At 61.7% G+C, this 230,686-nt stretch carries 164 protein-coding genes, 1 tRNA gene and 6 pseudogenes (2 of these 171 running past the window's edge); 80 read left to right on the top strand and 91 right to left on the bottom strand.

Translation table 11 applies throughout. The annotated features are described in order from the left end of the window. Together pcaF and paaK are read left to right on the top strand one after the other, a co-directional pair. Window positions 1–1,137: the 3' portion of a 3-oxoadipyl-CoA thiolase gene (gene pcaF / locus BLU46_RS28660; protein WP_063029023.1), read on the top strand. Its footprint begins 75 nt before the window's first position; 1,137 of the gene's 1,212 nt are visible here — the last part of the coding sequence; its start codon lies off the left edge, out of view; its stop codon occupies window positions 1,135–1,137. 101 nt (window positions 1,138–1,238) lie between these two features. Beyond that, window positions 1,239–2,564, top strand: a complete 1,326-nt coding sequence (gene paaK, locus BLU46_RS28655) for a phenylacetate--CoA ligase PaaK (protein WP_093208543.1) — start codon at window positions 1,239–1,241, stop codon at window positions 2,562–2,564. Window positions 2,565–3,368: 804 nt separating this feature from the next. On the opposite strand, the gene BLU46_RS28650 is transcribed toward paaK, so the two are convergent. Then, entirely contained in the window at window positions 3,369–4,544 is a 1,176-nt protein-coding gene (locus tag BLU46_RS28650; protein WP_093206837.1) for an integrase core domain-containing protein, read from the bottom strand. Between the two features lie 304 nt (window positions 4,545–4,848). Between BLU46_RS28650 and paaA the strand changes: the two genes are divergently transcribed. From paaA to BLU46_RS28605, 9 genes are all read left to right on the top strand, one after another. Continuing rightward, entirely contained in the window at window positions 4,849–5,838 is a 990-nt protein-coding gene (gene paaA, locus BLU46_RS28645) for a 1,2-phenylacetyl-CoA epoxidase subunit PaaA (RefSeq protein WP_093208539.1), read from the top strand. Between the two features lie 27 nt (window positions 5,839–5,865). After that, a complete protein-coding gene (gene paaB / locus BLU46_RS28640; protein ID WP_003208899.1) occupies window positions 5,866–6,147 on the top strand; it encodes a 1,2-phenylacetyl-CoA epoxidase subunit PaaB in 282 nt (93 codons plus the stop codon). Between the two features lie 8 nt (window positions 6,148–6,155). Beyond that, entirely contained in the window at window positions 6,156–6,917 is a 762-nt protein-coding gene (gene paaC / locus BLU46_RS28635) for a 1,2-phenylacetyl-CoA epoxidase subunit PaaC (RefSeq protein ID WP_093208536.1), read from the top strand. Then, entirely contained in the window at window positions 6,904–7,437 is a 534-nt protein-coding gene (paaD, locus tag BLU46_RS28630) for a 1,2-phenylacetyl-CoA epoxidase subunit PaaD (protein WP_063029015.1), read from the top strand. Before paaC ends, paaD begins: the two co-directional genes overlap by 14 nt. Window positions 7,438–7,470: 33 nt before the next feature. Then, the gene (gene paaE / locus BLU46_RS28625; RefSeq protein WP_093208533.1) at window positions 7,471–8,547 is read left to right on the top strand and encodes a 1,2-phenylacetyl-CoA epoxidase subunit PaaE; all 1,077 of its coding nucleotides are present in this window, start codon (window positions 7,471–7,473) and stop codon (window positions 8,545–8,547) included. Between the two features lie 48 nt (window positions 8,548–8,595). Continuing rightward, on the top strand, window positions 8,596–8,904 hold the full coding sequence (locus tag BLU46_RS28620; protein ID WP_003208907.1) for a DUF485 domain-containing protein: 309 nt from the start codon (window positions 8,596–8,598) through the stop codon (window positions 8,902–8,904). Continuing rightward, a complete protein-coding gene (locus BLU46_RS28615; RefSeq protein ID WP_172834557.1) occupies window positions 8,901–10,547 on the top strand; it encodes a cation acetate symporter in 1,647 nt (548 codons plus the stop codon). The genes BLU46_RS28620 and BLU46_RS28615 overlap by 4 nt, the downstream gene beginning before the upstream one ends. 29 nt (window positions 10,548–10,576) lie before the next feature. Beyond that, window positions 10,577–12,631: a phenylacetic acid degradation bifunctional protein PaaZ gene (paaZ, locus tag BLU46_RS28610; protein WP_093208530.1), complete on the top strand. Its 2,055-nt coding sequence runs from the start codon at window positions 10,577–10,579 to the stop codon at window positions 12,629–12,631. 257 nt (window positions 12,632–12,888) lie between these two features. Next, entirely contained in the window at window positions 12,889–13,440 is a 552-nt protein-coding gene (locus BLU46_RS28605) for a GNAT family N-acetyltransferase (RefSeq protein ID WP_093208527.1), read from the top strand. A gap of 2 nt (window positions 13,441–13,442) precedes the next feature. On the opposite strand, the gene BLU46_RS28600 is transcribed toward BLU46_RS28605, so the two are convergent. From BLU46_RS28600 to BLU46_RS28585, 4 genes are all read right to left on the bottom strand, one after another. Continuing rightward, complete coding sequence (locus BLU46_RS28600) at window positions 13,443–14,456, bottom strand: GNAT family N-acetyltransferase (RefSeq protein WP_063029007.1); 1,014 nt, start codon at window positions 14,454–14,456, stop codon at window positions 13,443–13,445. 14 nt (window positions 14,457–14,470) lie between these two features. Beyond that, on the bottom strand, window positions 14,471–15,304 hold the full coding sequence (tauD, locus tag BLU46_RS28595) for a taurine dioxygenase (protein WP_093208524.1): 834 nt from the start codon (window positions 15,302–15,304) through the stop codon (window positions 14,471–14,473). Between the two features lie 2 nt (window positions 15,305–15,306). Next, window positions 15,307–16,293 carry a taurine ABC transporter substrate-binding protein gene (gene tauA, locus BLU46_RS28590; RefSeq protein WP_093208521.1) on the bottom strand — a complete coding sequence of 329 codons (987 nt, stop codon included), beginning with the start codon at window positions 16,291–16,293 and terminating at the stop codon, window positions 15,307–15,309. Window positions 16,294–16,458: 165 nt separating this feature from the next. Continuing rightward, a complete protein-coding gene (locus BLU46_RS28585) occupies window positions 16,459–17,328 on the bottom strand; it encodes an isocitrate lyase/PEP mutase family protein (RefSeq protein WP_017475386.1) in 870 nt (289 codons plus the stop codon). Between the two features lie 324 nt (window positions 17,329–17,652). Here BLU46_RS28585 and BLU46_RS33655 point away from each other — a divergent pair. Together BLU46_RS33655 and BLU46_RS33650 are read left to right on the top strand one after the other, a co-directional pair. Continuing rightward, window positions 17,653–18,732 (top strand): annotated as a pseudogene (locus BLU46_RS33655) (HAMP domain-containing protein); the annotation flags it as partial. A 321-nt stretch (window positions 18,733–19,053) separates the two neighbouring features. Further along, a pseudogene (locus tag BLU46_RS33650) lies at window positions 19,054–19,596 on the top strand (methyl-accepting chemotaxis protein); the annotation flags it as partial. A gap of 102 nt (window positions 19,597–19,698) precedes the next feature. Here BLU46_RS33650 and BLU46_RS33645 read toward each other — a convergent pair. Together BLU46_RS33645 and BLU46_RS33640 are read right to left on the bottom strand one after the other, a co-directional pair. After that, window positions 19,699–20,172 (bottom strand): annotated as a pseudogene (locus BLU46_RS33645) (methyl-accepting chemotaxis protein); the annotation flags it as partial. Between the two features lie 117 nt (window positions 20,173–20,289). Then, window positions 20,290–20,985 (bottom strand): annotated as a pseudogene (locus BLU46_RS33640) (PAS domain-containing protein); the annotation flags it as partial. A gap of 225 nt (window positions 20,986–21,210) precedes the next feature. Between BLU46_RS33640 and ltnD the strand changes: the two are divergent. The 5 genes from ltnD to otnI all read left to right on the top strand — a co-directional run bounded on the left by ltnD (window position 21,211) and on the right by otnI (window position 26,585). After that, window positions 21,211–22,209, top strand: a complete 999-nt coding sequence (ltnD, locus tag BLU46_RS28570) for an L-threonate dehydrogenase (protein WP_269458715.1) — start codon at window positions 21,211–21,213, stop codon at window positions 22,207–22,209. A 10-nt stretch (window positions 22,210–22,219) separates the two neighbouring features. Beyond that, the gene (gene otnK / locus BLU46_RS28565) at window positions 22,220–23,512 is read left to right on the top strand and encodes a 3-oxo-tetronate kinase (RefSeq protein ID WP_093208509.1); all 1,293 of its coding nucleotides are present in this window, start codon (window positions 22,220–22,222) and stop codon (window positions 23,510–23,512) included. Next, window positions 23,509–24,147 carry a 3-oxo-tetronate 4-phosphate decarboxylase gene (otnC, locus tag BLU46_RS28560; protein WP_017475391.1) on the top strand — a complete coding sequence of 213 codons (639 nt, stop codon included), beginning with the start codon at window positions 23,509–23,511 and terminating at the stop codon, window positions 24,145–24,147. Before otnK ends, otnC begins: the two co-directional genes overlap by 4 nt. A 184-nt stretch (window positions 24,148–24,331) precedes the next feature. Further along, on the top strand, window positions 24,332–25,792 hold the full coding sequence (locus tag BLU46_RS28555) for a GntT/GntP/DsdX family permease (protein WP_093208504.1): 1,461 nt from the start codon (window positions 24,332–24,334) through the stop codon (window positions 25,790–25,792). A gap of 10 nt (window positions 25,793–25,802) precedes the next feature. Continuing rightward, the gene (gene otnI, locus BLU46_RS28550) at window positions 25,803–26,585 is read left to right on the top strand and encodes a 2-oxo-tetronate isomerase (RefSeq protein WP_093208498.1); all 783 of its coding nucleotides are present in this window, start codon (window positions 25,803–25,805) and stop codon (window positions 26,583–26,585) included. Between the two features lie 51 nt (window positions 26,586–26,636). On the opposite strand, the gene BLU46_RS28545 is transcribed toward otnI, so the two are convergent. Together BLU46_RS28545 and BLU46_RS28540 are read right to left on the bottom strand one after the other, a co-directional pair. Further along, on the bottom strand, window positions 26,637–27,458 hold the full coding sequence (locus BLU46_RS28545; protein WP_063028990.1) for a DeoR/GlpR family DNA-binding transcription regulator: 822 nt from the start codon (window positions 27,456–27,458) through the stop codon (window positions 26,637–26,639). Window positions 27,459–27,563: 105 nt separating this feature from the next. Continuing rightward, window positions 27,564–28,691 carry an alpha/beta hydrolase gene (locus BLU46_RS28540; RefSeq protein WP_093208494.1) on the bottom strand — a complete coding sequence of 376 codons (1,128 nt, stop codon included), beginning with the start codon at window positions 28,689–28,691 and terminating at the stop codon, window positions 27,564–27,566. Window positions 28,692–28,842: 151 nt separating this feature from the next. On the opposite strand from BLU46_RS28540, the gene BLU46_RS28535 reads away from it, so the two are divergent. Continuing rightward, a complete protein-coding gene (locus BLU46_RS28535) occupies window positions 28,843–29,694 on the top strand; it encodes an EcsC family protein (protein ID WP_063028986.1) in 852 nt (283 codons plus the stop codon). Window positions 29,695–29,859: 165 nt separating this feature from the next. Beyond that, window positions 29,860–31,620 (top strand): sensor domain-containing phosphodiesterase, encoded by a 1,761-nt coding sequence (locus BLU46_RS28530; protein ID WP_093208490.1) that lies wholly within the window; start codon window positions 29,860–29,862, stop codon window positions 31,618–31,620. A gap of 44 nt (window positions 31,621–31,664) precedes the next feature. On the opposite strand, the gene katG is transcribed toward BLU46_RS28530, so the two are convergent. From katG to BLU46_RS28515, 3 genes are all read right to left on the bottom strand, one after another. After that, window positions 31,665–33,935, bottom strand: coding sequence for a catalase/peroxidase HPI (gene katG / locus BLU46_RS28525; protein WP_093208485.1), 2,271 nt, complete (start codon window positions 33,933–33,935; stop codon window positions 31,665–31,667). A 442-nt stretch (window positions 33,936–34,377) separates the two neighbouring features. Next, complete coding sequence (locus BLU46_RS28520) at window positions 34,378–39,222, bottom strand: YadA-like family protein (protein WP_157721318.1); 4,845 nt, start codon at window positions 39,220–39,222, stop codon at window positions 34,378–34,380. Window positions 39,223–39,738: 516 nt separating this feature from the next. Further along, window positions 39,739–44,724: a YadA-like family protein gene (locus BLU46_RS28515; protein ID WP_172834556.1), complete on the bottom strand. Its 4,986-nt coding sequence runs from the start codon at window positions 44,722–44,724 to the stop codon at window positions 39,739–39,741. Between the two features lie 469 nt (window positions 44,725–45,193). Here BLU46_RS28515 and BLU46_RS28510 point away from each other — a divergent pair, with 469 nt between their 5' ends. The 4 genes from BLU46_RS28510 to BLU46_RS28495 all read left to right on the top strand — a co-directional run bounded on the left by BLU46_RS28510 (window position 45,194) and on the right by BLU46_RS28495 (window position 50,070). Continuing rightward, window positions 45,194–46,498, top strand: a complete 1,305-nt coding sequence (locus BLU46_RS28510; protein WP_063028976.1) for an EAL domain-containing protein — start codon at window positions 45,194–45,196, stop codon at window positions 46,496–46,498. Window positions 46,499–46,657: 159 nt separating this feature from the next. Continuing rightward, the gene (locus BLU46_RS28505; RefSeq protein WP_063028974.1) at window positions 46,658–47,317 is read left to right on the top strand and encodes a response regulator transcription factor; all 660 of its coding nucleotides are present in this window, start codon (window positions 46,658–46,660) and stop codon (window positions 47,315–47,317) included. 2 nt (window positions 47,318–47,319) lie between these two features. Further along, on the top strand, window positions 47,320–49,737 hold the full coding sequence (locus BLU46_RS28500) for an ATP-binding protein (RefSeq protein WP_093208472.1): 2,418 nt from the start codon (window positions 47,320–47,322) through the stop codon (window positions 49,735–49,737). Window positions 49,738–49,845: 108 nt separating this feature from the next. Next, window positions 49,846–50,070 (top strand): hypothetical protein, encoded by a 225-nt coding sequence (locus BLU46_RS28495; protein ID WP_063028970.1) that lies wholly within the window; start codon window positions 49,846–49,848, stop codon window positions 50,068–50,070. A gap of 270 nt (window positions 50,071–50,340) precedes the next feature. Here BLU46_RS28495 and BLU46_RS28490 read toward each other — a convergent pair. The 5 genes from BLU46_RS28490 to BLU46_RS28470 form a co-directional block, all read right to left on the bottom strand. Then, window positions 50,341–50,416: transfer RNA gene (locus BLU46_RS28490), tRNA-Gly, on the bottom strand. Between the two features lie 63 nt (window positions 50,417–50,479). After that, window positions 50,480–51,040, bottom strand: coding sequence for a CDP-diacylglycerol--glycerol-3-phosphate 3-phosphatidyltransferase (gene pgsA, locus BLU46_RS28485; protein WP_003208929.1), 561 nt, complete (start codon window positions 51,038–51,040; stop codon window positions 50,480–50,482). Window positions 51,041–51,072: 32 nt separating this feature from the next. After that, entirely contained in the window at window positions 51,073–52,911 is a 1,839-nt protein-coding gene (uvrC, locus tag BLU46_RS28480; protein WP_032899474.1) for an excinuclease ABC subunit UvrC, read from the bottom strand. A gap of 1 nt (window position 52,912) precedes the next feature. Then, window positions 52,913–53,554, bottom strand: coding sequence for a response regulator transcription factor GacA (gene gacA, locus BLU46_RS28475; RefSeq protein WP_008436066.1), 642 nt, complete (start codon window positions 53,552–53,554; stop codon window positions 52,913–52,915). Window positions 53,555–53,705: 151 nt separating this feature from the next. Further along, a complete protein-coding gene (locus BLU46_RS28470) occupies window positions 53,706–54,071 on the bottom strand; it encodes a helix-turn-helix domain-containing protein (protein WP_023658724.1) in 366 nt (121 codons plus the stop codon). An 81-nt stretch (window positions 54,072–54,152) separates the two neighbouring features. Here BLU46_RS28470 and BLU46_RS28465 point away from each other — a divergent pair, with 81 nt between their 5' ends. Beyond that, window positions 54,153–54,392, top strand: a complete 240-nt coding sequence (locus tag BLU46_RS28465) for a DNA-binding protein (RefSeq protein WP_003208935.1) — start codon at window positions 54,153–54,155, stop codon at window positions 54,390–54,392. A gap of 64 nt (window positions 54,393–54,456) precedes the next feature. On the opposite strand, the gene BLU46_RS28460 is transcribed toward BLU46_RS28465, so the two are convergent. Next, entirely contained in the window at window positions 54,457–54,891 is a 435-nt protein-coding gene (locus BLU46_RS28460; RefSeq protein WP_063028968.1) for a GNAT family N-acetyltransferase, read from the bottom strand. Between the two features lie 13 nt (window positions 54,892–54,904). Next, complete coding sequence (locus BLU46_RS28455) at window positions 54,905–55,657, bottom strand: carbon-nitrogen hydrolase family protein (protein ID WP_093210205.1); 753 nt, start codon at window positions 55,655–55,657, stop codon at window positions 54,905–54,907. A gap of 145 nt (window positions 55,658–55,802) precedes the next feature. Between BLU46_RS28455 and BLU46_RS33400 the strand changes: the two genes are divergently transcribed. Further along, window positions 55,803–55,937 (top strand): hypothetical protein, encoded by a 135-nt coding sequence (locus tag BLU46_RS33400; RefSeq protein ID WP_017475425.1) that lies wholly within the window; start codon window positions 55,803–55,805, stop codon window positions 55,935–55,937. A gap of 338 nt (window positions 55,938–56,275) precedes the next feature. Beyond that, window positions 56,276–57,352, top strand: a complete 1,077-nt coding sequence (locus tag BLU46_RS28450) for a 3-deoxy-7-phosphoheptulonate synthase (protein WP_093208468.1) — start codon at window positions 56,276–56,278, stop codon at window positions 57,350–57,352. A 124-nt stretch (window positions 57,353–57,476) separates the two neighbouring features. On the opposite strand, the gene BLU46_RS28445 is transcribed toward BLU46_RS28450, so the two are convergent. From BLU46_RS28445 to BLU46_RS28395, 11 genes are all read right to left on the bottom strand, one after another. Further along, window positions 57,477–58,175, bottom strand: a complete 699-nt coding sequence (locus BLU46_RS28445) for an NAD(P)H-dependent oxidoreductase (protein ID WP_093208463.1) — start codon at window positions 58,173–58,175, stop codon at window positions 57,477–57,479. 9 nt (window positions 58,176–58,184) lie between these two features. Next, a complete protein-coding gene (locus tag BLU46_RS28440) occupies window positions 58,185–59,804 on the bottom strand; it encodes an ABC transporter ATP-binding protein (RefSeq protein ID WP_093208458.1) in 1,620 nt (539 codons plus the stop codon). A gap of 2 nt (window positions 59,805–59,806) precedes the next feature. Continuing rightward, window positions 59,807–60,634, bottom strand: a complete 828-nt coding sequence (locus BLU46_RS28435) for an ABC transporter permease (RefSeq protein ID WP_063028960.1) — start codon at window positions 60,632–60,634, stop codon at window positions 59,807–59,809. Window positions 60,635–60,637: 3 nt separating this feature from the next. Further along, window positions 60,638–61,597 (bottom strand): ABC transporter permease, encoded by a 960-nt coding sequence (locus BLU46_RS28430; protein ID WP_010173705.1) that lies wholly within the window; start codon window positions 61,595–61,597, stop codon window positions 60,638–60,640. A 186-nt stretch (window positions 61,598–61,783) separates the two neighbouring features. After that, complete coding sequence (locus tag BLU46_RS28425; protein ID WP_093208453.1) at window positions 61,784–63,370, bottom strand: ABC transporter substrate-binding protein; 1,587 nt, start codon at window positions 63,368–63,370, stop codon at window positions 61,784–61,786. A 12-nt stretch (window positions 63,371–63,382) separates the two neighbouring features. Beyond that, window positions 63,383–64,993, bottom strand: a complete 1,611-nt coding sequence (locus BLU46_RS28420) for a 5-guanidino-2-oxopentanoate decarboxylase (protein WP_093208450.1) — start codon at window positions 64,991–64,993, stop codon at window positions 63,383–63,385. Window positions 64,994–65,004: 11 nt separating this feature from the next. Next, window positions 65,005–67,104, bottom strand: a complete 2,100-nt coding sequence (locus BLU46_RS28415) for an acetate--CoA ligase family protein (RefSeq protein ID WP_093208446.1) — start codon at window positions 67,102–67,104, stop codon at window positions 65,005–65,007. An 18-nt stretch (window positions 67,105–67,122) separates the two neighbouring features. Beyond that, window positions 67,123–68,283 carry an acyl-CoA dehydrogenase family protein gene (locus BLU46_RS28410; protein ID WP_017475434.1) on the bottom strand — a complete coding sequence of 387 codons (1,161 nt, stop codon included), beginning with the start codon at window positions 68,281–68,283 and terminating at the stop codon, window positions 67,123–67,125. 42 nt (window positions 68,284–68,325) lie between these two features. After that, entirely contained in the window at window positions 68,326–69,117 is a 792-nt protein-coding gene (locus BLU46_RS28405) for an enoyl-CoA hydratase/isomerase family protein (RefSeq protein WP_093208441.1), read from the bottom strand. A gap of 154 nt (window positions 69,118–69,271) precedes the next feature. Continuing rightward, entirely contained in the window at window positions 69,272–69,910 is a 639-nt protein-coding gene (locus BLU46_RS28400) for a TetR family transcriptional regulator C-terminal domain-containing protein (RefSeq protein WP_063028948.1), read from the bottom strand. A gap of 41 nt (window positions 69,911–69,951) precedes the next feature. Further along, window positions 69,952–70,710, bottom strand: a complete 759-nt coding sequence (locus tag BLU46_RS28395) for a class II aldolase/adducin family protein (RefSeq protein ID WP_063028946.1) — start codon at window positions 70,708–70,710, stop codon at window positions 69,952–69,954. Window positions 70,711–70,841: 131 nt separating this feature from the next. Here BLU46_RS28395 and BLU46_RS28390 point away from each other — a divergent pair, with 131 nt between their 5' ends. The 7 genes from BLU46_RS28390 (at window position 70,842) to BLU46_RS28360 (ending at window position 78,951) form a co-directional block, all read left to right on the top strand. Beyond that, a complete protein-coding gene (locus tag BLU46_RS28390) occupies window positions 70,842–72,797 on the top strand; it encodes an oxidoreductase (protein ID WP_093208436.1) in 1,956 nt (651 codons plus the stop codon). Beyond that, on the top strand, window positions 72,785–73,363 hold the full coding sequence (locus BLU46_RS28385) for a helix-turn-helix domain-containing protein (RefSeq protein ID WP_167410153.1): 579 nt from the start codon (window positions 72,785–72,787) through the stop codon (window positions 73,361–73,363). The genes BLU46_RS28390 and BLU46_RS28385 overlap by 13 nt, the downstream gene beginning before the upstream one ends. Window positions 73,364–73,484: 121 nt before the next feature. Next, window positions 73,485–73,691: a hypothetical protein gene (locus tag BLU46_RS28380; RefSeq protein WP_063028939.1), complete on the top strand. Its 207-nt coding sequence runs from the start codon at window positions 73,485–73,487 to the stop codon at window positions 73,689–73,691. Next, window positions 73,679–74,506, top strand: a complete 828-nt coding sequence (locus BLU46_RS28375) for a hypothetical protein (RefSeq protein WP_063028937.1) — start codon at window positions 73,679–73,681, stop codon at window positions 74,504–74,506. The genes BLU46_RS28380 and BLU46_RS28375 overlap by 13 nt, the downstream gene beginning before the upstream one ends. 161 nt (window positions 74,507–74,667) lie before the next feature. Continuing rightward, window positions 74,668–76,056, top strand: coding sequence for an amidase (locus BLU46_RS28370; protein WP_093208432.1), 1,389 nt, complete (start codon window positions 74,668–74,670; stop codon window positions 76,054–76,056). Between the two features lie 94 nt (window positions 76,057–76,150). Continuing rightward, window positions 76,151–77,503, top strand: coding sequence for a citrate-proton symporter (locus tag BLU46_RS28365; protein WP_063028934.1), 1,353 nt, complete (start codon window positions 76,151–76,153; stop codon window positions 77,501–77,503). A 101-nt stretch (window positions 77,504–77,604) separates the two neighbouring features. After that, window positions 77,605–78,951: an OprD family outer membrane porin gene (locus BLU46_RS28360; protein WP_093208429.1), complete on the top strand. Its 1,347-nt coding sequence runs from the start codon at window positions 77,605–77,607 to the stop codon at window positions 78,949–78,951. A gap of 3 nt (window positions 78,952–78,954) precedes the next feature. On the opposite strand, the gene BLU46_RS28355 is transcribed toward BLU46_RS28360, so the two are convergent. After that, the gene (locus BLU46_RS28355; protein WP_093208424.1) at window positions 78,955–79,857 is read right to left on the bottom strand and encodes a LysR family transcriptional regulator; all 903 of its coding nucleotides are present in this window, start codon (window positions 79,855–79,857) and stop codon (window positions 78,955–78,957) included. 995 nt (window positions 79,858–80,852) lie between these two features. Between BLU46_RS28355 and BLU46_RS28340 the strand changes: the two genes are divergently transcribed. The 10 genes from BLU46_RS28340 to BLU46_RS28295 all read left to right on the top strand — a co-directional run bounded on the left by BLU46_RS28340 (window position 80,853) and on the right by BLU46_RS28295 (window position 91,071). Beyond that, window positions 80,853–81,623: a FadR/GntR family transcriptional regulator gene (locus BLU46_RS28340; protein WP_003215747.1), complete on the top strand. Its 771-nt coding sequence runs from the start codon at window positions 80,853–80,855 to the stop codon at window positions 81,621–81,623. Between the two features lie 96 nt (window positions 81,624–81,719). Continuing rightward, window positions 81,720–82,922 carry an ABC transporter substrate-binding protein gene (locus BLU46_RS28335; protein WP_093208421.1) on the top strand — a complete coding sequence of 401 codons (1,203 nt, stop codon included), beginning with the start codon at window positions 81,720–81,722 and terminating at the stop codon, window positions 82,920–82,922. 67 nt (window positions 82,923–82,989) lie between these two features. Beyond that, window positions 82,990–83,850 carry a branched-chain amino acid ABC transporter permease gene (locus BLU46_RS28330; protein ID WP_015884776.1) on the top strand — a complete coding sequence of 287 codons (861 nt, stop codon included), beginning with the start codon at window positions 82,990–82,992 and terminating at the stop codon, window positions 83,848–83,850. A 1-nt stretch (window position 83,851) separates the two neighbouring features. Then, on the top strand, window positions 83,852–84,862 hold the full coding sequence (locus BLU46_RS28325; protein ID WP_063028930.1) for a branched-chain amino acid ABC transporter permease: 1,011 nt from the start codon (window positions 83,852–83,854) through the stop codon (window positions 84,860–84,862). Beyond that, entirely contained in the window at window positions 84,859–85,608 is a 750-nt protein-coding gene (locus tag BLU46_RS28320; RefSeq protein ID WP_003215756.1) for an ABC transporter ATP-binding protein, read from the top strand. Before BLU46_RS28325 ends, BLU46_RS28320 begins: the two co-directional genes overlap by 4 nt. After that, window positions 85,608–86,303: an ABC transporter ATP-binding protein gene (locus BLU46_RS28315; protein WP_093208418.1), complete on the top strand. Its 696-nt coding sequence runs from the start codon at window positions 85,608–85,610 to the stop codon at window positions 86,301–86,303. The genes BLU46_RS28320 and BLU46_RS28315 overlap by 1 nt, the downstream gene beginning before the upstream one ends. A 13-nt stretch (window positions 86,304–86,316) precedes the next feature. Further along, window positions 86,317–87,588, top strand: coding sequence for a Zn-dependent hydrolase (locus tag BLU46_RS28310; RefSeq protein WP_093208415.1), 1,272 nt, complete (start codon window positions 86,317–86,319; stop codon window positions 87,586–87,588). After that, on the top strand, window positions 87,585–88,988 hold the full coding sequence (locus BLU46_RS28305; RefSeq protein ID WP_093208410.1) for an amidase: 1,404 nt from the start codon (window positions 87,585–87,587) through the stop codon (window positions 88,986–88,988). Before BLU46_RS28310 ends, BLU46_RS28305 begins: the two co-directional genes overlap by 4 nt. Window positions 88,989–89,151: 163 nt before the next feature. Further along, on the top strand, window positions 89,152–90,015 hold the full coding sequence (locus tag BLU46_RS28300; RefSeq protein WP_093208402.1) for a LysR family transcriptional regulator: 864 nt from the start codon (window positions 89,152–89,154) through the stop codon (window positions 90,013–90,015). 51 nt (window positions 90,016–90,066) lie between these two features. After that, window positions 90,067–91,071, top strand: a complete 1,005-nt coding sequence (locus BLU46_RS28295) for a LacI family DNA-binding transcriptional regulator (RefSeq protein ID WP_063028922.1) — start codon at window positions 90,067–90,069, stop codon at window positions 91,069–91,071. Here the strand turns inward: BLU46_RS28295 and BLU46_RS28290 are convergent. The 11 genes from BLU46_RS28290 to BLU46_RS28240 all read right to left on the bottom strand — a co-directional run bounded on the left by BLU46_RS28290 (window position 91,068) and on the right by BLU46_RS28240 (window position 103,828). Beyond that, the gene (locus tag BLU46_RS28290; RefSeq protein ID WP_093208399.1) at window positions 91,068–91,793 is read right to left on the bottom strand and encodes an SDR family oxidoreductase; all 726 of its coding nucleotides are present in this window, start codon (window positions 91,791–91,793) and stop codon (window positions 91,068–91,070) included. The two genes, BLU46_RS28295 and BLU46_RS28290, sit on opposite strands and share 4 nt — an antisense overlap. A gap of 138 nt (window positions 91,794–91,931) precedes the next feature. Then, window positions 91,932–93,464: an FGGY-family carbohydrate kinase gene (locus tag BLU46_RS28285; RefSeq protein WP_093208396.1), complete on the bottom strand. Its 1,533-nt coding sequence runs from the start codon at window positions 93,462–93,464 to the stop codon at window positions 91,932–91,934. A gap of 1 nt (window position 93,465) precedes the next feature. Beyond that, the gene (locus BLU46_RS28280; RefSeq protein ID WP_093210203.1) at window positions 93,466–94,545 is read right to left on the bottom strand and encodes an alcohol dehydrogenase catalytic domain-containing protein; all 1,080 of its coding nucleotides are present in this window, start codon (window positions 94,543–94,545) and stop codon (window positions 93,466–93,468) included. A gap of 69 nt (window positions 94,546–94,614) precedes the next feature. Beyond that, the gene (locus BLU46_RS28275; protein ID WP_093210202.1) at window positions 94,615–95,607 is read right to left on the bottom strand and encodes an ABC transporter permease; all 993 of its coding nucleotides are present in this window, start codon (window positions 95,605–95,607) and stop codon (window positions 94,615–94,617) included. Beyond that, window positions 95,573–97,081, bottom strand: coding sequence for a sugar ABC transporter ATP-binding protein (locus BLU46_RS28270; RefSeq protein ID WP_093208393.1), 1,509 nt, complete (start codon window positions 97,079–97,081; stop codon window positions 95,573–95,575). The genes BLU46_RS28275 and BLU46_RS28270 overlap by 35 nt, the downstream gene beginning before the upstream one ends. A gap of 63 nt (window positions 97,082–97,144) precedes the next feature. After that, window positions 97,145–98,071, bottom strand: a complete 927-nt coding sequence (locus tag BLU46_RS28265) for a substrate-binding domain-containing protein (RefSeq protein ID WP_017475204.1) — start codon at window positions 98,069–98,071, stop codon at window positions 97,145–97,147. 943 nt (window positions 98,072–99,014) lie between these two features. Then, window positions 99,015–100,457 (bottom strand): mechanosensitive ion channel domain-containing protein, encoded by a 1,443-nt coding sequence (locus tag BLU46_RS28260; protein WP_093208390.1) that lies wholly within the window; start codon window positions 100,455–100,457, stop codon window positions 99,015–99,017. Between the two features lie 63 nt (window positions 100,458–100,520). After that, entirely contained in the window at window positions 100,521–101,387 is an 867-nt protein-coding gene (locus BLU46_RS28255; RefSeq protein ID WP_093208387.1) for a pirin family protein, read from the bottom strand. A gap of 135 nt (window positions 101,388–101,522) precedes the next feature. After that, window positions 101,523–102,149 (bottom strand): isochorismate family cysteine hydrolase YcaC, encoded by a 627-nt coding sequence (ycaC, locus tag BLU46_RS28250; protein ID WP_063028909.1) that lies wholly within the window; start codon window positions 102,147–102,149, stop codon window positions 101,523–101,525. Between the two features lie 44 nt (window positions 102,150–102,193). Further along, window positions 102,194–102,877 carry an isochorismatase family protein gene (locus BLU46_RS28245; RefSeq protein WP_063028907.1) on the bottom strand — a complete coding sequence of 228 codons (684 nt, stop codon included), beginning with the start codon at window positions 102,875–102,877 and terminating at the stop codon, window positions 102,194–102,196. Window positions 102,878–102,961: 84 nt separating this feature from the next. Further along, a complete protein-coding gene (locus BLU46_RS28240) occupies window positions 102,962–103,828 on the bottom strand; it encodes a pirin family protein (RefSeq protein ID WP_093208384.1) in 867 nt (288 codons plus the stop codon). Window positions 103,829–103,937: 109 nt separating this feature from the next. On the opposite strand from BLU46_RS28240, the gene BLU46_RS28235 reads away from it, so the two are divergent. The 3 genes from BLU46_RS28235 (at window position 103,938) to BLU46_RS28225 (ending at window position 109,159) form a co-directional block, all read left to right on the top strand. Continuing rightward, window positions 103,938–104,843, top strand: a complete 906-nt coding sequence (locus BLU46_RS28235; RefSeq protein WP_197680871.1) for a LysR family transcriptional regulator — start codon at window positions 103,938–103,940, stop codon at window positions 104,841–104,843. Window positions 104,844–104,978: 135 nt separating this feature from the next. Then, the gene (locus BLU46_RS28230; protein ID WP_093208377.1) at window positions 104,979–106,085 is read left to right on the top strand and encodes an efflux RND transporter periplasmic adaptor subunit; all 1,107 of its coding nucleotides are present in this window, start codon (window positions 104,979–104,981) and stop codon (window positions 106,083–106,085) included. A 2-nt stretch (window positions 106,086–106,087) separates the two neighbouring features. Next, a complete protein-coding gene (locus tag BLU46_RS28225; RefSeq protein WP_093208373.1) occupies window positions 106,088–109,159 on the top strand; it encodes an efflux RND transporter permease subunit in 3,072 nt (1,023 codons plus the stop codon). 151 nt (window positions 109,160–109,310) lie between these two features. Here BLU46_RS28225 and BLU46_RS28220 read toward each other — a convergent pair whose 3' ends face one another. The 3 genes from BLU46_RS28220 to BLU46_RS28210 form a co-directional block, all read right to left on the bottom strand. Then, entirely contained in the window at window positions 109,311–110,540 is a 1,230-nt protein-coding gene (locus tag BLU46_RS28220) for a M20/M25/M40 family metallo-hydrolase (protein ID WP_093208365.1), read from the bottom strand. A gap of 68 nt (window positions 110,541–110,608) precedes the next feature. Further along, complete coding sequence (locus BLU46_RS28215) at window positions 110,609–111,667, bottom strand: diguanylate cyclase (protein WP_093208360.1); 1,059 nt, start codon at window positions 111,665–111,667, stop codon at window positions 110,609–110,611. 79 nt (window positions 111,668–111,746) lie between these two features. Beyond that, the gene (locus tag BLU46_RS28210; protein ID WP_017475211.1) at window positions 111,747–112,382 is read right to left on the bottom strand and encodes a LysE family translocator; all 636 of its coding nucleotides are present in this window, start codon (window positions 112,380–112,382) and stop codon (window positions 111,747–111,749) included. A 130-nt stretch (window positions 112,383–112,512) separates the two neighbouring features. Between BLU46_RS28210 and BLU46_RS28205 the strand changes: the two genes are divergently transcribed. Both BLU46_RS28205 and BLU46_RS28195 read left to right on the top strand, forming a co-directional pair. Next, the gene (locus BLU46_RS28205) at window positions 112,513–113,916 is read left to right on the top strand and encodes an aminotransferase-like domain-containing protein (protein ID WP_093208355.1); all 1,404 of its coding nucleotides are present in this window, start codon (window positions 112,513–112,515) and stop codon (window positions 113,914–113,916) included. Between the two features lie 560 nt (window positions 113,917–114,476). Continuing rightward, a complete protein-coding gene (locus BLU46_RS28195; RefSeq protein WP_093208351.1) occupies window positions 114,477–115,154 on the top strand; it encodes a sterol desaturase family protein in 678 nt (225 codons plus the stop codon). A 54-nt stretch (window positions 115,155–115,208) separates the two neighbouring features. On the opposite strand, the gene BLU46_RS28190 is transcribed toward BLU46_RS28195, so the two are convergent. The 4 genes from BLU46_RS28190 to BLU46_RS28175 all read right to left on the bottom strand — a co-directional run bounded on the left by BLU46_RS28190 (window position 115,209) and on the right by BLU46_RS28175 (window position 120,998). Further along, complete coding sequence (locus tag BLU46_RS28190) at window positions 115,209–116,678, bottom strand: PPC domain-containing protein (protein WP_093208346.1); 1,470 nt, start codon at window positions 116,676–116,678, stop codon at window positions 115,209–115,211. A 121-nt stretch (window positions 116,679–116,799) separates the two neighbouring features. Next, window positions 116,800–117,864, bottom strand: coding sequence for a lipocalin-like domain-containing protein (locus BLU46_RS28185; protein WP_093208341.1), 1,065 nt, complete (start codon window positions 117,862–117,864; stop codon window positions 116,800–116,802). Then, a complete protein-coding gene (locus tag BLU46_RS28180; protein WP_093208335.1) occupies window positions 117,854–120,328 on the bottom strand; it encodes an ABC transporter permease in 2,475 nt (824 codons plus the stop codon). Before BLU46_RS28180 ends, BLU46_RS28185 begins: the two co-directional genes overlap by 11 nt. A 1-nt stretch (window position 120,329) precedes the next feature. Continuing rightward, a complete protein-coding gene (locus BLU46_RS28175) occupies window positions 120,330–120,998 on the bottom strand; it encodes an ABC transporter ATP-binding protein (RefSeq protein ID WP_093208331.1) in 669 nt (222 codons plus the stop codon). Window positions 120,999–121,343: 345 nt separating this feature from the next. Here BLU46_RS28175 and pmrG point away from each other — a divergent pair, with 345 nt between their 5' ends. The 5 genes from pmrG to BLU46_RS28150 all read left to right on the top strand — a co-directional run bounded on the left by pmrG (window position 121,344) and on the right by BLU46_RS28150 (window position 127,245). Further along, window positions 121,344–122,027, top strand: a complete 684-nt coding sequence (pmrG, locus tag BLU46_RS28170; RefSeq protein ID WP_093208327.1) for a lipopolysaccharide core heptose(II)-phosphate phosphatase PmrG — start codon at window positions 121,344–121,346, stop codon at window positions 122,025–122,027. Window positions 122,028–122,374: 347 nt separating this feature from the next. After that, window positions 122,375–124,030: a lipid IV(A) 4-amino-4-deoxy-L-arabinosyltransferase gene (arnT, locus tag BLU46_RS28165; protein WP_063028879.1), complete on the top strand. Its 1,656-nt coding sequence runs from the start codon at window positions 122,375–122,377 to the stop codon at window positions 124,028–124,030. 59 nt (window positions 124,031–124,089) lie between these two features. Continuing rightward, window positions 124,090–125,610, top strand: a complete 1,521-nt coding sequence (locus BLU46_RS28160; RefSeq protein WP_093208323.1) for an ArnT family glycosyltransferase — start codon at window positions 124,090–124,092, stop codon at window positions 125,608–125,610. A gap of 67 nt (window positions 125,611–125,677) precedes the next feature. Continuing rightward, on the top strand, window positions 125,678–126,439 hold the full coding sequence (locus BLU46_RS28155; protein WP_172834555.1) for a M15 family metallopeptidase: 762 nt from the start codon (window positions 125,678–125,680) through the stop codon (window positions 126,437–126,439). A gap of 83 nt (window positions 126,440–126,522) precedes the next feature. Then, window positions 126,523–127,245 carry a L,D-transpeptidase family protein gene (locus BLU46_RS28150; RefSeq protein WP_093208315.1) on the top strand — a complete coding sequence of 241 codons (723 nt, stop codon included), beginning with the start codon at window positions 126,523–126,525 and terminating at the stop codon, window positions 127,243–127,245. Here BLU46_RS28150 and BLU46_RS28145 read toward each other — a convergent pair. From BLU46_RS28145 to BLU46_RS28135, 3 genes and pseudogenes are all read right to left on the bottom strand, one after another. Beyond that, window positions 127,231–127,752, bottom strand: a pseudogene (locus BLU46_RS28145) (thioredoxin family protein); the annotation flags it as partial. The gene BLU46_RS28150 and the pseudogene BLU46_RS28145 sit on opposite strands and share 15 nt — an antisense overlap. Window positions 127,753–127,829: 77 nt before the next feature. Continuing rightward, window positions 127,830–128,009 carry a hypothetical protein gene (locus BLU46_RS28140; protein ID WP_093208305.1) on the bottom strand — a complete coding sequence of 60 codons (180 nt, stop codon included), beginning with the start codon at window positions 128,007–128,009 and terminating at the stop codon, window positions 127,830–127,832. Between the two features lie 11 nt (window positions 128,010–128,020). Then, window positions 128,021–128,263: a DUF2790 domain-containing protein gene (locus tag BLU46_RS28135; protein ID WP_093208301.1), complete on the bottom strand. Its 243-nt coding sequence runs from the start codon at window positions 128,261–128,263 to the stop codon at window positions 128,021–128,023. A gap of 216 nt (window positions 128,264–128,479) precedes the next feature. Between BLU46_RS28135 and BLU46_RS28130 the strand changes: the two genes are divergently transcribed. The 3 genes from BLU46_RS28130 to BLU46_RS28120 all read left to right on the top strand — a co-directional run bounded on the left by BLU46_RS28130 (window position 128,480) and on the right by BLU46_RS28120 (window position 131,773). After that, the gene (locus tag BLU46_RS28130; RefSeq protein WP_063028866.1) at window positions 128,480–129,220 is read left to right on the top strand and encodes a response regulator; all 741 of its coding nucleotides are present in this window, start codon (window positions 128,480–128,482) and stop codon (window positions 129,218–129,220) included. Then, the gene (locus BLU46_RS28125; protein WP_063028864.1) at window positions 129,217–130,521 is read left to right on the top strand and encodes an ATP-binding protein; all 1,305 of its coding nucleotides are present in this window, start codon (window positions 129,217–129,219) and stop codon (window positions 130,519–130,521) included. Before BLU46_RS28130 ends, BLU46_RS28125 begins: the two co-directional genes overlap by 4 nt. Before the next feature lie 310 nt (window positions 130,522–130,831). After that, window positions 130,832–131,773, top strand: a complete 942-nt coding sequence (locus BLU46_RS28120; RefSeq protein ID WP_093200084.1) for an IS110 family RNA-guided transposase — start codon at window positions 130,832–130,834, stop codon at window positions 131,771–131,773. A gap of 735 nt (window positions 131,774–132,508) precedes the next feature. Here BLU46_RS28120 and urtE read toward each other — a convergent pair. From urtE to urtA, 5 genes are all read right to left on the bottom strand, one after another. Further along, complete coding sequence (urtE, locus tag BLU46_RS28105; protein ID WP_093208296.1) at window positions 132,509–133,198, bottom strand: urea ABC transporter ATP-binding subunit UrtE; 690 nt, start codon at window positions 133,196–133,198, stop codon at window positions 132,509–132,511. Window positions 133,199–133,208: 10 nt separating this feature from the next. Then, window positions 133,209–133,967, bottom strand: a complete 759-nt coding sequence (gene urtD, locus BLU46_RS28100; protein WP_017475231.1) for an urea ABC transporter ATP-binding protein UrtD — start codon at window positions 133,965–133,967, stop codon at window positions 133,209–133,211. Further along, window positions 133,964–135,124: an urea ABC transporter permease subunit UrtC gene (gene urtC / locus BLU46_RS28095; protein WP_063028860.1), complete on the bottom strand. Its 1,161-nt coding sequence runs from the start codon at window positions 135,122–135,124 to the stop codon at window positions 133,964–133,966. The genes urtD and urtC overlap by 4 nt, the downstream gene beginning before the upstream one ends. Window positions 135,125–135,134: 10 nt before the next feature. Beyond that, window positions 135,135–136,052: an urea ABC transporter permease subunit UrtB gene (gene urtB / locus BLU46_RS28090; RefSeq protein ID WP_063028859.1), complete on the bottom strand. Its 918-nt coding sequence runs from the start codon at window positions 136,050–136,052 to the stop codon at window positions 135,135–135,137. A gap of 162 nt (window positions 136,053–136,214) precedes the next feature. Beyond that, the gene (gene urtA, locus BLU46_RS28085) at window positions 136,215–137,423 is read right to left on the bottom strand and encodes an urea ABC transporter substrate-binding protein (protein ID WP_017475234.1); all 1,209 of its coding nucleotides are present in this window, start codon (window positions 137,421–137,423) and stop codon (window positions 136,215–136,217) included. Between the two features lie 300 nt (window positions 137,424–137,723). Between urtA and BLU46_RS28080 the strand changes: the two genes are divergently transcribed. Continuing rightward, a complete protein-coding gene (locus BLU46_RS28080; protein WP_093208293.1) occupies window positions 137,724–141,110 on the top strand; it encodes an ATP-binding protein in 3,387 nt (1,128 codons plus the stop codon). Beyond that, window positions 141,085–141,783: a response regulator gene (locus BLU46_RS28075; RefSeq protein ID WP_063028855.1), complete on the top strand. Its 699-nt coding sequence runs from the start codon at window positions 141,085–141,087 to the stop codon at window positions 141,781–141,783. Before BLU46_RS28080 ends, BLU46_RS28075 begins: the two co-directional genes overlap by 26 nt. A gap of 116 nt (window positions 141,784–141,899) precedes the next feature. Here BLU46_RS28075 and BLU46_RS28070 read toward each other — a convergent pair whose 3' ends face one another. Then, window positions 141,900–142,730 carry an IclR family transcriptional regulator gene (locus tag BLU46_RS28070; RefSeq protein WP_063028853.1) on the bottom strand — a complete coding sequence of 277 codons (831 nt, stop codon included), beginning with the start codon at window positions 142,728–142,730 and terminating at the stop codon, window positions 141,900–141,902. 241 nt (window positions 142,731–142,971) lie between these two features. Between BLU46_RS28070 and BLU46_RS28065 the strand changes: the two genes are divergently transcribed. The 8 genes from BLU46_RS28065 to BLU46_RS28025 all read left to right on the top strand — a co-directional run bounded on the left by BLU46_RS28065 (window position 142,972) and on the right by BLU46_RS28025 (window position 151,630). Then, complete coding sequence (locus tag BLU46_RS28065) at window positions 142,972–144,000, top strand: ABC transporter ATP-binding protein (protein WP_093208289.1); 1,029 nt, start codon at window positions 142,972–142,974, stop codon at window positions 143,998–144,000. Continuing rightward, window positions 143,997–144,842, top strand: coding sequence for an ABC transporter permease (locus tag BLU46_RS28060; RefSeq protein ID WP_003218273.1), 846 nt, complete (start codon window positions 143,997–143,999; stop codon window positions 144,840–144,842). Before BLU46_RS28065 ends, BLU46_RS28060 begins: the two co-directional genes overlap by 4 nt. Window positions 144,843–144,846: 4 nt before the next feature. Further along, window positions 144,847–145,641: an ABC transporter permease gene (locus BLU46_RS28055; protein ID WP_003218275.1), complete on the top strand. Its 795-nt coding sequence runs from the start codon at window positions 144,847–144,849 to the stop codon at window positions 145,639–145,641. Next, window positions 145,641–145,931 carry a (2Fe-2S)-binding protein gene (locus BLU46_RS28050; RefSeq protein WP_093208286.1) on the top strand — a complete coding sequence of 97 codons (291 nt, stop codon included), beginning with the start codon at window positions 145,641–145,643 and terminating at the stop codon, window positions 145,929–145,931. The genes BLU46_RS28055 and BLU46_RS28050 overlap by 1 nt, the downstream gene beginning before the upstream one ends. Further along, window positions 145,928–147,271: an FAD/NAD(P)-dependent oxidoreductase gene (locus tag BLU46_RS28045; RefSeq protein ID WP_093208282.1), complete on the top strand. Its 1,344-nt coding sequence runs from the start codon at window positions 145,928–145,930 to the stop codon at window positions 147,269–147,271. The genes BLU46_RS28050 and BLU46_RS28045 overlap by 4 nt, the downstream gene beginning before the upstream one ends. Next, window positions 147,268–148,371 carry an NAD(P)/FAD-dependent oxidoreductase gene (locus tag BLU46_RS28040; protein ID WP_093208278.1) on the top strand — a complete coding sequence of 368 codons (1,104 nt, stop codon included), beginning with the start codon at window positions 147,268–147,270 and terminating at the stop codon, window positions 148,369–148,371. Before BLU46_RS28045 ends, BLU46_RS28040 begins: the two co-directional genes overlap by 4 nt. 17 nt (window positions 148,372–148,388) lie before the next feature. After that, window positions 148,389–149,420, top strand: coding sequence for an ABC transporter substrate-binding protein (locus BLU46_RS28035; protein ID WP_003218283.1), 1,032 nt, complete (start codon window positions 148,389–148,391; stop codon window positions 149,418–149,420). A 902-nt stretch (window positions 149,421–150,322) separates the two neighbouring features. Beyond that, window positions 150,323–151,630 (top strand): IS4 family transposase, encoded by a 1,308-nt coding sequence (locus BLU46_RS28025; RefSeq protein WP_081253266.1) that lies wholly within the window; start codon window positions 150,323–150,325, stop codon window positions 151,628–151,630. A 104-nt stretch (window positions 151,631–151,734) separates the two neighbouring features. Here the strand turns inward: BLU46_RS28025 and BLU46_RS28020 are convergent, their stop codons facing one another. Genes BLU46_RS28020 through BLU46_RS28010 form a run of 3 tightly spaced genes read right to left on the bottom strand, consistent with a single transcriptional unit; the run spans window position 151,735 to window position 155,511 of the window. Further along, window positions 151,735–153,033, bottom strand: coding sequence for an NAD(P)/FAD-dependent oxidoreductase (locus tag BLU46_RS28020; RefSeq protein ID WP_093208275.1), 1,299 nt, complete (start codon window positions 153,031–153,033; stop codon window positions 151,735–151,737). Continuing rightward, a complete protein-coding gene (locus BLU46_RS28015) occupies window positions 153,030–154,118 on the bottom strand; it encodes a polyamine ABC transporter substrate-binding protein (RefSeq protein WP_093208271.1) in 1,089 nt (362 codons plus the stop codon). The genes BLU46_RS28020 and BLU46_RS28015 overlap by 4 nt, the downstream gene beginning before the upstream one ends. Window positions 154,119–154,152: 34 nt before the next feature. Continuing rightward, complete coding sequence (locus tag BLU46_RS28010) at window positions 154,153–155,511, bottom strand: glutamine synthetase family protein (RefSeq protein WP_093208266.1); 1,359 nt, start codon at window positions 155,509–155,511, stop codon at window positions 154,153–154,155. 140 nt (window positions 155,512–155,651) lie between these two features. Here BLU46_RS28010 and BLU46_RS28005 point away from each other — a divergent pair, with 140 nt between their 5' ends. Next, window positions 155,652–156,554 carry a helix-turn-helix domain-containing protein gene (locus BLU46_RS28005; protein ID WP_093208261.1) on the top strand — a complete coding sequence of 301 codons (903 nt, stop codon included), beginning with the start codon at window positions 155,652–155,654 and terminating at the stop codon, window positions 156,552–156,554. Window positions 156,555–156,666: 112 nt separating this feature from the next. On the opposite strand, the gene BLU46_RS28000 is transcribed toward BLU46_RS28005, so the two are convergent. The 3 genes from BLU46_RS28000 to BLU46_RS27990 are packed head-to-tail and all read right to left on the bottom strand — an operon-like array spanning window position 156,667 to window position 159,797. Continuing rightward, window positions 156,667–157,764: an acetoin dehydrogenase dihydrolipoyllysine-residue acetyltransferase subunit gene (locus BLU46_RS28000; protein WP_093208256.1), complete on the bottom strand. Its 1,098-nt coding sequence runs from the start codon at window positions 157,762–157,764 to the stop codon at window positions 156,667–156,669. Then, entirely contained in the window at window positions 157,761–158,780 is a 1,020-nt protein-coding gene (locus BLU46_RS27995) for an alpha-ketoacid dehydrogenase subunit beta (RefSeq protein WP_076015753.1), read from the bottom strand. The genes BLU46_RS28000 and BLU46_RS27995 overlap by 4 nt, the downstream gene beginning before the upstream one ends. 39 nt (window positions 158,781–158,819) lie before the next feature. Beyond that, entirely contained in the window at window positions 158,820–159,797 is a 978-nt protein-coding gene (locus BLU46_RS27990) for a thiamine pyrophosphate-dependent dehydrogenase E1 component subunit alpha (protein WP_003219159.1), read from the bottom strand. A 310-nt stretch (window positions 159,798–160,107) separates the two neighbouring features. Here BLU46_RS27990 and BLU46_RS27985 point away from each other — a divergent pair, with 310 nt between their 5' ends. Then, window positions 160,108–161,973 carry a sigma-54-dependent Fis family transcriptional regulator gene (locus BLU46_RS27985; RefSeq protein WP_093208251.1) on the top strand — a complete coding sequence of 622 codons (1,866 nt, stop codon included), beginning with the start codon at window positions 160,108–160,110 and terminating at the stop codon, window positions 161,971–161,973. 68 nt (window positions 161,974–162,041) lie between these two features. Here the strand turns inward: BLU46_RS27985 and BLU46_RS27980 are convergent, their stop codons facing one another. The 4 genes from BLU46_RS27980 to BLU46_RS27965 all read right to left on the bottom strand — a co-directional run bounded on the left by BLU46_RS27980 (window position 162,042) and on the right by BLU46_RS27965 (window position 165,319). Continuing rightward, window positions 162,042–162,524 (bottom strand): cysteine peptidase family C39 domain-containing protein, encoded by a 483-nt coding sequence (locus BLU46_RS27980; protein WP_003219163.1) that lies wholly within the window; start codon window positions 162,522–162,524, stop codon window positions 162,042–162,044. A gap of 129 nt (window positions 162,525–162,653) precedes the next feature. After that, a complete protein-coding gene (locus BLU46_RS27975; protein WP_157721317.1) occupies window positions 162,654–163,499 on the bottom strand; it encodes a hypothetical protein in 846 nt (281 codons plus the stop codon). Then, entirely contained in the window at window positions 163,500–164,213 is a 714-nt protein-coding gene (locus tag BLU46_RS27970) for an aspartate/glutamate racemase family protein (RefSeq protein ID WP_093208243.1), read from the bottom strand. 11 nt (window positions 164,214–164,224) lie between these two features. Further along, window positions 164,225–165,319: a D-alanine--D-alanine ligase family protein gene (locus BLU46_RS27965; RefSeq protein WP_093208240.1), complete on the bottom strand. Its 1,095-nt coding sequence runs from the start codon at window positions 165,317–165,319 to the stop codon at window positions 164,225–164,227. A gap of 676 nt (window positions 165,320–165,995) precedes the next feature. Between BLU46_RS27965 and BLU46_RS27960 the strand changes: the two are divergent. After that, window positions 165,996–166,148, top strand: a pseudogene (locus BLU46_RS27960) (helix-turn-helix domain-containing protein); the annotation flags it as partial. Between the two features lie 241 nt (window positions 166,149–166,389). Here BLU46_RS27960 and BLU46_RS27955 read toward each other — a convergent pair. Continuing rightward, window positions 166,390–167,169, bottom strand: a complete 780-nt coding sequence (locus BLU46_RS27955; RefSeq protein WP_093208237.1) for an acetoin reductase — start codon at window positions 167,167–167,169, stop codon at window positions 166,390–166,392. Between the two features lie 190 nt (window positions 167,170–167,359). Here BLU46_RS27955 and BLU46_RS27950 point away from each other — a divergent pair, with 190 nt between their 5' ends. Next, window positions 167,360–169,504, top strand: a complete 2,145-nt coding sequence (locus tag BLU46_RS27950; protein WP_093208234.1) for a TonB-dependent siderophore receptor — start codon at window positions 167,360–167,362, stop codon at window positions 169,502–169,504. Here BLU46_RS27950 and BLU46_RS27945 read toward each other — a convergent pair. Continuing rightward, complete coding sequence (locus tag BLU46_RS27945) at window positions 169,494–170,624, bottom strand: MFS transporter (RefSeq protein WP_093208231.1); 1,131 nt, start codon at window positions 170,622–170,624, stop codon at window positions 169,494–169,496. The two genes, BLU46_RS27950 and BLU46_RS27945, sit on opposite strands and share 11 nt — an antisense overlap. A 98-nt stretch (window positions 170,625–170,722) precedes the next feature. Between BLU46_RS27945 and BLU46_RS27940 the strand changes: the two genes are divergently transcribed. Then, window positions 170,723–171,487, top strand: a complete 765-nt coding sequence (locus tag BLU46_RS27940; RefSeq protein WP_093208229.1) for an AraC family transcriptional regulator — start codon at window positions 170,723–170,725, stop codon at window positions 171,485–171,487. A 232-nt stretch (window positions 171,488–171,719) separates the two neighbouring features. Here the strand turns inward: BLU46_RS27940 and BLU46_RS27935 are convergent, their stop codons facing one another. Then, the gene (locus BLU46_RS27935) at window positions 171,720–172,157 is read right to left on the bottom strand and encodes a carboxymuconolactone decarboxylase family protein (RefSeq protein WP_093208226.1); all 438 of its coding nucleotides are present in this window, start codon (window positions 172,155–172,157) and stop codon (window positions 171,720–171,722) included. 111 nt (window positions 172,158–172,268) lie between these two features. After that, complete coding sequence (locus BLU46_RS27930; protein WP_063028829.1) at window positions 172,269–173,306, bottom strand: AraC family transcriptional regulator; 1,038 nt, start codon at window positions 173,304–173,306, stop codon at window positions 172,269–172,271. Between the two features lie 203 nt (window positions 173,307–173,509). On the opposite strand from BLU46_RS27930, the gene BLU46_RS27925 reads away from it, so the two are divergent. Beyond that, window positions 173,510–174,451 carry a SphA family protein gene (locus tag BLU46_RS27925; RefSeq protein WP_093208223.1) on the top strand — a complete coding sequence of 314 codons (942 nt, stop codon included), beginning with the start codon at window positions 173,510–173,512 and terminating at the stop codon, window positions 174,449–174,451. A gap of 117 nt (window positions 174,452–174,568) precedes the next feature. Here the strand turns inward: BLU46_RS27925 and BLU46_RS27920 are convergent, their stop codons facing one another. From BLU46_RS27920 to BLU46_RS27900, 5 genes are all read right to left on the bottom strand, one after another. Next, window positions 174,569–175,837 (bottom strand): DSD1 family PLP-dependent enzyme, encoded by a 1,269-nt coding sequence (locus BLU46_RS27920; protein ID WP_093208220.1) that lies wholly within the window; start codon window positions 175,835–175,837, stop codon window positions 174,569–174,571. Further along, complete coding sequence (locus BLU46_RS27915) at window positions 175,837–177,165, bottom strand: D-arabinono-1,4-lactone oxidase (RefSeq protein ID WP_172834607.1); 1,329 nt, start codon at window positions 177,163–177,165, stop codon at window positions 175,837–175,839. The genes BLU46_RS27920 and BLU46_RS27915 overlap by 1 nt, the downstream gene beginning before the upstream one ends. Before the next feature lie 77 nt (window positions 177,166–177,242). Beyond that, window positions 177,243–177,611 carry a c-type cytochrome gene (locus BLU46_RS27910; protein ID WP_063028825.1) on the bottom strand — a complete coding sequence of 123 codons (369 nt, stop codon included), beginning with the start codon at window positions 177,609–177,611 and terminating at the stop codon, window positions 177,243–177,245. Window positions 177,612–177,847: 236 nt separating this feature from the next. Then, entirely contained in the window at window positions 177,848–178,600 is a 753-nt protein-coding gene (locus tag BLU46_RS27905; protein WP_063028823.1) for an outer membrane beta-barrel protein, read from the bottom strand. Between the two features lie 124 nt (window positions 178,601–178,724). Further along, window positions 178,725–179,555, bottom strand: coding sequence for an arylamine N-acetyltransferase family protein (locus BLU46_RS27900; protein WP_093208214.1), 831 nt, complete (start codon window positions 179,553–179,555; stop codon window positions 178,725–178,727). A gap of 158 nt (window positions 179,556–179,713) precedes the next feature. On the opposite strand from BLU46_RS27900, the gene BLU46_RS27895 reads away from it, so the two are divergent. Both BLU46_RS27895 and BLU46_RS27890 read left to right on the top strand, forming a co-directional pair. Next, the gene (locus BLU46_RS27895; protein ID WP_063028819.1) at window positions 179,714–179,959 is read left to right on the top strand and encodes a DUF6555 family protein; all 246 of its coding nucleotides are present in this window, start codon (window positions 179,714–179,716) and stop codon (window positions 179,957–179,959) included. Window positions 179,960–180,065: 106 nt separating this feature from the next. Continuing rightward, on the top strand, window positions 180,066–181,397 hold the full coding sequence (locus BLU46_RS27890; protein ID WP_093197129.1) for an IS4 family transposase: 1,332 nt from the start codon (window positions 180,066–180,068) through the stop codon (window positions 181,395–181,397). A 30-nt stretch (window positions 181,398–181,427) separates the two neighbouring features. On the opposite strand, the gene BLU46_RS27885 is transcribed toward BLU46_RS27890, so the two are convergent. Beyond that, a complete protein-coding gene (locus BLU46_RS27885) occupies window positions 181,428–181,622 on the bottom strand; it encodes a DUF6021 family protein (protein ID WP_063028817.1) in 195 nt (64 codons plus the stop codon). Between the two features lie 24 nt (window positions 181,623–181,646). Continuing rightward, window positions 181,647–181,820 (bottom strand): hypothetical protein, encoded by a 174-nt coding sequence (locus BLU46_RS33105; RefSeq protein ID WP_008430128.1) that lies wholly within the window; start codon window positions 181,818–181,820, stop codon window positions 181,647–181,649. A gap of 153 nt (window positions 181,821–181,973) precedes the next feature. On the opposite strand from BLU46_RS33105, the gene BLU46_RS27880 reads away from it, so the two are divergent. Continuing rightward, the gene (locus tag BLU46_RS27880; RefSeq protein ID WP_063028815.1) at window positions 181,974–182,495 is read left to right on the top strand and encodes a DUF3087 family protein; all 522 of its coding nucleotides are present in this window, start codon (window positions 181,974–181,976) and stop codon (window positions 182,493–182,495) included. Window positions 182,496–183,091: 596 nt separating this feature from the next. On the opposite strand, the gene BLU46_RS27865 is transcribed toward BLU46_RS27880, so the two are convergent. After that, entirely contained in the window at window positions 183,092–183,562 is a 471-nt protein-coding gene (locus BLU46_RS27865; RefSeq protein ID WP_063028813.1) for an Lrp/AsnC family transcriptional regulator, read from the bottom strand. Window positions 183,563–183,686: 124 nt separating this feature from the next. Between BLU46_RS27865 and BLU46_RS27860 the strand changes: the two genes are divergently transcribed. Further along, on the top strand, window positions 183,687–184,931 hold the full coding sequence (locus BLU46_RS27860; RefSeq protein ID WP_093208206.1) for a methionine gamma-lyase: 1,245 nt from the start codon (window positions 183,687–183,689) through the stop codon (window positions 184,929–184,931). A 185-nt stretch (window positions 184,932–185,116) separates the two neighbouring features. Then, a complete protein-coding gene (locus BLU46_RS27855; protein ID WP_093208203.1) occupies window positions 185,117–185,818 on the top strand; it encodes a helix-turn-helix transcriptional regulator in 702 nt (233 codons plus the stop codon). A gap of 125 nt (window positions 185,819–185,943) precedes the next feature. Here BLU46_RS27855 and BLU46_RS27850 read toward each other — a convergent pair whose 3' ends face one another. The 5 genes from BLU46_RS27850 to BLU46_RS27815 form a co-directional block, all read right to left on the bottom strand. Then, the gene (locus BLU46_RS27850) at window positions 185,944–187,902 is read right to left on the bottom strand and encodes a MacB family efflux pump subunit (RefSeq protein WP_063028807.1); all 1,959 of its coding nucleotides are present in this window, start codon (window positions 187,900–187,902) and stop codon (window positions 185,944–185,946) included. 3 nt (window positions 187,903–187,905) lie between these two features. Next, window positions 187,906–189,057 carry a macrolide transporter subunit MacA gene (macA, locus tag BLU46_RS27845; RefSeq protein WP_063028805.1) on the bottom strand — a complete coding sequence of 384 codons (1,152 nt, stop codon included), beginning with the start codon at window positions 189,055–189,057 and terminating at the stop codon, window positions 187,906–187,908. An 845-nt stretch (window positions 189,058–189,902) separates the two neighbouring features. Further along, the gene (locus BLU46_RS27835; RefSeq protein WP_093208200.1) at window positions 189,903–201,320 is read right to left on the bottom strand and encodes a non-ribosomal peptide synthetase; all 11,418 of its coding nucleotides are present in this window, start codon (window positions 201,318–201,320) and stop codon (window positions 189,903–189,905) included. Beyond that, window positions 201,317–214,237, bottom strand: a complete 12,921-nt coding sequence (locus BLU46_RS27830) for a non-ribosomal peptide synthetase (protein ID WP_093208198.1) — start codon at window positions 214,235–214,237, stop codon at window positions 201,317–201,319. The genes BLU46_RS27835 and BLU46_RS27830 overlap by 4 nt, the downstream gene beginning before the upstream one ends. A 972-nt stretch (window positions 214,238–215,209) precedes the next feature. Next, on the bottom strand, window positions 215,210–221,491 hold the full coding sequence (locus BLU46_RS27815; RefSeq protein WP_093208195.1) for a non-ribosomal peptide synthetase: 6,282 nt from the start codon (window positions 221,489–221,491) through the stop codon (window positions 215,210–215,212). A 487-nt stretch (window positions 221,492–221,978) separates the two neighbouring features. Here BLU46_RS27815 and BLU46_RS27810 point away from each other — a divergent pair, with 487 nt between their 5' ends. Together BLU46_RS27810 and BLU46_RS27805 are read left to right on the top strand one after the other, a co-directional pair. Continuing rightward, entirely contained in the window at window positions 221,979–222,773 is a 795-nt protein-coding gene (locus BLU46_RS27810; protein WP_063028797.1) for a helix-turn-helix transcriptional regulator, read from the top strand. Continuing rightward, a complete protein-coding gene (locus BLU46_RS27805) occupies window positions 222,773–224,263 on the top strand; it encodes an efflux transporter outer membrane subunit (protein ID WP_172834554.1) in 1,491 nt (496 codons plus the stop codon). Before BLU46_RS27810 ends, BLU46_RS27805 begins: the two co-directional genes overlap by 1 nt. Before the next feature lie 767 nt (window positions 224,264–225,030). Here the strand turns inward: BLU46_RS27805 and BLU46_RS27795 are convergent. The 6 genes from BLU46_RS27795 to BLU46_RS27770 all read right to left on the bottom strand — a co-directional run. Continuing rightward, on the bottom strand, window positions 225,031–226,371 hold the full coding sequence (locus BLU46_RS27795) for a PQQ-dependent sugar dehydrogenase (RefSeq protein WP_093208189.1): 1,341 nt from the start codon (window positions 226,369–226,371) through the stop codon (window positions 225,031–225,033). Window positions 226,372–226,506: 135 nt separating this feature from the next. Then, window positions 226,507–227,472, bottom strand: coding sequence for a pyridoxamine 5'-phosphate oxidase family protein (locus BLU46_RS27790; RefSeq protein WP_093208186.1), 966 nt, complete (start codon window positions 227,470–227,472; stop codon window positions 226,507–226,509). A gap of 2 nt (window positions 227,473–227,474) precedes the next feature. Beyond that, on the bottom strand, window positions 227,475–228,374 hold the full coding sequence (locus tag BLU46_RS27785; RefSeq protein WP_093208183.1) for a LysR family transcriptional regulator: 900 nt from the start codon (window positions 228,372–228,374) through the stop codon (window positions 227,475–227,477). Next, window positions 228,374–229,294, bottom strand: coding sequence for a LysR family transcriptional regulator (locus tag BLU46_RS27780; RefSeq protein ID WP_093208181.1), 921 nt, complete (start codon window positions 229,292–229,294; stop codon window positions 228,374–228,376). The genes BLU46_RS27785 and BLU46_RS27780 overlap by 1 nt, the downstream gene beginning before the upstream one ends. An 86-nt stretch (window positions 229,295–229,380) precedes the next feature. Next, the gene (locus BLU46_RS27775) at window positions 229,381–230,001 is read right to left on the bottom strand and encodes a glutathione S-transferase family protein (protein WP_093208178.1); all 621 of its coding nucleotides are present in this window, start codon (window positions 229,999–230,001) and stop codon (window positions 229,381–229,383) included. A gap of 125 nt (window positions 230,002–230,126) precedes the next feature. Beyond that, window positions 230,127–230,686, bottom strand: partial view of a LysR family transcriptional regulator gene (locus BLU46_RS27770; RefSeq protein WP_093208174.1) — the 3' portion only. Its footprint extends 313 nt past the window's final position; the window shows 560 of its 873 coding nt (coding positions 314–873); its start codon lies beyond the right edge, outside the window — the gene reads right to left on this strand; its stop codon occupies window positions 230,127–230,129.

Genomic DNA, 230,686 nt, shown 5'->3' with positions numbered 1-230,686 from the left:
GCCGACGACCTCGGAGCGGTGCCGCTGCGCGAACTGCTGCGCCGCCACCCGCAAGTGGACTGGAGCAGCGTCGACGATGTGATCTACGGCTGCGCCAACCAGGCCGGCGAAGACAACCGCAACGTGGCGCGCATGTCGGCGCTGTTGGCCGGGCTGCCGGTGAGCGTGCCGGGCACCACCCTCAACCGTTTGTGCGGTTCGGGGCTGGACGCCATCGGCAGCGCGGCCCGGGCGATTCGTTGTGGCGAGGCTGGCTTGATGCTGGTGGGCGGCGTGGAATCCATGTCCCGGGCACCGCTGGTAATGGGCAAGGCCGAACAGGCGTTTTCCCGCGATGCGCAGCTGTACGACACCACCATCGGCTGGCGCTTCGTCAACCCGCTGATGAAAAAGGCCTACGGGATCGACTCGATGCCGGAGACCGCTGAAAACGTCGCCGAGCAGTTCAATATCTCCCGCGCCGACCAGGACGCGTTTGCCCTGCGCAGCCAGCAACGTGCAGCCGCCGCCCAGGCCAGCGGGCGCCTGGCCAGGGAAATCGTCGCGGTGGAGATCCCCCAGCGCAAAGGCCCGGCCAAGGTGGTGGAACACGACGAACACCCCCGCGGCGACACCACCCTTGAACAACTGCAGAAACTCGGCACGCCATTCCGCGAGGGTGGCAGCATCACCGCCGGCAATGCATCCGGGGTCAACGACGGCGCCTGCGCCCTGCTGCTGGCCAGCGCGGAAGTTGCCAAGCGTCACGGCCTGGTCGCCCGTGGCCGGGTGGTGGCGATGGCCACCGCCGGCGTGGAACCGCGCATCATGGGCATCGGCCCGGTGCCGGCGACCCGCAAGGTGCTGGAACTGGCCAACCTGAGCCTGGCGGACATGGACGTGATCGAGCTCAACGAAGCCTTCGCCGCCCAGGGCCTGGCGGTACTGCGCGAGCTGGGCCTGGGGGACAACGACCCACGGGTGAACCCCAACGGCGGCGCCATCGCCCTCGGCCATCCACTGGGGATGAGCGGCGCACGGCTGGTAACCACCGCCCTGCATGAACTGGAAGAACGTGGAGGCCGCTACGCCCTGTGCACCATGTGCATCGGTGTAGGCCAGGGCATCGCGCTGATCATCGAGCGCCTGTCCGACTAAAGATTCGCGATTCCCGGGGAGCCTAGCGGTATCCTTGGGGCATGCACTCAAAGCCCGCAGTGTGCGGTGGGCTGATACACAAAAATAATTCGAGTGAACTCATGAACATGCCTATTCCAAACGCCGTGCTTAACCCCGTACTGGACCCGCTGGAAACCGCCAGCGTCGACGAACTGCGCGCCCATCAACTGGAGCGCCTGCTCTGGAGCCTGCGCCACGCCTACCAGAATGTGCCGTTGTACCGTCAACGCTTCGACGCGCTGGGGGTGCACCCGGACGACATCAAGTCCCTGGAGGACCTGGCCAGATTCCCCTTCACCACCAAAAGCGACCTGCGGGACAGCTACCCCTACGGCATGTTTGCCGTGCCGATGAACGAGGTGGTGCGCCTGCATGCGTCCAGCGGCACCACCGGCAAGCCGACGGTGGTGGGTTACACCCAGAACGACATCGACACCTGGGCCAATGTGGTGGCCCGCTCAATCCGCGCGGCCGGCGGGCGACGTGGCGACAAGGTGCATATTTCCTATGGCTACGGGCTGTTCACCGGCGGCCTTGGTGCCCACTACGGCGCGGAACGCCTGGGTTGTACGGTGATTCCGATGTCCGGCGGGCAGACGGAAAAACAGGTGCAACTGATCAAGGATTTCCAGCCGGACATCATCATGGTCACGCCCTCGTACATGCTGAACATTGCCGATGAAATCGAACGCCAGGGCATTGATCCGCACAAGCTGGCGTTGCGGTTGGGGATCTTCGGGGCCGAGCCTTGGACTGCCGAGTTGCGCGGTGCGATTGAGGCGCGACTGGGGATCACGGCGCTGGATATTTACGGGCTTTCGGAAATCATGGGGCCTGGGGTGGCCATGGAGTGTGCGGAGACCAAGGATGGGCCGACCATTTGGGAGGATCACTTCTACCCGGAGATCATCGACCCGGTGACGGGTGAGGTGTTGCCGGATGGGCAGATGGGTGAATTGGTGTTTACCTCCTTGAGCAAGGAGGCGCTGCCGATGATTCGCTACCGCACCCGCGACCTGACGCGGTTGCTGCCAGGGACTGCGCGGCCGATGCGGCGGATCGACAAGATCACCGGGCGCAGTGATGACATGCTGATCATTCGCGGGGTTAATGTGTTTCCCACGCAGATCGAGGAGCAGGTACTTAAAATAAAACAGCTTTCAGAGTGTTATGAGATACATCTGTATCGTAATGGCAATCTGGACAGTGTGGATGTGCATGTGGAGCTCAAGGCTGAGCATCAGCATCTGGATGATCAACAGCAGAGAGCGGTGTCCAGTGAGTTGAGCAGGCACATCAAGACGTATATCGGGATCAGCTCGCGTATCGTTTTGCAGCCGCTGCATTCGATCAAGCGGTCTGAGGGGAAGGCTTGCCATGTGATGGATCGTCGCCCTAAGGCATGACTGCTGCACCTTTTTGGCCCTGCATTTGTGGGGCTTTTTTTTGATTGTTTTTTGGGGGGTACATATCCGTTGCTGCGGTAACGGCCGCTTATGGTTTCGCTCTTACAGCGGGTCACTTTTGAAAAGAGCCCAAAAGTAACCAAAAGGCTCTTGCCCCACCACTCGGCACCTCGCTAATGCTCGGTGTGCCCTCACTCCGGCTTTGGACCGTGGGCCGCCGCGATGGGCCATCCTTGGCCCAGCGCGGCTAACCCGGCGTCCTGCCGGGTTACCCACGCTCCAAAGCCTGCGTTCGGCCAGCGTGGTTTAACGGGGCGCCTAAGATCAAGATCAAAAGCAGATCAAGAGCACAGCGGCCTACCGGCCGGCTTGAGTGTTGAAGAGCAAAATCAAAAGCTAAAGCGGGCACGGTCAAATGTGGGAGCTGGCTTGCCTGCGATGGCATCACCTCGGTGTGCCTGAAAAACCGAGTTGTCTGCATCGCAGGCAAGCCAGCTCCCACAGAAAAGCAGCTTTGCTTTCGCTCTGGTCTTTGCCTTCGCTTTTAACACTCAAGCCGGCCGGTAGGCCGCTGTGCTCTTGCTTTTGATCTTGATCTGCGGGCCCCGTTAACCACGATGGCCGCAAGTAGGCACGGTGGAGCGGGTAAATCGGCAGGGATGCCGATTTAGCCGCGCCGGGCCATGGATGGCCCATCGCGGCGGCCCACGCTCCAAAGCCTTCGTTCGGGCACACCGAGCCCAAGCGAGGTGCCGAGTGGTGGGGCATGTACGGGACAACCACATGGGTTACAAAAAAGTGCCTTCACATAGGTGACACTTTGATTGAAACATAACCGTTTTTTGCATCCCTAGCGTTTACTCGGCCCAAGATCACCGGACCGAAGATCACATTCCATATGCCATCACTGATCATCTCCATTCCGATGGTTTGATGGCTCAGCAAATTACCAACATAAATCCTTAGACCTGCTCGATTGATGATCCCACTACTGTCTGCCAGGTAACACTCGACATGACTCGCATAGCCCATCTCCGGCAACCGCTCCGGATAGACTCGTGTTGAAGGCATGTAACACGAGGCTGGCGTTTTCTGCCCAAGAGCCTCGTGTCCACGCTCGTAATTATAGTGCTGCACGAAGCGATCAAAGTGACGCTGCTGAGCATCCCACGCAACCGCCGGTGGTTGGGGTAACGTACTTTTCAGCGTCCTGTGCATACGTTCGTGGCGCCCGTTCTGATCAGGGCGGCCCGGTTCAATTCGCTCAGGAATGATCCCAAGTCGTAGCCACCAGATCGATAGCTGCGACAGCCCGGCACGGCCCGTGCTGGCAAACGGCACACCGTTGTCGGTACGGATGCGCTCAGGCAGCCCATATTCGCGGAAAACCCGCTCGAAGGTTTGCTGGGTTTCCTTGAAATTGGTGCTGGCCATACTCTCGCAGGCCAGTAAAAAGCGACTCGCGTGATCCATTATCGTCAACGGATAACACCACACACCTGCCCCTGTCAGAAATTGCCCTTTGTAATCAGCGCTGAAAAGCTGGTTGGGGATTTCTGCCTTACGTAAAGGCTTGGGATAGACAGCTACACGCGGGCGCAATTGCCGAGGCGTGATCAAATCAGCGGCCTTGAGGATGTTGTAAATGGTGGTTTTTGAGGGTGGGTTCTGCCCAGGAAAACGCCGTATCAAGTCGTTCTGGATCTTCTTCGGGCCGGGAACCGTTTCTCCAGTCGAACGCAATTCAATAATTGCCTGCCGGACAGCAAAAGGGACCACATACGTCTGATTGTGGCGGCTGCGACTTCGCTCTTCGAGGCCTCTGGGCCCCTCCGCTTTGTAGCGCTCGACCCATTTATAGCCAGTCTTGCGACTGATTTGATGGTCCAGGCACAGCTGGCTAAAGCTGTGCTCGTCCTCCAAATAGTCGGCGATGAACTTCACTCTGAGGTCCATAGGTTTCAGCTCTTTCCAGGGCATGGTCAGATCCTCGCGAAATCGACCCTGCCAGTTAAAAAACTGTTACCTATGTGCGTGAACTAATTTGTAACCCATGTGGGTGAGTCATACCGGCAAGAGCGTTTTGCTTACTTTTGCGCTTTTTCAAAAGTGAGCCGCTGTAAGAGCGGAACCATAAGCCGCCGTTACCGAAATAACGGATATGTACCCCACCCAAAGCGATACAAAAACAATACCGACACGATATTTTGTGTTTGATATTAATTTCCGTATCGCTTATAAAGTTCTCCATGCCTACGACAAACCCCAAGGCGGGAGACCCCTCATGTACGCACAGCTTGTAGAAACCGGAGTAAAGCGCATCAAGGACCTCTCCGAGATGTCCGACCAGGAACGCGCCTTCCAGGAAAAAATCGACGCCGAAATCAAGATCGAAGCCAAGAACTGGATGCCTGACGCCTACCGTCAAACCCTGATCCGCCAGATCTCCCAGCACGCCCACTCGGAAATCGTCGGCATGCTGCCCGAAGGCAACTGGGTCACCCGCGCCCCCACCCTCAAACGCAAGCTGCAATTGATGGCCAAGATCCAGGACGAAGCCGGCCACGGCCTGTACCTCTACAGCGCCATGGAAACCCTGGGCGCCGACCGCGACGAAGAAATCGCCAAGCTCCACAGCGGCAAGGCCAAGTACTCCAGCATCTTCAACTACCCCACCCTGAACTGGGCCGACATGGGCGCCGTAGGCTGGCTGGTAGACGGCGCCGCCATCGTCAACCAGGTGGTACTGCAGCGCACTTCCTACGGCCCCTACTCCCGGGCCATGGTGCGCATCTGCAAGGAAGAAAGCTTTCACCAGCGCCAAGGCTATGAACTGCTGCTGACCATGATGCGCCAGGGCACCCAGGCGCAAAAAGACATGGTCCAGGACGCGATCAACCGCCTCTGGTGGCCATCGCTGATGATGTTTGGCCCCAGCGACGAACACTCCCCCAACAGCGCCCAGTCCATGGCCTGGAAAATCAAGCGCCAGAGCAACGACGAACTGCGCCAGCGCTTCATCGACCAGACCATCCCGCAGCTGGAGCTGCTGGGCTGCACCTGCCCCGACCCGGACCTGAAGTGGAACCCCGAACGCGGCCATTACGATTTCGGCGAGATCCGGTGGAGCGAGTTCTACGAAGTGCTCAAGGGCAACGGCCCGTGCAACCAGGAACGCGTCGCCACCCGCCGCAAGGCGATTGACGACGGTGCCTGGGTACGCGAAGCCGCCGTCGCCCACGCCCGTAAAAAACAGAACAAGAACGCCGCCTGATCGGCCACCTGATGTGGAGTCACCGTTATGTCTGAATGGACCCTGTTTGAAGTCTTCGTGCGCAGCAAGCACGGCCTGAATCACAAGCATGTGGGCAGCGTGCACGCCGCCGACACCACCATGGCCATCGAGAACGCCCGGGAGCTGTACACCCGCCGCAGTGAAGGTGTGAGCCTGTGGGTGGTGCCTTCCGCGCTGATCACCGCCTCGTCGCCGGACGAGAAAGACCCGCTGTTCGACCCCGCCGACGACAAGGTCTACCGCCACGCCAGCTTCTACGAGTTGCCGGCCGAAGTCGGGCACATGTGAGGTCGACCATGAATCCTGAAACCGATCTGATCGAATACCTGCTGCGCCTTGGTGACAGCGCCCTGATCCAGGGCCAGCGCCTGTGCCAGTGGTGCGGCCATGCGCCGGCGCTGGAAGAGGAACTGGCGCTGATGAACGTCGGCCTCGACCTGGTGGGCCAGGCGCGCAACTGGCTGGAATACGCCGCCGAGCTGCTGGACGACGGGCGCGACGCCGATCACCTGGCCTTCCGCCGGGATGAGCGGGCCTATCGCAACCTGCTGCTGGTGGAGCAACCCAACGGCGACTACGCGGTGACCATCCTCAAGCAATTCCTGTATGACGCCTGGCACTTGCCGGTGTTGAGCGGCCTGGCCCAATCCGGCGACGAACGCATCGCCGGCATCGCGGCCAAGGCGGTGAAGGAAGTCACCTATCACCTGCGCCGCTCCAGCGAGTGGGTGGAGCGCCTGGGGGACGGCACCGAGGAAAGCCATAAACGTATGCTCTCGGCGATCCCCGAGCTGTGGCGGTTCACCGTTGAACTGACCAGCGCCGACGACAGTGAACAACGCCTGCAAGCCGCCGGCATTACGCCGGACGCCGCCCAGGTCGCCGCTGCGTGGCAAACCCGGGTCAGCAAAATCTTCACCAGCGCCACCCTACCCGCGCCTCCCGCAGCGAGCTATTTCTACCTGGATGCACGCCGCGGTTTGCACAGCGAGCACCTGGGAATTTTGTTGGCGGAAATGCAGTTTTTGCCCCGAGCGTACCCCGATGCAACCTGGTGAGCTGATCGCCAGCGACCAGGGCGCACGCCCGGCGCAACCCACCGACCTGGCTGCCGCGTGGGCCACCCTGGCGCAGGTCATGGACCCGGAAGTGCCGGTGGTGAGCGTGGTCGACCTGGGCATAGTGCGCGATCTGGACTGGCAGGCCGGCCACTTGCATGTGGTGGTCACGCCGACCTACTCCGGCTGCCCCGCCACCGAAGTGATCGAGGGCGATATCCGCGACGCATTGGAGCTGGCGGGTTTCCGCGCGCCGCAACTGGAACGCAAGCTGACCCCGGCCTGGACCACCGACTGGATTACCAGCAGCGGCCGCGAACGCCTGCGGGCCTACGGCATCGCGCCGCCGCAAGGCAGTAGCAGCAAACGCAGCCTGCTGGGAGAAAGCCCGGTGATTGCATGCCCGCAATGCGGCAGCTCTCACACCGAAGTGCTCAGCGAATTCGGCTCCACCGCCTGCAAGGCGCTGCACCGCTGCCGCGACTGCCTCGAACCGTTCGACTATTTCAAGTGCATCTGAGGGGCCGGCGGCCCGCTTGGTTGGAGAACAACAATGAGCAAATTCCATAGCCTGACCATCAAGGATGTGCGCAACGAGACCCGTGATGCGGTGTCCATCGCCTTCGAGATTCCGCAGCATCTGCAAGACAGTTTCCACTTCACCCAGGGCCAGCACCTGGTGATGCGCACCCAGCTGGACGGCGAGGAAGTGCGTCGCTCCTATTCGATCTGCACCGGGGTCAATGACGGTGAACTGCGCATCGCCATCAAGCGCGTGGCCGGTGGGCGGTTCTCCGCGTTTGCCAATGAGCAGCTCAAGGCCGGGCACAGCCTGGAAGTGATGCCACCCGCCGGGCATTTCCATGTAGACCTTGATCCGGCTCGCCACGGCCATTACCTGGCAGTGGCGGCCGGCAGCGGTATCACACCGATCCTGTCGATCATCAAGACCACCCTGCAAACCGAGCCCCACAGCCGCGTGACGCTGCTGTACGGCAACCGCTCCAGCTCCGGTGCACTGTTTCGCGAACAGCTGGAAGACCTGAAGAACCGCTACCTGCAGCGCCTGAACCTGATCTTCGTGTTCAGCCGCGAGCAGCAGGATGTCGACCTCTACAACGGCCGCATCAATGCCGAGAAGTGCGAGCAACTGTTCTCCCGCTGGCTCGACGTGAAAGCCCTCGACGCGGCCTTCATCTGCGGCCCGCAGGAGATGACCGAGACCGTGCGCGACAGCCTCAAGGCCAAGGGCATGGCACCGGAGCGCATCCATTTCGAACTGTTCGCCGCCGCCGGCAGCCAGCACAAGCGCGAGGCCCGTGAGGCAGCGCGGCAAGTGGATGCGGCGGTCAGCCAGATCACCGTGATCAGCGACGGCCGCGCCCTCGCCTTCGACCTGCCCCGCAACACTCAGAGCATCCTCGACGCGGGCAATACCCAGGGCGCCGAGCTGCCGTATTCATGCAAGGCCGGCGTGTGTTCCACCTGCAAGTGCAAGGTGATCGAAGGCGAAGTGGAGATGGACAGCAACCACGCCCTCGAAGACTACGAAGTGGCCGCCGGCTATGTGTTGTCGTGCCAGGCGTTCCCGGTCAGCGACAAGGTGGTACTGGATTTCGATCAGCTGTAACGCGTGCCGCAACACCACAAACACAACAATAAGAAGGAGCACACCGCCATGACCCCCGACGATATCGAACGCATCCGTCGACATCCCGATTTCATCCAGTTGGTACGCCGCAAACAGAACCTGTACTGGTCGCTGTCACTGATCATGCTGGTGATCTATTTCGGGTTTGTGCTGTTGGTGGCGTTCTCCCCGGCTACCCTCGGGCAGTCGTTGAGCGGCGGCGTGACCACCGTGGGCATGCTGGTGGGTGTGGTGATTGTGCTGCTGGCGTTCGCGCTGACCGGCTTTTATGTGTACCGCGCCAACCATGTGATCGACCCGCTGAACGACAAGCTCAAGCAGGAGTGCACAGCATGAGCCGGCTGGTAGCGTGGTTTCTCCTGCCGCTGGCATTGGCCACGGACCTTGCAGTCGCCGCCGACGGCGCATCCCGGCCACTGAACTGGAACGCCATCGGCATGTTCCTGGTGTTCGTGCTGTTCACCCTCGGCGTCACGCGCTGGGCCGCCCTGCGCACCCGTTCCGCCAGTGACTTCTACACTGCCGGCGGCGGCATGAGCGGCTTCCAGAATGGCCTGGCGATTGCCGGCGACATGATCTCGGCAGCGTCATTCCTCGGCATCTCGGCGATGATGTTCCTCAACGGCTATGACGGCCTGCTCTACGCCCTGGGCGTGTTGGCCGGCTGGCCGATCATCCTGTTCCTGATCGCCGAGCGCCTGCGCAACCTGGGCAAATACACGTTTGCCGATGTGGTGTCCTACCGCCTGGAGCAGACCCCGGTGCGCCTGACTTCGGCCTTCGGCACCCTGACCGTGGCGCTGATGTATCTGGTGGCGCAGATGGTCGGCGCCGGCAAGCTGATCGAGCTGCTGTTCGGCATCGACTACCTGTACGCGGTGATGCTGGTGGGCGTGCTGATGGTGTTCTACGTGACCTTCGGCGGCATGCTCGCCACCACTTGGGTGCAGATCATCAAAGCGGTGATGTTGCTGTTCGGCACCACCTTCATGGCCTTCATGGTGCTCAAGCATTTCGGCTTCAGCACCGAGGCAATGTTCGCCGGTGCTACCGCCGTGCATGCCAAGGGCAGCGCGATCATGGCGCCGGGCGGCTTGCTGTCGAACCCGATCGATGCGATTTCCCTGGGGCTGGGCATGATGTTCGGCACCGCCGGGCTGCCGCATATCCTGATGCGCTTCTTTACCGTCAGTGACGCCAAGGAAGCGCGCAAGAGCGTGTTCTACGCCACCGGTTTCATTGGCTACTTCTACCTGCTGCTGATCATCGTCGGCTTCGGCGCTATCGTGATGGTGGGTACTGACCCAAGCTTCCGGGATGCCAACGGCGCGATCATCGGCGGCGGCAACATGATCGCCGTGCACCTGGCACAGGCTGTGGGCGGCAACCTGTTCCTCGGATTCATTTCGGCGGTGGCCTTCGCGACCATCCTGGCCGTGGTCGCCGGGCTGGCATTGTCCGGCGCGTCGGCGGTGTCCCACGACCTGTATGCCTGCGTGATCCGCAAGGGCCAGGCCAGCGAGCAGCAGGAAATCCGCGTGTCGCGCATCGCCACGCTGTGCATCGGCGTGCTGGCGATCATCCTCGGCCTGCTGTTTGAGTCGCAGAACATTGCATTCCTTTCCGGCCTGGTATTGGCGATCGCCGCCTCGGTGAATTTCCCGGTGCTGTTCCTCTCGATGTACTGGAGGGGCCTGACCACCCGTGGCGCGGTGACCGGCAGCCTGGCGGGACTGGTCTCGGCCATTGTGCTGCTGGTGTTGAGCCCGGCGGTGTGGGTCAACGTGCTGCATTACGACAAGGCGCTGTTTCCTTATTCCAACCCGGCCCTGTTTTCCATGAGCCTGGCGTTTTTCAGCGCCTGGGTCTTTTCCGTCACCGACCGCTCGCCCCGCGCCGCCGTTGAGCGCGGGCGTTACCTGGCGCAGTTCATTCGCTCCATGACCGGCATTGGTGCCGCAGGCGCCAGCAAACACTAACTCTCATTTTCCAACCCGGAGGAATCGTGATGCCTCACGCCCCTACCCTGCAAAGTTTTATCGCTGGCCGCTGGATCGGCCACCACGGCGCCCAGGTGCTGCGCAGCGCCATTGACGGCCACGAGCTGGCACGCACTCACGAAGAGCGCCCGGACTTCGCCGAAGCCATCGAGCACGGGCGCCGCCAGGGGGTCAGCGGGCTGATGGCCCTGGATTTCCAGCAACGGGCCCAGCGCCTCAAGGCCATTGCGCTGTACCTGAGCGAGCGCAAGGAACAGCTCTACGCCCTTTCCCACCACAGCGGCGCAACCCGTGCCGACAGCTGGATCGATATCGAAGGCGGCAACAGCACGCTGTTTACCTACGCCAGCCTGGGCTCGCGGGAATTGCCGTCGGGCAATATCGTCCACGAAGGCCCGGCGATGCAGTTGAGCAAGCTCGGCAGCTTCGCCGGCACGCATATCCTGGTACCCCGTGGCGGCCTGGTGGTGCACATCAACGCGTTCAACTTCCCGATCTGGGGCATGCTGGAAAAATTCGCCCCGAGTTTCCTGGCGGGCATGCCATGCATCGTCAAGCCGGCCAGCGCGACCAGCTACCTGACCGAAGCCGTGGTGCGCCTGATGGACGAATCCGGCCTGCTGCCACCCGGCAGCCTGCAACTGGTGATCGGCAGCACCGGCGACCTGCTCGACCGCCTGCAAGGCCAGGACGTGGTGACCTTCACCGGCTCCGCCGACACCGCCGCCAAGCTGCGGGTCAACCCGAACCTGATCCGCAACTCGGTGCCGTTCAACGCCGAGGCCGACTCGCTGAACTGCGCAATCCTCGCCCCGGACGTGAGCCCGGACGACGAAGAGTTCGAGCTGTTCATCAAGGAAGTCGCCCGGGAAATGACCACCAAAGCCGGGCAGAAATGCACCGCCATTCGCCGCGCCATCGTGCCGGCCAAACATATCGACGCCGTTGCCACCCGCCTGCGGGACCGCCTGAAAAAAGTCGTGGTGGGTGACCCGTCGGTGGAAGGCGTGCGCATGGGCGCGCTGGCCTCCCACGACCAGCAGAAAGACGTGGCCGAACGCCTGGAAAGCCTGCTGCAGAGCAGCGATATGCTGTTCGGCGCCCGCGACGGCTTTGAACCCCGCGGTGAAAACGTCAGCCAGGGCGCGTTCTTCGCCCCGACCCTGCTGCAAGCCCGCGACCCGCATGCGGAAGGCGGCGCCCACGACATCGAGGCCTTCGGCCCGGTCAGCACGCTGATGGCCTACGACGACCTCGACGAAGCCCTGGCCCTGGCCGCACGCGGTAAAGGCAGCCTCGTCGCGAGCCTGATCACCAAAGACCCGCAGATCGCTGCCAAAGCCGTCCCGGTGGCTGCCGCGTGGCACGGCCGCCTGCTGGTGCTCGACCGTGAATCCGCCGCCGAATCCACCGGCCACGGCTCGCCCCTGCCGCAACTCAAACACGGCGGCCCGGGCCGTGCCGGTGGCGGCGAAGAACTCGGCGGCTTGCGCGCCGTGAAACACTACCTGCAACGCGCAGCCGTACAGGGCTCACCGACCATGCTGGCGGCGGTCACCGGCGAGTACGTACGCGGCGCCAAGGTCATCGAGACCGAAGTGCACCCGTTCCGCCGCTTCTTCCAGGACCTGCAGATTGGCGAATCGCTGCTGACCCACCGGCGCACCGTCACCGAGGCCGACCTGGTGAACTTCGGCTGCCTGTCGGGCGATCACTTCTACATGCACTTCGACGACATCGCCGCCAAGGAGTCGCAATTCGGCAAGCGCATCGCCCATGGTTACTTTGTGCTGTCGGCGGCGGCCGGGCTGTTTGTGTCCCCGGCACCGGGGCCGGTGCTGGCGAACTACGGGCTGGACACCCTGCGGTTTATCAACCCGGTGGGCATTGGCGACACCATCCAGGCGCGGCTGACCTGCAAGCGCAAGATCGACCAGGGCAAGAAGAGCCCGCAGGGCATTCCGCAGGGCGTGGTGGCGTGGGATGTGGAGGTGACCAACCAGCTGGGTGAGCTGGTGGCCAGTTATGACATCTTGACGTTGGTGGTGAAGCGCGAGGAGTGACCGCTCAGACCAATGTGGGAGCTGTAGAGCCCCAGCGAGGCTGCGATGGGATCACCGCGCCGTACCTGCCAGACCGCGGCGCCTGCATCGCAGCCTCGCTGGGGCTCGACAGCTCCCACAGTTGATATCAGTTATCTCAGTTGATCAGGAGAGTGTGCTCGTATCCCGTGACGCCTTGCGTCACCACTGAACAGATTGATTTTTTATTCCGCACGACACACCTTAGCGAATCGTTTTTCTAAAAGGTGACGCCCGCAGTGTCCGATTTTCCGACTCTCAAAACCGAACGCCTGACCCTCAGAGAACTTACACAGGAGGATGCGGTGGGGTTGTTTGCGATTCATAGCGACGCTGAAGCAATGAAGTGGTTCGGTGCCGACCCAATCACCGAGCCTCATCAAGCGGAGCAACTGATCGAGCTGTTTGCCAGTTGGCGCACTTCACCCAATCCAGGGATTCGCTGGGGGATTGAGGACATAGCCACGGCAGCGCTGATCGGCACCTGTGGTTTCTTCAAATGGAATCGTACGTGGCGCAGTTGCGCCATCGGGTTTGAGATGGCGCAATCGGCGCAGGGACAGGGGCTCATGAAGGAGGCGGTTTACGCCGCCCTTCGATGGGCGTTCCAGCACATGGAACTCAACAGGATCGAAGCGCTGGTTCATCCTGACAACGCCCGGTCACTGAACCTGCTTGAGAAAGCCGGGTTCGTGCGTGAAGGAACGTTGAGGCAGGCGGGTTACTGGAACGGAGCTCATCAAGACCTGGTTCAGCTTTCGCTGCTGCGTGGGGAGTGTGAGTACCTTTAGGGTCAGCGTGCGGCCCGGCGGTAAACCAGGGTATCGCGTACGCCGAAGTACTCGCAGCGCCGCGCGCCTTGAAGGGTTTCCACCCATTCAAATCCCGCCGCCTCAGCCAGTCGTTGGCTGGATAGGTTCGCCGAAGAAGTGGTCAGACGCAGTGTGTGCCCGCTCAACTGCAAAACCAGAGCAGTCAATGCCTCCCTCATCAGCCCATGACCGGCGTGAGCCTGATTGCCCCAATAGCCAACTTCGAAGCTGTGAATCTCATCGGCCAGCGGCAGCAGACCGATACAGCCCACCAATGCCTGAGGATCGTCGCGAGATAACAGGAAATACCTTTTCTCCCCAACAGGTGCATCGAAGTCTTTTGCCGCGCGCTGCAGGCTTTCCTGCGTGTCCTCCAGCGTCCAGTGCGGCTTGCTCCATACGAGAAACCGGCGGTGCAGCGCGTAGCTGGCGTTCAAGGCATCGGCGAGTTTTTCAGCGAGCGCCACGTCGGGCGCAACCAAGCTCATCCGGGCAGTTTGCAGGGTTGTGGGTAGCGGCGCCTGTTGTTCAATGGTTTGCACCCAGACGAATCCTTCGTCTTCACTGGGTGGCTCGAGCATGCTGAACACGCTTTTCAGCGCGTCCTCCGGCACCTTTTTGTCAGCATTGCGTTGGGCATTTCGCGCCAGCGCCAGCTCCAGCGGTGCGCTCACCAGGATGCCGATCACCGGGACTGCATAGTCCCTCGCGATGGACAGCAGCTCCTCCCGATGACGCCGCGCAGGCAAAGCAGCATCGAAGACGATTGCCCCGTGCCCCAATCGCTCAAGGTTTTCCTCCACCCAGCGAGACTTGCCGGCGCCCTGCACGCCCATGACCACGTACACATGAGTGCCCTTTGCCGCCTGTGACAGCTCGTGCCTCAACCGCGCATACGCGAGCTGCCATGCCTGTCGATTTCGTTCAGGCGTGAATTCCCTGCCGAACTCGGTTTCCAGATAGTCGTCAGGGTTGATCACCAAGGGCAAGTCCATCGACCGATCCTCCATCAAAAAGGCACGTCACCCAACATCGTCGCGCGGTGCATCACCCGCCTTTGCGGTCGGTAATCATCAATCGCGTAATGCTGGGTAATGCGGTTATCCCAGAACGCTACATCATTCGCCTTCCATCGCCAACGCACGGTGAATTCCGGGCGGCTCACGTGGCTGAACAATAACCGCAGCAACGCATCACTTTCCGCCGCCTCAAGCTCATTGATCCGCGTGGTAAAACCTTCATTCACAAACAACGCCTTGCGCCCGGTGGCAGGATGCGTCCTGACCACCGGGTGCGACAGCGGCGGGTGATCCTTCCGGGCTTTTTCATAGCGCGCCAATGCTTCGGGCGTGCTGCCGAAGCGCTCGGTGGGAAATGATTTGGTCAATTCGTGGGTAGCGGTCAGGCCGTCTAGCAGTTGCCTGACGGGGGCCGATAACGCTTCAAACGCAGCCACGCCATTGGCCCACAATGTATCCCCGCCGAACGCAGGCACTTGCCTGGCCGCCAACACGGAGCCCATCGCCGGTGCGGCGAGGAAGGTTACATCGGTGTGCCAAATGGCGTTGTCGCGGACATCGGTCACGGCGGTGTCGATCAACAGTAGTTCCGGGTGCCGGTCAACATGCGGGTAAATCGGATGCCGGTGCAAATCACCAAACCGCGCGGCAAATGCCACGTGCTGCCCGGGGGTAATGGCCTGGTTACGGAAGAACAACACCTGGTGCTGCAGCAGTGCTTGCTCCACCCAGTCGTGTTTTTGATCCGTCAGAGGCAGGGACATATCCAGCCCCTCAACCTCGGCGCCGATGGTAGGGCCAAGGGGATGAAGCGTCAGGCCCATGATTATTCTCCGATGAACTTGTCGCTGACGAAGGCGGAATAGTCAGGCAGGACCTTTTCGATTTTTCCCTGCTCTTTCAGAAATTCGGCGGTCTTGCCGATTTCCCTAGCGGTGCCACCGGCGAGGTATTGCGCGCTTTTTTGTTCGACGGCCGTCGGGAACGATGAGCCTTCGAGCAGCTCGGGAATGTCCGCAGCGTTGGCGCCTGTGAGCCGGGCGATGCTCTTCACGGGGGCAGATTCAGCGGTCCAGTCTTTTTTATGCGCGGCGTAATCGGCAATCGCCGCCAGGCTGACCTTGGCAAAATCGGCAACGACCTTCGGATTCTTTTCAGCGAAATCCTTGCGCGCTACCCACACCTCAAAGGTCGGGGCGCCCCAGTTGGAAACTTCGGCAGCATCCGTGAGGATCTGGCCGGTCTTACGGATTTCACCCAGGGCAGGCGACCAGGTAAACGCCCCGTCGATATCGCCACGGGCCCAGGCGGCGGTGATTTGTGCCGGTGTCAGGTTGACGATGTTGACTTTGCGCGGGTCCAGGTTCCAGTGCTTCAGCGCGCCCAGCAGGCTGTAATGGGAGGTCGACACAAAGGGCACGGCAATGGTTTTGCCGATCAGGTCATCAGGGGTCTTGATCCCGCTGCCGTCGCGAACCACCAGGGCCTCGGAACTGCGAATCTGCGCGCTGACAATGAACGCCACCAGCGGCATGTTTCGCGAAGCCGCCGCAGCCAATGGGCTGGAACCCAGGTTGCCGATCTGCACATCACCGGAAGCCATGGCGGCCAGGACGGCCGGGCCCGCGTCGAATTTGCGCCAATCGATCTTCTGGCCGATACCTTTTTCATATTCACCATCGGCGATGGCGCGTTTGATCGGGTCGATGCCGTTGATGTAGCCGATGGTGAGGTCAGCGGATTGAGCGCTTAGGGAGAGGACAGCGAGGCCCATGGCCGAGAGGAGGTTGCGGGCCAGTTTCAGCGTGTTCATTTTTATAGATTCCTGAGCGGATAAGACTTGAGCAGCGCGGACTCCGGCTCTCCAAGGGTCAACTCAGTTAGATGATATTGTTCTATAAAAAATAAAATAAATAATTTTATGGAATTAGCTTAGAGCTTCTGCAGGAGCGAGCAAGCTCGCTCCTGCTGGGTCATGTCACTCTTGAACATCCATGAACTCTTTGGCCCAGCTCACGTAGGTGTCGGGGAACGTATAGGTGTGGGTCAGTTCGCTGGCGGTCAGGTTCGACGTGCTGCGCGTGAGATTGCGCTGTTCGCGAAGGCTGTCGTAGGTGGCCTTGATCGAAGCGAAGTAGGCGCCGTGGCCGGCCACCACAATCCGCACACCCAGCTTGGCCAGGCGCTCGTTGTCATTGAGGTTCGGGTTGGCGTAGGTCACCAGCATCAACGGGACCGTCAGGCCTTCGGCGATCTGTTCAAGGTGGTCGAAGTCACGGACACCCACCATGCAGATGCCGTCTGCACCGGCTTCTTGATACGCCTTGGTGCGATGGATGACGTCTTCCACCGGCAGCACGGCGGCGTTGGTCCGCGCGATGATCGAAAGCTGCGGATCGACCCGCGCCTCCAGGGCTGCCTTGACCTTGCCCACGCCCTCTTCCGTGCTGATGAGGTCGGTGGATTTGCGCCCGAACTGCGCGGGCAGCAAGGTATCTTCAATGGTCAGCGCTGAAACGCCCGCACGCTCCAGTTCCTGGACGGTGCGCATCACGTTGAGGGCGTTGCCGTAGCCGTGGTCGGCGTCGGCGATCACCGGAAGCTGCGCCACCCGGCCGATGCGGGTGGCCTGCTCGACGAACTCACTCAGGGTAATCAGCGCGAAGTCCGGCGCAGCCAGAACCTGCAGCGACGCCACCGAGCCACCCAGGATGCCGACTTCGAAGCCCAGGTCAGCCGCAATCCTGGCAGACATCGGGTCAAACACCGAGGCGGTGTGAAAGCAGTGTTGGGAGGCCAGCAGCTCGCGAAACGAGCGCCGTAGATCATGGTGGGAAATTTTCGACATGTTCACTCCTCACTGTCGCCGTATACGCGGGAACGACCAGTGCCAATTCAAAAGTAAGGCTAGCGTATCACGCCGTAAAAAGATGGTTGATGACGTTTGAGAAACTTATACATCACGTTTAGCAGCGACGTCTGATGCCGCGGTGTTCGAGGGCTGAGACCACCAGCCCCCACCGTTAAACCGCGCCTTCGGCCTCAAGTGCGTGCCCCCGCAGTCGATACACAGGGGGTACGCATGGCCACACCCGCCGTCAAAACAATACATGCGACGTTCGACCCAACTGTTTTCTCCTTGCCAAAACTATAAATACCCGCAGGTGAAGTCATGAATATCAAGCAGAAGCTGACCTGGGCCTTTGCGGCCATCGCGTGTCTGCCAGTCATCCTGGTGGCCATTCTGGTGGTGCTGAATGTGCGCGAGGGGGCCATGGCCAATTTCCTCGACAGCAGCGGCCGCGAGATCCGTCAGATCGACAACGGCATGAAGCAATTTTTCGACGGCATCAGCCAGAACGTCGAATACGTAGCCAAGGACCCGCGCGTTGTCGCGGCCAAGGACCTCAAGAGTTATGCCGGCGCCGACGCTGCGCAAATCCCGCTGACTGCGACCAACAAAGACCTGCTAGGGATTTTCGATCAGTTCGCCAAAAGCCATCCCAGCACCGCTTACCTGTCCCTGGGACTGAGCGACGGCGGTTACGCCAGTTGGCCTGACGACACCAAACTGAACAACTACGACCCGCGCGTGCGCCCCTGGTACCAGGCGGCCATCGCCGCGCCAGGCAAGACCGTGCGTACCGGCGCCTACTATTGGGCGCCAGACGATGTGTCGCTGATCGGCACCGTGCACACCGTCGCCGACGACACGGGCAAGATCCTCGGCGTCGTCGGCCTGGACGTGTCACTCAAGCAACTCACCGAACTGGTGCGCAACATTAAGCTCGGCGACAGCGGCTACCTGATGCTGGTGGAAGCCAACGGCAACGTGCTGGTAGACCCCAGCGACGCCAAGCACAACTTCAAACCGATGGCCGACTTGGGCCCTGATTATGCCGAGCTGGCCAAGCGCGGCGACGGCGTGACCCAGGTCGACATCGAGGGTGTGACCTACATGGCCAACGTGGTCAGTTCCAAAGACCTGGGCTGGCGTTTTATCGGCCTGATCAAGCGCGACGAAGTGATGGCCGGCGCCACTCGCCTGACTTGGCTGATCGCCGCCATCGCCGCCGCACTGGCCGTGGTGTTCGCGATTGTCGGCGCCAGCTTTGCCAGCGTGATCGTGCGCCCGATTCGCGGGGTGGCCGACGGCCTGCAAGAGATTGCCGAAGGTGAAGGCGACCTCACCCGCCAGCTCAAGGTGCAGGGCAAGGACGAAACCGCCAGCCTGGCGGGCTGGTTCAACCAGTTCCTGAGCATGATCGCCCAGTTGGTGCAACGCATCGGCAATGCCTCTTCCGACCTGCAAGCCGCCGCCGCCGACACCCGCGACGTCGCCCATAACATGAACCAGGCGGCAGGCCGCCAACGTGAAGCCGTGGAGCTGGTCAGCACCGCCTTCAACGAAATGGTGGCGACCGCCAACGAAGTCGCCCGCTCCTGCAGTGCCGCCGCATCGAGTGCCGACGAAGGCTACCGCGATGTACACGACGGCCAGCAGCATATCGGCGAAGCCACCGGCAGCGTGCTCAAGCTCAGCGAAGACCTGCAGCGCTCCACCCAGACGATGCAGCAACTGGAGCAGGACAGCAAAAACATCAACACCATCCTCGACACCATCCGCTCGATTGCCGAACAGACCAACCTGCTGGCGCTCAATGCCGCCATCGAAGCCGCACGTGCCGGTGACCAGGGCCGTGGGTTCGCCGTGGTCGCTGACGAGGTGCGGGCCCTGGCGCGACGCACCGCCGACTCCACCGGCGAAATCGACAGCCTGCTGGGCAACCTCGCCCGCCGCACCCAGGAAGTCACCCAGCAGATGCAGGGCAGCCTGCTGGTGTCCCACACCAGCGTGGAACGTATCCAGCAGGCCCGCGACAGCTTCGACAAGATCCGTGGCTCCGTCGACTCGATTCGCGACCAGAACACCCAGATCGCCACGGCCGCCGAGGAACAGCACCAGGTGGCTGAAGAGATCAACCGGCACATCGCGCAGATCCATGCCGACGCGCAGTTGGTGGAAGGCTTTGCGCATTCGGCACAGACCGGGTCCGGGCGGTTGACGGATATTTCCGGTCAGCTCAAGGGCCTGGTGGGGCGCTTCAAGTTCTAGGCATTTCGCTGAGGGTAATGCCTGAACCGCTTACAGCGCGGGCAAAAAAAGCGCCACTCAACGAGTGGCGCTTTTTCTATTCCCTAGGCGCAGCTTGAGGCTCTACCCCACCCAACTGATGGCGGTCTTTGGAATCACTTCGGATTCATCGAGCTTGGAAGCGAACATGCTCACCGCCTCGACCGCATCGCTGGTGCCATTGCGAATCTGCAAAATCACCGAACCGGCTTGATCGGCCAACGTGACGCCGCGCTGCGCCCCTTCCTGAGTGGCATTCATGCTGACGACCGCGTCCCGTGTCTCGGCGAGAATCTTGCTGATCATCTCGGCGATTTCCGCCGTAGAGCGGCTGGTGCGCCCCGCCAATTGCCTCACCTCGTCGGCGACGACGGCAAACCCCCGCCCTTGATCCCCGGCGCGGGCGGCCTCGATGGCGGCATTGAGCGCCAGCAGGTTGGTCTGGTCAGCAATCCCGCGAATGGTATTGACGATGGCGGTGATCTGCTCGGAGCGATCGCCCAGTTGCCCCACCAGTCGCGCAGACGCCCCGATGTTTTCGGCAATCCGACGCATCTCACTGGCGGTCTCTTGAATGACCTGAGTGCCCTGCTCGGCAAACTTCTCGGTCTCGGCAGAAATATGGTAAGCCCGGGAAGCGCCACGGGAGTCGGCCTCGAATTTCTCGACCCGCTCGGTGATGTCACTGGCGAACTTGACGATCTTGGTCAACTTGCCGTCGGCGTCATACACCGGGTTATAGCTTGCCTCCAGCCACACGACGCGGCCGTGCTTGCCCAGGCGTTTAAATTGCCCGCTGAAAAACTCGCCCGCATTCAGGCGACGCCAGAAGTCGGTGTACTCATCGCTGTTCACCAGGCCGGGTTCGCAAAACATCCGGTGATGCTTGCCCTTGAGTTCCGCCAACCCATAACCCATCACATTCAGAAAGTTTTCGTTGGCGACCAGCACATTGCCGCTCAGGTCGAACTCGATCACCGCCATGGCCCGGTCCAGCGCCGCAAGCTTGCTGCGGGTGGCGGCCTCCTGGGCCACTTTGTCGGTGACGACAAGCGCGTACTTGACGACCTTCAACACCTGGCCACGTTCGTCCAGCACCGGGTTATAACTGGCCTCCACCCAGACCGTCTGCCCGTCTTTATTGACCCTCTGAAAGGTGCCGGAAACGAATTTGCCGGCCCGAAGCGCGGCCCAGAATTCGCCGTACGCCGCGCTGTTCGTCAATGCAGGCAAGCAAAAGTCCCGATGTGACTTTGCACTCAATTCATCCGGGCGATATCCCAACGCCTGCAAGAAGTTATCGTTGGCGCGAAGCACCTTGCCGTTCAAGTCGAACTCGACCACGGCCATCGAGCGCTCAAGCGCAGCCATCAATCCTTTGTACCCTGCAACGTCGGCCGTCCTGGCCGCCAGTTCTGTTTTCAGCGTTTTATTGAACATGACGTACCCCTTCAGAGCAATGGACTCTAAAGGCGCTATCGGCTGTCAGTTACGGAACTAAACACGGCCCCGCCGGCTTTTTATTTGACGTCAATTTAGTGCTCTTTTCCTTGCACCACGAGGCCTGCGGGACGCTCACATCATCAATGTTAAAATATGTTATTTGAAAAAATAACTTCACATAATCCGATCACTGGTGGATTATCAGCCCAACATGTCTCACCCCCTGACCACAAAACAGGAACCCTCATGAATAATAAGAACGTCGGTGTTATTGGACTTGGCGCGATGGGCCTGGGCATTGCCCGCTCGTTGCTGCGCAATGGTTTCAATGTGCATGCCTGTGATGTGCGTGAAACCGTCACACAACAGTTCGCCAGCGAAGGCGGCGTAGCCTGCAGTTCACCGGCACAGATGGCGGGTGAATGCGATGTGATCATCACCGTGGTGGTGAATGCCGAACAGACCGAGACCGTCCTGTTTGGTGAACTCTCGGCGGCGGCCGCATTGCGCCCGGGAAGCCTGGTGATTGGCTGTGCCACGGTGGCGCCAACCTATGCCGTGGAGCTGGGCAAGCGCCTGGCAGACGCCGGGTTGCTGTACCTGGACGCACCGATCTCCGGCGGTGCCGCCAAGGCCGCGGCCGGCGAAATGACCATGATGACTTCCGGCCCGGCCGAAGCCTATGCCAAGGCGGATGCGGTGCTCGCGGGTATGGCAGGCAAGGTTTATCGACTGGGCGACGTGCATGGCCTGGGCTCCAAGGTCAAGATCATCAACCAGTTGCTGGCGGGCGTGCACATTGCCGCCTCCGCCGAAGCGATGGCGCTGGGGCTGCGCGAAGGGGTCGACGCCGATGCCTTGTACGAGGTGATCACCCACAGCGCCGGCAACTCCTGGATGTTCGAGAACCGCGTACCGCACATTCTCAAGGCTGATTACACCCCGTTGTCCGCCGTGGATATTTTCGTCAAGGACCTGGGCCTGGTGCTGGATACCGCACGGGCCAGCAAGTTTCCGCTGCCGCTGTCGGCCACCGCGCACCAAATGTTCATGCAAGCCTCCAGCGCCGGTTTCGGGCGTGAGGACGATTCGGCGGTGATCAAGATTTTCCCGGGCATAGAACTCCCGACCGCCAAGCCTGACTCCGTATAAGGACCGCTCCATGAACCGACCTGCCGCACGCCCATTGCTGGGCTGCATCGCCGACGATTTCACCGGGGCCACCGACCTCGCCAATATGCTGGTGCGCGGCGGAATGCGTACGGTGCAGAGCATTGGCATCCCGAGCGACGAAGTCGCCGCCGGGCTGGACGCCGATGCGATCGTTATTGCCCTGAAATCCCGCACCCTGCCGGTTGCCGACGCCATCGCCGACTCCCTGGCCGCCCTGGAATGGCTGCGCGCAGAGGGTTGCGAGCAGATTTTCTTCAAGTACTGCTCCACGTTCGACTCGACGTCCGCCGGCAATATCGGCCAGGTCAGCGAAGCGCTGCTCAAGGCGCTGGGCAGTGACTTCACCCTCGCCTGCCCGGCATTTCCGGAAAACGGCCGGACGATCTTCCGTGGCCATTTGTTCGTGCAAGACCAGTTACTCAACGAGTCGGGCATGCAGCACCATCCGCTGACCCCCATGACCGATGCCAATCTGGTCCGTGTGCTGCAGTCGCAAACCTCCTGCAAGGTTGGCCTGCTGCGCTACGACAGCATCGCCCAGGGCGTTGCGCAGGTTCGCGAGAAAATCGCCGAACTGCGCGCCCAAGGTGTGGGCATGGCGGTTGCCGATGCGCTGTCCGACCAGGACCTTTATACCCTCGGCGCTGCCTGCGCCGACTTGCCGCTGTTGACGGGGGGCTCGGGCCTGGCCCTGGGGCTTCCAGAAAACTTCCGTCGTGCCGGCAAGCTGCGCGACTTCGACCCGGCATCACTGCCAACGGTGGAAGGCGGCGAAGTGGTGTTGGCCGGCAGTGCGTCGATCGCCACCAACGGCCAGGTTGCCGCGTGGATCGAGGCCGGGCGGCCAGCGCTGCGCATCGACCCACTGGCCCTGGCGGCCGGTGAACCGGTGGTGGCAAACGCCGTGGCTTTTGCACGCAACCAGCCACACACCGTGTTGATCTACGCCACCAGTACTCCGGACGACGTCAAGGCGGTCCAGCAGCAACTGGGGGTCGAGCATGCGGGCGAGCTGGTGGAGAACGCCTTGGGCGCCATCGCCCAGGCCCTTCGCGAGAGCGGTGTGCGGCGCTTCGTTGTCGCCGGTGGTGAAACCTCCGGTGCGGTGGTCAAGGCTCTCGGCGTACAGCTGTTGCAGATTGGCGCGCAGATCGACCCCGGGGTGCCGGCCACCGTGAGCAACACCGCCGAGCCGCTGGCGCTGGCCCTCAAGTCCGGCAACTTCGGCGGCCGGGACTTTTTCGACAAGGCCCTGAAGCAATTGGCCGGAGGTGCGCAATGAGCCGCGAGAACGCACTGCGCGAGGAGATTTGCACGGTTGGGCACAGCCTTTATCAGCGCGGGTTTACCGTGGGCAGCGCCGGCAACATCAGCGCCCGGCTCGATGATGGCTGGCTGATCACCCCCACCGACGCCTGCCTTGGGCGCCTGGACCCTGCGGCCATTGCCAAGGTCGATCTGGCGGGCAAATGGGTGTCGGGCGACAAGCCGTCGAAAACCCTGGCCCTGCATCGCCAGGTTTACGATCGCAACCCTGGCGTGGGTGGCGTGGTGCATACCCATTCCACCCACCTGGTGGCCCTGACCCTGGCCGGGGTGTGGAGCCAGGACGACATTCTGCCGCCACTGACGCCGTATCAGGTGATGAAAGTGGGTCATATCCCATTGATCAACTATCAACGCCCTGGCGCCCCCAATGTCGCCGAGCAGGTGGCGCAACTGGCCAACCGCGTACGCGGTGTGATGCTCGAACGCCTGGGGCCGGTGGTCTGGGAAAGCTCCGTGTCCAAGGCCAGTTATGCCCTGGAAGAACTCGAAGAAACCGCACGGCTTTGGCTGATGAGCAACCCGCGACCGGCGCCACTGGACCAGGCCGCACTGGACGAACTGCGGGAGACGTTCGGCGCCCAGTGGTAGGTCACCGGTTTTACCCGCAACCCCCTTGATGCACGCCTTCGCGACCCGAGGCAGCCACGCTGTCGCGAGCACGTGCCTGAACAATAAAAACAACAGGACATTCCAGCATGATCAAGCCCTACTGCAGTGTTGACCCTTACAGTGGCACTCACCTTTCGCACGTTCAATGCGCAGGGTGGATGCTATGAGCCCGCTTATTCTGATGGCAACCGCCGGCCTTGGGATCGCACTCCTGCTGTTCCTGGTGCTCAAGTACAAATTCCAGCCGTTTGTGGCGCTGATGCTGGTGAGCATCCTGGTGGCGTTGGTCGCCGGGGTGAAACCGGCCGACCTGGTCGCCACCATCGAAGGTGGGATGGGCAAGACTCTCGGCCACATCGCAATCATCATCGCCCTGGGCGCCATGATCGGTCGCATCATCGAGTTGTCCGGCGGCGCCGAGGCGCTGGCGAAAACCCTGATCGAACGCTTCGGTAACCGACGCACGCCGCTGGCGTTGACGGTGGCCGGCTTCATCATCGGTGTGCCGGTGTTCTTCGAAGTGGGGGTGATCATCCTGATGCCGCTGGCCTATGGCGTTGCCCGCCGGGCGCGCAAACCGCTGCTGATGTTTGCCTTGCCGATGTGCGCGGCGCTGCTCACGGTGCACGCCTTCCTGCCTCCGCATCCCGGTGCCGTGGCGGCCGCCAGCCAACTGGGCGCCGACCTGGGCCGGGTACTGATGTTCGGGCTGCCGCTCACGGCCTTCCTGTGCTACGTCGGCTACCGCGTGGCCGGACGCATGACCCGGCGTTTTTACCCGATGTCTGATGATATCCGTGCAGAGGTCTACGGCCCCCACGTGACCAACGATGACCTGCGCGCCTGGCATAACGGCAACGCCCAGAACGTCGAACAGGGGGCTGGCGCCGTCGCGCACATGGGCCTCGAAGAGTCCACCAGCAGTCTCGTTGCCAAGCTGCCGCCCGCTCCGGCGCCGGGTTTCGGGCTGATCGTCAGCCTGATCCTGTTGCCCATCATCCTGATTCTGCTGGGCACCCTGGCGACGTCGCTGCTGCCCATCGAGTCGACGTTGCGGGCGGTCATGACCGTCCTCGGAGCCCCGTTGGTGGCACTGCTGCTCGACACCTTACTGTGTGCCTGGCTGCTGGGCTCCCGTCGCGGCTGGAGCCGTACCCAGGTGTCCGATGTGATCGGCTCGGCATTGCCCGGCGTGGCCATGGTGATCCTGATCGCCGGTGCCGGCGGCGTGTTCGGCAAGGTGCTGGTGGACACCGGGATCGGTGCGGTGGTCTCCGACTTGCTGCGCACCACCGGGCTGCCGGTGCTGGCACTGGGCTTTTTGCTGACCATGCTGTTGCGCGCGGTACAGGGTTCGACCACCGTGGCGCTGGTGACCACAGCGGGTATCATCAGCCCGTTGATTGCCACGCTCAACCTGACGCCCAACCATATGGCCCTGCTGTGCCTGGCCATGGGCGGTGGCGGGCTGGCGATGTCGCACATCAACGATGCCGGCTACTGGATTTTCACTAAACTGGCCGGCCTCAACGTGGCTGACGGCCTGCGCACCTGGACGGTGATCACCACCCTGCTGGGTACCCTGGGTTTCCTTGTCACCCTGTTGATCTGGCCTTTTGTCTGAAGGAGTTTCCATGCCTCGCTTTGCTGCCAACCTGAGCATGCTCTACCCCGAACACCCGTTCCTGGAGCGCTTCGCCGCGGCCGCCGCCGACGGATTCGAGGCGGTGGAGTATCTGTTTCCCTATGAGTACAGCCCGCAGGAACTGCGACAACGCCTGAACGACAACGGCCTGGTGCAAGCCCTGTTCAACGCGCCGCCGGGTGATTGGGCGGCGGGCGAGCGCGGCATCGCGACCTTGCCGGGTCGCGAGGACGAGTTTCGCGCCGGTTTCGACCGGGCGCTGGAGTACGCCGCCATGCTGGGCAATACCCGCATCCATGTAATGGCCGGCTTGCTGGCGTCGGAAAGCGACCGCGCGCGGCACCATGGCGTGTACCTGGAAAACCTCGCCTACGCTGCCGGCCAAGCGGCGCAGGCCGGCGTTACCGTGCTGCTGGAACCGATCAACACCCGAGACATGCCAGGGTTTTTCCTCAACCGCCAGGATCAGGCACAGGCCATCTGCAAGGAGGTCGGCGCCAGCAACCTGAAGGTCCAGTTCGACTGTTATCACTGCCAGATCGTCGAGGGCGACCTGGCCGTCAAGCTGCATCGTGACATGGGCGGCATCGGCCATATCCAGATTGCCGGCGTGCCTGATCGGCATGAACCGGATCTCGGGGAGCTGAATTACCCTTACCTGTTCGAGCTGATCGATGAACTGGGGTATGACGGCTGGATAGGCTGCGAATACCGACCACGGGGCGACACCTCGGCCGGCCTGCAATGGTTGCGGGACTGGAAGGCACGCTAAGCCAACGCTACCCTCCCCTGCGCGCCGCTCGCAGCAGACCGAAAAGGTGCGTCAGGCGGGCGTGAGGTCGGACGGCAACATCAGTTCGACCCCTTGCTTGCGTATGCCGTCCGCTGCGGCGGGCGCCAGCGCGGCGTCACTGATGACGATATCGAACTGCTCCAGCCCGGCGATCTTGTACATGCTGAAGGTGCCGTACTTGGAACTGCTGGCCACCAGCACCACTTGCGACGCCGACTGCATGGCAACCTGCTTGACCTCCACCTTCAACGCCGAAGGCGTGGTTATCCCGCGTCGCAGGTCCCAGGAACTGGTAGAGATAAAGGCGATGTCGGTGACCACTTGGCGCAGGGTGGCCACCGCAAGCCCGCCCACACACGAATGGTTGGAGTGATCCAACTGCCCGCCCGTGTGAATCACCGTCACTTGCGGGGCGTCCATCAGTGCCTGCACCACGCCGAAGTCGTTGGTCACCACCGTCATGCCGGCGAGTGCCTTGATGTAAGGCACGATCTCCAGCGTGCTGGTGCCTGCGTCCAGGTAGACCGTCATGTCCGCACGCAGCAAGCGCGCGGCAAGCTTGGCCATGGCCTGCTTCTGCGGCAACTCCACCACGGCCTTGAGCTGATGGCTCGGCTCGCTGTGAAGCTGGCTGGCAATGCGCACCCCACCGGTGACCGAATACGCCCGGCCTTCCTGCTCCAGCAATGCAATGTCGCGCCGCACGGTCATGTGGGAGCAGTCGAACATCTCCATCAACTGATGAACACTCAGCACTTGATGCTTGCGCAACTGACGCAGTATCAGCTCACGGCGCTGATCAGGAATCATCGGTGCGCCGCTCTCGGCGGTGATGTCCTTCTGGCTTGGCATTCAAGGCTCCAACGGGTACGGCGGGTGGGTTCGGGTGAACCCCATAGTAGCGAATCCACCGCGGCCCGCGCGAGCCTGGCAAAAAAATGCAGTAGGCACACGCACCTACTTCAACCGCCCGGCCTCACCCAGCCAAGCAGGTGCGCCTTTGTGCAGCCAGTCAGTGGCCGCAGGATTGTGTTTGACCCTGCTGTCCAGAAACGCCACGCCAATGGCCTGGATCGCCGCGACTTGCTTGGGATCCGGCGCCGGTTCGCCCGCCATCTGGCTACCGCCGCCAGGTTTGGCGCCGTGCTTGTGCCCTCGACCTTTGGGCGCATCGCCGGACGAATCACTGCCTTTATCGGCCTTTTTCGCCGGCCGGTTGAATAACTCACTGCCCGCCAACGTCTTGTGCGTCGCACTGTTCAGGTCCAAGCGGACACTCCCGGCTACCCTCACCGACTCACCCAATACTTCCCGCTGGCGATAGGAACTGACCCAGTTGAATGGGTCTTCATCCTGTTGACCGGTCATCGACAGCACGGGCGCCGATATCCGGGCATACCTGTCTGGCCGAGCATCGGCGTCCACATAAGGGCTGAGCAGCAGCACTGCCTTGGGCTGAACCGCAACGCCCGACGCAGCGCCAGGCTCCAGCGCCCCGGCGAGCGCCTCGGCGGTCTGCGCGCCAAAATCAAAGCCGGCCACCACCACCTGGTTCCAATCGATGGCTGCCAGTTGTGTATCGCCCTTGGCGGCCCGTGCCCGAACCTCAGTCAGGACTTTCTGCAAGGTGGACAGCCTGTCGCGCAGTGCGACGTCGGAATAATGACTGCTCGCCATCCCGCGAAAATCGCCATATTGCGCCTGCTGCGAGGCGAAGATCGACTGGTCATGGGCGTGCTCCTGAACCGACAGCACCGCATAACCGGCCTGCGCCCAAGCCTTGCGCCACGCCACGCCGCCCGAGGCCGACTCTCCCAACCCCGGCAAGTAGATAATCAGCGGCACACGCTCCTGGGTCACCGGCGCCAACCACGCCACATTCACCGATTGCTGATCGACTTGCCAGGTCGCGTCCCAGCCGGCCGTGTCGTAGTGGGACGGTTGATAAGCGGTACTCAATTCCTTATCGACCCGCTCGCTGAAAGCGGCTCGCGGGTTTGGCGGATCGCCCGCACACCCTGCGATCAATCCCAGGCTGCCCACCAGGGCGCCCACCGCCAGCCAGTACCGCGGTTGAAGGCTCATTCGATGCATACCGTCATTCAGTTCAAGATGAATGGCAGCGTAACCGACCCGCTGGCGAACGCAGCACACGCACAGGTAAAGAATGGGTAAAGCGTGACGGCACGATGGCCTTTCTTGCGGGTCTTTGTTTTATGAGAACCGGAAAAACTTCATGGAGACGCCTGTGAGCATCAGAGACAACCCCGAGGACTACCAGGATCTCAAGCGGGCCGTCGGCTTGCTCGAGTCACCCTCCCTGACTGCCAGGCTGTCCGGCATGATCGGCTCCCCCATTGAAAGTGCGGTGAAGGCTTTGCCGGGGGTGGTTTCAAAAAGGATCAATGGCGCCGTGGCGGCGGCGCTGCACTCCTCCGCCGGCGCGGCGCTGAAGAGCCTGGAGAACAGCCCGAAAAAGCCAGCCTCGACCCGGCTGCACAAGGCCTTCGCAGCGACCTCGGGCGCGATCGGCGGAGCCTTCGGTTTTGCGGCGCTGTTTGTCGAGCTGCCGATCTCCACCACCATCATGATGCGCGCGGTCGCCGATGTGGCGCGCAGCGAAGGTTTTGACCTGGGGGACTTTGCGACCAAGCAGGCGTGTATTGAGGTGTTTGCCATGGGCGGCAACAGCCAGGTCGACGATGCAACGGAGACGGGTTATTACATGACCCGCAGCTTCACCACCCAGGCCATGCAGCAACTGTCGAAAGAACTGGCGGGAATCGCCGCCAAGCAGGGTTCCAAGGCCATCAGCACCTTGTCCCCGGGGCAAGCCGGCAAATGGCTGGCGATCCTGATCGACAAGGTCGCGACCCAGTTTGGCTTTACCATTTCCAGCAAGTTCGCAGCGCAGGCCGTTCCTGTGATGGGCGCCTTTACCGGGGCGACCATCAATACGCTGTTCACCCATTTCTATCAGGACATGGCGCGGGGGCACTTCATCGTCAAACGGCTTGAAGATAAATATGGGTTTGAGGCGGTCAAGGATGAGTACATGGCCATCAAGGCAGCCCCCCTGGTGCACTAGACGCGGGGGAAATGCCTGGCACCACGATGCCCCGGGGGCAGGTTTTCCGGGAGAGGGCGCCCGGATGCATACGTTTGAGCTATCTGTTGAATAGAAAAAACAACATCATAATGATGGCACTGTCTGATACTTTGTTGTACGAACACAGCCACTCTGAGGATTGTCATGGGCGAAGGCGCTCCTATTCCGCCGAATGAAGTTGAACGGCTAAAAGAGGTCGCGAAATTTTGTCCACCCGACAGCGACTACGATGATGTCTTTGAAAAAATCGTCGAGATGGCGTCTGCCTACTTCAACGCCCCCATCGCACTGATTTCAATTGTCGATAAACACCGGCAATGGTTCAAGGCACGCGTGGGGCTTACAGAAACGCAGACACCACGAGAAGTCTCTTTTTGCGCCTACTCCACGCTGGACAATTCCCTGTTGGAGGTGCTGGACGCCACGCTGGATGCCCGTTTCAAACACAACCCCCTGGTAACAGGGCCACCGCATATTCGTTATTACGCGGGCGCGCCGTTGATTACGGAGGATGGTTTTACACTGGGAAGTCTCTGCATCATTGACACCGTCTCCCGCCCTCCCATGAACGAGCGTGACAGTGCCATGCTCAACGGCTTCGCGGAACTTGTGATGATGCGCATACAGGGCATGCGGTCTCGCAACTTTATAGACCAACCCACGGGGCTGTTTAATCGACTCAGGCTTGAGGAAGATATCCGTCAAGCGGTGAAGCTTAAAACCCGGTGCCAGGTGTATGCCGTTGACATTATCTCGCCAAAGTTCCTCAACGATATCGTAAAGGCCCTGGGGTATAGCTTTGCCGGAGACTTGGTCCTGGCGATCAAATCTCGCCTGCAAACACTCTTACCCGCGCGGTGCCTGCTTTACAAAATAAGCCCGACCCGGTTTGGCTTCCTCCTTGAGGAGGAACAAACCACCGAGCACATCTGCACAAGTATTCTGACGGACTTCAAAAAGCCGGTTGAATGCCACGGCATCCCCATACTCATGCAAGTGGGAATTGGCGTCCTGCCCATTCGTGGCGCAGGGCAGCAAGACTGGCTGCGCCTGCTGGTCAGCGCGGCAGATGAGGCGCGTGACCGCAAGCTGGGATGGTCTCTTTATGAACCTCAGTTTGATGCCGCTCAACAACGCGCGTTCATGTTGTTGAGTTCGTTGCCGGAGGCGGTCAGCTCCGACCAACAGTTCAGCCTGGTGTATCAGCCCAAAATCAAACTGCCCTCGGGAAAGTGTGATTCGGTAGAGGCTTTGTTGCGATGGACCCATCCGTTGCTTGGCCCCATCAGCCCTGCTGAATTCATCCCCTTGGCTGAAAAAACTGCCCTGATACCCTCCGTGGGACTATGGGTGCTCAACGCAATCATCCGGCAAACGCTTGTCTGGAAAGCGCAAGGTGTGCGCCTGCGGATAGCGATGAATATCACTGTCAGCGATCTCGAAAGTTCCGAGTTCGTAGACGCGATGATTCATGAAATTCAAACGCACGGCCTGGACCCGGCCAGCTTTGAACTTGAGTTTACCGAAAGCATGCTGATGACCAATCCTGAAGAAGTCATTCGGCAGTTGGAACGGGTTCGTAAGTTTGGCGTAGAGGTTGCCGTTGATGATTTCGGCACTGGCTACAGTAACTGGGCGTATTTGAAAGAGCTTCCGGCCACTACCGTCAAGCTTGATCAATCACTGATCAGCGGACTGGGCACCAATCAAAATGACAAGCAACTGGTTAAAACCCTGATAGGCCTGGCGAAGGGGCTCGGCTACCGCGTCGTTGCCGAAGGCGTAGAAAATGAAGAGATCCTGGATCTTTTAATACAGTGGGGGTGTTCCGAGGCGCAGGGCTATCTGATAGCAAAGCCTATGAGCGCAGCGGATCTGGAAGCCTGGATAAACCAAGGCCGCTAGCGAACAGGCCCACAGCGTGGGCCTGTACAAGTAAGGCGCTGGTGTCAGGCCAGTTCGAAGCGATCCAGATTCATCACCTTGGTCCAGGCCGACACGAAGTCTTCGACGAACTTCTCCTCGGCGTCGGCACTGCCATAGACTTCGGACAGCGCCCTCAACTGGGCATGCGAACCGAACACCAGGTCGACCCGGGTGCCAGTCCACTTGACGGCACCGGTCTTGCGGTCATGCGCCTCAAAGGTATCGTGGGTGCCGGTGACTGGCTTCCATTCTACGCCCATGTCCAGCAGGTTCCTGAAGAAGTCATTGCTCAGGGTTCCCGGGTGCTCGGTGAACACCCCGTGCTTGCTTTCCCCGACATTGATACCCAAGACCCGCAGCCCGCCCAACAGCACCGTCATTTCGGGTGCGGTCAATGTCAGCAGTTGTGCCTTGTCGACCAGCAGCGCTTCCGCCGACACCTTGTAGTGCCCCTTCTGGTAGTTGCGAAAGCCGTCGGCGACCGGTTCAAGGAAGCCGAACGACTCGACATCCGTCTGCTCCTGGGAAGCATCCGTGCGCCCTGCCGTGAAAGGCACCGTGGTCTGACGGCCGGCATTTTTTGCCGCCAACTCAACTCCCACGCTGCCCGCCAGCACGATCAGGTCGGCCAGGGATATCCTTTTGCCTCCCGCCTGCGCGGCGTTGAAGTCGCCCTGAATAGCCTCGAGATGCTTCAATACGCCTGACAGTTGCTCAGGCTGGTTGACCGCCCAGTCCTTCTGCGGAGCCAGGCGCAGGCGCCCGCCATTGGCTCCCCCGCGTTTATCGGAGCCGCGGAAGGTGGACGCCGCTGCCCATGCCGTCGAAACCAGCTGCGAGGCCGTCAGCCCCGCGGCGAGAATCTTTTGCTTGAGCGCCGCCACATCCTGCTCATCCACCAGTGGATGATCGAGCGCAGGAATCGGGTCCTGCCACAGCAACTCTTCCGCGGGGGTTTCCGGGCCGAGATAACGCGCAAGCGGGCCCATGTCTCGATGGGTAAGCTTGAACCAGGCACGGGCGAAGGCGTCGGCCAGTTGGTCGGGGTTGGCCAGAAAACGTCGGGAAATCTGTTCGTACGCCGGATCGAAACGCAGCGCCAGGTCCGAGGTCAGCATGCTCGGCGCATGCCGCTTGCCAGCGTCATGGGCATCCGGAACCTTGCCGGCGCCGGCACCGTTCTTCGGTGTCCACTGATGCGCTCCCGCCGGGCTTCTGGTCAGCTCCCATTCAAAGCCAAAGAGGTTTTCGAGGTACTCATTGCTCCATTTCGTCGGCGTCGAGGTCCAGGTCACTTCCAGCCCGCTGGTGATGGTGTCACCGCCCTTGCCGCTGCCGAAGCTGTTTTTCCAGCCCAGCCCCTGCTCTTCCAGGCCAGCCGCTTCCGGTTCCGGGCCGACGTTATCCGCCGGGCCTGCGCCGTGGGTCTTGCCGAAGGCGTGACCGCCGGCAATCAGTGCAACGGTCTCTTCATCATTCATCGCCATGCGGCCGAAGGTTTCACGGATATCCTTCGCCGAGGCAACCGGGTCCGGAACCCCTTCCGGCCCTTCCGGGTTCACGTAGATCAGGCCCATCTGTACAGCGGCGAGAGGGTTTTCCAGATTGCGCTCGCCGCTCCCGGTGCGGCTTTCTTCGTTGCCATGGTTCTGCGGCTCGGCCACCAACGTACCATCGCCCGGCTGCTGCATTTTCTTTTGCACGCCGTAACGCTCTTCTCCCCCCAGCCAAGTGGTCTCGGCCCCCCAGTAAACGTCTTCGTCCGGTTCCCAGACATCCGGGCGACCGCCAGAGAACCCGAAGGTCTTGAAGCCCATGGACTCCAGCGCAACGTTACCGGTGAGGACGATCAGATCGGCCCAGGAAATCTGGCGGCCGTACTTTTGCTTGACCGGCCAGATCAGGCGACGCGCCTTATCCAGGCTGACGTTGTCAGGCCAGCTGTTGAGCGGTGCAAAGCGCTGCTGACCGGTACCGGCACCGCCACGACCGTCAGCGGTACGGTAAGTCCCGGCGCTGTGCCAGGCCATGCGAATGAACAGCGGGCCGTAATGGCCAAAGTCCGCAGGCCACCAGTCCTGGGATTGCGTCATGACATCGCGCAAGTCCTGCTTGACCGCTTCGAAGTCAAGACTCTTGAACGCCTTGGCGTAATCGAACCCCTCACCCATGGGGTCGCTGAGGGAGGAATGCTGATGCAGGATCTTCAGATTCAGTTGCTGGGGCCACCAGTCTCGGTTCGTGGTGCCGCCACCCGCAGCGTGGTTGAAAGGGCATTTCGATTCAGTTGACATGCTTGATACACCTTTTCGTCATGTTCATCCGTACCATCCTGTCCGCTGGAGCACGCTGGACATTGATGGTGAAACTCAAAAGTGCAGGCCTCTCAATAATGATCGGGCGGCTCTGCAAGTGGCGCTGATCAGCTTGCCGCCAGGCGCTTGAACGAAATGCTGGCACTGACGTCTGCAAAGATTAGCCTCGTTCGCAGAAAACTCTAATAGCCGCAACCTTACCGCTTGATAGACCGACTCTTGGGATTGAACGCGCAACTGATGGTACTGCATCCCCCCATACATACCGTGGACGACCCTGACGGCTGGGAAAGACTTAATTCCAGACTTGTTTTTGCAACATTTAAACAGCCAAACGAGAAGTGGGTGTTTTGGGCGCCGCAGGTGAATTAGTGCTGCTGGCCTAAGGAAAGGCTGAAACCTCTTATGCAAAAAGGATTAACTACCAATGGTAACCAAGTCCCACGGTAAGCCCGAAATCACCCTGTGCAGTACCCGCCCCGGTTGCACTGTAGGTCCATTTCCCACCCCTGGAACGCGCCGTCAACCCAACGGCCAGAGCGGGCTGGCCCTCGTACAAAGCGGTTGCCACCGCCACCATCGACTTGCCCGGCGAGGAAGCCACCGGCAACCCGGAAGTGGCCATCACCGTCGCAATACCGGCATACACGTCCTGCCGCAGGCTGCCGATACGACGGTCGGCATAGGCATTGGCCTCACTTAGCGAGCGAACGGCGGCCTGGTTTGAAAGCCGCTTCGCCTGCCGGAAATTGACCGCATCCGTGCCTCGCGCAGCCTCGGCAACATGGCTGATTTGACGCTCGGTGCCGTGGGCGCCTACAGACACACTGTTGGCCCGACCGGTTCGGGAACCCTCCCCCAACGCCACACTGTTCGCCGCATTGGCACTTGCCCGCGAACCCAGCGCAGTGCCCTGTTCACCCTGCGCAGTGGCGCCCGCCCCAATGGCTACACTGCGCTCGCCTCCGGCTTGAGCCTGCGCCCCGAGCGCCACGGATTGACTACCCGAACGGGTGGATGAATTGTCGCCAGCTTCGCTCGCATCCACGGCGATGCCGGAAGACTGCTGGCCTAATTGCTCGGCCTGCCGGTTCACTGCCTCCAGTTGGCGCCCGTTGACGGAATCGAGACTGGTAGAACTGACCTCACCACCCTCAATGCCAGCAAGGCTGCGCGGGCCTTGGCTGCCAGTGACATCGACCCGGGCCCCATCAGCGGCACCGGCCAACTGTATGTCACGACTGAACGGATCCTGGCGGACCAGCCCTACCTCACCACTGTCCATTTGTTTGCGCAGGGTGTCGGTTTGCGCACTGACGGCGCTCGATTGATCGTCGGCAGCCACAACACGGTCTTCGAGTTGACCGAGTGCCTGTCCAATAGTGTCGACCTTGATCGACTGAGCCCCGGCGCCCTTCTTGCCAGGCTGCGTCAGTGTGTAAGGCGAAGGACTCGTTGAACCGTCGGCGTTCACAGTTGCGGCGCCGCCCAATGCGGTAGCCAGCGCCTGGTCATGGGCTCGAGCGGCGTCCTGGATGTGCCCGAGTACGGTTTCGCCTTGGGCAATACCGTACAGCCTTGCAGCTGACTGGTCCGCGACCTGACCGGCGAGCGTCGCGCTGGCGTGCGCTGCATCGGCGCGATCACGGACCATTGCAGCGGCAGTTTGTGTGGCCTCGGCAATGCCCATGGCCGCGTCTGCACCCGTCCTTGCAGTGACAGCGGCGTCTGTCGCACGCACGGCTGCGCCTTGCGTCTGGTCTGCCATGGTTTTCCCAGCCTCGGCGGCACTCCGGGCTGCCGCCGCGACGCGATCAACTTCATCCAGCTGGCCCTTGTTCACCGCATCGGCCGGTGTGCGACCGGAGGCAAGTTGGACGATGCGGGCCGGCTCACTGGCCGAGTGATCACGGCTGGCATTGTAGGCCCCGTCGATACCACTCCACTGCAACGTGTCATCGCGCAGGCCTTGTATGTCCTCGCCCACCGTACCAAGCGCCGTGGCGTGGGTACGTACGGCATCGTTGAGCGTGGAAAGACTGCCCGCCACCGCATTCAGCGCATCCCCTGCGTTGTCGTGTTTGATTGCAGGCTGAACACTACCATCGGTCGCGATCACGGGGATGCCATAGGCGGGCGCCGTGGGTTGGCTTTCGGCGTCCACGGTTGAGCCGCCACCCAGCAGCCGGGTGATGGCCTCACGGCCAAGGCCTGAAGCCGTCTTTAGCGCGGCATCAAGGCGCTCTACCACGGTCTGTCCGGAGTCGAGGCCGGCAAGCTGAACGGCCGCCACATCGGCGGCGGACCGGGCAGCGTTGGCGGTGCCCTGGGCATTATCGACCGCTCGCGCGGCTTCTGACGCAACGCCCGATGCCATGCCTGCCGTAACTTGTGCGGCAGCGGCACGCTGGCTTGCCTCAGTTGCGGTGCCTTGTGCCTGATCGGCGTCCGACTGCGCCGCGGCGGCGACACTCATTGCATCGATGCCGGCGCTGTTTGCTTGCTGCGCCGAGGCCTGAGCCGTGTCCGCCTTACGCCGCGCGGTGTTTGCCGTCTCCAGGGCCGCATTGGCGCTGCCTTGGGCGGCCAGGGCCTTCTCATTGACCGCCAAGGTGGTCAGCATCGCATGGTCCGCCGCACCCTGCGCCGTCTGCGCAGCCGCCTGAGCGGTGGATGCCGCGGCCAACGCAGCGTCAGCCTTGGCTTGGGTGTCCAGCACGGCTTGTTGTACGCCGGACGCCGCAGCGGAGGCGGTGCCGGCAGTGCCTTGGGCTGCCTGAGCGGAAGCTTGTGCGCCGGTGGCGAGGTTCAGCGCTTGATTGGCGGTAATGCTGGCAGCGCTGGCAGCCTTCCGTGCTGTCGATGCCGCACCGAGTGCTGTGTCGGCACTGTCGCGCGCTGCCATGGCGGTATTGTTCGCACTGATGGCAGAGCCCTGCGCAGCGCCGGCGGTGTGCTGCGCGGCATCCGCAGACCGCTGCGCCTGCAAGGCCGAGGACAACGCAACGTCAGCGATGCCTTGAGCTCCATCGCTGATAACCGCAGCGTTTTCCAGAGCGCCCAATGCGCTGTCTGCGAAGCGCTGGGCGACATCAGCCAGACCTTGGGCAGAAGCCGCGGTGCTGTGAGCTTTTGTTGCGGTGCCCTGGGCATTCTGCGCATTGGTTTGCGCAGTGGCGGCCGCAGCACCCGCCGAGTCAGCTGTTTGCCGGGCGGTGGCGGCCGTTGTCTGGGCGTCGGTTGCCGCGCCAAGCGCGGCATTGGCTGCAACCTGTGCCGAACCGGCGGCGCTGAGTGCACCAGCAGCCGCGTCCTGGGCTCTGTCAGCCATGCTTTTGGCGACCTCACCGGCGCCCTGGGCCGTCGACGCAGCCCCCGTGGCCTGATCGGCAATTCCACGAGCGGTAGCCGCCGCAACCTGTACGGCGTTCGCTGCGCTCATGGTCTGGCCGGCAGTGGCTTGCGCAGCATCCGCGGCAACTTCGGCGCCGTTGCCAGCAAGCAAGGCCGCATCCGCAGCACGCTGTGCAACATCGGCCACCCCCTGTGCACGTGAAGCTGCAGTGGCAGCCTGGTCCGTCCGGTCTTGTGCATCCGCAGCAGCGGCCTGCGCCGAAGTGACTGCACCCGAAGCAGCATCAGCCGAGCCCAGGGCAGCTGTTGCGGCAGTCGTGGCCTCGTCCACGATATCGACCACTTCCTTCACGCGGGTTTGTGCGGCGCTGGCCAGAGCCTGCGCCGTCGTTGCGCTGCTTTGTGCTTGCGTGGCGGCGCCCTGGGCGGTCTGGGCCGACTGCTGAGCACTGGTGGCAACAACGCCGGCACGCTCCGCTGCTACTTGCGCGTTGGCGGCAGTCGCGCCGGCCTTGCTGGCGGCGCTTGCCGCCGCACCGGCGCTGCCCTGGGCCAGATTGGCGGCGGCGAGTGCGCCAGCTGCCTCCTGGGAGGCATTGTTGGCCCGTGCCAACGATGAGTCGGCGGCATCCTTTACCGCCAACGACACCTGACGAGCCTTGTCCACGGCAGCACTGGCGGTGTCGACCGCTTGTTGAGCACGCATCGCGCTGCTTTCAACAGCGTCCAACTGACCTTTGTTGACGGCGTCGGTTGCCGCTACGCCGGCAGCCATATTGATTATCGACGCGGGCACACCGGCGTCCCTGTCGGCATCATACGCACCGGTCTGTGGGTTCCAGTAGAACCTCTTGGTCGCCCTCAACACTTGGGCTTTTTCCGAGATATCCATGACGGAATCGAACACTTCCCCCATGCGCCCATCAGTGACTTTGTGCGCCTCGTCCAAAGCCGCCAGCGCCCCCAACAGCGTGGTGGGCGGCGGTGCTCCCTGGTCGATGCTGGTAAGCACAAGCGGTGCCGGCACTACCCGGTTGCCCTGGGCCAACGGGCCGGACCCCAAGGCCTGAGCCACCGACTCAGCGGCCGTGGTCTCACGTGTGCCGAGACGGCGGATCGCCTCATATCCCGAGAACAACTGGGCACCATTAATGGCATTTGTACTCGTGGCGTTCACCGCCCCTGGAGCTACAAAAATCCATTGGCGCAATCGCGCCGCACTGCCGCCGCTGACCGTGCCGACCGCGCTGTTGCGGTCGAAAGAGTAGACGCGTCCATTGAGGGTCACGGGCGCAACTTCGCGCAGATCGTCAGTGGCCGAAAAGCTGCCGAGCGCGACACTCGCCCTCTGAGGGGCCTGGGCGCTGTAACCAAGTGCCAGGCTTTCCAAGTTGGATGCGCTCGCGTTCCTGCCGATCGCTACCGAGTTTTCCCCTCGTGATACTGCGAATCGCCCGCCGGCGAACGAACCCGCACCACCCGCCTGTGCGCTCGCGCCGAGTGTAGTGGCATACTCACCTGAAGCAGTGGATGCCGAACCGAATGCAGTACTGAACGTATTGGAGGCCGTAGCGGTATTCCCGAACGACAGCGCATAGGGGTTCCGGGCCCTGGCGGTAAGACCCAAGGCCATGGTCCAGGCGGCCGTGCTCTGGGCACCGCGGCCGAAGGCAAAGCCGTTATCAGTCACAAACGGGGCGCCAACCTCGATGCCGGAATGGCCAATCGCGATGCTGCCGTCGACACCTCCCAACATCAGCCGCCCACTGTTGATATACAGCTCCCCGCCCAAGGAAAGCGAGGTTGCCCCAACACCCGGCGTTCCTGACGGCCGATAGAACATCACGCTCTCGGTTTGGCCACCTTTGGCGTCCGAGTCGCACCGTCCCGACTGACCATCCTTGAAATTCAAGCTTTCGTTCAAATAGGCTCTGTCGGCCCCGGTGCCTGCAATATAAGTATTTTGGGGGTCATTGAGACTGACGCATTCGCCGCTGTCATTCGCATTGATGTGTACACCATTGCCTGCACGGGCATCAGACACGCCCAGCAGCGCCGAAACCCCGGTAAGGGTCAGCAGGCCGAGAATCGGCCAACCGCGTGATGTGACCGCAAACTCGGGGCAGTAGAAGCCGCGAATGAGGGAGCGAAGTGGGTTGAGAGGAACAGCATGCAGACAAGCGACCTGCGAATCGAAACGCAATGTGACTTTCACGATGACTTACCTGAGACATTGACGGATGCGTCGAACCGAAACAAGGCACCACGGCAATCCGATGGCTGAGACGGGTTCCACGAGTGGTAGCCGCTGCGACAGCGGGCAATGATTACTGAGGGTTATTGTGGACAGTGAGGCCGGAGAGGAATATCGGACTGCTCCTAAATCGGCAGGCCGAGGGCCAGCCCCTCGACCTGCCGATATCAGGCCCTACCATTCGTAACCCACGCCAACCGCCAGCCCGACACTTCCCTGGGCACTGCCCGAACCATTGGCCTTGTACGCCCAACGGCCATCTTCGGTGCGCCCCGAGAGGCCAACGGCCAAGGCTGATTGCCCCTCATAGACCGACGTCCCCATGGCCACCATGCTCCTGCCCGGTGTCGAAGCCACAGGCAAGGCTGCCATGGCCATGGCCGACGCGATGCCGGCATAGGCGTCCTGGCGCACCGCGCTGATCTGGCTGTCGGTATAGGCGTTGGCTTGCCGTAGCGTGCGGTCAGCGGCCTGGTTGGAGATCTGCGTGGCCTGGCCGAGATTGACGACATCCGTCGCCTCGCTGGCTGCCCCTACGTTAGTGATTTGCCGCTCGGCGCCCGGCGCGCCCACTGAGACGGTATTCGCCCGCGGGGCCTGGGAGCCGGCGCCAAGCGCGACGCTGCCTGGCGCATCGGCCTTGGCACCAGCCCCCAGTGCAGTGCTGCGAGGCGCCTGGGCCACTGCACCGGCCCCCGTGGCAACACTGCGTTCGCCACCGGCCTGGGCGCTGGCCCCTGCCGCCACGGACTTGCTGCCCGGCGCCACCGTCGCCTTGTCACCGCCTTGAGTGTCTACCGCGATGCCGGAGGCTTGCTGTGCCAACTGCTTGACCTGCCGGTTGACGGCATCGAGTTGTCGACCATTGACGGCATCGGTGCTGTCGGCACCCAAGGCGCCGTCCTTCACACCCGTCAGAATCCGAGGTCCCTGGGTACCACTGAGATCGACACGAACGCCGTCAGTGTCCCGCGCCACCTGGATGTCCCGGTTGAGGGCGTCCTGTCGAACCAGGCCGGCCTGACCGTTGTTCACCTGCTCGCGCAAACTGCCCATGCTCGCTGTGGCCTTGTCGGCCTTGGCGTTGACTGCATTCAGCGACACGTCGAGTGTTTTGATCGCTTGCCCGACGTTGCCAGCCCGGACCTGGCCAGCGGGGCCCCCCTCAGAGTCGATCCGGGTCACAGCGTAGGCCGGTGCTTTCACGGAACCATCCGCGTTGACAGCAGCGCCACCGCCCAGCGCATCAGCCAATGCCTGTCGACCTGCGTGGTTCGCTGACTGTATGCGATCAAGTACGGTTTCACCCTCCTCCAGCCCCTGCAATTGCGCTGCGGCGCGCTCCGCCACCTGGCCAACCTGACTGGCGAACGTGTGAGCAGCGTTTGCAGCCTCATGTGCGTCGGCAGCAGTGCTGCCAGCGGTATCGGCAGCATGTTGCGCGGCATCAGCAGCGGTCTGGGCGAAAGCAGCAGCAACCACCGCGCCATCCGCTGTCCCCTGGGCCTTCACCGCTGCCGCCCGGGCTGCGTCAGCGGCGCTGCCGGCCTGCGATGCGGTGGTCGCGACGGTATCGAGCTGCCCCTTGTTGACGGCATCGCTTGGTGCAACACCGGCCGCCAGGTTACCGATGCGTGCCGGCTCATTGCGATCCGCGCCACGACCCGCGGTATAAGCGCCGCTGGCCTCGTCCCACACAACGCTATCGTCACGCAGGGCCCGGACGCCCTCACCCAAGGCGCCGAGTGCTGCGCCCTGGCGGTTCACGGCGGCGTTGAGCGTGCCGACATTGTGGTCCAAAGCCGTCAGGGCAGCGCCCACGTTGTCATGGAGTTGAGGAGCGGGCTGGACGCTGCCATCGGCATTGATCTGACTGATGGCATAGGCCGGCGCCGTCGGCTGGCCATCGCTACCCACGGTGGAACCTCCTCCCAGAGCCTTGGCAACGAACTCACTGGCTACACCTGCGGCGCTTCGGATAGCCGCGTCAATGCGCTGGACGACCGTCTGGCCGTCGTCCAGGCCCTTGAGCTGGCCGGTGGCGATATCGGCGGTGGCCTTGGCCGCATCAGCGGTGTGTTGGGCGGCGACCGCCCCTTTCTGGGCATTGCTTGCGGCGTCCAAAGCGTTGTCGGCGCTGGCCTGTGACGTTGTCGCGGCCTGCAGCGCATCGTTTGCCGAGCGACCGGCGGCGTCCGCCGTGCTCTGGGCCTTGTCCGCCACATTGCGTGCGGACGCGGCCGAAGCCAGGGCGGTATCGGCGGAGCTCTGCGCGGTTTCAGCGGTTTTCTGCGCGCCGGAAGCCGAGCTCAATGCCGTGTCTGCCGTGCCTTGGGCAGCATCTGCGGCGTGCTGTGCCCGGGCCGCCGAAGCCAATGCGCCGTCAGCGGTACCCTGGGCGTTACCGGCCGCGCTTTGCGCGCTGGCTGCGGCGGTCAGCGCTGCATCGGCCGTGCCTTGGGCCGTCTCGACCGCCTGGTGCGCCGTGGAGACCGTGTTCAGTGCCTGGTCTGCGGTGGATTTGGCGGCGTCGGCCGTGCGCTGTGCCGTGGAGGCAGCACCAAGGGCGGTGTCCGCCGTGCCTTGCGCGGCATTTGCGGCCTGTTGTGCACCGGCCGCCGAACTGACGGCGGCATCCGCGCGATCCTGAGCCGATTGAGCGGCAGTCTGCGCCCCTGTCGCCGTTGCCAATGCCGAATCCGCCGCGCTTTGGGCCGCGTTGGCGGATTGCCCGGCACCCTCGGAGGCGCTGAGCGCCTGATTGGCTGTAAGCTGCGCGGCATCGGCGCTTTTCTGCACCACGGCGGCCTTGTCCAGCGCCGTGTTCGCAGTGCCTTGGGCCACGTCGGCAGTCTTGTGGGAGCTGGCGGCTGCAGCCAAGGCGGCATCGGCGGAGCCCTGGGCGGCCGTAGCGGTTTCGCCGGCCCGAACAGCCGTGCCCAACGCCGTATCGGCAGAGCCCTGCGCAGCATTCGCGGCTTGTTGGGCGCTGGAGGCCGTGGTCAGCGCGGTATCGGCAGTGCCTTGGGCCGTCGCGGCGCTTTTTTGCGCTTCAGACGCCGAACTCAGTGCTGTGGTGGCTGCCCCTTGTGCGGCTTCGGCCGTCTTCTGGGCAGTGGCTGCCGAGCCCAGGGCCGTGTTGGCGACACCCTGTGCGGTTTCGGCCGTCTGTTGTGCAGTCGCAACGGCCCCTTGCGCCCGTTCGGCGGTTCCCCGGGCGGATTCGGCAGTTTTCTGGGCGTCAGCCGCGGAGTCCAGCGCGGTACTGGCCGTCCCTTGCGCCACACCTGCGCTCTTTTCGGCGCTGTCGGCCTTGGCCAAAGCGGCATCGGCAGCAGCTCGCACACCGTCTGCCGCCTTACGGGCATCATCGGCACCGGCCAACGCCGAGCTCGCCTTGCCTTCTGCAGCCTCTGCAGTTCGCTGCGCCGTCGTTGCGGAATTCGCCGCCACGTCCGCAGCCTCCTGTGCAGCCTGTGCCAGTTGCTGCGCGCCGCTTGCCGACCCCAGTGCCGAGCTGGCGGTGCCTTGGGCGGCATCAGCTGTCGCCTGCGCGGTTGATGCCACCCCCATCGCGGCAGTGGCGGAACCTTGCGCGGCTTCTGCAGCTTTCTGTGCGGTTTCGGCCGAGCTGGAGGCGTCCTTGGCGGTGCTCTGCGCATTATCTGCCGTTGCCCGTGCTCCCGCCGCCGTTTGCAGGGCAGCGTCGGCACCCTCTTGCGCCGCGCTTGCCGTTTTGCGGGCATCGTCAGCGGTGGCCATCGCTGCGTTGGCACCGGACAGCGCGCTGGCAGCAAGGCTGTTCGCGTTATTGGCCGTACTTTCCACGGCGTCCAACTGGCCCTTGTTCACCGCGTCGGTAGCAGCCACACCTGCGGCTACATTGGCAATCCGGCTCTCAGGGTGGGCGCCTTCGCTGGCCGTGTAGGCCTGCTGGTCCTCGCTCCAACGCAGGTATTTCTCAGCCATCGCCAAACGAACTTGCCCTGCCGTTGCGTTGGCCAGTTGATCAACATCATTCAAGGCTTCCTGCGTACCTTTATGGGCCTGATCCAAGGCCTTGATCGCCCCCACCACCGATGTGGGCTGTGCCACGCCAGTACCCAGGCTGGTCAGGGAAAAGGCCGGCAGCACCACCTTGCCGTCCTTGACCGCAGTACCCTCACCGAGGGCATCCGCCACCGACTGAGTGGCCACCAACTCCCGATCCCCGAGCTTCTGGATCGCATCGTAGGCCACGAATAACTGGGCGCCATTGACGCCATCGGTGCTGTTGTTGCTTACCGCCCCGGGGGCCATGTTGATCAGTTGGCGAGTCTGGCTGGCATTACCCAGGCTGACTACGCCCATGGCCGACGTACTATCGACACTGTAGGCAGTGCCATTGATCGTCACCGGCGCAACCGCCTTCAGGTTTTGCGTCGTTGAGCCACTGCCCAGTGCAACGCCGTAGTTGTGTTGCGCGCTGGCCTTGTTGCCCAAGGCAACCCCTTCATTACTGCTGGCCGTCACGCTGGCCTCAGAGCCCACCGCAACGCTGTGGGTGCCGTCCGCCCTGGCGTCGCGACTCGCGGCAAAAGCCCCGCCGCCACTGGCCGATGCACCGGCGCCCACAGCCGTGGCCCGCTCTCCCGCCGCCGTCGTATTTGCGCCGATAGCCGTGGCGTACTGATTCGAGGCCTGGGCGTTATAGCCAAATGCGTGGGCATAGTCAGCCAGGGACTTGGCCTGGAACCCCGCCGCCATGCCCCAGCGGCCGAGGCCTTGGGCCCCATGACCAATGGCAGCCCCGTCGGCGCTGGCTTGAGTACTCTCGTTACCAATCGCCATATTGCCGCCGGGCTGCCCGAGGATCACCCGGCCGCTGTTGACGAACAGTTCGCCGCCCAGGGTCAGAGAGGTCGCCCCTACGCCAGAAACGCCCCCTGGACGGTAAAACAATACCGAATCGGTCTGCGAACCTTTAGTCGCGGAATTGCACTTGCCCGAGGCCTGATCCTTGAAGATCAGGTTTTGCGCAAGATACGTCGCGGCATTGCCATCGTTGTTCTGCGGGTCATTCAAACTTACGCACTGGCCGTCCGCATTCGCGTTGATGTGCACACCATTGCCGGCATGGGCAGTTGCACTCAGCAATGCCGTTATGCCGGTCAGGGTCATCACCCCCCATATCGCCCAATCCAGTTGACGGTGTCGGGACTGACAAGCATCAGGCGCATGGCAATAACGCATGCGAACCCCGTGGCGAATTGGATTAAGCGGGGCTGATCGCAGGAACGCAAACGGCAAGACTGAACGCGACGTGACTTTCACAATAACTCACCCTGTAGCACACACACATCGTCAGGTATGAGGCCTCACGAAGTGGCATTGAAGCGCAGAGCAACAGCTGTCGGCGACAGCGTGCGTGCACTCGTTCTGTAATGCCCGCACATGCTGCGAGCCGCCATGAATCGGGGTGAATTCTGTAGAGCGCTCGCCAAATCCGATATCGGACTGCTCTTAAATTTCGGATCAGCACAAGCCGGACCCCAGACAGGGTCCAGCCGCGATTTAGTCCCAGTCTTATATTTCTCTCACATCGCCTTTGCTCAAATGTGACCTCACCACAACCACCGAGCATCAGCTGATGGCAGCCCACGTCATCGTTCCCTCCGAGCACGCCCTGCAAAGCCTGGTCATCCTGGCCAGTGACGAGCAGTACGCCCACCGCGTAGCCACGCAGCTCAACGGGAGCCCCCTTTTTCATATCGAACACATCGATTCGTTGAGCGAGTTGATGACCCGCTTGCGCAAGCAACCTGTCGACATCATCGTCGCGCAGATTCATGCCGACCATGTCGACAGCTTGATGTTGCCGTGCTGTGTCAGCGACCTGAATGCTTCCGGGCTGCTACACAGCATTCCGCATATCGTCTGGACCGCACAGCCACAATCCGAGCATGCGCTGCCCCCCGGCGTACTGACCGCAGGCCTTGAGCAGGGCTGGACGCACACTCTCAATGGCGTCTCGACGGCAGCCCTGGCTTCCCATGCACGCCTGGCCAGGGCTTCAGGTATCCGGGTAGAGATCGCGGTGGAGCAACAACCCGAGCAACTCCTGGCAGTGATCAGTCAATTGGCGCATACCGCCCATCCGGCACCGCGCAGTCCACATGAGGAAAAACTGGAGCAACTGCTCAATGACGATGAGGTGGTGGCGGCCCTCGCCACCGGCGAAGGATTAAGAGTGGTCTACCAGCCCCAATATGACCTGGCGACACGAGAGATTGTCGGCGCGGAAGCCCTGATCCGCTGGCACCATCCACGGCATGGGGATGTGCCACCCTCGGTCCTGATCCCGATGATCAACCAGCTCGGGCTGGATCTGTTGTTGTTCAGCTTTATCGAGAAGACTGTGATCGACACCCTGGGCAAGTTGAAGCGTGCAGGCATTGATATTCCCATCGCTATCAACGCTTCGGCACGCACGCTCTGCGCCCATGGCCTGGCCACGAGACTTGCGCAAAAGATGCATCGGGCGGGGTTGCCTTGCAAACGCCTCAAGATCGAGCTGACCGAAGACTTGGCTCCCGACAGCGAGCTGGCCCTTTCAGCCTCGATCACTGCTTTGCGCGCCAAAGGCTTTCCGGTGTCCCTGGACGACTTCGGTGCCGGCGCCGCGACGTTGTCCCTGCTGTCACGCATGCCATTCGACGAGATGAAGATTGACGGAGCCCTGGTGCGTGCGGTGGGCCAGTTTGCCCACTCTTCAGAAATCATCTCGGGGATCGTCGGCCTGGCGCAGTTGTTCAATATCAACTTGATCACCGAAGGGATTGAAGATACCGAAAGCATCGAGTTGCTGAGCAGGCTGGGCTGCAACACCGGGCAGGGTTTCGCTCTGGCCCGGCCCATGGAGAGCGATGTATTCCTGAGCATGATCACTGCCTAGGGATGCGCTTACGTCCATTGTTCCTGCAAACATCGCCTCGCGTGTGCTGAAATAATCACGGCGTGGTTAAACGGTATCTTCACCCCTGCTGGAGCCGAATTGAGAGATGGTCTTTAATCAATTAGTTATCCGGCTACTTTCGAGTGTCCATTGGCATCCATGAAAACCATACGCATAGCGATCCTTGATGATCATGCAGTGGTACGCCACGGCCTTGTCAGCCACCTCGCCGAAGAGTCATCCATCGAGATTGTTGGCGTCTATGAAACCAGTCGCGAACTGATACGCGGCATGGCGACGATGCCCGCCAACGTCTTGCTGCTGGACTTTGCTCTGGGACGGGATGAACTCGACGGCGTCTCCCTGATTCGCGCCTTGCGAAGCCGCTTCCCTGACTGTCGTATTCTGGTGCTATCAAGCCATCATGAGTCGGCTACCGTTTCGCTTGCCTTGCGTGTAGGAGCGCGCGGTTTTGTAGGCAAAGATGAGGGACTGGGAAGCCTGGTGAAGGCGATTCGTACCGTTGCTTCGGGCGCCATTTACCTGAGTGCCGATATGTCTTACCAGGTGGCCGACGCAGCCAGGCCCGGCGAGTCGACGCAAACGCCTATCAGCGACAACGCCTTGCAGCGAGCGGCATTGTCGGCACGTGAGCAGGAAGTGATCCGCTGCTATCTGGAAGGCATGACCGTGACGGAGATCGCCGAGAAGTTCAATCGCAGTATCAAGACCATCAGTACGCAAAAGGCCACGGCTTTTCGCAAGCTTGGGGTCACCTCCAATAACGGTTTGTTCAAGATCATGAAAACCCTGGACTAGACATGATGACCAGGAACCGCGTTCGTTGGGGCACCAGCCTGTGCCTGTTAATGGCCGCAACATGGGCTAACGCCGGCGCGCGGCCTCCCGGACCTGATTTAAGCGTCGAGGAAAGAGTCTGGATCGAACATCATCCGGTATTGCGTGTCGCCGCAGTGGGCAGTCTTTCTCCAATCGAATACGTGGAGAACGGCCGCCTCAAGGGGCTGTCAGCTGAATACTTGCAGCTGATTGCCCACAAGACCGGCATGAAGATCGACTACGTTTCCGCTCACTCGATCCAGGATCGCATAGAGCTGCTGATGACCGGTAAGGCAGACCTTATCTCCACTGTCAGGCTTAATGGGCCCGGAGGTAAAAATCCTCGGCTGCTGCTGACTTCAGCCTATTTGAATACCACCACGGTCATCATCACCCGCACCGGGCGCCCGCCTCTTTTCGAGGCCGAACAGCTGGACCGGTTGACCGTGACCCTGCCCTACTTCGACCGCTACAGTGATTTTCTCGCGACGAAGGCACCTGGGGCGAAACTGATCATCGGCGGCAGCGCCATGGCGATGCTGCAGCAAGTTGCCGAAGGAACCGCTGACGCTGCGGTTGCCACCGAAGCCTATCTGCTGCCGTTCCTCTATCGACAGTTCCAGGGCCAGCTGCAGATATCCGGGGTGCTCACCGGTATGGCATCGCAAATTGGCATGGGTACTCGAAAAAACGAGCCTTTACTGCACTCAATCATCCAGAAGACGCTGGACTCGGTCACCCCTGACGAAGTTCGCGTCCTGCACGCTAACTGGCTGCGCGAACATGCCACCCAGGAACTGCCGCTCAGGGAAGTCGTATCCCACTACCCTCACGAGATCGCGTTAATTGTCCTGGTGGTAGTGCTATTGCTCATCACGATTTACCAAACCCAGCGCATGCGTCAGCGCGCCGAGCGCAACGAACGGGAAAAGGCGATGTTCCTGGCCGTAATGAGCCATGAAATCCGCTCGCCGATGAACGCGGTGGTGGCTGCCGTCGAACTGCTGCGCAACACGCCACTGGACAAGCAGCAACAGCACTTTGCCGACTTGGCCAACCACGGCGCTCAGTCGTTATTGAGGCTGCTCAATGACGTACTGGATATTTCCAAGCTTGATGCCGGACAGGTCAGACTCGACTACGAGCCGGTGAACATCTACACCCTGGTGCATAACGTCGTTGACCTGCATCGCTTGCGGGCCCAGGAGAAACATCTATCGATCAGCACCGATGGCGAATCCCACCTGCCGCTGTTGATGCTCGACAGCACCCGCATTGGGCAAGTGCTGCACAACCTGCTATCCAATGCGATCAAGTTCACCGAAATCGGTGGCGTGGAAGTTGCCTATGTGATCAGTGACCTGCCTTCATCGCGCAACAAGCAGCTGCGCTTGACCGTCACCGATACCGGTATCGGTCTGAGCCCGGAAAGCCAGGCTCGCCTGTTCCAGCCTTACAGCCAGGCAGCACAATCCTATAAGCGCTCCGGTGGCACAGGCCTGGGGCTGGTCATCTGTCGCGACTTACTCAAACTCATGGGCGGCACCCTCACGCTGGACAGTTCGCTGGGCAACGGAACGCGCGTTGAATTGTCGTTGACCGCGGAGTTGGCGCCGCCCGATTCGACGGAGGCTGAAACCGTACTCCCCGCTACAAGCTGGTCAGCGGCATCCTCACCAAAGGCCTTGCGCGTTCTGGTAGTGGAGGACACCGTCGCCAACCAGGCCGTATTGCGGGCACAGATCGAAGGCTTCGGCTGCACCGCGGTGATCGCCAGAGATGGTGCCCAGGCCGTGGACTGCTTTGAACAAGGCACCTACGACCTGATCTTGATGGACTGCGACTTGCCAGACCAGGACGGCTATTCGCTGACCCGTCTGTTCCGCATGATCGAACAGGATGCCGCACAAACGCGTTGCCCCATCATTGCGATATCCGCCTCTACAGGCAACGAGCACGTCGCACGCTGTTTTGATGCGGGCATGGATGGCATCCTCAGTAAGCCGATCGGCCTCGGAAAATTACAGGATGCCATCGAGTTATGGTGCGGCGTAACGCTGACGTTACTGCCACAACCCTTCGCCCACCGGTACACCGTGGACCACCAACAGATCCGTGAAGCGTTGGAGCGGGATCTACAGGCGCTGCTTGAAGGTATGGTGCTACAGAGACTGGAGCCTGCCCTGCACGCCACCCACCGTCTTCACGGTGCTGCACGCAGCATCGAGTGGACAGCGGTGGCCCGTGAATCGGGGCAGTTGGAGGTCCTGCTCAGAGCGGCCACGCCGTGGAGCGACCCAAGCTACCTCACGACCTTGCAGGCGCTGATTCACGAGTTCCGCACCACTACGTTCAGTCACCCTGTTTCCGAGTATACCGCTCCTCCTCCGCTGGATTGAGATTCGTGCCTGTGATTTCAGAGCAGTCTGATTGGATCCCCCGCTCTCGCGCCTGAAAATCGGCCGTGTCATCTGACGACAAACTCAACCGCACCCAAGGTTTGACTGATGGATCCTTTGCACGAGATTCAAAGACGGCAACTCAGGCTGATCGAGTCAGCGTCCATCAACGAAGCCTGCGCGATTGACTTGCTGAGCCTGTTGCGCAGATTGACAGCGGCCGAAGCCAATAATGTCCTGAATATGATCACGCTGCTGCAAAGCGAGGCGGAATTCCTGCGCAGGCTTTCGAAAGAAATGGCCATCCGGGATTACGGGATGCTCGCTGGTTAGCGTGATCACACGTGGCCTGAGTGTCGCCACCCCGTCAAACGCCAAACAACTCACTCCCCACGAGCGCTTTTAGCTCCTGGATCCTGATCACGTACGACGAGGGCAGTTGTGAGCTGTCATTCAAGCCGTCCTGCCGGCCTCAGTCACCATAAGTGACAAGTCCCTGGATTTCGGTAGTTTTCCGTAGAAAAGAAAAAGACGCCGAAGCGTCTATTGCATAAATCACAGGCAAAAAAAAGCCACTCGTTAGAGTGGCTTCTTCTTTGTGTTTGGAGCGGGAAACGAGACTCGAACTCGCGACCCCGACCTTGGCAAGGTCGTGCTCTACCAACTGAGCTATTCCCGCGTCTTGGTGATGCGCATTCTATAGAATCCTCATCACCCGTCAACCCCTTGATTCAAAAAAGTTTTATTTCTTTTCAACCTCAGTGCGCAGATGCGGCCAGGCGGCGCGCAAATATTGCAGCATGGACCACAAGGTCAGGCCCGCGGCGATCAGCAGCAAGGCGTAGCCCAGCAATACCCAGAAGGAGAAATCCGACGGGTTGGCCAGCAGGATCACCAGGGCAAGCATCTGCGCCGCGGTTTTCCATTTGCCCATGTTGGACACGGCCACGTGGGCACGGGCGCCGATTTCGGCCATCCATTCCCGCAGGGCCGAGACGACGATCTCGCGACCGATGATCACCGCCGCCGGCAAGGTCAGCCAGAGGTTGCCGTGTTCCTGCACCAGCAGCACCAGGGCGACGGCTACCATCAGTTTGTCAGCCACCGGGTCCAGGAACGCGCCAAACGGCGTGCTCTGCTCCAGGCGGCGGGCCAGGTAGCCGTCCAGCCAGTCGGTGGCAGCCGCGAAGGCGAAGACCGAACTGGATGCCATGTAACTCCATTCGTACGGCAGGTAAAACAGCAAAATGAAAATCGGAATGAGCAGGACGCGTAGTACGGTGATCAGATTAGGGATATTCATCGGCACAACTGGCTACGAGGTGAGAAGGCATTCTACTCGCTGTGCAGATTTGCATAAATCAACTCTGCGAGCTTTTTACTGATACCGGGAGCTTTGGCTATTTCTTCGATGCTGGCACGGGACAGCTCCTGCAAGCCACCAAAATGTTTTAACAAGTCCCGCCGCCGCGTTGGCCCGACCCCCGCCACCCCTTCCAGGGTTGAGGTACGCCGGGTCTTGCCACGTCGGGCACGGTGGCCGGTGATGGCGAAACGGTGGGCTTCGTCGCGGATCTGCTGGATAAGATGCAGCGCCGGGGAGTCGCCCTTCAAAGTGAACTCATGGGCGGCATCATTCAAGTACAAGGTTTCAAAACCGGCCTTGCGGGTGGCCCCCTTGGCCACGCCGAGCAGGATCAGGTCGGGCACCGCCAGTTCATTGAGCACGTCGCGGGCCATGGACAGCTGGCCCTTGCCACCGTCCACCAACAGGATGTCCGGCAGCTTGCCCTCGCCGTCCTTCAGTTTGCTGAAGCGGCGGGTCAGGGCCTGGTGCATGGCGGCGTAGTCATCGCCCGGGGTGACGCCTTCGATGTTGTAGCGCCGGTAGTCGGACTTGATCGGTCCTTCAGGCCCGAACACCACGCAGGAGGCCACGGTGGCTTCGCCGCTGGAATGGCTGATGTCGTAGCACTCGAGGCGCTGGGGCGGCTCGTCAAGGTTGAGGACTTCGGCCAAAGCGTCAAACCGTGCGGCGACGTGCTGGCGGTTGGCCAGACGTGCGCCCAGGGCCTGTTCGGCATTGGTCACGGCCAGTTGCTGCCAGCGGGCCCGGGTGCCGCGTACGCGGTGGCTGATGTCCAGCTCGCGGCCGCGCAATTCGTGAATCGCTTCGATCAGCGCCGGGAAGTCCTCGTGCACCACGTTGACGATCAGTTCACTCGGCAGGTCGCGCTCGGGGCTGCTGACGTAGTACTGGCCAAGGAACGCCGCCATGACTTCGGCGACCTCCTCTTCTATACCGGTCTGGGGGAAGAAGTTCTTGCTGCCCAGCACCCGGCCGCCGCGCACGCTGATCAGGTGCACACAAGCACCGCCCGGGTTGACGAAGGCGGCGATGACGTCGACGTCACCGGTGCCGCCTTCCATGCTCTGCTGGTCCTGCACGCGGCGCAGCAGGGAGATCTGGTCGCGCAGTTCGGCGGCGCGCTCGAAATCCAGGGTGCTCGCCGCTTGCTCCATGGCGCCGGACAGTTCATCGGCCAGGGCGTTGCTGCGGCCTTCGAGGAACATCACCGAATGGCGCACGTCCTCGGCGTATTCCGCCGGCTCAACCAGGCCTACGCATGGCGCCTTGCAGCGTTTGATCTGGTACTGCAGGCACGGACGGTTGCGGTTCTTGTAGAAACTGTCTTCGCACTGGCGAACGAAAAATGCCTTTTGCAGCAGACTCAGGCTTTCGCGAATGGCGCCGGCGCTGGGGTAAGGCCCGAAGTACTTGCCCTTCTGCTTCTTGGCACCGCGATGGATGCTCAGGCGTGGGAAGTCGCCGTCCGAGAGAAACACGTACGGGTAGGACTTATCGTCACGCAGCAGGATGTTGTAGGGCGGCCGCCATTCCTTGATCAGCGTCTGCTCAAGGAGCAGCGCCTCGGTTTCATTGGCGGTGATGGTGGTTTCCACCTGGGCGATACGCGCCACCAGTGCCGCCGTCTTCGTTGCCAGGCCGGTCTTGCGGAAGTAACTCGCCAGGCGGCTCTTCAGGTTCTTGGCTTTACCAACGTAGAGCAGGCGCGCTTCGCTGTCGAACATGCGATACACGCCGGGACGGCCACTGCAGGTTGCAAGGAACGCACTCGGATCGAATTGGACCTTTATTTCAGGAGCTGTCATTTCAGGCGCTGGCGTCTACCATGCCGTGGCGTACCGCCAGCAGGGTCAGTTCAACATCACTGCTGATGGAAAGCTTTTCGAAAATCCGATAACGGTAGGTGTTCACGGTTTTCGGCGACAGGCACAGCTTGTCGGAGATCGACTGGACTTTTTGACAGCCGACAATCATCAGGGCGATCTGGATTTCCCGCTCCGACAGCGCATCGAACGGCGAGTCGCTGGTGGGCTGGAACGACTTGATCGCCAGCTGCTGGGCAATCTGCGGGCTGATGTAGCGTTGGCCGGCAAATACCAGGCGAATGGCCTGGACCATTTCCGCCAATCCCGCGCCTTTTGTCAGATAGCCAGCCGCGCCCGCTTGTAGCAGCCGTGTAGGAAAAGGATCTTCCTCACACACGGTCACTACCACGACTTTGATATCCGGATGGCTGCGCAACAACTTTGTAGTGGCGCCAAGACCGCCGATCCCAGGCATCTTGACGTCCATCAAAACCACATCGGGCTTCAACTCCCGGGCCTTGATCAGGGATTCCTCCCCTGACTCGGCCTGGCCGACTACTTGCAGGCCATCGATGTCAGCCAGCATTCGTGTAATGCCTGTACGAACGAGATCATGGTCATCGACTACTAGCACCCTAATCAAGCAGACACCTCGCGATATGGTCTTATAGGTTGCTGAACACCTTAGCAAAAAACCACGGCGCAGACCTAGCTGCAAGCGTCATATATATAGAGTTTCAATGCACAACGGGCCGCCGCCGAGTGGCGGGCGGCTCAATTTCCTGGGTAAAAGGTCAGGAATCCGGGGCCGATGACCGGTTTTTTCCATTGGTGGAGAGTGAATGCTCGGCCAGGGTAGAAGTCAGGCGATGGATTGCATCCTGGTCTTCCTTGAACATCGCACGGTAGTTGCCCAGCACTTTTTCTTCGATTTGGCTCAGATTTTCCAGTTGGGTCGGCGTCGGCGTGCCGGTCAACACGTACAGGATATCGACACCTTTTTCTGCCACCCGGGACAAGTAATCGGCCTTGGGCGCACGGCCGCCATTTTCGTATTTCCCCTGTGCGTTAGCTTCTACACCTCCTATTTCACCAAAAGTTTTCTGCGACAGGCCAAGTCGCTCTCTTTCTTGCCTTAACCGGAAACCGATTCCACTCATTTGGATGTATGATCCTATTTGGCACACCCCAAGAGGTGACACACTCATCTCGTTTTACACAAACTTGAACGGTTTTGAACTATGCCCGGTATTCGCACTGCTGCACAAGCCAAGGCTTGGCTGGAACATCAAGGTAAGTCTGTTCAAGCGTTCGCCCGGGAACATGGCGTGGACCCGGCAACCACTTATCAAGTGCTCGCTGGGCGCAAAAAGGGACGGCGGGGAGAAGCCCACAAGGTCGCGGTCCTGTTAGGCATGAAGGACGGGATCATCCCGGTTGAGGACGAAACCGTAAGGCAAGATCAGGAAGTCATTTCTTGAAGTCAGTATGCGCTTATTAAAACCAAGTGCCTGTTTTCCCAAAATTGGCAGTACTCACACCTGATCACGGCCGGCAATTGCGCTCCATGCGCCAGAAGCAATCCTCCGCATCTACGATTTCCAGGCCCTTGCGTTGATACAGCCGTCGCGCCGGGTTGGTCTTGAAAACGGTCAACCGTAAAAGACCCAGCCCTTCCGCGCGCGCCTTGTACACCATCTGCTCGATAACCCAGCCGCCAGCCCCTTGATGACGAAACGCCTCAAGGATGTGCAATTCGCGGATATACAACGCCTTGGGGTCACGACTCAGACTGATGAAACCCAGCACCTGGGTATCGCGACAGATCAACCAGTTTTCCCGACCCGCCCAGGCGGTATCGAACCCGGCATCGGACCAGGACAAGTCGTATTGGCGATAATAGTTGCCCATGGCCTGATGGGTCAGGGTTCGGGCGAAGGCCAGGTGCTGGCTGGTTGCAGCCTGTAGTTGAAACGCCATGTGCCTGCGCCTCCTAAATCGCCACCTGTTCCCCGCGCCATTGGCCAGCGCTGCTGCGACGTGCAATCACCAACGAATCGCCCACACCAGGGGCGGCTGCGATCAAAGTGCCGTCAGCGCCCCAAATCGCACTGCGTCCGGCGCAGGTCCAGCCACCGGTCGGGCCACCGTGATTGGCCATCAGCACCAGCATTTGGTGCTCGGCGGCGTAGCCTTGTAGCAACGTCGTATCGGGAGCGTAGCCGCCTTCGCTGATCAGCACACCCGCAACGTAGATATTCGCCCCGGCTTCGGCTGCCTGCCGTGGGTGGCTGGGGTGGGAGAAGTCTGCACATACCGCCAGGGCAATCCGGTCGTTACCCCATTCAAGGGCGGCCCCGCCCTGCCCTGCAGCAAAGGCCGCTTCTTCACCGGGATGCAGATGCTGCTTGGTATAGACCGCCACCGAACCATCCGGCCCCAGCACCAGCGCGCCGATCAACACCTCACTGCCGGCCCCCAGGCGAATCGGCATGCCCACCACGGCGGTGATGCGCAACTCACGGGCCATCTCCCGCAGCGGCGTCAATACTTCATCGTCAGGCGCAATCGCCAATCCGGCGGCCAACGCTGGTTCGTACCCCGTCAGCGACAGTTCCGGAAACACCAGCAATTGCACACCATGCTCTGCCGCCGTGCGCATGAATGCCAAGTGACGCGCGATATTTCCGGGCACGTCGCCGGCAATGGAGATGGATTGGGCAGCAGCAATCGTGAAGGCAATCATGGTCGCATCCAGGCAATCATCGTGAAGTCCGTGCAGCATATCGACACTTGGGTCATAGCCGTAAGTACCCACACTCAATAGAAATTACTGATTGAATCCACCCGCTCGCCTCAGTTAAGCTCCCACCATCATTTGGAGACACACCATGTTGCAACTCACCCACATTCAGGTTTGCCCTGCTGCCAGCGCCCAGCGCTCGGTCGTGGCTGCCCGTGTGAGCGGTTTGAGCGCACTGGTCAGCTTTTATTTTGGGTATTGGTTTAGCCACTGGCGCGCCTGATACCTGAAATCGGCGCCCACTACTCAAGGGGTCGCCTACCAGAGAAATCTAACCCCCGGTCGGCTCCCCGACCGGGGGTTTTGTTTTTTCAGCCCTTATTATTTTTGCCACACACCGAACACTTAAAGGACTCACGACATGAACTACGCCACCTATTACCGCTACGACACCTCCACCGCCTGGCGATTTAGCAAGCTCCGTTCGGGACAGCCTGCCGCCTCCGATCGGTCACCTATTGGTGGCAAGCCAACACTCGTAGCCAATACGGCCAATTGTCGAACACCCCAGTAGGGCAGAGCGTGCGGGAACAGCCCGCTGCTTGCCCAGGAAGCCCGAATATGAACTCCTCGATCGCCGCTCTGCCTGTTTCTACCCTGTCCTGCGCCAATGAAGCGCTGACCCAGCGTTTGCCCAGTGCCCTTGAGCTCAAGCACCAACTGCCCCTGAGCCCATTCCTCAACGAACAGATCCACGCCCATCGCCAAGCCGTGCGCGCCATTCTCAAGGGCGAAGACTCTCGCCTGCTGGTGATTGTCGGTCCGTGCTCGATCCACGACCCGGAATCGGCCATGGAATACGCGCGCAACCTGAAAAAACTGGCCCATGAAGTCAGTGACCAGATGCTGCTGGTGATCCGCGCCTACGTCGAAAAACCCCGCACCACCATCGGTTGGAAAGGCCTGGCCTACGACCCGCACCTGGATGGCAGCGACGACATGGCCGCAGGCCTGACCCTGTCCCGGGAACTGATGCGTGAAATGCTGCGCCTGGGCCTGCCGGTCGCCACCGAGCTGCTGCAACCGATGGCTGCCGGCTACTTCGATGACCTGCTGAGCTGGGTCGCCATTGGCGCGCGCACCACCGAATCGCAGATCCACCGCGAAATGGCCAGCGGCCTCGGCATGCCCGTGGGCTTCAAGAACGGCACCGACGGCGGCGTCGCCATCGCCTGTGACGCTATGCGCTCCGCCGCGCACCCGCACCGCCACTTCGGCGTCGACAGCCAGGGCCATCCGGCGATCATCCAGACCCCGGGCAACCCCGATACCCATCTGGTATTGCGCGGCGGCCACCGTGGGCCGAACTACGATCGTCAGAGCGTGGCCCAGGTACACGCCGACCTGGCCAAGAGCAAAGTCGCGCCGCGGATCATGGTCGACTGCAGCCACGCCAACAGCGGCAAAGACCCGCTGCGCCAACCGGCAGTGTTCAACGACGTGCTGGAGCAGCGCTTGCAGGGCGACACGTCGCTGATCGGCATGATGATCGAAAGCCACCTGTTCGAAGGCTGTCAGCCGTTGAGCCCGTCGATGAAATACGGCGTGTCGATCACCGACGGCTGCCTGGGCTGGGATGGCACCGAACAGTTGCTGCGCAGCGCTGCCGAGCGGCTGCGGGCACACAATCCCGCCTGATAATGACGATCAAATGTGGGAGCGGGCTTGCTCGCGAATGCGGTGGTTCAGCCAGCATATGCATCAACTGGCACACCGCTTTCGCGAGCAAGCCCGCTCCCACACTGGATCTTCACTTACTTGACTAACGTGGATACAGCGCCTCATCAAACTGCTCGAGCTTGGGAAACACCAACGGCTGGTCATCCGCCAGCCCTTCCAATCGCTGCTGGTAGCGGTGCAGAAAATCCTGCCGAGCCTCGGCGCTGATATACGGCACATGCCACGCCACAAACGGCTCGAGCACTTCAAATCCGACATACGCCAGCGTGCCACGCAGAATCGGCCGCAGCATGTCCTCCAATGGCCCATGAATCGCCCCCTCGCCAAACATATGCTCGCGTCCGCCGAGGGTCACCGTGACCAGCGCTTTCTTGCCCGCGAGCCCGCCCTGATCGTAAAACCGCTTGCCGCCGTAACACACCCCCGACACCAGCACCCGGTCAATCCAGCCCTTGAGCATCGCGGGCGCCGAGAACCAGAAGATCGGGAAGTTGAGGATCAGCAGATCAGCCCACAGCAGCTTGTCCAACTCCTGCTGGATATCCGCCGCGATGGATTGGCTTTTCACCCCCAGGCGCTGCTCCAGGGCATACACCAGGTAGTCGGGGTTCTCCCGGGAGGTGAAGTCCGAGGCGCTGGCTACGGGATTCCAGTTCATCGCGTACAAATCACTGACCTGCACCTCATGCCCCTGCGCTTGCAGGGTGGCGATGGCCTGGTCACGCAAGGCCGCGGTAAACGACTGCGGCTCGGGATGGGCATGGACAATCAACACCTTCATAAAAACTCCTCAAGAAGTTAGGGCGGCCCGTTCGGCCAGCAAATGGTCGAGCCAGTCGGGGTCCATTTCCGGCTCCGATGAAAACAGCAGGCCGGTGTAGTCCTGATACGGCGGGGTGAAGATCGCGCTGCGGCTGCCCTGGTCCACCACCCTGCCCCGCTGCATCACCACCACTTCGTCGGCAATGGCGCGCACCGTGGCCACGTCATGGGTGATAAACAGGTAGGCCACGCCCAACTGCTGCTGAATTCGATTGAGCAGTTTCAGCACGCCCTCGGCGACCAACTGATCCAGGGCCGAGGTCACTTCGTCGCAGATGATCAGTTGTGGGTCGGCCGCCAGGGCGCGAGCGATGCAGATCCGTTGCTTCTGGCCGCCGGACAGTTCTCGGGGCTGACGCTCCATGAACGTGGCCGGGTCCAGCTCGATCATCTCCAGCAACTCGGCGACCCGGGCGCGCATGGCCTTGCCCTTGAGGCCGAGGTAGAAGGTCAGCGGCCGGCCGATGATGTCGACGATGCGCTGGCGCGGGTTCAACGCGGTATCGGGGATCTGGTAGATCATCTGGATCCGTCGCAACTGCTCCTTGCTGCGCCGACGAAAGTCCGCCGGCAACGCTTCACCGTCATACAGCACCTGCCCCGCCGTAGCCGGCAGCAACCCGGTAATCAAGCGTGCGGTGGAGCTTTTGCCGCTGCCGGACTCACCGATCACCGCCAACGTCTGGCCGCGATGCAAGCTCATCGACACGTCATGCAGCACCGGCTGATGCCCGTAGCTGGCGCACACCTGACGCACTTCCAGCAACGGCACCTGCTGCTGCGGACAGGCCTTGGGTTCGGTGCGAAAGCTGCGCACCGCCCACAGGGATTTGGTGTAGTCCTGCTGCGGGGCGCTGAGCATGGTGCGGGTCTCGGCCTCCTCCACCAGCTTGCCGTGGCGCAGCACCATGATGCGGTCGGCCATCTGTGCGACCACCGCCAGGTCATGGCTGATATACAGTGCGGCGCTGCCGAAGGTTTTTACTGCATCGCGAATCGCCGCCAGCACTTCGATCTGGGTGGTGACGTCGAGGGCGGTGGTAGGTTCGTCGAAGATGATCAGGTCGGGGTGGCAGGCCATCGCCATGGCGGTCATCACCCGTTGCAGTTGCCCGCCGGACACCTGATGCGGATACCGTTGACCGATGGTTTCCGGATTGGGCAGGCGCAGCACGCGGTACAACTCCACCGCATCCCGTTCAGCCTGGGCGCGACTGATACCGCCATTGATCACGGCGGTTTCCACATGCTGGTCAATCAGCCGGTGGGCCGGGTTGAACGACGCGGCGGCGCTCTGCGCAACGTAGGCAATCCGCAGTCCTCGAAGCTTGCGCAAGGCTTCGGGTTTGGCCTGCAGCAGCTGAATGCCGTCAAAGCACACCGAGCCACCGGTGATGCGGCAACCGTCGCGGGCAAAGCCCATGGCCGCCAGGCCCAGGGTTGATTTACCCGCGCCAGACTCACCAATCAACCCCAACACCTCGCCCCGCTGCAAGGTCAAATCGATGCCCTTGATCAACGGATGCCAGGCGTCTTCGTAATGCCCTTCAATCTGCAGGTTGCGGATTTCCAGCAATGGCTTGTCCATCCTCAACACTCCTTCAGGCCGCTGGATTTATGCAGCATCCAGTCGACGACAAAATTCACGCTGACGGTGATCAACGCCACTGCCAGCGCCGGCAGCAACGGGCTGATATCGCCGAAGGTAATCAGCACCGCATTGTCGCGGACCATGCTGCCCCAATCGGCGGTGGGCGGTTGAATGCCCAGGCCAAGGAACGACAGCGCGCTGATAAACAAAAACACGAAGCAAAAGCGCAGGCCGAATTCGGCAATCAACGGCGCGGCCGCGTTGGGCAGCACTTCGCGGGTGACCAGCCACCAGAGCCCTTCCCCGCGCAGCCGCGCGGCTTCGACAAAATCCTGCACCACCACGGTCATCGCCACGGCCCGGGACAGGCGAAACACCCGGGTCGAGTCCAGCAGTGCAATCACCAGCACCAGCGAGGTGGCATTGGTGCCCACCACGCTGAGAATCAGCAAAGCGAAGATCAGCTGCGGGATCGCCATCAGGATGTCCACCACCCGCGACAACCCCTGATCGACCCAGCCGCCCTTGATCGCCGCAATCAAGCCGCTCAAGCCACCCAGTAAAAACGCCAGCACTGTCGTCAAAAAAGCGATGCCCAGGGTGTTGCGCGCGCCATACACCAGGCGGCTGAACATATCCCGCCCGAGGTTATCGGTGCCCAGCAGGAACTGGCCGCTCCAGGGTGCAAACCCGTCGCCCACAACCTGGGTTTCCCCATAGGGCGCGAGCACCGGTGCAAACAGCGCCACCAGCACGTACAGCACGATAATCAGCAGGCCGAACTTCGCGCTCAATGGCGCCCGGGCCAGTTGTGTGAGAAGGCTCATGGTCTACCCCTTGGGATGCATCAGACGTGGGTTGGTGGCGATGGACAGCACATCGGCGCCGGTATTTAGCAGGATGTAGGTGGCGGCAAAGATCAGGCTGCACGCCTGCACCACCGGGATATCGCGCTTGGACACCGAGTCCACCAGCAACTGGCCGAGACCCGGGTAGACAAACACCACCTCCACCACCACTACGCCCACCACCAGATACGCGAGGTTGAGCGCGATCACGTTGACGATCGGCGCCAGGGCATTGGGCAACGCGTGGCGCCAGATAATCCGCGACTGGCTGATGCCCTTGAGCCGGGCCATTTCGATATACGGGCTGGCCAGCAGGTTGATCAGCGAGGCGCGGGTCATGCGCATCATCTGCGCAATCACCACCAGGCTCAGGGTGGCCACCGGCAGCACCGAACGCTCGAGGATGGTGCCGAATGAGGCGTCCGGCGCCAGGTTGGACAGGCTGGGAAACCAGCCCAGCTTGACCGAAAACACCAGGATCAGCAGGTAGGCGACGAAGAACTCCGGGAACGACACCGCGCTCAGGGCCGAGGTGTTGAGCAGGCGGTCGAACCAGCTATTGCGGTACAGCGCGGCAAGCATGCCCAGCACCAGCGCCAGGGGCACCGAAACCAGCGCGGCCAATGCCGCCAGGCGCAAGGTGTTGCCCAGGCGTGCGCCGATCAGTTCGGCAATGGGCCGCTGGTTGGCCAGGGACGCGCCGAGGTCGCCGTGCAGCAGGCGCAACAGCCATTGCACGAAGCGGCTCAGGGGCGGCAGGTCCAGTCCCAACTGCGCCCGAAACGCCGCCACGGTTTCCGGCGTAGCGGACTGGCCGAGCATGGCCTGGGCGATATCGCCGGGCAGCATGCCGACCGCCAGGAAGATGATCACCGAGACGGCGAACAACGACAGCAGGCCAAGGGCGAGGCGTTGGAGTACCAGTTTGAATAGGCTATTCATGTTCGGTTCTCATGAGTTGGGCATGTTCTCGAAGGCGACAAATGTCCTCTGTGGGAGCTGTCGAGCTTTAGCGAGGCTGCGATGCAGGCGCCGCGGTTTAACAGGACACCGAGGTGATGCCATCGCAGGCAAGCCAGCTCCCACACTTGATCTTCATTGCTTGAGGGATAGCGTTCGACACAAGAGTCACGCCTGCCACCACCGCTCGATCAGCCGCAACCCATCCAGTTCCCCATACGGCGCCGTCAGCGGTCCATGGCTGATGCGGTTCGAGCGGGCCGCCACGGAGCTGGCGAACAACGGCACAATCGCCCCGCCGTCGTCCCGGCACAGGCTCTGCATTTCGTTGTACATCTCCTGGCGCAGCGGCGCGTTCATCTCCCCCCGCGCCGCGTTGAGCAACTGATTGAAGCGCGGGTTATCCCAATGGGTTTCGTTCCACGCCGCGCCCTTGGCGTAGCCGATGCTGAACATGCGGTCTGCAGTCAGGCTGCTGTACCAGAACGAGGTGGTGAATGGCTGCTTCATCCAGATGTTGGAGAAGTACCCATCCGCCGGCTCGCGCACCACATCGATATCAATCCCGGCCTGACGCGCCTGTTCCTTGAACAGCACCGAGGCGTCCACTGCGCCGGTGTAGGCGGCATCAGAAGCTTGCAGGCGCACCTTCAGCGACTCGACACCGGCCTTGCGCAGGTAGAAGCGCGACTTGTCCGGATCGTAGGTACGCTGCTCGAGGGCAGCGTTGATAAAGCGGCTGCCGGGCTGGATCGGATGGTCGTTGCCCACCAGGCCATAGCCATGCAGCACCGAGGCCAGCAGGGTTTCGCGGTTGATCGCATGCTTCATCGCCATGCGGATGTCGTTGTTCTTGAACTCGTTGCTGTCGCAGAGCATCGGGAAGGTGTAGTGCTGGGCACCCTTGGTTTCTTCGATGACCAGCATGGGATTGCGCTTGAGCAGGGCCACGGTTTTCAGGTCGACCTTGTTGATCACGTCCACTTGCCCGGTGACCAGCGCATTGACCCGCGCTGCGCCGTCGGCAATCGCCAGCAGCTCGGCGCTGGCGAAGTGCGCCCGGCCCGGCTTCCAGTAATCCGGGTTGCGCTCCAGGTCCATGCGTACGCCGGGCTCGAAACTTTTCAAGCGATAGCCGCTGGTGCCGATCCCGGCCTGCCAGTCGGCGGCACCGTCCTTGGCGGGCATGATCACCAGGTGGTAATCGGCGACCACATAGGCGAAATCGGCATTGCCCGAATGCAGTTCGAACACCACCGCATCGCTGCCCTTGGCGCTGACACTGGCCACATCGCCGATTACCGTTTTGGCCGCCGACGTGGAGTTGGCTGCCAGGTGATGGTTAATCGAGGCCACCACATCGTCAGCGGTCAGGCTTTTGCCGTTATGGAAGGTCACGCCCTGGCGCAGCTTGAAGGTCCAGATGCGCGCGTCGGGCGTCGACTCAAAGCTCTCGGCCAATTCGGGGATGGCGCTGCCGTCCACCGCGATTTCGGTGAGGGTGTTGTACACCGCCGAAAAGCCGACGAAGGTGAAGGTGTCGACCCAGGAGCTTGGGTCGCGGGAGTCGGTGGTGCTGCCGCCGGCCAGCCCCATGCGCAGCACACCGCCCGCCTTGGGCGTGGCCTCTTCGGCGAAGGCCTGCAGCGGCAGGCCTATGGAAAACGCGGCGGCCACGGCACCGGCTACGGCGCTGTGTTTGAGGAAATCCCGTCGGTGCATCGCTTGAGTCATTTTGTTGTTGTTTTCGCTCATGGTGTTGCTCCTCTAAAGGTTCACACAGGCATGCTTCAACTCGATCAAGGTCACGCCGTTGCGCTTGAAGCCGTTACGCAAATCCGTCTGCAGCTCATCCAGGTTCTGCGGCTCACTGACCGTGCAGCCGAACGCCCGCGCCAGGGCGGCGAAGTCCGGGTTGCGCGGCAGTACGCCGATGGGTTCGATGTCCAGGTTCAGCATGTCGTCGCGAATCTGCCCCAGGGCGTCGTTGTTCCACAGCAACACCACCAGCGGGCTGTCCAGTTCTTCCACCGCTGTGGCCAGTTCCTGGGCGGTGTAGAGAAAGCCGCCGTCGCCCACCAGCACCAGGCCGGGCCGCTCCGGCGCGCCGAACTTGGCGCCGATACCGGCCGGCAGGCCGTAGCCCAAGGTGCCGTAGCCGGTGGGATGCAGCCAACTGCGGGTGGCATTGCTGGGGAAGGTGTAGTTACCGGTGTAGGCCAGTTGGGTCATGTCACTGCTGATGAAGGCATTGGTGGGCAACTCGGCGGCGACGCGGTCGAGAATCGCCTGGTGAATCCGTTGCAACGGACCATGGCCGCTACTGACTGCCTGGCGTAACGTCGCGACCGCAGCGGTGGCGGCATCCGCGTTGCGCGGCGTGGCTGGCAAGCGTTCCAGCAAAGCCAGCGTCGTTTGCCGGGCATCACCGTGCAACGCGACAGCGCAAGGATAGAAATCGTTGAACTTGCGCGGGTCGATATCCACGCGCAGCAGCTCGCCGTTAATGGGCAGGCGTTCACGCCAAAAATCCGTATTGGCCATTTCGGTGCCGATGGCCAACACCACATCCGCCTCGGCGATAAGCTGCCAGCCGGGCTCGACACACAAGGTCGAACCGGCATTCAACGGATGCGCCACCGGCAACAACCCCTTGCCGGCGACACTGCTGAAAAACGGCGCCGCCAACTGCGTGCTCAAGCGCTGCAAGGCCTCCGCCGCCAATAGCGCGCCGCCACCGGCAATGATCATCGGACGCTTGGCCGCCGCCAGTTTCGCCACGGCCTGATCGAGGCTTTCAGCCGATGGCAGACCTCGCCCGGGACGGCGCACCACGTCATTGCTCCAGTCGCGCTTGATCGGCGCCGACAGCACATCCAGCGGCACCGAAATATGCACCGGCCGCGGCCGCTCACTGTCGAACACCGCGTAGGCCCGCGCGATCAATTCCGGCAAATCCTCGGCACTCAACGCCACCGCCGAAAACGCGGTGATGGGCGCGGTCATCGCGCGCTGGTCCTGGGTTTCATGCAGGCAGCCCCAGCCCTTACCGAGGCTGGCGGTGTGGTTAACGCTGGAAATCACCAGCAGCGGAATCGAGTCGGCGTATGCCTGGCCGATTGCTGTGGCGGCGTTGGTCACCCCCGGCCCGGTGATGATGAAACACACGCCTGGCTTGCCGCTGACCCGCGCATAACCGTCGGCCATAAAGCCGGCGCCCTGCTCGTGGCGAGTCAGCACATGCCGAATGCCACTGCCGGGCAAACCGCGATACAGCTCCAGCGTGTGCACGCCGGGAATCCCGAACACCGTGTCGACGCCATAGTTGGCCAGCAATCGCACCAGGGCCTGGCCGCCCGTCAAGGTTTTGCTTTGCATCGTCATCTCCTTCACACCTGGGCGAGACGGATCAATGCATCGACCGCCGTGGCGCCCCGGGCATTGACCAGCAATGGGTTTACATCGAGTTCCAGCAACTGCCCGGCGTTGGCGCAGGCGTAGTCGGCCACCGCACGAATCGCCGCCACCAGCGCCTCCATGTCGGCCACTTCCCGCCCGCGAAAGCCTTGCAGCAATGCGGCGCTGCGCAGGCTGAGCAAGGCATTGCGGATCGCATCGTCGGTGGTCGGCAGCAACAGGCTGCGACTGTCCTTAAGCAATTCCACCAGGATTCCACCGGCACCGATCACCAGTGCCAGGCCGAAATCGTTTTCGCGTTTGATGCCCACAATCAGCTCGGCCAACGGCGGCGTGGCCATGGATTCCAACAGCAGGTGATCGAACGGTACATCTGGCGCATAGACAGCAATCCGCTCACGCATATGGGCCAGGGCGGCGGTCAAGGCTAAGCCGTCCTGCAAGTTGAGCGCCACCGCGCCCGCTTCGGTTTTATGCGGTAGATCGGCACTGACGGCCTTGAGTACCAGCGGGTAGCCCAGCACTTTGGCATCGGCAATGGCCCGTGCTGGCGTGCTCAAGACACCGGCCGGCGTGGTCAGGCCGAAAGCACGCAAAGCCTGCTTGGAATCCCACTCGTTAAGCGACTGTCCGAGTGCTTCCAGCGCTTGCGGGCACAGCGGCACCAGTACCGATTCGCCACGGGCCAGCAGCGCCCGGCGATTGTTTTGGTAGTCGGCAATCCGGCCCCAGGCCGCCAGCGCGTCTTCCACGCCCTGCAACGCCGCAACACCTTGTGCATGCAGGCGCTCGCGAGCGTGAGCCGGCAACAATTCGGGGAATGCCGAGGTGACAAAGCCGGTCTTGCCATGGCGAGTCAGCGCACTGCAAAACAGCTCCAGCAGCAGGTCGCATTCCTTGCGCTCACCGGTAAATTCCGCCGGGTAGTCGAGCACCAGCATCGCCGCATCCGCTTCGGTGCGCAGTGCCGTATCGAGCATGGTATTGAGGGCTTCGCTGTTGCCCCAGATGGCCGTGGTGAAATCCAGCGGGTTGACCAGGTTGGCGTAGCTCGGCAGTACCTGCGCCAGTTCCGAACGCTGGCCCTCATCGAGTTTGGGCAGGCTTAAATCGTTGCGCTCGGCGTAGTCGGCAATCAACCCGGCATCACCACCGGAACAGGCCAGGGCGATCAGGCTGTTGCCCGCCGGCAAGTTACCGCAGGCCGCAGCTTTCAGGGTTTCGACAAAACTCACCGGGCCACTGACCCGGATCACGCCCAGGCGCGCAAACAGGCTGTCGTACAACGCGTCTGAACCCGACAACGAACTGGTATGACTCAAGGCCAACTCGGCGCCGATCTGCGACACGCCGGTTTTCAGGGCGATGATCGGAATGCCTTTTTCCAGGGCCTTATGGGCCGCACGGGCGAATCCCGGCACATTCTTCAAGCCTTCCAGGTGCAAGCCGATGGCCGTGACGCACGGCTCGTCGAGCAGCACATCCATCAACTCGGCAACCCCCAATTGTGCCTGGTTGCCCACCGACGCCATATAGGCCACCGGCAGCGAACGGTCGCTCATGGACAGGTTGTAGGCAAAGTTGCCGCTCTGGGTCAGCACCGCAACGCCCTTCTCTACCGGCTTGCCGCCATGGGCCACCGGCCACAATGCCGAGCTGTGCAAGTAGTCCAGCAGGCCATAGCAATTCGGACCCAGCAGCGCCATCTCGCCAGCCGCCTCGAGCAGTTGTTGCTGCAAGGCCTGGCCCTCGGCGCCGGTTTCGGCAAACCCGGAGGCGTAGCAGATGGCGCCACCGGTACCTATGGCCGCCAGTTCGGCGACACAGGTCAGGGTCAGCTCGCGATTGGTAGCGATAAACACCGCGTCCGGACCGCACGGCAAATCGGCCACGCGACGCACGCAGGGAACGCCATCAAGGCTGTCATGTTGCGGGTTGACCAGCCACATCTGGCCGTCAAAACCACCTTCGGCGCAGCGCTTGAGGGCACGGGCCATGCTGCGCCCACCGACAAACGCCAGGTGACGGGGCGCCAGCAGGCGCTTGAGATTGTCGCGAATAGCCTGGGACATAAGCGTTCTCCCACCCGATCAGCGCAACAGCGGCCGCAAGAGCTCGCGGGCAATAATGTGGCGCTGGATTTCCGAAGTGCCTTCCCAGATCCGTTCGATCCGCGCGTTGCGCCAGATGCGCTCCACCGGCCCTTCGTCCATCAAGCCCATGCCGCCGTAAATCTGCACGGCCTCATCAGCGACCTTGCCCAGCACCTCGCTGGCAAACAGCTTGGCCATGCCGGCCTCGCCGTCGGTCATGGTGCCCTGGTCCATTTTCCAGGCAGTGTTCAGGGTCAGCAGTTCGGCCGCGCGGATTTGCGTGGCCATGTCGGCGAGCTTGAACGAGATGCCTTGATAGGTGCCGATGGGCTGGCCGAACTGCTTGCGATCCGCCGCCCATTGCAGGGACACGTCCAACGCACGCTGGGCCTGGCCGACGCAGTTGGCGGCCACCATCACCCGGCCAGCGGTCAGCCAGGCGTTGGCGACCTCCCAGCCTTTGCCGACTTCGCCGAGGACTTTTGAGGCCGGCACGCGGCAGTCGTCGAAGAACATTTCATAGGTGTGATAGCCGCGGTTGCTGACGCACTTGGGGCCTCGGCGAATGGTCATGCCCGGCGTGCCACGGTCCACCAGGAACGAGGTCACGGCGTTGCGCTGGCGGCCGTTGTGTTCATAGGTGTCGGTAACGGCAAACACGATCGCAAAATCCGCGTGGCCGGCGTGGCTGATGAAGTGCTTGCTGCCGTTGAGCACAAAGTCATCGCCGCTGCGCACGGCGCGGGTCTTGATCGCGTTGGCGTCGGAACCGGCACCCGGCTCGGTCAAGGCAAAACAGTCGATCTTCTTGCCCTGCACGCACGGCAACAGGTACTCGCCAATCTGCGCGCCGGTGCAGGCCATGAGGATTTTCGAGGGCCGGGCGACAAACACATGCAGCGCCCAGGACACCTTCGACAACTCCCGTTCGATCAACGCCTGGGACAGGTAATCCAGGCCGCCACCGCCGACCTCTTCCGGCATGTTGAAGGCATAAAACCCGGCGGCAATCGCCTTGTCCCGAATCTGTGCGGCGAGCTCCGGCGAGACTTCATCGGCGCGGTCTACCGCCTCCTCGTGGGGCAACAATTCCTTGGCAACAAAACTGCGTACCGCGTCCACCAACATGTCTTGTTCTTGGCTGGGCTGGAAATTCATGGCGCTACCTGTCGATCGTTCGAGGGGTGTTTTGAGGAGGAATCAGTTGCCGGAGAAATTCGGGGGACGCTTTTCCATCGAGGAGCGCAGGGCTTCAGCACCGTCGGCGCTGCGTCCGCACAGCAAGCCGGCGGCGAGTTCGGCCTGGAGCTGCTCGGGCAGGCTGCGCCCGGCGCCTTCGCGGATCAGGGTTTTGGTCTGGGCGAAGGCGAAGGTCGGGCCGTTGGCCAGGCGTGTGGCCAGGTCGGTGACGTGGGCGTGCAGTTGCTCATCGGCGACCACTTCGCCCACCAGGCCGGCGGCCAGGGCGCGGTCGGCACTCCACAATTCGTCGAGAAATAGCAGGCGCTTGGCCTGTTCGATGCCGATCAGGCGCGGCAGATGCCAGCTGGCACCGGCGTCCGGCGAGTAGGCCATGCTGGTGTAGCCGGCCTTGAAGCGTGCCGATTGCGCGGCTACACGCAGGTCGCAGCACAGGGTCAGGTCCATGCCGGCGCCGACCGCCGTGCCGTTGATGGCAGCGAGGGTAGGTTTGTCGAGGGTGTGCAGGCGGGTCATCAGGGCGTGGGCGGTTTCGGTCCAGCCGTAGGTTTCGAGGGCACCACGGGCTTCGGCGTCGGCCCATTCGGCGAGGTCCGCACCGGCGCAGAAGCTGCGACCAGTGCCGGTCAACACCACCACACGTAAGGCCGGGTCGCTGTTGAAACCGTCCAGCAATGCATGCAGGTGCTTGAGGGTCGGGATGTCCAGGGCGTTGCGCTGGGCGCCGCGATTAAGGGTGATCCAGGCAACGCCTGCTTGCACTTGAGTGAGCACGGACGGATCTGTAGTCATGGAATCCTCGAATTATTTTAATTGGCTTGAGGGGGGCGACATGGGGCGATACTAAACGAGTGTTCAGTAAGGAGGCAATCGGGTAACCGCAAATATTTTTCGAGGGGAAAATGCCGGCCCGGACATTGCGTCCAGGCGGCGCGGAATCGTCAGTTCAGGGTTTGATCTGGAAGCGTTTGCGGCCGCCAGACTGCAAGCCGTCGACCCAGGCTTCGCAGATCTGGATGCCCTGTTCCGGGGTGAAGGTGCCGGGGTTGAGCCCCGATTCCAGCCACAGGCCATCGAGCAAGGCGCTCAAGGCGATGGCCGCCAAATCGGCGTCGAACTGCTTCCAACCCTCCTCCTCGGCCATGTCCACCAAAGCCGAGCGCATGATAGTGCGGTACTCGCCATAGGAATGTTCGTGGGCCTGGTTGATCGCCGGGGCCGTCTTGACCGCGCCCCAGAACACCAGCCAGGCATCCAGCAGTTGCGGGTCCAGCAACTCGGGGGAAAACGAGCCGTGAAAGAACGCCGACAGCCGCTCCCGCGGGCTGGGCGGCGCCTTGGCCATGGCGTCACGCAGCAAGTCCATGACTTGCCGGGTGATAGACCGATAGGCCTCGGCCACCAGCTCATCCTTGCCCGAATAGTGATGACTGATCAGCCCCACCGACACCCCGGCCTCGGCGCTGATCTTGCGGATCGACGCGCCCTGGAAGCCGTCGCGCTTGAGGCACACCAGTGTGGCCTGGACCAGATTGGCCTTGCGCAACTCCGGTTCCATACGGGAGAAACGGGATTCCTGGGTCATGAGGCGGTGTCCTTGGGTAGAGTCGGCTGGACGACTCTACCTCACTCCCGGAAACCCGGCGACACCCGATCCAGCAACCGCAGTAATGCCGCCCACGCCAGTTGCATGGCGTCCAGGTCTGCCAGCTCGCCCTCTTCCAATGAGCGGCCAGGCTCATTGAACTGCCGCTCGGTGTATTCACACACGTCTGCAGGCGGCAGGATCAGCTTGCCGCACGCCTGGGCGGCGATCTGGATATCGCAGGCCTTCTCCAGGTAGTACATGCGCAGGAAGGCCTGGCTGACCGTCTCCCCCACCGTCAACAAACCATGGTTGCGCAGCATCAACACCGGTTTGTCGCCGAGGTCGCGCACCAGTCGTTGTTGCTCGTCCATGTCCAGCGCCACGCCTTCGTAGTCGTGGTAGGCAACCTTGCCGTAGAACTCCATGGAAATCTGGTTGACCGGCAACAGCCCGCATTCCAGCGCCGCCACCGCACACCCGGCGCGGGTGTGAGTGTGCAGCACGCACTGGGCGTCTTCGCGGGCGCCGTGAATCGCGCTGTGAATCACAAACCCCGCCGGGTTGACGCCATGGGTCGAAGCCTCGACCGCGCGCCCGTCCAGGCCGATCTTCACCAGGCTGGACGCGGTGATCTCCTCGAACATCAGCCCATAGGGGTTGATCAAAAAGTGGTGTTCAGGCCCGGGGATGCGCACTGAGATATGGGTGAAGATCAGGTCGCTCATGCGAAAGTGCGCGATCAGCCGGTAGCAGGCAGCAAGCTCTTCACGCAGCTGTCGTTCGGTGGCCCCAGTCATTTTTATTCTCCAGGCGGGTGGTTGATGTGGCTGACGCTAATCCAGTCGCCAGTAAAAAAACAAGTTGATTTTTTACTGAGGCTGACCTCCTATAGAAAAATAATAACAACAGCGCCTGGAGTATCCGCACCATGTCGCCCCATGCCTTTCCGCATCTTTTTGAACCGTTGACGCTGCGCGGCAAACGCCTGAAAAACCGCATCATGTCCAGCGGGCACGACACCTCGATGCCCACTGACAACCGGGTCAACGAGCAGTTGATCGCCTACCACCGGGCACGTGCCGAAGGCGGCGTCGGGCTGATTGTGTTGCAGGTGGCCGGCGTGCATGACAGCGCCCGCTACACCTCCCATGTACTGATGGCCACCGATGACAGCTGCATCGAGGGCTACCGCCGACTGGCCGAAACCTGCCATGCCTACGGCACCGTGGTGCTGTCGCAGATTTTCCACCCGGGACGGGAAATCATGGAGTCGGCGGATGGCTTGCTGGCGGTGGCTTACTCGGCGTCAGGGGTGCCCAACGAGCGGTTCCGGGTGATGCCGCGCGCCCTTGACCAGTTGATGATTGACGAGATTGTGGCCGGCTACGGTGCGGCGGCGAGGCGCCTGCATCAGGCGGGGATTGACGGCGTGGAAGTGGTCGCCAGCCATGGGTATCTGCCGGCGCAATTTCTCAACCCGCGAGTGAACCGCCGCACCGATGGCTACAACGGCGAGCTTGAACAACGCCTGCGTTTCCTGCGGGAAATCATCGCCGCAGTACGGGCCGAAACCGACGAACAGTTCATCATCGGCCTGCGCATCTCTGCGGATGAGCGCGACCCCGAAGGCCTGACGGAAGATGACTCCCTGGCAGCCGTGCAACAGCTGCAATCACAGCTGGATTATGTGCACATCGTCGCCGGCACCTCGGCCTCCCTCGGCGGCGCGATCCATATCGTGCCCCCAATGGCCATTGCTCCGGCTTACCTGGCCACAGAAGCCGCAATGTTCAAGGCCAGCCTGTCGATTCCGCTGTTCGTCACCGGGCGTATCAACCAGCCCCAGGAGGCCGAGCTGATGCTGCAGCGCGGCCAGGCCGATGTGTGCGGCATGACCCGCGCGCTGATCTGCGACCCGCGAATGCCGGCCAAAACCTCAAGCGGCCATGCCGAAGATGTACGGGCATGCATCGCCTGCAATCAGGCCTGCATCGGCCACTTCCACAAAGGCTTGCCGATCTCCTGCATCCAGCACCCCGAGACCGGCCGCGAATTGCAGTTTGGCCAGTTGCAACCGGCATTGCGACGCAAGCGGATTATGGTCGTCGGCGGCGGTCCGGCAGGGATGAAAGCCGCAGCGGTGGCAGCACAGCGCGGCCATGAAGTGACCTTGTATGAGGCCAATGCCCAACTGGGCGGCCAGGTGCTCCTCGCACAGTTACTGCCACGGCGCAGCGAGTTTGGCGGCGCCAGTACCAACCTGCAGCGCGAGATGGAACTGGCCGGGGTTCGCGTGGTGCGCAATACCCGAGTCGACCGTGCTTTGGTGGAGCGCGAACAACCCGAGCTGGTGATCGTCGCCACCGGCGCCGAACCCTACTGGCCGGCCTTCGAACGCGGCGGTGAGCTACAGGTGGTGGACGCCTGGCAAGTGCTGCGCGACGAGGTCCCGCTAGGCCGTTCGGTGGTCGTGGTGGATTGGCGTTGCGACTGGATCGGCCCGGGCATCGCCGAGCGCCTCACGCGCGCCGGCCATCAGGTGCAGCTGGCGGTGAACGGCACCCATTGCGGGGAAAACCTGCCGTTGTACGTGCGGGATCAACTGGCCGGTGAACTGCACCGGCTGGGCATTCCCATCATCCCTTACGCTCGTTTGTATGGCTGCGACGACACCACCGTCTACCTGCAACACACCGCCAGCGGCGAGCCGATGCTGCTGGAAAATATCGACACCCTGGTGTTGTGCCAGGGTCACCAGCCGGTGGACACTCTGGGGGCAGAACTGGAAGGCCTGGTGGCGTTCAGGCGCATCGGCGATTGCCTGGCGCCGCGTACCGCCGAAGAGGCGATTTATGAAGGATTGAAGGTAGCGTGGGACATTTGAACGACCAACCGCCACAGCTGTTTCTCGGCACCCGCATCCGTGGCTTGCGCAAGGCCCGGGGCATGACCCTCACGACCCTGGCCGAGCTGAGTGAACTGACCGCCGGCTACATCAGCCAGTTGGAAAGAAACCTCGCCTACCCGTCGATCCCGGCCCTGTTCAACATCGCCCGCAGCCTGGGGGTGACGATCCAGTGGTTTTTTGCCAGCGAGACCACGCCGGCCGCGGAGGATGAAGGTTTTGTGGTGCGCAGGAACAATCGCCAGAGCATTCACTATGAGGACGGGATCGTCGACCAGTTGCTGACACCCCTGCCCAATCATCAATTGGAGATGCTGCACTCGCGCTTTCCACCGGGCACCTATAGCCAGCAGAGCTATAGCCATGAGGGTGAAGAGGCGGGTTATGTGTTGAGCGGAACGTTTGAGTTATGGGTGGGCGAGCGGCATTTTCAGCTGGCTGAAGGCGACAGTTTCAGCTTCTCCAGCAGTGAGCCACATCGGTATGGCAACCCCGGGAAGGTGGATGCGGTGGTGATTTGGGTGATTACGCCGCCGACGTTTTAGACCGTTGGTGTGAATGGAGACGTTTCCTACGGGAACTGGCGACGCTGGCACGCCGGCCATCAATGGCGGGGGTCAAGGCCGCTTGCTATAAAAACGACTACATCTTTTCGAGGTCGTCGCCATGTTTGGATTGTATTCGTTGTTTGCCGGTAAGCCGACTCAGGATGACTTGGATACGGTGGAAGCCATCAAGTCGAAAAGAACCATGAGGATTGAGGGAGAATGGGGTATTTCAGTCTCCGCCGAAGAAGTCATGGAATCCGAGGCCTACAAAGAAGCAATTCGCCAAGTCCGCAAAATGGAGGCCAATGATTCATGGGCCTGCTGATCATTTTTCCGTTACTGGTCAGCGGTTATCTGGTGTGTATCAAGCATCCTTATTACTACTGCCGGCTGCATCGTTTTGAAGGGCAGTTACTCTATCTACAGGTTGCGCGACTGGGACTGGTTTGCCTGGTCGTCGCCAGCCTGACAAGTGCCTTGATTCTGGCATTGTCCCAACAGGCGGTTTACGTCGCAGGCCGTGGGGTTGCAACAGACTATGGCCGCTATCTCGGCGCCTTATTGGTACAACTCGATATTGCCAACGAAAAGAATGCCGCACTTTGGGTTTTCTGGCTGCAGACCGGCTTGACCACCCTGGTCATTCCTTCTCTCTGGGCAAGACTTTATGTCAACGCGAAGAAAAAAGAGCTGAAGTTGAAATCCGATGAACAACTGAACTGCCGGCTCGCCCTGAACATCCTTGAAGGCACACCTTTCAAATACCTGCTCAGAGAATCCATCCAGAAGTACACGCCTTGCATGTTCAGCTTGAACGATCGAAAGGTGTACGTAGGCATTGTCGTATTCGTTGGCATGCCCACCGAGTCAGAAGGAATGGACCATGCATTTACTCTTCTCCCCCTGCTTAGCGGCTACCGTGACAAGGACACACTGGAAGTCACCCTGAGCACACGTTATTCAGATAGCAGCCACCCAGCCCCCATCATGCTGATCCAGGAAAACGTAGTCTCTGTCACTCGCTTCGATTTCACCACCTGGAACACTTCACACGCTCGAAAGAACCGCCCACCTCAACAGGAGCCGTTCTTCAATCACCGCTCCATCCGTACGACAAAAGCCTCAAGCGCCTGCGCCTGAGGTTTTAAAATAAGCCAGAGGCTGCGCTTCGGGTTTCAGTGCACACAAAAACGCAACACTGAACTGCACCGATTGTGATGGCCGCGCCACATCGGGGTTTATATAGTCGTTCCTACTGCAACCCGCCATGAGCCAGCCGGCCCATCACAAGGAAGCGTTCGATGACTGACCTGCATACCCTTACGGCCGCCGAACTGTTGGCGCAATTTGCCAGCCGGCAACTCGCGCCCATCGACTACTACGACCAGCTCCTGGCCCATATCGACCGCTGGGAGCCGAAGATCAACGCGCTCTATGCCTTCGACCCGCAACAGGTACGCCAGCAAGCCCAGGCCTCAACCGAGCGCTGGAACAAGGGCCAGCCCAACGGTGCCCTCGACGGCGTACCGGTGACCCTCAAGGAATTGATCGCCACTGAAGGTGTGCCTATCCCCCTCGGCAGCGCCGCCACCCGACTGACCCCGGCCCTCAGGGACGCACCGCCCGCAGCCCGTATGCGTGAAGCAGGCGCGATTATCCTGGCCAAGACCACCAACCCGGATTTCGGCATGCTGTCTTCCGGCCTGTCGAGCTTCCACGGCATCACCCGCAACCCGTGGAATACCGCCAACAACACTGGCGGTTCCAGCTCCGGTGCCGCCGCTGCGGCTGCCGCCGGTTACGGCCCACTGCACGTGGGCACCGACATCGGCGGCTCGGTGCGCCTGCCCGCCGCCTGGTGCGGCCTGGTGGGATTCAAGCCGACCCTGGGGCGCATTCCCATTGACCCGTACTACACCGGCCGCGCCGCCGGGCCCATGACCCGCACCGTCGACGACTGCGTGCTGCTGATGCAACACCTGGCCCGCCCCGATGCCCGCGACCCCACCAGCCTGCCGCCACTCGCCACCCAGTGGAGCAACCAACCGCTGTCGGTCAAGGGCCTGCGGGTCGGCCTGATGCTCGAGCCTGGCGTGGGCATGCAGCCTGAAGGCTTCGTGTGTGAAGCGGTGGAACACGCCGCACGGCTGTTCGAAGCCCATGGCGCCAAGGTCACGCTGATCCCGCCGATCATGGACCGGGCACAACTCGACGGCCTCGATCATTTCTGGCGCGCCCGGCAGTGGGGCGACTTGTCCGCGTTGAGCAGCGAGCAGTTCGACAAGGTCTTGCCGTATATCCGCGACTGGGCCGCGCCAGGGGCCGAGATCAGTGGCGTACAGGCCGTTAAAGGCTTCAACCAGACCTTCGAAATGCGCCGCCGCGCCGCGCAGGTGTTCACCGAACTCGACCTCGTGCTCTCCCCCACCAACCAGGTCAACGCATTCCCCGCTGAGTGGCCTTCACCCAGCAACGACCCGCAACAGCCGTTCGAACACATCGTGTTCACGGTGCCCTGGAACATGGGCGAACAACCGGCGCTGTCGATCAACTGCGGTTTCGCCGCCGATGGCATGCCCATCGGCTTGCAGATGATCGCCCCGCGTTTCGCCGATCAATGGCTGCTGCAAATCGCTAAAACCTACGAGAGCTGGCGTGGCGCAATCCACCACTGGCCGAATCCTTCCTGACTTTGACGCTGTAAGAACTGCCCACCCACACGCCAGCTCCGGGCCTACACGGCCGGGAGCTTGGACGACCTATAACTAAAATCGAGGGGCTGGTATGCACACTGAGCAATTGACACGATCCGATCCTGATCACGCACCCGAAACACCGTCCCCGGACGCCGGCAAAAAGAGCATTTTTGCCGTGGTCCTGGGTAACGCCGTGGAGTTTTTCGACTTTGGTGTGTACGCAACCTTTGCGGTGATGATCGGCCACACGTTTTTTCCGTCCGACAGCGCCTTCGTCAGCTTGATGCTGTCGGTCACCGCGTTCGGTATCGGCTTTATCGTCAGACCACTGGGCGCGGTGCTGATCGGCGCCTACGCCGACCGCGTCGGGCGCAAACCGGCTATGCTGTTGACCCTGGTGATGATGGCCGTGGGCACCGGCAGCATCGCGATATTGCCCGGCTACGAGACCATCGGCATCGCGGCACCGATCCTGCTGGTGCTCACCCGCATGATCCAGGGCCTGGCCTGGGGCGGTGAAGCCGGCCCCGCCACCACCTACATCCTCGAAGCGGCGCCACCCCACAAACGCGGGACCTACGCCTGCTGGCAAGTAGTCGCCCAGGGCGTCGCAGCCATGGTGGCCGGGCTGGTAGGGTTCACCCTGACCAAGGTCATGTCCCCGGAAGACCTCAATAGCTGGGGCTGGCGCGTGCCGTTCGTGTTCGGCCTGCTGGTGTTGCCGATCGGCATCTACATCCGCCGCAACCTCGCCGAAACCTTCCACGGCCACGGCGAGCAAACCAGCACCGGCGACCTGGTACGGGAAGTCTGCGGCAAGCACCGGCGCGCACTGGTGCTGGGGTTGCTGATCCTTTCCGGCAGCACCATCACCCAGTACTTCCTCAACTACATGACCACCTTCGCCCTCACCGAACTGAAGCTGCCCACCAGCATTTCCATGCTCTCGACCCTGGTGGCCGGCGCCGCCATGGCCGTGTGCGCGGTGGCCGGCGGCATGCTCTGCGACCGCTTCGGGCGCCGGGTGATCCTGATGACACCGCGGGTGGTGTTGCTGCTGATCCTGTTCCCGGCCCTGCAACTGATGACCGAACACCCCAGCCCGGCGACCTTCCTGCTGACCCTCGCGGTACTCTCGGGCCTGCACGGCATGAGCGGCGCGGCGTTGATCGTGCTATTGGTGGAAAGCTTCCCGAAATCCGTGCGCTCCACCGGTTTCTCCATCGTCTACGCCTTCGGTGTGGCGGCGTTTGGCGGCACCGCGCAGATCATCATTACCTGGCTGATCGGCACCACCGGCGATCCAATGTCACCGGTCTGGTACCTGCTGATCGCCAACCTGGTGTGCCTCACCGCCGCCTGGTTCGCCAAGGAAACCCGCCCGTCGCTGCCCGGCAGCCCGGCCCGCGAAACCCGGCTCACAGAAGCTTCGGTTCGCTGAATACCTTTTCCCACTGTCCCGCGTCTTTTCGCCACCGACCGGCAGCACCTGAGGGTCTGCCGGGACGGTCGCCTTACGTCTGATTTGTATGGGGATTTACCATGTATTCACGTCTTTTACTGGCCGTCACCCTGGCGTCCAGCACCCAGGCTTTCGCCCAAGAGAACGCTCAAGCCAGTGCACCGGGCTTCCTCGAAGGCAGCACCCTAGACCTTAACCTGCGCCACTACTATTCCAACCAGCACACCAAGCGCACTACCCACCTGAGCATCAAGAAACCCGGCGGCATCGAGCCCACCCGTGTACGGGAAACCTGGGTGCAGACCAGCATGCTCAAGTACAGCTCCGGCTACACCCAGGGCCTGATTGGCGTGGGCGTGGATGCGGGAATCTTCAGTGCGGTCAACCTGGAGCGTGGCCACGGCAAGGTGGCCAATGGTGGCGACCGGGTGCTGGTAGACGGCGACGGCGATGCGATTCCCACCTGGAGCCGCCTGGGTGTGGGCGACGTGCGTTTGCGCCTGTCCAGCACCGAGATCAAGGCGGGCCGGCTGATGACCGACAACCCGATCCTGCGCTACAAGGACAACCGTGCCCTGCCCTCCAGCTTCCAGGGCGTGGGACTGTTCAGCAACGAATTCGACTGGTTGTCGGTGCAGGGCGGCAGCTTCGAGCGGGCGATTCCGCGCACCGGCACCGGCGCCGAAAAGCTCACCACCACCTTCGGCAACCGCGCCTACAGCGGTGCGCGCATCAGCTACCTGGGGGCCACGGTAAAGCCGGGTTACGGGCTGGAAGCCAGCGTCTACGCCTCGCGCTTCGAGGACATGTGGGACCAGACCTACGTCGGCCTGATCCACCGCATCGGCGATAAAAGCGACATCGCCCTGAAGGCCGCCTTCAACTACTACCACACCAGTGATTCGGGCGACAAAAACCTCGGCTACATCGACAACAACGCCGCCAGCCTGGCCTTCACCGCCACGCACCTGGCCCACAGCCTGACGCTGGCCTGGCAGCAGGTGTTTGGCAATGAATACTTCGACTACGTGTGGGAGTCCACCGGCAACTACATGGCCAACTCGCTGTACTCGGACTACAACGGCCCCAACGAAAAGTCCTGGCAACTGCGCTACGACCTGGACTTCGCCGCCTACGGCGTGCCCGGCCTCACTGCCAGCCTGTGGCACGCCAAGGGTTGGGACATCGACGGCACCCATTACGATGGCGACCGCAACGGCCACAACACCGGCTACAACGTGCGCAGCCTGGATGGCGCCAAGCACAACGAAAACGGCTTGATGGTGGCCTATGTGATTCAGTCCGGAACACTCAAGAACACCGTACTGCGCACCATCGTCTACAACCACCGCGCCAGCGGCGGGCAGATTGACGGCAGCTACGATGAGTTCCGCCTCGTTGCCAATGTGCCGATCAACATCTTCTGAGACTCAGTTCAGCGAACAACGCTGCATCGCCCCCGCCAGCATTTCCTGGCACTTGAGCACCGCCACCGAACGGGGGCGGTTGCGGTACACGCAGAGGTCGATGCGGATGCGGCCGAGGTCTTCATCGGCGATCGGCACGGCGACCAGGCCGTCGCCCAAGTCCCGTACGTCTGCCTCGACCTGGGGCAAAATCAGCACCGCTGCCCGTTGCCGGGCCAGGCTCTTCTGCACTTCCAGGGAGCTGGTGGTGAACACGGGGTCGAGGGTGACACCGCGTTTTTTCGCGGCCACTTCCAGGGCCTGGCGCACGCCGTAGGCCGAGTCGGGAATCGCCAGGGGCTGGCCTTGCAGTTCGCTCAATTCGATGCTTTCGCGTTGGGCGAAGGGGTGTTCGGCGCTGACCAGCACCCGGTGCCACAGCTGGCAATGGGCAGTGACTTCGACGTCGGCGCGTTCTTGCAGGTAGAACGCCAGGCCCAGGTCTGCCTCGCCGCTGCACAGGGCGTCGAGGGTGGCCGATGCACTGGCGATTACGATGTTGAAGGTGACCTTGGGATGGCCGCGGTAGAAGGTGGCGAGTACCGGGGCGAGTACGGTGGAAACGATACTTTCTGACACATGGATGCTGATGTTACCGGCTACCTGGCTTTGGCGGCTGGCGATGACTTCGCGTACCTGGTCGAGGCCGCGCAGGGTTGAGGTGACTTGTTCGGCCAGGCATTCGCCCTCGGCGGTGAGGCGGATGCCGCGGGGGCCGCGTTCAATCAGGGCGGCGCCGAAGAAGTGTTCCAGGTGTTCGATCTGGCGGCTGACGGCGGTTGGGGTGACGTATAGACGTTCGGCTGCCTTACGCAGGGAGGCGCAGCGGGCGACCTCGTGGAAATATCGCAAGGCGCGTAGTTGCATGGGGGGTGCTCCTTTTTTTGGGGTTGGGGTTTGGGGGGGTACGCAATTACTGCGCCATGCATGTGTACATATCCGTTTCTTCGGTCACGGCGGCTTATGGTTCCGCTCTTACAGCGGCTCACTTTGGAAAAGCCCCAAAGTAAGCAAAGGGCTCTGCCCCGCCTGTCGGCACCTCGCCTAGGCTCGGTGTTCCCTCACTCCGGCATTGCTCCGCGGGCCGCCGCGACGGGCCATCCATGGCCCGGCGCGGCTAAACCGGCGTCCTGCCGGTTTACCCGCTCCGCACTGCCTGCGTTCGGCCTCGGGCTTATTGGGGCAGTCAGATCAAAATCAAAATCAAAAGCAAGAGCACAGCGGCCTACCGGCCGGCTTGAGTGTTAAAAGCAAAGGCAAGATCCAGAGCGAAAGCCAAATCTGAAGCTGATGCAGCTCTGCTTTTCTGTGGGAGCTGGCTTGCCTGCGATGCAGACACCTCGGTACATCAGGTACACCCAGTTGATGCCATCGCAGGCAAGCCAGCTCCCACATTTGACCGTGCCCGCTTTAGCTTTTGATTTTGCTCTTCAACACTCAAGCCGGCCGGTAGGCCGCTGTGCTCTTGATCTGCTTTTGATCTTGATCTTAGGCGCCCCGTTAAACCACGCTGGCCGAACGCAGGCTTTGGAGCGTGGGTAACCTGGCAGGACGCCAGGTTAGCCGTCCTGGGCCAGGGATGGCCCATGACGGCGGCCCACGGTCCAAAGCCGGAGTGAGGGCACACCGAGCCTAAGCGAGGTGCCGAGTGGTGGGGCAAGAGCGTTTTGCTTACTTTTGCGCTGTTCAAAAGTGAGCCGCTGTAAGAGCGGAACCCTAAGCGGCCGTTACCTAAATAACGGATATACACACCCCCACCATTTACGACCCATCCAAACCAAAAACGACCCCCTCCGTTGACGCCCCACCCCAAACCCCTATTAAGTACTATTAATGCGCATTAATAGGATCAATCAACCACCATGCTAAGCCGCCCGTTGCGCCGCAAACGCCAGAAGCTCTCCGACGTGATCGTCGAGTCGGTCAAACGCTCAATCGTCACCGATGCACTCAAGCCCGGCGACCGTTTGCCCACCGAACGCGAACTGATGGAAAGCTTCCAGTGCTCCAAAGGCTCCGCCCGCGAAGCCCTAAAGGCGCTGGAAGTCGAAGGCCTGGTCAACACCCGCACCGGCCCCAGCGGCGGGGCCTACCTCAACCAGGCCGGCACCGAACCCGCCAGCCGCGCCTTGCGCAACTACCTGCACTTCCAGCACCTGGACGGCGAGCAGGTCTACCAACTGCGCAAAGTCATCGAAGTCGAACTCGCCGTCTCCGTGCTGGGCCGCCTGAGCGAAGACGACTACCGCGCCCTCCAGGACAACGTCGATTTTTGCAGCGCCCCCGAAGACAGCGAAGCCGGCCAACGCGAACAACGCATCGCCGAACTGGAATTCCACAACCTGCTGGCCAAGGCCTGCCCCAACCCGCTGCTGAGCTTCATGGCGCAATTCCTCAACGACCTGCTGCGCGACCTGGTCGTCCTGAAAAAAGCCTACAAACCCAAGCGCAAGCAATTCGACGCCGCCAACCTCGACTACCACAAGCAACTGCTGATCGCCTTCCGAGCCGAAGACGAAGCCACCGTACGCAGCCTGATGCACGAACACATGTGCGACGCCGAACACCACATGACCGCCCTTGAAGGTGAGGTCAGCCCGCACTTTCTACTGGAGTTCGATCACAACCACTGACACCCCCCAACCCCCAATAAAAGGCCTGCCCACAGGCCGTGCTCCACCGTATCGCCATTGCCACTCCTGCCAATAACTAATCCAGGGAGTCACCCCATGCAGCGTCGTACGTTGTTGAAAGCCAGTCTCACCGCAGCCGCCGCCCTCAGCCTCCCGCTGAGCGTGCGTTCTGCATTCGCCGCAGAGCCCTTTACCTTTTACGGCCTCAAGTCCATGTCTGGCGCCTTTGCCAGTTATGGCAAATTTGCCGACATGGGTTCGCGCCTCGCGGTAGAACAGCATCCCGAGTTGCTCGGTCGCCCGCTGAACTACAAGGTGATCGACACCGAAGGCAACGCCGGCAAGGCCGTGCGCAAGGTCCAGGAAGCGATCCAGCAGGACGGCGCACGCTTCTTCCAGGGCTGCACCCTTTCGTCTTCGGCACTCGCGGTGGCCAAGGAAGTGAGCAAGGCCGGTGGCGTGTTCATGACCCCGGTGGGCGCCGATGAAGTCACCGGCAAGGACTGCAACAGCGCAACCTTCCGCTGGTCAGTGCCGACCTACGGTGCGATCCGCGAGACCCTCGTGCCGCTGATCAAGCTGCTGCCCGACGCCAAGCGCTGGTACACCATCACCCCGCAATACGTATTCGGCGAAGCCCTGCTCGAAGGCGCCAAATCGGTGCTGGCCGAGCATGGCCTGGAACACGCCGGCAACAGCTACCACTCGCTGCAGGAGCAGGAATTCTCCGGCTACCTGACCAACGCAATCGCCGCCAAACCCGACGTGCTGGTGCTGCTGAACTTCGGCAGCCAGTCGTCCAACACTCTGCGCCAGGCGGTGAACTTCGGTATCAAGGAGCGCATGAAAGTGCTGCTGGTGTGGTCCGCCGGCCTCGACCAGTTCCAGGAACTGGGCAGTGACGTACTGGAAGGCGTGTACCTCGGCGCTCAGTACTGGCATCAGGTCGACACCCCGCTCAACCGCGACCTGGTGAAACTGACCAAGGCCAAATACGGCATCAACCCCACCTACCCGCTGGCCGCTGACTACATCAGCACCAAGGTCATGCTCGAAACCATCATCTCAACCGGCAGTTTCGACGGGCCGACCGTGGCCAAGGCCATGCAGGGTCTGAGCTACGAAGGCCCCACCGGCAAGGAGTCGATCCGCGCCGGCGACCATCAGGTGATCAAGGATTACTACCTGCTGGTGGGCAAGGCCGCCGGCGACATGGCCGACAAGGATGACCTGGCCAAGGTGCTCAGCTCCGGCCAGTCGTTCCCGCCGGTGGAAGCCACGGGCTGCGTGCTCGGCTGATCCGCTGAAAATCTACTGGTGACACAGCGCAGGGCCGCTCACGCGGCCGCCTGCCGAGGGTTCCTGCATGCTTAATCTTTACCTGTTCCAGATTCTCAACGGCCTGGGCCTTGGGATGATTTACTTCCTGATCGCGGTCGGCTTGACGATCATTTTCGGCCTGCTGAACTTCGTCAACTTCGCCCACGGTGCGTTCTTTTTGCTGGGCGCCTACATCTGCTACACCGCCGTCAGCCTTACCGGCAATTTCTGGCTGGCACTGCTGATTGCGCCGCTGGTGGTGGCCGCGCTGGCCTGGGTGATCGAGCGATTATTGATCCAGCGGATTTATCATTTGCCGCACATGTTCCAGATTCTGGTGACCCTGGGGATCGCCCTGATCATCCAGGAAGCCAGCGTGATGATCTGGGGCCCGGTGGGCAAAAGCGTCGCCGTACCGGAATTGCTGCGCGGGGTGCTGGTGGTCGGTGATTTCGTCTACCCCTACTACCGCCTGTTCCTGATCGTGTTTTCCGGCCTCGTCGGTCTGGGCCTGTGGCTGCTGCTGGAACGCACACGCTTCGGCGCCCTGGTGCGGGCCGGCAGTGAAAGTACGGAAACCGTATCCCTGCTGGGCACCAACATCTTTCGCCTGTTCTCCATGACCTTCGCCCTCGGCGTGGCCCTGGCCGGCGTTGCCGGTGTGCTGTTCGCCCCGTTGCGCGGCGCCCAGCCCTTTGTCGGCCCGGAAATCCTCGGCGTGGCGTTCGTGGTGGTGGTGATTGGCGGCATGGGTTCCTTCAGCGGCGCACTGGTGGGCGGCCTGTTGGTCGGCGTGGTGCAAAGCCTGATGACCACACTCTGGCCCCAGGGCGCAAGCTTGATGATCTACGGCGCAATGGCCGTGGTGATTCTGGTGCGTCCTTACGGCCTGTTCGGGAGAGCCTGACATGAGCGAGAAAAATCCCCTGCCGTTCGCCAAGACCCAGTCGCGCTACATGCTGCTGTTGGTGCTCGCGGTGTTGATCGGCCTGCCGTTGATTCTGCCCTCGGCAACCCTGGCCACCGAGATCCTGATCTTTGCCATGGCCGCCCTCGCCTGCAACCTGCTGCTGGGTTACACCGGGCTGCTGTCGTTCGGCCAAGGCATCTTCTTTGGGGCCGGCGCCTACTGCGCGGCGTTGCTGATGATTCACCTGCAACTGGGCCTGTTCAGCGCATTGCTGGGCGCTGCGGTCGCCGGAGGTTTCCTGGCGTTTCTGGTGGGTGCCCTGGCGATCCGTCGCACCGGCATTTACTTCGTGATGCTGACTCTGGCCTTCAGCCAGATGGCCTACTTCGTCGCCTACACCCTGAGCGACTGGACGGGCGGCGACAACGGCCTGCTCAGCGTGCCGCGCCCGGAAATCCGTCTCGGTGACACGGTGCTGTTGTCGCTGACCGATGCCCGCGCGTTTTACGGTTTTGTCGCGGTGCTGTTCCTGTTGATCTTCATCGGCGCCCGCCGAGTGATCGCCTCGCCATTCGGCAGCACGCTGATGGCGATCCGCGAAAATGAAACCCGAGCCTCGGCCATCGGCTACGACACCCGCCACTTCAAGATCCTGGTGTTCGTGTTGTCTGGCGCCGTGACCGGGATTGCCGGGGCGCTGTACGCGATGCTGCTGCACTTTGTGCCGCTGTCGAACATCGACCTGGCGATGTCCGAGAACATTCTGATCATGACCATCGTCGGCGGCACCGGCTCGCTGTTCGGCTCCTTGCTGGGCGCCGGTTCCATCGTGCTGCTGGGGGACTTCCTGTCCGACCTGTGGCCGCGCTGGCTGATGCTGCTGGGGGTAATTCTGATCCTGGTAGTGATCTTCATGCGCGGCGGTTTGTGGGGCGGCTTGTCGACCCTGTTCGAACGTGTGCGCGGCAGCCGCAAGGCCGACGTTGTGAGCAAGGAGAAGCTGTCATGAGCATCCTGTTGGAAACCAAGAACCTGGAACTGGCCTACGGCGCATTCCACGCCGTGAACGGCGTCAACCTCAAGGTGGAAGCCGGCACCATCCACACCATCATCGGCCCCAATGGCGCCGGCAAGACCAGTCTGTTCCACTGCCTGACCGGCGAACGCCAGGCCACCGCCGGGGCGATCCATTTCGACGGCAAGAACCTGATGCGCAAACCGGCCCACGGCCGCGTCGGCCTGGGCATGGCCCGCTCGTTCCAGCTCACCAGCCTGTTCCAGAACCTCAGCGTGCGCGAGAACCTGCGCCTGGCCGCCCAGGGCCGCGACGGTGCCCGCGCCCTGAACTTCTGGCGCCGGGTCGACAGCAAGCGCGAACACCTGGAGATGGCCGACCAGGTGCTGGAACGCCTGCAACTCACCGCCCGCGCCGACACCCTGGCCGGCGAGTTGTCCCACGGCCAGCAGCGGGTGCTGGAAGTCGGCATGTCGATCTGCTCCAGACCCAAGCTGCTGATGCTCGACGAACCCACCTCGGGCATGGGCATCGACGACATTCCGATCATGACCCAACTGATCAGCGACCTCGGTCGCGACCATACCGTGCTGTTGATCGAGCACAACATGAGCATCGTCATGTCCATCAGCCAACGCATCACCGTGATGAGCCACGGCCAGATCCTGGTGGAAGGCACACCGGAATTCGTGCGCGCCGACGAGCGCGTGCGCACCGCCTATTTGGGAGAAGCCGCCTGATGCTGACCGTCGACAATATCCATTCCTACTACGACAAGAGCCATGTCCTTGAAGGCGTGTCCCTGACCGTCAATCCCGGCGAACTGGTGACCCTGCTGGGGCGCAATGGTGCCGGCAAGACCACCACCCTGCGCAGCATCCTCGGGATTATCTGCCCGCGCCAGGGCCAGATTCACTTCAACGGCCAGCCACTGGTAGGGCAGAAAATCTTCGAAATCGCCCGTCAGGGCCTGGCGCTGGTGCCGGAGAACCGCGGGATCTTCCGCCTGCTGACCGTCGAGGAAAACCTGCGCATCGCGGTGCGCAAGACCAGCCGCTGGCAGATGGAAGACGTGTACGGCATGTTCCCGCGCCTCAAGGAGCGCCGCAAAAACGCCGGCCACGCACTGTCTGGCGGCGAGCAGCAGATGCTCGCCATCGCCCGCGCCCTGCTCAACGATCCGAAGCTGCTGATCCTCGATGAACCCACCGAAGGCCTCGCGCCGGTGATCGTCGACGAACTGGTAAAGATCCTGCTCAAGGTCAAGGAAGACGGCCTGCCGGTGCTGCTGGTGGAACAGAACCTGATGGTCTGCGACAAGCTCGCCGACCGCCATTACGTCCTCGAACAAGGCCGCGTGGTGTACGAAGGCAGTGCCGAAGCCTTCCGCGCCGACCCGACGATCAAGAACCGTTACCTGGCCCTGAGTGCCTGACCGGAGACTGCTGATGAATAGTTTTGCGCAACCGCTCCAGAGCAACGCCCCGCTGATCAACCGCGACCGCCTTTGGCAATCGTTGATGGACCTCGCCCGCCTGGGCGCCACGCCAAAAGGTGGCGTATGTCGCCTGGCCCTCACCGACCTTGACCGCCAGGCCCGCGACCTGTTTGTGCAATGGTGCGAGGCGGCCGGGTGCAGCGTCAGCGTCGACGCCATCGGCAATATCTTTGCCCGCCGCGCCGGGCGTAATCCGGCACTGGCGCCGGTGATGACCGGCAGCCATATCGACACCCAGCCTACCGGCGGCAAGTTCGACGGCTGCTATGGCGTGATGGCCGGCCTGGAAGTGATCCGCACCCTCAACGATTTGAACCTGGAGACCGAAGCGCCGATTGAAGTGGTGGTGTGGACCAACGAAGAGGGCTCGCGTTTTCCGCCGTGCATGATGGGTTCCGGGGTATTCGCCGGTAAATTCGACTTGCAGGAAACCCTCGACAAACAGGACGAGCACGGCCTGTCAGTGGGCGCCGAATTGCAGCGCATCGGCTATGCCGGTTCCCGTGCGGTACTGGGTCATCCGGTGGGTGCCTATTTCGAGGCGCATATCGAACAGGGCCCGGTGCTGGAAGACCAGGCCACCACCATCGGTGTGGTCATGGGCTGCCTGGGCCAGAAATGGTTTGACCTGACCCTCACCGGCGTCGAAGCCCATGCCGGCCCGACGCCGATGCACCTGCGCAAGGACGCCTTGGTAGGCGCGGCGCAAGTGGTCAGCGCGGTGAATCGCATCGCCCACGAACAACAACCCCATGCCTGCGGCACTGTCGGTTGCCTGAGCCTGCATCCCGGCTCACGCAACGTGATTCCCGGCCAGGTGCACATGACCATCGACCTGCGCCACCTGCACGCCGACAAGCTGCAAGCGATGGTCGACGAAGTGCGCCAGGTGATCGAAGCGACTGCCGAGCAACACGGGCTGAGCTTTGAACTGACGCCTACCGCCGACTTCCCGCCGCTGGACTTCAACCCCGCCTGCGTCAACGCCGTGCGCGAGGGTGCAAGCGCTCTGGGCCTGAGCCATATGGACATCGTCAGCGGCGCCGGGCATGACGCGATCTTCGTCGCCGAACTGGGCCCGGCCGGGATGATTTTTGTGCCATGCGAAGGCGGCATCAGCCACAACGAAATCGAAAACGCCGCGCCGGATGACCTGGCGGCGGGCTGCGCCGTGTTGCTGCGGGCCATGGTCAACGCGGCGCAAGGAGGGAAAGCGGCATGACGGATATCGCCAACCTGACCGCTGTTGAGCTGCTGGCTCTCTATCGGGATAAACGCCTGTCGCCGGTGGAAGTCACCGAAGACGCATTGCTGCGAATCGAACGCTACAACCCGGCGGTCAACGCCTACTGCCACGTCGACCCGGAAGGCGCCTTGAACGCGGCCCGAGCCTCGGAACAGCGCTGGCTCAAGGGCCAGCCGTGCGGGGCGCTGGACGGTGTGCCGGCGTCCATCAAGGACCTGACGCAGACCATCGGCATGCCGACGCGCAAGGGTTCGCGCACCACCTCCGCCGAGGGCCGGTGGGAGGTGGATGCGCCCTTCTCGGCCTTCATGCGCAAGGCCGGCGCGGTGCTGCTGGGCAAGACCACCACGCCGGAGTTCGGGTGGAAAGGCGTCACCGATAATCCGTTGTATGGGATTACTCGCAATCCGTGGGACACGCGCATGACGGCGGGCGGTTCGTCCGGCGGTGCCGGTGCGGCGGCGGCCTTGAACCTGGGCGTGCTGCACCAGGGCAGCGATGCCGGTGGCTCGATCCGGATTCCCTGCGCATTCACCGGCACCTTTGGCATCAAGCCGACTTTCGGTTATGTGCCGCAATGGCCGGCCAGTTCAATGACTATTTTGTCTCACCTGGGGCCGATGACCCGCACCGTGGAAGACTCGGTGCTGATGCTGCAAACCATCGCGCAACCAGACGCGCGGGACGGTTTGATCGGCGCGCCCCGGACCACGCCATGGTTGCAGGCTGGGGCTGACTTGAAGGGCCTGCGTATCGCCTATAGCCCGAACTTCGGTTATGTGGACGTGGACCCGCAAGTGGCCAGGGTCGTCGCCAAAGCGGTCGAAGGCCTGGTGCAGTTGGGTGCCCATGTTGAGCAGATTGATCCGGGGTTCAGTGATCCGCTGGAGGTGTTCAATACCCTGTGGTTTGCCGGTGCGGCGCGCCTGGCCGGGCCGTTAAGCGATGCGCAACGGCAACTGATGGACCCGGGGTTGCTGCGCATTGCCCGACTGGGCGAGCAGATCAGCCTCAGTGACTACAGTGCGGCGCTGGAAGCACGGGCTGCGCTGGTGGCGCGCATGGCGGCATACCATGAACATTACGATGTGCTGGTTTCGCCGATGATGCCGATCACCGCGTTCGAGGCCGGGCATAACGTGCCGCCGGGCTCGGGCCTTGGGGAGTGGATGGAATGGACGCCGTTTACCTATCCCTTCAACCTGACCCAGCAACCGGCGGCGTCGGTGCCGTGCGGGTTGGCAGCGAATGGGTTGCCGGTGGGGTTGCATGTGGTGGGGGCGCGGTTTGCGGATGAGCAGGTGCTGAGAGTTTGCCAGGCGTATGCCAAGGCTTTTCCAACCGAGCACCTGCAAGCCCCAAAAACCCCAACCTGAAATGCAATCAAACTGTGGGAGCGGGCTTGCTCGCGAAGGCGGTGTGTCAGTCACCGGATATCTTGACTGACACACCGCCTTCGCGAGCAAGCCCGCTCCCACATTTTTGTCCGTATTCCAATCATCAACCCCTACAATGCCTCCTATCATCCAAGGGGGTTTCATGGACATCGAACTGGCACGCACCTTCCTCGAAATCACCCGCTGCGGCAGCCTCGCCGCGGCGGCCGAGAAGCTGCACGTCACCCAGACGGCGATCACCGCCCGCGTCAAGAACCTCGAAAGCCAGCTCAACAGCACCCTGTTCGTGCGCAACCGCGCCGGTGCGCGCCTGACCCCGGACGGCGAGGCCTTTGTGGTCTACGCCAACCAGCTGGTACAAACCTGGGAAGCCGCCCGCCGCGACCTGCCGTTGCCCGATGGTTACCGCAACGTGCTGCACATCGGTGGCGAAGTCAGCCTGTGCAACCCGTTGATGCTCGGCTGGGCCCAAGCCCTGCGTGAACACATCCCCGGCTATGCGCTGCGCACCGAGATTCGCGAGGGCGAGTACCTGTTGCGCCAACTGGAGCTGGGGGTACTGGACGCTGCACTGGTGTTCCAGCCGCAATACTGGCCGGGGTTGCAGGTGGAGCAGGTGCTGGAAGAAAAACTGATCCTGGTGCAGCTGGCGGCCCGGCCCGAGCCCTACGTGTACATCGACTGGGGCCAGGGCTTCCGTCAGCAACACGACGCGGCCCTGCCGGACAAAGCCCGCGCCGCCCTGAGTTTCAATCTCGGGCCGTTGGCCTTGCAGTACATCCTGGAGAATGGCGGCGCCGGGTATTTCCGTACGCGGGTGGTGCAGAGCTACCTGGACAGCGGTGTGATGGAGCGGGTGCCCAAGGCGCCCGAGTTCAGCTTTCCAACGTACCTGGTGTATTCCCGCGAGCGCGACTCGGCGGTTTTGCAGCAGGCGCTGGGCTTGCTGCGGGCGGTGGTGGAGGCGGAAAAGGATTGGTCGCAGCGCTGGGATCCGGTGATTTGATCCCGTGCACATGGTAGCCTCAGGTTGTTTTCTCCTGGTTTCCCCCTGCCGATGAACAAGAAAAAATCCGTCACCATCAGCGACATCGCCAAACGGGTCAACATGACCACCATCACGGTGTCCCGTGCGCTGAGCAAACCCGACCTGGTCAAGCCCGCCACCCTGGCGCGGATTCTCGAGGTGGCGCGAGAGCTGGACTACGTGCCCAACGCCTTCGCCCGCGGGCTCAAGCGCAGCGAAAGCCTGATCATCGGCGTGATTACCGCCTCGGTGGACAACCCCTTCTACAGCGAGATGATCAAGGCGATTTCCCGCGAGGCGAAAAAGCACGGCTACACCATCATGCTGGTGGACACCGATGAGCTGGAAGAACTGGAAAGCAAGGCGGTCGACACCCTGCTGGGCTACCGCGTGGCGGGGATTATTTTATCGCCGGTCTCCGATGAGCCCAGCTACCAGCCGGACTACCTGGAGCGCCTGGGCAACGGCAAGACCCCGGTGGTGTTGCTTGACCGCACCATCCACGAGAGTCCGTTCAGCCGCGTGGTACTGGACAACTACCACAGCGGCATCGAGGCGGCGCAGTACCTGGTGCGGCAAACCCCGAATCTCAAGCGCCTGCTGGTGCTGACCGGGCCGGAGCATTCGCGCATCACCATGGAACGCCTCAAGGGCTTGAAAGAAGTCCTGGCCGATCACCCGCAGGTGCAGGTCGAAGTGTGTGCCGGCGACTACACGCTGATGCCCTCCTACCTGCACACCCTCGACTACCTGGCCGAGCATTCGGCGCCGGACGCGATCATGGGCTTCAACCAGTTGATCACCCTCGGCGCGTTGCGTGCGTTGCGCATGCACAACATCCCCCACGACAGCCTGACCATCTGCGGCATCGACCGCCTGCCCTTCGCCGATATCTTCGGCGTGCCGATTGCCTGCGTGGCCCATGACGCGTCACTGGCCGGCAGCAGCGCAGTGCGACTGCTGCTGGACCGCCTCGAAGACCCGCACAAACCGCGGGACAAAGTGGTAATCGCCGGCAAACTGGAGAACGGCTAGCGGCTGGTATAGCCGCCATCGATCGGCAGGCTGACGCCGCTGATCATGCTGGCGGCATCGCTCAGCAGGAACAGCACCGGCAGGGCCACCTCCGCCGTTTCGGCAAACCTCCCGAGGGGAATCGCCGCCAATGCCGGGTCGCGCTTGGCCGGTGCCGACCATGCCATCTGCGCCATGGGCGTCAGGGTCACGGTGGGGTTGACGCTGTTGACGCGAATTCCGAAGCGGCCCCATTCCGCGCATTGCACCCGGGTGATGGCGTCCAGTGCGGCCTTCGAGGCGCAGTAGCCGAGGTGATCGTCCAGGGCTACCAGTGAGGCCTGGCTTGAGACGTTGACGATGCTGCCGGGAATCTTGGCTTCAATCATTGCATCGGCGATACGGCTGGCGACCTGGGCGGCGGCGCGGGCGTTGACGTTCATCACCTGATCGAAGGCTTCGGCGCTGATGGCAGCCGCCGGCTCCAGGCGAGAGATGCCGGCGCAGTTGACCAGGCCGTGCATCGGCGGCAGGCCTTGCAGGGCCAGGTCCAGGGCGGTGCTGTTGGCGATGTCCAGGCACAGGGTTTCGCAGCCGAGTTGGGCCAGGGACTGGGCGTCGCGGCCCAGCGCGAAAACCTCGGCGCCGCTGGCGATCAATTGCAGGGCGATTTCCCGGCCGATGCCGCTGCTGGCGCCGGTGACGAGGATGCGCTGGTGGGTAAAATCAAAAGTGGCGTTCATGGCAGGTATCCCGGAAACAATGAAGATCCAATGTGGGAGCTGGCTTGCCTGCGATAGCGGTGGGTCATTTAACCCACTTGTTACTGATGCACCGCCATCGCAGGCAAGCCAGCTCCCACACTTTTGATCGGTGTTCGCTTAAGCGTTCTGCAAGCTGTGCATCACCGGTTTCAGCGCCGGATACAGTTTCAAATACTCGGCAAATGCCCGGTCATACACCCCGACATTCCCAACCTCCGGCTCCGCCCGCAGCTCCAACTGCACCCAGCCCTTCTCCATCTCCCGATCATCCACCAACCCCACTGCATGGGCCGCCAACAACGCCGCACCCAGCGCTGCCTCCACCTCTTGCACGATGGTGTAGACCGGGTAGTGGGTGATGTCCGCAATAATCTGCATCCACAAATCCGAATGGCTCGCCCCACCCACCACAATCAACCGTGGATCAAGGGAATGCGCCCCACGGGTGCCCGCTTCGATATTGTGCCGCAGGGCAAAACTCACCCCTTCAAGCACCGCGCGGTACAGGTGGATGCGGCTGTGATACAGGTTCAGCCCGACAAAGCTGCCGCTGGCGCGGTCATCCCACACCGGGCTGCGTTCGCCCATGAGGTACGGCAGGAACAACAGCCCCTCACTGCCCGCCGGGATCTTCGCAGCGCTCTGCTCCAGCAGCCACAAACTGTCCTGCCCGGTCTCCCTGGCCTGCTGCTCTTCGGCCTGGCAGAACTGCTCGCGAAACCAGCTCACCGACGCCCCGGCGGTAATCGCACCGCCGAAGATGTACAGGTCCTGATGGCCGTTATAGACGTGGGGCATGCTCACCAGGCCATGGCGCGCGTCCACCTGCTGATTGAGATAACCCCAACACATGCTGGTGCCAATCATCGCCACGTGATTGCCCGGTCGCGTCACTCCTGCCGCCAATGTGGCCATGGCCGCATCCACGCCTCCGGCAAGGATCGGCGTACCCGCCTGCAAGCCCAATCGCCGGGCCCATTCCTCGAGCAAACCGCCGACCACTTCACCGGAATACAGCAAGCGCTCCGGCATCATCGCCAACGGAATCCCAAGCGCCGCCAGCATTTCGGCCGACCAGCCACGCCGGGCCACATCGTAGACGCCACCGATATTGCCAGCGCTGCTGTGATCCACCGCCAACTCACCGGTCAGGCACCAGTTGATGTAGCTGTTGGGCGGCAGCAGGTAACGGGTGTTGGCCCACACCTGCGGCTGGTGTTGCTTGAGCCAGAGCATCTTGGTGAAGCCGTAGTAGCTGTCCACCGAGTTACCGGTAATCGCGAACAGCCGCTCCAGGTCCACATGCTCGCGCACCCACTCCACTTGCTCGCCCGCGCGCCGGTCCATCCAGATCAGGCACGGGTGCAGCGGCGTGATCTGCGCGTCCACGGCAATTCCGGAGCCGCCATACAGGCTGCTGATGCACAGCGCCTTGACCTGCTCTTTCCCTACGCCAGCCTTGGCCATGCACTGGGCGACGCAGGTCTCGACCGCATCCAGCCAGACCTGCGGCCACTGCTCGGCCCAGCGCACTTTCGGGGTATCCACACGATACCCTTGGCTGTGCTGGGCGATGATCAAGCCGTCCGCATCCACCAGCAGCGCCTTGGTGCTCTGCGTGCCGATGTCCACACCCATTACGTAGTTCATCTCAGACCACCGGCTTCAGCAGCACCTTGATCGACTTGGTCGAGTTGGCCAGCTCAAACGCCTCGGCCCAGTTATCCAGCCCGAAGTCATGGGTCACGATACCCTTGGAGGTCACCAGGCCGCGCTCGAACAGGTCGATCGCCACCGGGTAGCAGTAAGGCCCCAGGTGCGCGCCGCGTACGTCCAGTTCCTTGCGGTCGCCGATGATCGACCAGTCGGCGCTGGTCTCAGCGCCAAACACGCTGAACTCGACAAACCGTCCGAGTTTGCGGATCAAGTCCAGGCCTTGGGTAACGCCCGCCGGTACGCCAGTGGTTTCGATGTACACGTCGCAGCCGTAGTTATCGGTCAGGCCATTGATGATCTCCCGGGCATTGTCCCGGGACGGGTTGATCACCACGTCGGCACCGTATTTCTTCGCCAGTTCCAGGCGCTCGTCGACCATGTCGATCACCACCAGTTTCTTCGGCGTTTTAAGGGCGGCCACTTGCACCATGCACAGGCCCAAGGTGCCGGCACCGGCGATGACCAGCACGTCATCCAGCTGGATCTCGCCCCGGTTGACGGTGTGAATCGCACAGGACATCGGCTCGATCAGCGCCGAATCTTCCAGGGACACCGACTCCGGAATCTTGTGCACGATGGCGGTCTTCGGGATGCGCATGTACTGGGCCATGCCACCTTCGGCCACTTCACGCTGGAAGCCGAAGATGTTGTGCACCTCGCACATCCAGTACTTGCCGGACTTGCAGAAGCGGCACTTGCCACACGGTACGATCTGCTCGGCGATCACCTTGTCGCCGACCTTCACTTCAAAGTGCTCCTCGGCGCCCTCGCCCGCTTCCACCACGTAGCCAAAAAACTCATGCCCCGGCACCACCGGCGCCTTGACCCACGGGTTGTCGCCGCCCCAGAACATCGCGGCGCCGGAATGGCATTTGCAGTCACTGGCGCAGATGCCGCAGGCGGCGATGCGGATCACCAGTTCATTGACCCGCGCCTGGGGTTTGCTGATGCGTTCCAGGCGGTAGTCTTTCGGGCCGTGGCAGACGACGGCTTGCATTTCGTTGTGCTTTTCCATGATGTGCGGACCTTTCTTGAGCATGAGAGAACCCCTCGCGGCCACCATGGCCGCGTGGAGATAACCGGTTTACTTGTGGCGCTGACGGCTGATAAAGATCGCCAGCAAAATGATCCCGCCCTTGATCACACTCTGGACGTAGGGCGAGACCCCGAGCATGTTCAAGCCGTTGTTCAACACCCCCAGCAGCATGGCGCCGAGCAAGGTGCCGACAATTACCCCGCGCCCGCCGGCAATCGAGGCGCCGCCCAGAACCACGGCGGCAATCGCGTCGAGCTCAAACGACACCCCGGCATTCGGCTGGCCGCTCATCAAGCGCGAGGTCAGCACCAGCCCGGCAATCGCGGCGGTGAAACCGCTGATGCCATACACCAGCAACTTGAAGCGCGCCGCCCGCACACCGGACAGGCGCACCGCTTCCTCGTTGCCGCCAATCGCGTAGATATAACGACCGATGCGGGTGTGTTGCAGCAGTACATAGGCCGCCAGGTACGTCACCAGCATGATCAGGATCGGCACCGAGATGCCGAACAGGCTTTCGCGGCCAAAGAAGCCAAACCACTCCGGCAAACCGGAAATCGGGTAGCCGTCGGTGTACATCAGGCCGAACCCACGGGCGATGCCCATGGTCGCCAGGGTGACGATGATCGGCGGCATATGCAGGTAGGCGACAAACAAACCGTTGCCGATGCCGAAGGCCACGCCGACCAGCATTCCGGCGCCAATCGCCAGGCCCGGCGGCAACCCGGCGACCATCAAGCCGGCGGTCAGGGTGCCGGACAAGGCCATTACCGGCCCCACCGACAAATCGATGCCGCCGGTGAGAATCACGCAGGTCATGCCCACCGCGATAATCGCGTTGATCGACACCTGGCGCGCAATGTTCGACAGGTTGTTGGCGGTGAGGAAATTGTCGCTGGCGAAGATCATCACCAACGTCACCACCAGCAGCCCGACAAAGGGATAAAACGCCGGTGAGCGAATCAACCGCGCCAGGTTCAGGCGCAGCCGGCTCGGCCCCACGGCATTAATGGACGTATTCACTTGAGCCCCCTGTTGCATGGCGCATGACCTCTTGAGGATTGACGGCAGACGCTTCCAGTACCTTGACGATGGCGCCCTTGTGGAACACGGCGACGCGGTCGCACATGCCGATGACTTCCGGCAGTTCCGAGGAAATCATGATGATTGCGTAGCCTTGTTCCGTGAGGCTGCGCATCAGCGCATAGATCTGTGCCTTGGCCCCGACGTCGATGCCACGGGTGGGTTCGTCGAACACCAGCACGTCGCAGTGATGGTTGATCCAGCGGGCAATCACGACTTTCTGCTGGTTGCCGCCGCTGAGGTTGAACACCCGGCTCTCGCCGCTGGGGGCCTTGATCGACAGCTGGCGCATCAGGGCTTCGACACTGGCGCATTCCTTGTCCTTGTCGATCAGGCCGCTGGCGTTCTGGTATTTGGGCAGGTTGTTGAGGGAGATGTTTTCGCGAATGCTGAAGTCGGTGATCAGCCCCTCGGTCTTGCGGCTTTCCGGCAGCAGGCCGATGCCATGGGCCAAGGCCTGGGCCGGGTCGTCGAGGGTGATTTTTTCACCCCGCAGCCATACGTCTTTGCTCACCGACGGCAGCGCGCCCATCATGCCCAGCGCCAATTCCGTACGCCCGGAACCCACCAGGCCGGCAAAGCCGAGAATCTCGCCCTTGTGCAATTCAAAGTGGTTGTGGGGGCCGTTGCGCACCAGTTGGATGTCCTTGACCTCCAGCAACAGCGGCCCGCGTTCGCTGGTGGGTTTGGCTGGAAAACTGCACTCCAGGCGGCGGCCGACCATCATTTCCACCAAGCGGTCGATATCGCTGTCGGCCACATCGGTGACGCCCACATTGCCGCCGTCGCGCAGCACGCTGATGCGGTCGCACACCTGGAAAATCTCCTCCAGATGATGGGAGATAAAAATCACCGCCACACCCTGGCGCTTGAGCTCACGCATGATCTCGAACAGCAGCTCGGCTTCGCTCGGCGTAAGGGTGGCGGTGGGTTCGTCGAGTACCAGCAACCGCGCATCCAGGGCCAGGGCCTTGGCGATCTCGACGAACTGCTGCTCGGCCACACTCAGGTGCTTGACCGCGCATTGCAGGTCAATGCTGACGCCGAGGCGCCTGAACAACGCCTCGCTCGCCTCGACCATTTCGCGCTTGCGCAACAGGCCAAAACGGTTGCTCAGCTCATGGCCGAGGAAGATATTTTCCACTGCCGTGAGGTAGGGAATCAGGCTGAACTCCTGAAACACGATACCGATACCAGCAGCAATCGCATCACGGTAGGTCGCGAACTGTCGGGCCTCGCCGTCGATCAGGATCTGCCCTTCGTCCTGGTGCTCGACCCCGCCAAGGATCTTCATCAGGGTCGATTTGCCCGCGCCATTTTCCCCGAGCAAGGCATGAATCTCGCCCCGCTGCACTTCCAGGTTGATCGCCTTGAGAGCTTGCACTCCCGGGTAGCGCTTACAGATGTTTTCCAGCTTCAGAAGACTGCTCATACCGCCGACCTCGCATTCAGATGGATGACCTGTGCCCCACGCCTGGCGTGGGGCCTGGGTGTTTTACCAACTGAAATCCTTGGCTTTGGCCTGGTCGATCAGGGTGATATCCACCGGGATCGTGGCCGGCACTTGCGAGCCCCACTTCTTGGCCAGGGCGATGCCCAGGGCCAGGCGGATCTGGTCACGGGGGTATTGCGCGGAGGTGGCGATGAATTTACTGCCGGGTTTCTGGATGGCCTTGATCGCTTCCGGTGCGCCGTCGACGCTCACCAGTTTGACGTCCAGGCCACTGGCTTCGATGGCCGAGAGTGCGCCGAGGGAGCCGTTGTCGTTGACGCTGAAAATGCCCTTGAGGGTGGGCTGGGCCTGCAGCATGTTTTCGGTGACGGTCAGCGCCTGGTCACGTTCCTGCTTGCCGTTCTGGATGCTCACGATCTTGATGTCGGGGTGCTTGGCCACGGCCTCTTTGCAACCGCGGACGCGTTCCAGGATCGGCACCACGGCGATGCCGTCGAGGATGGCGATATTGCCTTTGTCACCGATGTTCTTGGCCAGGTATTCGCAGGCCTGGAAGCCGGCGTCGAAGTTTTTCGAACCGACGAAGGAGTCCAGTGGGCCTTCGGCTTGGGCGTCGACGGCGACCACGACTACACCGGCGGCGTGGGCGGATTTGACGGCTGATTGCACGCCGACCGAGTCGGTGGGGTTGATCAGCAGGATGTCGATGCCCTTTTGCAGCATGTCTTCGACGTCGCTGACCTGTTTGGACACGTCGTGGCGGGCGTCGGTGATGATCAACTGCGCACCGATGGTCGCCCCGGCTTCCTGCAGGGCGTCTTTCATGGTGACGAAGTAAGGGTTGTTGATTTCCTGGAAGGACGCCCCGATGCGGATGGGGGCGGGTTTGGTGTCGGCTAGTGCCAGGCCAGAAGTGCCAAGATTGATGCTCAGAGCCAACAAACACAGGGTTTTCGGAAGCATTTTCATGGTGGGGATCTCTGTTTTGTTTTTATTTTTAGAGCAAATGTTATCGTTAACATTTTGTAAGAAACTAGCAAAGAAATTCGGGGGTCGCAAGGGGTGTTTGATCGGGGTGGCGGGGGGGGTGGACATATCCGTTGCTGCGGTAACGGCCGCCTAGGGTTCCGCTCTTACAGCGGCTCACTTTTGAAAAGCGCAAAAGTAAGCAAAACGCTCTTGCCCCACCACTCGGCTCCTCGCCTAGGCTCGGAGTGCCCTCACTCCGGCTTTGGACCGTGGGCCGCCGTCATGGGCCATCCTTGGCCCAGGACGGCTAACCTGGCGTCCTGCCAGGTTACCCACGCTCCAAAGCATGCGTTCGGCCAGCGTGGTTTAACGGGGCGCCTAAGATCAAGATCAAGATCAAAAGCAAGAGCACAGCGGCCTACCGGCCGGCTTGAGTGTTGTAAAGCAAAGGCACAAGCCAAATCAAAAGCGGGCACGGTCAAATGTGGGAGCTGGCTTGCCTGCGATGGCATCAACTGGGTGTACCTGATGCACCGAGTTGTCTGCATCGCAGGCAAGCCAGCTCCCACAGAAAAGCAGCTCTGTTTTCGCTCTGGTCTTTGCCTTTGCTTTTAACACTCAAGCCGGCCGGGAGGCCGCTGTGCTCTGGCTTTTGATCTGCTTTTGATTTTGATCTGCGGGCCCCGTCAACCACGATGGCCGCAAGTAGGCACGGTGGAGCGGGTAAATCGGCAAGGATGCCGATTTAGCCGCGCCGGGCCATGGATGGCCCGTCGCGGCGGCCCGCGGAATCGGGCCGGAGTGCGGGCATGCCGAGCCTAGGCGAGGCACCGAGTGGTGGGGCAAAGACCTTTTGGTTACTTTTGGGGCGTTTGCCAAAAGTGACCCGCTGTAAGAGCGGAACCATAAGCCGCCGTTACCGCAGCAACGGATATGTACACCTTCAGGCCCGACTCCGCAGCCACTGCATAAACCCTTTCTTAACCGGCACCACAGGCGCCTCCTGCGTCAAACTCTGAGCCGCATGCAACCTGAAATCCAGCAGGCTTTTCATAGCCTCACTGATGTCATGCCGAGCATCCAGACAAGGCTTCAGATACTCCTTCTCAATCCGGTACAACGTACAAAACGTCTTCGCCGAAAAGTCCGCAGGCACACCCTGCTCCGACAAAATCCCGGCCTCACCAATCACCTCCCCTGGTCCCATCCGCCCGGCTTCAAACTTGTGCCCCGCCTTGGTCAACATCACCGAAATCACCCCGGACTCAATGATAAACAGGTGATCACTCACCTCCCCCGCCGGCAAAATCATCTCCCCGGCGCGAAAGGTCTGCAGCGTCATGTTCTGGCTGAACGTCTCCTTCTCCTCCTGCCTCAACGTCGAGAAAATAGACGAACTCTCCAACAACGCCCGAGCCCGGGAAACCGCCACCGGCGCATTACTCTCGGCCGCCGACAACAAACTCACCCCCGCCGCCTGCAAATGCCGAAACGCCAAATCATAAAGTTGGTTACGCACCTCACGCTTGAGCGCCATCGCCGGCACAAACCCGCTGATCTCATACTCCACCCCACCACTGGCCGACGTCTTGAACGCCACACTCGGCGCCGGCTTGGCCAACAACGGCCGACATCCCTGCATCGCCCGCTCCAGCGCATCCAGCACGGTTTGCGGCCGCGCATGGGGGCTGACCTGCAGGCTGACTGCCAGGCCAAACATATCCGCCGGGCGCGAGAAGTTGATGATCTTGGCCTTGGCCGCCAACGAATTGGGCACCACCGCCAGGCTGCCCTGGGAGGTTTGCAGTTGGGTGGCGCGCCAGTCGATGTCGATCACCCGGCCTTCGGTGCCGTCGATGGAGATCCAGTCATCCAGTTGGTAGGGCTTGGTGGTGTTGAGGACGATGCCGGAAAACACGTCGCTCAAGGTGCTTTGCAACGCCAGGCCGACGATGATCGCCACCGCGCCGGAAGTGGCCAGCACGCCCTTGACCGGCAGGTCGAGCACGTAGGCCATGGCCGCGATGATCGCGATCAGGAAGATCACCGCGCCCACCAGGTCCTGCAACAGCCGCCCGGTGTGGCCGACCCGCTGCATCATCACCGCGCCGAGTAATACCGTGAGGGTGCGCGCCGCAAACAACCACCAGCCGATCTGGAACGCCGTCGCCGCCAGGTGCAGCGCCACGTTGTCGCCGAACGGCGCGACCTGCATCGGGTTCATGCCTTCGTTGAACAGCACGGCGCTGAACACCGCAAAGATCACCAGCCGCGCCGCCAGCTTCCAATTGGCGAAATCGGCAGAGATCAGGCGCCATACGGCGATGTCGATCAGCACCAGCGCCAAGGCACAGAACATCGGGTGATCGGAGATAAATGAGGGCATTCAGGCGACTCCAGGGCGAATGCCATGAAGATCGCATGAAATGCCTTTGGAGGGTATAGCGCCCTAGCGCTGCATCTGCCCGAATTGCCCGGACTGATAGTCAGCAAACGCCTGGTGGATTTCCTGCTCGGTGTTCATCACGAACGGGCCGTGACCGACGATGGGTTCGTCGATCGGCTCGCCGCTGAGCAACAGCACCATGGCGTCGTCGCTGGACTCGAGGCGCAGTTGCGTGCCATCGCGCTCAAACAGCGCCAACTGCCCTTCACGCGCCACTTCAGTGCCGTTGATCCGCACCGTGCCGCGCAACACCACCAGCGCCGTGTTGCGCCCGGCGTGCAGGTCCAGCGTCACAGAGCGGCCGGCTTTGAGGCGCATATCCCACACGTCGATCGGTGTGAAGGTGCGAGCCGGGCCTTTGACCCCGTCGAACTCGCCCGCGATCAGGCGCAGGCTGCCGGCGTTGTCGGCCAGGGGCAGCGTCGGAATATCGCCATCGAGAATGGTCTGGTAACCGGCGTCGGTCATTTTGTCCTTGGCCGGCAGGTTGACCCACAACTGGACCATTTCCAGGGCGCCACCGCTGCGGGCGAACGCTTCGGAGTGAAACTCCTCGTGAATGATGCCCTTTGCCGCAGTCATCCATTGCACATCGCCCGGGCCGATGGTGCCGCCGGCGCCGGTGGAATCGCGGTGCTCGACTTCGCCCTTGTAGACGATGGTCACGGTTTCAAAGCCGCGATGGGGATGCTGGCCCACGCCGCGCCGTTGCTCGGTCGGGGTGAATGCCGCAGGACCGGCGTGATCCAGCAACAGGAACGGGCTGATCTGCTTGCCCATGGTGTCGTAGGAAAACAGCGTGCGAACCGGAAAGCCGTCGCCGACCCAATGGGCGCGCGGGCTGGTGTAGATGCCGATGATGTTTTTCATAGTGTCTCCAATAGTGGATACACCTTAAATCTGATACCAATCTGGCGCTAGACGGCAAAAACAGCTCTTTCTGTTCCATTAGCAAGACAATTAAACACTACGGGCCAAGCGCGTGGCCCGCAGTGAATCCAAGGCTTATTTAGCGCCGGTCAACGCGTTGTAGCTGGTAAACAGATTGCGGTAATCCGGGATGTGATTGGCGAACAGAGCACCCAGGCCCTCGACATCGTTGCGCCAGTCGCGATGCAGCTCACAGGCCAGGCCGAACCAGGTCATCAGTTGCGCGCCATTGGCTGACATACGGTCCCAGGCCGACTGGCGAGTGATCTCGTTGAACGTGCCGGAAGCGTCCGTGACCACGAACACCTCAAACCCTTCCGCCAGGGCCGATAAGGCCGGGAACGCGACGCACACCTCGGTCACCACACCCGCGATGATCAGTTGCTTCTTGCCGGTGGCCTTGATCGCCTTGACGAAATCCTCGTTGTCCCAGGCATTGATCTGGCCCGGACGGGCGATGTACGGGGCATCCGGGAACAGCGCCTTGAGTTCCGGCACCAGCGGGCCGTTGGGGCCGGTTTCAAAGCTGGTGGTAAGGATGGTCGGCAGCTTGAAGTACTTGGCCAGGTCGGCCAGGGCCAACACGTTGTTCTTGAACCTGTCCGGTTCGATGTCACGCACCAGGGACAGCAGGCCAGCCTGATGATCAACCAGCAGAACGGCGGCGTTGTCCTTGTCCAGGCGTTTGTATTGAGTCGTCATGAGTAGTCCTCTTTCGTCGATTAAAGGGTGAGTCTCAGTGGCACTCAGCGCTGGGAATCCAGCACTTCGTGTTCGGTCGCCACTTGCTGGGCCTTGAGGTAGCTTTCGATCAGCAACTGGTAATGCGGCATGGCCTGGGTGTAGACCTGGGCCCACTGCTCGGCATCCGGACGGTTCCATGAACCTTGCAGTTCGGAGAGGGTTGCCATGATGTCGATTGGCACCACGCCGGCCTGGGACAACCGGGCAATGGTGAGGTCCGTCGCCAATTTGGAGTGGTTGCCCGAGGCATCGACCACGGCAAACACTTTGTAGCCTTCATACACCGCGCTGATGGAGGGAAACGCCAGGCATACGCTGGTGAGGGTGCCGGCGATCACCAGGGTTTTCTTGCCAGTGGCTTTGACCGCCGCGTGAAACTCGGGGTTGTCCCAAGCGTTGATTTCACCTTTGCGCGCCACGTATTGGGCATGGGGCGCCGCCTGCTGGATCTCGGGGATCAGCGGGCCGTTGGGGCCCTGCGGCACCGAGGCGGTGGTGATCACCGGGATATTCAATAGCGTCGCGGCGCGGGCCAGGGCGATGGCATTGGCGCGCAACTGCGGCACGTCCATGTCCTTGACGATCTGGAACAGGCCACTTTGATGGTCGATCAACAACATTGCCGTGTCGCTGGCGTCGATGACGGGTTTGTGACCGTTAAAGTTGGCCGGAGCAGCAGTAGTCATGGGCTTTTCCTCTTTTCTATGGGCAACAGCCATCCTTGGCCGGTAAACCGGCCTGGCTGTCGGGGGTTGGTTTTGCGGGGTGTATCAGGTGTGCATCTGGCCGAATTGACCGGACTGGAAGTCGGCAAAGGCCTGGTGGATTTCCTGCTCGGTGTTCATCACGAACGGACCGTGGCCGACGATGGGCTCGTCGATAGGCTCGCCACTGAGCAGCAGGAACATGGCGTCATTGTTCGACTCCAGCGCGAGTTGATCACCGTCACGCTCGAACAACGCCAACTGCCCTTCGCGCACCAGTTCCAGGCCATTGACCTGCACGGTGCCCTTGAGCACCACCAGCGCCGTGTTGCGCCCGGCGTGCAGGTCAAGGGTCACCGCCTTGCCAGCGTTGAGTCGCACATCCCACACGTCGATCGGCGTGAAGGTACGGGCCGGGCCTTTGGCTCCGCCGAACTCACCCGCGATCAGTCGCAGGCTGCCGGAGTTATCGGCCAGGGGCAGCGCCGGAATATCACCGTCGAGGATGGTCTGGTAACCGGCGTCGGTCATTTTGTCCTTGGCCGGCAGATTCACCCACAACTGCACCATTTCCAGGGCGCCGCCACTGCGGGCAAAGGCCTCGGAGTGGGACTCTTCATGAAGGATGCCCTTGGCCGCAGTCATCCATTGCACATCGCCCGGGCCAATGGTGCCGCCGGCACCGGTGGAGTCCCGGTGTTCGACTTCGCCCTTGTAGACGATGGTCACGGTTTCGAAGCCGCGATGGGGGTGCTGGCCGACTCCGCGGCGTTTATCAGTCGGGGTGAAATCGGCAGGCCCGGCGTGGTCCAGCAGCAAGAAGGGGCTGATGTGTTTGCCCATGGTGTCGTAGGAAAACAGCGTGCGAACTGGAAAGCCGTCGCCCACCCAATGGCCTCGTGGGCTGGTGTAGATACCGATGATATTTTTCATGGTGCGTCTCCAAATGGGTGAAAGCAGTGCATGGATCAACCTTAAATCCGTTACCTTTGCAGGGCTAGATGGCAAAATTGACCCTTAGCGTTCTATTTGGAGAACGATAGTGGAAGACCTGAACACCCTCTATTACTTCACCCAAGTGGTCGAGCATCGAGGCTTTGCAGCGGCAGGCCGGGCGCTGGACATCCCCAAGTCCAAGCTAAGCCGGCGTATCAGCCAGTTGGAAGAGCGTCTGGGCGTACGCTTGATCAACCGCACCAGCCGGCACTGTTCCCTCACCGAAATCGGCCAGGCCTATTACCAGCGCTGCCTGGCCATGCGCGTGGAAGCGGAAGCCGCCGCCGAGGTGATCGAGCGCAACCGCTCCGAACCCCAGGGCATTGTGCGTTTGAGTTGCCCTACGGCCCTGCTCAACTCCTGGGTCGGGCCGATGCTGACCCGCTACATGATCAAGTACCCACTGGTGGAACTGCACCTTGAAAGCACCAACCGCCGAGTGGATGTGATTCACGAAGGCTTCGACATCGCCCTGCGCATTCGCTTTCCGCCACTGGAAGACACTGACTTGGTAATGAAGGTGCTGGGCAACAGCACCCAATGCCTGGTGGGCAGCCCGGCATTTGTGTCACGCCTGTCAACGCCGCCGTTGCCGGGGGACTTGAACGGGTTGCCGAGTGTGTACTGGGGATCGGCGCAACGGGAATATCAGTGGGAGTTGTTTGGAGAGAACGGCGCCAGTGCGGTCATCCGGCATTCTCCGCGGATGATCACCGATGATTTGCTGGCGCTGCGGCATGCGGTGTGTGCCGGGGTGGGTGTCGCCCATCTGCCCAGCGTGGTGGTGCGTGAGGAAATCGCCGCAGGACGGATGGTGAACCTGATCCCCGGCTGGGCGCCGAGGACCGGCATCGTGCACGCAGTGTTTCCGTCGCGCCGAGGGTTGCTGCCTTCGGTACGAAGCCTGATTGATTTTCTTGGGGAGGAGTTCGCGCGAAGCGATATGGCATGACGACGCCGCCGGCGCCGACCGGCGCATCCGACATGGGGTCTGTGCAGGGGCTGGATTATTTTATATTTCAGCCATAATATGGCGAAAAATATTACGCACGTAATTTTTAGCTCACCCCGCCCCACGGAGCCCGACATGAACCCTCTCCCCCTGCGTCTTCTCACGCCCCTGGCCCTGTTAGCGGTACTCAGCGGCTGCAACAACAAGGCCGACCCCGTCGCCGAAGCGCCCCTGCCCCGCCCGGTACTCGCTGCCAAGGTCGAAGCCGCCGGCAGCCAGCAAAGCGCCTACACCGGCGTAGTGGCCGCACGCACGGAAAGTGACCTGGGATTCCGCGTCAGCGGCAAGGTGATCGAGCGCAAGGTGGATCCCGGCCAGCACGTCAGCCGTGGCGACACCTTGCTGGTGCTGGATATCGGCGACTTCGAACTGGCCCTGCGCTCGGCGAAAAACCGCGTCAATGCGGCCCAGGCGCAACTGCGTCAACGGCGGGATGACGAATCCCGCTACCAGCGCCTGGCGAATACCGGTGCCGTGTCGCGGCAGATTTTCGACCAGTCCGCCACCAACCTGCGGGTGGCTGAAGCCGAGCTGGCCTCGGCGCAATCCGATGCCAGCCAGATCGAAAACCGCCGCACCTACTCGGTGCTCAGGGCCGACAGCGACGGCATCATCACCGACGTGCGGGTGGACCGCGGCCAAGTGGTCGCCGAGGGGCAAGTGGTTGCGCGCCTGGCCCACGACGGCGCCCGGGAAGCCATCGTCAACCTGCCGGAAAACCAGCGCGGCCAGGCTTCGCAAAAAGCCCTGGCCTTCCCCTTTGGCGCCCCTGAGCAGGCCGTGACCGCCACCTTGCGCGAGCTGTCCGCCAGCGCCGACCCGACCACCCGCACCTACCGTGCCCGCTATGTATTGCACGGCCCCGTCGACCGCTTCGCCCTCGGTTCGACCATCACCGTGCGCCTGCAAGGCGACGGCCAGGCCCAACAGACCCGCGTGCCCATCGGCGCACTGCAGGATGCCGGCAAAGGTACCGGTGTGTGGGTGATCGGCGCCGACGACAAAGTCAGCTTCGCCCCGGTCAACGTCGCCAGCCTCGGCCAGGAAGACGCGTTGCTGGACAGCGGCGTGAGCCCCGGCCAAGTGGTGGTCGCCCTTGGCGCGCACCTGCTGCACAGCGGCGACGCGGTACGTCTGTTGCCGGCCCAGGTATTGGCCCTCAACCGTCAGCAGGAACCCTGATAATGCGCGGGATCAACCTCTCCGAACTGGCGGTCAAGCATCGCGCGGTTACGCTGTTCCTGATCATCGCGATCCTCGCCGCCGGGGTCTTCGCCTTTGGCAAACTGGGGCGCGCCGAAGACCCTTCGTTCACCGTCAAAGTCATGACCATCACCGCCGCCTGGCCCGGCGCCACCGCCCAGGAAATGCAGGAACAAGTGGCCGACCGCCTGGAAAAACGCCTGCAGGAACTGGACTACTACGACCGCGTCGAAACCATCGCCCAGCCCGGTTTTGTCTCGATGCGCATGACGTACCTGGAGTCCACCCGCCCCAGCGAGATTCAGGACCTGTTCTACCAGACCCGCAAGAAACTCAGTGACGAAGCCGCGAAGTTGCCCAAGGGCGTGATCGGGCCGTTCTTCAACGATGAATACTCCGACGTGTACTTTTCCCTCTACGCGCTGGAGGCCGAACACCTGCCTCACCGGCAATTGGTACAGATGGCCGAAGACATGCGCCAGGGCCTGCTCAATCTGCCGGGGGTGAAGAAGGTCAATATTCTTGGCGAACAGGCGCAGCGGATCTTTGTCGAGTTTTCCTATGAGCGCCTGGCTACGTTGGGCATCAAGCCCGAACAGATCTTCGCCGCCCTCGCCGCCCAGAACGCCGTGGCGCCTTCAGGCTTTGTCGAGACGGCCGGGGCACGCGCCTATATCCGCATCGATGGCGCTTTCGACAGCCTGGCGCTGATCGAAAACGTCCCGCTGGAAGCCAACGGCAAGCTGCTGCGCATCGCCGATGTGGCCACCGTCAGCCGGGGCTATGAAGACCCGCCCAGCTACCGCATCCGCCATCAGGGCGACCCGTCGCTGATGCTCGGGGTGATCATGGAGAAGCACTGGAACGGCCTGGAGCTGGACAAGGCCCTCAAGGCCCAGGAAGCGAAAATCCAGGCCGACCTGCCCCTCGGTGTGAACTTTGCTAAGGTCTCCGACCAGGCGAAAAACATCAGCCTGGCGGTCAACGAATTCATGCTGAAGTTCTTCGTCGCCCTCGCAGTGGTAATGGTCATCAGCCTGCTGGCCCTGGGGTTCCGGGTTGGGCTGGTGGTGGCGGCCGCCGTGCCGCTGACCTTGTCGATCGTGTTTGTGATCATGCTGATGACCGGCCGCGAGTTCGACCGAGTGACCCTGGGGGCGTTGATCATTTCCCTCGGCCTGCTGGTGGACGACGCGATCATTGCGATCGAGATGATGGTGGTCAAACTCGAAGAAGGTTTTGACCGGATCCACGCGGCCACGTTTGCCTGGAGCTCCACCGCCGCACCGATGCTCACCGGCACGCTGGTAACGATTATCGGCTTCCTGCCGGTGGGTTTCGCCCGCTCGGGCGCCGGGGAATATGCCGGGAATATTTTCTGGATCGTCGGCTTTGCGCTGATTGCCTCGTGGCTGGTGGCGGTGGTGTTCACGCCTTACCTGGGGGTCAAGCTGTTGCCGCACATCCAGCCGGTTGCCGGCGGCCACGATGCAATTTACGCCGGGCGTTATTACCAGAAACTGCGCCGCCTGGTGGATGCTTGCGTGCGCAGACGCTGGCTGGTCACTGGGCTGGTGGTGGCCGCCTTTGTGCTGTGTGGCCTGGGCATGGGCGTGGTGAAGAAGCAGTTCTTCCCCAACTCGGACCGTTCCGAGCTGATTCTTGAGGTGTACATGCCACCGGGCAGCGCGTTCAAAAGCACCGAGGCAGTGGCGGCGCAGGTGGAAAAGGCACTGATGGAGGAGCCGCAAACCGTGATGGTCGACACTTATGTCGGCGGCGGTGCACCACGGTTTTTCCTGTCGCTGAACCCCGAGTTGCCGGACCCGGCCTTTGCCAAGCTGATCGTGCAGACCGCCGACGCCCATGCCCGGGATGCCCTGAAAAAACGCATGGCTGAACGCATCGCGGCAGGCGAATTTCCATCGGCGCGGGTGCGGGTCACCCAGTTGGTGTTCGGCCCGCCGGTACCGTTCCCGGTGGTGTTTCGCGTGTCCGGCCCCGACCTGAATGTACTGCGCAGCCTGTCTGAAGACGTGCGCCAAGTGGTCGCCGCCAACATCCTCACCCGCGACAGCTTCCTCGACTGGGGCGAGCGCGCCAGCAGCTATCGCCTGGTGCTGGACCAGGACCGCCTGCGCCTGCTGGGCTTTACCCCCGACGGGGTGAAATCCCAACTCAATGCGTTGCTCAGCGGCAACCCGATCACCGAGGTACGCGAAGGCAATCGCACCGTCTCAGTGGTCGCCCGCTCCCAGGGCAGCCAGCGCGAAGACCTCGGCAACCTGGACAACATGACCCTGACCAACAGCGCCGGCGTGTCGGTGCCATTGGCCCAGGTCGGGCATTTCCAGGCGGTGATGGAAGAGCCGATCCTCAAACGCCGCAACCGTGCGCTGACCGTGGAAGTGCGCGCCGACATCGTCGACGGCACCCAGCCGCCGGATGTGGAAATGGCGGTGTACAAGGATCTGCAACCCTTGATCGCCAAGCTGCCGGCCGGCTATCAAATCGTCATCGGCGGCCCGGTGGAAGAAAGCGCCAAGGCCAACGTCGCCCTGGCGGCGCTGTTCCCGATCATGATCCTGCTGACGTTGACCGTGATCATGTTTCAGGTGCGTTCGTTCGGGGTGATGTTCATGGTGTTCGCCACCGCGCCGCTGGGGCTGATCGGTGCAGTGCCGACGTTGCTGCTGTTCAACCAGCCGTTCGGGTTCAACGCGATATTGGGGCTGATCGGGATTGGCGGGATCCTGATGCGCAATACGCTGATCTTCACCGACCAGATCCGGCAGAACCAGGACCAAGGCATGGTGATTCGTGAGGCGATCATCGAGGCCACGGTGCGCCGGGCACGACCGGTGATCCTGACCGCGCTGGCGGCGGCGTTGGCGTTTATTCCGCTGACGTTGTCGGTGTTCTGGTCGTCGCTGGCGTATGTGCTGATTGGCGGGGTGCTGGTGGGAACGGTGTTGACGTTGCTGTTCCTGCCGGCGTTGTGCAGTTTGGTGTTGGGGCGGGAGAAGACCCGGGAAGTGCTGACTGCAACCTGATCCAACTAACACCACAGAACAGTGTGGGAGCTGGCTTGCCTGCGATAGCGGATTGTCAGTCATGAATTCTTTGACTGATACACCGCCATCGCAGGCAAGCCAGCTCCCACATGTTGATCTGCTTGCACAGAGGCTCAGTGGTGGTTTCAGATCAGCGCTTGGACAGCTCCATAATCATCCGGCTCAGCAGATAAATCCGCGGCGCCACACTCTCCACCTCGGCATATTCCTCCGGCGTGTGAATATTGCCCCCGACAATCCCGAACCCATCCAGAGTCGGCGTACCCACGCCAGCGGACAAGCTGGCATCCGCCGCCCCGCCGCTGCCTTCAATGGTCAACTTGCGTCCCAGCTCGCCATAAATCCCTTGGGCAATCGCCACCAGCTTGTCCGACTCCGGCGTCTGCGGCATTGGCGGCAGGCCACGGTGCAAGCTGGTGGTCACTTCAGTCTCAGGGATCAGCTTGTTGGCCGAAACCCGCGCCAGGTCCTTCTCGATCCGGTCAAACTCTTCCGGCAACGCCGCCCGCACGTCTGCCTTGGCGGTGGCCTGGTCCGGGATCACGTTGACCCGGTCGCCGGCGTTGATCACGGTGAAGTTGATGGTGGTCTTCTTCTCGGCATCCCCCAGCTTGCCCAGTTGCAAGATCTGGTGCGCCGCTTCCATCGCGGCATTGCGCCCCAGCTCCGGAGCCACGCCGGCGTGGGCGGCCTTGCCCTTGACCTCGACCACGGCGGTGGCGCTGCCTTTGCGCCACACCACCAAGCCATCCGCAGGGCGACCCGGTTCCAGATTGAGGGTCACGTCGTGGCCCTTGGCGGTGTTGCGGATCAGCTCGGACGCGCCGTCGGTGCCGGTTTCTTCGCTGGCGTCCAGCAGGAAGGTGATTTGCGCGTAGTCCTTGAAGCCCTGGTTTTTCAGGACTTTCAAGGCGTAGATGCCAGCGACGATGCCGCCCTTGTCATCCATCACGCCGGGGCCATAGGCGCGGCCGTCCTTGATGTGGAACGGTCGGGCAGCCGCCGAGCCTTCCTTGAACACGGTGTCCATGTGGGCCATCAGTAGGATCCTGGCCTTGCCGGTGCCTTTGAGGGTGGCGATGACATGGCTGTTATGGGCCGCGGCATCCGGCACCAGTTGGATGCTGAACCCCAGTTGCTTGAGCTCGTCGACGGCGATGTCACGCACTTGGGTCAGGCCCGGCTCGTAGCCGGAGCCCGAATCGATATTCACCAGGCGCTCCAGCAGTTTCAAGGCATCGTCCTTGTACTGCTCGGAATCGGCCCGGATCTGTTTGTGAGGTTCGGCACTGAAGGCCGGCATGGTGAACGACAGCGCCAGGGTGGCTGCCAGCAAGGTACGCGGGAAGTTGAAGAGCATGAACCGATCCTTGTTTTTGTTGGGAGGTAGCGCTCCACCCTACCTGACAAAAAACAATTTGTTGATCCTCAGATCGACCTCAGCCAACTTCCCTGCACCGAACTGACCCGGTTGCGTCCGCCGCTCTTGGCTTCGTACAGCGCCTGGTCGGCGTCGTTCAGCCAACTGGTGGCGTCGCCGTGGGCTGGTCGATACGGCGCCAGGCCGATACTCAGGCTGGCGCGCAAGGTCGGGTCTTGGGCGTAGGCCAGGGAGTTGAAGCGGTCACGCAGGGCATCCATCACTTCGGTCGCGCGGTTCAGGGGCATGTCCGGCAGGATCACGCAGAACTCATCGCCGCCATAACGCCCGGCCAGGTCAGTGACCCGCAGGTTCTGGCGCAGCACTTTGCTCAACTGGCGCAGCACGATATCGCCGGTGACATGGCCGTAGGTGTCGTTGATGGTCTTGAAGTGATCGATGTCGATCAGCGCGATAGCGGCGCCCTGCTGGTCGCGGCGGCAGCGCTGGAACTCGATTTCCAGGTGGTCTTTCCAGGCGCCGTGGTTGAGCAGGCCCGACAGGCTGTCGGTGCGGCTCAGCGCCAGCAACTCGCGCTTGTGCCGGGCCAGGGTGATCGCTTGCCGGTAGCAGATCCAGCCCAGGGCCAGGGGATAGAGCATCAGGATCGGCAGGCAGGCGTAGAGCTGAACTTCACTGGTCAGGACCGTCACTGCCGGGGTAAACACCAGCATCGAAGCACCGATCCCCAACGCCTGGGCCACCCAGCCGGCGAGCATGAAGCGCGGGCCGCCGATGGCGACGTTGTTCATGGTCATCATCGACAAGGTGGTCACGCTGGGCAGCGGGTTGAACTGCATGGCACCGACCCAGAACCCGCCGCAGAACGAGTCGAACAGCAGGTTGCGGTGTTCCGAACGCAGGGAGTTTTTCGAGTGCCGTGACCATTGATACGCCACATGTGGCCAGATAAAGGCATTGGCGATCATCACCACCCAGACCCAGGCGGGTTTATCCAGTGGGTAGATGGCGGCGGCCACGCAGATGAACCCGAGGGTTAATCCCAGGGCGCGCGACTTGTACAGGCGTGAAGCGAGCGAAAGTCCCTTTCCTCCTGCGGCTGGCATGATCTGGCTTGATCCTGGATGAATGCCCGAAGTCTATCAGGGCAACGGCAGATCGCCACTACCACTCATAAGCTGGCCTTCAGTTGGAAAAGCCCCGGGCTAGCATCAACGCGACTCCCAGCAACAGTACCGCCGTGGCCCGTTGCAACAGCACTCGGCGCTTGGGGTTCTCCAGGACGTGTTTGATTCGCTGGCCGAAGTAGCAATACAGGCAGCCGCTGGCGAATTGCAGCAACAGGAAAGTCAGGCCGAGGATGGCGATGTCAGCGGCAGCACTGCCCTGGCCGATGGCGGCGAACTGCGGGAATACCGCGCTGAACAGGATGATCGCCTTGGGATTCGACAGCCCGGTCAGTAGGCCTTTGCCGAACAGGCTACGGGCATTTTCCGGGGTTGCATCGGTGGTTTTGATCGTCACTCCGCTGCTGGTCCATTGCTTGTAGGCCAGGTAGAGAATGTAGGCCACGCCCACCACCTGGATGATCCGGGTGATCAGCGGGTAGTCCTTGATCAGTTCGGAAAAGCCCACGGCAAAGATCAGGATCGAGATCAGGTAGGACACACTCGCCCCGAACTGCGCCGGCAGGGAGCGGCGCAGGCCATCTTTCAAACCGAGGCTGAGCAACAACAAGGTCATGGGGCCGGGGCTGAACGCCAGGGTGGTGCACAACAGCAGGAAATACAAAAACGAAGACAGCGTCAGCGCGGTGGCCATGGCGTGGAATTTCACAGCAGGAAGTAAGGTTCGCAGTCTAGGGCGCACGTGGCGCCGGAGGCAGGTAAACTCTGCGGAAATAGGCGCAGACTTTACCGGTAAAGTTGGCGGCAAACTTAAGGACAGTGTGATGCCCATTCCTGCGATTCACTTTCATGACCGAGCACCGAAGGTGCAGCAGATTGTCGATGCCCTGGCCCATGCAATTGAGCAGGGCGAGTTGGCAGCCGGCAGCAAACTGCCGTCGGTGCGAGAGTTGGGGGCCTTGCTGGGCGTCGGAAAGTTCACCGTGAATGAAGCGCTGGATCGTCTGCGCGGGCGCCACCTGCTGACCTCCAGCCAGGGCCGCGGGCACTTTGTCGCCAGCAGCCTGGCGCAGCCGTCGTCCAGCACCTGGGTCGACTTGCTGCCCCAGGACCTGCTCAGCGTACTGCGCCGCCCCCTGGCCATGGCCCAGGGCGACCTGCGCCCCGGCGGCGGCCACCTGCCGGAAGACTGGCTGGATTCCGACGTGTTGCGCCAGGCCATGCGCAGCGCCGTGCGTGCCCCCACGTTGCGCATCGCCGGGCTGGGCACCCCGGCGGGCCTGCTGCCGTTGCGCCAGGCGTTGCAGCAGAAGCTCCATGGTGAAGGGTTGTCGGTGCCGGTAGAGCAGATCATTACCACACCCAACACCGTGCAAGGCCTGGACATGCTCATGCGCCTGCTGGCGCGTACTGGGGACACGGTGCTGCTGGATTCGCCGTGTTATTTCAACTTCCACGCGAACCTGGCGTTGCATGGGGTCAAGGTGGTGACGATTGCGCGCCGGCCTGACGGGTTTGATTTTGTCGCGCTGGAGCAGTTGCTGGCGGAGCATCGTCCCAGTCTGTATCTGACCACCAGTGTGTTGCATAACCCGACCGGGCATTCGTTTAGTCCGAGCCAGGCGTTTCGGTTGTTGCAGCTGGCCCGGGAGTATCGCTGCCATATCGTCGAGGATGATCTTTACGGGGATTTGCACCCCAACCCGCCGCCGCGTTTGGCGACGTTGGCGGGGTTGGAGCAGGTGACGTATCTGTCGGGGTTTTCGAAGGTGCTGACGGCGAATGCGCGGGTCAGTTATGTGGTGGCGGCGCCGCAGTTGGCGGCGAATTTGACCAATATGAAGTTGATGAGCGGCGGGATTACGTCGGAGTTGTTTGAGCAGATTGTGTATCGGCTGTTGAGTGAGGGCGGGTATGCCAGGCATCGCAAGCGCATGGTTCAGCGGCTGCTGGAGGCCGGGGGGCGGGTTGAACAGTGGCTGCGGCGTTGTGGGTGTGAGTTGCCGATGGGGTTTGAGGGGGGGATGTTTATCTGGGCGCGGTTGCCGGCGGGGGTTAATGGTGAGCGCTTGGCGGAAGCCGGGTTGAAACGCGGGATGGTATTGGCGCCGGGGGCGTTGTTTGGGTATGAGCCGGGGTTGCGGGATTTTATGCGGTTTAATGTGGCGCATTGTGATCAGGCGCGGGTTCAGGTTGAGTTTGAGGGGTTGCTGTTGTCGCAGGTGTAGGCTGGGTTTGGGGTGTATATCCGTTATTTGGGTAACGGCGGCTTATGGTTCCGCTCTTACAGCGGCCAGCGTGGTTTAACAGGGCGCCTAAGATCAAAATCAAGATCAAAAGCGGGCACGGTCAAATGTGGGAGCTGGCTTGCCTGCGATAGCATCAACTGGGTCTGCCTGATACACCGAGTTGTCTGCATCGCAGGCAAGCCAGCTCCCACAGAAAAGCAAAGCCACCCCGCCCGTAGCAGCTGTCGAGCGCCAGCGAGGCTGCGTGCCTTTGATCTTGATCTGCGGGCCCCATCAACCACGATGGCCAGAGTGCGGGCATGCCGAGCCTAGGCGAGGCACCGAGTGGTGGGGCAAAGACCTTTTGGTTACTTTTGGCTGGGCCGGCATTCCGGGCGTTTGCCAAAAGTGACCCGCTGTAAGAGCGGAACCATAAGCGGCCGTTACCGAAGAAATGGATATGTACACAGGAATCACAGGAATCCCCCCGCGAAGCCAAGCAATCCCCCCAATCCCAACTAAGCTCACCCCCCAACAAAAACAACACCGAGCGCCCCCCAATGACCCACCCCACCGAGGCCTTCCGCGCCGCCTACCGCACAAGCATCACCCCCCACTACAACCCATGGCTCCACGCCGGTTTCGTCCTCGGCTACGGCCTGCTCTGCATCACCCTGTTCTGGTCAACCACCCAACAAATCCAACCCCTGGAATGGCTGACCATCCCCTTCACCCTGATCTTCTTCAACCTGTGCATCTACCTCGTCCACCGCCACCTGGGCCACCACAAACACCCCTTCGCCCGCCTGTTCTACGCCCGCCACACCGGCGACCACCACAGCTTCTTCACCCCAGGCCACATGACCTACGACAGCCCGCAAGACTGGCGCGTCATCCTGTTCCCCGCCTGGCTCATCCTGCTCCACAGCCTGGCCGTTACCCTCCCCGCCTGGTGGCTGCTCAAACACCTCAACCCCAACGTCGCCGGCCTGTTCGCCGGCTGCATGATCCTCGGCTACCTGCTCTATGAATTCTTCCACGCCTGCGAACACCTGCCCCCCAACCACCCCGTGGCCCGCCTGCCGTGGATCCGCCAGATGCACCACCTGCACGCCCTGCATCACCGCCGCGAACTCATGCAGGGACGCAATTTCAATATCGTCCTGCCGCTGATGGACTACCTGTTCGGCACCCTGCATTGGGAACCACAAGCGCCCGAACCAAAAAAAGGCCAATAAAAAACGCCCCACCTAGGTGGGGCGTTTACATTTCAGAGGGCTCTTATGCGCCGGTTATCGGCCAATGATGTCCTGGCTGCAGATATGCCCCAGGCTCACATAGGGAACGTTATCGCCACCGACGCCGACATTCGGCAACTCCTTGAGGTCGATGCGCCAGCCGCCAACGTTGTACCAGGTGTCCCAGAGGTACTTCACGCCCGTGCTGCTGTCGTAGTACTGGGCACGGTAATCACCCACACAACCGCCCAACTCCGCGCTTCCGGATGTTTTGCCGGCACTGTCGGTGACGTCCGAGAATACCGTCCAGTTAAAGTCCGGACCCGGAACAAACCGCTTGTCGACCTTGAGCTGTGAAGTGACCCCCACCAACGGTGCACCCGTGCTGTCTTTCCATTCGGTTCTCCAGGTCATGAGACGACCGACCTGGGTCGCCAGAGGTGCGATGCCCACCGGGATTCGGGTCACCGTTCCGCCCCTCGCATCGGAGTCCGCCAGGCGCGGACTCGAACCGAACGTCAGCTTGTACTCGGACTTGGCATCCCACGCCTCAGCGGGGTTGGCCCGCACGCGCGCCTTGTAGACAAAGCCTGGCGCCCGGCTCGGGAAGGTCGCCGTCGAGCCACCCGGAATGTTGACCCAGGCGCTGCCGTTGAAGTACTCGAAGATCCACTGATTGCGCACGCCCTTATCGTCATCACCGAGGAACAGGCTGACACCCTGTCCGCGTACGGCGGCGAAGTCGAAGTAATCAACGTCATCCGGGCTGTCGAGGTTGCCCGTCAGGTAGTTCAAGCGGTCCGGCAAGGCGAACGCCGTTTCCGGTGTGTCGTTGGGCTCGTAGGCGTCAATCGCTGTGTTGACGATCGCGCCGAAGTCGAAGGCCGAACCGTCGGCAACCTTGGCCTCCAGGAACCAGTAGTAGTCCCCGGCTTCAAGCATGCCGCTGATGACTTCATCGCTGTTGCCCGGGTTATCAGAAGTGATCAGTGCCGTCAGGTTGTTCTGCCCGTCGTCCTGGAACAGCGTCAGGGCCATTTCGGTCCCCGGCTGCTGACCAGCGAGGTAGATCTGCACCTTGGCCTTGGCGGGCACATTAAAGTGGAAGCACTTTGATTCACCGCTCTGCAAGCCGTCATAGCTGTAACCAACGTTAATATCGAGGCTGTCACACAGCGGTACAAACGCGGCCTGGGCAGCAGGCGCCTTGGCCGGTTTTACCAGCCGGCTCACCGGCGAAATCTGCACACTTTCAGAAGGCTTCGCGACGCTGGCAGCCTTCTTTTGCACACCGAGGGTCTTGGTTTTTTGTGCAGCCTTGAGCTTGTCCAGCACCTGCGCCGAAGACGCGGAGGCCTGCACCTTGCCACCGGATTTCAGGGCACTCTTGACCGCTGCACTCAAGCTTTTTTCGCTCAGATGCACACTGCTCTGCGACGGATATTGCTCGGCCAGGGCAAAGGCCGAAACGAAGCTGGCAGCCATCATGGCCGCGCCCAATACAAAGGCTTTTTTAGATTTCATTTTTTATCCATCCATAGTTAAAAAATTGAAGCTCAGGTAACCGGTGACATCCGGTCACCTGGGATGGAATCTAATTAATTACTGTATACATGTCCAGTATTTTGTAAGCCGATTCTTACAATTAATACCCCGTCATCTCCAGGTACCCCACCCCACCCTGAAATTTCACCGGCCCTTCCCAGTAAGGAATGCTCAGGTTCATCCAGGCTTTCGGGTTGACCGCTTCCGTGGTGATATCCAGATGTTTGCCCGGGATCTTCAATGACCACTGGGTGGGAATGCTGCGCCCATCAATGGCAGTCGTGCCCAGCGGCGTCAGTTGAATATCCTGGTTGTGCAGGGTCTGTGTGTGGCCCTCTTTGTCGATCCAGGTGCCGGTCAGGTAGGACGGTCCGTCTGTCTGCCGCACCCGAAACAGCATCAGCTGCTCGCCGCTGTCCAGGTGCAGGGAGAACCAGTCCCAGCCAGTCTGGCTGGCGGTCAGGGGCTGGCTGCTCCATTCGCGGTCGAGCCAGGCGGTGCCGGTGACTTGATAAGGTTTGCCGTCGATGGTCACGCGGCCATCCGCCTGAAAAAACGGCTGGCTGTAGTAGTACGACGCCTGGCCCTGATCGGATTTTCGGCTGTAGCCGTTATCGCCCTGGAGCACCAATGGACGGCTGGAGGTCAGGTGCAGGTCGTAATTGAAATGCTCGCCGGCGGCCTTCAACTGCATGTCCGCCAAGGGGCTGGTTGCACCAGGGCGGGTGGCGAAGTTCCAGTCATCGATCCAGGCATTGAACGGCACCGCCTGGGCCCCCGCCTGCCCCACGCCGCCACGGGCATAGCGTTCGGCAGCGTAGTGGTGAGTGGCCGAAGTGACGGCGGCGTGGCCGAGCCAGACCGTCGAGTCGTGCCAGCCCGGTTGCGTCGGCCCGGCCTTGAGGGCGTTGCGAAACAGCGTCCATTGCACGCCGTAGGCATTGCCCTCGGCGTCCTTGAGGTTAGCGGTGAGGTACCACCATTCAATGCGATAGCCGTCATGGGGGCCGTGGTCCTCGGGAAAGCTGAAGACTTTGCCGGGCACCACCTGGGCAAAGTCCGCCGCCTGGCTGCCCAGCCCGGCGAAGCTTTCTTCAGACGCTGGCGGTTTGTCGCAGGCGCCGAGCAGCAGGAAGGTTGCCCATAGCAGGTACTTAATCTTCATTGGCAAAGGTCCTCAGCAAATCCGCCGGGCGACTGCGGTACAACTGCCACAGCGGCCACGCCGAAGCCAGCAAGGTGGCCAACATCGCCAGGCCCAGCAGTTGCGCCAGTTGCCACGGGAATACCTGCAACGGCAGGCGCCAGCCAAAGGCCTGGACGTTGATCACCACATCCAGGCACCACGCCAGCAACAACCCCAAGGGCAACGCCAGCACCAGGGTCAGCACCGCCAGCAGCCAGGTTTGGCCGAGGTTGAGCAGCATCAATTGGCGGCGTGTGACGCCCAGCGCCCACAACGGCGCCAACTGGCCAAGCCGGCTTTGGCTCTGGGTCAGCAGGCTGATGAACAGCGCCACGCCGGCCACCCCCAGGGTCAGGCTGTTGAGGGCGGCGGTGGCGGCAAAAGTCCGTTCGAAGACCTGGCTCGACCAGCCCTTGAGCTGCTGCTGGTCGACGATGCGGCTGTCTTCCAGGGCGAACCGGTTCTGCACTTCACGCACCAGTGGCGGTACATTGCCAGGCAGTACTCGCAGGTTGAAACGTGCCGGTGATAATCCTGGCCAGTGCTGCAACAGGTGCCGCGCGTTCACCAGCAGATGGCCCTTGGGGTTGCCGTAATCGGCGTAAATCCCCACCACCTTGGGCGACCATGGACCTTGAGGGGTGGGAATGTTGATGACATCACCCAGCCGCACCTTGAGCCTGCGTGCCATTTGCTCGCTGAGCATCAGGGCGTCGTCCTGCAGCAACTGGCCCCATGGGTCCGTTGCCGCCTCCAGCAACGGCCAATGCTGGCGATAAGTCGGGTCGTCGACCACGCCGAACAGGTCCGCCGGCCAACCTTGCAGTTGCACCGCAACCTGCCAGGTGGGCAGTACCGCCTGCACCAGTGGCTGCTGCACCAGCCAGGTTTGCAGCGCGTCAGCCTGGGCCGGGTTTTGCGGGTTGAGGTACAGCTCGGCGGTCAGGCGCTGTTCCAGCCAGTTGTTGAAGGTCTGGCGAAAGCCCGAGGTCATCGAGCCCGCGCCGATATTGGCGGCCAACGCCAGCAGCAAGGCCATCAGCGCCAGGCTCAGGGCTGGCAACTGCTGGCGGCAATCGGCGAGAAACCATTGCCCCAACACCGAACGGCTGCGCCCCAGCACCGCTTTGAGCACGCCATTGAGCACCACCGGCAAGCCCAGCGCAGCGCCCAGCAACAAGGCCGCCATCAAGACAAAACCGCTGGCCAGGCTATCGCCAAACACCAGGGCCAGGATTGCGATCAGCAAGGCAGCGCCTGCCACCCAGCCCTGACGCCGCAGCCAGCGCCCATGGGCCTGATGCCAGGCCTGGGCTTTGGCCAACGCCAACAATGGCAAACGCGCTGCTCGCCACAAACTGCTGGCCCCGGCGAGCAACGCGCCGAGTAAACCCAGGCCCAATCCACTCAGCCACCACAGCGGGCTAAGGCTCAGTTGGCCAGGCACTTCGGCGCCGTACAAGCCGCGCAAACTGGCGGCCACGTCCGGCAGCAACAAGCTGGCCAACAAGTACCCGCTGGCCACGCCCACCAGGCCGCCAAGCACGGCCATGCCACCCAGTTCGACCGCCAGGCTGAGGATCAGCATTCGCGCGCTCACCCCGCACGCACGCAAGGTTCGCAGCAGGCCGCGCCGTTGTTCCAGGGCCAGGCCGATGGCGGCGTGCACGATAAACAGACCCACCACGAAGGACAAAAAGCCCAGCGCATCGAGGTTCAGGTGGAAGCTTTCAGTGAGGCGCGCGAGGTTGTTTTCCTCGGCCTGCTTGAGTTGCAGTTGCGCGCCCAGTGCCGGCGGCAAGGCGGGATGCGCGGCGGCAAAGGCCTTGTCCAGCAGCAACCGCGACAGGCGCTGGGGCATGTCCAGCAGCGGTTGGGCGAAGCCGATATCGGTCAGCAATACGCCGGGGGCCATGTCCGGTTGTACATGCAGCGGCGGCAGGGCCAGCCCGGCGGCCGTCAGCGGCTGGTCGCCCTCTTTCAGGCCCAGCGCCTGCAAGGTCTGCGGCGCGATCCAGGTGCGTCCCGGCGGGTTGAAGAAGGCGACCATCTGCGCCCGGTCCAGGGTCTGGCCGGCCACCGCACCACCGCCGGGCAACGACACCGGGTCGATGCCCATCACTTGCAAGCGCTGGTCTTCATGCCCCTTGAGCGTCACGCGGCCCTGCACCATCGGCGACACCGGCCAACCCGCGCGACGCAGCTCGGCAAACAGCGCCTGGGGGAAACTGGCACCGTCCGGCGCACTGAGGCTGGCCTGGGGTTCACCGCCGATCAGTTGGCTGGCCCGGGCATAGCTGTCCCGCGCCTGGCTATTGAGAGCTTGCACACCGGTCAACAGCGCAGTGGCCAGCCACAGGCCGGTGAGTACGCTGAAGAACTGCACGGGGTGGCGACGCCAATGACTGAGCAGCGCGCGCAGTGTCCAATAGAAGACACGCATTTCAGCGGGCGTCCGCTGCGAGTACCTGGCCGCGGTGCAATACCACCTGCTGGTCCAGGCGCGTCGCGATGCGCGGACTGTGAGTCACCATCAACAAACTGGTGGGGCTGTCCCGCAGCAGGTCCAGCAGCAATTGCAGTACTTCATCGCTGGTGGCTTCATCGAGGTTTCCGGTGGGTTCGTCCGCCAGCAACAAGCCAGGCCGCGACGCCAGGGCTCGCCCCACCGCCACCCGTTGCTGCTGGCCGCCGGACAGTTGTTCGGGATAACGCTTGAGCAAATCCCCGAGGCCCAGGCGTTCCACCAGCTGTGCTTGCCAGGCCGGATCGAGGCGCCCGGCCAGGCGTGCCTGGAATGCCAGGTTGTCTTCCACCCGCAAGCTGCCGATCAGGTTGAACTGCTGGAACACCAGGCCGATCTCGGTACGCCGCCAGTGGGCTAACTGCGCTTCGCTCATCAGGTCCAGGCGCTGATCGCCGACCTGGATGCGGCCACGGTCGACCTGGTCGAGCCCGGCCACCAGGTGGAGCAAGGTACTTTTTCCGCTCCCGGACTCGCCCATCAGCGCAAGACTGCTACGCTCTCCGAGGTACAGGTCGACACCCGCCAGCACGGCCAACGGCCCCTGCGGCGTGCCATAGCTTTTAAACACCCCTTGTACCTGCAGCATCACCCTTCCCCACCTGCCTCTGGACTGAGGCCGAGAATAACGGTTGTCACATTTTTATGTCACAACCTTGGGCAAAAGGAGCGCCCCATGACCGCCGCAAATTTTTCACATTGATTTCACTCGGCTGCCACCTGCCGCACTTTAAATTGCCGCCCATGAGCAGATAACAGGCCGGTTATTTTCAAACGCCCGTTAGTGCAAGTGAACAAATTTTTATATCGGTATGTTCAGCAAAAAGACAGCGCCCCTGTGACACGCTTTTGCATATTCCTGCATCAGCGCTACTCACTTGGCGCTTGCCTAACTTGCCGCTGCCAGTTACCGGATTACGCCTGGAAGTTACCAATGGTGAATAGTGTGGTTGACCTGTCTCTGAGTAAGCCCCGCTCACGCTGGGCATCTGTAAAACAGTTGAACAAACTATGGTTGGGTCTGGCCTGCGCTGTAGTGGTCAGCCTGGCAGTGGTCGCATTTATCTGGTGGCCACGATCGCCCCTGGACCTGGCCGTGGGCCATCGCCTGCTCACCTCTGGAACCGTAGAAGCCTGGCGCAACGGTGACCTGGTGGTGCTGGTGCGTCATGAAGAACGCTGCGACCGCTCCAACAACCCCTGCCTGGGCCCCGCTGACGGCTTGACCATCAGCGGTACGGTCACTGCCGCCGCCACCGGCAAGGTCTTTCAGACCCTGGGCATGGAAAACACCGACGTACTGAGCAGCCCCACCACGCGTACGGCGCAGACCTCGCTGTTCATGTTCGGAAAATCCGAATTGTCACCCGGCCCATTGGCTATCTGCGGCCCCGCCATCGCCGAGGAACTGCGTCCTCACAAGCTCGCAAATCGCAACTTGTTGCTGATCACCCACAGCGCCTGTATCAGCGACTTTGAAGAAGCGCTGGGCTTCGAACACGCCGCGCATGCCGAATACGGCAGTGCGTTGTTCGTCAAGCTTCTGCCCAATGGCAAGTTTAAGGCGCTGGGTATTATGAACACCAAAGACTGGGCCGCCGCTCTAAAGCAACTTTGAACACTTATTTACATTGAGCATTCAAGTTTGTTCAGCGAAAAGACAGCCAAGGCATGAGATCTTTCATGGTTTTAATTCGTATTTACTTGGGTGCTATTCATAGCTAACTAATCATTTAGACGTTAACTGCATGATCATGACTTTCGATGACTCATTGGACGACACACGTTTAACGAGCTTGACTGGGGCAGACGGACATTCAATTCCGCGCTCACTAACAGACTGTTTAAGGAATAACGTTCTGTGCCGCATTTTTACCCGACCAAGACCATCCTCCACCCCTCGCGCATGGCTGATCCAGCGCTCGCGCTGATCCACCGTCAATACTGCTTGAGAGTGCAATAGCCATGACCCGCCTTAAACCATTGCCCGTATTGCTACTGGCATTCGTGATGTTCTATCTGCTGCCACTGGGCCTGCATGGCCTATGGATTCCTGACGAAACCCGCTACGCCCAGATCAGCCAGGAAATGATCATGAGCGGCAACTGGGTGGCCCCGCACTTCATGGGCGTGCGCTATTTCGAAAAACCTGCCGCCGGCTACTGGCTGATCGCGCTGGGCCAGGCGATATTGGGTGAAAACCTGTTCGGTGTGCGCATCGCCTCCGCGCTGACCACGGGCCTGAGCGTCATGCTCGCCTACCTGATCGCCCGCCGGCTGTGGAACGACCCGCGCAAGAGTTTTGCCTGCGCACTGCTTTATATGAGCTTCGGCCTGGTGGCCGGGCAAGCCGGTTACTCCAACCTGGACCCGCAATTCACCTTCTGGGTCAACCTGAGCCTGGCAGCCCTGTGGTTCGCCCTCGACAGCGCCAACCCACGTGCCCGCCTCGCGAGCTGGGCATTGCTGGGTGTGGCCTGCGGCATGGGCTTCATGACCAAGGGTTTCCTGGCGTGGTTGCTGCCGGTGCTGATCGCCTTGCCGTACATGCTCTGGCAGCGTCGCTTGGGCGAACTGCTGCGCTACGGCCCGCTGGCGATTCTGGTGGCGGCAGTGGTATGCCTGCCGTGGGTACTGACGGTCCACCTGCAGGAGCCGGACTTCTGGCGCTTCTTTTTCTGGCACGAACACATCCGCCGGTTTGCCTCCGACAACGCCCAACATGCCCGGCCGTGGTGGTTCTACCTGCCGCTGATGGTGGTGTCATGCCTGCCGTGGGCGGCGCTGCTGCCAGCAACGCTGTGCAAGACCTGGAAGGACAAGGGCCAACCGGCCATCGTCTTCCTCGCGCTGTGGATACTGCTGCCCCTGGGCTTTTTCAGCCTGAGCAACGGCAAGTTGCCGACCTACATCATGCCGTGCCTGCTGCCGATGGCGCTGCTGATGGGCCATGCGTTGATCGACCTGCTGGCCAACGCCCGCACCCGCACGCTGCGCGTCAATGGCCTGCTCAACCTGGGCATCGGCCTCGCGGCAATGGTGACGCTGATCTACCTGCAAATCGACAGGCCGTTGTACGGCAACAGCCACAGCGAGATGTTCAACCTGTCCCTGACGTTCATCGTGCTGATGGGCTGGATGCTCGCCAACCTGCTGCAAGCGTTCCGCCCGCTGGCGATGTGGGCGATGCCGGCCTTGGGCATTGGCCTGCTGGTGGCGCTGTTGCCCGCCGGCATGCCGGCGGTGGTCGAAGATAACCAGATGCCTGACCAGTTCGTGCTCCAGCACCTGGACGAGTTGCAACAGACCCATGCGCTGCTGAGCAACGAACTGGAGTCGGCGTCTGCCTTGGCATGGCGCCTGCGCCGGCCCGAAGTGACGCTCTACAACACCGAAGGCGAACTGCGCTACGGCCTGCAATACGCTGACTCGATGCACCGCAAGGTGGATCTGGACAGCGTTCAAGCCTGGCTCAAGCAGGCGCGCCAGCAAGGCCCGGTGGGCGTGATGATGCGGGTCAGGAGCACCAGCGAAATGCGCGAAGCCGGCCAGCTGCCGCTGGGGGGCAAGCGTTATTACAAGGGTGACCTGGAGATCATCATCTACCCGCCATTGCCGTAACACAGCCGCACTAATGTGGGGTGACCCATTAAACACTCATCCCACATCGGAACTGCTCCATGACCTTCTGGAAAACCGAACGCGGCGCCCTGTTGTTGCTCCTTGGCGTGTCCGCCGCGATCCTGCTGTTGGGCCTGGGCGCCCGCGACCTGTGGGGCCCGGAAACCCGCTGGGCGAACATCACCCTGCAGATGCTGCAAAGCGGCGACTACTTCGACCCGTACCTCAAAGGCACCCCCTACTACGACAAACCCCTGCCGTCGTACTGGCTGATCACCGGCTTTGCCAACCTGATGGGGGGGCTGGGGCCGTGGTCCTTGCGCCTGTCTTCGGTCATCTCAGCGTGGCTGAGCATCTGGCTGGTGTACCTGATCGGCGAGCGGCTATTTCGCAAAGGCACTGGCCTGATTGCCGGCTGGATGCTTGCGACCACCTTCTACTTCATCTTCTGGGCCCGGGTCGCCACGGCGGACGTGCTGACCGTGTGCGGCGTGCTGGCGGCGGTGTGGTGGTATTGGCGCGGGCCGGACGATACGCGTCTGGGGCGCTACACCGTGTTCTTCCTGTTGCTGGCCGCGACGTCGCTGTTCAAGGGGTTGATCGGCTTTGTACTGCCGGGCCTGGTGCTGTTGCCGCACTTGCTCAGCGAACAGCGCTACAAGCGTCATCTCAACCTACGGCTGGTGCTGGCCGTGGTTATCGCCGGGGCGTTCTATGGGATTCCGTTTGTGCTGTCCCACCTCTACGGTGCGCCCACCTACGGTGAAAGTGGCCTGGAACTGGTGTTCCGGGAAAACGTGGTGCGCTTCTTCGACCCGTTCGACCATATGGGGCCGATCTACACCTACCTGATCTATCTGCCGGTCTACACTTTGCCCTGGGCTCCGTGCTGGATCCTCGGCCTGTGGCTCGCCGTGCGGCATTGGCGCGACACCCCGCCCAACACCCGCTGGCTGGTGTGGGGCCTGGGCCTGCTGTTTGTGTTCTTCACCGCCAGTGGCAGCCGACGCAGTTACTACGTGCTGCCGCTGGTGCCGTTCGCGCAGTTGCTGGCGGCGTGGTGGGTCAGTGAGCGTATCGCCGGCAAAGGCACGGTCGGCCGGGGTTGGTACCGTGGGTTCGGCATCGCCGCCGGCGTGATGCTGCTGGTCCTCGGGGTGGTGTATCCATGGACCAATGGCAACGGCGGCGTGACCCGTTTCGCCGATGACGTTCAAGCGCAGGCGGTGAAAAGCGCGCCATGGAACGAGTGGCAGATGGTGATGGTGGAAGTCGACAACAAGGTGCCAATGTACCTGCAAAACCACGGGACGCCGTTCTACTACGTCGCCGAAACCCAGGATTTTCCACGCCAGGGCGACAGTGCGGCGTTCATGGCCTGGCTGGAAAAAACCAGCGGCCGCACCTTTGATCCCAAGCGCACGATTATTGTCGCGCAGTACACCAAGGATGACCCGACGCCGCTGGCCTATCTGGGCAACGATCATCAGGTCATCACGACCCAACCGGACAATGGCGAACGGTTGTTCCACAAGCGTGACGGTGGCAGCGTGGCGTTTGTGCCCAACGCCACGCCCTAGCACTGGCGGCATGGGCCGGGCATTGCTAGTGTGGCGCGCTTAAGCCACCGCCCGAGCCCGGCCGCCCATGCCCTACTCTTTCCCCGCAGTTGCCGCCCTTAGCCTCCTGGTGCTCGCCGCGCCGGCAGCGGCAGACACGCCAATGCCAGCCAACATGGTTTACCTGCGAAGCCTCGATCCGAGCATCGCGCAGGACATTCGCTACGCCAGCCCCCATAACTTCACCGGTGCGCCACTGGACGGCTACAACGCTGCCGAATGCGTGCTGTCTGCCGACGCGGCAAAGGCCCTGGTGCGGGTCCAGGCCGAGTTGGCCAGGCAGGGTTACGGCTTGAAGGTATTCGACTGCTATCGCCCCAGCCGTGCCGTGGCGAACATGGGCCGCTTCGCCAGCCTGCCGGGCGACCCGGCCAAGGCCGAGTTCTATCCCCGAGTGAACAAGCAGGATTTCTGGCGCCTGGGCTATGTGGCCAAGGTTTCCAACCACTCCCGAGGCGCGGCAGTCGACGTGACCCTGACCGGCCCCGATGCACTGCCAGCCCAGGCCTGGAGCGCCGACACTGCGGCGGTGGATTGCACCGCCGGTTACGGTCGACGCCTGCCCGATGGCGGCCTGGACATGGGCACCGGTTTTGATTGCTTCGACGAAATGGCCCATACCGACAGCCCCCACATCAGCCAGGCGGCACGCCAGAATCGCCAACGATTGAGCGCGGCAATGGCCAAGGAAGGCTTTACCGGTTACGCCGGCGAATGGTGGCACTTCACCTACAGCCGCAATCCGGTGCGGGCCGAGCCGATGGACTTCCCTATCGAGCCGTTGCGGTAACATCGCAACACAGCTTCAGCTTGATAAAGCCCGGGGCAAAAACTAGCGTTTGAGGTTTCCCTCTTTTCAAGGACTGAACGACGTTGAACACGCTCATCAAAACCTGCGCGGCGCTCCTGACGCTGCTTTCAAACGTGGCGCTCGCGCAAATCCCCGACGACAGCCGACAACTGATCGTGGTCACCACCCCGGACTGGAACGCCCTCCAGGGCACCGCACAACGCTATGAGCGGCATGGGCAAGGCTTTCAGAAAGTCGGCGAACCCTTTGCCATCGTGGTCGGTAAAAACGGCATGGCGTGGGGTACCGGCCTTACGACGCCCACCCCCGACCAGCAGCCCCTCAAGCATGAAGGCGATGGCAAGGCCCCGGCCGGTATCTTCAAACTCGGCAGCGCCTTTGGCTACGCCCCCACCGCCGATACCCGGTTGCCCTATACCGCCAGTACGGCCACTCGCGAATGCGTAGATGACAGCCTGTCCAGCCACTACAACACCCTGGTGGACAGCTCGACGGTGAACAAGGACTGGACCAGCTCCGAGCGGATGCTGCGCAAGGATCAGCTGTACCGCCAGGGGATTTTTATCGAACACAACACACCGGCTTCGGCCAACGGTGGTTCGTGTATTTTCCTGCATATCTGGCGCAGCGTCAGTGCGGGGACATTGGGCTGTACGGCGATGGAGCCGGTAAATATCCAAGCGTTGTTTGCCTGGCTGAACCCGCGAGAAAACCCGGTGCTGGTGCAACTGCCGGCGGCGCAGTACGACCTCTACCGGGAGCGCTGGAAACTACCCTTGCGTTGAGCCGGCGGCCCGGGCTTCTTCCAGCAAGGCCTGTATGACCTTCTCCTGATTGTCATAACGGCCTTCACCGAAATGGCTATAGCGGACTTTACCGGTGGCATCAAAGAAGTAATGGGCCGGCCAATACTGGTTATCGAAAGCACGCCAGATCCGGTAGTCGTTGTCGATGGCCACCGGGTAATGGATGTCCAGCTTCTTGACCTGGCTGCGTACGTTATCCAGGACTTTCTCGTAGGCGTTTTCCGGCGTGTGCACACCGATCACCACCAACCCGTCCCTGGCGTACTTCTTCGCCCACTGATTGACGTACGGCAGGCTGCGCTGGCAGTTGACGCAGTCGTAGGTCCAGAAATCCACCAGCACCACCTTGCCCTTCAGGCCCTCGACCGTCAGCGGTGGCGAGTTGAGCCAGGCCACCGCGCCGTCGAGGGACGGCATGCGCTCATCGGACTGGCTGAAACTTTCGGCATCGACGTTATTGATCAGGTAGTTCACCGCCTTGGGCACGCCGACCAAGGCAACCACCAGTGCCAACAGCAGCAGGGTTTTTGAGCGGCGCAGGTATCGGATGAAGTTCATGGGTGTCACCTCGTGGCCGGGGGTGTTTCGGCGCGTTTGCGACCCGCGCCGTTTTGCGCCACCGGCGTGTTCTGGAAGCAGGTTTCACTGCCGGTGAGTTTTTTCGCGGTGGCGGCATTCACATCCGCCGCCACACCCGCCATGGAAAACGCCAGGGCGCTGAGAAAGCTGTTGAGTGGGGTCATGGCCGGTCTCCTCAACTGCCTTCAAGGCAATTGCTGGAAAATTTGCGGTAGTCGAGGACGTGGCGCTGGCCCTCGGAATCCAGGTAGGTCAGGTGCGAGTTGACGATGCCGCACAGCACGCCACCGGACTCTTCGGAGATCGACACCACCTGGTGGATATCCGGCTGGCTGGCGGTGGTTTCGGCATGAGCGGCAACACTCAGGCCAGTGAGTAAGGCAAACAGGCAACTGGCATAGGTAGCTTTGATAGTCATGGGCGGTTCCTCGGGGTTTCAAGTGGGCCGAGGCGGATCACCTCGATGGGCTCATTTGAACCTTGCGAGGTATCCGGATTGTGTCGGCCAGGCCCGGATTTTTGCGTCGATGTGTATCTCGTCACCGCCAGATACACTGCAATACAAAGGGCACAAGGCAAGCCCGCCGGCAGTGGCTAGACTGCGCATCAATGACTAATCAACGAGGAACGCAGCATGGATCACGTCGATCACATTCTGATTGTCGATGACGATCGGGAGATCCGCGAACTGGTGGGCAACTACCTGAAAAAGAATGGCCTGCGCACCACCGTGGTGGCCGACGGCCGGCAGATGCGCAGCTTTCTCGACACCACCCCCGTGGACCTGATCGTGCTGGATATCATGATGCCGGGCGATGATGGTTTGCAGCTGTGCCGCGAACTGCGGGTGGGCAAACACAAGGCCACGCCGATCCTGATGCTCACCGCGCGCAACGATGAAACCGACCGCATCATCGGCCTGGAAATGGGCGCCGACGATTACCTGGTCAAGCCCTTCGCCGCCCGTGAACTGCTGGCCCGCATCAACGCCGTGCTGCGCCGCACCCGGATGCTGCCGCCGAACCTGGTGGTGACGGAAAGCGGCCGGCTGATCCGCTTTGGCCGCTGGCGCCTGGACACCACCGCCCGCCATCTGCTGGATGAAGACAACACCCTGGTGGCCCTGAGCGGCGCAGAATACCGCCTGTTACGCGTCTTCCTCGACCATCCGCAACGGGTACTCAACCGTGACCAGTTGCTGAACCTGACCCAAGGCCGGGACGCAGACCTGTTCGACCGCTCCATCGACCTGCTGGTCAGCCGCCTGCGCCAGCGCCTTTTGGACGACGCCCGCGAACCGGCCTACATCAAGACCGTGCGCAGCGAAGGCTATGTGTTCTCCCTGGCCGTGGAAATCCTTGGGGACTCGGCATGACCCTCACGTTCCGCTGGCCGCGCACCCTGGCGGCGCAACTGTCGGTTATTTTCATCGTCAGCCTGCTGTGCGCCAACGCCCTGTCGTTCAGTGCGCAGTTCTATGAGCGCTACATGAGCGCCCGGAGCGTGATGCTGGGCAACCTGGAAAACGACGTGTCGACATCGATCGCGATCCTCGACCGCCTGCCCGCCGCCGAGCGCGCCAGTTGGCTACCGCGCCTCGACCGCAACGCCTACCGCTACCTGCTGAATGCCGGCGAACCCGGCGAGCCGATGGCCAGCGACGACGTGCCCATGGCCGCCACCTCGATTGCCGATGCCCTGGGCGAGCACTACCCGCTGACGTTTCGCAACATCCCCGGCCTGCAAAAACACTTCCAGGCGCACCTGACACTGGCCGATGGCAGCCCGATCACCATTGATGTACACCCCAAGCCCATCCCGTTTGCGTTCTGGCTGCCGGTGGTGCTGGTACTGCAGTTGCTGGTGTTGCTGGTGTGCACCTGGATCGCCGTGCGCATCGCCATCCGCCCGCTGACACGGCTGGCACGGGCGGTGGAAACCCTCGACCCGAATGCGCGCCCGACACCGCTGGACGAAACCGGCCCCACCGAGGTGGCGCATGCGGCGGCGGCGTTCAACGAAATGCAGAAGCGGATTGCCGAGTACCTCAAGGAGCGCATGCAGATTCTGGCGGCGATTTCCCATGACTTGCAGACGCCGATTACCCGCATGAAATTGCGCGCCGAGTTTATGGAGGACTCGGTGGATCGGGAGAAGCTCTGGAGTGACCTGGGGGAAATGGAGCATCTGGTGCGCGAGGGTGTGGCGTATGCCCGCAGTGTGCATGGGTCCACCGAGGCCAGTTGCCGGATCGACCTGGATGCGTTTCTCGACAGCCTGGTGTTTGATTACCAGGACATGAACAAGCAAGTGAGTTTGACCGGTAAAAGCGCGGTGGTTTTGGATACACGGCCCCATGCGTTGCGTCGGGTGCTGGTGAACCTGGTGGATAACGCGCTGAAATTTGCCGGGGCGGCACAGTTGGAGGTGGGGTCGACGTCGGCGGGTGAGCTTTCGATCAAGGTGCTGGACCGGGGACCGGGGATTGCGGCGGATGAGCTGGTGCAGGTGATGCAGCCGTTTTATCGGGTGGAGAGTTCGCGTAATCGTGGCACTGGTGGTACAGGGCTGGGGTTGGCGATTGCCCAGCAACTGGCGGTGGCGATTGGTGGGGAGTTGACCTTGAGCAATCGGGATGGTGGTGGGTTGTGTGCCGAGGTTCGGCTGGTGCTGTAACTGGGCTGGGCTGGGCTGGGTTGTGTACATATCCGTTATTTAGGTAACGGCCGCTTATGGTTCCGCTCTTACAGCGGCTCACTTTTGAAAAGCGCAAAAGTAAGCAAAACGCTCTTGCCCCACCACTCGGCACCTCGCTTAGGCTCGGTGTGCCCTTGTAAGATTATTTTCACCTGCTTCAGACCGTGGTGCCCTCAGATTTCAAGATCGTGAGTGAGCATGGGTCGAAGCAGGTTCTTTTCTAAACTAGTCCGAACGGTTGCCTGGGCGTAAAGCCCGATTCTGCAAGGTTGGACGTGAGGAAAACGCCATGGACCATGACTCTGCGTTCGTCGGAATTGATGTTTCCAAAAACAAGCTCGACTCATTCGTCAGCACTACTGGCCAAGTCGAGCAGTTTTTCAATACTCCAGAAGATATCCAGCGTTTAGCTAAGCATCTCAAGGCTCAGATGCCCGCTTTAGTGGTGCTGGAAGCAACTGGCGGATATGAGCGGCTTGCCGCTGCCGAGCTTTGCGCTGCTGGATTACCAGTCGTTGTTGTCAATCCCCGTCAGGTCCGTGATTTCGCTAAGGCTACCGGACGGCTGGCTAAAACCGACGCTCTGGATGCCCAGGTGATTGCGGAGTTTGCTCAGGCGGTCAAACCCGAAATTCGGGAGATGCCAGATGAACACGCTCGTGAACTGGCAGATCTACTGACTAGACGCCGTCAGCTTATCGATATGATCGTGGCGGAGGAGTCTCGACTGAAACAGGCGGTATTCAAGGCGCTTCGACGGGATATCAAGGCACATATCGTCTGGCTTCAAAAGCGTCTTAAAAGTACAGACGATGACTTGCACGAAGCGATCAAAGCTTCGCCGGCCTGGAAGGCCAATTATGATTTGCTGCGCGAGGTCTCAGGTGTTGGCAATGTGCTCGCACTTTCGCTGCTGGCGATGGTTCCTGAGCTAGGCAAAGTGAATCGCAAACAAGTGGCTGCATTGGTTGGTGTGGCCCCTTTTAACTGCGATAGCGGCCTGTACAAAGGACGTAGACGGATATGGGGTGGTCGAGCTGAGGTGCGAAGTGTGCTTTACATGGCTGTCTTGTCCTCGAAGAGCCATAACCCGGTGATCGAGAGGTTCTACAACCGTCTGCTTGCTGCAGGGAAGACGAAGAAAGTGGCGCTGGTTGCATGCATGAGAAAGCTGCTGACGATCCTGAATGCGATGGTCCGAGATCAAAAACATTTCGCTGAAATGGCTTGAGATTCGACACGGTTGCTCACTCCGGCTTTGGACCGTGGGCCGCCGTCATGGGCCATCCCTGGCCCAGGACGGCTAACCCGGCGTCCTGCCGGGTTACCCACGCTCCAAAGCCTGCGTTCGGCCAGCGTGGTTTAACGGGGCGCCTAAGATCAAGATCAAAAGCAGATCAAGAGCACAGCGGCCTCCCGGCCGGCTTGAGTGTGGTGAAGCAACAGCAAAATCAAAAGCTAAAGCGGGCACGGTCAAAATGTGGGAGCTGGCTTGCCTGCGATGGCATCAACTGGGTCTGCCTGATACACCGAGGTGTCTGCATCGCAGGCAAGCCAGCTCCCACAGAAAAGCAGAGCTGCATCAGCTTCAGATTTGGCTTTCGCTCTGGATCTTGCCTTTGCTTTTAACACTCAAGCCGGCCGGGAGGCCGCTGTGCTCTTGATCTGCTTTTGATCTTGATCTGACTGCCCCAATAAGCCCGAGGCCGAACGCAGGTATTGCGGAGCGGGTAAACCGGCAGGACGCCGGTTTAGCCGCGCCGGGCCATGGATGGCCCGTCGCGGCGGCCCGCGGAGCAATGCCGGAGTGAGGGAACACCGAGCCTAGGCGAGGTGCCGACAGGCGGGGCAGAGCCCTTTGCTTACTTTGGGCTGGGCCGGCATTCCGGCTTTTCCAAAGTGAGTCGCTGTAAGAGCGAAACCATAAGCGGCCGTTACCTAAATAACGGATATGTACTCAACCAGGTCACACCGACAAATACCGACTAATAGTCGCCTCATCCACCCGATCCCGAGTCTCCTCAATCACAAACCTCCCCTTCTCAATCACCAAAAACCGATCAGCAATCTCCAGCGTGAACGACAACACCTGCTCAGAAACAACAATCGTCAAATCCCGCAAATTACGAATCTCCTTAAGCGTACGAGCAATGTCCTTGATGATCGAAGGCTGAATCCCCTCAGTCGGCTCATCCAGCAACAGCACCTTGGGATTCGTCGCCAACGCCCGGGCAATCGCCAACTGCTGTTGCTGCCCCCCAGACAAATTCCCACCCTTGCGCGAACGCATGTCATACAACACCGGAAACAACGCATACAAATCCTCAGGCACCTTGCCCCGAGCTGACGCCGGCAACCCCGTCTGGATATTCTCCAACACACTCATGCTGGGAAAAATCATCCGCCCCTGCGGCACATAGGCAATCCCCCGCTCCACCCGCTCATGGGTTTCAAGCGCAGACACATCATGCCCATCCACACTCACCTGCCCCTGCCACTGCGGCAGAATCCCCATCAGGCTCTTGAACAGCGTGGTCTTGCCCATCCCGTTGCGCCCCATCACCGCGACGATCTCACGCTTGGCCACGTTCAGCTCCAAGTCATGAAGAATCTGGCTCTGCCCGTACCCGCACGACAGTTTGTCGATCTTGAACATGCCCGACTCCTCAGTGGCCCAAATACACTTCAATGACTTTCGGATTGCTCTGCACCGACTCCATGCTGCCCTCGGCCAGCACCTTGCCCTGGTGCAGCACCGTGACCTTGTGGGCAATGCTCTTGACGAACTCCATGTCATGCTCGATCACCAACACCGAGCGCCCCTGGCTGATGCGCTTGAGCAACTCGGCCGTTTGCGCCCGCTCGTTGACGCTCATCCCGGCCACCGGCTCATCGAGCATCAACAATTCAGGGTCTTGCATCAGCAGCATGCCAATCTCCAGCCACTGCTTCTGCCCGTGGGACAGCAGGTCCGCCTGCTGCTGCAACAAATCACCGAGAAAGATTTCCCGCGCCACTTCCTCGACCCGCGCCACCACCTGAGCATTGCGCTTGAAAAACAGCGCACCCCAGACCTTGCGCCCGGCCGGATACGACATCTCAAGGTTTTCAAACACCGTGAGGTTTTCGTAGATCGACGGGTTCTGAAACTTGCGCCCTACCCCGGCCCGCACGATGTTGTATTCGCGCATTTTGGTCAGTTCCTGGCCGTCGAACTGGATACTGCCGCTGGTGGCGCGGGTCTTACCGCAGATCAAATCCAGCACCGTGGTTTTGCCGGCGCCGTTGGGGCCGATCACCACCCGCACTTCATTGCGGTCGATGTACAGGTTGAGGTTATCGACCGCCTTGAAACCGTCGAACGACACGGTCAGCCCTTCAATGGCCAACACGGGCTTTTTCATTTCAAAACCGACGGCGGTCATGGCTGTGTCTCCAGGATCTTGGCTTCAGCCTTGGGCTTGATCTTCGCGGGCTCGGCCTTGACCACCGGCTTGCGCCGCAACAGTCGGGCCAGGGCCTGGCGACCATGGCTGTCCCACAACCCCGCCAGGCCGTTGGGGAAGTACATGACCACGGCGATAAACAACCCGCCCATCAGGTACAGCCACAGCTCGGGGAAGGACTCGGAAAAGTAGGTCTTGCCGTAGTTCACCAGCAACGCGCCGTACACCGCGCCCAGCAACGACATGCGCCCGCCCACCGCGGCAAAGATCACCATCTCGATGGACGGCACGATGCCCACGAACGACGGCGACATAAAGCCTACCTGCAAGGCAAACATCGCCCCGCCAATCGCCGAGAACGCCGCTGCCACGCAGAACACGAAAATCTTGAAGCTGGCCACGTCATACCCGGAAAACCGTACCCGCTCTTCCTTGTCGCGCATGGCCATCAACAGCCGGCCCAGCTTCGAGGCGAGGATGAAACGGCCAATGAAGATGCAGCCGAACAACAGCCCGGCGTTGATGAAATACAGGATCATCTTCGCGCCGTCACCGCGCAGGTCCCAGCCCAGCAGGGTCTTGAGGTCAGTAATGCCATTGACACCACCGGTCAGGCCTTGCTGGCCGACGATCAGCACCGTGAGGATCAGCGCAATCGCCTGGGTGACGATGGAGAAATACACATCGCCCACCCGCCGCTTGAACAGCGCCATGCCGATGATGAACGCCAGCAACACCGGCACCGCAATCACCGCGAACAGGGTGAAGGTGAAGCTGTGGAACGGCTGCCACAGCCACGGCAGTTCGGTGATCTGGTTCCAGTCCATGAAGTCCGGAATGCCCGGCGTCGACTGGATCTTGGTGCTCTCGGGATCGGACGCTTCCAGCTTCAGGAACATCGCCATGCAGTAGCCGCCGACGCCAAAAAACACCCCCTGCCCGAGGCTGAGAATCCCGCCATAACCCCAGCACAGCACCAGGCCCACGGCGACGAACGCGTAGGTCAGGTACTTGCCGACCATGTTCAGGCGAAACGCATCCAGGGTCAGCGGAAACACCACGAGGATCAACACCGCCAGCAGCACGATGCCGATCAGGTTTTGCTGGCCGCCCAGCAGTTTGTCTAGAGCCTTCATCGGTTCGCCTCTACTTGCGCACTTTGATGGAGAACAACCCTTGCGGGCGCAGCATCAGGATCAGGATCACCGACGACAGCGTCAGCACCTTGGCCATCGAGCCACTGAGGAAAAACTCCGACAGCGATTGGGTCTGGGCAATCACGAACGCCGAGGCAATGGTGCCGAACAGGCTTTGCGCGCCGCCGAATACGACGACCAGGAAGGTGTCGACGATGTACTGCGAACCGGCGGTTGGCCCGGTCGAGCCGATGGTGGTGAAGGCCGCACCGGCCACGCCCGCCACGCCGCAACCGAGGGCGAAGGTCATGCGGTCGACCTTGCGTGTATTGATGCCCACGGCGCGGCTCATCAAGCGGTTTTGCACGGTAGCCCGCACCTGCAGGCCCCAACGCGAACGGTAGAGCATGACAAAAATCGCCCCGGTCAGCAGCAGGGTCAGGCCCATCATGAACAGGCCGTTGCGCGGGATTTCGATGGCGTCGGTGAGGTTCACCGACCCCATCAGCCAGGCAGGCGGTTCGGCACTCACTTCACGGGCGCCGAACACCGAGCGGAAGGTTTGCTGCATCACCAGGGACAGCCCCCAGGTGGCGAGCAAGGTGTCCAGGGGCCGCTTGTACAAACGGCTGATCATTGCCCACTCCACCAGCCAGCCGACGGCGCCAGCGACGAGGAAAGACAGGGCAATGGCAATGAAAAAGTAATACGGCTGAAAGCTCGGCGCGAAGTGCGCGGTGAGGCTGGAACAGACGTAAGTGGTGTAGGCGCCAATGGTCAGGAACTCACCGTGGGCCATGTTGATCACGCCCATCTGGCCGAAGATGATTGCCAGTCCCAATGCCATCAGCAACAGCACGCAGAACACGGACAAGCCGTTGAACCCCTGCATCGCCGCGATGGCTCCAAATTCCGATAGCCATTCCATGATGATGGTCTCCTGAGCGGGAGGTTGAAATGCAATCTGCTTCTGCTTTATGTAGGAGCGGGCTTGCCTGCGATGGAATCACCTCGGTGTCACTGAAAGACCGAGTCGCCTGCATCGCGGGCAAGCCCGGCTCCCACAGAAGCCGGGTTTACACGGCAAAGGTTATTGATAGCCTTTCGGAAACGGATTCGGCTCGATCAGATCCGACTCATAGATCACCTTGAACTGCCCGTTTGGCTGCACTTCACCGATGCGCGACTTGCTCCACAGGTGATGGTTTTCGTGGATCTTCACATAGCCTTCCGGCGCGTTTTTCAGCTCGATGCCCGGGGAGGCGGCGACGACTTTATCCACGTCGAAACTGCCGGCTTTCTCCACTGCCGCTTTCCACAACCATGGGCCGAGGTAGGCCGCCTGGGTCACGTCGCCGATCACCGCGTCCTTGCCGTACTTGGCCTTGAACGCTTCCACGAAGGCTTTGTTGTTCGGGTTGTCGAGGCTCTGGAAGTACTTCATCGAGGCATAGAAGCCGGCCATGTTTTCGCCGCCGATGCCCAGCAGTTCGTCTTCGGTCACCGACAGGGTCAGCAGGGTTTGCTTGGATGAATTCACGCCCGCCGCGTTGAGTTGTTTGTAGAAGGCCACGTTGGAGCCGCCCACTACGGCGGCGAACACCACGTCAGGCTTTTTCAGCTTGACCTTGTTGATCAGCGAACCGAACTGGGTGTTGCCCAGCGGGTAGTAGTCTTCGCCGACCACGGTGCCGTGCAGGACGTTTTCAATGTGCTTGCGCGCGATCTTCATCGAGGTGCGCGGCCAGATGTAGTCCGAGCCCACCAGGTAGAAGGTTTTGGCGCCCTTGGTCTTGGCGATCCAGTCGAGGCTGGCGAGGATTTGCTGGGTCGCTTCCTGCCCGGTGTAGATCACGTTTTTCGACTGTTCCAGGCCTTCGTAGAAGGTCGGGTAGTAGAGCAGGCCGTTTTCTTTTTCGAAGATCGGCAATACGGCTTTGCGTGAGGCCGAGGTCCAGCAGCCGAACACCGCCGCCACCTTGTCGTTCACCAGCAGTTTCTTGGCCTTTTCGGCGAAGGTCGGCCAGTCGGACGCGCCGTCTTCCTGGATCACCTTGATCTGCCGCCCGAGGATCCCGCCCGAGGCATTGATCTGCTCGATGGCCAGGCGTTCGGCCTGGATCGAACCGGTTTCGGAAATCGCCATGGTGCCGGTGGCCGAGTGCAGCTGGCCGACGGTGACTTCCGTCGGCGTCACCGCCAGGCCTTCGTTGTCGGCCATGACGCCATGGCTGAACAGACTCGCCGCCAGCAGTGATAAGGCCAACAACGGTTTGGAGCGGATCAATCGTGATTCCATGGGGCGACTCCTCTGCAATGAGGGGTTCAGCATGGCGGCAGGTGGCCACGGCGGGTATACGCAGCCTGACGTAACGGCGTACGTCATTTGACGTATGCCGTTGCGCACCATTTTCGAGCAGGATCCCGCCCGCCCAAACACCACCGATCAATGTGGGAGCTGGCTTGCCTGCGATAGCGGTGTGTCAGTCGAAGCCCCTGTGCCTGACCCAGCGCTATCGCAGGCAAGCCAGCTCCCACATTTTGAATCAGGGCATGGAACTTGCTCATCCTCCTAGCCCACTTCCCGGAGCCACCCACCGTGCAACCCCTCCCCGGCACCCAGCGCATCGTCAAGATTCGCCGCGACTACAACTCCTGGGTCGCCGACGAGACCATGGAAGACTACGCCCTGCGCTACACCCCAAAGTCCTTCCGCAAATGGTCGGAACTGCGCATCGCCAACACCGCCCTCGGCGCGGTGTCGTTCCTGGCGCTGGAAGCCATCGGCGGCGTATTGGCCTTGAGCTACGGGTTCACCAACACCTTCTGGGCGATCCTTGCCATCAGCCTGGTGATCTTCCTCACCGGCCTGCCCATCAGCTACTACGCCGCCCGCTACGGCGTGGACATGGACCTGCTGACCCGCGGCGCAGGCTTCGGTTACATCGGCTCCACCATCACCTCGCTGATCTACGCCAGCTTCACCTTCCTGTTCTTCGCCCTGGAAGCGGCGATCATGGCCCTGGCCCTGGAGTTGTATTTCCATATCCCGCTGGCCATCGCCTATGTCATTTGTTCAGTGTTGGTGATCCCACTGGTGGCCTACGGCGTAACGCTGATCAGCCGCCTGCAACTGTGGACGCAACCCCTGTGGCTGGTGCTGCTGGTGCTGCCCTATGGCTTCGTGTTGTGGAAAAACCCCGAGGCCTTCAGCGACTGGACCAGCTTCGTCGGCCGCAGCAGCGACGGTGGTGACTTCAACCTGCTGTCGTTCTGCGCCGCCTGCACCGTGGCGCTGTCGTTGGTCACGCAAATCGGCGAACAGGTGGACTACCTGCGCTTCCTTCCGGAAAAAACCAGCGCCAACCGCAAGCGCTGGTGGGCCGCGCTGTTGTGCGCCGGCCCGGGCTGGATCGTGCCGGGGGCGTTGAAGATGTTCGCCGGGGCGTTCCTGGCCTTCCTTGCCCTGCAACATGAAATCCCCATGGAGCGCGCCGCCGAGCCGACCCAGATGTACCTGGTCGCGTTCGGCTATGTGTTCTCCTCTCCCGAATGGGCGCTGGGGGCGATGGTGCTGTTCGTGTTCATCTCGCAGATGAAGATCAACCTGACCAACGCCTACGCCGGCTCCCTGGCCTGGTCGAACTTCTTCGCCCGCGTGACCCACAGCCACCCCGGCCGCGTGGTGTGGCTGGTGTTCAACGTGGCAATCGCCTTGATGCTGATGGAGCTGGGGGTGTTCGATGTGATCGAGCAGGTGCTGGGGCTCTACGCGAATATCGCGATTGCCTGGATCGGCACGCTGGTAGCGGACCTGGTGATCAACAAGCCCCTGGGCCTGTCGCCCAAACACATCGAATTCAAGCGTGCGCACCTCTACGACATCAACCCGGTGGGCGTCGGCTCGATGCTGATTGCCTCGCTGCTGTCGATCCTCGCCCACTTCGGCCTGTTCGGCGCCCTGGCCCAGGCCGCGCCGCCCTTCGTCGCGCTGGGCACCGCACTGGTCATGGCGCCGCTGCTGGCATGGCTGACCAAGGGCCGCTACTACATTGCCCGCAGCAGCGAAGCGCAGTTGATTCATCCGCAACCCGGCACCGGGCTGGTGATCTGCGGGCTGTGCAGCAACCCGTTCGAAACCGCCGACATGGCGTTCTGTCCGGCCTACAGCACGCCGATCTGCTCGCTTTGCTGCTCACTGGATGCACGCTGTGGCGACCGCTGCAAACCCCATGCGCGACTGGCCAGCCAGTTCGAAGGCGTGTTGCGCTGGTTGTTGCCGACGACGTTGGTGCCGCGCCTGCATACCCGACTGGCGCACTACCTCGGATTGTTAATGGCGCTGGTGCTGATGCTCGCCGGGGCGCTGGCGCTGATCTACATGCAGGCCGCCCAGGGTTTGCCCCACTCGCAGACCTTGTACCAGGCGTTCTTCAAGGCGTTCCTGACCCTCTCGGTGTTGGCCGCCGTGCTCGCCTGGTGGGTGGTACTCACCCGCGAAAGCCGGCGGGTCGCCCAGGAAGAATCCGACCGGCAAACCTCGCTGCTGATGCAGGAGATCGCCGCCCACAGCCTCACTGACCAGGCCCTGCAACAAGCCAAGGAAGCCTCGGAAGCGGCGAACGCAGCCAAGAGTCGCTACGTTACCGGGCTGTCCCATGAGCTGCGCACACCTCTAAACAGCATCCTCGGTTTCACCCAGATTCTGCAGCGTGACAGCGCCATGCCCGAACAGCATCAGGACGCCCTGGCGACCATCCTGCGCAGCGGCTCGCACCTGCTGTCGCTGATCGACGGCCTGCTGGACGTGGCCAAGATCGAGGCCGGCAAGCTGCGCCTGGAACTCACCGAAATCCCCTTCCCGGAACTGATCCACGACCTGGAACAGATGTTCACCCCCCAGGCCGAAGACAAGGGCCTGCGCTTTCGCCTGGATTGCGTGGGCAAGATTCCCGCCGTAGTGCGCGGCGATGAAAAACGCGTGCGGCAGATCCTGATCAACCTGCTGGGCAACGCGATCAACTTTACCGACAGCGGCGAGGTGCGCCTGCGGGTCAGCTACATGCGCGAGACCGCCAACTTCGAGATCATCGACACCGGCATCGGCATTGACCCGGAGCAGATCGAACGGATTTTCCAGCCATTCGAACGCGGCGACCTGATGCGCCAGGACAAGGGCGTGGGTCTGGGCCTGACCATCACACGCATGCTGACCTCACTGATGGGGGGCGAATTGCGTGTGGTCAGCGAACTGGACAAGGGCACCTGCTTCCAGGTGCGGCTGTTCCTGTCCCAGGTCCGGGTGCCGCAGGCGGTGGTGCATGTTGAACACGACATCATCGGCTACCACGGCGAGCGGCGGCGGATCCTGGTGGTGGACGACCACGTGGACCATCGCAAGGTGCTCAGCGGCATGCTCACGCCCTTGGGCTTCGAGGTGTCCCAGGCCAGCAACGGCCAGGAGGCGATTCGCCAGGTGGCCCTGCTGTCGCCGGACCTGATCCTGATGGACCTGTCGATGCCGACCATGGACGGCTGGGCCACCAGCCGGATGATCCGGCGTAATGCGCTGTCTGCCGCGCCGATTATCATCATCTCCGCCAACGCCTTCACCGACGACCGCGAACGCAGCATCGCCGGTGCCTGCAACGACTACCTGGCCAAGCCGGTGCGCACTCCGGAATTGCTTGGGCGCGTGCAACTGCACCTGGATTTGCAGTGGCTGCGCCGCCGGACGCCGATCGTCGCACCGGTCATCACACCGGGCGTGCTGCCCAGTGCTGAAGAACTCGCGGTGCTCGCCGAACTGAGCGCCATTGGCTATGTGCGTGGTTTGCATGAAAAGCTCGACGCCATCGTGCTGGAAAGCCCAGGCACCGCACCGTTCATCAACAAGCTCCGGGCGCTGCTGAAAAGCTTTCGCCTGGAAGAACTCAACCGAATCCTGAAGGAGGCCGAAGATGAATGCCTTGACCCACAGCGCTGAGCCCGGCGTGGTGCTGATTGTCGACGACACCCCGGACAACCTGGCCATGCTCTCCGACGCCCTGGACGACGCCGGCTACATGGTGCTGGTGGCGCTGGACGGCCTCAGCGCGCTGAACCGCGTGCAACGCCGGCGCCCGGACTTGATCCTGCTGGACGCGGTGATGCCCGGCCTGGACGGCTTTGAAACCTGCCGCCGGCTCAAGGCACAACCGGCCAGCGCGGACATTCCGGTGGTGTTCATGACCGGGCTGACCGACAGCAAGCATGTGGTGCAGGGGTTTGAGGTGGGCGGCAGTGACTACGTGACCAAGCCGATCCAGACGGATGAAGTGCTGGCGCGGGTGGCAGCGCATTTGCGGACGTCGCGGATATTGTTGTCGGCGCGGGCGGCGACGCAGCCGAGCGTGATTACTCTGGAGGATGAGCCGGCGCATAAGTTGTTGTCGGCGCGGTTTCAGCTGACGGAGCGGGAAGTCGAGGTGTTGCGCTGGGTGGCGTGTGGCAAGACCAATCGGGACATTGGCGACATTCTTGGGCTGAGCCCGAGGACGGTGAACAAGCATCTGGAGCATGTGTATGTGAAGTTGGGGGTGGAGACCAGGACGGCGGCGACTTCGGTGGCGATGGCGGCGATGAGTCCGGTGCGCGCTCAAACGATGGCGACTATCTAATGTGGGAGCTGGCTTGCCTGCGATGGCGGTCTATCAGTGACAACAATGCTGGCTGACCCACCGCTATCGCAGGCAAGCCAGCTCCCACATTTGATCTCTGTTGTGGCTGACAACTGCTAACCACCGAAGATCTGCGAAGGCCGGCGCAACGTCGGATCAAACGGATTGATCTTCGGCCCGATCGCCGCCGCTTCCCGTTTGAGCAACTCCACCACCGTCGGCAGTCGCCCCGGCCCCAGGCGGTCACTGATGGTTGCCACACTCAACGCTGCCACCGCATGCCCATTGCGATCCAGGATCGGCACCGCCAACCCGGCCATGCCTTCCAGCACTCCGGTATTGCGCGCCGCATACCCCAACCGCCGCACACTCTCCACCTCCGAGCGCAAAAACACCTCGTCGTACAGGTGAAAATCCTTGAGCCGTGGCAAGTTGTAGCGGATCACCGTCTCGCGCTCTTCCTCCGGCAAAAACGCCAGGATCGCCAAACTGCCCTGCCCTACGCCCAGCGCTACGCGCCCGCCGATGTCACCGGTGAAGGTACGGATCGGGTACGGCCCTTCACTGCGGTCCAGGCAGATCGCATCAAACCCGCTGCGCGCCAGCAGGAACAATGAATCCCCCAGCGAAGCACTCAGGCGCAACATGCTCGGCCGCACCAGGTCCCGCAGGTTGCCGGTATTGCCTGCATTTGCCGCCAGGGCGAAGAACTCCAGGCTCAGCCGATAGCGCTTGGTGCGCGCATCCTGCTCCACCATGCCCTCGTCCATCAGGCTGCGCAGCAGTCGGTGGGTGGTGGGTTGCGACAGCCCGACCTGCTGCGCCAGTTGCGTCACCCGTTCACCACCGTCCGGCGCCGCGCCGAGGATGCGCAGTAATGCAAACAACCGGGAGACGCCACCGGCGCCGACTTCCTTGACACTTTCATTCCGCTCAGTGGAATCCATAAGCCGATATCTCACACTAAATTCTGATCAGTGAATGAAACTGAAAAAAGTACTCTATCCAGTGAAATTCCATCTTCCGCCATCCTAGTCTTTCGCCCTAATCTGCGTCCACAGGGGCGAAATGAACAACTAACGGCAGCCGACTCAAGATCGAGCGCCAACGCACCCGCAACACCCTTTTCGCATCTGCCCAAAACAAAAAAGCGCGTTTCGACGCGACTCAAAAAGGTGGAACGCAGACATGGCTTTTCTCCAACTCAACGCCTTGAGCAAACGCTACGGCGCCGTCGACGCGGTGGTCGCCACTGATCTTGCGGTGGAAAAAGGCGAATTCGTGTCCCTGCTCGGCCCCTCGGGCTGCGGCAAGACCACCACCTTGCAAATGATCGCCGGCTTCGTCGACGTCACCGGTGGGCAGATCGTCCTCGATGGTCGCGACATCACCCACGCCAAACCCGCCAGCCGTGGCCTGGGCGTGGTGTTCCAGAGCTACGCGCTGTTCCCCCACATGAGCGTGCGCGACAACGTTGCCTTCGGCCTGAAGATGCGCAAGGTGCCCGCCGGCGAGATCGCAAGCAGAGTCAAGACCGTGCTGGAACTGGTGCGCCTGGCCCCTCACGCCGAGCGCTACCCGCGGGAACTGTCCGGCGGCCAGCGCCAGCGCGTGGCCCTGGCCCGCGCCCTGGTGATCGAGCCGCCGGTGTTGCTGCTGGACGAGCCCCTCTCCAACCTCGACGCCAACCTGCGGGAAGAGATGCAGTTCGAAATCCGCCGCATCCAGTGCGAAGTCGGGATCACCACCCTGATGGTCACCCACGATCAGGCCGAAGCGCTGTCCATCAGCGACCGCGTGGTGGTGATGCAGGCCGGGCGCGTCACCCAGATCGACGCGCCGTACAAACTTTATGAACACCCGCGCACGCGCTTCATCTCGGACTTTGTCGGCAAGGCCAACCTGCTGGCGGGCGACTTCGATCAACTCGGCGCGCCGCAAGTGCGCTTCGAGCCCGGCAACGGCGAACTGACCCTGAGCCTGCGCCCGGAAAAGATCGACCTGGTGGCCGCCGGCTCGGGGCGCCTGCAAGGCACGATCCTCGACAGCTATTTCTTCGGCAGCCAATGGCTGTACCGCATCAAGACCCGGATCGGCGAGCTGACCGTCGTCCGCCGCAACGACGGCAGTGCGCCCTTGGGTTGCGGCGCGGCGGTAGGCCTGGACTGGGAGTCGAGCCTGCTGCGGGTGCTGGCGGCCGATGAGGTGCGCGCATGAGCCGTGGTTACCTGCTGTCGTTGCCGGCACTGGTGTTGTTTTTCGGGCTGCTGATCCTGCCCCTGGGTCTGACGCTGGTGCTGTCATTCAACGTGTTCGACTACCAGGTGGGGGTGAAGGCCGATGAGTGGACCTTCGCCCACTACCTGTCGCTGTTCAGCGATTCGTACTTCTACGAGATCTTCTGGCGCACCTTCTGGATCAGTGCCCTGGTGACCTTGCTCTGCGTGGTGATCGGGGTGCCCGAGGCTTACATCCTCAGCCGCATGGGCACGCCGTGGCGCTCGATCTTCCTGATCCTGATCCTCACCCCGCTGCTGATTTCAGTGGTGGTGCGGGCCTTTGGCTGGAGCCTGCTGCTGGGTGCCGATGGTCTGGTGAACCAGGTGATCCAGGCCCTCGGTGGCAAACCGGTGAAGCTGCTCTACACCTCGTTCGCGGTGATCATCGCACTGGTGCACGTGATGCTGCCGTTCATGATCATTCCGGTGTGGACCTCCCTGCAGAAGCTCGACCCGTCGGCGGAACAGGCGGCGCTGTCCCTGGGTGCCAGCCAGGCCACGGTGATGCGCAAGATCGTGTTGCCGCAGGTAATGCCCGGCGTGCTCTCCGGCACCCTGATCGTGTTTGGCCTGGCCGCCAGCTCCTTCGCGATCCCCGGCCTGCTGGGCGGACGTCGACTGAAGATGGTCGCCACGGTGGTCTACGACCAATACCTCTCGGAACTCAACTGGCCCATGGGCGCGACCATCGCGGTGGTGCTGCTGTTGGTCAACTTGCTGATCATGCTGAGCTGGAACCGCATGGTCGAAGGCCGCTACAAAAAGTCCCTGGGAGTATAAGACGATGTCCAGAAACGGTCCTTTGGCCCTGGGCTTTCACGGCCTGGTGGTGCTGTTCATGATGGCGCCGCTGGTGGTGGTGTGCCTGGTGGCCTTCACTCCGGAAAACACCTTGAGCCTGCCGACGTCGGGCTTCTCCCTGCGTTGGTTTCATGCAGTGTTCGAACGTGCCGACTTTATCCAGGCGTTCTATAACAGCCTGGTCCTGGCCTTCGTGGCCGCTACCTTGGCGACCTTGATCGCGGTGCCGGCAGCCCTGGCGATCAGTCGCTACCAGTTCCCCGGCCGTAACTTCTTCAGTGCGCTGTTCCTCTCGCCGATCATCATTCCGCACCTGGTGCTGGGGGTGGCGATGCTGCGGCTGTTCGCAATGATGGGCGTCAACGGCAGCTTCACCTGGCTGATGCTGGCACACGTGGTGATCATCACGCCTTACGTGTTGCGCCTGGTATTGGCCGCCGCCATCGGCATCGATCGCAGCGCCGAACAGGCTGCCGAATCCCTGGGTGCCAGCCGCTTCACCCTGTTTCGCCAGATCACCTTGCCGATGATTTTGCCCGGCGTGGCCGGCGGCTGGTTGCTGGCGTTCATCAACAGTTTCGATGAAGTCACTTTGTCGATTTTTGTCAGCTCGCCGGCCACCCAGACCTTGCCGGTGCGCATGTACGTGTACGCCACCGAATCCATCGACCCGATGATGGCGGCCGTGTCCGCGCTGGTGATCGGGTTGACCGCGGCGGCCATGATTCTGCTGGACCGGGTCTACGGCCTGGACCGCGTGTTGGTAGGGAAACATTGATGGCACTGTTCAAACGACTGGTCGAGACCCAGCGGCCCACCCTCGCCTTCACCCTCGACGGGCAGCCTGCCACAGGCTTGCTCGGGGACACCTTGCTGACCGCCGTACTGACCTGCGCCGAGCACCTGCGGGGCAGTGATTTCAGCGCCGAACGCCGCGCCGGTTTCTGCCTGATGGGCGCCTGCCAGGATTGCTGGGTGCGGCTTGAGGACGGTCGCCGAGTGCGCGCCTGTTCGACCTTGCTGGAAGACGGCCAGGCGATTCGCCGTGATCCGGGGCGCCAGGCATGAAGACAGTGGTGATAGTCGGCGCAGGCCCGGCGGGCATTACCGCCGCCCGGACCTTGCTCGAGCATGGCGTAACCCCGGTGTTGGTGGACGAGAGCCTGCGCGGCGGCGGCCAGATTTATCGGCGCCAACCGGCGAACTTCCGGCGCTCGGCCAAGCAGTTGTATGGCTTTGAAGCGGGCAAGGCGGCGGCGCTGCATCGCACCATGGATGAGCTGGCAACCCGGATCGACTACCGGCCGGAAACCCTGGTGTGGAATGCCGAGAACGGTCGCCTGGACATGCTCAACAACGGCCACGCCGAAAGCATCGAATACGCGCAGATCATCGTCGCTACGGGCGCCACTGACCGCATCCTGCCGGTGCCCGGCTGGACGCTGCCCGGTGTGTACAGTTTGGGCGCGGCGCAAATCGCGCTGAAGTATCAAGGCTGCGCCATCGGCGAGCGCGTGGCGTTTTGCGGCAGCGGGCCGTTGCTGTACCTGGTGGCGTATCAGTACGCCAAGGCCGGGGCCAAGGTGGTGGCGGTGCTCGACAGCGCGCCGTTCAGCGCCCAGTGCCGCGCCTTGCCGGCATTGCTCGGCCAGCCGGCGACCCTGGCAAAAGGTTTGTACTACCGCGCCTGGCTCACGGCCCACGGCATCCCGGTGTATCAAGGTGCAACGCTGTCGCACATCGACGGCGAACAACGAGTGACGGGCATCCACTGGGATCAACAGGAAATCGCCTGTGATGCCGTGGCCTTCGCCCATGCCCTGCGCAGCGAGACCCAACTGGCGGACTTGCTCGGCTGTGAATTTTCCTGGAATGCATTGAACCGCGCCTGGTTGCCACAGCGAGATGCGGCCGGGCGTAGCAGTGTCGCAGGCGTGTATTTGGCTGGCGACGGTGCCGGAATCATGGGCGCCGATGCGGCGCAAATGGCCGGCGAGAGAGCGGCATTGGCCTTGCTCGAAGACAGCGGTGTTGCCATCGACCACCGTCGCGGGCCCGTGCTGGAACAGCAACTGGCAGGTATCCAGCGCTTTCGCCACGGTCTGGAAACCGCGTTTCCCTTCCCGGAAAACTGGGCCGCCGAAGCCCCGGATGAACTGATCTTGTGCCGCTGTGAAGAAGTCAGCGTCGGCGAAGTACGCGCGGTGGTGGACGAAGGCCACTGGGAAGTGAACCGGGTCAAGGCCCATTGCCGGGTTGGCATGGGCCGTTGCCAGGGCCGGATGTGTGGGCTCGCAGCGGCAGAAATCATTGCCGAACGCAGTGGGCGCGAGATTCAAAACGTTGGCCGCCTGCGGGGCCAGGCACCGATCAAACCCTTGCCGTTTGGCGTGGAGGTGCAGCCATGATCGACAGCGAAGTGATCGTGTTGGGCGGCGGGATTGTCGGCGCGTCAGCCGCCTTGATGCTGGCGCAGAAAGGTCGGCGCGTGGTGCTGCTGGAGCGGGACTTTTGTGGTTCGCATTCAAGCGGCGTGAATTATGGCGGCGTGCGGCGCCAGGGTCGTCCATTGCATCAGTTGCCGTTATCGCAACGTGCCCATGAGCTGTGGTCCGACTTGCCGGGGCTGATTGGGATCGATGGCGAATACGTGCGCTCCGGGCATTTGAAACTGGCCCGCAGTCACGAAGACCTGGCCGCCTTGCAGGCTTACGCCGACGCCACTCGGGGCTTTGGCCTGGGCCTGCAAATGCTGGATCACGCTCAACTGCGTGCGCGGTTTCCGTGGGTGGGTGATGTGGCGGTCGGCGCCTCGTTATGCCCCGAAGACGGCCACGCCAATCCGCGCCTGGTCTCTCCCGCCTTTGCCCGCGCCGCCCAACACCACGGTGCGAGGGTGATGGAGCAAACCGAAGTCACCCAGGTTGAACATGACGGCCAGCTGTTTCAGGTGCGCTGTGCCAATGGTGTGCAGCTGCAAGCCCGCTGGCTGTTGAACTGCGCCGGCGCCTGGGCCAGTACCGTGGCCGCGCAATTTGGCGAACCGGTGCCGATGACCTCGGCGCACCCGGCGATGCTGGTGACCGAGCCGTTGCCGGTGGTGATGGACGTGAGTACCGGCGTCGAAGGCGGCGGAATCTATGCGCGGCAGGTTGCCCGGGGCAATTGCATCCTCGGTGGTGGTCGCGGCTTTGCCCTGAGCCCGCAACAGGCCCGCCCGGGGCAAGCGGCGGTGCTGGAAATTCTGCGCAACGCCGGCGAGTTGTACCCGTTCCTCAAAGGTGCCCAGGCGATCCGTACCTGGAGTGGCACCGAAGGTTATCTACCCGACCACGAACCGGTGATCGGCGACAGCAGCACCCAACCCGGCCTGCTTCACGGTTTCGGCTTTGCCGGCGCCGGGTTCCAGCTCGGCCCTGCGGTCGGTGAAGCCCTGGCAGAAATCGTCTGCACGGGGGCCAGCCGGCAGCCCATCGAAGCATTTTCCATCCGTCGTTTCCAAGCCTGAGAGGAAGATTCATGCACATGATCAAACGTACTGCGCTGTCTTGCCTGTCCCTCGCCCTGTTGAGCACGGCGGCCCATGCTGCACCGACGCTGTACCTGGGCATGAACGGCGGCACCATGGAGCGGGTCTACGCCGACAAGGTGCTGCCTGCGTTCGAGAAGGCCAACAACGTCAAGGTGGTGATCGTGCCGGGCACCTCGTCGGACATCCTGGCCAAGGTGCAGGCCAACAAGGACAACCCGCAGATGCACGTGATGTTCCTCGACGACGGCATCATGTACCGCGCTATCTCCATGGGGTTGTGCGAGAAGCTCACGCCTAACCCGACCCTGGATCAGATTCCGGCCAAGGCCAAAATCAAGGAAGAGGCAGTTGCGGTGACGCTCGGGGTGACCGGGTTGGGTTACAACGCCAAGATGTTCAAGGAAAAGGGCTGGGCGCCGCCGACATCGTGGATGGACCTGGCGGATCCACGGTTCAAGGACAAGGTGGTGTTTCAGTCCCTGGCCTCGTCCACGTTTGGGTTGCATGGGTTCTTGATGTTCAACCGGATTCAGGGGGGTAGCGAGACCAACGTGGAGCCGGGGTTCAAGGCGTGGCCGAAGACGGTTGGGCCGAATGTGCTGGAGTACATCGCCAGCTCGGCGAAGATTTCCGAGATGGTGCAGACGGATGAGGCGGCGATCTTTCCGCTGACGCCGACGCAGGTGACCACGCAGCAGTTGTTGGGTGTGCCGATGGAGTATGCGCAGCCGAAGGAAGGCGCGGTGGTGTTGAACGTGGCGGAGTGTGTGATTGCGCGGAATGACCAGCCGGAGTTGGCGCAGAAACTGGCGCAATTTTTGTTGACCGCTGAGGCGCAGGCGCCGGCTTTAGAGTTGGGGGATCAGATTCCTTCGAATCCTACTACGCCGACCACGGATAAGACTCGGGCTCGGGTGGAGGCAATGAACAGTTATTTGCAGACGGCGATTTCGATTGACTGGGATCAGGTGAACCAGGCGCGGCCGGAGTGGAATGCGCGGTGGAGTCGGTCGATTGAGCGGTAGGCTTTGGGGGTGAATATCCGTTATTTGGGTGATGGCTTAAATTGGTTCCGCTCTTACAGCGGGTCACTTTTGAAAGGAGCCCAAAAGTAACCAAAAGGCTCTTGCCCCACCACTCGGCACCTCGCTTAGGCTCGGTGTGCCCTCACTCCGGCTTTGGACCGTGGGCCGCCGTCATGGGCCATCCTTGGCCCAGGACGGCTAACCCGGCGTCCTGCCGGGTTACCCACGCTCCAAAGCCTGCGTTCGGCCAGCGTGGTTTAACGGGGCGCCTAAGATCAAGATCAAGATCAAAAGCAAGAGCACAGCGGCCTACCGGCCGGCTTGAGTGTTGAAGAGCAAAAATAAAAGCCAAATCAAAAGCGGGCACGGTCAAATGTGGGAGCTGGCTTGCCTGCGATGGCATCAACTGGGTGCATCTGGAAGACCGAGGTGTCTGCATCGCAGGCAAGCCAGCTCCCACAGAAAAGCAGAGCTGCATCAGCTTCAGATTTGGCTTTCGCTCTGTCTTTTGATCTGGTTTTTAACACTCAAGCCGGCCGGTAGGCCGCTGTGCTCTTGCTTTTGATCTTGATCTGACTGCCCCAATAAGCCCGAGGCCGAACGCAGGCAGTGCGGAGCGGGTAAACCGGCAGGACGCCGGTTTAGCCGCGCCGGGCCATGGATGGCCCGTCGCGGCGGCCCGCGGAGCAATGCCGGAGTGAGGGAACGCCGAGCCCCAGCGAGGCGCCGACAGGCGGGGCAGAGCCCTTTGCTTACTTTGGGGCTTTTCCAAAGTGAGCCGCTGTAAGAGCCATCCCTTTCAAGGTCTTGGTTTAAAATCCCCTAACCAATCCAGTCAGGACGACGAAACTATGTGGGAAAAGGTTTTAGAACGGTTTGAAAAACAGGCTCCGGCCAGCGTCATGACCAAGTTGATATTAGAGCAGGCAGTAGATGCCGCTTGGGTTGACAAGGTGTTCGATGATCACCGCCAACGGCAGTACTCACGTGAGCTTTTGTTTTCAACCGTTGTTGAGCTGATGTCCCTTGTTTCATTGGGCTTGAGGCCGTCGTTGCACGCGGCGGCGCGCAAGATGGAGGGCCTTTCGGTCAGTGTTTCGGCACTCTATGACAAGATCAAGCGAACCGAACCCGAGCTGCTTCGCGCCCTCATTTCGGGCAGTGCCGAGCGTTTGATACCAACCGTCGAAACGCTCGGCCATTCATCGATCCTGCCCGGCTGGCAGTTGCGTATTGTGGATGGCAACCACTTGCCGGCCACTGAAAAACGTCTAGGCGCTCTGCGCAATGAGCGCGGCGCAGCGCGCCCAGGATTTTCAGTAGTTGCCTACGATCCGGATCTGGATTTAGTCGTTGATCTTCAGCCGTGGGAAGATGCCTACGCCAGTGAGCGAGTCAGTGTTTTACCGCTGCTGGCCCGCGCATGCGCGGGCCAGTTGTGGATGGCTGACCGGCTCTATTGCACGCTGCCCATCCTGCAAGCCTGCGAGGACACGGGGGCTTCGTTCATCGTTCGCCAACCCAGTAAGCATCCACGCCTGGTCCAGGAAAGTGAGTGGCAAGACTCAGGGACGGTCGATAGCGGAACCGTTCGCGAACAAATCATCGAAGTGAAGGGTGGCCGCCGCTGGCGACGTGTTGAGTTGAGCCTGCAAACGGCGAATGACTCAGGTGATTTGGTGATGTGGTTCTGGAGCAATTTGCCCGACACCATCGGTGCCCGGCAGATAGCCGATTTATACCGTCATCGCTGGAGTATCGAGGGAATGTTTCAGCGCCTTGAGTCGGTACTGGACAGTGAAATTACAGGCCTTGGCAGCCCGAAAGCCGCGCTATTGGGCTTTGCCTCGGCGGTCCTGGCTTACAACGTTTTGTCGGTTCTCAAGCGTAGCGTTGAGCAGGCGCACCGCGAAACGCAGCCAGAGGGTTGGCAGGTTTCGATTTTCCATTTGGCGGTGCATGTTCGCAGTGATTATCAAGGCTTGCAGATCGCATTGCCTGCGGAAAATTTCCCTCTTGAAAAGACTCCGCAAGGGCTGGCAGAGCGATTGCTGGCCCTGGCAAGGATGATCAAACCTAAGTCCGTAGCAAAAAGCCCTCGTGGCCCCAAAGTAGCCAAGCCCAAGGAGTGGCTGGAAGGTAAGGCAGCACGGGCGCATGTCTCAACAGCTAGGGTGCTTAAGGCGGCCAAGTCGGATAAACGTACTTAAACATGGCCTTAAACGGACTTTTAAACGCAGACCTTGAAAGGGATGGCTGTAAGAGCGGAACCATAGGCGGCCGTTACCGAAGAAACGGATATGTACTCAACCAATCACCCCACCATCTCCCGCACCCGGTACCACAACATCCCCAACGCCAGCAGCGGCGAACGCAACACCTTCCCCCCAGGAAAAGTCATATGCGGCACCTGGCTGAAAATATCCAACCCTTTACTCTGCCCTGCATGAATTCCTTCCGCCAATAACCGCGCGCACCAATGCGTCACGTTAAGGCCATGCCCCGAATACCCTTGGGCATAAAACACATTCGGGTGCTGCTTCAACCGCCCCACCTGCGGAAACCGGTTAGCCGTAATCCCAATCTTCCCCCCCCACTGAAACTCAATTGCCGTATCCACCAACTGCGGAAAAACCTTGAGCATCTTCGGCCGCATATACCCCGCGATATCCACCGGATCACGCCCCGAATAATGACAAGCCCCCCCAAACAACAACCGCCGATCCGCCGAAAGCCGGTAATAATCCAACCCCACTTTCTGATCGCACAACGCCAGATTCTGCGGAATCAACTGATCAGCCACCCCAACCGACAGCGGCTCGGTCGCAATGATATAGCTCCCCGCCGGCAGCACCTTGCCACTCAACTTCGGCTCCAATTCCTCCAGATGCGCATTGCACGCCAGCACCAGGTTACCGGCGCGTACGGTGCCGGACGCGCAACGTACCTGCACCGTATCGCCATGAACCAACTCCAGCACCGGACTAGTTTCAAAGATCCGCACCCCAAGTGATTCGGCCAAAGCCGCCTCCCCCAACACCAGGTTCAGCGGATGCAAATGCCCGGACCCCATGTCCACCAAACCACCCGCATACAAGCCTGAGCCCACGACTTGCGCCATATCCTGCGGCGCCACCAACCGCGTTTCAGGCGCATACCCCAAGGCAGCCAGGCTCTCCAGCTCCCCCTGAAACGCCGCAAACTGCGCCGGCGTATTCGCTAACTCGCAAAACCCCCAGCGCAAATCACAGTCAATCCCGTACTCGCGAATCCGCTCGCCCACCAACGCCACCGAATCAATCCCGGCCTGCTGCAGGTAACGCACGCCCTCCTCGCCCACGTACTTGGCAAAGCCCGATACGTCATGCCCTATCCCGCGAATCAACTGCCCGCCATTGCGCCCACTGGCGCCCCAGCCAATCCGCCGGGCCTCCAGCAGGATCACCGAAAGCCCGCGCTGGGCCAGTTCGATGGCAGTGTTGACCCCGGTGAACCCACCGCCGATCACACACACATCGGCGGTCAGGTCAGCCCCCAGCGCTGGGCGCCGGGGCATGGCGTTGGCCGAAGCCAGGTAATAGGAACGAGCGTGGTCGGACGAGGAACGGTTCATTTGTTGGTCTTCACTTTGCTCCAGGACCGCGTCATCAAGCGCATGACGGCAGGCGTCGGGGTGGTGGAAATGTAGAGTTTGTCGAGCACTTCCTGGGACGGGTAGATCTCAGGATTGTTCACCAGTTCCGGCGCCATGAAGGCCTTGGCCGCCGGGTTCGGGTTGGCGTAGCCGACGCTCGCGCTGACCTTCGCGATCACTTCTGGGTCCAGCAAGTAGTTGATAAAAGCGTGGGCCGCTTTCGGGTTGGCGGCGTCTGCCGGGATGGCCAGCAGGTCGAACCACAGATTACTGCCTTCCTTGGGAATCGAGTAGGCAATGTTCACGCCGTTCTTGGCTTCCTTGGCGCGGTTGGCGGCCTGGAACACGTCGCCGGAGTAACCGAACGCCACGCAGATATCACCGTTGGCCAGGTCCGAGATGTACTTGGAGGAATGGAAATAGGTGATGTATGGCCGCAGGGTCAGCAGCTTGGCTTCGGCTTCTTTGTAGTCTTCGGGATTCTCGCTGCGTGGGTCCTTGCCCATGTAGTTGAGGATCGCCGGGAACAGTTCATCCGCCGAGTCGAGGAACGCTACGCCGCATTCATGCAGCTTCTTGATGTTCTCCGGTTCGAACAGCACAGCCCAGGAGTCGATATGGTCGATGCCGAGCACCTGCTTGACCTTGTCCACGTTGTAGCCGATGCCGTTGGTGCCCCACAGGTACGGCACCGAGTGCTCGTTGCCCGGGTCGTTTTTCTCCAGCAGCTTGAGCAGCTTGGGGTCGAGGTTCTTGAAGTTGGGCAACTGCGAGCGGTCCAGCTTGAGGAACGCGCCGGCCTTTACCTGGCGGGCCAGGAAGTGGTTGGACGGCACCACCACGTCATAGCCGGTGCGACCGGCGAGCAACTTGCCTTCCAGGGTTTCGTTGGAGTCGAACACGTCGTAGATCACCTTGATCCCGGTCTTGGCCTGGAAGTCAGCCAAGGTGGTCTCACCGATGTAGTCGGTCCAGTTGTACACACTGACCGTCTGCGCGGCGTGGCCCGCGCTGCTGAACAACGCCGCCAAGGCCAGCGGTAGAAGCTTTTTCACCAGACGCATATCGACACCCCTTTGGTTTTTTTAGTGTGGTTTCTCAGACGCTCAGCAGCAGGAATTCACGTTCCCAGGAGCTGATCACCCGCTTGAAGTTCTCGTGTTCGGCGCGCTTGACCGCGACGTAGCCGCGCACAAACTTGCCCCCCAGGTACTGCTTGACGGTGTCGCACTCTTCCATGCGCGCCAGGGCGTCTTCGATGGTGATCGGCAGGCGCAGGTTGCGGCGTTCGTAGGCACGGCCTTCCACCGGGGCGCTGGGCTCGACCTTTTCGATCATGCCGAGGTAGCCGCAAAGCAGGCTGGCGGCGATGGCCAGGTACGGGTTGGCGTCGGCACCCGGCAGGCGGTTTTCCACGCGCATGGCGTCGGGGCTGGAGCTCGGTACGCGCAGGCCGACGGTGCGGTTTTCTTCGCCCCACTCCACGTTGACCGGTGCCGAGGTGTCCGGCAGGAAACGGCGGAACGAGTTCACGTTGGGCGCAAACATCGGCAGCAGCTTGGGGATGTACTTCTGCAAGCCGCCAATGTGGTTCAGGAACAGTTGGCTCTTGTTGCCATGCTCATCGACAAACACCTGCTTGCCGGTGGCGATCTCCACCACGCTCTGGTGCAGGTGCATGGCGCTGCCGGGCTCGTCGGCCACGGGTTTGGCCATGAAGGTGGCGGCAACGTTGTGCTTGAGCGCCGCCTCCCGCAGGGTGCGTTTGAACACGGTAATCTGGTCGGCCAGGTCGAGGGCATCGCCGTGGCGGAAGTTGATTTCCATCTGCGCCGGGCCGTCTTCGTGGATCAGCGTGTCGAGGTCCAGGCCCTGGGCTTCGCACCAGTCGTAGACGTCTTCGAACAGCGGATCGAACTCGTTGGCGGCGTCGATGGAGAACGATTGGCGGCCACTTTCGGCGCGGCCGGAACGGCCCAGCGGGGTCTTCAGCGGCAGGTCCGGGTCTTCGCAGCGCTGGGTCAGGTAGAACTCCATTTCCGGCGCGACAATCGGCTGCCAGCCTTGATCGGTATACAGCTGCAGGACCTTTTTCAGCACGTTGCGCGGCGACAATTCGATGGGGTTGCCCTGCTTGTCGAAGGTGTCGTGGATCACGATGGCAGTGGGCTCGATGGCCCACGGCACCACGTAGGTGGCGTTGGACACCGGGCGGCAGATCATGTCGATGTCGGCCGGGTCCAGCAGGTCGTAGTAGATGTCGTCGTCGACAAAGTCCCCGGTTACCGTTTGCAGCAACACACTTTCCGGCAGGCGCATGCCTCGCTCATGCAGGAACTTGTTGGTGGGCGAAATCTTGCCGCGTGCGATACCAGTCAAATCACTGATCACGCATTCGACTTCGGTAATCTTGTGTTCTTTCAGCCAGGCGGACAGCTGATCGAAGGGGGCGTTCATAAGGACCTCGTCATGGGTTGGATGATGCGCCGCGGGCTTCCCTCGCCGCGCATTGAGGTCTATCTTGGGCCAGCCGTCCGACGGCATCTATCCACTTTGCACCAACCACAACGCACCAATAGAGTGCGCCCAGGTTACCCATGACACAGGCAACAGCTTTGCGCGTACAGGCCTTCACCACCGGTGATGTGGCCGCTCAATGCAGTGCGACACCCGGTTGGGTGCAGCAGTACCAGCAGATGTCCCCGGGGCATTTTGCCGGACAGATTCGCTACCTCGACCTGCAAGGTGTCGAGGTGTACGAAGAGCGGATGAATACCCGGGTGGAGCAGAACTTCAACGCGCCACCGGGCTCCCTGGCGTTCTGTTTCGATGGCAGCGACAACGCGCTGTATGTGCTCAATGGCGAAAGCCGCAACACCTGGATCACCCCGGAAAACTACCGCGAAGTAGCGGTGGTGTTCGGGCCGCAGTTCGTCCAGCGCCACGGTTTGGAGGTGGCGAAGCTGGAGGGGTTGTTCATGGCCCCGCTCAATTCCCTGCAAAACGCCTTGTTCAGCCGCTGGCTCAGCGGCACGCTGACGCGGCTGTCGGCGACGTTTGACCCGCCGAGTCGTGATGCCCTCACGCAACAGTTGCTGGACGACTGCCTGTTCATCCTCGACAACGCCTGCGTGTGCCTGGACAAGGGTTCATTGCAGCGGCGCACCGAGGAGCGAATCATCATGGCGCGCGTCGGCGAATGGGCGGCGGATGTGCCGGATGAAACCGTCAACCTGCTGGAGCTGGCGCGCATTGCCGGCGTGCCGTTGCGCCAGTTGCAGCAGGGGTTCAAGACGTACACCGGGATGAGCCCGGCGCAATGGTTGAGGTTGCGCCGGTTGAACAGTGCACGGCGGGAGTTGTTGAACCCGCCGTCAGTGGACACCACCGTGGCGGAAGTGGCGATGAATTGGTCGTTCTGGCATTTGGGGCGGTTTTCAAACAGCTATCGGGCGTTGTTTCAGGAGTTGCCCAGCGAGACTCTGAAACGCCAGAGGTAAGTGTTGAAGATCGTTCCCACGCTCTGCGTGGGAATGCATCCTGTGACGCTCCGCGTCACCCTCGGGACGCGGAGCGTCCAGCGCGGCATTCCCACGCGGAGCGTGGGAACGATCAGGTCCGAAGAAACGCCAGCATCAACTGATTCACTCGCTCCGCCGCCTCCAGCTGCACCATATGCCCCTGCCCCGGCAGTATCTCCACCTGAGCCTCCAACCCCTGGGCATGGCTCGCCGGGATGATTGCGTCCTCACTGCCCCAGATCACCAGGCTCGGCTGCTGCCCGACAACGTTGCGCAAATCCACCAATTGCCGACCACCGCTGAACAACGCCCCGGTGATCTGCCGCAACGCCTGATCCACCCCCTCCAGGCGCTTGAACTTGAGCATGTCTTCCAGCATCTGCCGGGTCACCAGCGCCGGGTCACTGAACAGTTGCACCAGGTGCGGCTTGAGTGCATTGCGATTGCTCGCGTCGATAAAACCTTGCAGGTAATCACCGTTGATCTGCGTACCCAATCCAGCACTGGCGATCAGCGTCAATGACGCCACACGCGCCGGCGCCAGTCGCGCAATATTCAGCGAAACCAGCCCGCCCATGGAATGCCCGGCGAGGTGTACCCGGTCAATCTTCAGATGATCCAACAGTGCCAATACCGCCTGACTCAACGCCTCAAGATCGCCGTCTTTCAGGTACTTGCCCGACTCGCCATGCCCCGGCAAATCCAGGGCGATCACCCGCCGCTCAGCCGCGAGCACCGGGTGATTGAACAGCCAGTTATTCAGGTCGCCGCCAAAGCCATGGATCAGCACCAGCGGTGTGCCGCCCTCCCCGAGGTCCAGATAGCGCAACAAGCGCCCGCCCACTTCAACCTTCTGTGCCGATGGCCCGCTGGCTTCAGCCTCGGCAGCATTGGAAACGAACCCCGCCTGGAACGCCTCGATTACCCCATCAATCTCGGCCTCGCTGGCCTCGCCTTCCACTACGATTGCCAGCAATGCCCCCACCGGCAAGGTCTCATCGCTCTGGGCCAACACCCGCCGCAGCACTCCGCTGAACGGCGCCTCGACGCTGCTGGAGATCTTGTCGGTCTCGACATCCAGCACTTCTTCGCCCTTCTCCACCCGGTCGCCCGGCTGCTTGAGCCAGACATCGACCCGGCCCTCGGTCATCGACAGCCCCCACTTGGGCATGGTCAGTGTATGGATCATGCGGCATTCCTCTTGTCGGCGATCTTCAGCACCGCAGCTTCGATCTTCGCCGCGTTGGGGATGTACAGGTCTTCCAGGGCATCGGAGAACGGCACCGGGGTATGGGGCGCGGTGACCATTTCGATCGGCGCGCGCAGGAAGCTGAACGCGCGTTGCGCCACCAATGCACTGATGTCCGTGGCAATCGAACAACGTGGGTTGGACTCGTCGATCACCACCAGGCGCCCGGTTTTCTCGACGCTTTCAAGGATGCTGTCTTCGTCCAGCGGGCTGGTGGTGCGCAGGTCCAGCACTTCGCAATCGATGCCTTGGCGCGCCAGGTTGGCTGCGGCTTCCAGGGCGATGTGCACCATGCGCCCGTAGGTCACCAGGGTTACGTCATTGCCTTCACGCACGAAGTTGGCTTCGCCGAACGGCACGGTGTACAGCTCTTCCGGCACTTCGCCCTGGAGGCTGTAGAGCATTTTGTGTTCGAGGAAAATCACCGGATCGTTGTCGCGGATCGCCTGGATCAGCATGCCCTTGGCGTCATAGGGCGTGGCCGGGCACACCACCTTGAGCCCGGGAATATGGGTCCACATCGAGGTGAGCATCTGCGAGTGCTGGGCCGCCGCACGCAGGCCGGCGCCGTACATGGCGCGCACCACCAGCGGCGTAGTGGTCTTGCCGCCGAACATGTAGCGAAACTTCGCCGCCTGGTTGAGCAGCTGGTCGAGGCAGCAGCCGATAAAGTCGACGAACATCAATTCGCACACCGGGCGCATGCCTCGGGTGGCGGCGCCGACGGCCATGCCTACATAGCCGACCTCGGAGAGCGGCGCGTCGAGCACGCGGTCGGGGAATTCCGGGTACAGGCCCTTGGTGACGCCGAGTACCCCGCCCCAGGCGTCCTGTTCACCGGGCGAACCGGTACCGCCGGACACGTCCTGGCCGATGATGAACACGCTCTGGTCCCGGCGCATTTCCTGGGCCAGGGCTTCGTTGATTGCCTGCTGATAGCTGATTTTTCTAGCCATGATGACTTCTCCACGGATTGTTTTTGTAGTGGGTGGCGGTTAGCGGTAGGCGACGTAGACATCACTGAGCAGGTCGGCGGCCTGGGGTTTGGGGTCGGACTTGGCCAGGCGCACCGCGTCTTCGATCAGTTGCGCGACTTCGGTGTCGATGCGTTCGAACTGAGCCGCGTCGAGCCAGCCTTCGGCGGTGCAACGCTGGCGAAACAGGCTCAGGCAGTCGCCGGTTTCCCGCAGGTTTTTCACCTCGTCCGGGCCGCGATAGGTTTGCGCATCGCCTTCGAAGTGCCCGTAGAAACGGCTCAGTTTGACCTCCACCAGCGTCGGCCCCTTACCGCTGCGGGCACGTTCTACCGCAACGCCAAGGGCGGCGTGTACAGCGAAAAAGTCGTTGCCGTCGACAATCACCCCTGGCATGCCAAAGCCCACGGCGCGCTCGGCAATGTCCTTGCAGGCCACCGACCAGCCGGACCCCGTGGCTTCGGCGTAACCGTTGTTCTCGGCCACGAACAGGCACGGCAGGTTCATGATCGAGGCCAGGTTCATGGCTTCAAACACCGCGCCCTCGTTGGAGCCGCCGTCACCGAAAAACGCGACCGCCACACCCGCGCTGCCCTTGAGCTTGGCCGCCAGGGCAGCACCGGCTGCCAGCGGCGCACCGGCCCCCACAATGCCGTTGGCGCCGAGCATGCCCTTCTCCTGGTCGGCAATGTGCATCGAGCCGCCCTTGCCGCCGCACACCCCGGTTTTCTTGCCGTAGATCTCGGCCATCATGCCGAACACATCCACGCCCTTGGCGATGCAATGGCCGTGGCCACGGTGGTTGGAGGCGATGCAATCTTCATCGTTGAGGTGGGCCATGACCCCGGCGGCACTGGCTTCCTGGCCGGCATACAAATGCACGAAACCGGGAATCTCGCCGGTGGCGAATTCCACATGCAGGCGTTCTTCGAAATCACGGATGGTGCGCATCACGGTGTAGGCATGGAGCAATTGATCGGTGGACAGGTGAGTGGACATCTTGTTGTTCTCCAGGTTGTCTCGACACACAAAAGGCTGGATCAGGCCAGCTGCAAGGCACTCAGCACGGCCTGTGCCAATCCGCTGGAAAACCTGGGAAAGCCTTGATCCAGAGCAGCTGCCGGAAGTCCCGGGCATGCCACTGTGGCCCGTTCAATGAGACGCGCCGTTGCAACCTGCCCGCAGCGTCTCAGCCGGGATGAGACGTTGCGTCTCACCTCGGGCAGTTGGTCAGGCCGCCCTTGTCCCGCCCGGCCCATGGGCGCTTAATGGCGGGCATAACAACAAGGATCGAGAACCGGAGGCTTCAATGCTCGCCGTGAACTCCAAGGACCATGTCGACTGCGTCAGCCGTGTGGTTCGCAACGCCGACCGCCTGCCCCAGGCGCCGGTGCCGTCGCTGATTTTTGACTCCTGGCGCCGCTCCATGGAGCAGCACCACCTCGACCCCGGTTCCCTGCAAGGGCCGCGCATTCTCACCAGCACCCTGCTCAAGGAGTGCCGCGAACGCGCCGAACTGTTCATGCGCATCGCCAGCGAGGAAGTCGGGCAGATTCACAACCGGGTGCGCCACGCCGATTACTGCGTGATGCTCACCGACGCCCAGGGCCAGACCATCGACCATCGTGTGGACGCCGGCATTCGTAACGACTGCCGCAAGGCCGGCCTGTACCTCGGTACCTGCTGGTCGGAAGCCGAGGAAGGCACTTGCGGCGTGGCCACGGTGCTGACCAGCAAGGCCGCGGTCACCGTGCACAAACGCGACCACTTTCGGGCGGCATTTATTGGCCTGACCTGCTCTGCCGCACCGATCTTCGATCCCCAGGGCAACCTGCTGGGCGTGATGGATGCCTCTGCCCTCAAGTCACCGGATGATCGGCGCAGCCAGCACCTGGTGCGGCAGATGGTGGCGCAAAGTGCACGGGCCATCGAGAACGCGTTTTTCATGCACAGCGCCCGGCAGCACTGGGTGTTGCAGGCCCACAGCACGCCGGGTTACGTCGACAGCCAGCCGGACATGCTGCTGGCGTGGGATCAGGACGGGCGGCTGCAAGCCTTGAACAGCAAGGCGCGGCAGGCCCTGAGGGTGCGCTTCGGGCAGTTGCCGGAGCATATCGGCGAAGTGTTTGACCTGGACGCGTTGCGCGCCGTGACCGATCAATCGACGCAGCAGTTGCACTGGCTCGGCGAACCTGGAGCCTTGCAGGTACGGGTCAGCGCGCCACGGCGTAAAGCGGCGCGGGCGGTAACGTCCTTGGCCAGTCAGATAGACCCGCGTGTGGAAGAGCATTTGCGCCTGGCCGTGCGGGTCAAGGACCGCAACCTGCCGGTGCTGGTCCAGGGCGAAACCGGCGCCGGCAAGGAAGTGTTTGCCCGCCAGTTGCATGAACGCAGCGCCCGCCGCGACGGCCCCTTTGTGGCGGTGAACTGCGCGGCGATCCCGGAAAACCTGATTGAGAGCGAACTGTTCGGCTACGTGGCCGGGGCGTTTACCGGTGCCTCCAGCAAGGGCATGACCGGGCTGCTGTTGCAGGCCGATGGCGGCACGTTGTTTCTCGACGAGATCGGCGACATGCCACTGGCGTTGCAGACGCGACTGCTGCGGGTGATGGCTGAAGGTGAAGTGGCGCCGCTGGGCGGAGCGAAAACCCGGGCGGTGGATATCCAGGTGATCTGCGCCAGCCATCGGGACTTGGCGGCACTGGTGAGTGCTGGAAGCTTTCGCGAGGATTTGTATTTCCGGTTGGGCTGTGCGCGGTTCTGTGTGCCGCCATTGCGCGAGCGCACGGACAAACTGGCGTTGATCAATCGGCTTCTGGAGCAAGAGGCGCGGCACAGCGGTGTTGCGGTCGGGATCGCGGCAGCGGCGCTGGAGTTGCTGCTGGGTTATGCCTGGCCGGGGAATGTGCGGCAACTGCGGCATGTGTTGGCGTATGCGTGTGCGGTGTGCGATGGCGGGACGATTCAATTGGCGGATTTGCCGGTGGAAGTTCGCGGTGACGCGGTTGCGGTGGAAACATCGGAAAGCGTCAGCCCAGAGCGGCAGTTGGTGCTGGACGCACTGATCCGGCATCGGTGGAAGCCGCTGGCGGCGGCGCAGGCGCTGGGGATTTCCAGGGCAACCTTGTATCGGCGGGTTAACCAGCTGGGTATCGATATGCCCGGAAAACACTGACAAGCCCATCGAATGGCAGCTTATAGCTGCCTACCCCAGACAGGCGTTATCAAAAACCACTTCTACTCTTATCTAATTAAGACTCCTCGACCCGCAAAGTACCTTCCGAAGGACTCAGCATTCATGACGACGTTTTCCTGCGAATGTGAGTTATGACCCGATGGGTTATGAAACTTCAGGAAGTCGTCAGTTGCGTCTGTTACCAATACAAGATGACCTCCTTTCTTTGGCGGCTCTTGCTCAGGCCATCGAATAGAAGGGTGCACAGACGCAATAAAGAAATGACCGTCAGTAAACATCGGCTTGATCTCCTCCGCAGAGATACCGGTGACAATCTGTGCCTTCAGACCAAATTCTTTATTTAACATCTCAATCGCCGGCGCATAAATCATCCCATGGATACTTTCGCCATCGACTACGTAGGCTCCGTAGGCCAACGCCTTTTCCAGAAGGCTGAACGTTGAGTGAACGAGACCCGTCTTGGCGGCAAGAAGCATCTTAAGGCAGGCCATGCCACATACGTGATTAGCCCACAATGCATACTCATCCACGCATCGGGCTCCAGAGTTTATCCAAAGCGGATCCTCAGAAACCGTCTTCTCGCCAGAAATTATATCGGCAGCCAAAAGTCGGGATTCCCATTGGCAGAAATAAGGAACGCATGCGACCATAAACACACCTCATTTAATAAAAAGTGGAACGGTTCCTAAAAAAGCGATAGCCCCAAAGAAAATTTGGGATTTTGCACGCCCTTCTTTATATAAGAAATAGGCGACGATCATAAGCAATGGAACTCTCATTGAAATTGCTAAATATCCATAGCTAACTGGTAGAGTCCCCGCCAGCGCAAAATTAAAAATTAACTCAGGAATGGTCCATCCTAACGCGATCATCACCCACAAACCAAATCTCATTCCAGACTTCTCATATATAAAAAATCGCGCGGACACCCAATTGCCAATTCCGACATATAGTAAATATACGTACCAACCAGACGCTGGTATTCCAACCTTGTCACATCCAGCAAATCCTATTACGGCGAGAATCATAAAATAGAATCTTAATGTATCAATCCGAGGCATAAAACTCAGATGACCAAAAATCACAAAACAAATCCCCCCTATAAAAAGAACGAGTACTGAAAGTATGCCCTGCCCTGATATCTGACTACCAAAAAGCCAATACTCCAAAAAAACTATCGCACCGATGGCAATCGGAAAAACATATGCCGTGGCAGAAACGCTACGGCCAATTATCTGTTGCTGGACAACAAGGAGCATCGTAAGCAACACCCCCTTAGTTAGCCCCGCTATCGCTCCCGACGCATTCAGGAGCATATCCGTATTCGCCAGTCCAGTTACCCAAGCAATAGGAAACAACAACAAACAAATACAGGTAGTTCCAGACCCAATCGCCCAAGCAGTAGTTTTTGGAAGAGCTTTACTCGCTACACTTCGAAAGAACAGAGTTCTCAAAGTAACACATAATAGTATCGACAGAAATGCTAACCCTTGAACGAAGCTCAATTAACTAGCCCCTAAGCCTCTTGAAACTCTCTGGCGACCTAAAGCCGCCGCAATATGCACATCAATTGAGTCAATCAAATCAACCCCGCCATATTCTGATCGTTCATCGACAATCAAAGGCAACTCAGTACACCCCAATATTAGACTTTCTACACCCTGATCAATCAGATTATCCATCGCTCGATAGACCGCGCTCTTGGCTTTCTTGGAAAAATTATGTAGACACAAGTCATCATAAATCGCGGCATGGACAGCATAACGGAGATGCGCCTCCGGCAAAGAAACCTCAATATCTTCCACTCCAAATCTATCGACATAAAAACCACGTTCCATCACGTACTTGGTCCCCAGCAATCCCACTTTTTTGAATCCAGAGGCCTTAACCGCGGAAATCGTTGCATCTATGACATTTATAACCGGAATGGAAATCTTATTTTTGAGCAAGTCGCAAGTCTTACTAGTGGTATTGGAACATATTAATATCTTGGTTACCCCCGCACACTCCAACTTAATCGCCGCACTTAACAGAATCTCAAACTCACCTTTAAAATCATCTTCTTTTTGACACTTTAGGATTTTACTAAAATCTAGACTAAACACCATAAGATCCGCCGATTTGTGCCCACCTGCTTCCTGCGCGATCAGATTGAACCTACGATAATACTCCATTGTAGAAACCCAACTTACACCTCCAATCAAACCAATGCGTTCCATGCCATTGCTCCTTAATCTATCGTGTAGTCAACTTTAGAAAGCCTCATAACCTTCATATCATCCTGAGAGACAAAGTTAAGTATCATATCTGCCAAGGAAAGCCCATATCCATTCAACATTTTTGGAAGAATACTATTACGCATCAGCCCAGGGATTGGATTGGCCTCTAAAAAATACACATCACCACTTGGAGTTAAAATGTAATCAAAACGGCACATGTGTGAAAAACCTAACTCATCAAATAGATCCCGAGAAACACGCTTCATATGCAGGATCTCCACAGTATCCTCCTCCATCAGGACCTCATCAGCGCTACCAATCCGGTGCTTCTCCTCGTGTCCAAAAAAGCCTCTCTTTGTATCAATTCTAATCGCTGGTAAGACAACGACTTTATGATCAAGCCTTATGCACCCTATAGAATACTCTTGACCCTCAACAAACTCTTGAATCAAAGCTCTTTCGTCATATTTGAATATAGCGCGCAGATTATCTTCTATTATAGATATTTCAATATCGGAAACCGTATATCGCTCAGTAAACAAAGACGCCCCCAATGAGTTAGGCTTAACGACTACTTCAAGCCCATCAAAGAGATTTTTTATCTCCGCGACTGCCGAGCAAGACTTAGCGTCTGTTAACGTTAACGTCGCAGGTACTTTTATAGTACTTTGCGACCCTGATACGTAGCACTGCATGTGAATTTTGCTCATTGCCAAACTTGACGGCAAAACTGGCCCAAAAGTACCACGAAGACCAACAATATTAGCCAAACCTTGAATATGCCCATCCTCCCCATAATTACCATGCAAAAGATTAACGATATAACCATTGGCACCTAATACATGCTTTGCGAAAGTCGCATAATCCACTGCATCCTTTGAGACCATATAGTCACGAGAGTGCCAACTTCTGTCAAAATCATAAAAACTAACGTCATTATCAGAATCAACATAATAAACATGACTTATACACACACCACAATTTTCAGTACACAACTGATCATATACATAGCTGAAGGACTCCCTAGATGCGGCGTGCTCCGGCGACATCCCTCCAAAAATCAATGACACTTCAACCATATTATTCGACACACTAAGAGCACCCATTTTATTTCCTCCATGGAAGCCGACAATAAATCCTCAATAGCCAAGGCTCCCGCGCAACCCAATCAGAACGAAATTTGATCACGTAGCAACTCAAGCTTAAAAACCGGCGAAGCATTTCAGCCTATCAAAATCATTCAATCAATATCGCGAAGTACAATTCAAAAGAAGCACCACGATGCATTCAAAAAAACCCTCAATACTGATAAAAATAAACTGGCGAAGAACCTTCAGAAGAACCAGTACCAGATAAATCTTGGAACCCATATAAAGCAGAAGGCACAAATATAAAACAATGAAACAACACTTAATGCAACCCCTTCAGATGTGAAGTTTTTTTGAAAAAAACCAAGCCTACCCACACCACAACAGAAAATTACTCTTATAAATCAGCCGTATACGTAAAAAAACAAAGTAGAAGCAATTGATAAATCACATAAAAATTCAACTTTCAGACCAACTTACTCACCAACAGATAACATTACCCCTACAGGCACAGTAGTAGTGTCCTACGGAACTTTCGCAGAATCAGAGATGATACATCCACCAAAGAGCTTCGATTGATCCTTATATATTTTTTGTGCGAGCGTACTTACACGCGCCGCCTATGTCTGCGCGATTTGTGAGAGGTGATTCAATCGGTAGATGTCCCGATGAAGCGGTTGCGGTTGAAGAGCAGGAAAGCGTGAGCCCGGAGCAGCAACGGGTGCTGGATGCGTTGATTCGGCATCGGTGGAAACCGCTGGCGGCGGCGCAGGCGCTGGGGATTTCCAGGGCGACCTTGTATCGGCGGGTTAACCAGCTGGGTATCGACATGCCCGGCAAGCACTGATGATCGTTCCCACGCTCCGCGTGGGAATGCATCCTGTGACGCTCCGCGTCACGACTGCAGAAGCGGACGCGGAGCGTCCAGGCGGCATTCCCACGCAGAGCGTGGGAACGATCAAACGCGGTAAAAAATGTGGGAGCGGGCTTGCTCGCGAATGCGGTGTATCAGTCACATAGTAGGTGCCTTACACTCTGCATTCGCGAGCAAGCCCGCTCCCACATTTTGACCGCGTGATTCAGCCGTTTCAGCGGTAGAGAATCCCCCCATCAATCAACGGCGATTGCCCGGTCATGTAATCCGAATCCGGCCCCGCCAGGTACGACACCAGCCCCGCCACATCCTCCGGCGTTTCCGCCCGGCCCAACGCAATCCCGTCCACATACTTCTTGTACGTCGCCCCTACCTCGGCGCCGGTAATCTCGGCCATGCGTTTGTCGATCTCGACCCACATATCCGTGCCCACCACACCCGGGCAGTAGGCGTTGACGGTAATCCCGTCACTGGCCAACTCCCTCGCGGCGGCCTGGGTCAGCGCGCGCACGGCAAACTTGGTGGCCGAATACACCCCCAGCAGCGCAAAGCCTTCATGACCGGCAATCGAGCAGGCATTGATGATCTTGCCCTTCTGCTTCAGCGCCTTGAATTTCTTGCCCGCGGCCTGGATGCCCCAGAGTGTGCCCTGCACGTTTATACGCAGCGTGCGGTCGACCTGTTCCGGGGTTACGTCCAGCAGTGCGTCGATCTGTGCGACGCCGGCGTTGTTGATGATGATGTGGAAGCCGCCCAGGGTCTGGTGGGCATGGTCCACCGCCGCGACCACTTGCTCCAGCTTCGAGACGTCGGCAACAAACACCGAGGCCTTGCGCCCCTGTGCAGCGATCTCGGCCGCCACCGCTTCAATCTTCGCGCTGTTGATGTCCACCAACGCAATGTCGGCGCCATCCCGGGCCAGGCGCAAGGCGATGGCCCGGCCGATGCCTTGCCCGGCGCCGGTCACCAGTGCAACTTTTCCAGCGATACTCATGACGATCCCCTTCAACGGTGAGAGAAGCCTTGTCTATCGCAGTTGCCAGGGGCCGCTGTCGAGCAGCAGCAGGATTGGTCTGCGGGCTGAGACGGGGCGTCTCAACGCGAATCCTTCTCGCAAACTTGTAAAACGCCGCCGTTATGCCTAGCTTATGCGCCCTCCGCTCTGTACTCTCAGGCCTTCCCCCATGGTTTTGCGTCTTCGCCCCGCTGTTCCTTCACATTTCGCCCTCGGCCTGTTGCTCAGCACAGGCATCGGTAGCAGCCAGGCGGCTGATATCGAGCTGTCGGAGGTGAAGGTCCAGGGCCAGGATGAATCCGGCTATAACAGCGACACTGCGTCGGTGGGCGGTTTCAATGAGGCGCCGCTGCTCGACACGCCGGCCTCGATCGCGGTGTTCAACGAGTCGCTGATCAAGGATCAACAGGCGCGCTTGCTCAGCGAAGTGCTGCGCAATGACGCCTCGGTGGGCGACAGCTATGCACCCATCGGCTACTACGAAAACTTCGTGGTGCGCGGCTTCTCGCTGAATGCCGCCAGCAGCTACAAGATCAATGGCCGCACCATCACCGGCGAGCAGAACGTTGCCCTGGAGAACAAGCAGCGCGTGGAGTTGCTCAAGGGATTGTCGGGCCTGCAAAGCGGGATCTCCGAGCCCAGCGGCGTGATCAATTACGTGACCAAGCGTCCGGAAGATGTGCGCTCGGTGACGGTGTCCACCGATGATCGCGGCAGCGGCTACCTGGCCACCGACGTGGGCGGCTGGTTTGGCAGCGAGCAGCAGTTCGGCCTGCGCGCGAACGTGGCCCATGAAGACCTCAACGCTTATGTCGAACATGCCAATGGCCACCGGGATTTCCTGTCCCTGGCCTTCGACTGGAACATCAGCCCCGACGCGGTATTGCAGCTGGATGCCGAGTATCAGAACAAGCAGCAGCGCTCGGTGCCGGGTTATCAATTGCTGGGCGGGACCGAGGTGCCGCACGACGCGTCACCGAAAAAACTGCTGGGGCATCAGAGCGGTGCGAATCAGGTAGGGATCGATTCGCTGAACCTCAATGGCAAGTTTGAGTACCGCTTCAATGACCAATGGAAAGGCAGCGTGAGCGCGGCGCGCAGCAAGGTGGTGATTGATGATTACAGTTCGTTTGCGTGGGGTGGCGACACTGCGGGCAACGGCAATTACTTCAGCCCGGAAGGCGACTATGGCATTTACGACTTCCGCAGCCCGGATGACACCCGCCGCGATGATGAAATTCAGGCGGCGATGACCGGGTTGTTTGATACCGGTGGGCTGGGGCATGAGCTGACGTTTGGTACGAGCGCGTTTCGCCGAGTCGTGGACAATCGTGTACCGATCAATCAATGGATCGGCACGGGCAATATCAATCAGGAGCCGGAAAACTTCCCGCGCTACGACGGCGAACTCAACCCCAGCCACCGTCGCCTGGACAGCCGCCAGTACGGCCTGTTCCTGACTGACACCATACGTTTCAATGAACAATGGCAGACCGTGCTGGGTGGCCGTGAGGTACGTCTCGACGAGCGCGCCTACGATACCAACGGTGATGAATCGCGCCATACCCAGCAATACATGTTCCTGCCCCAGGCAGCGCTGATCTACAAGCCGATTGAAAACCTGTCGCTCTATACCAGCTACAGCAAGGGTTTGTCTCTGGGCGGCACGGCGCCGTGGTACGCCCTCAACAACCTCGACACCCTTGCCCCAACCGTCTCCCGCCAAATCGAAGCCGGTGTGAAATACGACTGGCGCCGCATCAGCTTCGCAGCCGCGATCTTCCAGACTCGCCAGGCCTATCAATACGCCAAACCCGACGACGCGGGTGCGTTCACCTACGTGCAACAAGGCCAACAGAAAAACACCGGCCTGGAGTTATCCGCCAACGGCTGGGCCACCGAGCGCTTGCAGATCGCCGCCAGCGTCGCGGCCATCCGTGCACGAGTGTCGGGCAGCGGCACACCGGAATACGAAGGCCATCAGGCGATCAACGTGCCGAAACTGCGCGCCAGCCTGTATGCCGACTACGCCCTGCCCTGGGTCGACGGCCTGGCGTTGCTCGGCGGTGTGCAATACAGCGCCAACAAGTACGCCAATCGCACCGGTGATGTGGAAGTGGGCGACTACGCCATCGTCAACGTGGGCAGCCGCTACACCACAAAGCTCGATGGCTATGAAACGGTGTTTCGCCTGAGCGTCGACAACCTGTTCGACAAGCGTTACTGGCGTGATGCCGGTGAATACATGGGCGATGACTATCTGTTCCAGGGCGCGCCGTTGACCGCACGCTTGAGTGCAACGGTCAACTTCTGACGGTACGCGGGATCGCCAGGCATAGCGCCGCCAAGGCGCACACCAACAGGGTCCAGCCCAACTGCTGGGCCCAGGCCGCCACGGTCAACCCCGCACCGATCACCAGGTAATACAGCAAACCGAACAAGGCACCGGCGGTGCCGAGGCGGTCGCGATAAGCCGTCAGCGCTGCCCCCAGCACATTGGGAATCGCCATCCCGAAGGCCATGACCACCAACAGCATCGGCAACACGAACAGCCAACGCTCCTGCAACAGCACCACCATCACGCTGCCCACTAACATCACGCCACCGGCTGCCAGCACCAGCTGTTCGCTGCCGGCCCCGCGCTTGAGCAACCCCTTGTTGAGCCAGGCCCCAAGCCCCGATCCCAACGCCAGCAGTACGCCGCTATAGCCGAACTGCTCGGCAGACAATCCCAGGCGCTGGAAAACAAACGGCCCCAGGCTGTAATAACTGAACAGCGCGATATTGAAGACCGCGACCAGCCCCACCGAACGCCACAGGGCCGCATCCTTGAGCATCAGGCCCAGGGTGCCACGCAACGAGGCCGTGGGCAGCGAGGCCGGGCGGGTTTCCGGCAATGCCCACAGGCACCAGGCCAATAACGTTAGCGCCAGCAGCAACAAGCCTGTGAGCACCCCGCGATAGCCAAAGTGCTGCACGAGGCCCGCGCCGGTGAACAGGCCAATCGCGGGGCTGGCCGCCAGGGCAATGCCCACGACTGAAAACACCTGCGCCAGTTCGGCGCCGCTGAAGCGGTCGCGCAGCACGGTTTGCGTCACCACCGACCCTACCGCCGCACCAAACGCCGCCAGCGCCTGGGCCAGCAACAAGCCGTTGAACGAGCGCACGCCCAAGGCCAGCGCCATGGCTACGCCGTAAAGGGCCAACCCGGCCAGCATCACCGGGCGCCGACCAAAGCGGTCGCACAACCGGCCCCACACCACCACCCCAAACGCGAAGGCGAGAAAGTACACCGACAAGGTCTGCCCCGCAGCCTCAGGCCCTACCGCAAACGCCTGGCCAATATCCGCCAGCGCGGGGCTGTACAGGGTTTGTCCGATCTGCGGGAACATCAACAATGCCACCGCCAGCACCAGCAATTTTTTCAACATCATCGAAAGGCTCTTCCCGGTAAACAGGCCAGGGAGTCTAAACAGCGCTGGCTGGCGTATTATCCAGACTCTGACACGTTATCAATGAAATCGGACATTCCATGGCATGGCTTGCGGCGCAGACACCGTTCAATCCCGACCGCTTCGACGCACCCGTGGTGGGCATCGCCGCCCTGCTGGGTGATCACGACTCCGGTGTACATCAGCATCAGCGCGGGCAATTGCTGTTCACCCAACAGGGCTGCACGCGCATTACCCTGGCCAACCAGCTGTGCTTGTTGCCGCCCACTCGGGCAGCGTGGATTCCCGGCGGTGTGCCGCACCGGGCAGTGATGCAACAGACCGTGGATTATCGTTCGGTGTACTTCAGCCCGAAATTGGCCGGACAGTTGCCGGCACAGGTGCGGGTGATTGAGGTGAGTGCACTGCTGCGGGCGGTGCTGGAGCCAATGGCAATGGCGGCGTTCGACACCGATTGGCAACAGGGCAAATATGCGCATTTGCTGGCGCTGTGCTTGAGTGAAATCCGCGAGGCGGTCGAGCAACCGCTGCTGCTGCCCCTGCCCACGGACAAACGCCTGGCGCCGTTATTGGAGAACCTCGACGCGCTGCCGCCGGAGCTGCAAGCCTTGCAACACCAGGTGGCCGCCAGCGGCAAAACCATCGGCCGGATCTTCCTGCGGGAAACCGGCATGGGCTATCAGCAATGGCGTCAACAGTGGCGCTTGATGCGCGCCATCGAGTTGCTCGCCACCGGGCGCAGTCTCGGGTACTGCGCCTTTGAGTTGGGCTTTGCCAGTGACAGTGCGCTGATTGCCTTCTTCAAGGCCATGACTGGCACCACGCCCCGGGGTTACTTCAAGTGAATGCCGATTGGCTATAACCCGGTGGGAGCGGTCGAGCTTTAGCGAGGCCGCGATGGCGGTGGATCGGCTTCGTTGATCGTTCCCGCGCTCTGCGTGGGAATGCATCCCGTGACGCTCCGCGTCACCAATGCGCAAGACTTGAGCCTTGCATCGCCCGCTGGACGCAGAGCGTCCGGGGCGGCATTCCCACGCAGAGCGCGGGAACGATCAGTCATCCCGGCGTCTTTTGAGGTTATTTAGGCATCTTGCGAAAGCCCACCGCCAGACGGTTCCAGCTGTTGATGGTGGCGATCGCCACGCTCAGGTCGACTTGCTCTTGCGGGCTGAAGTGGGCAGCCAGTTCGGTGAAGTCTGCATCCGGTGCGTGGGTCTGGCTGAGCAGGGTCAGGCTTTCGGCCCAGGCCAGCGCGGCACGTTCACGGGGCGTGAAGAACGGCGTTTCACGCCAGGCCGACACGGTGTACAGGCGGCGCTCGGTCTCGCCACCCTTGCGGGCGTCGGCGGTGTGCATGTCGAGGCAGAAGGCGCAGCCGTTGATCTGCGATACGCGCAGGCGAATCAACTCCAGCAGCGGCAGTTCGATGGACAGTTTGCCGACGGCGGCCTCCAGGGCGAGCATGGCTTTCATGGCGTCCGGGGAGGCGGTGTAGAAGTCGGTACGAGTTTGCATGGTGATACTCCAGAACAGTGGGGATTGGTGTCTAGAGTAGTGAGGCGGGTGCGTTGGACAAATAGCCAATCCGGGGAAAGATCAGGTAGCCAATGGGACCAATCCTGACGATCACCCCGGCCCTGTGCCTTCGCCACGGAATGCACTGGGGCTCAGCCCGGTCCAGCGCTTGAACGCCCGCCGAAAACTGCGCACATCGCTGTAGCCGACTTCCTCGGTGATCCGTTCGATGGACAACCCCGGGTTGCTCAACAACCCCATGGTCCGTGCCCTGCGCACCTGTTCCAGCAAGCCTTCGAACGTCAGCCCGTGCTCGGTCAGGCGCCGGCGCAAGGTACGCCCGCTCATGTTCAAGTCACTGGCGACCTTTTCTAGCTGGCTGCCCTGCAAATCCCGGGAAATCGCGCGCTCCACCGCCTGGATCAAATCCATTTTCTGATGCAGTTGCGCACTTTCCAGCTCCAGCAATTCCAGGGCCTGGCGCAGGGCCAGGGCGTGGTGATTGGGCAGGCGCACGTCCAGCCACTGGCTGGCCAGGACCATGCGGTTATGCAGGCAGCCGAAGCGCACATCGGCGCCAAACAGCTGGTGATAGTCGGCGACGTAGGTGGGCGCAGCGTGGATAAATTCGACCCGCAGCGGCATGAAACCCTCGCCCACCAGCGCCCGGCCATACACCATCAGGCTCGCAAAGAACTCCTCCGCGGCGAACACCTGGACCTCGGCATACGGCAGCAGGCATTCGATATCGACGAACACTTCCTGGGGGCCCTCATGGGTGCGCGAAGTGGCGATACCGCCGGAGGTGTGCTGATGACGCTCCCCTATGGCAAACGCATCGCGCAACGTCTTGCACAGTGAAATCACATGGCCGAGCAGGCCCAAGGTGCCGAGTACATTCTGATGGCCTACCCACAGGCCCAGCCCCTGGTCAGGCAATACCTTGAGTGCACGCTGGATCATCGCTACCGCCTGGCGATAGGAAATCCGTTGGGCCGGGTCGTCCAGATCGGCCAGGGTAAATCCCAGGCCACGGCACAGGTGCTCGGCACTCGCGCCCTTGTGCGCGACCACTTGTCCGAGGGTTTGCAGCAGAAATGGCGAGACCAGGGCCAGGTCATAGTGCGGATCAACGGCTTTCCTTTGCATGGGTGTTCGATTCCCGACTGAGTGCTTCAGTTCTTGTTTTGGAAACATCCTGACAATCATAGGCGCTTGCAAGAACTGCTGCACTCTGGATGAAAGCTGTCCGCCAAAGTCCCCCTATGTGGCCGCCAATACCCTGCCCCGCTGGCCGTTGAGGGCTTATTTGTATAGGTAGCGTCGCCCTAACAATAATAATGAGCCCAGACATGAACACGACCCGTGCGTTTTACCCCGTGCAACTCGCCCTGTTGGCCCTCATCAGCCTGCCGGCCCTGGCCACCGAAGGCGGCGTCGACAACATCGGCCCCGGCACCGATGGCTTCTACATCCTGCCGCTGGACGTGAACAACCTGCCCGACCACATGTTCGCCTTCAATATTTACTACAACCATTACGAAGCCAAGAAGCTCGATATCAGCTCGTTGGGTGGCAAGGTGTCGGACGTGAAGATCAAGTCCGACGCGATCATCCCGCGCCTGGATTACCTCAGCCCACTGCGGGTATTCGGCGGGCGCCTGGGCGGCTACATCGCCCAGCCGTACCTGAAGCAACAGGTGTCGCTGTTCGGCATGTCCGACACCCGGGAAAGCATGGGCGACACCACCGTGGCGCCGATCATCCTCTGGGACCTGGGCAAAAACCTGACGGTGGGCACCGCCCTGGAAATCACCCTGCCCACCGGTGAGTACGACGCCACGCGCCTGGCCAATACCAGCAACAATTTCTACACCTACAAGCCGTTGGTGTCGGCGACCTGGTTGCCCAACGACCGTACCGAGCTGTCGATCAAGACCACCTACAGCTTCAACAAGGAAAACCCCGACACTCATTACCGTTCGGGGCAGATTTTTCACTTCGACTACTCGGCCAGCTACAAGGTGACGGATAACCTCAGCCTTGGGCTCAACGGTTATTACCTCAAGCAGACCACCGACGATAAGCAGTACGGGCATACCGTGGTGAACATCTATGGCGAAGATGTGGATGACGGGGTCAAGGGCCAGGTGTTTGCGATCGGTCCGGCGGTGTATTTCACCTTCCTCAAGTACGCGAGTGCCGAGGTGCGCTGGGCCAAGGAGTTTGATGTGCAGAACCGGCCGGAAGGCGACATGTTGTGGGCGAAGTTGACGATTCCGTTTGCCTTGTAAACCCGGTTGAACATGTGGGAGCTGGCTTGCCTGCGATAGCATCACCTCGGTATCACTGAAAAACCGAGTTGCCTGCATCGCAGGCAAGCCAGCTCCCACATGTTGATCGGGGTTTCTTCAGGTGTAGACCGGCCAGGTATCGACGATTTTCCCGCCCCGCACCGCCAGCAAATCCCCGAATTGCAACAACACAAACTCGCTCTGGGTCGGGCGCAGGAACACCTGATCTTCCACGTTCAGCCCCACCTTGGGCGAGCCGTTGACCATTTCCTGATTGGAGCTGCGCCCGTACAGGTCATTACTCTGCAAGCCTTTGGGCGATTCAAACTCGGCCATCCAGTTACCCCCATAAATAAAAAACGTGGCGCGCTGATTCGCATCCCACCACGAGAACAACCGCGATTTGCCATCCAGCGCCGGGATATCCACCGGCCCGGTGCTTTTCAACACGGGCGTGGCGATAAAGGCCGCCGGCACATGCTCGCTCAGCGACGGCAAGTCATAGTGCGTCGGCTTGAGCAACGCGGTGCCCACCGACACCTCGCTGCTGAGCTTTTCCTGCTCGTGAATGCGATAACTCGGGCTGCCCGCCGTGTTCAACGTCAGGCCGTCCCGCCACAGCGGCGCAAAGTGCTGGCGGGTGTAATCCACATAGCCGTTGTAGCGCTGCATGACCTTGTCGAACAGGTCCTGGGGCGAGCCGAGAATCCCCGGCACGCCCATGCCCACGAACGGGTCGTAGCCCATAAACCCGGCGAACTCCAGCTGCTGCGGATGCGCGCTGATCATCGTCAGCATCTGCCCCAGCACCGCGTTGTCGCTGATGCCGCCGCGATGCAGGCCCACATCCAGCTCGATATTGACCCGCAGTTTCGTGCCCAACCCCTGGGCCAGCGCCAGGTATTGCTGCAGCCGCTCGGGCGTGTCCAGCAGCCATTGCAACTGGCGGGACGGGTCGAACGGCCCCTTGTGGGTTTGGTAAAACAGCTCGGCCGAGCGCACCGGCAACGGCTTGCCCAGCAGGATGTCAGCGTCGGGAAAGACCTGGGCGTCGTGGTTCAGAAATGGCTGGTGAAACGACATCAGGCGCTGGGTGCCGGCACGCTTGGCGATGTAGGCCAGCAGCCCCGGCGACGGCAGGGATTTCTCCACCAGCCGCAGGTGTTTGCCGCCGCGCTGCACCGACTGCATGACCACGTCGATGTTGTGGTCCAGCTTGTCCAGGTCGATCAGCATCACCGGGCGCATCGGCCCATGGGCCTTGAGTTCCTGGTTGAGGCTGCGGAAATACTCGGTGTACGGGCTGCCCCGGTCGCCGGGCCTGAGCAAAATCGCACCACCCACCAGCAACACGCCGGTGCCGAGCATGAAATGTCTGCGGTTCATCAGGCCACTCCCAAAATTGATGACAGGTGCGCATTGAGAAATTTGCCGCTGGGGTCCAGCTCGCGGCGCACCCGGGTGAATTCCTCCCAGCGCGAATACAGCGGCTGCAAGGTGCGCGCGTTAAGGGTGTGCAATTTGCCCCAGTGCGGACGGCCGGCGTATTTCCAGAAGATCGGCTCCACGGCGGCGAAGAAGTTGTGGTGGTCCATGGTGTAGTGCTGGTGCACGGAAATCGAACAGCTGTCGCGGCCCTCGAACATGCTCAGCGGAATGTCATCGGCCTTGACGTAGCGGTACTCGATGGGAAACCAGGTACGCAGGTCCTTGTCGTTGATCAGCTTGAGGATTTCCCGCAGGCAGGCCGGGCCGTGTTCGGCGGGCACCGAGTATTCCATCTCGTTGAAACGCACGTTGCGCACGTTGGCGTACACCTGAAACGACTCGGCCACGCGGTCATCGAAGCTGGCGAAAAAGCGCAGGCTGTTAAGCAAGGTACGGCGGGCGTCGGGGAAATCGCTGCCGTATTTGTCGAGTTTCTCGATGATCGACACAAACTCGTTGCCGCCCGCCTCGGCCGGGTCGATGGGCGGGGTTTCGGGGTCGGTGGTTTCATTCAGGGCGATGGACAAGGCGTAGTCGGAATGGGTCACCACGAGCATTTCCCAGTGCTGGTTTTCCCGGGTGTTTTTCCCCACGTCTTCCAGCAGTTCTTCGGTCTTGGCGATCCACTGGCGCTCTCGCAGGCGGTAAGGCGCGCGGTTTTGCAGGCGGATTTGAGTGGCCACGCCCAGGGCGCCGAGGGACACCCGGGCGGCGCTGAACACCTCGGGGTGGCGCTTGGCGTCGCACTCCAGCACCTCACCCTGGGCGGTCACCAGTTGCAGGCCGGTGACGCAACCGGAGTAAGAGGTGAAGCCCACGCCCGTGCCGTGGGTCGAGGTGGAGATCGCCCCGGCCAGGGTCTGGTAGTCGATATCCGCCATGTTCGGCAGCGCCTGGCCAACGTCCTTCAACGCCTGGCCCATGCGCGACATCGGCGTGCCGGCGGCGAAGGTGGCCTGCAAGGTGTGCGGGTCGTGATCCAGCAAACCATTGAAGTAACTCAGGGACAGCAACGTGCCGTCGGTGGGCACCAGCGCACTGAACGAATGGCCCGAGCCCACCGGCCGCACCTTACCCGGCGCCTGGCCGATGACCTGCACCAGTTCATCAAGATTCTTCGGCGCCAGCCGCGCCAGGGGCAGACAGGTTTGTGCCCCTGACCAATTGCGCCAGGGAATCAGCCGCGGTGCCCGGGCCAACTGTGCCAGCACCGGGTTACTGGTCAATGCCATGAACGCGCCGGCTACCGCGCCGCGCTGCAATAATTCTCGCCGTGAAAGCGCCATCGCCTACCCCGTTATTCTTATTGGATGTGTTGACCCGACATAAAACTGATCAGCCCCAGGAATTGCTCTTCGGAGCACTGCACGCACAGGCCCATCGGGGGCATGCCGTTATAGCCGTTGATGGTGTGGTCCAGCAGGGTGTCCGGGCCCTGGGCGATGCGCGGGCTCCAGGCCGGGCCGTCACCGGTGAGCGGCGCACCGGAGGCCGGGTTGGCGTGGCACAGCTTGCAACTGGTGTCGTAGACCTGGGCCAGGGCTGCGTCGCCGGGCATGGCATTGGCCGCCGTGGCACGTTCGGGGGGATGTTTCGGTTTGTCGTCACAGGCTGTCAGCAGGCAGGTCACGGCCAGCAGCAGACTGATGCGACGGGGGTTGATTGCCCGCATAGCCACCTTCTCTCTTATTGTGTGAAAGCGTGATCCACACTAAGGCAGCCAGGGCGCGGCGTTGAGGGTATTGGGGGACAGAAAGGGGGGCTTGGGCGGACAGTTGATTGAGCCGCAACGCCGATCAAATGTGGGAGCGGGCTTGCTCGCGAATGCGGTGTGTCAGCCACCAAATTTTTAACTGATACACCGCATTCGCGAGCAAGCCCGCTCCCACCGTTAGAATCGAGGTGGGCTTAGAAGGCTATACCGACCTTGAACCCATACTCGTCACGCTTGAGCTTGGTGTTGTCGGCCACGTACGAGTCGCCATCGAGCTTGTACTCGGTGCGGGTGTAGTACAGGCCCGCCATCACCGGCAGGTCGCCTTTCTGGTTCATCAGCAGGCTGACTTCGGCGTACGGGTTGGTGCGGTCCTTGAGGTCCACGGTGTCGCTGCCGATGCCGTCGACCTTGAGCTTGGCGCGGCCGTCGATGGTGCGGCGGGCACCCAGTTCAACGCGCATGGTCATGTCATCGAACTGGTGGTTGTAGCCCAGGGCCGCCTTGGCGAACGGCGATTTGTTGGTGAGTTTCATGTCGTAGTCGCCCGAGTCCGGCTCGTAGCGGGTCCAGCTGTAGCCGCCGCCCACCAGCACGTCGACGAAGTTGCGCGCATCCAGCGCGGCACGCCAGCCGAGGTCGAGGTCGGCCTGGCCTTCCTTGAGCTTGTTGTCGCTTTTTTCACCGTACTTGGCTTCGATACCGGCCTGGTAGATAAAGCCGGATTCAGCCGTCAGCTTGTTGCCGAAGTTGTAGAACAGGCCGGCTTCGGGCATGTGGTCCTTGTCGCTCTGGCTACCGCCTTCGAGTTTGAAGTCGTTGTAGCTGCCGAGGATACCGAAGGTGGAAATCGGGTCGGTCGGCGCTGCGGCGAACACCACACCCGGTGCAGCAATCAGGGCCAGGACCGAGGAATTCTTGAGGATTTTTCCGAATAGTTTGGACATCGTTTTACGTCTCCATTGTAGGTGGCAAATTATTCAGGAAACGCTTCGAACCCTCGTTTTGGCGAAAGGTTCGAATTATTTTGCACCTTTTTTCGAAGTAAAACGGTTCAGCGATGGCTCTATATCAGCCCTCTTGGACAGGGACCAGCAAACGACCGAGCATTGGCCGCAACTGTGGATGCTCCGGCAGGCGAATGCCAAAGCTGGCTTGCAGCAGCGTCAGCAGCTCGTCCACATCCTCGATGACACGCTTCTCGCTGGCACGGCCCAGGTGGTGAATCGCGTACTGGCCGTTGTTCAGTGTGCGGCGAAATCCCGGGCCGATGAGTGCGACTTTCAACTGGCTGAGGAACGACGAGTCCGGGTGGGTAGAGACGTACCAGTTGCCGATTTCGTAGTCGATGCGTGACTGCAACTGCAGGTCGAATACATACAGCCCGCGCCACTCCCCCGCCACCTGCGCCCACAAGGTGTAGCTGCCCTCGTTCAGGCTCAGGCGATAGGGTTCATGGGCCGTGGCCTGGGTGGCGTCGGTGTCCAGTTGCAACGGGCTGGTGGGCACCATGCCACCAAAGCCCACATCGCTGATGTAACGCACGCCATCCAGGGTCACCAGGCTCAGGCGGTGGGTGCGCCCAGTCAGCGCATCGGGCGGCCCGCCCATCACCACGCGACCGGTGATGCCCCGCGCGTCGAAGCCCAACTCCTGCAACAAGGCCAGGAACATCTGGTTCAGCTCATAGCAATAACCCCCCCGCCCGTCGAACAGGACTTTGTGCTCAACGCTCGGCAAATCGATGGGTACAGGCACGCGCAGCAAGGTCGACAGGTTTTCAAACGCGAAGGTACTGACGTGGCGCAACTGCAAATCCTGCAGGGTTTGCAAGGTGGGCGGTGGCGGCGTGTCGTAGCCCAAACGTTGCAGGTAGAGGCGGCTGTGGGTCAGCTCAGGCATGACGCAATCCTTGAGTCGGTGGCGAAGGCTCCACTAATACCCTGACGGCCGTTGTTTGCCAATTGTGATTTGAATCAAATGCAAGCCCTCGGATGCATAAACTTTCTGAACCTTTCTGAACCGATTTATATCCATTCAAAACAAGACAGGGAGGCATCATGAGTACCGCAATGATCTACACCATCCACTACTTGCTACACGGCGAACCAAAAACCTTTGTGGTGCGTGCCGAGGTCATGAACAACGCCGAAGCGTGGCATTGGGCGGCCGTTGACGCCGACATTGCCCACGTGGGGCGGATAGGCCGGCCGGGCCATGAGCGGGTGAAAAAGACCACTCGGCCCTGGGCGGAGAAGTTCGGCATCACTGAGGTGACCTGGGTAGCTCCGAAACGGCTTGGCTGAGGAAAGAAAGCCCCGCTCGACGGCGTAATGCTGTTCACTTAAGCATTTGAGCCCACGCCGGGCTTCCTAGAAAATCCGATACCAGACCTCTGGCATCGGATTTTTTATGTCTGTTCAACAGGACCTGCTTGACCTCGGCGACCTTTTCAACTTCTGCGACCTGAGCACCTTTACCCAAAATATTCCCATTGAGTGGGTAGCGTCTGCGCTGGATCTTTCCAGTCAGGCCACCATTCGCCGGCGTCGCCTGCCCGCTGATCAAGTGCTTTGGTTGGTACTGGGGATGGCGCTATTTCGAGATGAGCCGGTTCACGAAGTGGCCAGACGTTTGAACATCTGCGCCCAAGGCCTGGCTTCTGACCACTTGTTGGCCCGCAGCGGTGTGACCGAGGCGCGAAAGCGGCTCGGTGCCGATCCTGTTGAGTGGCTGTTTCGCAAGACCGGTACTCAATGGGGGGCGGAGCGCTACGACGATGATGCCTGGCACGACCTGCAGGTATTCGCGGTGGACGGTGCACTTTTACGCACTCCGGATACGCCCGAGCTGCGAGATCACTTTGGATCGGGAAACACCCCGAGTGAGCGCCAGACACCGTTTCCCATGCTGCGCCTGGTGGCGCTGATGAATGTGCGTTCGCATGTGATCCTGGATGCTCAATTGAGCCCTTACCGACGCAGTGAAATGCGCTTGGCCGACGAGTTTTTGCAGCAGATTCCCGACCACTCAGTGACGCTGTTCGACAAAGGGTTCTGGGGCGCCGAGCTACTGTCGAGTTTGAGCCGTTCGGGCACCCACCGTCATTGGTTGATCCCGGCAAAAAAAGGACTGGTCTGTGAGGAAGTGGCCCGTTACAGCGTGCATGACCGTTTGGTGCGCATGAAAGTCTCACCGCAGGCCAGAAAGCGAAATCCGGTCCTTCCATCGCACTGGGAGGTACGTGAAGTCAGCTATGAAATACAAGGCAAAGTGAAGACCGTCATGACGTCCTTGCCGGCCGAGACCTACAACACCAAGGCCGTTGCCAAGCTTTATCAGGAACGCTGGGAGATCGAGCTGGGCTTCAGGGACATCAAGAGTTCGATGCAACAGAACGCTATGACCTTGCGCAGCAAAAAAGTCGAGCTGATTTATCAGGAGGTGTGGGGACTTTTGCTGGCTTACAACGTAATTCGTCGGGAAGCCAGTCAGGCAGCGGTGGCGTTTGGCCGAGCGCCCTCGGACATCCGTTTCAAACCGGCTTGTCAGTACATCGCGGTGCAATTGATTGTGATGGCTGCGGCCAACCCGATTTCAGCGACAGGGAGACGATTGGCAGAGTTAAGGGCAGGTATCGGAGGATTGTTTCTGGATCACCGTCCAAGGCCTTCGAGGCCAAGGACGGTGAAGATCTCAAAAACCCGATTTCCAGTAGACCGTAAGGCTGCTCCGCTTAAGTGAACAGCATTACGCTCGACGGCGGGGCTTGTTTCACTTCTTCAGATCACCGAGGGGATCATAGGCCGGCTTCTTGCCGGTTTTTTCTGGCTTGTCCAACGGGGCAATGGCAGGGCCTACCGGGTCGACCTGCGGGTCGGCGACGTCCGGGGAATCGGGATCGAAGCCCAATTCGTCCTTGCCGCTGGAGTGCTCCGATGAATGCGGGCCGCTTGTACTGTTAGTCATAGCTGTCTCCTTGACGCGCCTGGTTTACAACGGGCGGGCCTTATCGTGCAGGTTTTCCAGGTCTTCTTCGACCTGCTCTTCGTCGTCTTGCCGTTCGGCGGGATCGTTGGGGCGCAGGGCGTCGTTGTCACGTTCCTCTTCGCCTGGGGTGCGGTCGGGGTTGGGTGTGCCGGGCGGCTGTTGCTGGTACCGGGTCATGGTTCACCTCGCTTGGGGGTCGGTTGCCTACAGGGGTTAGAGAAATTGCGCTGATCCATCGTTCAACCTGATTACCGTCACTCCGACGGGCGAAGCATGAGAAGATGCCGGCCGACGCTATACCCTTACTCAGCCCATGGAGACTGCACCCGGATGTTTGAGCTCAAACCCTGCGACCCGATTACCTTTCGCCAGCAGACCCGCCGTAGCACGCTGATTGTCGCGGGGCTGTTTGTGGTGTTGGCGATGGTGCTTTCCAGCTTGGCGGTGATGGTGTTTGGTGAGCCTGGGGGGGATAACTTTCGCTTTAATGTGGGCGGGGTGTTTGCCGGGGTGTTGATTACCGTGGGGTTGGTGCGGGGGCCGTTCTGGAGCCAGGCGTGGCTGGCGCCGGCGGTGTATGGGTGGCAGCTCAAGCGCAGTTTGATGAGTGTGACGAATGTGATGCACAAGGTGACTGACGGGGTGAAGGTGAATGATCCGGTGGCGATCAAGTTGCTGCGGTTTTATCACCTTGGGTTGATGCAGATGCACGAACTGGACGCTAATTCGAGTTCTCAGGCGCAGTTGGTGCGGGAGGTTGATGAGCATCTGGAGAAGATGCGGGGGTTGGGGATTGAGCCTGACCAGACGCGGTTGGATCCGGGGTGGGTTGAGGCTGTTAAGGCTCGCTGATTGGGGTGTGCATATCCGTTGCTGCGGTAACGGCCGCTTATGGTTCCGCTCTTACAGCGGCTCACTTTTGAACAGCGCAAAAGTAAGCAAAACGCTCTTGCCCCACCACTCGGCACCTCGCCCAGGCTCGGTGTGCCCTCACTCCGGCTTTGGACCGTGGGCCGCCGCGATGGGCCATCCTTGGCCCAGCGCGGCTAACCCGGCGTCCTGCCGGGTTACCCACGCTCCAAAGCCTGCGTTCGGCCAGCGTGGTTTAACGGGGCGCCTAAGATCAAGATCAAAAGCAGATCAAGGGCACAGCGGCCTACCGGCCGGCTTGAGTGTGGTGAAGCAAAATCAAAAGCTAAAGCGGGCACGGTCAAATGTGGGAGCTGGCTTGCCTGCGATGGCATCACCTCGGTGTGTCTGATGTACCGAGTTGTCTGCATCGCAGGCAAGCCAGCTCCCACAGAAAAACAGAGCCATCCCGCCCGTAGCAGCTGTCGAGCGCCAGCGAGGCTGCGTGCTTTTGATCTGCTTTTGATTTTGAAGTGACCCGCTGTAAGAGCGGAACCATAAGTGGCCGTTACCGCAGCAACGGATATGTACACAGTCAATCACTCCGGCAACGGAATCACCCGCAACGGCCGCACCGACTTATAAGAAAAACTCGAATAAATCTCCTTAACACACGGCAAGCTCTGCAACACCTCCCGGGCAAACTCCCCAAACGACTCCAGATCCTTCGCCACCACTTCCAACAAAAAATCATACCGCCCCGAAACGTTATGACACGCCACAATCTCGGGAATCTCCAGCAACCGTTGCTCAAACGCCCGGGCAACTTCGCGGGAGTGCGTGTCCATCATGATGCTGACAAACGCCGTCACCCCATACCCCAGCGCCTTGGGTGACAGGATCGCCTGATAACCCCCAATCACCCCGCTGTCCTCGAGGTTCTTCACCCGCCGCCAACACGGCGAAGTGGTCAGCGACACCCGCTCCGCCAACTCCGCCACCGTCAACCGCGCATTGCCCTGCAAGGCGTTTAAAAGTGCCTTGTCAGTCCGATCCAGATGAATGGGCATATCTTGCCTCAAAACGTCATTTTTATTGTTTTTCATCCCAATCTACCGGGTTTTCTCAGCAAACTATGGAACGTTCGGCCGCCGTTATAAGCATAGCATTGTAGGAAATAAGGAGCGTCCGACCATGAAAAATAAACACAATACGTTCGGCTTTTCCACCCGTGCCATCCATCACGGCTACGACCCACAGGACCACCACGGCGCCCTCGTGCCACCCATCTATCTATCGGCCACCTTCGCCTTCCCCACCGCCGAATACGGTGCCGCCTGCTTTGCCGGTGAAGAGAACGGACACTTCTACACCCGCATCTCCAACCCCACCCTGGCCCTGCTGGAATCGCGCATGGCCACCCTGGAAAACGGCGAAGCCGCCGTGGCCTTCAGCTCCGGCATGGGCGCGATTGCCGCGACGTTCTGGACCCTGCTGCGCCCCGGTGACGAAATCATCGTCAGCCAGACTCTTTACGGCTGCACCTTCGCCCTGTTGCATCACGGCATCGGCGAGTTCGGCATCAAGGTGCGCCACGTCGACCTCACCGACCTGGCCGCCCTGCGCGAGGCCATCAACCCGGCCACACGCATGATCTATTTCGAGACCCCGGCCAACCCCAACCTGCAACTGGTGGATATCACCGCCGTCGCCGAAATCGCCCACCAACAACCCGGCATCACCGTGGTGGTGGACAACACCTACTGCACGCCCTACCTGCAACGCCCGCTGGAAATGGGCGCCGACGTGGTGGTGCACTCGGCCACCAAATACCTCAGCGGCCACGGCGATATCACCGCCGGCATCGCCGTCAGCAGCCAGGCCCTGGCCCAGCGCATTCGTCTGCAAGGGCTCAAGGACCTGACCGGCGCGGTGATGTCGCCCCAGGACGCGGCCCTGTTGATGCGCGGCCTCAAGACCCTGGCCCTGCGCATGGACCGTCATTGCAGCAACGCCCTGGCCATCGCCGAAGCCTTGCAGGCCCATCCCTTGGTGGAATGGGTGACCTACCCCGGCCTGAGCTCCTTCCCCCAATACGAATTGGCCGCCCGGCAGATGAAACAATCCGGCGGCATGATCGCGTTTGAACTCAAGGGCGGCATCGAGATGGGCCGACGGTTCATGAACGCCCTCAAGCTGTTCACCCGGGCGGTGAGCCTGGGGGACGCCGAGTCACTGGCCCAGCACCCGGCCAGCATGACCCACTCCACCTACACCCCGGAACAACGCGTCCACCACGGGATTTCCGAAGGGTTGGTGCGGCTCTCGGCGGGTCTTGAGGATGTCGCCGATCTGTTGGTGGACGTTGAGCAGGCACTGCACGCCTGTGCCCTGAAACCGAAATCCAGGGTTGTGCAGCAAAACGTTCATCACGCTTGAGGTAAATTCACACGCAGGCGCGACGTTTACCAATAGCCCGGCCTGAAAAGGTCGGGCTTTTCCCGTTGCGCCCCGCACTGCAAAAAATTTGATCCATTCATTGGCCCGTTTGCGAAAGCCTGTACTAGCATACGAGGCGGCAGTCATGGAGATCACTGCCCTGTACGCCGCCCTCCTTGAAACTCATGGATGAAATGATGAACTCACACCTGTTCCCCCACATTGGCAAAGTCATCGCCAGCACCGGCAGCCGACATTTCCCGCGCATGCTGCATGACCTGATCCTCACCCAACTGGCAGTCGACGCCACGCACATCACCCAAATGCCCGTGAGTCCAAGGGAACGCGCCCCGCGCAAGGCCGGCAGTTCGCGAATGCTGGGGATCAGCCCGGTGTACACCGACACGGTGCCGGGACTCGACGAAGCCCAGGCCGCCGCACAGTTGCACCTGACCCGGCGCAAGGATGACGTCAGCTACGTGCTGTCGGTGTATCGCTCGAACCCCTCGGAAAGCTTTTCCCAGCAGGAACGGATCATCCTGCAAGACTTCTCCTCGTTGCTGCTGCCGATGGTTGAAAAGCACATCAGCGCCCTGCAACCCTGCGGCCCCGACAGTGAAGCGCCGCAGCAACCAGGCATCGACACCTTGCGCCGGCGCTTTGAAGAACGCCTCGCGCAATCGGGGCTGGCCCTGTCCAGCCGTGAGCTGGAGGTATGCGTGGGGTTGCTGGCCGGGCGTACCGCCCCGGAACTGGCGGAGCAGTTGGCGCTGAAGTTCAACACCATCGAGAGCTACCTCAAGCGGGCGGCGATCAAGATGGGCATCAGTGGCCGGCATTCGTTGATGCGGTGGATGTACGCCACAGAAGAAAACGCAACGTTCTAGAACACCGCAGGACAAATGTGGGAGCGGGCTTGCCCGCGATGGCGGTGTGTCAGCCAGCATATCTATAAGCTGACATACCGCCATCGCAGGCAAGCCCGCTCCCACATTTTGATCATCTATCCAGATTAATCCCGGGCCAGGGCTTCGATCGGATCCAAACGCGCCGCATTCCGCGCCGGCACAAACCCGAACACAATCCCGATCAGCGTCGAACACGCAAACGCCGTCACCACAGACCCCAGGGAAAACACCATTTCCCACTCTTTCACAAACAACGAAAACAGATAGCCAATGGCGAATGACAGCGAGATGCCAATCATCCCGCCAATCAGGCAGACCATCACCGCTTCCACCAGGAACTGCTGGCGAATATCCGATTGCCGTGCGCCCACTGCCATGCGAATCCCGATCTCACGGGTGCGCTCAGTCACCGACACCAGCATGATATTCATCACCCCGATGCCCCCCACCAACAACGAAATCACCGCGATCAACGACAGCAGCAACGCCAGGGAACGGCTGGTTTTCTGCACCGTCTGCATGATGCTGTCGAGGTTGTTGGTAAAGAAATCCTTGGTGCCGTGGCGCTGCAACATCAGCTTGGTGACGTTCTCTTCCACCACCTTGCTCGGCTGGCCGTCCTTGATGCGCACGGTGATGCTGTCCAGATGACGCTGGCCCAACAGCCGCCCCGCTGCCGTCTCATACGGCACCCACACGTTCAACGCCTTGCTGGCGGCGAACATGTTTTTGTTGTCCGCCGTCACCCCGATCACCGTGCACGGCAGGCTGCCCACCAGGATCACCTGGCCCAACGGATCCACCCCGGGCCCGAACAACCGATGGCGCGTGTTGTGGTCGATCACCACCACCTGGGCCTGGCGCCGGGCGTCGCTTTCGCTGAAGGTAATCCCGGCTTCGAGCTTCAGGCCCTTGACCTGGAAGTAGCGGTCGCTGACGCCATTGACCTGGGCATCCAGGTCGATGTTGCCGTAGCGCAATAACAGGTTGCGCCCCACCACCGGCGTGGCGCTGTCGACGTAATACAGCTGGTTCAGCGCCTCCACATCCGACGGCAACAATGTCTCGATGGCCGAGGCGCGGCTGTCACCAAAACTCTTGCCGGGAAAGATGTCGATGGTGTTGCTGCCAATGGCCTGGATGTCCTTGAGCACATAGCGCTTGGCGCCTTCGCCGATGGCCGAGATCGACACCACCGAGGTGATGCCGATGACGATGCCAAGCATAGTCAGCAAGGTGCGCATGCGATGGGAAATCAGCGCCACCCAGGCCATGTTGAAGGCCTCTTTGAACAGCCCGAGGCTCGCCACCAACTTGCGCGCACCGCTGCGCTTGGGCTCGATGGGGGCTTCGGTGGGCAGGTCGAGGCCGACGCTCTCATTGGCGCGGTCACTGACGATCTCGCCATCGCGCACCTCAATGATCCGCTGGGCATTGGCCGCGACTTTCGGGTCATGGGTGACGATGATCACCGTGTGCCCGGCGGCATGCAGCTCGGCCAGGATGCGCATCACCTCCTTGCCGCTATGGGTGTCGAGGGCGCCGGTGGGTTCGTCGGCGAGGATCACTTCCCCGCCGTTCATCAAGGCCCTGGCGATACTCACCCGCTGTTGCTGGCCGCCGGAAAGCTGGCTCGGCCGATGGGTCAAATGCCCCGACAAACCCAGTCGCGCCAGCAATTCCCCTGCCCGACTATGCCTGGCGGTTTCCGGCGTACCGGCATAAATCGCCGGCATTTCCACGTTGTGCAACGCGCTCAAGTGCGCCAGCAAGTGGTAACGCTGAAAGATAAAACCGAAGTAGTCGCGGCGCAGTTCGGCCAGTTGCTCATCCCCCAGGGTGCGGGTTTCGATGCCATTGATCTTGTAGCTGCCGGCGGTGGCGTAGTCGAGGCCGCCGAGGATGTTCATCAGGGTCGATTTACCCGAGCCCGAGGCCCCGGTGATCGCCACCATTTCCCCGGCATGGATGGTCAGGTCGATGCCCTTGAGGGCAATGAATTCGCGGTCACCGGCCATGAAACTGCGCACGATGCCTTTAAGCTCCAGCAGTGGCTGAGTCATCAATCAGCCCCCCGCCACGGCGGGCGATGGATCGCCGATCACCACCTTGTCGCCTTCGGCCAGGCCATCGAGGATCTGCACCTTGACGTTGTTGTTGATGCCGGTCTGCACCTGCCGCGTGTTGGCCTTGCCCTTGGCGTCCAGCACCCGTACCGGGAAGCTGCCGTCGGCATTACGCGGGCCGAGTGCGGCCACCGGCACGGTCAGTGCGGCCTTGGCGGTGTCGAGCACGATGCGCACCTGGGCGGTCATGGCGATGCGCAGGCGGTGGTCGGGGTTGGGTACGTCGAACAGCGCGTTATAGAACACCGCGGTGTTTTGTTTGGGGGTGCCGGCGGTCTGAGTTTCAAGGAAGTTTTGCGGGGCGGGTTCAGTGCCGCGCAGTTTGGCGTAGTAGCGTTTGTCGGCCTCGCCGAGGATGGTGAAGTACACCTGCTGGCCGGGGCTGATGTGGATCACGTCGGCCTCGGAGACCTGGGCCTTGACGGTCATAGTGTCGAGGTCGGCGAGCTTGAGCAGGACCGGTGCCAGTTGGCTGGCGATCACGGTCTGGCCTTCCTGGGTGACGATGCCCACCACGTCGCCGTCGATTGGCGCGACGATGCGGGTGTAGGCCAGGTTGATCTTGGCGGTGTCGATCTGGATGTGGGCGCTTTTGATCTGGGCGTCGAGGGACATCAGGTTGGCACGTTGCACTTCGTAGTTGGATTCGGCGGTTTCGAAGTCCTGGCGGGACACGGATTCGTCCTCTTGCAGGCCCTGGTAGCGCTCGTAGACGGATTTGGTTTCCTTGAGTTGAGCCGCGGTGGCGCGGCGTTGGGCCTGGAGGTTTTCTTCGTCGACCTCGGCTTTGCGCAGGGTGTTTTGCAGGATCAACGGGTCGATTTCGGCGAGCCATTGGCCTTTCTTGACCTTGTCGCCGACCTTTACCTTCAAGGACTTGAGCTGGCCGGAGACCTGGGCGCCGACGTCGACCTGTTTGACGCCTTCGAGCAAGCCGGTGGCCAGGACGGCGTTTTCGATGTCACTGCGTTCGGCGGTGGCGGTCAGGTATTGCGGTGCGTCTGCCGGGGCCTGCACGGTGTAGATAATCAGGCCCGCTGCGACGGTCAACACCAGGGCCAATCCTGCTTTTCGATACTTTGACTTTTCCATAAATGACCATAAGAGGTGTTGAAATGGGTCCGGCTTTTGGCTCGGAGTACATATCCGTTTTTTTGATAACGGCTGATATTGGTTCCGCTCTTACAGCGGCTCACTTTTGAAAAGCGCAAAAGTAAGCAAAACGCTCTTGCCCCACCACTCGGCACCTCGCCTAGGCTCGGTGTGCCCTCACTCCGGCTTTGGAGCGTGGGCCGCCGTCATGGGCCATCCTTGGCCCAGGACGGCTAACCCGGCGTCCTGCCGGGTTACCCACGCTCCAAAGCCTGCGTTCGGCCAGCGTGGTTTAACGGGGCGCCTAAGATCAAAATCAAGATCAACAGCAAGAGCACAGCGGCCTACCGGCCGGCTTGAGTGTTTAAAAGCCAAATCAAAAGCCAAAGCGGGCACGGTCAAATGTGGGAGCTGGCTTGCCTGCGATGGCATCACCTCGGTCTGCCTGATACACCGAGGTGTCTGCATCGCAGGCAAGCCAGCTCCTACAAAAAAGCAGCTTTTGCCTTTGCTTCTAACACTCAGGTCGGCTTTCAGGCCGCCGTGCTCTTGCTGTTGATCTGGCTTTTGATCTTGATCTGCGGGCCCCGTTAACCACGATGGCCGCAAGCAGGCACGGTGGAGCGGGTAAATCGGCAAGGATGCCGATTTAGCCGCGCCGGGCCATGGATGGCCCGTCGCGGCGGCCCGCGGAACCGGGCCGGAGTGCGGGCATGCCGAGCCTGGGCGAGGCACCGAGTGGTGGGGCAAAGACCTTTTGGTTACTTTTGGGGCGTTTGCCAAAAGTGACCCGCTGTAAGAGCGGAACCATAAGCCGCCGTTACCGCAGCAACGGATATGTACACTCACGAAACCCGCTCCCCAACCACAACCCCATCCCGCCACCAAGCCGCCAAACTAAAAACATTCGGCGCCTTGAGCAGCGAAAAATGATTCCCCGGCCCATACCAAACCTCCAACGACCCGGTGCACTGGCGCCACCCTTCAACCATCAACCCCTGCTCCCGCTGATTCCCCGCCGCATCCAGGGTCGGATCCTCCGCCAACACCAACCGCACCACCCCCTCATACCGCCGACCAGGCCGATAAACCGTACGCAACGCCGACGCATACGTGCGCGCCGGCCCATCCATGGCATCCACTGAAGACCGCACCGGCAACAACCCGACCCCCACCATCCCCGCATGCAACAACCGTCGCTGCTCCACTTCATCGCGCCCGGCAAAATCCACCGCATCAATCCCCAGCGACTTACCCGAAGCCACCTGCATCGACTCAATCAGCCGTAACAACGCCGCCGTCGTGGTATAGGGCCGACCCACCACCCCATTCCCCCCGGGCGCCTCGCTGTCGATCAACGTCAACGACGCCACCTCACGCCCCTGGTCTTGCAACCGCGCGGCCATTTCAAACACCACCCAGCCGCCAAACGAATGCCCAACCAGATGCACCGGCCCCGAAGGACACTCCTGCTCCAAGGCCTGCAAACAACAGCGCGCCGCCGCCTCAACCTGGCTGTGCGGCACCCCCTCCCCATCCAGCCCACGCGGCTGCAAGCCAAAGATCGGCCAGTCCCGGCCCAGCGCCTCGGTCAACCCCACAAACCCGGTCACGCTATCCCCCGCCCCCGGCACACAGAAAATCGGCGCATGCCCGGCGCGGCCACTCTGGATCCGCAACAACGGCTGATGCACCGCAACACTCGGAGCCTCACTCAATGCCAGAGCCTCACCCAACGCCTGCCCCAACGCCTGGATATGCGGTGCCTGCATCATGCTCTGGTGATCCCCCGGCACTTCAACCTGGCGCAGTTGCCCAGGGGCCAACGCTTCATTCCAACCCAAATCCAGGCTGCGCCGCGACAGCTCCGTCGGCCGCTCTGCGGCGCTGAACAGGTGCACCGCCAACGGCATCGGGAACAGGCTGTAATGCGCGAGCGCGTGCCCATGTCCGACTTCCCGCTCGATAAAATTCAACAGGTCCGCGTCCGAAGCCGCCGCCATCTGCGCGTACAACAAATGCCGATCGCGGCAGCGTTGCAACAGCCCAGCAAAATCCAGCTGTCCAATCTGCGCTTCCAGTTGCTCAAGGCTTGCCAGCTCATCCACACCTCCCTGTGCCTTCCAATACGCCATGCACTGCAACAGCAAATGCCGCTTGAGGGCATCCGGCCCGGCCCAGCGCGCCTTGCCCTGGTCGGTCATGCGCGGCACGTAGCTGTCGATCAACCCGAGGAACGCCACCGGCTCGTCCAGGCCCTGCAGTTGCATCGCCACTTCATAAGCCAACACCCCACCAAACGACCAACCCGCCAGCCGATACGGCCCATGGGGCTGCACCGACCGAATGATCCCCACCAGCCGCGCCGCCAGGCCTTCCATGGTCTGCAACTGCGGTTCACCGAGGGGCGCACCGGGCAAGCCGTAGATCGGGTAATCCCCCAGCAAATGCCGGCCCAGCGCCGGGAAATACACGTCCATGCCGCTGAATTCGTGCACCAGGAACAATGGCGGCTGGCTGCCGCTGGCGCGCACGGTGATCAGCGCGCTGTCGTCCTCCCGCGTCGTACGCTGGCCAAGCATCGAGGCGACCGAAGCGACGCTGGCATGCTGGAACAGCTCGGCCAACGACACCTCAAGCCCCGCCTCTTCCATCAGGTTGACCAGCCGGATCGCCAGCAGCGAATGCCCGCCCAGTTCAAAGAAACTGTCGTGCCGACCGACCTGCTCCAACCTCAACACTTCGCCCCAGAGGCGGGCCAGGGTCTGTTCCAGCTCATTGGCCGGGGCTTCAAACACACGGCTTACCAGCGCTTCCATCGCAGGCACCGGCAGGGCCTTGCGGTCGACTTTGCCGTTGGCCGTCAGGGGCATTTTTTCCAGCGGCACATAGGCCGAGGGCACCATGTAGTCCGGCAAATGCTGCAGCAGATGGCTGCGCAACACGTCGGTGGCGAGCGGCTCGCCGGTGTAGTACGCCACCAGGCGCTTATCGCCAGGCGCATCTTCCCGCGCAAGCACCACCACATCCTTGATGCCGTTGCAGGTCGCCAGGCGCGCTTCGATTTCACCCAACTCGATGCGGAAGCCACGGATCTTCACCTGGTCGTCATTACGACCGACGCACTCCAGCAGCCCGTCCGCCGACCAGCGCCCAAGGTCGCCGGTGCGGTACAGCAAACCATCGCCAAATGGATCATCGACAAATTTTTCAGCCGTCAGCTCCGGCCGGTTCAGATACCCCTTGGCCACACCGTGCCCGCCAATACAGATTTCCCCGACTACACCCAGCGGCACCGGCTGCAAGTGCGCATCCAGCACATGGATTTGCGTGTTGGAAATCGGCCTGCCGATCGGCACGCTTTCAGCATCGGCGGCGATCGCCTGCACCTCATAGGTGGTGGCGTAGGTGGTGGTTTCCGTCGGGCCATAGCAGTGCACCAGGCGCAACGCCGGCGCCCGGGCCAGCAGGCTGCGGAATGCCGCCGGGTCCGCCCGTTCGCCGCCGCACAACAGGATGCGCAGCCCGGCCAACGCGTCAGGAATCAGCTGCACGTACTGGTTGAACAGCGCGGTGGTGACGAACAGGACCGTAGCCTCGCCCGCCTTCAATGCACGACCAAACGCACCCGGGTCGAGCAAGGTGGCATGGTCGATCACCAGCACCTGGCCGCCGTTGAGCAACGGCCCCCACACGTCCATGGTGCTCGCGTCGAACGCCGGGTTGGAGGCGAACGCCACGCGGTCGTGGGCGTTGAAATCGGCGTAGCCGTTATTGATCACCAGCCGCGTAATGCCCCGGTGCGGTACCAGCACGCCTTTGGGGGTGCCGGTGGAGCCGGAGGTATACATGATGTACGCCACCCGCTCCGAGGTCTGCGACAGGTCCGGGTTGTGGCTCGGTTGCGGGTCCAGCGCCAGGGTATCGAGGTCGATGCGCCGGGCCGGGTACTCGACGGACTCGCTGCTGTGGGTCAGCAGCCAGACCGCGCCGCTGTCCTGCACCATAAAGGCCTGGCGCTCGGCCGGGGCGTTGACGTCCAGCGGCACGTAGGCCGCCGCGCATTTCAGGATTGCCAGTTGACTGAGCAGCAGGTCAATCGAGCGCGGCAGCAGGATCGCCACATGGTCGCCGGGCTGCACGCCCAGGGTGCGCAGGTGATGGGCCAGTTGGTTGGCGCGGGTGTTCAGCGCGCCGTAACTCAGGGTGTCCTCGCCATGCGCCACAGCGATGGCGTTCGGGCGCGCCTGGGCCTGGGCTTCGAACAGGCGCTGCACGGTATGTTCACGAGGGAACTCCCGTTGGGTGGCGTTGAACGCCACCCGTAGCTTTTCACGCTCCGCCGGCGGCAGAATCGACAGTTGGCTGATTGGGCCCGCTGCATTTTGCTCCAGGGCCTGCACCAGGTGTTCCAGGGCGACATGCAGGTACTCACAGAGGCGTGCCGCGCCCTGCCCCATGACATCAAAGCCAAACCCGTCACCCAGGTCATCGACACTCAGGGACAGTGCAAAGTTGGTGCGTTCCTCGGCCTTGAGCACTTGCATGCCCTGCCAGGCTTCAGCCACCCCACCAGCGTGCGGCGCACTGTGGCGATAGTTGAACAGCACGCTGAACAGCGGTGTATTGGCCGGCAACCCGCTGCAACGTTGGGCCAGGGCCAGTGGCGCATGCTCGTGACTGAGCAGTTGGGTCAGGCTGGCATGGGTCCCCATCAGCGCCGCGTGCACCGTGCGCTCACCCAGGTCGATCCGCAGCGGCAAGGTATTGATGAACACCCCCAATGCGCGCTCGGCGCCTTCACCGCCTTGCAACCGGCCCAGCAACACGGTGCCGAACACCACCTGCTCACGGCCGGAAACCTTGCCCAATACCTGCGCCCAAGCCAGGTGCATCAGGCTCGCCGCACTGACCCCAAGGTGACGCGCCAGGGTGCGCAGGCGCCCGCTCAGCAGCGGGTCAACGCTCAGGCGTGCCTGTTGCGCTTCATCGGGTGAATTCAGTGCCAGCGTCGGCTCATCGATCTCCCCGAGCATCTCGCGGAAGAAGGCTTCGTGCTCGTCCTGACGCATGCCCAAGCGCGTCTGCGCCACATAGTTGCGATACGGCACCGCCGCCCCCAACTGCTCGCGACGGCCCAACAGACAGGCTTGCATCTCGTGCTGCAATACTTCCAGCGCCACGTGATCCATCACCAAATGATGGAACAGCAACAACGCAACCACCCGTTGGTTGGCCGGATCTTCGGCGTACACCAGGCGCATCAACGGTGCCTGCCCCAGGTCCAGGCGGTGCTGATGGAAGCGCGCCTGCAAGTGCTCCAGCACATCGCCCGTCGCCTGAATCGCCTCGACCTGCAACGACGCCCGGCGCCACACCACTTGCACCGGCTCTTCCAGCCCGTCCCAGTGCATCGACGAGCGCAGGATATCCTGCCGCTCGATCACCGCTTGCAACGCCTGGGCAAACGCTTCAAGGCGCTCGACGCTGGCGAAGGCAAACTGCGCCTGTAACAGGTACGCGTCACCCTGTTGTACTGCACGATGGTGATACAGGATCCCGGCCTGCAACGGCGCCAGCGGGTAGATGTCCTGCACGTTGGCCGCGCCGCCGGGAATGCTCGCGACAAGGCGGTCGATGACGGGTTGCTCCAGGTTCACCAGCGTCAGCATGTCCGGGGTGATCCGCGTGCAATCCGCAGCAATCCCATTGGCCGGCACCATCACTTCGCGACCACCACCCACGGCAGCCGCCAAGGCTGCAAGGGTGGGTTGACCAAACAGCACTTTCACATCCGCCGACAACCCGACCCGGCGCATGCGGCCAATCAGGCTGGCGGCCAGCAGCGAGTGGCCGCCCAGCTCGAAGAAATTGTCATGCCGACCGACCCGCTCCACCTTGAGCAAATCAGCCCAGAGGCCGGCCAGGGTGATTTCGGTTTCACCCACAGGCGCGACGTATTCCCGGGCGATCACCGATTCCAGGCCCGGTACCGGCAATGCCTTGCGGTCGAGCTTGCCGTTGGGACTCAGAGGCAAGGCCTCCAGGTGCATGAAGATCGCCGGCACCATGTAGTCCGGCAGTTGCTCCAGCAGGTGGCTGCGCAGGGCATCGATGTCGGCCTGCACACCGGTGTAGTAAGCCACCAGCCGTGAGTCACGGGCCACCACGGCGGCTTCGTTGATCTGCGGGTATTGCAGCAGTCGCGCCTGAATCTCACCCAGTTCGATACGCAGGCCACGGATTTTCACCTGGTCATCGTTGCGGCCCAAATACTCGATAGTGCCGTCCGGCAAGTAGCGCCCGACGTCGCCGGTGCGGTACATCCGGCCTGCGCTGAACGGGTCCTTGAGGAAGCGTTCGGCCGTCAGCTCAGGACGGTGCAGGTAACCCCGCGCCACTTGCACGCCACCGATGAACAGCTCGCCCACCACGCCCAATGGCACGGGCTGCAACTGCCCGTCCAGCAGGTACATGCGGGTGTTGGCGATCGGCTTGCCGATGGGGGTGTTGTCCGGCGTGACAGGTCCGGCGCAATCCCACGCCGTCACGTCCACCGCCGCTTCAGTCGGGCCGTAGAGGTTGTACAAACCGATGCCCGGCAACTGCTGTTTGAAACGGCGCACCAGGCTGCCGGGCAACGCTTCACCGCTGCACATCACCCGTACCAGCCCGGCGCTCTGGCTGACATCGCCATGGGCCAGGAACACGTCCAGCATCGAAGGCACAAAGTGCAGTGTGGTGATCTGCTCGGACTCGATCACATCACACAGGTAGGCCGGGTCTTTATGCCCGCCAGGACGCGCCATGACCAACCGGGCGCCGCTGAACAGCGGCCAGAAAAACTCCCACACCGACACGTCGAAGCTGAACGGGGTTTTCTGCAGCACCCTGTCCTGGGCGGTAAGACCGTACTCGTCCTGCATCCACAGCAGGCGGTTGACCACACCCGCGTGCTCGTTGATCACGCCTTTCGGTTGGCCGGTAGAACCCGAGGTGTAGATCACGTAGGCCTGATGCTGCGCGGTCAGCCCATCCACTCGTGGGTTGGACGTTGGTTGGTGCTGCCAGGTGTTCCGGTCCAGGTCCACCACCGGCACCGTCACGTCGCCCAGCAGTGAACGGGTTTCGCCCTGCACCAGCACGGCGGCCGGTGCGCTGTCCTTGAGCATGTAGGCGATACGCTCCAGCGGATACGCCGGGTCCAGCGGCACATAACCGCCGCCCGCCTTGAGGATTGCGAACAGGCCAATCACCATCTCCAGGCCGCGCTCGACGCAAATCGCCACCCGCGAATCCGGCTGTACACCCAGCTCCCGCAGATGGTGCGCCAACTGATTGGCCCGTTCGTTCAGCTCGCGATAGCTCAGGCACTCCGAGCCTGCCTTCACCGCCAGCGCATCAGGCGTTCGTGCAACCTGAGCTTCGAACATACCGTGCAGCGTCTGGTCGAGGTTGTAATCCACGGCGGTGTCGTTGAAGTCGAACAGCAGACGCTGGCGCTCCTGATCGTCCAGCAAGTCAGCCTGTTCCAGCACCGCCTGATCGTTATCCACCATGGCCTGCAGCACGCGGGTGAAATAGCCGACATAGCGTTGCAGCGTCGACTCGTCGAACAACGCGATGGCATATTCCAGGGTGCCGCGAATTTCGCCCCGGGTCTCGCCGAGGTTCAGGGACAGGTCGAACTTGGCAAAGTGACTGTCCTCCACAATCCCTTCAAGGCTCAGGTCGCCCAGGGCCAAGACCGGCGCATCGCTGTCCTGCCAGGTCAACATCGTCTGGAACAGCGGGCTATGGGCCAGGCTGCGCAATGGCCGGGTGATTTCCACCACCTGCTCAAACGGCAGGTCCTGATGAGCCTGGGCGTCCAGGGCCAGCCCCTTGACCCGCGCCAGCAGCGACTCGGCACTCAGCTCGCCCGAGGTATCGATGCGCACCGCCAGGGTGTTGACGAACAACCCGATCAAGCCTTCCACCTCGGCCCGCTGGCGGTTGGCGACGGGGGAACCGATCACCACTTCCTCCTGCCCGGCCAAACGCGCGAGCAACGAGGCCCACGCCGTCATCATCACCATGTACAGCGTGGTGCCGTGGCGCTGGCTGAGGGCCTTGAGCCCGGCGGTCAGGCGTTCATCCAGGCGCACGTCGACGCTGCTGCCGGCGTAGTCCTGTTGGGCCGGACGCGGGCGGTCGGTCGGCAACATCAGCAACGCCGGCGCACCGGCCAGGGTTTGCTGCCAATAGCTGCTCTGGCGATGCAGCACTTCGCCGCTGAGCCACAGGCGCTGCCACACGGCGAAGTCGCTGTACTGGATCGGCAATGGCGGCAATGGGTCAGCCTCACCACGGCTGAAGGCTTGGTACAACGCCATCAGCTCACGGGTCAGCACGCCCATGGACCAGCCATCGGACACGATGTGGTGGATAGTCAGCAGCAACACGTGATGATCATCGGCCATGATCACCAGGCGCCCGCGCAGCAACGGGCCGCGCTGCAAATCGAAAGGCGCCGAAGCTTCGCCCTGGATCAACGCGTCCAGCACCTGCTGTGCTTCGGGGTGGCGGCGCAGGTCCTGCACTTGCAGGGGCATCACCTCTTCAGGCGGCACGATCAGCACCTGGGCGTCGTCATCCTGCTGGGCGAAACGGCTGCGCAAGGTTTCATGCCGCGCGACGATCCGCGCCAGGGCCCGTTGCAGCGCATCGACGTGCAACTGCCCACGCAAACGCAGGCCGATAGGAATGTTATAGGCGGTGTTGGCACCTTCCATCAGCGCCAGAAACCACAAGCGCTGCTGGGCAAACGACAACGGCAACGCCGTGTCCCGCGCCGCCGGCAGGATATCCGGCAAGGTGCTGCGCCCGGCCTGGGCAAGCACCTGCGCCACGGCGGCCAGTTCGGCATTGGCGAACAGTTCCCCCAGCGCCAGATCAACCCCAAGGCGCTGGCGAACCTGGGACACCATGCGCATGGCCAGCAACGAATGGCCGCCCAACTCAAAGAAATGATCCTGGCGCCCCACGCGCTCCACTTGCAGCACATCGGCCCAGATTTGCGCGAGGACGGTTTCGATATCGCCATGAGGCGCTTCGTACTCGCGAGTGAAGACGGCGGCCAGGTCCGGCTTTGGCAGGGCCTTGCGGTCCAGCTTGCCGTTGGCGGTCAGGGGCAATGCATCGAGTTTTACGTAGGCCACCGGGACCATGTAGTCAGGCAGGTGCGCCACCAGATGCGCGCGAATATCGCCCACATCGAGGGCATCGAACTGCGGGTTTTCGGTGAAGTAAGCCACCAGCCGGGGCTGGCCGGGCTGGTCTTCCCGGGCCAGCACCACCACTTCCTGGAGACCGGGCAACTGGTTGAGGCGGGTTTCGATTTCTCCCAGTTCGATGCGCACGCCACGGATTTTCACCTGGTCGTCGTTGCGGCCCAGGTACTCGATGTTCCCGTCCGGCAACCAGCGCGCGAGGTCGCCGGTACGGTACATACGGCCCGGATTGAATGGGTCATCCAGAAAGCGTTCGGCAGTCATTTCCGGACGGTTCAGATAACCCCGCGCCACGCCCTTGCCGCCCACATACAGTTCACCGGCAACCCCCAAGGGCACCGGGCGCTGCTGTTCGTCCAGCAGGTAAACCGTGGCATTGGCGATGGGCTTGCCGATGTGCAACGGCTGACCGGGCTCAATCCGCCCGGAGGTGGCGACCACCGTAGCTTCGGTGGGACCGTAGTTGTTGATCACCTCGAAACGTTGGGCCCGGGTGAACTGGCGCAGGCGGTCGCCGCCAATCAGCAAGGTGCGCAGGGTCGGGTGTTCGATGTTCTGGCTGAACGCATATTCGGCCACCGGCGTGGGCAGGAAACACACGTCCAGCGGTTGCGCACGCCACCAGTCCAGCAGCGCATCGATATCTTCCGCGCCGTCGTGGGCCGGCGGCAAGTGCAAGGTCGCGCCCACACACAGGGCCGGCCAGACTTCCCAGGCCATCGCATCAAAGCCAAAACCGGCAACGCTGGCGGTATGTCGGCCGGCGCACAGGTCAAACGCGGTGCAATGCCAGTCCACCAGGTTGGCCACGGTGTGGTGTTCCACCATCACGCCTTTGGGCAGGCCGGTGGAGCCGGAGGTGTAGATCACGTAGGCCAGGTTAGACGGTGTGACGGAAACTTGGGGGTTGCTGGCCGTATGGTGATGCCAGGTAAAACGGTCCAGGTTGATCACCGGCACGTCGAGCGCGGGCAGGCGCTCCAGCAGGGCGTGTTGCGTCAGCACCGCGACCGGGGCGCTGTCGCTGAGCAGGTAGCTCAGGCGCTCGGCCGGGTGCGACGGGTCCACCGGTACGTAGCAGGCACCGGCCTTGAGGATCGCCAGCAATCCGGCCAGGGTGTCCAGCCCACGCCGGGCGACGATGGCCACACGGTCGTCGGGTTTTACCCCCAGGGCCAGCAGGTGATGGGCCAGCAGGTTGGCTTGTTGGTTCAATTCGCCGTAGGTCAGCTGACGGCCTTGATACACCGCAGCCACCGCGTCCGGGGTAAGCAACGTTTGCGCTTCGATACGCCCGTGCAGGGTGGTGCCTTGGGGGAAGTCGGCCGCTGTCGCGTTAAAGTGCGCCAGCAGGTGTCGCTGCTCAGCCTCTGGCAGTACCGACAGAAGATTCAACGGGGTGTCGGGCGCCTGCTCCAGCGCCTGTACCAGGTTTTCCAGGGCCGTTTGCACATAACCACAAACAGCCTGCGGATCGACCTGGGTACTCGCCAGTAAGCGCAGGATAAATCCGTCCCCCAGGTCATCGACACTCAGGGTCAGCGGGTAGTTGGTGCGCTCCTCGGAGCTCAAGATCTCGATGCCCTGCCAGGCCGCCGCCGCGTCGGTACTGGTGCCCGAGCCACTGTGGCGATAGTTGAGCAACGCGCTGAACAGCGGCGTCGGCGCCGCCACCCCGCTGCAACGCTGGGCCAGGGCCAAGGCGGCGTGTTCATGACGCAGCAAGGTGGTCAGCCGGGCGTGCGTGGCCTTGACCCCGGCACGCACCGTCTCGGCGCCGACATCCACGCGAAACGGCAAGGTATTGATGAAAATCCCCAGGGCCCGGTCCGTGGCGTGCCCCCCCTGCATGCGGCCCATCAAGACGGTGCCGAACACCACCTGCGCCTTGCCTGCCAGGGCACTCAATACCTGCGCCCAGCCCATATGGAACAGGCTGGCGGCACTCACCCCCAACTGCCGTGCCTGGGCCCGCAAGCGCTGATTGAGCGCTGGCGGCAACGGCCAGTCGACTTCGGCAATCTCCTGGCCGTCGCCCTGCACATCCTGCAAACCAAACGGCAAGGTCGGCTCAGTGATGTCCCCGAGCATTTCGCGAAAGAACGCTTCGTGTTGCTGCTCGCTGATCCCCAGGCGTGCCTGGGCCACGTAGTTGCGAAACGGCACGGCCTGGCCCAACTGATCCCCGTGGCCCTGCAAGTAGGCCTGCATTTCGTGGCGCACCACGTCGAGCGCGCTGTGGTCCAGGGCCATGTGGTGGAACAGCAGCAAGGCAACCATGCGCTGCCGGGCTTCGTCCCAGGCGCCTACCAGGCGCACCAGCGGTGCACGGGTGACATCCAGCCGGTAGTGACGGCCATCAAACAGGCCATGCAACTGGGTCGCGATATCCCCGTCGGCGGGGTTCAGTTCAATCAGTTGCACCGGCAATCGCGCCGCGCGCCATACCACTTGCGAAGGCTCTTCCAGGCCCTCCCAGATCACGGCGGTGCGCAGGATGTCATGGCGGTCCATCACGCCCTGCAACGCCTGGGCAAACCCCTTGAAGCGCTCAAGGCTGTCGAAGGCGAACTGCGACTGCATGACGTAGGGGTCGCCGTGTTCGGCACTCACATGGTGATAAAGAATGCCTTCCTGCAGCGGGGCCAGGGGGTAGATGTCCTGCACGTTGGCCGCGCCGCCGTCGACGGTCTCGATGATGCGGTCAATCGAGGCCTGGCTCAGGCTCGACAGCGTCAGCATCGCTGGGGTAATCCGCTGGGCACCTGCGGGAATGCCATTGGCCGGCACCTCGACTTCACCGGCCTTGGTGGCCGCGTATTCCCCAGCCTTGATCAGCTCGATCAGCGCCGGCTTGTGTTCCCGTAGCGAGGCCACCAATGCCGGGTCACTCAGGGCCTGTTTATTGCCCTGCACCGACAACTGGTCGCCCTTGAGCGCCAGTTGTACATCCTTGGCCTTGAGTGCCGCCAACAGTTCAATGATGCTCACAGGACGATCTCCATTCGTTCGGTAATTGCGGCGTAGCCTGCCAGGGTCGGTTGTTCGAACAGCCCCCGCACATCGGCTTCCATGCCTTCCTGACGCAAGCGCCCGATCAAGCTGACGGCCAGCAGCGAGTGCCCGCCCAGTTCGAAGAAATTGTCATGCCGCCCTACCCGCTCCACCTTCAGCAGCTCGGCCCACAAGCGCGCCAGGGTGATTTCGGTGTTGCCCACCGGGGCTTCGTACTCGCGCACGATCAGCGACTCAACGCCTGGCGCCGGCAGCGCCTTGCGGTCGAGTTTGCCGTTGGGGCTCAACGGCAAGGCCTCCAGGTGCACGAATACCGCCGGCACCATGAAGTCCGGCAAACGCGCCAGCAAATGGGCTCGCAGTTGTTCGATATCCGCCTGCACGCCGGTGTAGTACGCCACCAGCCGCTCGTCCCGGGCCAACACCGCCGCTTCATTGACTTGCGGGTATTCGGTCAGCCGCGCCTGGATTTCCCCCAGTTCGATGCGCAGGCCACGGATTTTCACCTGGTCGTCGTTGCGGCCCAGGTACTCGATATTGCCGTCCGGAAGGTAGCGCCCGACGTCGCCGGTGCGGTACATGCGGCCAGCAGTGAACGGGTCCTTGAGGAAGCGTTCGGCCGTGAGCTCAGGGCGATGCAGGTAGCCGCGAGCGACCTGAACACCACCGATGAACAGCTCGCCGACCACGCCCAAGGGCACCGGCTGCAACCGGGCGTCCAGCAGGTACATACGGGTATTGGCAATCGGTTTGCCGATAGGCGTGTTGTCCGGCACCAGGGGCCTTGCGCAGTTCCACGCAGTCACATCCACCGCCGCCTCGGTCGGGCCATAGAGGTTGTACAAACCGATGCCTGGCAACTGCTGCTTGAAGCGTCGCACCAGGCTGCCGGGCAAGGCCTCACCGCTGCACATCACCCGCAACAGCCCGGCACTCTGGCTGACATCGCCGTGGGCCAGGAACACGTCGAGCATCGACGGCACAAAGTGCAAGGTGGTGATCTGTTCAGCTTCGATCACCTCGCACAGGTAGGCCGGGTCCTTGTGCCCGCCGGGGCGCGCCATGACCAACCGGGCACCGGTGAACAGGGGCCAGAAGAATTCCCACACCGACACGTCAAAGCTGAACGGGGTCTTCTGCAAGACCGCGTCGCCGGCGGTCAGGCCGTAGGCGTCCTGCATCCACAGCAGGCGGTTGACCACACCTGCATGCTCGTTGATCACGCCCTTGGGCTGGCCGGTGGAACCGGAGGTGTAGATCACGTAGGCCTGATGCTGCGGGGTCAGCCCGTCGACGTGTGAGTTGGACAGCGGCTGGTGCTCCCAGGTGTTCCGGTCCAGATCCACCACGGGTACCGCCACATCGCCCAGCAGCGAACGGGTTCCGCCCTGCACCAGTACCGCCGCCGGCGCGCTGTCTTGCAGCATGTAGGCGATTCGCTCCAGCGGATACGCCGGGTCCAGCGGTACATAACCACCACCGGCCTTGAGAATGGCGAACAGACCGATGACCATCTCCAAGCCACGCTCCACACACATCGCCACCCGCGAATCCGGCTGTACCCCCAGCTCACGCAGATGATGAGCCAACTGATTGGCGCGCGCGTTCAGTTCGCGGTAGCTCAGGTGTTGGTCACCCGCTTTCACCGCCAGCGCATCGGGGGTGCGTTCAACCTGGGCTTCGAACAGGCCGTGAAGGGTCTGATCGAGGTTGTAGGCAACCTCGGTGGCGTTGAACCCGAACAGCAGTTGCTCGCGCTCCTGCGGGCCCAGGATCGACAGGCGATCCAGCGGCAATTGCGGGGATTGCTCCAGCGCGTCCACCAGCCCGTGCAACGCCGCCTGCATGTAACCGCAAATACGCTGCGCGCCAATCTGCGCGGGGGTCATCGCGGTCAACCGGAATCCGTCGCCCTGGTCATCCACGTTCAAGGTCAGCGGGTAGTTGGTGCGCTCCTCGCTGGCCAGGGTTTCGATCCCCTGCCAGGCCGGGGACACCGCCGCTTGCTGGCTGTCGCTGTGGCGATAGTTGAGCATGGCGCTGAACAACGGCAACGGCGCCGCCACTCCACTGCAACGCTGGGCCAGCGCCAGCGAGGCATGCTCATGCCCCAACAGTGCCGTCAGCCGGGCATGGGTCGCCTTTACCGCCGCACGCGCACCGATGCCGCCGACATCCACCCGCAACGGCAAGGTATTGATGAACATCCCCAACGCCCGGTCGCTGCCCTTGCCGCCCTGCATACGGCCCAGCAACACGGTGCCAAACACCACGGTGTCCTGGCTCGAGGTGCATGCCAACACCTGCGCCCAGGCAAGGTGGAACATGCTGGCAGCGCTGACGCCCAGCAACCGCGCCTGAGTGCGCAGGCGCTGGGTCAAGGCCGGCGATAACGCTTCACAGGCTTCTTCGATGGCACTGCCATCGCCCTGCACATCCTGAAGGCCGAACGGCAGCGTAGGCTCATGGGTATCCCCCAGCATCTCGCGGAAGAACGCTTCGTGCTCCTGCTCACTCACCCCCAGTCGGGCCTGGGCCACGTAATTGCGGTACGGCGTGGCTTCGTCGGTGATTTCGGGCAGGCCCAGCAGGCTGGCTTGCATCTCGTGACGCACGCCGTCCAGCGCCGTGTGGTCGAGGGCGATATGGTGGAACAGCAGAATCGCTACCACCCGTTGCTGGCGCGGATCTTCGGCATATACCAGGCGCACCAGCGGGGCCTGGGACATCGGCACACGGTAGTGACGAGGATCAAACTGGCGATGCAGCTGCGCCAGCACATCACCGGTGCCCACCTGCACCGCCTGCACCGACAGCTCAGCCTGGCGCCATACCACTTGCAGTGGCTGTTGCAAGCCTTCCCAGACCACGCCGGTGCGCAAGATATCGTGGCGGTTGATCACCGACTGCAACGCCCGGGCAAACGCCTGCAAACGCTCGACGCTGTCAAACGCCAGGTGCGATTGCAGCAGATACGGATCGCCCTGCTGCGCACTGATGTGGTGGTAGAAAATCCCTTCCTGCAACGGCGCCAGCGGATAAATGTCCTGCACATTGCCGGCGCCGCCCGGCACGCTGGCGACGATCTGGTCGATGGTCGTCTGATCCAACTCCACCAGCGACAGCATCGAAGGCGTGATGCGCTGGCAATCGGCAGCAATGCCATTGACCGGCACCACCACTTCCCGGCCACTGCCCACCGCCGCCGCCAATGCGGCCAATGTCGGCTGGCTGAACAACACCCGCACGTCGGCGCTCAGGCCGACCTGGCGCATGCGCTCGATCAGACTCACCGCCAGCAATGAATGGCCACCCAGCTCAAAGAAATGGTCATGGCGGCCCACTTGCTCCACCTGCAACACCTCGGCCCAGATCCGCGCCAGGGTGGTTTCGACCTCGCCTTGTGGCGCTTCGTATTCACGGCTGAGCATGGCGGCCTGATCCGGCGCCGGCAAGGCCTTGCGGTCGAGCTTGCCGTTGGCGGTAAGCGGCCAGCAGTCGAGCTTCACGTAGGCCACCGGCACCATGGCCTCGGGCAGTTGGCTGTGCAGCTCGGCACGCAGGGTTTCGATATCCAGCGGTTTTTGTTCGGTGAACCAGGCGACCAAGCGGCCGTCGCGCACCAGCACCACGGCTTCCTTGACGCCATCGACGGCGGCCAGGCGGGTTTCGATTTCCCCCAGTTCGATGCGCACACCCCGGACTTTTACCTGGTCGTCGTTGCGGCCCAAGTATTCAATATTGCCGTCCGGCAGCCAGCGCGCCAGGTCGCCGGTGCGGTACATGCGGCCCGGGTTGAACGGGTCATCGAGGAAGCGTTCGGCGGTCAAGTCCGGGCGATTCAAATACCCACGGGCCACACCGCGACCGCCCACGTACAACTCGCCTGCCACACCCACCGGCACCGGACGCTGTTGGTCATCAAGCAGGTACACCGTAGCATTGGCCATCGGCTTGCCGATGTGCAGCGGCTGACCGATGTGCACGCGGCCAGAAGTGGCGACCACCGTGGCTTCGGTCGGGCCATAGTTGTTGATCACCGCGAAACGGCGCTCCTGATTGAACTGGCGCAGGCGATCACCGCCGATCAACAGGGTGCGCAGGCTTGGGTGTTCAAGTCCCTGGCTGAAGGCGTACTCGGCCACCGGCGTGGGCAGGAAGCTCACCTCCAGCGGTTGCGCCAGCCACCAGGCCAGCAGTTCGTCGATGTTTTCATTGCCCACCTGGGCCGGTGGCAGGTGCAAGGTCGCCCCCACGCACAACGCCGGCCAGACTTCCCAGGCCATGGCATCAAAGCCGAAACCGGCCACGCTGCTGGTGTGGCTGTGGGCGTGCAGGTCAAAGGCTTCGCAGTGCCAATGCACCAGGTTTTCCACAGTGCGGTGTTCCACCATCACCCCTTTGGGCTGGCCGGTGGAGCCGGAGGTGTAGATCACGTAGGCGAGGTTCGTCGGGGTCAGGCTGGCGATCTGGGGATTGCTCTCACCGGAATACGCGCCATGCAGGTCGACGATGGCCACCTCGCCGAGCACGCCACGGGTGCTTTCCTCGGCCAGTACCGCGACCGGGGCACTGTCTTGCAGCAGGTAAGCGATGCGCTCGGCCGGATAAGCCGGGTCTACCGGGACGTAGGCCGCACCCGACTTGAGAATCGCCAGCAGGCCCACCAGCATCTGCGGCCCGCGTCGGCAGCAGATCGCCACGCGGTCGTCGGGCTGCACGCCCAACGCCAGCAGGTGATGAGCCAGCTGGTTGGCACGTTGGTTGAGCTGTTGGTACGTCAGGTGCTGGCCGTCCTGGCTCACCGCAATCGCCTGCGGCAGGCGCTCGGCCTGGGCTTCGAAGGCAGCGTGCAGGGTGTGTCCTTGTGGGTAATCGCGGGCGGTGGCGTTGAAGGTACGCAGGAGTTTTTCGCGCTCGGCAACAGGCAGTACCGGCAACTGATTCAGCGGCGTTTCCGGTGCTTTTTCAAGGGCCTGCACCAGTTGCTCCAACGCACTGTGCATGTAGTCACACAGGCGTTGCGCACCGATGGACTCCAGGGCCAGCACCGTCAGGCCGAAGCCTGTGCCCAGGTCGTCCACGCTCAAGGTCAGCGGGTAATTGCTGCGCTCTTCCCCGCCCAGCAACTGCACGCCCTCCCAGATGCCATGCCCGTCGCGGGCCATTTCGCCCGGGGTGCTGTGGCGGTAGTTGAGCAAGGCACTGAACAACGGCATCGAGGCCGGCACGCCACTGCACCGCTGGGCCAGCGCCAGGGATGCATGCTCATGGCCCAGCAACGCACTGAGACGGGCGTGAGTCGCCTTGACCCCGGTGCGTACTGTACTGGCGCCCACCTCGACCCGCAGTGGCAAGGTGTTGATGAACATACCCAGCGCCCGGTCGGCGCCTTCGCCGGCTTGCATGCGGCCCATCAACACGGTGCCGAATACCACGTCCTGACGGCCGGACGCGAGGCCGAGTACCTGGCCCCAGGCCAAGTGCATCAGGCTCGCAGCGCTGACCCCCAGTTGCCGCGCCTGTTCACGAATCCGCAGCGCCAACCCTGCATCGACGGGCAACTCGGCCTCTTCGATATCCCGGCCATCGCCCTGCACATCCTGCACGCCAAAGGGCAGCGTGGGCTCGTCGATGTCGGCGAGCATTTCACGGAAGAACTGCTCGTGCTCCTGGGCGCTGACACCCATGCAGGCCTGGGCCACGTAGTTACGGAACGGTGCCGCAACCGGCAAGTCATCGGCCTGGTTGAACAGGAACGCACGCATTTCCTGGCCAACCACTTCCATAGCGGTGTGGTCCAGCGCCAGGTGATGGAACAGCAGGATCGCCGCGACCCGTTGGTTGGTCGGGTCCTGCGCATACACCATGCGCAACAGCGGCGCCTGGGTGATGTCCAGGCGATAGTGGCGGGCATCGAAGCGTGCGTGCAGCTGTTCAATCACGTCGCCATCGGCCGGGTCCAGCGGGATGTGCTGTACGACCAACTCGGCATGACGCCACACCACTTGCACCGGGCTGTCCAAGCCTTCCCACACCACGCCGGTGCGCAGGATATCGTGGCGCGCCACGACTTTTTGCAGTGCGCCCATGAAGGCCTGCAACCGCTCGACGCTGTCAAACGCCATGCGCGATTGCAGCAGGTACGGGTCGCCCTGTTCGGCGCTGATGTGGTGATAGAGGATGCCTTCCTGCAACGGGGCCAGCGGGTAGATGTCCTGCACGTTGGCCGCACCGCCGGGCACCGTGGCCACAATACGGTCGATGGCCGCTTGATCCAGCTTGACCAGGGTCAGCATCGACGGCGTGATACGTTGGCAATCCTGCGCAATGCCGTTGGCCGGTACCACGATTTCCCGGCCACTGCCCACCGCGGCCGCCAGCGCCGCCAGGCTTGGCTGATTGAACAGCACCCGCACATCGGCGCTCAGGCCAGCCTGGCGCATGCGTTCGATCAGGCTTACCGCCAGCAATGAATGGCCGCCCAGTTCAAAGAAGTGATCAAAGCGTCCGACCCGTTCGACCTTCAATACGTCCTGCCAGATCTGCGCCAGCAGGGTTTCCACCTCACCCTCGGGGGCTTCGAAACCACGGCTGAGCAGCGACGCCTGATCCGGCGCCGGCAGGCCCTTGCGGTCCAGCTTGCCATTCGCGGTCAGCGGCAACAGTTCCAGCCAGACATAGGCCGACGGCACCATGTAGTCCGGCAGCCGGCTTTGCAGGTGCGCACGCAACGCTTCAATGCTCAACGGCGCCTGGGCGGTGTAGTAAGCCACCAGGCGCTTGTCGCCGGGTTCATCTTCACGGGCCAGCACCACCGTGTCTTTCACGCCGGAATAGCTGGCCAGGCAGCTTTCGATTTCACCGGGCTCGATACGGAAACCCCGTATTTTCAGCTGATGGTCGTTGCGGCCCTGGTACAGCAAGGTGCCGTCCGCCTGCCAACTCGCCAGGTCGCCGGTGCGGTACAGCAGGCCGTCGCCGAACGGATCGACGATAAACTTTTCGGCGGTCAGTTGCGGCTGGTTCAGATAACCCTTGGCCACGCCCGCGCCACCGATGTACAGCTCGCCGACGACGCCCAGCGGCACTGGTTGCTGCCGCGCATCCAGCACGTAGGCACGGCTGTTGCCAATGGGTCGGCCAATCGGAATACCGCCCTCACCCACTGACGTGATCTCGAAGGTGGTGGAAAACGTGGTGGCTTCGGTGGGGCCGTAGCCATTCAGCAGATGCTGCGGCGCGCCGTGCTCAAGCACCCGGCCGATCACCTGCGGGTCGAGCACATCGCCGCCGACGATCAGGTAGCGCAGCTGGCGGAACATCGACATCAACCCATCGGCGTATTGGTGGAACAACCCGGCCGTCATCCACAACACGCTGACGGATTGCTCCTGCAACAGGGCGGCGAAAGCGGCCTGGGACAGCAAAGTGGCGTGTTCGACCACCACCACACAGCCGCCATTGAGCAGCGGTGCCCACACGTCGAGGGTGCTGGCGTCGAACGCCGGGTTCGAGGCGAAGGCCACCCGGTCACGGTGATTGAAGTCGGCGTAGCCGTTGTTGATCACCAATCGGGAGATGGCGCGATGGGGAACCTGTACCCCCTTGGGCGCCCCGGTGGAGCCGGAGGTGTACATGATGTACGCCACACTTTCCGCCGACTGGGCGAGGTTCGGGTTATGCGCAGGCTGCGTCGCAAGGCTCAGCGCGGCAAGGTCATTCAGCACGTGTTTGGCATGGCTGTCCTGCACCATGAACGCTTGGCGCTCGTCAGGCGCGTTGACGTCCAGCGGCACATAGACCGCCGCACACTTGAGGATCGCCAACTGGCTGACCAACAGGTCGATGGAGCGTGGCAGCGCGATGACCACGTTGTCCCCCGGCTTCACGCCTTGATCGATCAAATAGTGAGCCAGGCGATTGGCCCGCAGGTTGAGATCGCGGTAACTCAGCGACGCATGGCCGTGCACCACCGCCACGGTTTCCGGGCTGGCCAGGGCCTGGGCTTCGAAGAGAGCGTGAACGGTTTTCCCGGCCGGGTAGTCGCGGGCGGTGGTGTTGAAACCCACCAACACTTGATGCCGCTCGGCAGGTGGCAGGATCGACACTTGATGCAGCGGCGTAGTCGGCGCCTGTTGCAGCGCCGTCACCAGGTTGCGCAAGGCACTGAGCATATAGTCGCCGACACGCTGCACATCCACTTCGGCCACGCCTTGCACCGTCAGCGCAAAACCCACACCGAGGTCGTCGACGTTCAGCACCAGCGGGTAGTTGCTGCGTTCCTCGGAGCTGAGGATTTCGATCCCGGCGTCGGCGAACGGGCTGGCGCCTGGCGCTTCGCCCGGGGCACTGTGGCGGTAGTTGAGCAAGGTGCTGAACAACGGCAGCGCACCGGACACGCCACTGCAACGCTGGGCCAGGGACAAGGACGCATGCTCATGCCCCAGCAACTGTGCGAGCCGCGCATGGGTGGCGCGCACGCCGCCCTGCACACTCACCGCGCCGACGCTGACCCGCAGCGGCAAGGTATTGATGAACATCCCCAGCGCCCGGTCGGCGCCCTCGCCGCCTTGCATACGGCCCAGCAATACCGTGCCGAATACCACCTCGTCCTGGCCCGATACCTGGCCGAGGACTTGCGCCCATGCCAAGTGCACCAGGCTGGCGGCGCTGACACCGAGCTGGCGGGCTTGCTCACGCAGGCCGAGGCTGAGGGCCGGGTCCACGGGCAAGTGAGCTTCGCGCACACCGCTGCCGTCGCGATTCACGTCGTGCAAACCGAAGGCTAGGGTCGGCTCGTCGATATCGCCGAGCATCTCGCTGAAGAACACTTCATGCTGCGCGGCGCTCACACCGAGGCGCGCCTGGGCCACGTAATTGCGGTATTGCACGGCGTCCGTCAGCAGGCCGGTTTCGCCTGCGAGGCTGGCGCTCATTTCTTCCACCAGCACCTGCAACGCGGTGTGGTCCAGCAGGATGTGGTGCAGCAGCAGGATGCCGACATGACGGCCCTGATCCTCGGCGTAGGCAAAGCGCATCAGCGAGGCACGGGACAGGTCGAGACGATAGTGGCGTGGGTCGAAGCGTGCTTGCAGTTGTGCCAGAACGTCGCTGTGTGGATCCACGTCGACCTGTTCAACCACCAGCAGTGCCTGGCGCAGTACCACTTGCACCGGCTCGTCCAGGCCTTCCCACATGATGCCGGTGCGCAGGATATCGTTGCGCTCGATCACACTTTGCAGCGCACGGATAAACGCCTCGACCGGCTCATGGCCGCTGAAGCTGAACTGCACCTGCAACACGTAGGGATCGCCTTCGGTGGTCGCCAGGTGGTGATAGAGGATGCCGGCCTGCAACGGGGCCAGGCCGTAGATGTCCTGCACGTTACCGATACCGCCGGGCACGCTGGCGACGATATGGTCGATGGCCTGCTGGTCGAGGTCCACCAGCGGCAGCATGTCGGGGGTGATGTGCCGGGTCGCTTCGCTGATCAGGTTGGCCGGGACCTGCACTTCATGCTGGCCGCCCACCGCAGCGGCCAGCGCAGCCAACGTCGGCTGGCCGAACAGCACCCGCACATCGGCGCTCAGCTCCAGCTGGCGCATGCGCTCGATCAGCTTGACCGCCAGCAAGGAATGGCCACCCAGCTCGAAGAAGTTGTCCTGGCGCCCGACCCGGTCGATCTTCAGCAGGTCTTGCCAAAGGCTGGCAATCGCGGTTTCCACCGCGCCTTGGGGCGCTTCATAACCACGACGGGCCAGGGCGTCGGCATCGGGTGCCGGCAAGGCCTTGCGATCGAGCTTGCCGTTGGTGGTGAGCGGAAACGAGTCCAGCAGTACAAAGGCGCTGGGCACCATGTATTCGGCCAGGGACAGCAGCAGGTGGTCCCGCAGCTCGGCGGCGGTGGGCACGTGGTCCGGCTGGGCAATCACGTAGGCCACCAGACGCTTGTCGCCCGGCTCGTCTTCGCGGGCCATCACCACGGCCTCACGCACGCCTTCACAGGTAGCCAGGCGTGCTTCGATTTCCCCCAGTTCGATACGAAAACCGCGAATCTTCACCTGGTCGTCGTTGCGCCCCAGGTACTCGACACTGCCGTCGGCCAGCAACCGGCCGAGGTCACCGGTCTTGTACAGGCGCAGGCCGGTGACGGGGTCCGCCAGAAAACGTTCGGCGGTCAGCTCATCACGGTTGAGATAACCCCGCGCCACGCCGGCACCGCCGACGTATAACTCGCCGACCACACCGCTCGGCACCGGTTCGCGGCGGGCGTCCAGCACATACAGCTGCAAGTCGGGAATGCGCACGCCAATCGGGCTCACGCCCACCAGCTGCGCGTCCGCCGCCTCCAGGGCACGATAGGTCACGTGCACGGTGGTTTCGGTGATGCCGTACATGTTGACCAGCCGCGTACCCGAGTTGGTCACCCGGGCGTACCACGGTTTGAGAATGCCCGGCTCCAGGGCTTCACCGCCAAAGATCACTTGGCGCAGGGAATGCAGTTGCTGGCTGCGGCCCTGTGCTGCGATCAATTGGCGGAACGCGCTCGGCGTCTGGTTGAGGATGCTCACACCGGCTTCACACAACAGTGCATAACACTCGTCCGGTGAACGGCTGACCAGTTGTGGCACCACCAACAACTGCCCGCCGTGCATCAGCGCGCCCCAGATTTCCCACACGGAGAAGTCAAAGGCAAACGAGTGGAACAGCGCCCAGGTGTCATTGGCGTTGAACTTGAACCAGTGCTCGGTGGCACTGAACAACCGCGCGACGTTTCGGTGTTCGATCATCACCCCCTTGGGCAAGCCAGTGGAGCCGGAGGTGTAGATCACATAGGCGAGGCTGGACGGGCTGATCGCAACGCTGGGGTTAACGATGGGCTCGTGTTGCAGGCTGTTGAGGTCGATCGACGTGACATCGCCCACCAGATGACGGGTGTTGCCCTGCACCAGCACTGCCAGCGGCGCGCTGTCTTGCAGGGTGTAGGCGATGCGGTCCAGCGGGTAGGCCGGATCAATCGGCACATAGCCCGCCCCGGACTTGAGAATGCCCAGCAGGCCGATGATCATTTCCAGGCCGCGCTCCACGCAGATCGCCACCCGGTCGTCGGGGCGAATGCCACGCTTGAGCAGGCAGTGCGCGACCTGGTTGGCGCGTTCGTTCAGCTCGCGGTAGCTCAGATGTTGGTGTTCAAAGCGCAGCGCGATGGCCTCTGGATGGCTGGCGGCATGGGCTTCGACTTGCTGGTGGATCAGGGCTGAATCGGCGTAGTGCTGGGTGCTGGCGTTAAGGCCGTGCAGCAGATGTTGGCGTTCGGCGGCAGGCAGGATGCCCAGACTGTGCAACGGTGCATCTGGCGTTTGTTCCAGGGCCAGCACCAGGTTTTCCAGCGCGGTATGCAGGTAATCGGCAATGCGCGCCGCGCCGATGGAGGCGTCCACCATCACGGTAAAGGCAAAGCCCTCGCCCAGGTCATCAACGTTGACCGTCAGCGGGTAGTTGGTGCGCTCTTCGGCGCCCAGCACCTGGATGCCTTCGGCGATGTCGATCACCGCCTGGGTGTCCGAGGCATCGCTGTGACGGTAGTTGAGGATCGCACTGAACAACGGCGTGGGTGCGGCCACACCGCTGCAACGCTGGGCCAGGGCCAGGGAGGCGTGTTCGTGGTTGAGCAATTCGGTCAGGCGTTTGTGGGTGGTTTGCACCCCGTCGCGCACGCTTTGCTCGCCTACGTCCACCCGCAGTGGCAGGGTGTTGATGAACATGCCCAGGGCCTGGTCGGAGCCCTCGCCGCCCCCCATGCGGCCGAGCATCACGCTGCCAAATACCACGGATTCGCGGGCGGAGACCTTGCCCAGCACCTGGGCCAGTGCGAGGTGCATCACGCTGGCGGGGCTGACACCCAATGGTCTGGCCTGGGCCCTCAGGCGACGGCTCAAATCGTTGTCGACTGCGATCCGGGCTTCATCGATGCCATGGCCGTCACCCTGCACATCCTGGAGGCCGAACGGCAGGGTGGGTTCATCGATGTCGGCGAGCATTTCGCGGAAGAACGCTTCGTGAGCCTGTTCGCTGACGCCGTGGCGGACCTGGGCGATGTAGTTGCGAAACGGTACCGGAGCGCCGGCCTGTTCGGTCTGGCCGGCGAGGTGCAGCTGGATCTCACGGCGCACTACGTCGAGGGCGGTGTGGTCGAGGATGGTGTGGTGGAACAGCAGCATGGCGACCACGCGCTGATTGCGCGGGTCTTCGGCAAACACCAGGCGCAGCAGCGGTGCCTGGCCGAGGTCCATGCGGTAGTTGCGCGCATCGTAGAGGGCTTGCAGTTGGGTCATTGCATCGCCATCGAGGCGGGCTTCTTCGCAGACCAGGGAGGCTTTGCGCCAGACCACTTGCAGGGGCTCGTCCAGGCGTTCCCAGGCCATCGAGGTGCGCAGGATGTCGTGGCGGTCGATGACCCATTGAAGGGCCTGGGCGAACGTTTCAAGACGGGCGCGGCTGTCGAACACGAATTGGGCGTGCAGCACGTAGGGGTCGCCCTGGTGGGCTGACAGGTGGTGGTAGAGCATGCCTTCCTGGAGTGGCGCCAGGGGGTAGATGTCTTGCACATTCGCCGCCCCGCCGGGGATGCTGGCGACGATGCGGTCGATGGCGGGTTGGTCGAGGTTGACCAGGGGCAGCATGTCCGGAGTGATGCGATAGGCCGGGCTGAGCCAGTCGCCGCCGTGTTGGGCGACGAGGTCGAGCAGTTGGGGTTTGTGGGCGATCAGTTGGTCCCATAGGGCGTCATCCAGCGCGTCGTCGTCACCCAGGATGATCAGGTCGCCTTCGTCCATTTGCAGGCGGATCGGGTGGGTGGAAAGAGCTGCCAGTAGTTTGCTGAACTGCATGGGGTAACCTGCTTTTTTGAGTCGGATACGGTTGAGGAGAAAGTCCGTTTTCAGCTGTCGCGTAAGTGCCTGGGAGGCCTGGGTTAAAGCGCGGGCGCGGTCGAGGATCGGGTGGCTTCCCGCAGGGTTGGGAAATTAGAGGATTCGGGGGGTGGGGGGTGACATGGGAAGCGGGGACAAAGCGGCTGGCGTTGGGGAACTTTCGTATTTGTTGGAGGGGGGGCATATCCGTTATTTGGGTGATGGCTTGTATTGGTTCCGCTCTTACAGCGGCTCACTTTTGAAAAGCGCAAAAGTAAGCAAAACGCTCTTGCCCCACCACTCGGCACCTCGCCTAGGCTCGGTGTGCCCTCACTCCGGCTTTGGACCGTGGGCCGCCGTCATGGGCCATCCTTGGCCCAGGACGGCTAACCCGGCGTCCTGCCGGGTTACCCACGCTCCAAAGCCTGCGTTCGGCCAGCGTGGTTTAACGGGGCGCCTAAGATCAAGATCAAAAGCAGATCAAGAGCACAGCGGCCTACCGGCCGGCTTGAGTGTTGAAGAGCAAAAGCCAAATCAAAAGCGGGCATAGCCAGCTCCCACAGAAAAGCAGAGCTGCATCAGCTTCAGATTTGGCTTTCGCTCTGGATCTTGCCTTTGCTTTTAACACTCAAGCCGGCCGGGAGGCCGCTGTGCTTTTGCTTTTGCTTTTGATCTTGATCTGACTGCCCCAATAAGCCCGAGGCCGAACGCAGGTATTGCGGAGCGGGTAAACCGGCAGGACGCCGGTTTAGCCGCGCCGGGCCATGGATGGCCCGTCGCGGCGGCCCGCGGAGCAATGCCGGAGTGAGGGAACGCCGAGCCCTAGCGAGGCGCCGACAGGCGGGGCAGAGCCCTTTGGTTACTTTGGGGCTTTTCCAAAGTGACTCGCTGTAAGAGCGAAACCATAAGCCGCCGTTACCGAAGAAACGGATATGCACACCACACCACCACTCAAATCCTGCGTCTACGCCCCAACTGCGGAATCCCCAAAGCAGGCACCACCTCCACCCGCTCCACCCGCCTCCCAACAACCCCCGCCAACCCCACCACCGTCGGCTGACTGAACAACGAGCGAGCATCCACCTCCAACCCCGCCTTACGCATCCGCGCCACCACCCCCACGGCCAACAACGAATGCCCCCCCAACTCAAAAAAGTGATCCTGGCGCCCTACGCGGTCCAGCTTCAACACCTCCGCCCAAACCCCCGCAATCACCGTCTCCACCTCCCCCCGAGGCGGTTCATAGGCACGACTCAAAACCGCCTCCACCCCAGGCTCCGGCAACCCCTTGCGATCCAGCTTCCCCGCCGGATTAAGCGGCCACGCCTCCATGTGCACAAACGCCGAAGGCACCATGTACTCAGGCAACCCCTCCACCATGTAACTGCGCAACGCCTCAAGCCCCGGCACCGCATCACGCACGGTGAAATACGCCACCAACCGCTCATCCCGGATCAACACCGCTACCTCCCGCAATGCAGGATGCGCCGCCAACCGCGCCTCAACCTCCCCCAGCTCCAGCCGCACCCCACGCAGCTTCACCTGAAAGTCATTACGCCCCAGAAACTCCAGATTCCCATCCGGCAAATACCGCACCAGATCCCCGGTGCGATACAACCGATCCCCCGCCACAAACGGACTATCGATAAACCGCTCCGCCGTCATCTGCGCCAACCCCAGATACCCGCGAGCCACGCCCACCCCACCGATATGCAACTGCCCACTGCACCCCAGCGGCACCGGCCGGTCATGCTCGTCCAGCACATACAACCGGGTATTGCTGATCGCCCGCCCAATCGGCAACTGCAACGCAGGCACCGGCGCGCCCGGCTCCAGGGTCCAGGCGCTGCTGTCCACCGTCGCCTCGGTCGGCCCATAAACGTTGTGCAAACGCACCCCGGGCAACCGCGCCTGAACCCCACGAGCCAAGGCCTCGGTCAACTCGCCGCCGCCGCATAAGACGTCGGTAAGGCTGGTGCAGTAAGCGGACTCCTCCAGCTCCAGAAACTGCTGCAACATCGCCGGCACAAACTTGATCACGCTGATCTGTTGCTCACGAATCACCTGCGCCAGGTACGCCGGTTCACGGTGCCCATCGGGACGCGCCAGGACCAGGCGCATGCCATTGGTCAACGGCCAGAACAGCTCCCACACCGAACCGTCAAAACTGAACGGCGCCCGCTGCAACAACGCGCCACCCTCGGCATTCGGGCACAGTTGCGAACCCCAGTGCATCAAGTTACCCAGGCCGCGATGTTCGATCATCACGCCCTTGGGCGTGCCGGTGGAGCCGGAGGTGTACATCACGTACGCCAGGTTGCCGACGCTCAACCCCGGCACCAGCGGATTGCCTTCGGGCGCGTGCTGCCAGGCGCAGTGGTCGAAGTCGATCACCGGTATCGACACTTCACCCGGCAAATCGCGGGTCGCGCCGTGTACCAGCAACGCCACCGGCGCGCTGTCTTGCAGCATGTAGGCGAGACGCTCGCGGGGGTAGCCCGGGTCCAGCGGCACATAGGCGCCGCCTGCCTTGAGGATCGCCAACAAGCCCACCACCAGGTCCAACCCGCGCTCGACACACAGCGCCACCCGCGAATCCGGCTGCACCCCGCGCTCGCGCAGGTGATAGGCCAGACGGTTGGCGCGTTCGTTGAGCTGGCGATAGGTCAGTTGGTGCTCACCGGCCTGCACCGCCACTGCATAGGGGATGTGCCGGGCATGGGCTTCGAACAGGGCGTGGACGGTCTGGCCCGCGGGGTAGTCGGTTTCGCTGGCGTTGAAGTCCACCAGTTGCTGTTGCAGTTCGGTCGCGGGCAGCACCTGCACATCGAACAGCGGCGCTTCGGGCGTCTCCACCAATCCCGCGAGCACCGTGCCGAGGTAGTCCAGCAGGCGCTGGGCACCGACCTTGCGGGGCGCCTTGGCCTTGAGCCGGAAACCGCTGGGCAGGTCGTCCACCGTGAGCATCAGCGGGTAGCTGAGGATGTCTTCGCTGCTGAGCAATTCGATGCCGGGCTGCAGCGCCTGGAGTTCCTCGGCCGAGACATGTCGGTAATTCAGCAGGCTGTTGAACAACGGCGTGACGCCGCTGCAACGCTGGGCCAACGCCAGCGAGGCTTGCTCATGGGCGAGTAAGGCGCTGAGTTGCTGCTGCGTCTGCTTGATCGCCTCACGCACCGTCGACCCGGCCAGGCGTACCCGCAGCGGCAAGGTGTTGATGAACATGCCCAGGGCACGGTCGGCGCCCTCACCGGCCTGCAAACGTCCCAGCAGCACCGTACCGAAGACCACATCGTCACGGCCCGAGACGCGCCCCAGCACCTGGGCCCACGCCAAGTGAAACAGGCTCGCCGCACTGACACCCAAGGTGCGCGCCTGCTCACGCAGCAACTGGCCGAGCGCGTCGGGGAGCAGCACATCGGCCTCCTCGGTCGCATGGCGATCCGCCTGGCGCTCCTGTAAACCGAAGGCCAGGGTCGGCTCATCGACATCCGCCAACCGCTCGCGGAAGAACGCTTCGTGCGCGGCTTGACGCTCCGGTGAACGGGTCTGGGCGACCACATTGCGATAAGGCACCGGCTCCGGCAGTTGCTGTTGCTGGCCGAGCAGATGTGCCTGGATTTCCGCCATCAGTACCTGAGTTGATGTGGCGTCGTTGACCAGGTGATGGAAACGCAACATGCCCACCCAACGGCGGTTCTGCGGGTCTTCGGCGTAATCCAGGGCCATCAGCGGCGCCTTGCGCAAGTCCAGTGGGCGCTGGTGTTCACGCAGTTGTTCGAGGATTGAATCCCCCTGAAGGGCCACCGGTTCCACGTCCAGAAGCGCCTTGCGCCACACCACTTGCATCGGTTGCTCGATGGCATCCCACGCCAGGCTGGTGCGCAGGATGTCATGGCGGTCGATCACCTGTTGCAGTGCCTGGGCGAAGGCATCCAGCTGTTCACGGCAAGCAAAACTGAACATCGCGTGTTGCTGGTACGGATCGCGTTCGTCGGTAATGTGGTGATAGAGCAAGCCCTCCTGCAACGGCGCCAGCGGGTAGATCTCCTGCACATTGGCGGCCCCACCGGGGATGGCGGCGACGATGCGCTCGATCGTCGGTGAGTCCAGCTCCGCCAGCACCAGCAGGTCCGGGGTAATCAATGTGCAATCTGCAGGAACGCGGTTGGCCGGCACCTCAAGCTCGGTGCCCTGGCCGACCGCCGCCGCCAGCGCGGCCAATGTCGGTTGACCGAACAACACCTGCACATCCGCCTGCAACCCGGCCTGACGCATGCGCTGTACCAGTTGCACCGCCAATAACGAATGGCCACCCAACTCAAAGAAGTGATCATGCCGCCCTACTTGCTCGACGTGCAACACGTCGGCCCAGATCTGCGCCAGGGTGATTTCCGTGGTGCCTTGGGGGGCTTCGTAGACGCGGCTGACAAACGCATCGGCACCGGGTGCCGGCAAGGCCTTGCGGTCGAGCTTGCCGTTGGCGGTCAGGGGCAACGCGTCGAGTTTTACGTAGGCCTGCGGCACCATGTAATCCGGCAAGCGTGATCTGAGATGGGCACGAAGCTGTTCAATCGCTACCGGCGCGTGCTCGGTGAACCAGGCCAATAACTGCCCCTCACGCACCAGGACCACCGCTTCAGTGACACCGTCATAACCCGCCAGGGCGGATTCGATTTCGCCGAGTTCGATACGCACGCCACGGATTTTTACCTGGTCGTCGTTGCGCCCCAGGTATTCGAGATTGCCGTCCGGCAGCCAGCGCGCCAGGTCGCCGGTGCGGTACATGCGGCCCGGGTTGAAGGGATCATCAAGGAAACGCTCGGCAGTCATTTCCGGACGGTTCAAATAGCCGCGCGCTACACCTTTACCGCCGACGTACAACTCGCCCGCGATGCCGATGGGTACCGGCCGCTGCTGCTCATCCAGCAGGTAGACCGTGGCGTTCGCGATGGGCTTGCCGATATGCAGCGGCTGCCCGACCTCAACCAGGCCAGAGGTGGCAACTACGGTGGCTTCAGTGGGACCGTAGTTGTTGATCACCGCGAAACTGCGCGCCATGTTGAACTGCCGCAGGCGGTCGCCACCAATCAGCAAGGTGCGCAAGGTGGGGTGTTCGAGGTTCTGGCTGAAGGCGTATTCGGCCACCGGCGTGGGCAGGAAGCACACGTCCAGTGGCTGTGTGCGCCACCACTCAAGCAGCGCGTCGATGTCTTCGGCACCGTCGTGGGCCGGCGGCAGGTGCAAGGTCGCCCCCACGCACAACGCCGGCCACACTTCCCAGGCCATGGCGTCAAACCCGAATCCGGCAACGCTGGCGGTATGGCTGCCCGCGTGCAAGTCGAAGGCCTGGCAATGCCAGTCCACCAGATTGGCGACGGTGTGGTGTTCCACCATCACGCCCTTGGGCAAGCCGGTGGAGCCCGAGGTGTAGATCACATAGGCGAGATTGGCGGGCGTCATCACTACTTGTGGGTTGCTCGCCAACTGCGCCGTGGCGTGATCCAGATTGATCACCGGCACCGTCAGTTCCGGCAAGCGTTCGAGCAAATCCGTCTGCGTCAGCACCGCCACCGGCGCGCTGTCATCGAGCAGGTAGTTCAGGCGCTCGGCGGGATGGGCCGGATCCACCGGCACATAACAAGCGCCGGACTTGAGAACCCCCAGCAACCCCACCAACGTCTCCAGGCCACGCCGGGCGACGATCGCCACACGGTCGTCAGGCTTTATCCCCAGCACCAACAGCTGATGCGCCAGGGCATTGGCCCGTTGATTCAACTCGGCGTAAGTCAGTCGCTGGCCCTGGTACACCGCAGCCACCGCATGCGGGGCCAACGCGGCCTGGGTTTCGATGCGCCCGTGCAGGGTTTGCGCGGCCGGGTACGCTTGGGCGGTGGCGTTCCAGCGTTGCAACTGCGCGGTTTCCTCAGGCGTTATCAATGAGAAATCAGCCAGGGGCCGCGCCGGACTTTCCAGACCTTGCTCCAGCAGATACACCAGGCGTTCGGCCAGGGCCTGCACCTCGTGCTGCTGGAAATACGCCTCGTTGTAGACGCAGTGCAAGCACGCCGTGTCGTGGTAGCGATTGCTGCGCAGGTGAATCGCAAGCGGCAATGGCTCATGGTGATTGGAGACTTTGATCGCCCGGGCCGATGCCTGGCCGTAGCGAAATTCATGGTCGTCCTGTTCATAGGACACCGACAGGTCGAACAGCTGGCCACGGTTGGCGCTCAGCAAACCCAACTCGCGATTCATCTCGCTCAGGGGGAAACGCTGATGCCGGAAATCCTGCTTGAGCTGATCCCGTACGCCACGCACTAACGCACTGAACGGCAGGTCGTCGCTGAACTGCAAGCGCACGGCACTGACCTGGGTAAACAGTCCCAGGGTCGAACGAAAGCGCGCATTGGAACGGTTGAGAATCGGCAGCCCAAGCACACACTCCTGACGCTGGGCGGTACGGCTGAAGTACAGGTAGATCGCGGCCAATAACACATGGAACGCCGACGCCTGGTAATGGTTCGCCACCCGCGCCATGCGGTTGAGCAACGTTGCCGGAAACGGTGCTACGCAGGTGTTGCTCGGTGCCTGGCCCTTGGCGTGGTAACGGGGCGTCAACAGCGGCTCGGGCAACGCCTGGTATTTGTCCAGCCAGTAGCTGCGGTCCCGGGCGTAACGGGCCGACTCGCGATAGCGTTCATCGTTGTCGATGAAGTCGACATAGGACGGCGCCGACAGGTCCGGTTGCCGGCCTTGCTCCAGGGCGCTGTAGATACCCGCGAGGGATTGCAGCATCTGGCCGAAGCCCCAGCCATCGAGAATCAGATGATGGGCCTGGGTGCCGAGGCGGTAATGCTGCTCATCGAGCTTGACCAGGAAAAAGCGGAACAACGGCTCGTCGAGCAGCGCGTAGGCCCGGGCCATTTGCGCCTGCAGCAAAGCCTCGGCCGCCGCCTCGGGGTCCGGCTGCCGAGAGACGTCATGCTGCGGCACCGATACCACCATCGCCTCGGCAAATGCCTGCCGGGGCAAGCCATCGGCGGCCACCTGCAACACCGTACGCAACGCGTCGTGCTTGGCCACCAGTTGCTCAATGGCCCGCTGGATCAATGCGGGATTCATCGGGCCAGTAAGGTCGACATAGCCGCCGATGTTGTACAGCGGCGAGTCGCCGAGGCGCAGTTGGTCCAGCCAGATATCCCGCTGGGCGGCGGTCAGGGGGAAAAACGTCATAAGATCCTTCTCATGTGAGGTGTCGATAAGGCGCACAACGCCCCATTGAGGTGAAATCAACGGGATTTAAGCATCGCCCCGGCGGACCGTATGTCACCCGAAACCCGGACAGCCAGCTACCGCGCCGGGGTTGGCTGATGGTTCAGTGCTGAATCGATTAAATGGGTGTAGGAAATTGGCTATCCCTGGCCGCTGCCTGACAGCTAAGCATTTTCATATAAATCAATAAAAACGTTTTATATCAACTAGTTAACAAACTCTAAAACACCCTTCCTGTGCGGCCCCACCTTATTTGTCCGTCAGAAATGACGAAATAATGGCGCGTTTTTTATGGCAGGTTGTGTCCCTCGTTTCCGCTACATACGTAGGACAAATCCCCGTGGCTAAATGAAGCCTCGAGCACCGACCCAGGTTCAAGGAGAACGGGAGGCCTGCAAACGGACGGGGGCAACCGTCGACGGTTTTCGACATCAAGGATGAGATGGCTATGAGTCTGACCAGCAGTATTCGAAATATGGAAAGTCCGCATTTTTATTTCGAGTTGGGGGAATTGATTTCCAGCACAGGCACTGAACACTTCGCAGCGAACATGCTGCAACTGGTCAACAAGCTGGTACCGGTTCACCTGGTGGACCTCAGTGAATGGACCCTCGACGAGCACCAGGCCTGCGTGCTCGATATCAAGTTACTCGGCAGCGATGGGTTGAAGCAGGACTTGCCGCCACCGCGCACCCTGCATCACCGCGACGACCATCCGTTGCTGAAAAAAATGCTCGGCATGAACGACCCACTGTTGATCCAGATGAATGCCAAGGCCAACAGCACCCATGCCCGGGGCACGTCCCATCAGTGCAACCTGGTCTCGCGCCAGGCGAATCGGCGGTGCGTGATTTCGTTTTATCGGCCCCACACCCAACGCGCCTTCTCCCTGGCGGAGTTGTCGTTTCTCAAGAGCCTTTCGGAAACCTTGCTGCCGTTGATCGAGCGCCATGCGCAGATCAATCGACAGGCAGCGGTGGTGGCGCCCGAGCCCTCTAAAACCCTGTTGGAGCAGTCGCAATTGCAGCGCGAATTCTATAAACGCCTGTCACTCAGTGACATCACCTTATCGGCGCGGGAACAGGAAGTGTGCCTGGGATTGTTGACCGGCGGAACCGTGCCGCAGATGGCCGAGAAACTCAGCGTAAAAAACAGCTCCATCGAAACCTACCTCAAGCGCGCGGCGGCCAAACTGGGCGTGAGTGGCCGCCATGGCCTGGCCAAATGGATGGTTGGCGCGTGATGAAAAAACTGATGCTCGGCGTGGCGTGTGTGCTTGGCGGGTGTTCGCTGATCCCGGACTATCAGCGCCCCGAGGCGCCAACGCCTGCACAATACCCGGTGTACAACGCGGACAAGGTAGGCCCCTCGGCCGCCGGGCCTGACTGGCAACAGTTGTTCCGCGACCCGGTGATGCGGCAGTTGATTGGCCAGGCACTGGTGAATAACCGTGACCTGCGGGTGGCGGCGCTGAATGTCGAAGCGTTCCAGGCGCAATACCGCATCCAGCGCGCGGACCTGTTCCCGGCGGTGTCTGCCACGGGTGCCGAAAACCGGCAGAAAGTCCCACGGCGTGCCACGGGCACCGGCAAATCGGCGATCACCTCCACCTACTCCGCAACGCTGGGCGTGAGTGCCTATGAGCTGGATTTTTTCGGCCGCGTGCGCAGCCTCAGCGAACAGGCAATGCTGCAATACCTGGCCACCGAAGAAGCCCGGCGCAGTGCACAACTGAGCCTGGTGGCCAACGTGGCCAACGCCTACCTGACCTGGCGCGCCGATCAGGAATTGCTGGCCCTGGCCCAGCAGACGCTGGCTTCGGACGAACACAGCCTGCGCCTGACCTCCCGCAGCAAAACGGCGGGCAAGGCGTCGTCGATTGATGTGATCCAGGCCCAGACCAGCGTCGAGAGTACGCGAGCAAGCATTGCACGCTACCAGCGCCAGGTGGCCCAGGACCTCAACAGCCTGGCGTTGCTGGTGGGTGGCCCGGTGCCGGATTCTCTGCCGGCACAGCCGCTGTCCGCCGACCTGGTGGCGCGCGTGCCGGCCGGGTTGCCCTCGGACCTGCTGCAACGGCGGCCGGATATTGTCCAGGCCGAGTATCAGCTTCAGGCGGCCAACGCCAATATTGGCGCGGCGCGGGCGGCGTTTTTTCCTTCGGTTACGCTGACGGCCAATGCGGGGACCTCCAGCAAGGATCTGTCGGGATTGTTCCAGGGGGGGTCGGGGAGTTGGGCGTTTCAGCCGCAGATCAATCTGCCGATCTTTAATGCGGGGAGTCTGAGGGCGAGTCTGGATTACGCGAAGATTCAGAAGAACATCTTTGTCGCGCAGTATGAGAAGTCGATTCAGACGGCGTTTCAGGAGGTCTCGAATGGGCTGGCGGCGCGCCAGACGTATAACGAGCAACTGGCGGCGCAGCGGGATTTTGTGCGGGCCAACCAGAAGTATTACGACTTGGCGCAGCACCGGTATCGCAGTGGGGTGGACAGTAATCTGGTGTTCCTGGATGCGCAGCGGTCGTTGTTCAGTTCACAGCAGGCGTTGATTGTGGATCGGTTGGCGCAGTTGGTGGCGGAGGTGAATTTGTATACGGCGTTGGGTGGGGGGTGGGATTTGGGTTCCGCGGGGGTTGGGGTTGGGGTCGGGGGCATATCCGTTTCTTCGGTAACGGCCGCCTATGGTTCCGCTCTTACAGCGGGTCACTTTTGGCAAACGCCCCAAAAGTAACCAAAAGGTCTTTGCCCCACCACTCGGTGCCTCGCCTAGGCTCGGCATGCCCGCACTCCGGCACGCCTCCGCGGGTCGCCGCGATGGGCCATCCCTGGCCCAGCGCGGCTAAATCGGCATCCTTGCCGATTTACCCGCTCCACCGTGCCTACTTGCGGCCATCGTGGTTGACGGGGCCCGCAGATCAAAATCAAAAGCAGATCAAAAGCCAGAGCACAGCGGCCTACCGGCCGGCTTGAGTGTTAAAAGCAAAGGCAAGATCCAGAGCGAAAGCCAAATCTGAAGCTGATGCAGCTCTGCTTTTCTGTGGGAGCTGGCTTGCCTGCGATGCAGACACCTCGGTGCATCAGACACACCGAGGTGATGCCATCGCAGGCAAGCCAGCTCCCACATTTGAACCGTGCCCGCTTTAGCTTTTGATTTTGCTTCTAAACACTCAAGCCGGCCGGGAGGCCGCTGTGCCTTTGATCTGCTTTTGATCTTGATCTTAGGCGCCCCGTTAAACCACGCTGGCCGAACGCAGGCTTTGGAGCGTGGGTAACCCGGCAGGACGCCGGGTTAGCCGCGCTGGGCCAAGGATGGCCCATCGCGGCGGCCCACGGTCCAAAGCCGGAGTGAGGGCACACCGAGCCTGGGCGAGGTGCCGAGTGGTGGGGCAAGAGCGTTTTGCTTACTTTTGCGCTTTTCAAAAGTGAGCCGCTGTAAGAGCGGAACCAATACAAGCCATCACCCAAATAACGGATATGCCCCCAACATCAGCAACCCCCTTAAGGCCTCACCCACGCCACGCGCCACACCTTGTTCCCCACATCATCCGCCACCAGCAACGCCCCCTGCCCGTCCAGCGTCACACCCACCGGCCTACCCTGAGCCTCCCCATCGCCGTTCAAAAAACCAGTCAGAAAGTCAACAGGCTGACCCGAAGGCTTACCATCCCGGAACGGAACAAACACCACCTTGTACCCCGCCTGCGGATTACGATTCCAGGACCCATGCTCCCCCACAAACACCCCATCGGCGAATCCCGCCGGCATCCCCCGCGCATCAGAAAAGGTCAACCCCAACGGCGCCACGTGAGTCCCCAGCGCGTAGTCTGGCGCAATAGCTTGGGCAACCTTGTCCGGACGCAACGGCTGCACCCGCGTATCAACATGAGCCCCGTAATAACTCCACGGCCAACCGTAAAAAGCACCCTCCCGCACCGAAGTCAGGTAATCCGGCACCAGGTCACTGCCAATCTCATCGCGCTCATTAACCACCGTCCACAGTTGCGAGGACCCAGGCTTCCACGCCAGCCCATTGGGATTGCGCAACCCACTGGCGAACAGACGCTTCTGCCCACTGGCAAGATCCAACTCCCAGATCGCCGCACGCCCGTCCTCGGCTGCAAGCCCGTTCTCACCCACATTGCTGTTGGACCCGACCGTCACGTAAAGCTTGGTGCCCTCAGGATTGGCCAGAACGTTCTTGGTCCAGTGATGATTGATCCCGGCCGGCAGATCGGTGACCTTCACCGGCGTGGCATCGATGTGAGTCTGGCCCGGAACATAAGGCACCTTGACCACCGCATCGGCATTGCCGATATACAACGCATCCCCCACCAACGCCATGCCAAACGGCGACGTCAGCCCAGTCAGAAACACGCTCTTCACCTCGGCATGCCCATCACCATCAGCGTCCCGCAGCAGGGTAATACGGTCCGCGCTCGGCGTATCGGCACCCACCCGCCCCATCACAAACCCCATCGCCGTACGACGCGCCCAGGCAAGCAAGCCGGTGCCGCCATCCGTGGCGCCTTCAGGCATGGGCGGATGGTTACTCTCGGCGACCAATACGTCGCCATTGGGCAAGGTGTACACCCAACGTGGATGGTCAAGGTTCTCGGCCAACGCCGTCACCGCAAACCCTTCCGGAGCCGTCGGTTGGGCGTCGCCTGGCCAACCGACAGCCTTGGACACCTTGAGTGTCGGGATCAGCGAGGCCGTAGGTTCGGGCAGTTGCGGGCTCGGCCCAACACCGGCCTGAAACGGCAATTTGGAGGATTCACCACAGGCGCTCAGGGCAGCAGTGGCGGTGATCAGCAGCGCAAGGCGGCTTGGTGCATTCATTGGAAAACCTCGGGACAGCCCATCATTGGGCAGGCAAAATCCCGACGGAGTATTGCGTCATTCCCCGGCACCAAACACCGCCTCCCGCGCAATTGAGTTTTAACTCAGTCGCACGAGTGTGTTCGACAGCGTCCCTCAGACCCTCCATGGCCCCAATGACAGGCTGTAGGGAGAAAACGCTTCGAACTGCCAACGCAACGCCAGCGCCGCCTCCCGCCGAACCACATGCTCCACCGTCACCCGCCATAACCGCTCGGCGCCCTGGAACCCCGCCACCTCGGGCCCTTCAAGAATCACCTCGGCCCGCCCGACAACCTGCAACACATCACCCGTAGCAAAATCCACAAACAACAATCCCGCCACCGGGTTGAGCTGCAAATTGCCCAAGGTGTTGAAAAACGAGTTGCCGGTAAAGTCGGGAATCGTCAGTACATCACCGTCCACCCGCACAAACCCACGGTCGCCACCCCGGTGCGAAACGTCCACCGAACGCTTGGCCACATCCCCCTCCAGGTCCACATAACTGGCGACGAAGAACGTATCCGCGCTACGAATCAGCGTCCGGGCAGACTCATCGAGCGAGTTGGCGCGCTGCACCGCGCCTTCAGCAGAACGCTGCCCCCGAGCATCCGGGTCCACTGCACGCAACTGGATGTACTTCGGACAATTGCCAAAGGTGTGCACCACATCCACCGCAAAACCATCAGCGCCAGCCGTACCCACAACCCCATTCATACGGTTGCGCCGCCGCGTATTCAGATCAATGCCCAACAGCCCCACCGCCGCGCCTTTTTTCAAACCCGCCCCGGCGGGATCATCCACCGCAGGCAGGCTGTCGATACGCAAGCTGTAGGGGTCAGGCGAATACACAAAGCCCGGCGCCCCCTCCAGCAGCGTGGCCCACGGAAGCCCCTGATCATCCACGGCGCCCACCACCAGATAGGGCAACAACTCATAAAACGCCCGATGCTGCTCCGGCAAATGATCCCGTATGACCTTCGCGCCGATCACCTCCATGCGCTCAGCCACGCCGGCACTTTGCTGCAATTGCCGCTCGCCGGCATGCCATGGCGAGACGGGGGACGCGTCTTGGTGGTTCATGATCAAGCCCTCAGTGGATGAAACGCCGGATGTTCACGCAAAGCCGCCACCGTGAAATCAACAAAACTGCGCACCCGCATCGAAGCGTTGCGCCCCTCGCGGTAGACCACATGCACCGGCAGCGGCGGCGGTTCATGGGCCTGCAATACCCGGCGCAGTTCGCCGTTTGCCAAGTGCTCGTGGACCGGGTAACTCAGGCACCGGATCAACCCTGCGCCCTGCACTGCCGCATTGATCGCGCCCTGCACGGTGGTGCAACCGAGGCGCGCCCGGGCCTTGATGCTGGAGGCCAGGAAATCCCATTGCACCCCGTCCGAATAGGCCTGGCTGGCGACCAGTCGATGTCGCTTGAGCGCCTCGGGTTGCAGTGGCTCGCCATGGGTTTCCAGGTAGCCAGGGCTGGCGCACACGATGTTGCGCACATGGCCCACAGGCCGCGCAATCAGGGATGACCCGGGCAGTTCTCCCACCAGGACCGCCACGTCCAGGCCGTCTTCATTCAGGTTCGGATAATGATCGTGGTAATGGGCAAACATCCGGACGCCGGGATAGCGCTCCAGGTAGTCGGCCAACAGCGGCGCCATCACATACCGGCTGAACAGAAACGGAAAAAACACCCGCAGATTCCCCTCGGCCTGCGCATGCGCGCCCTGGGCAGATGCTTCGGCGGCGCTCACGCCATCAAAGATGCGTGAACAGTCCGCCAAAAACCTCGCCCCGGCTTCGGTGAGGCGAATGCCCCGGGTGTTGCGCTCCAGTAACTGCACGCGCAAGCGAGTCTCCAGCCGGTCAATCGCGCGGATCACAGTGGGCCCCGAGATGCCCAGGCAGCGGGCAGCCGCAGCCAGGCTCGGCTGCCGGGACAGCGTCTGGAAAATCTGCATGTCGCGATAGCGGTCCATCAGGCCGGCCGCTGCATCGACGGGTTGAGCGCAGCATCTTGCCCCAGCCGGCTGACCAAAAAATCCACGAACGTGTTGACCTTCGCCGGTACCCGGGCGCTGTTCTGGAACACCACATGGATCGGCAACGCAGGCGGCTCGAAGTCTTGCAGGATGATTTCCAGCGCGCCTGCACGCACATCGCTGGCCACCTGATAAGACAACACCCGCGTGACGCCCCAGCCCAGGCGCGCCAGGTTGATGGCGGCGTTGTTGGCCGTGACCACCAGACGTGGCTCAACGGGCACGTTCAATGGCTGGCCGCCTTCCATGAACTGCCATTCGCTGACCAACTGGCTGGAGGACGAGGTGACAATCTTCGCCTCCCGCAGTTGCCCGGGGTGCAGTGGCCGGCCGTGCCGCTCAAGGTAAGCCGGCGCGGCGCATACCACGCGGCGCACTTCACCGACCTTGATCGCCTGCTGGCCGTTTTCCTGCAAATGCCCGATGCGCACGGCCACGTCGACGCCTTCGTCGGTCATATTGACCACACGGTCCACCAGCAAGGCGTTGATGCTGACCTGGGCAAATTGGTCCAGGTACTCCCCCAGGATCGGCGCGACGAACAATTCGCCGAACAACACAGGCGCGGTGACCGTCAAGTGCCCCCATGGGATCGAGAAGCTACCGGCTGCTGCTTCTTCGGCCTCAACCAGCTCCGCGAGAATGCGCCGGCAATCATCCAGATAACGCTGGCCAGCCTCGCTCAGGTGCAGGCTGCGGGTGGTGCGCGAGAGCAACTGCGTGCCGATACGCGCCTCCATCGCAGCAATCGCACGGGTCACGCTGGGGGGCGAGATTTTCAGGCGCCGGGCCGCCGCGGCAAAGCCCTGTTCTTCGGCGACGGCGAGGAAAATCTGCATTTCCTGGAAACGGTCCATGAGCCCCCTTAATCGAATGTAGTCCACCAAACCAGTGGCTTGGGAGCGGTTGTGGCGAGGGAGCAAGCTCCCTCGCCACAAAATCTTCAAGCCTTCGCCAGGCCCACGGCGGTGCGTTGCATACCGACAAAACCCGGCAGCGCCTCGATACTGCCCAGCCAGGCGCGAACCTGCGGATAGTCGCTCAACGAGACGTTACCTTCCGGGGCATGGGCGATGTAGGTGTAGTGCGCGATATCGGCAATCGTCGGCAGGTCACCGGAGAGAAAACGGCTCTGCCCCAACTGTTGCTCCACCACGCTGAGGAACCCATGGGAACGGCTGATGGTCGCCTCGGCATCCAGTGCGGCACCGAACACGGTGATCAATCGAGCCGCAGCCGGACCGGTGTGCAGCGGCCCCGCCGCTGCCGAGAGCCAACGCTGTACACGGGCCTGGGCCAAAGGCTCGGTCGGCAGCCACTGGGTGTTGCCATATTGGCCGGCGAGGTACACCAGGATTGCATTGGAGTCCGCCAGCACCACACCGTTGTCATCGATCACCGGCACCTGGCCGAAGCTGTTGAGGGTGGTCAGGAACTCGGAGGTTTTGTGGGCGCCTTGCTTCAGGTCCACCAGTACCAGCTCGGCGGGTACGCCCAGCAGCGACAGCATCAACTCGACCCGGTGGGAATGGCCAGACAAGGGGTAACGGTACAGTTTGATCATGACAGGCTCCGCGATGTGCCAGGGACTCGACCCGGTGATCGTGTCGATGGCACTTATCTTCCACCGCTACGGCACGCAGCAGAATAGCCAGTTTTTACAATCCAGCATTTCACAAGATGAAATAATCACTCGCCAAACAACTCGTCGATCAGGTTGAACACGGTGGCTTTCACTGCGCTGTCGAGTTCGGTCCAGGCCAGGCCGGTCCTGGCCCGGAACGCCCCCAACTCCAAGTGCCTGGATACACAATTGGCCGGCAACGCCCGAGCCGCCTGCTGCGGCAACACCCCCACACCCAACCCGGCCGAGACCAGCGCCAGCATGGTGGTGAACTCTCCGAGTTCAGAGGCGATCTCCAGGGGCGCGCCCACGGCCTGGACGAACTCGTCGTAGAACCCTGGGGCATACCGTCGGGCCAGGATGAACACCGGGACCTTAAGCAAGTCGGCCGGCTGAATGGCTGTCTGAGCCGCCAACGGATGATCAATGGGCAAGGCAACCACAAAGCTTTCCTGCAACACCGCGCGGGTCTGCACGCCGGGATAGGCCGCCGGCAAACGCATCAGGCCGAAATCCAACTGACCGTTTTTCAGCGCCGTCGCCTGATCCGGGCCGGGCATGTCCTTAAGTTCCAGTTCAATTCGCGGGTAGCGCTGATGCATCGCGCGAATCAATCCCGGCAGCA

Origin of the sequence: Pseudomonas yamanorum (assembly GCF_900105735.1) — a bacterium.
In the GTDB taxonomy this organism is placed as follows: Bacteria; Pseudomonadota; Gammaproteobacteria; order Pseudomonadales; family Pseudomonadaceae; genus Aquipseudomonas; species Aquipseudomonas yamanorum.
The sequence above is the reverse complement of the archived record's forward strand: the minus strand, read 5'-3'. Positions and strand labels throughout refer to the sequence as shown.

Excerpts from the sequence above, each read along its gene's own strand:
- BLU46_RS28365 (WP_063028934.1), top strand. The coding sequence starts at position 76,151 with ATGCACACTGAGCAATTGACACGATCCGATCCTGATCACGCACCCGAA.
- BLU46_RS28505 (WP_063028974.1), top strand. The coding sequence starts at position 46,658 with ATGAAAACCATACGCATAGCGATCCTTGATGATCATGCAGTGGTACGC.
- BLU46_RS27955 (WP_093208237.1), bottom strand. The coding sequence starts at position 167,169 with ATGAGTATCGCTGGAAAAGTTGCACTGGTGACCGGCGCCGGGCAAGGC.
- BLU46_RS28240 (WP_093208384.1), bottom strand. The coding sequence starts at position 103,828 with ATGAAAAATATCATCGGTATCTACACCAGCCCACGAGGCCATTGGGTG.
- BLU46_RS28215 (WP_093208360.1), bottom strand. The coding sequence starts at position 111,667 with ATGCCAGCCGCAGGAGGAAAGGGACTTTCGCTCGCTTCACGCCTGTAC.
- BLU46_RS28230 (WP_093208377.1), top strand. The coding sequence starts at position 104,979 with ATGAACCCTCTCCCCCTGCGTCTTCTCACGCCCCTGGCCCTGTTAGCG.
- BLU46_RS28070 (WP_063028853.1), bottom strand. The coding sequence starts at position 142,730 with ATGGATTCCACTGAGCGGAATGAAAGTGTCAAGGAAGTCGGCGCCGGT.
- BLU46_RS27850 (WP_063028807.1), bottom strand. The coding sequence starts at position 187,902 with ATGACTCAGCCACTGCTGGAGCTTAAAGGCATCGTGCGCAGTTTCATG.
- BLU46_RS27910 (WP_063028825.1), bottom strand. The coding sequence starts at position 177,611 with ATGCGGGCAATCAACCCCCGTCGCATCAGTCTGCTGCTGGCCGTGACC.
- pmrG (WP_093208327.1), top strand. The coding sequence starts at position 121,344 with ATGGTGAATAGTGTGGTTGACCTGTCTCTGAGTAAGCCCCGCTCACGC.
- BLU46_RS27895 (WP_063028819.1), top strand. The coding sequence starts at position 179,714 with ATGAGTACCGCAATGATCTACACCATCCACTACTTGCTACACGGCGAA.
- BLU46_RS28415 (WP_093208446.1), bottom strand. The coding sequence starts at position 67,104 with ATGTCCCAGGCTATTCGCGACAATCTCAAGCGCCTGCTGGCGCCCCGT.
- BLU46_RS33105 (WP_008430128.1), bottom strand. The coding sequence starts at position 181,820 with ATGACCCGGTACCAGCAACAGCCGCCCGGCACACCCAACCCCGACCGC.
- BLU46_RS28005 (WP_093208261.1), top strand. The coding sequence starts at position 155,652 with ATGACACAGGCAACAGCTTTGCGCGTACAGGCCTTCACCACCGGTGAT.
- BLU46_RS28460 (WP_063028968.1), bottom strand. The coding sequence starts at position 54,891 with ATGGCGTTTCAACTACAGGCTGCAACCAGCCAGCACCTGGCCTTCGCC.
- BLU46_RS28075 (WP_063028855.1), top strand. The coding sequence starts at position 141,085 with ATGAATGCCTTGACCCACAGCGCTGAGCCCGGCGTGGTGCTGATTGTC.
- BLU46_RS28120 (WP_093200084.1), top strand. The coding sequence starts at position 130,832 with ATGGACCATGACTCTGCGTTCGTCGGAATTGATGTTTCCAAAAACAAG.
- BLU46_RS27905 (WP_063028823.1), bottom strand. The coding sequence starts at position 178,600 with ATGTCCAAACTATTCGGAAAAATCCTCAAGAATTCCTCGGTCCTGGCC.
- paaE (WP_093208533.1), top strand. The coding sequence starts at position 7,471 with ATGAGCAAATTCCATAGCCTGACCATCAAGGATGTGCGCAACGAGACC.
- BLU46_RS28270 (WP_093208393.1), bottom strand. The coding sequence starts at position 97,081 with ATGAGCAGTCTTCTGAAGCTGGAAAACATCTGTAAGCGCTACCCGGGA.
- BLU46_RS27810 (WP_063028797.1), top strand. The coding sequence starts at position 221,979 with ATGAGTCTGACCAGCAGTATTCGAAATATGGAAAGTCCGCATTTTTAT.
- paaC (WP_093208536.1), top strand. The coding sequence starts at position 6,156 with ATGAATCCTGAAACCGATCTGATCGAATACCTGCTGCGCCTTGGTGAC.
- BLU46_RS27855 (WP_093208203.1), top strand. The coding sequence starts at position 185,117 with ATGGATGAAATGATGAACTCACACCTGTTCCCCCACATTGGCAAAGTC.
- paaZ (WP_093208530.1), top strand. The coding sequence starts at position 10,577 with ATGCCTCACGCCCCTACCCTGCAAAGTTTTATCGCTGGCCGCTGGATC.
- pgsA (WP_003208929.1), bottom strand. The coding sequence starts at position 51,040 with ATGAATATCCCTAATCTGATCACCGTACTACGCGTCCTGCTCATTCCG.
- BLU46_RS28260 (WP_093208390.1), bottom strand. The coding sequence starts at position 100,457 with ATGCCCTCATTTATCTCCGATCACCCGATGTTCTGTGCCTTGGCGCTG.
- BLU46_RS28355 (WP_093208424.1), bottom strand. The coding sequence starts at position 79,857 with ATGCAACTACGCGCCTTGCGATATTTCCACGAGGTCGCCCGCTGCGCC.
- BLU46_RS27785 (WP_093208183.1), bottom strand. The coding sequence starts at position 228,374 with ATGGACCGCTATCGCGACATGCAGATTTTCCAGACGCTGTCCCGGCAG.
- BLU46_RS27925 (WP_093208223.1), top strand. The coding sequence starts at position 173,510 with ATGAACACGACCCGTGCGTTTTACCCCGTGCAACTCGCCCTGTTGGCC.
- paaA (WP_093208539.1), top strand. The coding sequence starts at position 4,849 with ATGTACGCACAGCTTGTAGAAACCGGAGTAAAGCGCATCAAGGACCTC.
- BLU46_RS27995 (WP_076015753.1), bottom strand. The coding sequence starts at position 158,780 with ATGGCTAGAAAAATCAGCTATCAGCAGGCAATCAACGAAGCCCTGGCC.
- BLU46_RS28395 (WP_063028946.1), bottom strand. The coding sequence starts at position 70,710 with ATGACTGGGGCCACCGAACGACAGCTGCGTGAAGAGCTTGCTGCCTGC.
- BLU46_RS28205 (WP_093208355.1), top strand. The coding sequence starts at position 112,513 with ATGCCCATTCCTGCGATTCACTTTCATGACCGAGCACCGAAGGTGCAG.
- BLU46_RS28265 (WP_017475204.1), bottom strand. The coding sequence starts at position 98,071 with ATGAAAATGCTTCCGAAAACCCTGTGTTTGTTGGCTCTGAGCATCAAT.
- BLU46_RS27860 (WP_093208206.1), top strand. The coding sequence starts at position 183,687 with ATGAAAAATAAACACAATACGTTCGGCTTTTCCACCCGTGCCATCCAT.
- BLU46_RS28535 (WP_063028986.1), top strand. The coding sequence starts at position 28,843 with ATGGAGACGCCTGTGAGCATCAGAGACAACCCCGAGGACTACCAGGAT.
- urtD (WP_017475231.1), bottom strand. The coding sequence starts at position 133,967 with ATGACCGCCGTCGGTTTTGAAATGAAAAAGCCCGTGTTGGCCATTGAA.
- urtB (WP_063028859.1), bottom strand. The coding sequence starts at position 136,052 with ATGGAATGGCTATCGGAATTTGGAGCCATCGCGGCGATGCAGGGGTTC.
- BLU46_RS28190 (WP_093208346.1), bottom strand. The coding sequence starts at position 116,678 with ATGAAATCTAAAAAAGCCTTTGTATTGGGCGCGGCCATGATGGCTGCC.
- BLU46_RS28050 (WP_093208286.1), top strand. The coding sequence starts at position 145,641 with ATGGCACTGTTCAAACGACTGGTCGAGACCCAGCGGCCCACCCTCGCC.
- BLU46_RS28615 (WP_172834557.1), top strand. The coding sequence starts at position 8,901 with ATGAGCCGGCTGGTAGCGTGGTTTCTCCTGCCGCTGGCATTGGCCACG.
- BLU46_RS28420 (WP_093208450.1), bottom strand. The coding sequence starts at position 64,993 with ATGCAAAGCAAAACCTTGACGGGCGGCCAGGCCCTGGTGCGATTGCTG.
- otnC (WP_017475391.1), top strand. The coding sequence starts at position 23,509 with ATGAGCCGCGAGAACGCACTGCGCGAGGAGATTTGCACGGTTGGGCAC.
- BLU46_RS27890 (WP_093197129.1), top strand. The coding sequence starts at position 180,066 with ATGTCTGTTCAACAGGACCTGCTTGACCTCGGCGACCTTTTCAACTTC.
- BLU46_RS28125 (WP_063028864.1), top strand. The coding sequence starts at position 129,217 with ATGACCCTCACGTTCCGCTGGCCGCGCACCCTGGCGGCGCAACTGTCG.
- BLU46_RS28225 (WP_093208373.1), top strand. The coding sequence starts at position 106,088 with ATGCGCGGGATCAACCTCTCCGAACTGGCGGTCAAGCATCGCGCGGTT.
- BLU46_RS28455 (WP_093210205.1), bottom strand. The coding sequence starts at position 55,657 with ATGATTGCCTTCACGATTGCTGCTGCCCAATCCATCTCCATTGCCGGC.
- BLU46_RS28410 (WP_017475434.1), bottom strand. The coding sequence starts at position 68,283 with ATGAATTTCCAGCCCAGCCAAGAACAAGACATGTTGGTGGACGCGGTA.
- BLU46_RS28175 (WP_093208331.1), bottom strand. The coding sequence starts at position 120,998 with ATGCTGCAGGTACAAGGGGTGTTTAAAAGCTATGGCACGCCGCAGGGG.
- BLU46_RS27935 (WP_093208226.1), bottom strand. The coding sequence starts at position 172,157 with ATGCAAACTCGTACCGACTTCTACACCGCCTCCCCGGACGCCATGAAA.
- BLU46_RS28180 (WP_093208335.1), bottom strand. The coding sequence starts at position 120,328 with ATGCGTGTCTTCTATTGGACACTGCGCGCGCTGCTCAGTCATTGGCGT.
- BLU46_RS28340 (WP_003215747.1), top strand. The coding sequence starts at position 80,853 with ATGCTAAGCCGCCCGTTGCGCCGCAAACGCCAGAAGCTCTCCGACGTG.
- BLU46_RS28390 (WP_093208436.1), top strand. The coding sequence starts at position 70,842 with ATGTCGCCCCATGCCTTTCCGCATCTTTTTGAACCGTTGACGCTGCGC.
- BLU46_RS28285 (WP_093208396.1), bottom strand. The coding sequence starts at position 93,464 with ATGAACTACGTAATGGGTGTGGACATCGGCACGCAGAGCACCAAGGCG.
- BLU46_RS28510 (WP_063028976.1), top strand. The coding sequence starts at position 45,194 with ATGGCAGCCCACGTCATCGTTCCCTCCGAGCACGCCCTGCAAAGCCTG.
- BLU46_RS27805 (WP_172834554.1), top strand. The coding sequence starts at position 222,773 with ATGAAAAAACTGATGCTCGGCGTGGCGTGTGTGCTTGGCGGGTGTTCG.
- urtC (WP_063028860.1), bottom strand. The coding sequence starts at position 135,124 with ATGAAGGCTCTAGACAAACTGCTGGGCGGCCAGCAAAACCTGATCGGC.
- urtE (WP_093208296.1), bottom strand. The coding sequence starts at position 133,198 with ATGTTCAAGATCGACAAACTGTCGTGCGGGTACGGGCAGAGCCAGATT.
- BLU46_RS28465 (WP_003208935.1), top strand. The coding sequence starts at position 54,153 with ATGCCCGGTATTCGCACTGCTGCACAAGCCAAGGCTTGGCTGGAACAT.
- paaB (WP_003208899.1), top strand. The coding sequence starts at position 5,866 with ATGTCTGAATGGACCCTGTTTGAAGTCTTCGTGCGCAGCAAGCACGGC.
- BLU46_RS28400 (WP_063028948.1), bottom strand. The coding sequence starts at position 69,910 with ATGACCCAGGAATCCCGTTTCTCCCGTATGGAACCGGAGTTGCGCAAG.
- BLU46_RS28405 (WP_093208441.1), bottom strand. The coding sequence starts at position 69,117 with ATGACTACAGATCCGTCCGTGCTCACTCAAGTGCAAGCAGGCGTTGCC.
- BLU46_RS28300 (WP_093208402.1), top strand. The coding sequence starts at position 89,152 with ATGGACATCGAACTGGCACGCACCTTCCTCGAAATCACCCGCTGCGGC.
- BLU46_RS28045 (WP_093208282.1), top strand. The coding sequence starts at position 145,928 with ATGAAGACAGTGGTGATAGTCGGCGCAGGCCCGGCGGGCATTACCGCC.
- BLU46_RS27945 (WP_093208231.1), bottom strand. The coding sequence starts at position 170,624 with ATGATGTTGAAAAAATTGCTGGTGCTGGCGGTGGCATTGTTGATGTTC.
- katG (WP_093208485.1), bottom strand. The coding sequence starts at position 33,935 with ATGTCAACTGAATCGAAATGCCCTTTCAACCACGCTGCGGGTGGCGGC.
- BLU46_RS27940 (WP_093208229.1), top strand. The coding sequence starts at position 170,723 with ATGGCATGGCTTGCGGCGCAGACACCGTTCAATCCCGACCGCTTCGAC.
- BLU46_RS28255 (WP_093208387.1), bottom strand. The coding sequence starts at position 101,387 with ATGAAAAACATCATCGGCATCTACACCAGCCCGCGCGCCCATTGGGTC.
- BLU46_RS28000 (WP_093208256.1), bottom strand. The coding sequence starts at position 157,764 with ATGATCCATACACTGACCATGCCCAAGTGGGGGCTGTCGATGACCGAG.
- BLU46_RS28010 (WP_093208266.1), bottom strand. The coding sequence starts at position 155,511 with ATGAACGCCCCCTTCGATCAGCTGTCCGCCTGGCTGAAAGAACACAAG.
- BLU46_RS27790 (WP_093208186.1), bottom strand. The coding sequence starts at position 227,472 with ATGAACCACCAAGACGCGTCCCCCGTCTCGCCATGGCATGCCGGCGAG.
- BLU46_RS27990 (WP_003219159.1), bottom strand. The coding sequence starts at position 159,797 with ATGTCCACTCACCTGTCCACCGATCAATTGCTCCATGCCTACACCGTG.
- BLU46_RS27920 (WP_093208220.1), bottom strand. The coding sequence starts at position 175,837 with ATGAACCGCAGACATTTCATGCTCGGCACCGGCGTGTTGCTGGTGGGT.
- BLU46_RS27985 (WP_093208251.1), top strand. The coding sequence starts at position 160,108 with ATGCTCGCCGTGAACTCCAAGGACCATGTCGACTGCGTCAGCCGTGTG.
- BLU46_RS28540 (WP_093208494.1), bottom strand. The coding sequence starts at position 28,691 with ATGAGCCTTCAACCGCGGTACTGGCTGGCGGTGGGCGCCCTGGTGGGC.
- BLU46_RS28155 (WP_172834555.1), top strand. The coding sequence starts at position 125,678 with ATGCCCTACTCTTTCCCCGCAGTTGCCGCCCTTAGCCTCCTGGTGCTC.
- BLU46_RS28140 (WP_093208305.1), bottom strand. The coding sequence starts at position 128,009 with ATGACCCCACTCAACAGCTTTCTCAGCGCCCTGGCGTTTTCCATGGCG.
- BLU46_RS27795 (WP_093208189.1), bottom strand. The coding sequence starts at position 226,371 with ATGAATGCACCAAGCCGCCTTGCGCTGCTGATCACCGCCACTGCTGCC.
- BLU46_RS28220 (WP_093208365.1), bottom strand. The coding sequence starts at position 110,540 with ATGCTCTTCAACTTCCCGCGTACCTTGCTGGCAGCCACCCTGGCGCTG.
- BLU46_RS28055 (WP_003218275.1), top strand. The coding sequence starts at position 144,847 with ATGTCCAGAAACGGTCCTTTGGCCCTGGGCTTTCACGGCCTGGTGGTG.
- BLU46_RS28065 (WP_093208289.1), top strand. The coding sequence starts at position 142,972 with ATGGCTTTTCTCCAACTCAACGCCTTGAGCAAACGCTACGGCGCCGTC.
- BLU46_RS28275 (WP_093210202.1), bottom strand. The coding sequence starts at position 95,607 with ATGCAACAGGGGGCTCAAGTGAATACGTCCATTAATGCCGTGGGGCCG.
- BLU46_RS28620 (WP_003208907.1), top strand. The coding sequence starts at position 8,596 with ATGACCCCCGACGATATCGAACGCATCCGTCGACATCCCGATTTCATC.
- BLU46_RS28305 (WP_093208410.1), top strand. The coding sequence starts at position 87,585 with ATGACGGATATCGCCAACCTGACCGCTGTTGAGCTGCTGGCTCTCTAT.
- BLU46_RS28035 (WP_003218283.1), top strand. The coding sequence starts at position 148,389 with ATGATCAAACGTACTGCGCTGTCTTGCCTGTCCCTCGCCCTGTTGAGC.
- BLU46_RS28555 (WP_093208504.1), top strand. The coding sequence starts at position 24,332 with ATGAGCCCGCTTATTCTGATGGCAACCGCCGGCCTTGGGATCGCACTC.
- BLU46_RS28185 (WP_093208341.1), bottom strand. The coding sequence starts at position 117,864 with ATGAAGATTAAGTACCTGCTATGGGCAACCTTCCTGCTGCTCGGCGCC.
- BLU46_RS28380 (WP_063028939.1), top strand. The coding sequence starts at position 73,485 with ATGTTTGGATTGTATTCGTTGTTTGCCGGTAAGCCGACTCAGGATGAC.
- BLU46_RS28280 (WP_093210203.1), bottom strand. The coding sequence starts at position 94,545 with ATGGAAAAGCACAACGAAATGCAAGCCGTCGTCTGCCACGGCCCGAAA.
- BLU46_RS28160 (WP_093208323.1), top strand. The coding sequence starts at position 124,090 with ATGACCTTCTGGAAAACCGAACGCGGCGCCCTGTTGTTGCTCCTTGGC.
- BLU46_RS28650 (WP_093206837.1), bottom strand. The coding sequence starts at position 4,544 with ATGCCCTGGAAAGAGCTGAAACCTATGGACCTCAGAGTGAAGTTCATC.
- BLU46_RS28585 (WP_017475386.1), bottom strand. The coding sequence starts at position 17,328 with ATGTCGAAAATTTCCCACCATGATCTACGGCGCTCGTTTCGCGAGCTG.
- BLU46_RS28310 (WP_093208415.1), top strand. The coding sequence starts at position 86,317 with ATGAATAGTTTTGCGCAACCGCTCCAGAGCAACGCCCCGCTGATCAAC.
- BLU46_RS27830 (WP_093208198.1), bottom strand. The coding sequence starts at position 214,237 with ATGCAGTTCAGCAAACTACTGGCAGCTCTTTCCACCCACCCGATCCGC.
- BLU46_RS28290 (WP_093208399.1), bottom strand. The coding sequence starts at position 91,793 with ATGAACGCCACTTTTGATTTTACCCACCAGCGCATCCTCGTCACCGGC.
- BLU46_RS28025 (WP_081253266.1), top strand. The coding sequence starts at position 150,323 with ATGACCAAGTTGATATTAGAGCAGGCAGTAGATGCCGCTTGGGTTGAC.
- urtA (WP_017475234.1), bottom strand. The coding sequence starts at position 137,423 with ATGGAATCACGATTGATCCGCTCCAAACCGTTGTTGGCCTTATCACTG.
- BLU46_RS28020 (WP_093208275.1), bottom strand. The coding sequence starts at position 153,033 with ATGAACCGTTCCTCGTCCGACCACGCTCGTTCCTATTACCTGGCTTCG.
- BLU46_RS27780 (WP_093208181.1), bottom strand. The coding sequence starts at position 229,294 with ATGGACCGTTTCCAGGAAATGCAGATTTTCCTCGCCGTCGCCGAAGAA.
- macA (WP_063028805.1), bottom strand. The coding sequence starts at position 189,057 with ATGGAAAAGTCAAAGTATCGAAAAGCAGGATTGGCCCTGGTGTTGACC.
- BLU46_RS28315 (WP_093208418.1), top strand. The coding sequence starts at position 85,608 with ATGCTGACCGTCGACAATATCCATTCCTACTACGACAAGAGCCATGTC.
- BLU46_RS28545 (WP_063028990.1), bottom strand. The coding sequence starts at position 27,458 with ATGCCAAGCCAGAAGGACATCACCGCCGAGAGCGGCGCACCGATGATT.
- BLU46_RS28330 (WP_015884776.1), top strand. The coding sequence starts at position 82,990 with ATGCTTAATCTTTACCTGTTCCAGATTCTCAACGGCCTGGGCCTTGGG.
- otnI (WP_093208498.1), top strand. The coding sequence starts at position 25,803 with ATGCCTCGCTTTGCTGCCAACCTGAGCATGCTCTACCCCGAACACCCG.
- BLU46_RS27900 (WP_093208214.1), bottom strand. The coding sequence starts at position 179,555 with ATGCCTGAGCTGACCCACAGCCGCCTCTACCTGCAACGTTTGGGCTAC.
- BLU46_RS28470 (WP_023658724.1), bottom strand. The coding sequence starts at position 54,071 with ATGAGTGGAATCGGTTTCCGGTTAAGGCAAGAAAGAGAGCGACTTGGC.
- BLU46_RS27815 (WP_093208195.1), bottom strand. The coding sequence starts at position 221,491 with ATGACGTTTTTCCCCCTGACCGCCGCCCAGCGGGATATCTGGCTGGAC.
- BLU46_RS28435 (WP_063028960.1), bottom strand. The coding sequence starts at position 60,634 with ATGAGCCTTCTCACACAACTGGCCCGGGCGCCATTGAGCGCGAAGTTC.
- BLU46_RS28335 (WP_093208421.1), top strand. The coding sequence starts at position 81,720 with ATGCAGCGTCGTACGTTGTTGAAAGCCAGTCTCACCGCAGCCGCCGCC.
- BLU46_RS27865 (WP_063028813.1), bottom strand. The coding sequence starts at position 183,562 with ATGCCCATTCATCTGGATCGGACTGACAAGGCACTTTTAAACGCCTTG.
- BLU46_RS28040 (WP_093208278.1), top strand. The coding sequence starts at position 147,268 with ATGATCGACAGCGAAGTGATCGTGTTGGGCGGCGGGATTGTCGGCGCG.
- otnK (WP_093208509.1), top strand. The coding sequence starts at position 22,220 with ATGAACCGACCTGCCGCACGCCCATTGCTGGGCTGCATCGCCGACGAT.
- BLU46_RS27950 (WP_093208234.1), top strand. The coding sequence starts at position 167,360 with ATGGTTTTGCGTCTTCGCCCCGCTGTTCCTTCACATTTCGCCCTCGGC.
- BLU46_RS28060 (WP_003218273.1), top strand. The coding sequence starts at position 143,997 with ATGAGCCGTGGTTACCTGCTGTCGTTGCCGGCACTGGTGTTGTTTTTC.
- BLU46_RS28245 (WP_063028907.1), bottom strand. The coding sequence starts at position 102,877 with ATGACTACTGCTGCTCCGGCCAACTTTAACGGTCACAAACCCGTCATC.
- BLU46_RS28130 (WP_063028866.1), top strand. The coding sequence starts at position 128,480 with ATGGATCACGTCGATCACATTCTGATTGTCGATGACGATCGGGAGATC.
- BLU46_RS27885 (WP_063028817.1), bottom strand. The coding sequence starts at position 181,622 with ATGACTAACAGTACAAGCGGCCCGCATTCATCGGAGCACTCCAGCGGC.
- BLU46_RS28450 (WP_093208468.1), top strand. The coding sequence starts at position 56,276 with ATGAACTCCTCGATCGCCGCTCTGCCTGTTTCTACCCTGTCCTGCGCC.
- BLU46_RS28445 (WP_093208463.1), bottom strand. The coding sequence starts at position 58,175 with ATGAAGGTGTTGATTGTCCATGCCCATCCCGAGCCGCAGTCGTTTACC.
- ycaC (WP_063028909.1), bottom strand. The coding sequence starts at position 102,149 with ATGACGACTCAATACAAACGCCTGGACAAGGACAACGCCGCCGTTCTG.
- BLU46_RS28600 (WP_063029007.1), bottom strand. The coding sequence starts at position 14,456 with ATGGACTTGCCCTTGGTGATCAACCCTGACGACTATCTGGAAACCGAG.
- BLU46_RS28210 (WP_017475211.1), bottom strand. The coding sequence starts at position 112,382 with ATGGCCACCGCGCTGACGCTGTCTTCGTTTTTGTATTTCCTGCTGTTG.
- BLU46_RS28440 (WP_093208458.1), bottom strand. The coding sequence starts at position 59,804 with ATGGACAAGCCATTGCTGGAAATCCGCAACCTGCAGATTGAAGGGCAT.
- BLU46_RS27970 (WP_093208243.1), bottom strand. The coding sequence starts at position 164,213 with ATGGAACGCATTGGTTTGATTGGAGGTGTAAGTTGGGTTTCTACAATG.
- ltnD (WP_269458715.1), top strand. The coding sequence starts at position 21,211 with ATGTTATTTGAAAAAATAACTTCACATAATCCGATCACTGGTGGATTA.
- BLU46_RS28195 (WP_093208351.1), top strand. The coding sequence starts at position 114,477 with ATGACCCACCCCACCGAGGCCTTCCGCGCCGCCTACCGCACAAGCATC.
- uvrC (WP_032899474.1), bottom strand. The coding sequence starts at position 52,911 with ATGACAGCTCCTGAAATAAAGGTCCAATTCGATCCGAGTGCGTTCCTT.
- arnT (WP_063028879.1), top strand. The coding sequence starts at position 122,375 with ATGACCCGCCTTAAACCATTGCCCGTATTGCTACTGGCATTCGTGATG.
- BLU46_RS28530 (WP_093208490.1), top strand. The coding sequence starts at position 29,860 with ATGGGCGAAGGCGCTCCTATTCCGCCGAATGAAGTTGAACGGCTAAAA.
- BLU46_RS28425 (WP_093208453.1), bottom strand. The coding sequence starts at position 63,370 with ATGAGCGAAAACAACAACAAAATGACTCAAGCGATGCACCGACGGGAT.
- paaD (WP_063029015.1), top strand. The coding sequence starts at position 6,904 with ATGCAACCTGGTGAGCTGATCGCCAGCGACCAGGGCGCACGCCCGGCG.
- BLU46_RS28015 (WP_093208271.1), bottom strand. The coding sequence starts at position 154,118 with ATGCGTCTGGTGAAAAAGCTTCTACCGCTGGCCTTGGCGGCGTTGTTC.
- BLU46_RS28430 (WP_010173705.1), bottom strand. The coding sequence starts at position 61,597 with ATGAATAGCCTATTCAAACTGGTACTCCAACGCCTCGCCCTTGGCCTG.
- BLU46_RS27775 (WP_093208178.1), bottom strand. The coding sequence starts at position 230,001 with ATGATCAAACTGTACCGTTACCCCTTGTCTGGCCATTCCCACCGGGTC.
- paaK (WP_093208543.1), top strand. The coding sequence starts at position 1,239 with ATGAACATGCCTATTCCAAACGCCGTGCTTAACCCCGTACTGGACCCG.
- BLU46_RS27880 (WP_063028815.1), top strand. The coding sequence starts at position 181,974 with ATGTTTGAGCTCAAACCCTGCGACCCGATTACCTTTCGCCAGCAGACC.
- BLU46_RS33400 (WP_017475425.1), top strand. The coding sequence starts at position 55,803 with ATGTTGCAACTCACCCACATTCAGGTTTGCCCTGCTGCCAGCGCCCAG.
- BLU46_RS28515 (WP_172834556.1), bottom strand. The coding sequence starts at position 44,724 with ATGACCCTGACCGGCATAACGGCATTGCTGAGTGCAACTGCCCATGCC.
- tauA (WP_093208521.1), bottom strand. The coding sequence starts at position 16,293 with ATGAACACGCTGAAACTGGCCCGCAACCTCCTCTCGGCCATGGGCCTC.
- BLU46_RS28325 (WP_063028930.1), top strand. The coding sequence starts at position 83,852 with ATGAGCGAGAAAAATCCCCTGCCGTTCGCCAAGACCCAGTCGCGCTAC.
- BLU46_RS28135 (WP_093208301.1), bottom strand. The coding sequence starts at position 128,263 with ATGACTATCAAAGCTACCTATGCCAGTTGCCTGTTTGCCTTACTCACT.
- BLU46_RS28375 (WP_063028937.1), top strand. The coding sequence starts at position 73,679 with ATGGGCCTGCTGATCATTTTTCCGTTACTGGTCAGCGGTTATCTGGTG.
- BLU46_RS28495 (WP_063028970.1), top strand. The coding sequence starts at position 49,846 with ATGGATCCTTTGCACGAGATTCAAAGACGGCAACTCAGGCTGATCGAG.
- BLU46_RS28320 (WP_003215756.1), top strand. The coding sequence starts at position 84,859 with ATGAGCATCCTGTTGGAAACCAAGAACCTGGAACTGGCCTACGGCGCA.
- BLU46_RS28500 (WP_093208472.1), top strand. The coding sequence starts at position 47,320 with ATGATGACCAGGAACCGCGTTCGTTGGGGCACCAGCCTGTGCCTGTTA.
- BLU46_RS27930 (WP_063028829.1), bottom strand. The coding sequence starts at position 173,306 with ATGCAAAGGAAAGCCGTTGATCCGCACTATGACCTGGCCCTGGTCTCG.
- BLU46_RS28295 (WP_063028922.1), top strand. The coding sequence starts at position 90,067 with ATGAACAAGAAAAAATCCGTCACCATCAGCGACATCGCCAAACGGGTC.
- BLU46_RS27965 (WP_093208240.1), bottom strand. The coding sequence starts at position 165,319 with ATGGGTGCTCTTAGTGTGTCGAATAATATGGTTGAAGTGTCATTGATT.
- BLU46_RS28370 (WP_093208432.1), top strand. The coding sequence starts at position 74,668 with ATGACTGACCTGCATACCCTTACGGCCGCCGAACTGTTGGCGCAATTT.
- BLU46_RS28360 (WP_093208429.1), top strand. The coding sequence starts at position 77,605 with ATGTATTCACGTCTTTTACTGGCCGTCACCCTGGCGTCCAGCACCCAG.
- tauD (WP_093208524.1), bottom strand. The coding sequence starts at position 15,304 with ATGGGCCTGACGCTTCATCCCCTTGGCCCTACCATCGGCGCCGAGGTT.